This is a genomic window from Roseateles sp. P5_D6, assembly GCF_054049415.1.
The window spans coordinates 1-227,300 of record NZ_JBFUMK010000001.1 but is presented as its reverse complement, the minus strand read 5'-3'; the positions used below and the strand labels follow the sequence as shown (position 1 = coordinate 227,300).

Annotated in this window: 191 protein-coding genes and 6 tRNA genes (1 of these 197 running past the window's edge); 85 read left to right on the top strand and 112 right to left on the bottom strand. The window is 67.0% G+C overall.

From position 1 onward, the window contains the following. From ACXJKM_RS00985 to ACXJKM_RS00975, 3 genes are all read right to left on the bottom strand, one after another. Positions 1-285, bottom strand: the start of a protein-coding gene (locus tag ACXJKM_RS00985; protein ID WP_457349675.1) for a pseudouridine synthase. 1,686 nt of this gene lie to the left of the window's left edge; 285 of the gene's 1,971 nt are visible here — the first part of the coding sequence; the start codon lies at positions 283-285; its stop codon lies beyond the left edge, outside the window. Beyond that, positions 282-1,034: an SMC-Scp complex subunit ScpB gene (scpB, locus tag ACXJKM_RS00980; RefSeq protein WP_457349673.1), complete on the bottom strand. Its 753-nt coding sequence runs from the start codon at positions 1,032-1,034 to the stop codon at positions 282-284. Before scpB ends, ACXJKM_RS00985 begins: the two co-directional genes overlap by 4 nt. A gap of 240 nt (positions 1,035-1,274) precedes the next feature. Further along, positions 1,275-2,273, bottom strand: coding sequence for an RluA family pseudouridine synthase (locus tag ACXJKM_RS00975; protein ID WP_457349926.1), 999 nt, complete (start codon positions 2,271-2,273; stop codon positions 1,275-1,277). Between the two features lie 43 nt (positions 2,274-2,316). On the opposite strand from ACXJKM_RS00975, the gene ACXJKM_RS00970 reads away from it, so the two are divergent. Then, positions 2,317-3,132: an outer membrane protein assembly factor BamD gene (locus ACXJKM_RS00970; RefSeq protein WP_457349671.1), complete on the top strand. Its 816-nt coding sequence runs from the start codon at positions 2,317-2,319 to the stop codon at positions 3,130-3,132. Between the two features lie 38 nt (positions 3,133-3,170). On the opposite strand, the gene ACXJKM_RS00965 is transcribed toward ACXJKM_RS00970, so the two are convergent. After that, the gene (locus ACXJKM_RS00965; RefSeq protein ID WP_457349669.1) at positions 3,171-5,222 is read right to left on the bottom strand and encodes an ATP-dependent DNA helicase; all 2,052 of its coding nucleotides are present in this window, start codon (positions 5,220-5,222) and stop codon (positions 3,171-3,173) included. Then, positions 5,209-5,412 carry a YdcH family protein gene (locus ACXJKM_RS00960; protein ID WP_056198185.1) on the bottom strand — a complete coding sequence of 68 codons (204 nt, stop codon included), beginning with the start codon at positions 5,410-5,412 and terminating at the stop codon, positions 5,209-5,211. Before ACXJKM_RS00960 ends, ACXJKM_RS00965 begins: the two co-directional genes overlap by 14 nt. A 62-nt stretch (positions 5,413-5,474) precedes the next feature. Here ACXJKM_RS00960 and ACXJKM_RS00955 point away from each other — a divergent pair, with 62 nt between their 5' ends. Continuing rightward, on the top strand, positions 5,475-6,245 hold the full coding sequence (locus ACXJKM_RS00955) for a PP2C family protein-serine/threonine phosphatase (protein WP_457349667.1): 771 nt from the start codon (positions 5,475-5,477) through the stop codon (positions 6,243-6,245). A gap of 6 nt (positions 6,246-6,251) precedes the next feature. Here the strand turns inward: ACXJKM_RS00955 and ACXJKM_RS00950 are convergent, their stop codons facing one another. From ACXJKM_RS00950 to ACXJKM_RS00930, 5 genes are all read right to left on the bottom strand, one after another. Next, positions 6,252-6,860 carry a hypothetical protein gene (locus tag ACXJKM_RS00950; RefSeq protein ID WP_457349665.1) on the bottom strand — a complete coding sequence of 203 codons (609 nt, stop codon included), beginning with the start codon at positions 6,858-6,860 and terminating at the stop codon, positions 6,252-6,254. A 164-nt stretch (positions 6,861-7,024) separates the two neighbouring features. Beyond that, complete coding sequence (zapE, locus tag ACXJKM_RS00945) at positions 7,025-8,125, bottom strand: cell division protein ZapE (RefSeq protein WP_457349663.1); 1,101 nt, start codon at positions 8,123-8,125, stop codon at positions 7,025-7,027. A gap of 52 nt (positions 8,126-8,177) precedes the next feature. Beyond that, a complete protein-coding gene (gene lpdA, locus ACXJKM_RS00940; RefSeq protein ID WP_457349661.1) occupies positions 8,178-9,599 on the bottom strand; it encodes a dihydrolipoyl dehydrogenase in 1,422 nt (473 codons plus the stop codon). Between the two features lie 21 nt (positions 9,600-9,620). Next, positions 9,621-10,868 (bottom strand): 2-oxoglutarate dehydrogenase complex dihydrolipoyllysine-residue succinyltransferase, encoded by a 1,248-nt coding sequence (odhB, locus tag ACXJKM_RS00935; RefSeq protein WP_056198198.1) that lies wholly within the window; start codon positions 10,866-10,868, stop codon positions 9,621-9,623. Positions 10,869-10,958: 90 nt separating this feature from the next. Further along, entirely contained in the window at positions 10,959-13,814 is a 2,856-nt protein-coding gene (locus ACXJKM_RS00930) for a 2-oxoglutarate dehydrogenase E1 component (RefSeq protein WP_056198200.1), read from the bottom strand. A gap of 307 nt (positions 13,815-14,121) precedes the next feature. Between ACXJKM_RS00930 and ACXJKM_RS00925 the strand changes: the two genes are divergently transcribed. Further along, positions 14,122-14,964: an isopenicillin N synthase family dioxygenase gene (locus ACXJKM_RS00925; RefSeq protein WP_056198202.1), complete on the top strand. Its 843-nt coding sequence runs from the start codon at positions 14,122-14,124 to the stop codon at positions 14,962-14,964. 45 nt (positions 14,965-15,009) lie between these two features. Here ACXJKM_RS00925 and ACXJKM_RS00920 read toward each other — a convergent pair whose 3' ends face one another. Genes ACXJKM_RS00920 through ACXJKM_RS00910 form a run of 3 tightly spaced genes read right to left on the bottom strand, consistent with a single transcriptional unit; the run spans position 15,010 to position 17,080 of the window. After that, entirely contained in the window at positions 15,010-15,822 is an 813-nt protein-coding gene (locus tag ACXJKM_RS00920) for a substrate-binding periplasmic protein (RefSeq protein ID WP_056198204.1), read from the bottom strand. Between the two features lie 51 nt (positions 15,823-15,873). Next, positions 15,874-16,488 (bottom strand): 3'-5' exonuclease, encoded by a 615-nt coding sequence (locus ACXJKM_RS00915; protein ID WP_162247798.1) that lies wholly within the window; start codon positions 16,486-16,488, stop codon positions 15,874-15,876. A gap of 4 nt (positions 16,489-16,492) precedes the next feature. Beyond that, on the bottom strand, positions 16,493-17,080 hold the full coding sequence (locus tag ACXJKM_RS00910; protein WP_457349658.1) for a DUF1579 domain-containing protein: 588 nt from the start codon (positions 17,078-17,080) through the stop codon (positions 16,493-16,495). A 48-nt stretch (positions 17,081-17,128) separates the two neighbouring features. Here ACXJKM_RS00910 and ACXJKM_RS00905 point away from each other — a divergent pair, with 48 nt between their 5' ends. Further along, positions 17,129-17,551 (top strand): winged helix-turn-helix transcriptional regulator, encoded by a 423-nt coding sequence (locus ACXJKM_RS00905; protein WP_457349656.1) that lies wholly within the window; start codon positions 17,129-17,131, stop codon positions 17,549-17,551. 7 nt (positions 17,552-17,558) lie between these two features. Here the strand turns inward: ACXJKM_RS00905 and ACXJKM_RS00900 are convergent, their stop codons facing one another. Both ACXJKM_RS00900 and ACXJKM_RS00895 read right to left on the bottom strand, forming a co-directional pair. Next, complete coding sequence (locus ACXJKM_RS00900) at positions 17,559-18,200, bottom strand: dihydrofolate reductase family protein (protein WP_056198212.1); 642 nt, start codon at positions 18,198-18,200, stop codon at positions 17,559-17,561. Between the two features lie 74 nt (positions 18,201-18,274). After that, complete coding sequence (locus ACXJKM_RS00895) at positions 18,275-19,318, bottom strand: hypothetical protein (protein ID WP_457349654.1); 1,044 nt, start codon at positions 19,316-19,318, stop codon at positions 18,275-18,277. A gap of 65 nt (positions 19,319-19,383) precedes the next feature. On the opposite strand from ACXJKM_RS00895, the gene pdxR reads away from it, so the two are divergent. From pdxR to ACXJKM_RS00860, 7 genes are all read left to right on the top strand, one after another. Continuing rightward, complete coding sequence (gene pdxR / locus ACXJKM_RS00890) at positions 19,384-20,832, top strand: MocR-like pyridoxine biosynthesis transcription factor PdxR (RefSeq protein WP_457349652.1); 1,449 nt, start codon at positions 19,384-19,386, stop codon at positions 20,830-20,832. Then, entirely contained in the window at positions 20,829-21,143 is a 315-nt protein-coding gene (locus tag ACXJKM_RS00885; protein ID WP_056198218.1) for a hypothetical protein, read from the top strand. The genes pdxR and ACXJKM_RS00885 overlap by 4 nt, the downstream gene beginning before the upstream one ends. Positions 21,144-21,211: 68 nt before the next feature. Continuing rightward, on the top strand, positions 21,212-22,780 hold the full coding sequence (locus ACXJKM_RS00880) for an ABC transporter substrate-binding protein (protein WP_457349650.1): 1,569 nt from the start codon (positions 21,212-21,214) through the stop codon (positions 22,778-22,780). Beyond that, on the top strand, positions 22,777-24,351 hold the full coding sequence (locus ACXJKM_RS00875; RefSeq protein ID WP_457349648.1) for an ABC transporter substrate-binding protein: 1,575 nt from the start codon (positions 22,777-22,779) through the stop codon (positions 24,349-24,351). Before ACXJKM_RS00880 ends, ACXJKM_RS00875 begins: the two co-directional genes overlap by 4 nt. 5 nt (positions 24,352-24,356) lie before the next feature. After that, a complete protein-coding gene (locus ACXJKM_RS00870) occupies positions 24,357-25,922 on the top strand; it encodes an ABC transporter substrate-binding protein (RefSeq protein ID WP_457349646.1) in 1,566 nt (521 codons plus the stop codon). A 48-nt stretch (positions 25,923-25,970) separates the two neighbouring features. After that, positions 25,971-26,726: a trimeric intracellular cation channel family protein gene (locus ACXJKM_RS00865; protein WP_457349644.1), complete on the top strand. Its 756-nt coding sequence runs from the start codon at positions 25,971-25,973 to the stop codon at positions 26,724-26,726. A 64-nt stretch (positions 26,727-26,790) separates the two neighbouring features. Next, positions 26,791-27,114: a hypothetical protein gene (locus ACXJKM_RS00860; RefSeq protein ID WP_457349642.1), complete on the top strand. Its 324-nt coding sequence runs from the start codon at positions 26,791-26,793 to the stop codon at positions 27,112-27,114. Between the two features lie 107 nt (positions 27,115-27,221). Here the strand turns inward: ACXJKM_RS00860 and ACXJKM_RS00855 are convergent, their stop codons facing one another. The 6 genes from ACXJKM_RS00855 to ACXJKM_RS00830 all read right to left on the bottom strand — a co-directional run bounded on the left by ACXJKM_RS00855 (position 27,222) and on the right by ACXJKM_RS00830 (position 34,509). After that, positions 27,222-28,991: a beta-1,3-glucanase family protein gene (locus ACXJKM_RS00855; RefSeq protein ID WP_457349640.1), complete on the bottom strand. Its 1,770-nt coding sequence runs from the start codon at positions 28,989-28,991 to the stop codon at positions 27,222-27,224. 350 nt (positions 28,992-29,341) lie between these two features. After that, entirely contained in the window at positions 29,342-29,854 is a 513-nt protein-coding gene (locus tag ACXJKM_RS00850; protein WP_457349638.1) for a hypothetical protein, read from the bottom strand. Positions 29,855-29,991: 137 nt separating this feature from the next. Continuing rightward, on the bottom strand, positions 29,992-30,945 hold the full coding sequence (locus tag ACXJKM_RS00845) for an NAD(P)H-dependent flavin oxidoreductase (RefSeq protein ID WP_457349636.1): 954 nt from the start codon (positions 30,943-30,945) through the stop codon (positions 29,992-29,994). Positions 30,946-30,956: 11 nt separating this feature from the next. After that, a complete protein-coding gene (locus ACXJKM_RS00840) occupies positions 30,957-32,744 on the bottom strand; it encodes an acyl-CoA dehydrogenase (RefSeq protein WP_457349634.1) in 1,788 nt (595 codons plus the stop codon). Between the two features lie 77 nt (positions 32,745-32,821). Then, complete coding sequence (locus ACXJKM_RS00835) at positions 32,822-33,754, bottom strand: electron transfer flavoprotein subunit alpha/FixB family protein (RefSeq protein WP_457349632.1); 933 nt, start codon at positions 33,752-33,754, stop codon at positions 32,822-32,824. Further along, the gene (locus ACXJKM_RS00830) at positions 33,754-34,509 is read right to left on the bottom strand and encodes an electron transfer flavoprotein subunit beta/FixA family protein (protein ID WP_056198235.1); all 756 of its coding nucleotides are present in this window, start codon (positions 34,507-34,509) and stop codon (positions 33,754-33,756) included. The genes ACXJKM_RS00835 and ACXJKM_RS00830 overlap by 1 nt, the downstream gene beginning before the upstream one ends. Positions 34,510-34,681: 172 nt before the next feature. On the opposite strand from ACXJKM_RS00830, the gene murI reads away from it, so the two are divergent. Continuing rightward, the gene (murI, locus tag ACXJKM_RS00825) at positions 34,682-35,512 is read left to right on the top strand and encodes a glutamate racemase (RefSeq protein WP_457349630.1); all 831 of its coding nucleotides are present in this window, start codon (positions 34,682-34,684) and stop codon (positions 35,510-35,512) included. Positions 35,513-35,521: 9 nt separating this feature from the next. Here the strand turns inward: murI and ACXJKM_RS00820 are convergent. From ACXJKM_RS00820 to ACXJKM_RS00765, 12 genes are all read right to left on the bottom strand, one after another. Further along, a tRNA-Leu gene (locus ACXJKM_RS00820) sits at positions 35,522-35,610 on the bottom strand. Between the two features lie 67 nt (positions 35,611-35,677). After that, a tRNA-Gly gene (locus tag ACXJKM_RS00815) sits at positions 35,678-35,753 on the bottom strand. Between the two features lie 46 nt (positions 35,754-35,799). Further along, positions 35,800-35,875 (bottom strand) — tRNA-Gly (locus ACXJKM_RS00810). A gap of 12 nt (positions 35,876-35,887) precedes the next feature. Further along, positions 35,888-35,961, bottom strand: a tRNA-Cys gene (locus tag ACXJKM_RS00805). A gap of 77 nt (positions 35,962-36,038) precedes the next feature. Then, positions 36,039-36,114: transfer RNA gene (locus tag ACXJKM_RS00800), tRNA-Gly, on the bottom strand. A gap of 101 nt (positions 36,115-36,215) precedes the next feature. Continuing rightward, on the bottom strand, positions 36,216-38,630 hold the full coding sequence (gene lon, locus ACXJKM_RS00795; protein ID WP_056198238.1) for an endopeptidase La: 2,415 nt from the start codon (positions 38,628-38,630) through the stop codon (positions 36,216-36,218). Positions 38,631-38,700: 70 nt separating this feature from the next. Further along, positions 38,701-39,969, bottom strand: a complete 1,269-nt coding sequence (gene clpX / locus ACXJKM_RS00790) for an ATP-dependent Clp protease ATP-binding subunit ClpX (RefSeq protein ID WP_056198240.1) — start codon at positions 39,967-39,969, stop codon at positions 38,701-38,703. Positions 39,970-40,102: 133 nt separating this feature from the next. Then, complete coding sequence (gene clpP, locus ACXJKM_RS00785) at positions 40,103-40,711, bottom strand: ATP-dependent Clp endopeptidase proteolytic subunit ClpP (protein WP_056198242.1); 609 nt, start codon at positions 40,709-40,711, stop codon at positions 40,103-40,105. Positions 40,712-40,822: 111 nt separating this feature from the next. Further along, the gene (gene tig / locus ACXJKM_RS00780) at positions 40,823-42,136 is read right to left on the bottom strand and encodes a trigger factor (RefSeq protein WP_056198245.1); all 1,314 of its coding nucleotides are present in this window, start codon (positions 42,134-42,136) and stop codon (positions 40,823-40,825) included. A gap of 29 nt (positions 42,137-42,165) precedes the next feature. Further along, positions 42,166-42,252 (bottom strand) — tRNA-Leu (locus tag ACXJKM_RS00775). Positions 42,253-42,393: 141 nt separating this feature from the next. Then, the gene (locus ACXJKM_RS00770; RefSeq protein WP_056198250.1) at positions 42,394-45,573 is read right to left on the bottom strand and encodes an efflux RND transporter permease subunit; all 3,180 of its coding nucleotides are present in this window, start codon (positions 45,571-45,573) and stop codon (positions 42,394-42,396) included. 12 nt (positions 45,574-45,585) lie between these two features. Then, complete coding sequence (locus ACXJKM_RS00765) at positions 45,586-46,716, bottom strand: efflux RND transporter periplasmic adaptor subunit (protein WP_056198252.1); 1,131 nt, start codon at positions 46,714-46,716, stop codon at positions 45,586-45,588. Positions 46,717-46,848: 132 nt separating this feature from the next. On the opposite strand from ACXJKM_RS00765, the gene hpnC reads away from it, so the two are divergent. Genes hpnC through hpnE form a run of 3 tightly spaced genes read left to right on the top strand, consistent with a single transcriptional unit; the run spans position 46,849 to position 49,807 of the window. After that, on the top strand, positions 46,849-47,676 hold the full coding sequence (gene hpnC / locus ACXJKM_RS00760; protein ID WP_457349627.1) for a squalene synthase HpnC: 828 nt from the start codon (positions 46,849-46,851) through the stop codon (positions 47,674-47,676). Next, a complete protein-coding gene (hpnD, locus tag ACXJKM_RS00755; protein ID WP_457349625.1) occupies positions 47,673-48,521 on the top strand; it encodes a presqualene diphosphate synthase HpnD in 849 nt (282 codons plus the stop codon). Before hpnC ends, hpnD begins: the two co-directional genes overlap by 4 nt. Then, positions 48,518-49,807 carry a hydroxysqualene dehydroxylase HpnE gene (hpnE, locus tag ACXJKM_RS00750; protein WP_457349623.1) on the top strand — a complete coding sequence of 430 codons (1,290 nt, stop codon included), beginning with the start codon at positions 48,518-48,520 and terminating at the stop codon, positions 49,805-49,807. The genes hpnD and hpnE overlap by 4 nt, the downstream gene beginning before the upstream one ends. Here the strand turns inward: hpnE and ACXJKM_RS00745 are convergent. Next, complete coding sequence (locus tag ACXJKM_RS00745; protein WP_457349621.1) at positions 49,735-50,838, bottom strand: TIGR03790 family protein; 1,104 nt, start codon at positions 50,836-50,838, stop codon at positions 49,735-49,737. The two genes, hpnE and ACXJKM_RS00745, sit on opposite strands and share 73 nt — an antisense overlap. 64 nt (positions 50,839-50,902) lie before the next feature. Between ACXJKM_RS00745 and ACXJKM_RS00740 the strand changes: the two genes are divergently transcribed. Beyond that, complete coding sequence (locus tag ACXJKM_RS00740; protein ID WP_056198258.1) at positions 50,903-51,673, top strand: IclR family transcriptional regulator; 771 nt, start codon at positions 50,903-50,905, stop codon at positions 51,671-51,673. 53 nt (positions 51,674-51,726) lie between these two features. Here the strand turns inward: ACXJKM_RS00740 and pbpG are convergent, their stop codons facing one another. The 5 genes from pbpG to pssA form a co-directional block, all read right to left on the bottom strand. Beyond that, positions 51,727-52,722 carry a D-alanyl-D-alanine endopeptidase gene (pbpG, locus tag ACXJKM_RS00735; protein ID WP_457349619.1) on the bottom strand — a complete coding sequence of 332 codons (996 nt, stop codon included), beginning with the start codon at positions 52,720-52,722 and terminating at the stop codon, positions 51,727-51,729. 438 nt (positions 52,723-53,160) lie between these two features. Next, complete coding sequence (locus ACXJKM_RS00730; RefSeq protein ID WP_200955291.1) at positions 53,161-53,727, bottom strand: PEP-CTERM sorting domain-containing protein; 567 nt, start codon at positions 53,725-53,727, stop codon at positions 53,161-53,163. 163 nt (positions 53,728-53,890) lie between these two features. Next, the gene (locus tag ACXJKM_RS00725; protein ID WP_056198264.1) at positions 53,891-55,432 is read right to left on the bottom strand and encodes a 2-isopropylmalate synthase; all 1,542 of its coding nucleotides are present in this window, start codon (positions 55,430-55,432) and stop codon (positions 53,891-53,893) included. Beyond that, the gene (leuA, locus tag ACXJKM_RS00720; protein ID WP_056198265.1) at positions 55,429-57,117 is read right to left on the bottom strand and encodes a 2-isopropylmalate synthase; all 1,689 of its coding nucleotides are present in this window, start codon (positions 57,115-57,117) and stop codon (positions 55,429-55,431) included. Before leuA ends, ACXJKM_RS00725 begins: the two co-directional genes overlap by 4 nt. Positions 57,118-57,315: 198 nt before the next feature. Then, positions 57,316-58,140: a CDP-diacylglycerol--serine O-phosphatidyltransferase gene (pssA, locus tag ACXJKM_RS00715; protein WP_056198267.1), complete on the bottom strand. Its 825-nt coding sequence runs from the start codon at positions 58,138-58,140 to the stop codon at positions 57,316-57,318. 83 nt (positions 58,141-58,223) lie between these two features. Between pssA and ACXJKM_RS00710 the strand changes: the two genes are divergently transcribed. Both ACXJKM_RS00710 and ACXJKM_RS00705 read left to right on the top strand, forming a co-directional pair. After that, complete coding sequence (locus ACXJKM_RS00710) at positions 58,224-58,562, top strand: NIPSNAP family protein (protein ID WP_457349616.1); 339 nt, start codon at positions 58,224-58,226, stop codon at positions 58,560-58,562. Beyond that, the gene (locus ACXJKM_RS00705; RefSeq protein ID WP_457349614.1) at positions 58,559-58,990 is read left to right on the top strand and encodes a DUF1810 domain-containing protein; all 432 of its coding nucleotides are present in this window, start codon (positions 58,559-58,561) and stop codon (positions 58,988-58,990) included. The genes ACXJKM_RS00710 and ACXJKM_RS00705 overlap by 4 nt, the downstream gene beginning before the upstream one ends. A gap of 17 nt (positions 58,991-59,007) precedes the next feature. On the opposite strand, the gene ACXJKM_RS00700 is transcribed toward ACXJKM_RS00705, so the two are convergent. From ACXJKM_RS00700 to ACXJKM_RS00685, 4 genes are all read right to left on the bottom strand, one after another. Then, a complete protein-coding gene (locus tag ACXJKM_RS00700) occupies positions 59,008-60,399 on the bottom strand; it encodes a hypothetical protein (protein WP_457349612.1) in 1,392 nt (463 codons plus the stop codon). 147 nt (positions 60,400-60,546) lie between these two features. Then, a complete protein-coding gene (ilvC, locus tag ACXJKM_RS00695) occupies positions 60,547-61,563 on the bottom strand; it encodes a ketol-acid reductoisomerase (protein WP_056198273.1) in 1,017 nt (338 codons plus the stop codon). Between the two features lie 48 nt (positions 61,564-61,611). After that, on the bottom strand, positions 61,612-62,103 hold the full coding sequence (gene ilvN, locus ACXJKM_RS00690) for an acetolactate synthase small subunit (protein ID WP_056198275.1): 492 nt from the start codon (positions 62,101-62,103) through the stop codon (positions 61,612-61,614). A gap of 165 nt (positions 62,104-62,268) precedes the next feature. Next, a complete protein-coding gene (locus ACXJKM_RS00685; protein WP_457349610.1) occupies positions 62,269-64,053 on the bottom strand; it encodes an acetolactate synthase 3 catalytic subunit in 1,785 nt (594 codons plus the stop codon). Positions 64,054-64,284: 231 nt separating this feature from the next. On the opposite strand from ACXJKM_RS00685, the gene ACXJKM_RS00680 reads away from it, so the two are divergent. The 7 genes from ACXJKM_RS00680 to ACXJKM_RS00650 all read left to right on the top strand — a co-directional run bounded on the left by ACXJKM_RS00680 (position 64,285) and on the right by ACXJKM_RS00650 (position 68,673). Next, positions 64,285-64,854: an RNA polymerase sigma factor gene (locus ACXJKM_RS00680; protein WP_056198279.1), complete on the top strand. Its 570-nt coding sequence runs from the start codon at positions 64,285-64,287 to the stop codon at positions 64,852-64,854. Beyond that, positions 64,851-65,324, top strand: coding sequence for a DUF3619 family protein (locus ACXJKM_RS00675; protein WP_082532708.1), 474 nt, complete (start codon positions 64,851-64,853; stop codon positions 65,322-65,324). Before ACXJKM_RS00680 ends, ACXJKM_RS00675 begins: the two co-directional genes overlap by 4 nt. 184 nt (positions 65,325-65,508) lie before the next feature. After that, positions 65,509-66,153 carry a DUF3106 domain-containing protein gene (locus tag ACXJKM_RS00670; RefSeq protein WP_056198281.1) on the top strand — a complete coding sequence of 215 codons (645 nt, stop codon included), beginning with the start codon at positions 65,509-65,511 and terminating at the stop codon, positions 66,151-66,153. After that, positions 66,150-66,662: an RDD family protein gene (locus ACXJKM_RS00665; RefSeq protein ID WP_457349608.1), complete on the top strand. Its 513-nt coding sequence runs from the start codon at positions 66,150-66,152 to the stop codon at positions 66,660-66,662. The genes ACXJKM_RS00670 and ACXJKM_RS00665 overlap by 4 nt, the downstream gene beginning before the upstream one ends. A gap of 73 nt (positions 66,663-66,735) precedes the next feature. Then, the gene (locus ACXJKM_RS00660) at positions 66,736-67,113 is read left to right on the top strand and encodes a diacylglycerol kinase (protein ID WP_056198286.1); all 378 of its coding nucleotides are present in this window, start codon (positions 66,736-66,738) and stop codon (positions 67,111-67,113) included. A 98-nt stretch (positions 67,114-67,211) separates the two neighbouring features. Beyond that, positions 67,212-67,997: an AraC family ligand binding domain-containing protein gene (locus tag ACXJKM_RS00655; protein ID WP_457349606.1), complete on the top strand. Its 786-nt coding sequence runs from the start codon at positions 67,212-67,214 to the stop codon at positions 67,995-67,997. 64 nt (positions 67,998-68,061) lie between these two features. After that, the gene (locus ACXJKM_RS00650; protein ID WP_056198289.1) at positions 68,062-68,673 is read left to right on the top strand and encodes a LysE family translocator; all 612 of its coding nucleotides are present in this window, start codon (positions 68,062-68,064) and stop codon (positions 68,671-68,673) included. On the opposite strand, the gene ACXJKM_RS00645 is transcribed toward ACXJKM_RS00650, so the two are convergent. Next, positions 68,670-69,008, bottom strand: a complete 339-nt coding sequence (locus ACXJKM_RS00645) for a P-II family nitrogen regulator (protein ID WP_056198291.1) — start codon at positions 69,006-69,008, stop codon at positions 68,670-68,672. The genes ACXJKM_RS00650 and ACXJKM_RS00645 overlap by 4 nt on opposite strands. A 34-nt stretch (positions 69,009-69,042) precedes the next feature. Next, complete coding sequence (locus ACXJKM_RS00640) at positions 69,043-70,707, bottom strand: NAD+ synthase (protein ID WP_457349603.1); 1,665 nt, start codon at positions 70,705-70,707, stop codon at positions 69,043-69,045. Here ACXJKM_RS00640 and ACXJKM_RS00635 point away from each other — a divergent pair. Continuing rightward, positions 70,706-71,878, top strand: coding sequence for a GNAT family N-acetyltransferase (locus tag ACXJKM_RS00635; RefSeq protein ID WP_056198294.1), 1,173 nt, complete (start codon positions 70,706-70,708; stop codon positions 71,876-71,878). The two genes, ACXJKM_RS00640 and ACXJKM_RS00635, sit on opposite strands and share 2 nt — an antisense overlap. 18 nt (positions 71,879-71,896) lie before the next feature. Here the strand turns inward: ACXJKM_RS00635 and ACXJKM_RS00630 are convergent, their stop codons facing one another. Further along, positions 71,897-76,243, bottom strand: a complete 4,347-nt coding sequence (locus tag ACXJKM_RS00630; RefSeq protein WP_457349601.1) for an autotransporter-associated beta strand repeat-containing protein — start codon at positions 76,241-76,243, stop codon at positions 71,897-71,899. 194 nt (positions 76,244-76,437) lie between these two features. On the opposite strand from ACXJKM_RS00630, the gene ACXJKM_RS00625 reads away from it, so the two are divergent. Further along, positions 76,438-77,220 carry a helix-turn-helix domain-containing protein gene (locus ACXJKM_RS00625; RefSeq protein WP_457349599.1) on the top strand — a complete coding sequence of 261 codons (783 nt, stop codon included), beginning with the start codon at positions 76,438-76,440 and terminating at the stop codon, positions 77,218-77,220. Continuing rightward, entirely contained in the window at positions 77,217-79,574 is a 2,358-nt protein-coding gene (locus ACXJKM_RS00620; RefSeq protein ID WP_457349597.1) for an ATP-binding protein, read from the top strand. Before ACXJKM_RS00625 ends, ACXJKM_RS00620 begins: the two co-directional genes overlap by 4 nt. Positions 79,575-79,628: 54 nt before the next feature. Here the strand turns inward: ACXJKM_RS00620 and ppa are convergent, their stop codons facing one another. Beyond that, entirely contained in the window at positions 79,629-80,168 is a 540-nt protein-coding gene (gene ppa / locus ACXJKM_RS00615; RefSeq protein ID WP_057296199.1) for an inorganic diphosphatase, read from the bottom strand. 161 nt (positions 80,169-80,329) lie between these two features. Between ppa and ACXJKM_RS00610 the strand changes: the two genes are divergently transcribed. Together ACXJKM_RS00610 and ACXJKM_RS00605 are read left to right on the top strand one after the other, a co-directional pair. Continuing rightward, complete coding sequence (locus ACXJKM_RS00610; RefSeq protein WP_056198303.1) at positions 80,330-82,495, top strand: sodium-translocating pyrophosphatase; 2,166 nt, start codon at positions 80,330-80,332, stop codon at positions 82,493-82,495. Positions 82,496-82,581: 86 nt separating this feature from the next. Then, the gene (locus ACXJKM_RS00605) at positions 82,582-83,433 is read left to right on the top strand and encodes a J domain-containing protein (protein ID WP_457349594.1); all 852 of its coding nucleotides are present in this window, start codon (positions 82,582-82,584) and stop codon (positions 83,431-83,433) included. Between the two features lie 18 nt (positions 83,434-83,451). Here ACXJKM_RS00605 and ACXJKM_RS00600 read toward each other — a convergent pair whose 3' ends face one another. The 3 genes from ACXJKM_RS00600 to ACXJKM_RS00590 are packed head-to-tail and all read right to left on the bottom strand — an operon-like array spanning position 83,452 to position 87,191. Further along, positions 83,452-83,898, bottom strand: coding sequence for a hypothetical protein (locus ACXJKM_RS00600; RefSeq protein WP_457349592.1), 447 nt, complete (start codon positions 83,896-83,898; stop codon positions 83,452-83,454). A 38-nt stretch (positions 83,899-83,936) separates the two neighbouring features. Beyond that, positions 83,937-86,633 carry a protein kinase domain-containing protein gene (locus ACXJKM_RS00595; protein ID WP_457349590.1) on the bottom strand — a complete coding sequence of 899 codons (2,697 nt, stop codon included), beginning with the start codon at positions 86,631-86,633 and terminating at the stop codon, positions 83,937-83,939. A gap of 3 nt (positions 86,634-86,636) precedes the next feature. Continuing rightward, entirely contained in the window at positions 86,637-87,191 is a 555-nt protein-coding gene (locus ACXJKM_RS00590; protein ID WP_457349588.1) for an ECF-type sigma factor, read from the bottom strand. A 247-nt stretch (positions 87,192-87,438) separates the two neighbouring features. On the opposite strand from ACXJKM_RS00590, the gene ACXJKM_RS00585 reads away from it, so the two are divergent. Further along, the gene (locus tag ACXJKM_RS00585; RefSeq protein WP_457349586.1) at positions 87,439-87,948 is read left to right on the top strand and encodes a diguanylate cyclase domain-containing protein; all 510 of its coding nucleotides are present in this window, start codon (positions 87,439-87,441) and stop codon (positions 87,946-87,948) included. A 10-nt stretch (positions 87,949-87,958) separates the two neighbouring features. Here ACXJKM_RS00585 and ACXJKM_RS00580 read toward each other — a convergent pair whose 3' ends face one another. From ACXJKM_RS00580 to ACXJKM_RS00555, 6 genes are all read right to left on the bottom strand, one after another. Continuing rightward, entirely contained in the window at positions 87,959-88,669 is a 711-nt protein-coding gene (locus ACXJKM_RS00580; RefSeq protein ID WP_457349584.1) for an ABC transporter ATP-binding protein, read from the bottom strand. After that, positions 88,666-89,442, bottom strand: a complete 777-nt coding sequence (locus tag ACXJKM_RS00575) for an ABC transporter ATP-binding protein (protein ID WP_457323285.1) — start codon at positions 89,440-89,442, stop codon at positions 88,666-88,668. Before ACXJKM_RS00575 ends, ACXJKM_RS00580 begins: the two co-directional genes overlap by 4 nt. Next, the gene (locus ACXJKM_RS00570; RefSeq protein ID WP_457349582.1) at positions 89,439-90,737 is read right to left on the bottom strand and encodes a branched-chain amino acid ABC transporter permease; all 1,299 of its coding nucleotides are present in this window, start codon (positions 90,735-90,737) and stop codon (positions 89,439-89,441) included. Before ACXJKM_RS00570 ends, ACXJKM_RS00575 begins: the two co-directional genes overlap by 4 nt. A gap of 4 nt (positions 90,738-90,741) precedes the next feature. Further along, positions 90,742-91,701 carry a branched-chain amino acid ABC transporter permease gene (locus ACXJKM_RS00565; RefSeq protein WP_235532019.1) on the bottom strand — a complete coding sequence of 320 codons (960 nt, stop codon included), beginning with the start codon at positions 91,699-91,701 and terminating at the stop codon, positions 90,742-90,744. A gap of 133 nt (positions 91,702-91,834) precedes the next feature. Then, the gene (locus ACXJKM_RS00560; RefSeq protein ID WP_056198327.1) at positions 91,835-93,091 is read right to left on the bottom strand and encodes a branched-chain amino acid ABC transporter substrate-binding protein; all 1,257 of its coding nucleotides are present in this window, start codon (positions 93,089-93,091) and stop codon (positions 91,835-91,837) included. A 93-nt stretch (positions 93,092-93,184) separates the two neighbouring features. Beyond that, the gene (locus ACXJKM_RS00555; RefSeq protein WP_457349580.1) at positions 93,185-94,831 is read right to left on the bottom strand and encodes a 3-(methylthio)propionyl-CoA ligase; all 1,647 of its coding nucleotides are present in this window, start codon (positions 94,829-94,831) and stop codon (positions 93,185-93,187) included. Between the two features lie 500 nt (positions 94,832-95,331). Here ACXJKM_RS00555 and msrB point away from each other — a divergent pair, with 500 nt between their 5' ends. The 5 genes from msrB to ACXJKM_RS00530 all read left to right on the top strand — a co-directional run bounded on the left by msrB (position 95,332) and on the right by ACXJKM_RS00530 (position 98,824). Next, a complete protein-coding gene (gene msrB, locus ACXJKM_RS00550) occupies positions 95,332-95,757 on the top strand; it encodes a peptide-methionine (R)-S-oxide reductase MsrB (protein WP_056198333.1) in 426 nt (141 codons plus the stop codon). Continuing rightward, the gene (locus ACXJKM_RS00545) at positions 95,754-96,386 is read left to right on the top strand and encodes a septation protein A (protein ID WP_457349578.1); all 633 of its coding nucleotides are present in this window, start codon (positions 95,754-95,756) and stop codon (positions 96,384-96,386) included. The genes msrB and ACXJKM_RS00545 overlap by 4 nt, the downstream gene beginning before the upstream one ends. Further along, a complete protein-coding gene (locus ACXJKM_RS00540) occupies positions 96,383-96,643 on the top strand; it encodes a BolA family protein (protein WP_056198339.1) in 261 nt (86 codons plus the stop codon). Before ACXJKM_RS00545 ends, ACXJKM_RS00540 begins: the two co-directional genes overlap by 4 nt. Positions 96,644-96,721: 78 nt before the next feature. After that, positions 96,722-97,525 (top strand): peptidylprolyl isomerase, encoded by an 804-nt coding sequence (locus tag ACXJKM_RS00535; protein WP_457349576.1) that lies wholly within the window; start codon positions 96,722-96,724, stop codon positions 97,523-97,525. 69 nt (positions 97,526-97,594) lie between these two features. Then, the gene (locus ACXJKM_RS00530) at positions 97,595-98,824 is read left to right on the top strand and encodes a cystathionine gamma-synthase family protein (protein WP_457349574.1); all 1,230 of its coding nucleotides are present in this window, start codon (positions 97,595-97,597) and stop codon (positions 98,822-98,824) included. Here the strand turns inward: ACXJKM_RS00530 and ACXJKM_RS00525 are convergent. Continuing rightward, positions 98,821-99,492 carry an ABC transporter ATP-binding protein gene (locus ACXJKM_RS00525; protein WP_457349572.1) on the bottom strand — a complete coding sequence of 224 codons (672 nt, stop codon included), beginning with the start codon at positions 99,490-99,492 and terminating at the stop codon, positions 98,821-98,823. The genes ACXJKM_RS00530 and ACXJKM_RS00525 overlap by 4 nt on opposite strands. On the opposite strand from ACXJKM_RS00525, the gene ACXJKM_RS00520 reads away from it, so the two are divergent. Then, the gene (locus ACXJKM_RS00520; protein WP_457349570.1) at positions 99,491-100,144 is read left to right on the top strand and encodes an arylesterase; all 654 of its coding nucleotides are present in this window, start codon (positions 99,491-99,493) and stop codon (positions 100,142-100,144) included. The two genes, ACXJKM_RS00525 and ACXJKM_RS00520, sit on opposite strands and share 2 nt — an antisense overlap. Before the next feature lie 9 nt (positions 100,145-100,153). On the opposite strand, the gene ACXJKM_RS00515 is transcribed toward ACXJKM_RS00520, so the two are convergent. Further along, the gene (locus ACXJKM_RS00515; RefSeq protein ID WP_457349568.1) at positions 100,154-102,157 is read right to left on the bottom strand and encodes a DUF6600 domain-containing protein; all 2,004 of its coding nucleotides are present in this window, start codon (positions 102,155-102,157) and stop codon (positions 100,154-100,156) included. A gap of 77 nt (positions 102,158-102,234) precedes the next feature. After that, a complete protein-coding gene (gene def, locus ACXJKM_RS00510; RefSeq protein WP_457349566.1) occupies positions 102,235-102,774 on the bottom strand; it encodes a peptide deformylase in 540 nt (179 codons plus the stop codon). Between the two features lie 49 nt (positions 102,775-102,823). Here def and ACXJKM_RS00505 point away from each other — a divergent pair, with 49 nt between their 5' ends. The 6 genes from ACXJKM_RS00505 (at position 102,824) to ACXJKM_RS00480 (ending at position 110,884) form a co-directional block, all read left to right on the top strand. Beyond that, positions 102,824-103,780 (top strand): MBL fold metallo-hydrolase, encoded by a 957-nt coding sequence (locus ACXJKM_RS00505; RefSeq protein WP_457349564.1) that lies wholly within the window; start codon positions 102,824-102,826, stop codon positions 103,778-103,780. 297 nt (positions 103,781-104,077) lie between these two features. Next, entirely contained in the window at positions 104,078-106,606 is a 2,529-nt protein-coding gene (nirB, locus tag ACXJKM_RS00500; RefSeq protein ID WP_457349562.1) for a nitrite reductase large subunit NirB, read from the top strand. A gap of 13 nt (positions 106,607-106,619) precedes the next feature. Then, positions 106,620-106,943 (top strand): nitrite reductase small subunit NirD, encoded by a 324-nt coding sequence (nirD, locus tag ACXJKM_RS00495; protein ID WP_457349560.1) that lies wholly within the window; start codon positions 106,620-106,622, stop codon positions 106,941-106,943. 30 nt (positions 106,944-106,973) lie between these two features. Further along, positions 106,974-107,786: a formate/nitrite transporter family protein gene (locus ACXJKM_RS00490; protein WP_056198371.1), complete on the top strand. Its 813-nt coding sequence runs from the start codon at positions 106,974-106,976 to the stop codon at positions 107,784-107,786. 139 nt (positions 107,787-107,925) lie between these two features. Next, on the top strand, positions 107,926-109,647 hold the full coding sequence (locus tag ACXJKM_RS00485) for a protein kinase domain-containing protein (protein WP_457349557.1): 1,722 nt from the start codon (positions 107,926-107,928) through the stop codon (positions 109,645-109,647). A gap of 124 nt (positions 109,648-109,771) precedes the next feature. Continuing rightward, entirely contained in the window at positions 109,772-110,884 is a 1,113-nt protein-coding gene (locus tag ACXJKM_RS00480) for an EAL domain-containing protein (RefSeq protein WP_056198377.1), read from the top strand. A gap of 32 nt (positions 110,885-110,916) precedes the next feature. Here ACXJKM_RS00480 and ntrC read toward each other — a convergent pair whose 3' ends face one another. From ntrC to ACXJKM_RS00430, 10 genes are all read right to left on the bottom strand, one after another. Continuing rightward, positions 110,917-112,389, bottom strand: coding sequence for a nitrogen regulation protein NR(I) (gene ntrC, locus ACXJKM_RS00475; RefSeq protein ID WP_056198380.1), 1,473 nt, complete (start codon positions 112,387-112,389; stop codon positions 110,917-110,919). Between the two features lie 34 nt (positions 112,390-112,423). Beyond that, positions 112,424-113,521, bottom strand: coding sequence for a nitrogen regulation protein NR(II) (gene glnL / locus ACXJKM_RS00470; protein ID WP_056198384.1), 1,098 nt, complete (start codon positions 113,519-113,521; stop codon positions 112,424-112,426). 24 nt (positions 113,522-113,545) lie between these two features. Then, complete coding sequence (locus tag ACXJKM_RS00465; RefSeq protein ID WP_056199659.1) at positions 113,546-114,037, bottom strand: hypothetical protein; 492 nt, start codon at positions 114,035-114,037, stop codon at positions 113,546-113,548. A gap of 99 nt (positions 114,038-114,136) precedes the next feature. Continuing rightward, on the bottom strand, positions 114,137-115,552 hold the full coding sequence (glnA, locus tag ACXJKM_RS00460; RefSeq protein ID WP_056198387.1) for a type I glutamate--ammonia ligase: 1,416 nt from the start codon (positions 115,550-115,552) through the stop codon (positions 114,137-114,139). 166 nt (positions 115,553-115,718) lie between these two features. Then, positions 115,719-116,510 (bottom strand): competence/damage-inducible protein A, encoded by a 792-nt coding sequence (locus ACXJKM_RS00455; protein WP_457349555.1) that lies wholly within the window; start codon positions 116,508-116,510, stop codon positions 115,719-115,721. A gap of 4 nt (positions 116,511-116,514) precedes the next feature. Continuing rightward, entirely contained in the window at positions 116,515-117,348 is an 834-nt protein-coding gene (locus tag ACXJKM_RS00450) for an EI24 domain-containing protein (protein WP_056198393.1), read from the bottom strand. After that, positions 117,348-118,325 (bottom strand): sterol desaturase family protein, encoded by a 978-nt coding sequence (locus tag ACXJKM_RS00445; protein ID WP_056198396.1) that lies wholly within the window; start codon positions 118,323-118,325, stop codon positions 117,348-117,350. Before ACXJKM_RS00445 ends, ACXJKM_RS00450 begins: the two co-directional genes overlap by 1 nt. Beyond that, a complete protein-coding gene (locus ACXJKM_RS00440; RefSeq protein ID WP_457349553.1) occupies positions 118,322-119,149 on the bottom strand; it encodes a polysaccharide deacetylase family protein in 828 nt (275 codons plus the stop codon). The genes ACXJKM_RS00445 and ACXJKM_RS00440 overlap by 4 nt, the downstream gene beginning before the upstream one ends. Then, on the bottom strand, positions 119,146-120,144 hold the full coding sequence (locus ACXJKM_RS00435) for a YncE family protein (RefSeq protein ID WP_082532716.1): 999 nt from the start codon (positions 120,142-120,144) through the stop codon (positions 119,146-119,148). The genes ACXJKM_RS00440 and ACXJKM_RS00435 overlap by 4 nt, the downstream gene beginning before the upstream one ends. Before the next feature lie 70 nt (positions 120,145-120,214). Beyond that, the gene (locus ACXJKM_RS00430) at positions 120,215-121,027 is read right to left on the bottom strand and encodes a TIGR00266 family protein (protein WP_056198399.1); all 813 of its coding nucleotides are present in this window, start codon (positions 121,025-121,027) and stop codon (positions 120,215-120,217) included. A 220-nt stretch (positions 121,028-121,247) separates the two neighbouring features. Here ACXJKM_RS00430 and ACXJKM_RS00425 point away from each other — a divergent pair, with 220 nt between their 5' ends. Next, the gene (locus ACXJKM_RS00425; RefSeq protein ID WP_457349551.1) at positions 121,248-121,637 is read left to right on the top strand and encodes a hypothetical protein; all 390 of its coding nucleotides are present in this window, start codon (positions 121,248-121,250) and stop codon (positions 121,635-121,637) included. Here ACXJKM_RS00425 and ACXJKM_RS00420 read toward each other — a convergent pair. From ACXJKM_RS00420 to phaC, 4 genes are all read right to left on the bottom strand, one after another. Further along, positions 121,618-123,558, bottom strand: coding sequence for a methyl-accepting chemotaxis protein (locus ACXJKM_RS00420; RefSeq protein WP_457349549.1), 1,941 nt, complete (start codon positions 123,556-123,558; stop codon positions 121,618-121,620). The genes ACXJKM_RS00425 and ACXJKM_RS00420 overlap by 20 nt on opposite strands. A gap of 203 nt (positions 123,559-123,761) precedes the next feature. After that, complete coding sequence (gene phbB / locus ACXJKM_RS00415) at positions 123,762-124,499, bottom strand: acetoacetyl-CoA reductase (RefSeq protein WP_056198408.1); 738 nt, start codon at positions 124,497-124,499, stop codon at positions 123,762-123,764. Positions 124,500-124,530: 31 nt separating this feature from the next. Continuing rightward, positions 124,531-125,715, bottom strand: a complete 1,185-nt coding sequence (locus tag ACXJKM_RS00410) for an acetyl-CoA C-acetyltransferase (RefSeq protein WP_056198411.1) — start codon at positions 125,713-125,715, stop codon at positions 124,531-124,533. A gap of 201 nt (positions 125,716-125,916) precedes the next feature. Then, positions 125,917-127,527 carry a class I poly(R)-hydroxyalkanoic acid synthase gene (phaC, locus tag ACXJKM_RS00405; RefSeq protein ID WP_457349924.1) on the bottom strand — a complete coding sequence of 537 codons (1,611 nt, stop codon included), beginning with the start codon at positions 127,525-127,527 and terminating at the stop codon, positions 125,917-125,919. Between the two features lie 183 nt (positions 127,528-127,710). On the opposite strand from phaC, the gene ACXJKM_RS00400 reads away from it, so the two are divergent. Continuing rightward, complete coding sequence (locus tag ACXJKM_RS00400) at positions 127,711-127,977, top strand: hypothetical protein (protein WP_082532718.1); 267 nt, start codon at positions 127,711-127,713, stop codon at positions 127,975-127,977. Here ACXJKM_RS00400 and ACXJKM_RS00395 read toward each other — a convergent pair. Next, complete coding sequence (locus ACXJKM_RS00395) at positions 127,897-128,571, bottom strand: polyphenol oxidase family protein (protein ID WP_457349547.1); 675 nt, start codon at positions 128,569-128,571, stop codon at positions 127,897-127,899. The genes ACXJKM_RS00400 and ACXJKM_RS00395 overlap by 81 nt on opposite strands. Positions 128,572-128,614: 43 nt before the next feature. Next, positions 128,615-129,250 (bottom strand): maleylacetoacetate isomerase, encoded by a 636-nt coding sequence (gene maiA, locus ACXJKM_RS00390; protein ID WP_056198415.1) that lies wholly within the window; start codon positions 129,248-129,250, stop codon positions 128,615-128,617. A gap of 33 nt (positions 129,251-129,283) precedes the next feature. On the opposite strand from maiA, the gene ACXJKM_RS00385 reads away from it, so the two are divergent. The 6 genes from ACXJKM_RS00385 (at position 129,284) to ACXJKM_RS00360 (ending at position 136,845) form a co-directional block, all read left to right on the top strand. After that, a complete protein-coding gene (locus tag ACXJKM_RS00385) occupies positions 129,284-129,835 on the top strand; it encodes an NUDIX hydrolase (RefSeq protein ID WP_056198418.1) in 552 nt (183 codons plus the stop codon). Positions 129,836-129,889: 54 nt separating this feature from the next. Continuing rightward, complete coding sequence (locus ACXJKM_RS00380) at positions 129,890-130,660, top strand: substrate-binding periplasmic protein (RefSeq protein WP_457322749.1); 771 nt, start codon at positions 129,890-129,892, stop codon at positions 130,658-130,660. Between the two features lie 176 nt (positions 130,661-130,836). After that, positions 130,837-132,225, top strand: a complete 1,389-nt coding sequence (locus ACXJKM_RS00375; RefSeq protein WP_457349545.1) for an MBL fold metallo-hydrolase RNA specificity domain-containing protein — start codon at positions 130,837-130,839, stop codon at positions 132,223-132,225. Further along, positions 132,225-133,238, top strand: coding sequence for an alcohol dehydrogenase AdhP (adhP, locus tag ACXJKM_RS00370; RefSeq protein ID WP_457349922.1), 1,014 nt, complete (start codon positions 132,225-132,227; stop codon positions 133,236-133,238). The genes ACXJKM_RS00375 and adhP overlap by 1 nt, the downstream gene beginning before the upstream one ends. A 28-nt stretch (positions 133,239-133,266) precedes the next feature. After that, entirely contained in the window at positions 133,267-134,100 is an 834-nt protein-coding gene (locus ACXJKM_RS00365) for a universal stress protein (protein WP_457349543.1), read from the top strand. 72 nt (positions 134,101-134,172) lie between these two features. Beyond that, the gene (locus tag ACXJKM_RS00360) at positions 134,173-136,845 is read left to right on the top strand and encodes a bifunctional acetate--CoA ligase family protein/GNAT family N-acetyltransferase (protein WP_457349541.1); all 2,673 of its coding nucleotides are present in this window, start codon (positions 134,173-134,175) and stop codon (positions 136,843-136,845) included. Positions 136,846-136,866: 21 nt separating this feature from the next. Here the strand turns inward: ACXJKM_RS00360 and ACXJKM_RS00355 are convergent, their stop codons facing one another. Beyond that, positions 136,867-137,448 carry an ornithine carbamoyltransferase gene (locus ACXJKM_RS00355; protein WP_457349539.1) on the bottom strand — a complete coding sequence of 194 codons (582 nt, stop codon included), beginning with the start codon at positions 137,446-137,448 and terminating at the stop codon, positions 136,867-136,869. 140 nt (positions 137,449-137,588) lie between these two features. Here ACXJKM_RS00355 and ACXJKM_RS00350 point away from each other — a divergent pair, with 140 nt between their 5' ends. After that, positions 137,589-138,341: a Crp/Fnr family transcriptional regulator gene (locus ACXJKM_RS00350; protein WP_457322746.1), complete on the top strand. Its 753-nt coding sequence runs from the start codon at positions 137,589-137,591 to the stop codon at positions 138,339-138,341. Positions 138,342-138,388: 47 nt separating this feature from the next. Then, the gene (locus tag ACXJKM_RS00345; RefSeq protein ID WP_457349537.1) at positions 138,389-141,754 is read left to right on the top strand and encodes a putative bifunctional diguanylate cyclase/phosphodiesterase; all 3,366 of its coding nucleotides are present in this window, start codon (positions 138,389-138,391) and stop codon (positions 141,752-141,754) included. 142 nt (positions 141,755-141,896) lie between these two features. Here the strand turns inward: ACXJKM_RS00345 and ACXJKM_RS00340 are convergent, their stop codons facing one another. The 5 genes from ACXJKM_RS00340 to guaD all read right to left on the bottom strand — a co-directional run bounded on the left by ACXJKM_RS00340 (position 141,897) and on the right by guaD (position 148,461). Beyond that, complete coding sequence (locus ACXJKM_RS00340; RefSeq protein WP_457349535.1) at positions 141,897-143,960, bottom strand: PAS domain S-box protein; 2,064 nt, start codon at positions 143,958-143,960, stop codon at positions 141,897-141,899. Continuing rightward, positions 143,960-144,727: a winged helix-turn-helix domain-containing protein gene (locus ACXJKM_RS00335; RefSeq protein ID WP_457322422.1), complete on the bottom strand. Its 768-nt coding sequence runs from the start codon at positions 144,725-144,727 to the stop codon at positions 143,960-143,962. Before ACXJKM_RS00335 ends, ACXJKM_RS00340 begins: the two co-directional genes overlap by 1 nt. Before the next feature lie 107 nt (positions 144,728-144,834). Next, the gene (locus ACXJKM_RS00330; protein WP_056198443.1) at positions 144,835-145,026 is read right to left on the bottom strand and encodes a hypothetical protein; all 192 of its coding nucleotides are present in this window, start codon (positions 145,024-145,026) and stop codon (positions 144,835-144,837) included. Positions 145,027-145,039: 13 nt separating this feature from the next. Beyond that, complete coding sequence (locus ACXJKM_RS00325) at positions 145,040-146,974, bottom strand: S9 family peptidase (RefSeq protein WP_457349533.1); 1,935 nt, start codon at positions 146,972-146,974, stop codon at positions 145,040-145,042. 179 nt (positions 146,975-147,153) lie between these two features. Beyond that, entirely contained in the window at positions 147,154-148,461 is a 1,308-nt protein-coding gene (gene guaD, locus ACXJKM_RS00320; protein WP_457349531.1) for a guanine deaminase, read from the bottom strand. Positions 148,462-148,500: 39 nt separating this feature from the next. Here guaD and xdhA point away from each other — a divergent pair, with 39 nt between their 5' ends. From xdhA to ACXJKM_RS00300, 4 genes are all read left to right on the top strand, one after another. After that, positions 148,501-149,970, top strand: a complete 1,470-nt coding sequence (gene xdhA / locus ACXJKM_RS00315; RefSeq protein WP_457349529.1) for a xanthine dehydrogenase small subunit — start codon at positions 148,501-148,503, stop codon at positions 149,968-149,970. Beyond that, complete coding sequence (gene xdhB / locus ACXJKM_RS00310; RefSeq protein WP_457349527.1) at positions 149,967-152,285, top strand: xanthine dehydrogenase molybdopterin binding subunit; 2,319 nt, start codon at positions 149,967-149,969, stop codon at positions 152,283-152,285. Before xdhA ends, xdhB begins: the two co-directional genes overlap by 4 nt. Further along, the gene (locus tag ACXJKM_RS00305) at positions 152,282-152,854 is read left to right on the top strand and encodes a peptidoglycan recognition protein family protein (protein WP_457349525.1); all 573 of its coding nucleotides are present in this window, start codon (positions 152,282-152,284) and stop codon (positions 152,852-152,854) included. Before xdhB ends, ACXJKM_RS00305 begins: the two co-directional genes overlap by 4 nt. 160 nt (positions 152,855-153,014) lie before the next feature. Next, a complete protein-coding gene (locus tag ACXJKM_RS00300; protein ID WP_457349523.1) occupies positions 153,015-153,590 on the top strand; it encodes a hypothetical protein in 576 nt (191 codons plus the stop codon). Positions 153,591-153,605: 15 nt separating this feature from the next. Here the strand turns inward: ACXJKM_RS00300 and ACXJKM_RS00295 are convergent, their stop codons facing one another. The 4 genes from ACXJKM_RS00295 to polA all read right to left on the bottom strand — a co-directional run bounded on the left by ACXJKM_RS00295 (position 153,606) and on the right by polA (position 158,276). After that, the gene (locus ACXJKM_RS00295; protein ID WP_056198459.1) at positions 153,606-154,238 is read right to left on the bottom strand and encodes a LuxR C-terminal-related transcriptional regulator; all 633 of its coding nucleotides are present in this window, start codon (positions 154,236-154,238) and stop codon (positions 153,606-153,608) included. Positions 154,239-154,272: 34 nt separating this feature from the next. Beyond that, positions 154,273-154,893, bottom strand: a complete 621-nt coding sequence (locus ACXJKM_RS00290) for an AAA family ATPase (RefSeq protein WP_457349521.1) — start codon at positions 154,891-154,893, stop codon at positions 154,273-154,275. Between the two features lie 172 nt (positions 154,894-155,065). Beyond that, positions 155,066-155,419, bottom strand: a complete 354-nt coding sequence (locus ACXJKM_RS00285; RefSeq protein ID WP_457349519.1) for a type II toxin-antitoxin system prevent-host-death family antitoxin — start codon at positions 155,417-155,419, stop codon at positions 155,066-155,068. An 82-nt stretch (positions 155,420-155,501) separates the two neighbouring features. Next, on the bottom strand, positions 155,502-158,276 hold the full coding sequence (polA, locus tag ACXJKM_RS00280; protein ID WP_457349517.1) for a DNA polymerase I: 2,775 nt from the start codon (positions 158,274-158,276) through the stop codon (positions 155,502-155,504). A gap of 42 nt (positions 158,277-158,318) precedes the next feature. On the opposite strand from polA, the gene ACXJKM_RS00275 reads away from it, so the two are divergent. The 4 genes from ACXJKM_RS00275 (at position 158,319) to ACXJKM_RS00260 (ending at position 162,561) form a co-directional block, all read left to right on the top strand. Then, positions 158,319-158,612, top strand: a complete 294-nt coding sequence (locus tag ACXJKM_RS00275; protein WP_056198468.1) for a hypothetical protein — start codon at positions 158,319-158,321, stop codon at positions 158,610-158,612. Between the two features lie 34 nt (positions 158,613-158,646). Next, positions 158,647-159,648 carry a homoserine kinase gene (locus ACXJKM_RS00270; RefSeq protein ID WP_457349515.1) on the top strand — a complete coding sequence of 334 codons (1,002 nt, stop codon included), beginning with the start codon at positions 158,647-158,649 and terminating at the stop codon, positions 159,646-159,648. Between the two features lie 2 nt (positions 159,649-159,650). Then, positions 159,651-160,469, top strand: a complete 819-nt coding sequence (locus ACXJKM_RS00265; RefSeq protein ID WP_457349513.1) for a BPSS1780 family membrane protein — start codon at positions 159,651-159,653, stop codon at positions 160,467-160,469. Between the two features lie 127 nt (positions 160,470-160,596). Beyond that, the gene (locus ACXJKM_RS00260) at positions 160,597-162,561 is read left to right on the top strand and encodes a PhoX family protein (RefSeq protein ID WP_457349511.1); all 1,965 of its coding nucleotides are present in this window, start codon (positions 160,597-160,599) and stop codon (positions 162,559-162,561) included. A 72-nt stretch (positions 162,562-162,633) separates the two neighbouring features. Here the strand turns inward: ACXJKM_RS00260 and ACXJKM_RS00255 are convergent, their stop codons facing one another. From ACXJKM_RS00255 to ACXJKM_RS00245, 3 genes are all read right to left on the bottom strand, one after another. Then, positions 162,634-163,038, bottom strand: coding sequence for an HPF/RaiA family ribosome-associated protein (locus ACXJKM_RS00255; protein WP_056198479.1), 405 nt, complete (start codon positions 163,036-163,038; stop codon positions 162,634-162,636). Between the two features lie 235 nt (positions 163,039-163,273). Then, positions 163,274-163,828, bottom strand: a complete 555-nt coding sequence (locus tag ACXJKM_RS00250) for a hypothetical protein (protein WP_457349509.1) — start codon at positions 163,826-163,828, stop codon at positions 163,274-163,276. A 171-nt stretch (positions 163,829-163,999) separates the two neighbouring features. Beyond that, positions 164,000-164,422 carry a PaaI family thioesterase gene (locus ACXJKM_RS00245; RefSeq protein WP_457349507.1) on the bottom strand — a complete coding sequence of 141 codons (423 nt, stop codon included), beginning with the start codon at positions 164,420-164,422 and terminating at the stop codon, positions 164,000-164,002. A gap of 65 nt (positions 164,423-164,487) precedes the next feature. On the opposite strand from ACXJKM_RS00245, the gene ACXJKM_RS00240 reads away from it, so the two are divergent. After that, positions 164,488-165,300, top strand: a complete 813-nt coding sequence (locus ACXJKM_RS00240; protein ID WP_056198489.1) for a class I SAM-dependent methyltransferase — start codon at positions 164,488-164,490, stop codon at positions 165,298-165,300. A 144-nt stretch (positions 165,301-165,444) separates the two neighbouring features. Here the strand turns inward: ACXJKM_RS00240 and ACXJKM_RS00235 are convergent, their stop codons facing one another. Then, positions 165,445-167,832 carry a UvrD-helicase domain-containing protein gene (locus ACXJKM_RS00235; RefSeq protein ID WP_457349505.1) on the bottom strand — a complete coding sequence of 796 codons (2,388 nt, stop codon included), beginning with the start codon at positions 167,830-167,832 and terminating at the stop codon, positions 165,445-165,447. A gap of 105 nt (positions 167,833-167,937) precedes the next feature. Between ACXJKM_RS00235 and ACXJKM_RS00230 the strand changes: the two genes are divergently transcribed. Beyond that, complete coding sequence (locus tag ACXJKM_RS00230) at positions 167,938-168,675, top strand: DUF481 domain-containing protein (RefSeq protein WP_457349504.1); 738 nt, start codon at positions 167,938-167,940, stop codon at positions 168,673-168,675. Positions 168,676-168,677: 2 nt separating this feature from the next. Here the strand turns inward: ACXJKM_RS00230 and ACXJKM_RS00225 are convergent, their stop codons facing one another. Next, a complete protein-coding gene (locus ACXJKM_RS00225; RefSeq protein ID WP_394326334.1) occupies positions 168,678-168,938 on the bottom strand; it encodes a hypothetical protein in 261 nt (86 codons plus the stop codon). A 93-nt stretch (positions 168,939-169,031) separates the two neighbouring features. Here ACXJKM_RS00225 and ACXJKM_RS00220 point away from each other — a divergent pair, with 93 nt between their 5' ends. From ACXJKM_RS00220 to ACXJKM_RS00200, 5 genes are all read left to right on the top strand, one after another. After that, a complete protein-coding gene (locus tag ACXJKM_RS00220; RefSeq protein ID WP_457349502.1) occupies positions 169,032-169,976 on the top strand; it encodes a bifunctional helix-turn-helix transcriptional regulator/GNAT family N-acetyltransferase in 945 nt (314 codons plus the stop codon). Between the two features lie 156 nt (positions 169,977-170,132). After that, positions 170,133-172,502, top strand: coding sequence for a putative bifunctional diguanylate cyclase/phosphodiesterase (locus tag ACXJKM_RS00215; RefSeq protein ID WP_457349500.1), 2,370 nt, complete (start codon positions 170,133-170,135; stop codon positions 172,500-172,502). Next, complete coding sequence (locus tag ACXJKM_RS00210) at positions 172,406-172,807, top strand: YchJ family protein (protein WP_457349498.1); 402 nt, start codon at positions 172,406-172,408, stop codon at positions 172,805-172,807. Before ACXJKM_RS00215 ends, ACXJKM_RS00210 begins: the two co-directional genes overlap by 97 nt. Next, complete coding sequence (locus tag ACXJKM_RS00205; RefSeq protein ID WP_056198508.1) at positions 172,804-173,508, top strand: pseudouridine synthase; 705 nt, start codon at positions 172,804-172,806, stop codon at positions 173,506-173,508. Before ACXJKM_RS00210 ends, ACXJKM_RS00205 begins: the two co-directional genes overlap by 4 nt. Positions 173,509-173,588: 80 nt before the next feature. Then, complete coding sequence (locus ACXJKM_RS00200; RefSeq protein ID WP_457349496.1) at positions 173,589-174,587, top strand: zinc-dependent alcohol dehydrogenase family protein; 999 nt, start codon at positions 173,589-173,591, stop codon at positions 174,585-174,587. Positions 174,588-174,618: 31 nt separating this feature from the next. On the opposite strand, the gene ACXJKM_RS00195 is transcribed toward ACXJKM_RS00200, so the two are convergent. Further along, a complete protein-coding gene (locus tag ACXJKM_RS00195; RefSeq protein WP_457349494.1) occupies positions 174,619-175,365 on the bottom strand; it encodes a substrate-binding periplasmic protein in 747 nt (248 codons plus the stop codon). 53 nt (positions 175,366-175,418) lie between these two features. Then, positions 175,419-177,350 carry a CocE/NonD family hydrolase gene (locus ACXJKM_RS00190; RefSeq protein ID WP_457349492.1) on the bottom strand — a complete coding sequence of 644 codons (1,932 nt, stop codon included), beginning with the start codon at positions 177,348-177,350 and terminating at the stop codon, positions 175,419-175,421. Between the two features lie 98 nt (positions 177,351-177,448). Here ACXJKM_RS00190 and ACXJKM_RS00185 point away from each other — a divergent pair, with 98 nt between their 5' ends. Then, on the top strand, positions 177,449-178,315 hold the full coding sequence (locus ACXJKM_RS00185; protein ID WP_457326030.1) for an ADP-polyphosphate phosphotransferase: 867 nt from the start codon (positions 177,449-177,451) through the stop codon (positions 178,313-178,315). On the opposite strand, the gene ACXJKM_RS00180 is transcribed toward ACXJKM_RS00185, so the two are convergent. After that, positions 178,316-179,386, bottom strand: a complete 1,071-nt coding sequence (locus ACXJKM_RS00180) for a WD40/YVTN/BNR-like repeat-containing protein (protein WP_457349490.1) — start codon at positions 179,384-179,386, stop codon at positions 178,316-178,318. A gap of 3 nt (positions 179,387-179,389) precedes the next feature. After that, the gene (locus ACXJKM_RS00175; RefSeq protein ID WP_056198526.1) at positions 179,390-179,659 is read right to left on the bottom strand and encodes a MoaD/ThiS family protein; all 270 of its coding nucleotides are present in this window, start codon (positions 179,657-179,659) and stop codon (positions 179,390-179,392) included. 89 nt (positions 179,660-179,748) lie between these two features. On the opposite strand from ACXJKM_RS00175, the gene rarD reads away from it, so the two are divergent. Then, positions 179,749-180,615 carry an EamA family transporter RarD gene (gene rarD, locus ACXJKM_RS00170; RefSeq protein ID WP_457325236.1) on the top strand — a complete coding sequence of 289 codons (867 nt, stop codon included), beginning with the start codon at positions 179,749-179,751 and terminating at the stop codon, positions 180,613-180,615. On the opposite strand, the gene ACXJKM_RS00165 is transcribed toward rarD, so the two are convergent. The 5 genes from ACXJKM_RS00165 to lysA all read right to left on the bottom strand — a co-directional run bounded on the left by ACXJKM_RS00165 (position 180,545) and on the right by lysA (position 186,713). Further along, positions 180,545-181,708: a hypothetical protein gene (locus ACXJKM_RS00165; RefSeq protein ID WP_457349488.1), complete on the bottom strand. Its 1,164-nt coding sequence runs from the start codon at positions 181,706-181,708 to the stop codon at positions 180,545-180,547. The genes rarD and ACXJKM_RS00165 overlap by 71 nt on opposite strands. 57 nt (positions 181,709-181,765) lie before the next feature. Continuing rightward, a complete protein-coding gene (gene ahpF / locus ACXJKM_RS00160; RefSeq protein WP_457349486.1) occupies positions 181,766-183,322 on the bottom strand; it encodes an alkyl hydroperoxide reductase subunit F in 1,557 nt (518 codons plus the stop codon). 140 nt (positions 183,323-183,462) lie between these two features. Further along, on the bottom strand, positions 183,463-184,026 hold the full coding sequence (gene ahpC / locus ACXJKM_RS00155) for an alkyl hydroperoxide reductase subunit C (RefSeq protein ID WP_056198538.1): 564 nt from the start codon (positions 184,024-184,026) through the stop codon (positions 183,463-183,465). Between the two features lie 272 nt (positions 184,027-184,298). Beyond that, positions 184,299-185,429 carry an HD domain-containing phosphohydrolase gene (locus ACXJKM_RS00150; RefSeq protein ID WP_056198541.1) on the bottom strand — a complete coding sequence of 377 codons (1,131 nt, stop codon included), beginning with the start codon at positions 185,427-185,429 and terminating at the stop codon, positions 184,299-184,301. Positions 185,430-185,477: 48 nt separating this feature from the next. Next, the gene (gene lysA, locus ACXJKM_RS00145; RefSeq protein ID WP_457349484.1) at positions 185,478-186,713 is read right to left on the bottom strand and encodes a diaminopimelate decarboxylase; all 1,236 of its coding nucleotides are present in this window, start codon (positions 186,711-186,713) and stop codon (positions 185,478-185,480) included. A 70-nt stretch (positions 186,714-186,783) separates the two neighbouring features. On the opposite strand from lysA, the gene ACXJKM_RS00140 reads away from it, so the two are divergent. Further along, the gene (locus ACXJKM_RS00140; protein ID WP_457349482.1) at positions 186,784-187,689 is read left to right on the top strand and encodes a LysR family transcriptional regulator; all 906 of its coding nucleotides are present in this window, start codon (positions 186,784-186,786) and stop codon (positions 187,687-187,689) included. Here the strand turns inward: ACXJKM_RS00140 and dxs are convergent. From dxs to xseB, 3 genes are read right to left on the bottom strand one after another with little or no spacing between them, the layout of a single operon-like run. After that, positions 187,640-189,532 (bottom strand): 1-deoxy-D-xylulose-5-phosphate synthase, encoded by a 1,893-nt coding sequence (gene dxs, locus ACXJKM_RS00135; protein WP_457349480.1) that lies wholly within the window; start codon positions 189,530-189,532, stop codon positions 187,640-187,642. The genes ACXJKM_RS00140 and dxs overlap by 50 nt on opposite strands. Positions 189,533-189,543: 11 nt before the next feature. Continuing rightward, positions 189,544-190,431 (bottom strand): polyprenyl synthetase family protein, encoded by an 888-nt coding sequence (locus tag ACXJKM_RS00130; protein WP_056198553.1) that lies wholly within the window; start codon positions 190,429-190,431, stop codon positions 189,544-189,546. Beyond that, positions 190,428-190,688: an exodeoxyribonuclease VII small subunit gene (gene xseB / locus ACXJKM_RS00125; RefSeq protein WP_056198557.1), complete on the bottom strand. Its 261-nt coding sequence runs from the start codon at positions 190,686-190,688 to the stop codon at positions 190,428-190,430. Before xseB ends, ACXJKM_RS00130 begins: the two co-directional genes overlap by 4 nt. Before the next feature lie 234 nt (positions 190,689-190,922). On the opposite strand from xseB, the gene ACXJKM_RS00120 reads away from it, so the two are divergent. From ACXJKM_RS00120 to trxC, 5 genes are all read left to right on the top strand, one after another. Further along, a complete protein-coding gene (locus tag ACXJKM_RS00120; protein WP_457349478.1) occupies positions 190,923-192,035 on the top strand; it encodes an aromatic ring-hydroxylating oxygenase subunit alpha in 1,113 nt (370 codons plus the stop codon). Next, positions 192,035-192,937 carry a DMT family transporter gene (locus ACXJKM_RS00115; protein ID WP_457349476.1) on the top strand — a complete coding sequence of 301 codons (903 nt, stop codon included), beginning with the start codon at positions 192,035-192,037 and terminating at the stop codon, positions 192,935-192,937. Before ACXJKM_RS00120 ends, ACXJKM_RS00115 begins: the two co-directional genes overlap by 1 nt. 118 nt (positions 192,938-193,055) lie before the next feature. Beyond that, on the top strand, positions 193,056-193,880 hold the full coding sequence (locus ACXJKM_RS00110; protein WP_457349474.1) for a sulfurtransferase: 825 nt from the start codon (positions 193,056-193,058) through the stop codon (positions 193,878-193,880). A gap of 90 nt (positions 193,881-193,970) precedes the next feature. Further along, a complete protein-coding gene (locus tag ACXJKM_RS00105; RefSeq protein ID WP_056198567.1) occupies positions 193,971-194,405 on the top strand; it encodes a universal stress protein in 435 nt (144 codons plus the stop codon). Positions 194,406-194,540: 135 nt separating this feature from the next. After that, positions 194,541-194,963 (top strand): thioredoxin TrxC, encoded by a 423-nt coding sequence (trxC, locus tag ACXJKM_RS00100; RefSeq protein ID WP_457349472.1) that lies wholly within the window; start codon positions 194,541-194,543, stop codon positions 194,961-194,963. A gap of 83 nt (positions 194,964-195,046) precedes the next feature. Here the strand turns inward: trxC and ACXJKM_RS00095 are convergent, their stop codons facing one another. From ACXJKM_RS00095 to ACXJKM_RS00060, 8 genes are all read right to left on the bottom strand, one after another. Then, the gene (locus ACXJKM_RS00095; RefSeq protein WP_457349470.1) at positions 195,047-195,565 is read right to left on the bottom strand and encodes a hypothetical protein; all 519 of its coding nucleotides are present in this window, start codon (positions 195,563-195,565) and stop codon (positions 195,047-195,049) included. 77 nt (positions 195,566-195,642) lie between these two features. Then, the gene (locus tag ACXJKM_RS00090) at positions 195,643-196,521 is read right to left on the bottom strand and encodes an REP-associated tyrosine transposase (RefSeq protein ID WP_457349468.1); all 879 of its coding nucleotides are present in this window, start codon (positions 196,519-196,521) and stop codon (positions 195,643-195,645) included. A gap of 257 nt (positions 196,522-196,778) precedes the next feature. Further along, positions 196,779-197,273 (bottom strand): hypothetical protein, encoded by a 495-nt coding sequence (locus ACXJKM_RS00085; protein WP_457349466.1) that lies wholly within the window; start codon positions 197,271-197,273, stop codon positions 196,779-196,781. After that, positions 197,270-211,567 carry a hypothetical protein gene (locus tag ACXJKM_RS00080; RefSeq protein ID WP_457349464.1) on the bottom strand — a complete coding sequence of 4,766 codons (14,298 nt, stop codon included), beginning with the start codon at positions 211,565-211,567 and terminating at the stop codon, positions 197,270-197,272. Before ACXJKM_RS00080 ends, ACXJKM_RS00085 begins: the two co-directional genes overlap by 4 nt. A gap of 75 nt (positions 211,568-211,642) precedes the next feature. Continuing rightward, a complete protein-coding gene (locus ACXJKM_RS00075; RefSeq protein ID WP_457349462.1) occupies positions 211,643-212,677 on the bottom strand; it encodes an alpha/beta hydrolase family protein in 1,035 nt (344 codons plus the stop codon). Between the two features lie 96 nt (positions 212,678-212,773). Next, a complete protein-coding gene (locus ACXJKM_RS00070) occupies positions 212,774-213,820 on the bottom strand; it encodes a helix-turn-helix domain-containing protein (protein WP_457349460.1) in 1,047 nt (348 codons plus the stop codon). Next, complete coding sequence (locus ACXJKM_RS00065) at positions 213,807-214,589, bottom strand: ZIP family metal transporter (protein WP_056198584.1); 783 nt, start codon at positions 214,587-214,589, stop codon at positions 213,807-213,809. The genes ACXJKM_RS00070 and ACXJKM_RS00065 overlap by 14 nt, the downstream gene beginning before the upstream one ends. Positions 214,590-214,658: 69 nt before the next feature. Further along, positions 214,659-215,519 carry a dienelactone hydrolase family protein gene (locus ACXJKM_RS00060; RefSeq protein WP_457349458.1) on the bottom strand — a complete coding sequence of 287 codons (861 nt, stop codon included), beginning with the start codon at positions 215,517-215,519 and terminating at the stop codon, positions 214,659-214,661. Between the two features lie 62 nt (positions 215,520-215,581). Between ACXJKM_RS00060 and ACXJKM_RS00055 the strand changes: the two genes are divergently transcribed. From ACXJKM_RS00055 to ACXJKM_RS00045, 3 genes are read left to right on the top strand one after another with little or no spacing between them, the layout of a single operon-like run. Then, on the top strand, positions 215,582-217,072 hold the full coding sequence (locus tag ACXJKM_RS00055) for a Ppx/GppA phosphatase family protein (protein WP_056198589.1): 1,491 nt from the start codon (positions 215,582-215,584) through the stop codon (positions 217,070-217,072). Beyond that, positions 217,069-217,593: a hypothetical protein gene (locus tag ACXJKM_RS00050; protein ID WP_457349456.1), complete on the top strand. Its 525-nt coding sequence runs from the start codon at positions 217,069-217,071 to the stop codon at positions 217,591-217,593. Before ACXJKM_RS00055 ends, ACXJKM_RS00050 begins: the two co-directional genes overlap by 4 nt. A 45-nt stretch (positions 217,594-217,638) precedes the next feature. Continuing rightward, the gene (locus ACXJKM_RS00045) at positions 217,639-218,043 is read left to right on the top strand and encodes a GFA family protein (RefSeq protein WP_056198595.1); all 405 of its coding nucleotides are present in this window, start codon (positions 217,639-217,641) and stop codon (positions 218,041-218,043) included. On the opposite strand, the gene sixA is transcribed toward ACXJKM_RS00045, so the two are convergent. Both sixA and ppk1 read right to left on the bottom strand, forming a co-directional pair. Next, the gene (gene sixA, locus ACXJKM_RS00040; RefSeq protein ID WP_457349454.1) at positions 218,040-218,501 is read right to left on the bottom strand and encodes a phosphohistidine phosphatase SixA; all 462 of its coding nucleotides are present in this window, start codon (positions 218,499-218,501) and stop codon (positions 218,040-218,042) included. The two genes, ACXJKM_RS00045 and sixA, sit on opposite strands and share 4 nt — an antisense overlap. Positions 218,502-218,508: 7 nt before the next feature. Beyond that, positions 218,509-220,569: a polyphosphate kinase 1 gene (gene ppk1, locus ACXJKM_RS00035; RefSeq protein WP_457349452.1), complete on the bottom strand. Its 2,061-nt coding sequence runs from the start codon at positions 220,567-220,569 to the stop codon at positions 218,509-218,511. A 63-nt stretch (positions 220,570-220,632) separates the two neighbouring features. Here ppk1 and ACXJKM_RS00030 point away from each other — a divergent pair, with 63 nt between their 5' ends. From ACXJKM_RS00030 to ACXJKM_RS00005, 6 genes are all read left to right on the top strand, one after another. Then, a complete protein-coding gene (locus ACXJKM_RS00030) occupies positions 220,633-221,508 on the top strand; it encodes a hypothetical protein (RefSeq protein ID WP_457349450.1) in 876 nt (291 codons plus the stop codon). Beyond that, the gene (recJ, locus tag ACXJKM_RS00025; RefSeq protein WP_457349448.1) at positions 221,505-223,232 is read left to right on the top strand and encodes a single-stranded-DNA-specific exonuclease RecJ; all 1,728 of its coding nucleotides are present in this window, start codon (positions 221,505-221,507) and stop codon (positions 223,230-223,232) included. Before ACXJKM_RS00030 ends, recJ begins: the two co-directional genes overlap by 4 nt. A gap of 104 nt (positions 223,233-223,336) precedes the next feature. Further along, a complete protein-coding gene (locus ACXJKM_RS00020; RefSeq protein ID WP_457349446.1) occupies positions 223,337-225,151 on the top strand; it encodes a bifunctional diguanylate cyclase/phosphodiesterase in 1,815 nt (604 codons plus the stop codon). A 105-nt stretch (positions 225,152-225,256) separates the two neighbouring features. Next, positions 225,257-226,120, top strand: a complete 864-nt coding sequence (locus tag ACXJKM_RS00015; protein WP_457349444.1) for a 3',5'-nucleoside bisphosphate phosphatase — start codon at positions 225,257-225,259, stop codon at positions 226,118-226,120. Next, a complete protein-coding gene (locus tag ACXJKM_RS00010) occupies positions 226,120-226,755 on the top strand; it encodes an L-threonylcarbamoyladenylate synthase (RefSeq protein ID WP_056198614.1) in 636 nt (211 codons plus the stop codon). Before ACXJKM_RS00015 ends, ACXJKM_RS00010 begins: the two co-directional genes overlap by 1 nt. 165 nt (positions 226,756-226,920) lie before the next feature. Next, a complete protein-coding gene (locus ACXJKM_RS00005; protein ID WP_457349442.1) occupies positions 226,921-227,202 on the top strand; it encodes a hypothetical protein in 282 nt (93 codons plus the stop codon). Positions 227,203-227,300: the final 98 nt, after the last annotated feature.

Genomic DNA, 227,300 nt, shown 5'->3' with positions numbered 1-227,300 from the left:
AACGGCCGGCGCCGCCTCCTCAGCGGCGGCGGCCTTGCGCGGCGCGCGCTTGCGGGCCGGTGCCGGCGCCTCCTGCGCAGGCGCTGCCTCGGGCGCAGCCGCTCCCTCCTCCACCACCGCCTCAGCGGCCTTGCGGCGGGTGCGCTTCACCGCCACGGGCGCGTCGGCCTCGGGGGCGGTCTCGGCGGGTGCCTTGGCCGTCGTGCGGCGCCGCTTGGGCGCGGCAGGCGCTTCGGCGTCGGCGTCGGGAGGCAGGGACTTGTCTTGGTCGGCAGCGTCGTTCATGCGGATTCGGGCTGAGGTTGCGGGGGCGGGTCGGTGGGGTCGGGATTGGGAAGTGCGGGCGTGCCGTCGTCGCCAAACAGGCTCAGACTCGGGACGATCTCTTCGGCAGGCGGCTCTGCGGGGATTTCGGCAGGGATTTCGGCGGGCGTTTCAGCGGAAGCCTCGGCCGGCAACTCAGCGTCTTCTGAGTTGTCCAGCAACTGGCCCTGCAGCGCCTCGAAGGCTGGCGGGGCTTCGCCGCCAATGTCCAGGGCGGGCAACTGTTCCAGGCTGGCCAGGCCCAGGTCGTCCAGGAAGGACTTGGTCGTCGCGTACAACGCCGGGCGGCCCGGGGTCTCGCGGTGGCCGATGGCCTCGATCCAGCCGCGGTCCTCAAGCTGCTTGACGATCTGGCTGGCGACGACGACGCCACGGATGTCCTCGATGTCGCCGCGCGTGACAGGCTGGCGGTAGGCAATGATGGCCAGCGTCTCGAGCACGGCACGCGAATAGCGCGGCGGCTTCTCGGGATGCAGCCGGTCGAGGTACTCGCGCAGCTCGGGGCGGCTCTGGAAGCGCCAGCCCGAGGCCAGCGCCACCAGCTCGACGCCCTTGCCTTCCCAATCGCGGCTCAGCTCGTCAAGCAGGCTGCGCACGGTATCGGCGCCGAGTTCGTCGGCGAACAGGCTGCGCAGCTCGCGCAGCGTCAGCGGCTGCGAAGCACAGATCAGTGCGGTCTCGAGGACGCGCTTGGCATCCTGGGTGTTCATGAACGCAATCGCGCCCTCAATCAAGCCTGGCTTGGCAATCCGTCCGGGCCTGGGCGCTCACAGCGTTCGGCAGGCAATGCGGACGGGGTCTGTCCGGGCGTCACGGTGGGGCTCAACAGCCTTCCAGCGAGACGCGATCGGGGTGGTTGACCGGGCGGGCGGATGAACTGCTAACCGCACGGGTCGCGCACATTTGGCGCGCTGGCTGCCACGACAACCGAGGTGCATTGTATAGCCCTGTCAGCCGGGCAGGTCGGCGGCACCGATCTGGGCCCAGGCGGAGGCCAGGTCGGCGGGCAGCGGCGCGGTCAGCACCAGAGGTTCGCCGGTGGTCGGGTGGGTGAGGGACAGCCGTGCCGCATGCAGGGCCTGGCGGGTCAGGCCGAGGGCCGGCGCGCCGCCATAGAGCACGTCCGCCAGCATGGGGTGGCCGCTGTGCGTCAGGTGGACGCGGATCTGGTGGGTACGGCCCGTGTGCAGCACGCAGTGCACCGCGCTGATGGCCCGGCCATTCACTTCGCCGACACCCAACGGAAAGAAATCGGTGCGCGCCGGCTTGCCGAGGTTGGCGGGGGCAATGGCCATCTTGACGCGCGACACCGGGTCGCGGCGCATGGCCTGGTCGACGACGAAAGGCTCCTCGACACGCCCCCAGGCCAGAGCCAGGTATTCGCGGTGCACCTCGCGCGCTGAAATCTGGCGCATCAGCGCCGTGACGGCCGCCAGCGTCTTGCCAACGACCATGACGCCGCTGGTGTCCTTGTCCAGCCGGTGCACGATGCCGCCGCGCGGCAGCGTCGCTGCGGCGGCGTGATGGGCCAGCAGGCCGTTCATCAGCGTGCCCGACCAGTTGCCCGCGGCCGGGTGCACGACCAGACCGGCAGGCTTGTTGACCACCGCCATGTGCTCGTCCTCATAGACGAAGTCCAGCGCCATGGCCTCGGCACGGAAGGCACGGCTCTCGTCGGTCGGCAGCAATTCGATCTCGACGCGCTGGCCGGCGCGCAGCTTGTGGGCGGCCTTCTCCAGCACCTTGCCGTCCACCGTCACGCAGCCGCGCTCGATCAGGGATTGCAGATGGTTGCGCGAGAACTCCGGCGCCCGTGTCGTCAGCCAGCGGTCCAGGCGCTCGCCATGGCCGGCGGCATCGACATCTGCCGTGCGCCGTTCAGCGTCGCCGGCTTCTTCGACCCCCGGCTCGAATTCGTCCTGACCCCCCACCCTATACTCCGCGTCCATTGTTCCCTGTGACCAGCCGGCAGCATCGCCGTCGACTTCAGACATGTTTGTTGAGAAATTCAAGACCGCCCGCGTCGTCGCTGGCACTGTCCTGATGGCGTTCGCGCTGGGCTTGAGCGGTTGCGGCTCCACGGCCAAGGAGGATCCAAACTCCCAGGCGGCGCTGGACAAATTGTATGCAGACGCCAAGGACGACCTGAACGCCGGCAGTTACGACCGCGCCATCAAGGCGCTCGAAAAGATCGAAGGTCGCGCCGCCGGCACGACGATGGGCCAGCAGGCGACGCTGGATGTGGCCTGGGCGTACTACCGCACGGGCGAGCGCGCCCAGGCGATTGCCACGCTGGACCGCTTCATCAAGCTCAACCCGTCCAGCCCGGCGATGGACTACGCCCTGTACATGAAGGGCATCGTCAACTTCAACGAGGACTTGGGACTGTTCGGCCGCCTAGCCAACCAGGACGTGTCCGAGCGCGACCAGCAGGCCTCGCGAGAAGCCCTGCTGGCCTTCCGCCAGCTCGTCGAGCAATTCCCCGAGTCCAAGTACGCGGCCGAGGCGACGACGCGCATCAACTTCATCACCAACACGCTGGCGGCCTACGAGATCCACGTGGCGCGCTACTACTTCAACCGCAAGGCCTACGTCGCCGCGGCGAACCGCGCCCAGTCGGCCGTGGCCGAGTTCCAGTACGCGCCCGGCATCGAGGAAGGCCTCTTCATCATGGGCGAGAGCTATGACAAGCTCGGCCTGACCCAGCTGCGTGACGACGCCCGCCGCGTGCTCGACAAGAACTTCCCCGACAGCCAGTACGCCAGCAACGGCGCCAACCGCAAGAAGCCCTGGTGGCAACTCTGGTGATCTGACGCTTCGGCGTCGGCCACTGATGATCGGCGCCTTCAGCGCCGGCTGGCGCTGAGTTCCTCTAGCCAAGCCAGGGCCTCGGCTTCGTTGGCCACCGCCGTCATCGGCGGCAGCGCCGCGCGCAGGCGGCGTCCATAGTTCATGCCCGCCATGCGCGGGTCACACACCACCAGCAGGCCACGATCGGTCTCGGTTCGGATCAGCCGCCCCGCACCCTGCTTGAGCGCAATCGCCGCCTCGGCGACGAAATATTCCGAGAAGGCATTGCGCCCCTGCGCCTCCAGGCGCTGCACACGCGCCTCCACGAGCGGGTCGTTGGGCGGCGGGAAGGGCAATTTGTCGATGATCACGCATTGCAGTGCGTCGCCGGGCACATCGATGCCTTCCCAGAAGCTGGCCGAGCCGACCAGGACCGACGCCGGGTTGTCGATGAAGCGCTGCAGCAGCACACGCTTGGGCGCCGCGCCCTGCTGCAGCACGGCGATCGCGTCGCCAGCTTCCTCGAAGCGCTCGCGCAGCGCGTCAGCCACAGTCTGCAGATTGCGCAGCGTCGTGGTCAGCACGAAAGTGCGCCCCCCCAGCGCCCGCGCCAGGCGTGACGCCAGCAGGGCAACGCTGGGCGGATGACTGGGCTCGCTGGGCTTTGGGAAACCGCGCGGCACGTAAAGGCGCGCATGAGTCGGATAGTCGAAGGGGCTGCCCACACGCAGCACCTCGGCCTCGGTCAGGCCGGCGGGCTCGGTGAACCACGTCAATCCGTCGTCGTCGCCCAGTGTGGCCGAGGTGAATACCCAGGCCTTGGGTGGCCCCTCCAGCTGCTGCTGCATCGCGTCGCGGATGTCCAGGGGCGACTCGACCAGGCGGGCCGCATGCGGGCTGATGTCGATCCAGCGCACGTCTCCCGGATCAGGGTCGGTGGCGAACTGTTTGGCCAACTCGCGCAACTCTTGGGCCCGCTCACACAGGCGCGCGAAATCGGGCGCGGCCTCGCGCACGGCGGTCAGCGCCTCCAAGGCCTTGGCCGTCGCCACTTCGACGCCAGCCAGCGCCGTGGCGAAACCGGGCTGGTTCGCCCTCTCCTTCCAGCCCAGCTTGAGCGTGCCGCGCAACTCGCGGCCGGCAGTGGCCAGCGGGCCGGCCGCGGCCAGGCGCAGCTCCCGCGCCGCCTTCTCGACACCCGCATGCAAGCCCTGCCAGTCGTGCACGCCGCGTGCATGGGCCAGGCCCTGGGCCAGCACATCACGCGCGAAATCGATCAGCGAGGCCGTACCCAGCAGCGTGCCGAGGAACTGCACGCCGGCCTCGGCGAGCTGGTGGGCCTCGTCGAAGATGGCGATCTCGACGCTGGGCAGCAGCTCGGCCACGCCGGTATCGCGCAGCGTCATGTCGGCGAAGAAGAGGTGGTGGTTGACGACGACGACATCGGCCTCCATCGCCTCGCGTCGCGCCTTGACGACGTAGCAGCTCTTCCAGTCCGGGCACTCCTGGCCAAGGCAGTTCTCGCGGCTGGAGCTGACGATGGGGATGATGGGCGAGCGCTCGTCCAAGCCGTCGATCTCGGCGAAGTCGCCCGTTGTCGTGCCCAGGGCCCAGCGCTCGATGCGGGCCAGCGACAGCGCCGTACGCCGGTCCGGGAACTCGCCGGACACGCGCGCCTCCTTCATCCGATGCAGGCAGAGATAGCTGCTGCGGCCCTTCAGCAAGGCCAGGCGCACCGGGGTGTTCAGCGCCTTGGTCAGCCGGGGCAGATCGCGCAGGAAAAGCTGGTCCTGCAGGCTCTTGGTGGCGGTACTGATCAGCGCCCGGCTGCCGGCCAGCAAAGCGGGCACAAGGTAAGCAAAGGTCTTGCCGACGCCCGTGCCAGCCTCGACAACCAGGGCCTGGCGGCGGCTGAGCGCCCGGGCGACGGCACGGGTCATCTCCAACTGGGGCGCGCGGGGCCTGTAGCCCCGGTCCAGGCGCGCCAAGGGGCCGTCCAGGTCGAAAGCGGCCAAAACGGCCTGTTCGAGTTCGTCAGCAGCGGGCGGGGCGGGAGGGGTGGCCTGATCGAGGGCGTCGAGCCAGTCGTCGAGATCAGGCGGGTTCATCGGGTTCTGTGGCGGCCTCCAACCGGGCAATCATGTCGCGCAGAACCAGGCGGCGCTTCTTCAGCCGCTGCAGTGCCAACTCGTCCACCGGCGACTGTTCGACCAGTCGGTCGATCATCGCGTCGAGGTCGCCATGCTCCATGCGCAGCTCGATGAGCCGCCGGGGCAACGAGTGAAGTTGTTCATCCATCCAAGGGTTTACGAAGGCGGTTCGATGCGGGCACAAGCTCACCGACCAGTATAGTTTTCGGCATGCCCTCCCCCACCGCCGTCGGTTTCCGACTCAACGCCGCCACCGGCACCCATCGCGGGGACCGGGCCTATCAGCAGGATCAGGTGGCCGTCATCGCCCACCCGCGCATAGCGGGCTGCATGATGGGCATCGTGGCAGACGGCATGGGCGGCAAGAGCGGCGGGCGCAAGGCGGCCGACCAGGTCATCCTGACGGCGCACCAGCTGTTCGAGCGCTATTCGCCCGAGGATGAGCTGCCTGCCGAGCTGCTGAGCCAGATCACGGCGGAGGCGCACCTGATGATCAAGCTGACGGCCATCTCCGCCGAGGAGGAACCGCACAGCACGATCGCCGGCTTCGTCATCACCAGCGACCGCTGCGTGCACTGGATCCATTCCGGCGACTCGCGCATCTACTGGTTCCGCGGCGCGCGCCTGGTCAAGCGCTCCATGGACCACTCCTATGTGCAGCGCCTCGTCGACGAGGGCCAGCTCACCGAGGTCGAGGCCAGCTCGCATCCGCAGAGCAATCTGCTGACGGCCTGCCTGGGAACGGTGCAGGACCCGACGTCGACATCGGAGCGCTTCGAGAACCTCGAAGTGGGCGACACGCTGATGTGCTGCAGCGACGGGCTCTGGCACTACTTCACCGCCCAGGAGCTGGGCAGCGTGCTCTACAGCCTGCCGCCGCGCGAAGCGGCCGAGTTGCTGGTGAGCAAGGCGCGCCAGCGCGCCCGGGGCGGCGGCGACAACCTGTCCGTCGCCATCGTCAAGCTCGAGAACCTCGATTAGCGGCCGCTACCGCGACGCGGCTGATGCGCCCGGCAAAGGCAGGGGCGCAGCCAGCGGCTTGGCCCTGGCCTTCTGTCTGGCCTCGTGCTCGGCAATGCGCTGCTGTTGACGCTTCTCGCGCACCTCAGCCTGCTCGCGGCGCTTGGCCGCCTCGCCCTGCGCCTTGTTCTCTGCCTGCTGGCGCTGGCGTGCGGCATCTTCCGGGCTCCGCGCGCGGGGCGTGCGGGAGGCGGCCACCGCAGGTGGAGCCGGCGGCGGCGCCGTGAGGATGCGCTCGCGCTTCTGGCCCTCGTCCTGAGACGCGGCGAGCTCGCGTTCGCGCACGCGCTGGGTCTGGGCTGCCGCGCGGGCACGACGCTCCTCGGCCGCGAGTTCATTTTCCCGTCGCACCAGGGGTGCCAACGCCTCGTGGCGGCGCCGACGCAGCTCATCCAGGCAGGCAGCGACGGAAAAGCGCTGCTCGCAGTCCAGCTTTTCCTGCGCGAAGCGCTGCTCGATGGCGGCGCGCTGGACAGCGACCTCGGCACGCGTGGCCGGCTGAGGTGTTTCCGCACAAGCCACCACGGTCGCGAGCCAGAGCCCCACCAGCAGGCCGCCGCGACAGCCGGCGGCCACATCAAGCGGCCGCCGTGGAACCGGCCTTGCCGGGCCACTGGCGGCGCCCCCTCGAAGGGGGCTGAGGCCGGACACAAACGGCACGCCGTTTGCGCCTGCCGAAGGGTCGGCCCCTCCGGGGTCGGCGCGGCCTGCAAGGTGCGCGAAGCGAGTAGGGGATGGCCTCATGTGAGCGAAGTATCAACCTCGCGACGGGCCAAGGCGAGGTATTCGGCCGAGCGCATTTCCTGCAAGCGCGACACCGTGCGCGGGAATTCGTGAGCCAGCGGCCCTTCGGTGTAAAGCTGCTCCGCTGGCACCGCGGCCGAAATGATGAGTTTGACGCGGCGGTCGTAGAGCACGTCCACCAGCCAGGTGAAGCGGCGCGCCTCGCTGGCCAGGCGCACCGGCATCTCGGGCACGTCGGACAGGATGACGGTATGGAACTGACTGGCCAGCTCGAGGTAGTCGTTCTGCGAGCGTGGACCACCACAAAGCGTTGCGAAATCGAACCAGACGACACCGCCGGCACGCCGACGCGCGTAGAGGGCGCGGTGCTCGATCATCAGCTTGCGGTCTTCGTCCTGCGCTTCTGCGAGGGACTCGAAGGCCTGGGTAAGCGCCGCTTCCGTCGACTCGTTCAGCGGCGTCAGGTAGAGATTCATGTCCTCCAGCGTGCGGCGCCGGTAGTCGGTGCCGGCATCGACATTGATGACCTCGAGGTTGGCCTTCAGCAGCTCGATGGCTGGCAGGATGCGGTCGCGGTGCAAGCCGTTGGGATAGAGGCCGTCCGGGTGGAAGTTGGACGTCGTGATGATGGACACGCGGTTGCGGAACAGCGCGTCCAGCAGGCGGTGCAGGATCATCGCGTCGGTCACGTCGGCGACGTGGAACTCGTCGAAGCAGATCAGGCGGAAACGCCGCGCGATGCGCTTGCCGAGTTCGTCCAGCGGGTCGGCAATGCCCTTGAGCTCCTGCAGCTCGCGGTGCACCTCGCGCATGAACTCGTGAAAGTGCAGCCGCGTCTTGCGCTGCAGTGGCACGGCCTGGAAGAAGCAGTCCATCAGGAAGCTCTTGCCCCGCCCCACGCCGCCGTACATGTAGACGCCGCGCGGGATCGGCGGCCGCACCAGCAGCTTGGTGACCGCATTGGCGCGGCGAGCCTTGTAGCTGGCCCATTCGTCCTGGCAGCGCTGCAGGGCCTCGATGGCACGCAGCTGCGCAGCGTCGGCCGTGAAGCCGCGCTCGGTGAGGGTCTGCTGGTAAAGCTCAGTGACTGAGGTCATCGCAAAAAAAGGGGCGACTGTCTGGCCGCCCCTTTCGATTCGCTACGTGCGATCAGAAGTTCAGCGTGCGCTTGTCGACGGCCAGGGCCGCTTCCTTCGTCGCTTCGCTCAAGGACGGATGCGCGTGGCAGATGCGTGCGATGTCCTCGGCCGAGGCCTTGAACTCCATCGCCACCACCGCCTCGGAGATCAGCTCCGACGCGAACGGGCCAATGATGTGCACGCCCAGGATCTCGTCGGTCTTGGCGTCGGCCAGGAACTTGACGAAGCCGGTCGTGTCACCCAGCGCACGGGCGCGGCCGTTGGCCAGGAAGGGGAACTGGCCGGCCTTGTAGGCGACGCCTTCGGCCTTGAGCTGCTGCTCGGTCTTGCCGACCCAGGCGATCTCGGGGCTGGTGTAGATGACCCAGGGCACGGTGTTGAAGTTCACGTGCCCATGCTGGCCAGCCATGCGTTCGGCCACGGCAACGCCCTCTTCCTCGGCCTTGTGCGCGAGCATCGGGCCGCGCACGACGTCGCCGATGGCCCAGACGCCCGGCAGGCTGGTCTTGCAGTCGTCATCCACGACGATGGCGCCGCGCTCGTCCAGCTTGAGGCCGACCACATCAGCACCCAAGCCGATGGTGTTGGGCACACGTCCGATGGAGACGATGAGCTTGTCGACCTCCAGCGTCTTGGCTTCGCCCTTGGCGTCGGTGTAGGCGACGCTGACGCCCTTCTTGCCCGACTTGACCTCGCCGACCTTGACGCCGAGCTGGATGTCCAGGCCCTGCTTCTTGAAGACCTTGGCGGCCTCCTTGGCGACGCTCTCATCCACCGCCCCCAGGAAGGCCGGCAGGCCTTCCAGTACGGTCACTTCAGCGCCCAGGCGGCGCCAGACCGAACCCATCTCCAGGCCGATGACGCCGGCGCCGATCAGGCCCAGCTTCTTGGGCGTGGAGCCGACGCGCAGGGCACCGTCGTTGGACAGGATGTTCTCTTCGTCGAACGGCACGCCGGGCAGCGCGCGGGCGTTGGAACCCGTGGCGACGATGACCTGCTTGGCCGCGATGGTTTCCTCACCAGCCTTGAGTTCATAACCGCCATCCTTGGCGGCAACGAAGGAGCCACGACCGTGGAAGAACGTGACCTTGTTCTTCTTGAACAGGTAGACGATGCCGTCGTTGTTCTGCTTCACGACCTGGTCCTTGCGGGCCAGCATCTTGGCGACGTCCATCTTGACGTTGTCCGCCGTGATGCCGTGGTCGGCAAAGTGGTGGTTCAGCTGCTCGTAGTGCTCGCTGGACTGCAGCAGCGCCTTGGACGGGATGCAGCCGACGTTGGTGCAGGTGCCGCCGAGGGCGGGGCCGCCCTTGTCGTTCTTCCACTCGTCGATGCAGGCCACGTTCATGCCCAGCTGGGCCGCGCGGATGGCCGCGATGTAACCGCCGGGGCCGCCGCCGATGACGACGACGTCGAATTGCTTGGTGCTCATGCTGATCGTTCCTTGGCTTTCTTAGATGTCGAACAGCAAGCGGGCGGGGTCTTCCAGCGCTTCTTTCATCGTCACCAGGCCCAGCACGGCCTCGCGGCCGTCGATGATGCGGTGGTCATAGGACATGGCGAGGTAGTTGATCGGCCGCACCACGACCTGGCCGTTCTCGACGACAGCACGGTCCTTGGTGGCGTGCACGCCCAGGATGGCCGACTGCGGCGGGTTGATGATGGGCGTGGACAGCATGGAGCCGAAGGTGCCGCCGTTCGAGATGGAGAAGGTGCCGCCGGTCAGGTCGTCGATGGACAGCTTGCCGTCCTTGGCCTTCTGGCCAAACTCGGCGATCTTCTTCTCGATGTCGGCGAAGCTCATCTGGTCGACATTGCGCAGCACCGGCACGACGAGGCCGCGCGGCGAGCCCACCGCAATGCCGATGTCGAAGTAGCCGTGGTAGACGATGTCGTTGCCATCGACCGAGGCATTGATGATCGGGTACTTCTTCAGCGCCGCGACGGCTGCCTTGACGAAGAAGCTCATGAAGCCGAGCTTGACGCCATGTTCCTTCTCGAACTTCTCCTGGAACTTCTTGCGCATCTCCATGACCGGGGCCATGTTGACTTCGTTGAAGGTGGTCAGGATGGCGTTGGTCGACTGCGACTGCACCAGGCGCTCGGCGATGCGGGCGCGCAGGCGGGTCATGGGCACGCGCTGCTCGGGGCGGTCGCCCAGGTTCTGCTGGGCCGGCGCGGCCACGGCGGGCAGCGGCTTGGCGACCGCGGGCGACGCAGGCACGACCAGCGGCGCGGCGACGGCAGCAGGCTTGGGCTGGGCGCCAAGGGCGTCGCCCTTGGTCACGCGGCCGTCCTTGCCGGAGCCGGCCACGTCGGTGGCAGCCAGGCCCTTCTCGGCCAGGATCTTGGCGGCGGCGGGCATGGCCACATCGCCCTTGTTGGCGGCAGCAGGTGCAGCGGCGGCCACAGGTGCGGCAGCAGCAGCGGCAGGTGCGGCTGCAGCAGCGCCGGCCTTGCCTTCGGTGTCGATCTTGGCGAGCAGTTGCTGGCTGACGACGGTGCTGCCGTCAGCCACCAGGACTTCGGCCAGCACGCCGGAGGCAGGTGCGGGCACTTCGAGCACGACCTTGTCGGTCTCGATCTCGACGAGGGTTTCGTCGATGGTGACGGCTTCGCCGGGCTTCTTCTTCCAGGTCAGCAGCGTGCCCTCGGAAACGGATTCGGAAAACTGGGGAACTTGGACGTCAACGATGGCCATGGTGGGAGGCTCCGTGTTCTTTATTCGGTGTGATGCGGTACAGGCGCAAGTGAGCGCAGCGCCTGACAAGTGGCGCTGCGCGGTGCGGTCTTATTTGGTGAGGATGAAGCCCTTGAGCTTGGCAAACGCCTGATCCAGCAGCGCCTTCTGCTGCTCCTGGTGCAGGTGGGCATAGCCGCAGGCCGGGCTGGCGCTGGCCGGGCGGCCGGCGTAGCCGAGCTTCTGGCCTTCGCTCATGTTCTCGTGCACATAGTGCTGCACGAAGAACCAGGCGCCTTGGTTCTGCGGCTCGTCCTGGCACCAGACGATGTCGGTGGCGTTCGGGTACTTCTTCAACTCGGCCGCGAAGGCCTTGTGCGGGAAGGGGTAGAGCTGCTCGACGCGCACGATGGCCACGTCCGCAGACTTCTTCTCGGCCCGCGCCTTGACCAGGTCGTAATAGACCTTGCCCGAGCAGACGATGACACGCTTGACCTTCTCGGCATTCAGCGCGGCGTCCTGTTCACCGATGATGGTCTTGAAATCGCCCTTGGTGAAATCGGCCAGCGGCGAGGTGGCATCCTTCGCGCGCAGCAGGCTCTTGGGCGTCATGATGACCAGGGGCTTGCGGAACATGCGCAGCATCTGGCGGCGCAGCACGTGGAAGATCTGCGCGGCGTTGGTGGGCTGCACGACCTGCATGTTGTTGTCCGCGGCCAGCTGCATGAAGCGCTCCAGGCGCGCCGAGCTGTGCTCCGGGCCCTGGCCTTCGTAGCCGTGCGGCAGCATCATCGTCAGGCCGTTGGAGCGGCCCCACTTCACTTCGCCGGAGGCGATGAACTGGTCGATGACGACCTGGGCGCCGTTGACGAAGTCGCCGAACTGCGCCTCCCAGATCGTCAGCGTGTTGGGCTCGGCCGCGGCATAGCCGTACTCGAAGCCCAGCACCGCTTCTTCAGACAGGATGGAGTCGATGACGGTGAACGGTGCCTGGCCTTCGGCCACGTTCTGCAGCGGGATGTAGGTGCCGGCGTCCCAGTTGGCGCGGTTCTGGTCGTGCAGCACGGCGTGGCGGTGCGTGAACGTGCCGCGGCCGCTGTCCTCGCCGGACAGGCGCACTGGGTAGCCCGAAGCCACCAGCGACGCGAAAGCCATGGACTCGCCCATGCCCCAGTCGATGTTGACTTCGCCGCGGCCCATCGTGGCGCGGTCGGCGTAGAGCTTGGCAACGAGGTTGTGGGCCGCGAAGTCCTTGGGCAGCGTCGTCAGCTTCTCGGCCAGGCGCTTCCACTCGGCCACCGGAATGGCGGTGTCACAGCTGTCGGTCCACTTCTTGCCCAGGAAGGGCGACCAGTCGGTGGCGAACTTGCTCTTGAAATTGGTCAGCACCGGGTCGACGGTGTGGCGGCCTTCGTCCATGGCGGCGCGGTAGGCCTTGACCATGTCGTCCGGGCCTTCGGCCGGCAGCACGTTCTGCGCCACCAGCTTGTCGCCATAGACCTTGCGCGTACCGGGGTGGGCGGCGATTTTCTTGTACATCAGCGGCTGGGTCAGCGCCGGCGTGTCCTGCTCGTTGTGGCCCAGCTTGCGGAAGCAGACGATGTCCAGGACGACGTCCTTCTTGAACTCGGCGCGGTAGTCCATGCACAGCTGCGTGGCCCAGACGACGGCCTCGGGGTCGTCGCCGTTCACGTGCAGCACCGGCGCTTCGATCATCTTGACGACGTCGGAGCAGTACCAGGTGGAGCGCAGGTCGCGCGGGTCGCTGGTGGTGAAGCCGATCTGGTTGTTGATGATGATGTGGACCGTGCCGCCGGTGCGGTAGCCGCGCGTCTGCGCCATCGCCAGCGTTTCCTGCACGACGCCCTGGCCACCGAAGGCCGCGTCACCGTGCACCAGCACCGGCAGCACCTGGGCGCCTTCGCTGTCGCCGCGGCGGTCCTGGCGGGCGCGCACGCTGCCTTCAACGACCGGGTTGACGATTTCCAGGTGGGACGGATTGAAGGCCAGGCTCAGGTGCACCGGGCCGCCAGGCGTGGACACGTCGGAGCTGAAGCCCTGGTGGTACTTCACGTCGCCGGCCGGCAGGTCTTCGGCAGCCTTGTGCTCGAACTCGGCGAACAGGTCGGCAGGCATCTTGCCCAGCGTGTTGACCAGCACGTTCAGGCGGCCGCGGTGGGCCATGCCGATGACGATTTCCTGCACGCCGCGCTCGCCGCCACGCTGGATCACTTCGTCCATCGCCGCGATGAAGCTCTCGCCGCCTTCCAGCGAGAAACGCTTCTGGCCGACGTACTTGGTGTGGAGATAGCGCTCCAGGCCTTCGGCCGCGGTCAGGCGGTCGAGGATGTGCTTCTTCTCTTCGGCCGAGAAGGTCGGCTTGCCGCGCGCCTTCTCCAGGCGCTCCTGCCACCAGCGCTTCTCGCCGGGGTCGGAGCCGTGCATGAATTCGGAGCCGATCGAGCCGCAATAGGTCTCGCGCAGGGCCTGCACGATCTGGCGCAGCGTCATCGTCTCGCCGCCGAAATAGCTGTTCACGGCGCTGAACGAGATGTCCATGTCGGACTCGGTCAGGTCGTAGAACGCCGGGTCCAGCTCGGGAATCTTGGGGCGCTCGGCGCGCTTGAGGGGGTCCAGCTCGGCCCAGCGGTTGCCGAGGAAACGGTAGGCCGCGATCAGCGACTGCACGTGCACCTGCTTGCGGGCGACGGCCAGATCGGCGCTGGAAGCCTTGTTGGCGAAGGCGTTGGCCTTGGCGCGCTGGGCGAATGATTCGACGACCGGCGCATGGGCCACGTCGCGCGCCTCGCTGCCATCCACCGCGGGGACATGCTGCAACGCGTCGAAATAGGCGCGCCAGTTGTCCGGGACGGAACCCGGGTTGTCGAGGTAGGCCTCGTACATCTCCTCCACATACGGCGCGTTTCCGCCGAACAGGTAGGAGTTGGACCTGTATTGCTGCATCATCTTTCGCTCACCTCATGCCCCGGTTTCCAGGGAGTTGGCTGGTTGAAGAACCTTCCGCGACACGGCTCGACCGGTTGGCGGATTGCGACCCACCTCTGCTGTTGCCAGGGGCAACTGCAAAAGGGACGGGAAGGAATAAAAGTATCAGGGGCGGACTCTAGCACTCCGGGTTTGCCCGACAAGGTGGACGGGGTGCGACAAAGTTCACGCACCGGGATGCAGCAAAGTTGACTGGCCCGTAAACTTGGTGGTCGCGCCAGCCCCGAGATTGAATGGTTGAACGCGAGGGACATTCAGGAGATCCCAGATGCAAGTCCAGGTCGTTGACTACCGCGCGCCCGACGCCGCGGAGAAGTTCACCCGCTCCCTGCACGAGACCGGTTTCGGCGTGCTGACCAACCACCCGATCCGCCAAACCCTGGTCGAGAAGATCTATGCCGACTGGCTGGCCTTCTTCAACAGCGAGGCCAAGCATGGCTACGCGTTTTCCAAGGAAACCCAGGATGGGTATTTCTCGACCGCCATCTCGGAAACCGCGAAGGGTTCCAAGCAGAAGGACATCAAGGAGTATTTCCACGTCTACCCCTGGGGCCGCATCCCCGAGCAGTTGAAGGAAGACGCCCTCACCTACTACCGCGAAGCCAATGCGCTGGCGGAGGAACTGCTGGGCTGGGTGGAGCGTTACACGCCGCCAGAGATCGCGGCCAAGTACCGCGAGCCGCTGTCGAACATGATCCAGGGCAGCAGCAAGACCCTGCTGCGCGTGCTGCGCTACCCGCCGTTGACGGGCGAAGAGCCGGTGGGCTCCATCCGCGCCGCAGCGCATGGCGACATCAATCTGCTGACCATCCTGCCCGCCGCCAACGAGCCGGGCCTGCAGGTACTGGGCACCGACGGCGCCTGGCACGACGTGCCCTGCGATTTCGGCACGTTGACCATCAACATCGGCGACATGCTGCAGGAGGCCTCCGAGGGCTATTACCCATCGACCCAGCACCGCGTGGTGAACCCGACCGGCGAAGGCGCGAAGAAGAGCCGCGTGTCGCTGCCGTTGTTCCTGCATCCGCGCGACAACGTCGTGCTGAGCGATCGCTATACGGCCGACAGCTATCTGAACGAGCGGCTGCGCGAGTTGGGCGTGAAGACCTGAAGGCCTGCCTTCAGTGCAAAGGGCGCCACGGGCGCTTGCCCGCCGCTACTTTCCGCTGGGTCGCGCTGCAAGCGCTCGGGCTGTCGGCCGGTCAACATAGCGCGCAAAGATCGTCTCAAGCGTGCCGTCGGTGCGCATCAGCTCGATCGCGTTGCGCATCTTGTCGACGTCGACGGCCGCAACCCGCTGGCGCGACAGCACGAGCCCCAGGACTGCGTTGTCCTGCGGCGCGAAGTCGAGGATTTGGACCTTTCCGTCCAGCTGGTTGCGCGTGAGTAGTGGGGCCCAGACCACCGGTTGGCTGAGGAAGGCATCGACGCGCCCGACAGCAAAGACTCTGGCGAGAACTTCCAGATCTGCCACTTCATCGATGCGGCCTTCGCGACGGAGCGCTTCGATCCAGGGGTCCAGCGTTGCGCCATGGACAAAACCCTTGACTACACCCAGGCGCAGAAACTTTCGCGCCCGGAACTCGTCCATGGTCTTCGTCGTGGCAGCCAGTTCGTTGCGCACGATCAGGTAGTTGCGATTGTTCAGGACATAAGGAACGAAGTGCGCAAACCTCTGCCGCTCAGGCGTTTCTATGCCCGAGACCGTCATGTCAAGCGTACCCCCGGCCAGCGCCGTCCAGGTTCGCACGCGGGACTCCATGACTCGCACCAAGGAGCAGCCCGTGCGCCTGCTGACTTCCTCGACGACGTCGCGGTCGATGCCGACGTAGTCGCCTGCGGCATTCTTGAAATACAGCAAGCCCGTTTCGTAAAAGGCCACTTGATACGGCCCGCAGGGAGTCTCATGGGCCTGCAGTCCAGCACTGGCGAACAGGGTCGCCACCAGACAAGTCAGGACCGGCTTCATCTCTTGAGTTTAGAACTCGGACGGCTGGAGGGTGGCCGTTGGCAGGGCCACTCATGGAGATGAAGCTCTCGCAAGCTCCATTGGCATCGCCTGGAGCGCCTGATACACCAGCAGCGACGCATGCGCGTCGTTGGCCGCGTATTGCAGCTGCTGGGGGCTGAGCTTGCGGGTGGCCCAGTTGGAGGTGGTGACTTTCTTGGACTTGGGCATGCGCTGGCCCAGCACGATGGCGACGGCGGCCCTGAGGCCGACGGCCTGCTGGAAACCCAGTCGCCGCACCATGTGCGAAACATCGACCCCACCGCTGAGCTGCACGCCCAGCTTCCTGTGCAAGGGCACGCGGTCGGACACGATGCCGAACCCCACCTTGACGATGACCTCAGACTCAAGGATGGCGCGCAGGAAGCCTGCAGTCTCCGGCGCTTCCGTATGTACGATGAAGGCATGCCCCGCAGTCGCGAACTGCACGATGTGCGGTCCTGTCTGCTCACCGCCAGCGACAAACATGGGCTTGCTCTCGGTGTCGAAGCCGACCTGGCCGGCCAAGCGCAGTTCTGCTTCAGCGAAGTCGCATTGGTCCGCGTCGCGAAGCACGTGGATCCGGTCGAGCGGCAACGCGGGGTAAGGCGGCAACGCTGCTATCTGTTCGCTCGTGGGTCTCTCCATCGCTTCAGTATGACCTCCTCGTATCCACCGCAATCCAATTGATCTCCCACGTGACGCCGCCATCAGCCGAAAACGCCTGCTCGAAGCGGCAGCGGTCGACGCTCAGGGACTCGATGATGAAGCGCACCAGGATAGGCCGGCCATTGAAGCCCTCGGCGCTGTAGAACAGGCCACGCGGGCTGCCGCCGAAGCCGCCCACCATCGGCACGGCGAGCGTGCCCGATGCTGCGTTGGAGAAGTTGAGCGTCCACCGCTGCCTCTGCTGCTCGAAGAGCCGCAGCGACAGACCCTGGATGCGACCCTCGGGGCCCGAGACATCCAGCTCGACGAGATTCGCGCGGCCGCTCAGCAACGGGTGCACGAGGGTGGTGCCGACGTACTCCGCCCACACGTCCGAGCCGCTCAGTGGCCGCAGCCGGCGGCGCAGCGACGTGTCCCAGTTGCCGTGCTCGAATTCGAAGTCCTGCGGCGCGCCCACCGGCGTTGGAGGCAACAGGGGCGCGGAGGCGGCGGAAGCGGGCGCGGCGATGGCGCTGACACCGGTGGCCATGAGCGCGGCGGCGGCGGTGCGGCGAGTGTGTTGGGAAGGCATGGGCTCGGATGGGTGACTAGACTGACCCGGTTCACTCTATGCAGCACCATGTCCACTGCCAAGAAGGCACCTGCAGGTAACCGTCCTCGCCCGGCGCGTGGCAACGCCATCCCCGGCTGCGCGCTGACGGCGGCGCTGGCGGCCATCGGTGGGCGCTGGAAGTTGTTTGTCGTGTATCGGTTGGCCGATGGCCCGCTGCACTTCGCCGCGCTGCGGCGCAGCCTGCCAGACGTGTCGGCCAAGGTGCTGGCCGAGCAGCTGCGCGAGCTGCAGGCCGACGGGCTGGTGAGCCGCGAGCGCACGGGGCCTGTGCCGGCTGTCGTGCAATACGGGCTCACGCCGCACGGGCTGTCGGTGCTGCCGGTGGCCGAAGAGATCCGTCGCTGGGGCGCGGCGCATCAAGCCGCTTGCGCAACCACGCCACTCGACGTCGACGCTCGCTCGACCTGCGACGTCGCCGCCGCGCCTTGAAGGCACGTCACCTCGCCATCACCACATGCATCGCCTGCCCCGAGCTTTCGTGCTCGGTGACGCGCCAGCCAATGGCCGGCATGTCCAGGCCACCCAGCAGCGACTCGCCGCTGCCCAGCAGCACCGGCGAGATGGCCAGGTGCATCTCGTCGATCAGACCAGCCTGCAGGTACTGGCGGATCGTCTGAGCACCGCCGCCGATGCGCACGTCCTTGCCCGCGGCGGCGTGCTTCGCCTGCCGCAGCGCGGCTTCGATCCCGTCCGTCACGAAGTGGAAGGTCGTGCCGCCTTCCATCTGCAGTGGCGGCCGGGCGTGGTGGGTCAGCACGAACACGGGCACGTGATAGGGCGGATTGGCACCCCACCAGCCCTTCCAGGTCTCGTCGGGCCAGGGGCCGCGCACGGGGCCGAACATGTTGCGGCCCAGGATCCAGGCGCCGACACCCTCGAAGCTGCGCACCGCGAAGCGGTCGTCGACGCCGGTGCTGCCGCCTTCGCTGCCGACCATCTGCTTGAAGGTGCGGGTCGGGAACATCCACTCGTGCAGTTGCTCACCGCCTGCGCCCAGCGGCGCCTCCAGGCTCTGGCACGGCCCTGCCGCGAAACCGTCGATGGAAATGCTGAATGCCGCGACTCTGACCTTGGACATCTTGAACTCTCTTGTCGTGCGGTGTGGTGGGAGGGACGGTGCCTGCGTGGAGCCTAGCGTCTCGCAGCGTGGACTCAAGCGCCGGGCAACCGCAGGCCGCACAAGCCGGCCACGATGAGTGTCGATACCGCGACCGCGGCGATCAAACCCGCCAGCCAGCCGCGGTTGACGCTCGCCGCCCGCCAGCCATGCGCCAGCAGCACGCTGCGCAGGCCGCAGCACAGGTGGGCGAGCACGCAGAACACGCCCAGCGCATAGTGCGGCAGCAGGCGGATATTCCAGGCGTCCAGCAGCAAGCCTTGCGGCGCGCCCGAGGCCCAGGCCCAGTCGGTCTCGATGCCTCGCAAGGTGCGCGCCGACACCAGGGCCGAGTTCATGTGCGTGAGCAGGAAGAAGCCGAGATAGACACCTGTCATCACTTGCACGGCGCGGTAGACATCCATGCGCAACCGGCTCCAGCGCCAGGCCAGCCACGCGCCAAGGCAGAGCTGCAGCAACAGCAGCGCCACCTGCATGGCTTCGACCGCGGGCATGCGGTAGACGCCGCGCCCAGCCTTCATGACGGCCGCATGCGCCTGCGGGCCCAGCAGCCCGAACAGGTGGTTGACGAGGTGAAAGCCGATGAAGGCCAGCACCATCGCCGCCACCACGCCATGGGCAGCGCGCGCGGTCATGTCCGCCGGCGGGGCGGCCACGGGCTCGGCCCTGCGGGGGGCCGCCCACGCCCACAGGCCAGCGGCCAACCATGCGGCCACCCAAGCCAGCGGCTCGGAGATCGGGCGGCCCAGCACGCCCAACAGGAAGGCGCAGAACACGAACAGCGGCGGCGCCGCGACGCCCAGCAGGGCCAGTCGGCGCGCCCGGAGTTCGAAGACCGAGCGGGGCGCCGCGCGGGCCGCGCGCAGCCACAGCAGCGCGGCGACCAGTGGCATCGCGAAGGCGGCCAGCAGCGGCAGCGCCGCGAGAGGCCATTGCGGGCCGACGGCATGGAAGGCCCGCAGCCAGAACGGGTAGCTCATCGCCGCAAGGGCCGGCGCGAGTGCGAGGGCCTGCCGGGCCGCGGAGAGCGGTGCCCTGGCGCTGATGTCGGCGGCGGAGGATCGAAGCTGCGTGTCCATGGCCCAGACTCTCCCGGAGAATGGCCCGATCCAACAGAGCCAAATCCACGCGAATTGACTGGGCCATGAGCGCACCGCCATCACTCTCCCCGCTGGATGCGCTATGCCTGGAAACCGCGTCGGCCCAACCGTTGCAGGACCAGGTCTACCAGCGCATCCGTGAGGCCATCGCCGACGGGCGGCTGGCGCCGGGCGAGCGCCTGCCGTCCACGCGCAGCCTGGCCGCCCAGTTGAATGTGGCCCGCGGCACCGTTGACGCAGCCTATGGGCGGCTGGCCGGCGAGGGTTGCATCCTTGGGCGCGGTGCTGCCGGCACCGTGGTGGCGCCTGACCTGAAGCCGGGCAGCCTGGTGGCGGGCGCGACGCCCGCGATCGCGCAGGTAGCGGCCTTCATGCTGCCCGACGACTACCTCTGGCCCTTTCGCGGCGGCCTGCCGGCGCTGGACCTGTTCCCACGTACGCTCTGGGCCAGCCTGACAGCCGGTGCGGCACGGCGTCTGGACGCACAGCGCTTCTGCTACCCCGACCCGCGCGGCCTACCGGAGCTGCGCGCCGCCATCGCGGCCTACCTGCTGGTGTCGCGCGGCATCGCCTGCGACCCCGCCCAGGTCTTCGTCACGGCCGGCTACCAGGCCGCGCAGCAACTGGTCGTCGGCCTGGTGGCGCCGCCTGGCGCGGAAGTCTGGTTCGAAGATCCCGGCTACCGCTTCGCCCGGCGCGCGCTGGAAGCGGCGCAGCTGCGGCTGGCCTTCATCCCGGTCGATGCGGCCGGCCTGGACGTGGCCTATGCGCGGCAACATCACCCGGCCGCCCGGCTCGCCGTCGTCACGCCTGGCCACCAGAGCCCGCTGGGCGTGGCGCTGTCACTCCAACGCCGCCAGGCGCTGCTCGACTGGGCCCAGGCCGCCGACGCCTGGGTGCTGGAAGATGACTACGACAGCGAATTCCACTACGTCGGCCGCAAACCGGCAGCACTGAAAAGCGTCGACCGGCGCGACCGTGTGTTCTATGCCGGCAGCTTCAGCAAGACGCTGTTCCCCGGGCTGAGGTTGGGCTATCTCGTCGCACCCGCTGCCTGGGTCGAGGCCACGACCGCTGCCTGCGAACTGTCCCACCGCGGCCATGCCCAGCAGGAACAGGCCGCCCTGGCCGCCTTCATGGCCGGTGGCCACTACGCCCGGCACCTGCGCCGCATGCGGCTTCGCTATGCCGAACGCAGCGTGGCGCTGACCCGCGCTCTCCAAGCTGAGTTCGGCAACGGCATCGAGCTGGCGGCTCCCGAGGGCGGCCTCACGCTGCTGGCCCGCTTCCCCGGACACGAGCCGGACACCGGCCTGGTCCTGCGCGCCCGCGCTCAGGGCCTGGCGCCGTCCGCGCTGTCTGCCCATGCCGTCCAGCACGAAGCCGGCCAGGGCCTGTTGATCGGCTTCACCAATGTCAGGACCGAACAGGCGAGCGAGGTGGCAAGCCGATTGCGGCAGGCGCTGCGGTCCGGGCCATCTTCTGGCCCATGATTCAACCCATGGGCCAGACACGGATCATCCAAATCCACCCCGACGCGCCGCCCAAGCCCGCGTTCGGCCAGGCTTGCAACGGCTGCGGCGTCTGCTGCCTGGCCGAGCCCTGCCCGCTCGGCGTCGTGCTGAGCCGGCGCCTCAAAGGTGCATGCGTCGCACTGCGCTGGGACGGCGCACGCTATGTGTGCGGCGCACTAGCGGCGCAACCGAGCGGCTTCATCGGGAAGTTGGGCGGCTGGCTGGTGAAGCGCTGGATCGCCGCGGGTGCCGGTTGCGATTGCTCACTAGAACCCGAGGGAAAACCGTAGCCGGCACCCCCGGGGTCGCGGCTAGTATTTTTGGCTTCTGCCGTCCTGCCATTCTCAAGGAAAGCCGCATGAAATCTCTGCTCCGACTCCTGCCCCTGCTGGCCGCACTGACGCTGGGAGTGGCCACTGCCGCCCCACTGCGCTGGGCCGCACAAAACGACATCCTGACGCTGGACCCGCACTCGCAGGACCACAACACCTCCAACGCCATCGGCACGCACATCTACGAGGGGCTGACGCGGTTGGGCAAGGAGTACCGCCCCGAGCCGTCGCTGGCGACCAAGTGGACCTACCTCTCCCAGACCCAGGTGCGCTTCGACCTGCGCAAGGGCGTCAAGTTCCATGACGGCTCGCCCTTCACGGCCGACGACGTCGTCTTCAGCTTCGGCCGCATCACCCAGCCCCAGGGCACCAAGCAGACCTATGTCTCGGGCATCAAGGAGGTCAAGAAGATCGACGACCACACCGTCGACTTCATCCTCGAGGCGCCGACGCCGATGCTGCTGCAGAACATCATCAGCTTCCCCATCATGAGCAAGGTCTGGTCGACCAAGAACAACACGACCAACACGCAGGACTACAAGGCCAAGGAAGAGAACTTCGCGAGCCGCAATGCCAATGGCACCGGGCCCTACAAGCTGGTGAGCTGGCAGCCCGACCAGGCCGTCAAGATGGTGGCCAACAAGGACTGGTGGGACAAGAACCCGGGCAATGTCACCGAGCTGAGCTATCTGCCGATCAAGTCTCCGCCGACGCGCGTGGCGGCCCTGCTGTCGGGCGACGTCGACATCGTCACCGACCTGCCGCCGCAGGACTTCTTCAAGCTGAAGGAAGAAGGCAAGGTCAGGCTGCTGGAAGGCTCGGAGATCCGCACCGTCTTCTTTGTCATGGATGAGGGCAGCGAGGAGTTGCGCGAGTCCAATGTGAAGGGCAAGAACCCCTTCAAGGACAGAAAAGTGCGCGAGGCCATGAACCTGGCCCTGGACCGCGAGGCCATCAAGCGCAGCATCATGCGTGGCCTGTCGGTGCCGGCAGCGCTGATGATCGCGCCGGGCGTGAATGGTTACGACGCGGCCCTGGACACACCGCTGAAGCCCGACCTCGACAAGGCCCGCAAGCTGCTCGCCGAGGCCGGCTACCCGCAGGGCTTCGAGGTGCCGCTGCACTGCCCCAACAACCGCTACGTCAATGACGAGCAGGTCTGCCAGGCGGCGGTGTCGATGTGGGCCAAGATCGGCGTCAAGGTGCGCCTCATCGCCCAGCCCTTCTCCACCCACAGCCAGACCTTCCAGCGCGGCGAGTCGCCGTTCTACATGCTGGGCTGGGGCGTCTCCACGTATGACGCCCTCTACGGCATGCAGGCCTGGGGCCACACGCGCACCAACGGCGCGGACGGCAACTTCAACTTCGGCAAGGTCAGCGACGCGACGCTCGACGGCCTGATCCAGAAGATCAAGTTCGAGCCCGACGTGCCCAAGCGCAACGCCCTCATCAAGGAAGCCCTGCTGCGCATCCGCGACGAATACCTCTTCGTGCCCATCCACCACCAGATCCGGCCCTGGGCGATGAAGCCGAGCGTCGAGACCATCCACCGCTCGAACGACTATTTCGAGGCTCGCTACACCACCATCAAGTGAGGGCGCGACATGGCGTTCTCACGGCCCTGGCCTGCGGGCTGTTTGCCGCCCTGCCCGCCAGCGCGGCCCCGCTGCGCTGGGCCGCGCAGAACGACATCCTGACGCTGGATCCGCATTCGCAGAACCACACCACCTCGCTGACCATTGCCGCCCAGGTCTACGAGGGCCTGACGCGGCGGGGCGAGAACTACCAGCCCGAGCCCGCGCTGGCGACGCGCTGGAGCTATGTGTCGCCCACCCAGGTGCGCTTCGAGCTGCGCCGCGGCGTGAAGTTCCACGATGGCAGCCCCTTCACAGCGGATGACGTCGTCTTCAGCTTCGCCCGCATCCGCGAGCCGCAGGGCGCGATGCAGGCCTATGTGTCGGGCATCCGCGAGATCCGCAAGCTGGGCGACTACACGGTCGACCTGATGCTGGAGGCACCGGCACCGCTGCTGCTGCAGAACCTCGTCAACTTCGCCATCCTGAGCCGCGCCTGGGCGGTGCGCAACCACGCCAGTCATGTCGAGGACTTCAAGGCCAAGGAGGAGAACTACGCCTCGCGCAACGCCAACGGCACCGGCCCCTACCGACTCGTCAGCTGGCAGCCCGACCAGGCCGTGCAGATGGTCATCAACAAGGACTGGTGGGACAGCAACAAGGGCAACATCACCGAACTGACCTATCTGCCGATCAAGTCGGCGCCCACGCGCGTGGCGGCACTGCTGTCGGGCGATGTCGACCTCGTCACCGACGTGCCGCCGCAGGACTACCAGCGGCTCAAGACAGACAAGCGCCTCAAGCTGATGGAGGGCGCCGAGGTGCGCACCGTCTTCTTCGCCATGGACCAAAGCAGCGAGGAACTGCGCGATTCCAGCGTCAAGGGCCGCAACCCCTTCAAGGACAAGCGCGTGCGCGAGGCGCTGAACCTTGCTCTGGACCGCGAGGCCATCAAGCGCAGCATCATGCGCGGCCTGTCGGTGCCCGCAGCGCTGATGGTGCCGCCTGGCGTCACCGGCTACGACGCAGCGCTGGATACGCCGCTGAAGCTCGACGCCGACAAGGCCCGCAAGCTGCTGGCCGAGGCTGGCTACCCGCAGGGTTTCGAGTTGCCGCTGCGCTGCCCCAACAACCGCTACGTCAACGACGAGCAGATCTGCCAGGCCGCGGTGGCGATGTGGGCTCGCATCGGCGTGCGGGTGCGGCTCAACGCCCAGCCGATGAGCCTGCACATCCAGGCGCTGGAACGCTATGAGTCGCCGTTCTACCTGATCGGCATTTCCATGCCGACCTACGACGCCCATCAGGGCCTGCAGGCCTGGGGCCACAGCCGCGATGCGCGCGGCAACGGCGGCCAGAACTTCAACCACCTCGCCGACGCGGCACTGGACACGCTCGTCGAGCGCATCCAGTTCGAGCCCGACGCGAGCGCCCGCAACGCGCTGATCCGCGAGGCCTTGCTGCGTGTGCGCGACGAGTTCCTCTTCATTCCGGTGCATCATCAGATCCGGCCCTGGGCCATGAAACCCGGCGTCCAGACCCTGCACCGCTCGAATGACACCTTCGAGGCCCGCTTCACCACCCTTCCATGAAGCTCATGAAAATCTCCACCCTTTGGGCCGCCGCCTGGCTGGCCACCGCGCTGACCGCCACGGCCGACCCACTGCGCTGGGCGGCCCAGAACGACATCCAGACGCTGGATCCGCATTCGCAGAACCACTCGGCCACGTCCACCATCACCGGCTACGCCTATGAAGGCCTGACCCGCTACACGGAGAAGTTCGACGTCGAGCCGGCACTGGCCGCCAAGTGGACCTTTGTGACGCCCACGCAGGTGCGCTTCGACCTGCGCCGCGGCGTCAAGTTCCATGACGGCACGCCCTTCACGGCGGATGATGTCGTCTTCAGCCTGCAGCGCATCAAGCACCCGGCCAGCAACATGATCATCTATGCCTCCGGCATCAAGGAGGTGAAGAAGATCGACGACCACACGGTGGACTTCGTGCTCGAAGGCCCCAACCCCGTGCTGACGCGCAACCTGACCTATGTGCGCATCGTCAGCAAGGCCTGGGCGACCAAGAACCGCTCCGAGAACCCGCAGGACTTCAAGGCCAAGGAGGACACCTATGCGTCCCGCAACGCGATGGGCACGGGGCCGTTCAAGATCACGGCCTGGCAGCCGGACCAGCGCATCAGCATGGTGGCCAACAAGGACTGGTGGGACAAGCCCAAGGGCAATATCTCAGAGCTGACCTATCTGCCCATCAAGTCCGACGCAACCCGCGTGGCCGCCCTGCTGTCTGGCGACCTCGATCTGCTGACCGACCTGCCACCCCAGGACGTCGCCAAGCTCAAGGCCGACCCGCGGCTCAAGGTCATCGACGGGCCCGAGAACCGCACCATCTTCTTCGCGCTGGACCTGGGCAGCGAAGAGATCAAGGGCAGCAACGTGAAGGGCAAGAACCCCTTCAAGGACAAGCGCGTGCGCGAGGCGATGTCACTGGCCATCGACCGCGAGGCCATCAAGCGCAGCCTGATGCGCGGCCTGTCGGTGCCGGCGGCCATCATGGTGGCGCCCGTCGCCTACGGCCACTCGGCCGAGCTGGACACGGTGCAAAAGCCCGACGTGGCGCGCGCCAAGCAGTTGATGACGGAGGCCGGCTACCCGGACGGCTTCGAGGTGCCGCTTGCCTGCCCCAACGACCGCTACGTCAATGACGAGGAGATCTGCCAGGCGGTGGTGTCGATGTGGACGCGCATCGGCGTGAAGGCCAAGCTGTCGACGCAGCCGATGACCCAGCATTCGGCCGCCATGCAACGCTACGAGTTGCCGCTGTACATGTACGGCTGGGGCGTGACGACGTTCGATGCGCAGTACACGCTGCAGGACATCGTCCACACCAAGACCGGCGGCGCCGACGGCAAGGGCAATTTCTCCAAGGTCAGTGACGCCAAGATCGACGCACTGGTGCAGCAGATGAAGGTCGAGACCGACGTGCCCAAGCGCCTGGCGCTGATGCAAGAAGCCTTGAAGCGCACGCGCGACGAGTTCCTCTTCATCCCCATCCACCACCAGGTGCGCCCCTGGGCCATGAAGGCCGGTCTGACCATCCCGCACTCGGCCAACGATGCCCCGCAAGCCAAATGGGCCACAGTGAAGTGAAGCCCCTCGTCCAAGGAATACCTTGGCCGGTCCCCCGAGGGGACGGCGATGCTTGCCGGTTCGACCGGCAAGCACATCGCCTGGGCGGGCCGGCTAGGGAGCGGCCCGGCGCTCGGCCCGCAAGCAACCCCGGTGGAAGATGACGCTGGGGTGATCAAGCCGCCCATCATCAACTTCTCGACGATCCAGTCCGTCGTCGAGATCACGGCCACCCTGGCCTTCGCGTTGTCCGGCCTGCTGGCCGGCGCGCGCAAGCATCTCGACGTCGTTGGCCTGTGCATCGTCGCAGGCCTGTCGGCCTTTGGCGGCGGCACGCTGCGCGATGTGCTGCTGGACCGCCGGCCCTTCTTCTGGGTCGAGCATGCGGACTGGCTGTGGGCGCTGATGGCACTGTCCTTCGCCGCCATGCTCTTCCTGCGCCGGCGCCACCTGGCGCTGACGGAGAAGGCCATCCAGTGGCCCGATGCACTGGGGCTGGGCCTGTTCACGGCCAACGGCGCCTTGATCGCGCTGGACATGGGCCAGCCGCCCATCGTCGCGGTGCTGATGGGCGTCATCACGGCCACCTTTGGCGGCGTGCTGCGCGATATCGTCTGCAACGAGATCCCCGCCGCCTTCCACGACCACCGGCCCTATGCGCTGTGCAGCTTCGTCGGCGGCTGGGTGCTCGTCGCGGCCGTGCGGCTGGACGCGCCGCAGTGGGCCGTCATCAGCGCAGCGGCCGCGACAGCGGTGCTGCTGCGCGGCCTGGCCCTGTGGACGGGCTGGACGCTGCCGGCCTGGCGCATCAACGCGAAGCGCTGATAACGACGAGCACTTCACGATGAATGCGCACGCCCTTCAACTCGAAGCCTGCCCTCGCTGCAACTTGGCCACTCGCGTCAGTCACAAACTCTTGCTGATCAACCCAGCCGACGACCACCCCCACGCGTCGCCATCGATCTGGCGGCACGGTTGCGCCTGCGAGGGCTTTTCCGTCGACGACCTGAAGCCCGAATTTGCCCACCAGGGGCCCTTCATCCAAGGCATGTATTGCGAGACCTGTTCGGTCGGCTACGTTCCCGAGTTCATGGCCAAGCCGGCACCGCCCATGTACAAGGCGGATCCTGAAGGCTGGCGGCGCGTCTTCCCGGACGGTACGCTGGGTCCACTGCTGAATCGCATCGCCGACGACCCTGAGTCGCAGCGCTGATGCTTGCGACTTGAAGCCGCTGCTCCAGCTCCCCAATGCAAGGCGGACACCCTGCGCAGTTGCGCGAGGCGTCCGCCGGATCGGGCTTGAAGCCCGACTCGACCGGTTTACCAGCCGATCGTGTACGTCACCGTCGTCGGCGCCGTCGTGTGCAACGACGGGCTGAAGTCGCCCACGTCGTCATACGCAAAGCCGTAGGCCTTCTTGTTGATGCTGTGGTCATGCCAGAACTTGGCGTACCAGTTGCCCAGCTGGCCGGCCGGGTAGTGCGCGGTCTGCACATACCAGTTGGCCGGCTGCTCCATCACGTGGCGGTTCAGCGCAGCGCAGATCTGGGCCTGGATCTGCAGCTGCGTCCCCGTGTTGGTCGGGTTGCCGCTCGCGTCCGCCAGCAGGCCGGCGCCCAGCAGCACCATGGCCGTGTCGGGCTTGCCGTTGATGTAGAAGGTGCCCGCCGGAGAGCCACCGGTGAAGGTGAAGCGGTCACCGCTGACACGGCCGCGGAAGGTGCCCAGGTTCTGCAGCGTGAAGACCAGGTCTTCGTTGCGGTAGCGGGCCCAGACGGCGTCGATATAGGGCTGCAGATAGTTGGCGTTGGCCTGGCCGGGTTTGAAGGTGCCGTGGGCCGGGGCCATGATGCGGTAGGGCGAGTACGGCGCCTGCGCCAGGGGCTTGAACTGCGCCGGCACTTCGGCGATGAACTTGCTGAAGAGCTGGTCACGCGTTTCGGCCAAGGCCTCGCCCACGGTCTGGTCGTAGCCACCCAGGCCCTGGACGCGCAGCTTCAGCGGGAAGCCGAAGTGATCGACACGCGTCGTGTTGATGAAGATGCCCTGATCCGGCTGGCCCAGCGGGATGATGGCCATCTCGCCGAAATCGAAGTAGACGTCGATGTTGGGGTCGGTGGGGTTCTCGATGTTGGCGCCGGCATAGCCGATGTTGCCATTGCCGTCGACGACGACCTTGATGTACATCGGCGAGCCCACCGACATCAGGATGCGGGCCGAGTTCAGCGCCGGGATGGTGATGGAGCGGGTGTTGCTGAGCTTGTGGAAGTAGTTGGTGTAGGTCACGCCGCCCTTGGTCAGCGCGCCGTTGTCGGCGGTGGACATGGGGATGAAGTTTCCCGCGGCGTCCACGCGCACGAACTTGCCGGTGGCCCAGTCCTTGCCAATGATGGCCCAGTAGACCTGGTCATCGGGCCAGCGGCCGCCGGTCTGGTTGACGATGTTGAAGGTCGTGCGGCCGTTCCAGGCACCCGTGTTGGTGCTGGTACCGACGCGGTAGGACGAGGTCAGGTCGTTGAAGCCGCGGTTGACGAGATTGGGCTCGTTGGCCGTCAGCACCAACGAAGCGCCGCCGTAGCTGATGTCGTTGAACAGCGTGGCCTGGTAGCCGGCCTGCACCTTGACGGACGACACGCGGTCGTTCCAGGCGGCGCCGATCCAGCTCGAATCCGCGCTCGCGCAGAAGCTGTCGCCGGTGTAGTTGATGTCGGCGTAGAAGCAGACCGGCCCGCTCGCCACCGGGGGCGTGCCGACGGTGTAGCTGAACTTGGGCGTGTCGTAGGCCGGCGTGCCGTTGTTGTAGGTGAACCAGTAGCCGATCACGTTGCCGGTGGCGACGGTGACCTTCTGCTCATGGCGGCCATTGGCGGCCGTCATGCGGATGTTCTGCTGCGGGCCGTTGTTGACCGTGTAGTGGGCGTCGACCCAGGTGGTCGACACATTGGATTTGAACCAGATCGTGGCCGTGGTGCCGCTGACTTCGACACCCTGTGTGTAGTCCTGGGCCAGGGCCGAGGTGGTGCCGAGCAGGCCAAGGCCCAGCAACCAGCAAACGCCGAGCAGGCGCAAGCAACGCAAAACAAGATTCACCTTTGTCTCCTTGCCCGCTCGTCGTGGGGATCGGCGGGTCGTTCGGGGTCCCAACGCTGGGAGGGGCGGCATGGCCCTTCCCTGGCCGGTGTCTCGACTGCGAAGACCTACTGCGCGCCCCGGCATGCAGCCGCTCCCGGAGTCAGGTCGCTATTCAAAAGCGCATTGAAAGCGCTTTCAAATTTGCGTCGCATCCTCCTGGGAGAGGCGAGAAAGCGGTTTCATGGAAAACCCGTGCGAGACGTTTTCATGAGTCGCCCGCTTCAGGGACAGGAAACCCACCAAAGGAAACGGCCGCCCGAGGGCGGCCGTCGCATCAGGTGGCAGACCACGTGGTCAGTGGGACTCGCTCATTCCTTGATCGCTGACAGCACCTGCGCCAGCGCCTGTTTCGCCACGGATTCGCACAGGCTGTTCATGCCCTGGAAGGCATTGGCCGAATAGTCGCTGGCGACGTATTCCTTGCCGCGAAAGCTCAGCCTGGTGGCCAGCTTGTCCTTGCCCGCAAAGATGCCCAGCATGACGCGTGCAGCCGGGGGGCGCTGGCGGTATTCCTTGATGACGACCTCGGCACTCTCGACGGGAGCGACGCTGTACCCCTTGGACGTCGCTTGCGCTTCGTAGGTCTGCTCGATCAGCGGGCCGACCTTGGGGTTCTGCTCGCAGTCGCCGCAGTCCCAACGCACGGCCAAGCGGGGCAGCACCTTGGCGTCACTCGCCGAAGCGGGCCTTGCCGCTGGCTCGGCCGCAGCCGCCACCGGGGCCTCCGTAGGCTGGGGCGGCTGGGCCTCCTGGGCGGTGGCCTGGAGGCTGAGCAGGAGGGTGGCGCTGTAGACGAGGATGGCGCTGGGCTTCAAGGGCATCTGCAGATCGATGAAAACGGTTGGGGGCCGCGATGGTAGCGACGAACCTCTGCGCCTGGGCCTAGGGTTGGTGGGCTCCATCCCACCAAGAAGAACGGCCGCCCACAGGCGGCCGTCGTGGCAAACCAGGCGCCGCGTCAGTTCAGCGTCAGGCGCGCCCGCGCTGCCGCGTACTCGCGCTTGAGCCGCGCCACCAGCTCCGCAGCCGGCAGCACCTCGCGCACCGCGCCGATGCCCTGGCCGCTGCCCCAGATTTCCTTCCAGGCCTTGGCCGCGCTGCCGCCGAAGTTCATGGCGCTCGGGTCGCTCTCGGGCAGCTTGTCCGGATCCATGCCGGCAGCAATGATGGAGCCGCGCAGGTAGTTGCCATGCACGCCGGTGAAGAGATTGCTGTAGACGATGTCGTCGCTGTTGCTGGCCACGATCATCTGTTTGTAGGCGTCGGTCGCGCGGGCCTCGTCGGTGGCGATGAAGGCCGAGCCGATATAGGCCAGGTCGGCGCCCATGGCCTGGGCGGCCAGGATGGCGTCGCCGGTGGCCATCGAGCCCGACAGCGCCAGCGGGCCGTCGAACCATTCGCGGATCTCGTGGATCAGCGCAAACGGGCTCTTCACGCCAGCATGGCCACCCGCCCCCGCCGCCACCGCGATAAGGCCGTCGGCGCCCTTCTCGATGGCCTTCCTGGCGAACTTGTTGTTGATGATGTCGTGCAGCACGATGCCGCCCCAGGCATGCACGGCGTTGTTCACGTCTTCACGAGCACCCAGGCTCGTGATGATGATGGGCACCTTGTACTTGGCGCAGACCTGCATGTCGTGCTCCAGGCGCTCATTGCTCTTGTGCACGATCTGGTTGATGGCAAACGGCGCGGCTGGCTGGTCCGGATTGGTGCGGTTGTAGGCCGCCAGCGTCTCGGTGATCTCGGCCAGCCACTCGTCGAGCAACTCGGCCGGCCGCGCGTTGAGCGCCGGCATGGAGCCGACGATGCCGGCCTTGCACTGCTCGATGACGAGTTTGGGGTTGCTGATGATGAACAGCGGCGAGCCGATGGCGGGCAGCGGCAGGTTCTTCAGGATGGGAGGCAGGGCCAAGTTGGACTCCGTCAGAAAGCTTCGAGGCTGAGTTCCGTCACGCTGTCGGCGCCATCAATGATGGCGGCACGCAGTGAGCTGGTACGCGGCAGGATGTGTTCGGCATAGAAGCGCGCGGTCACGATCTTGGCGGCCATGAATTCCTTGTCAGTCGCCAAGGCGTCTTCCGCCACCATCAAAGCGCGGGCCAGTTGCCAGCCAGCGACGAGGTTGCCCGCCAGCATCAGATAGGGCACCGAGCCGGCATAGGCCGCATTCGGATTGCTCTTGGCCGAGCCGGCGATGAAGTCGACCACGGCGAGGAAATCCTCACGCGAGGCGCGCAGGGCCTTCAGCACAGCGCGAGCGGCGACGCTGTCGCGCTTGGCCAGTTCGCCTTCCGTCACTTCAATCTGGCCGGCCACGGCGCGGGCCAGTTGGCCACCATCGCGCGCCGTCTTGCGGCCCACGAGGTCATTGGCCTGGATGGCCGTCGTGCCTTCGTAGATGGTCAGGATCTTGGCGTCGCGGTAGTACTGCGCCGCACCGGTCTCTTCGATGAAGCCCATGCCGCCATGCACCTGCACGCCCAGCGAAGTGACCTCCAGGCTCATCTCGGTGCTGTAGCCCTTCACCAGCGGCACCATGAAGTCGTAGAAGGCCTGGTTCTGCTTGCAGGCCTCCGGGTCGGGATGGTGATGGGCCGCATCGAAGGCCGCTGCGGCCGTGCTCGCCATCGCGCGGCAGCCCTCGGTCAGCGCGCGCATCGTCATCAGCATGCGGCGCACGTCGGGGTGGTGAATGATGGCAGCGCTGCCAGCCACCGAACCGTCCACCGGGCGCGACTGCACGCGGTCCTTCGCATAGCCCACGGCCTTCTGATACGCGCGGTCGGCGATCGCAATGCCCTGCAGGCCCACGCCGTAACGGGCCGCGTTCATCATGATGAACATGTACTCCAGGCCGCGGTTCTCCTGGCCGATCAGCGTGCCCACGGCGCCGCCGTGATCGCCGAACTGCAGCACCGCCGTCGGGCTGGCCTTGATGCCCATCTTGTGCTCGATGGACACGCAGTGCGCATCGTTGCGGGCGCCCAGCGCGCCGTCGGCATTGACGAGGAACTTCGGCACGAGGAACAGGCTGATGCCCTTCACGCCCTCGGGCGCGCCGACGACGCGGGCCAGCACGAGGTGGACGATGTTCTCGGCCATGTCGTGCTCACCGTAGGTGATGAAGATCTTGGTGCCGAAGATCTTGTAGGTGCCATCGCCCACTGGCTCGGCGCGCGTGCGCACCAGCGCCAGGTCGGAGCCCGCCTGCGGCTCGGTCAGGTTCATCGTGCCGGTCCACGAGCCGTCCAGCAGCTTGGGGATGTAGACGGCGCGCTGCTCGTCGCTGCCCGCGGTCAGCAGCGCCTCGACGGCGCCATCGGTCAGCAGCGGGCACAGCGCAAAGCTCATGTTGGCCGACTGCAGCATCTCGTTGCAGGCCGCCGCAATCGTCTTGGGTGCGCCCTGGCCGCCGAATTCGGTCGGATGGACCAAACCCTGCCAGCCGCCCTCCGCGTAGGCACGGAAGGCCTGCTTGAAGCCGGGTGTCGTCGTGACCACGCCGTCCTTCCAGCTCGACGGGTTCTTGTCACCCTCGAAGTTCAGCGGCGCGATGACGTCCTGCGTCAGCTTGGCGCATTCCTCCAGCACGGCGGCGGCCGTGTCCAGGCCGAAGTCCTCAAAGGCAGGGACTTGTTTCGTTAGGGTCTCCAGACCGGCGAGGTGCTGGATGTTGAAGAGCATGTCCTTGATGGGGGCGCGGTAACTCATTGGTTACTCCTGAAAGAGGCAAAAAGGGCGCCGCGACAGACGAAGTCGGGGCGCCCGGAGTGCGGTGGCGCGTGGATTTACAGCGCGGCGACGAGTTCCGGCACGGCCGTGAACAGGTCAGCTTCCAGGCCGTAGTCGGCCACCGAGAAGATCGGTGCTTCCGGGTCCTTGTTGATCGCGACGATGACCTTGGAGTCCTTCATGCCGGCCAGATGCTGGATGGCGCCCGAGATGCCGCAAGCCACGTAGAGCTGGGGGGCGACGATCTTTCCGGTCTGGCCCACCTGCCAGTCGTTGGGCGCGTAGCCCGCGTCAACGGCGGCGCGCGAAGCGCCGAGGGCCGCGCCGAGCTTGTCAGCCAGCGGGGTCAGCACTTCCATGAACTTGTCGTTCGAGCCCAGCGCGCGGCCACCTGACACGATGATCTTGGCGGCGGTCAGCTCGGGGCGGTCGCTCTTGGTCACCTCACGGCCGACAAAGCTGCTCTTGCCGCTGTCGGCGGCGGCGGCCACGGTTTCGACGGCAGCCGAACCACCGGATGCAGCGGCCGGGTCGAAGCCCGTCGTGCGAACGGTCAGCACCTTGGTCGCATCGCTGCTCTGCACGGTGGCGATGGCGTTACCGGCGTAGATCGGGCGCTCGAAGGTGTCGGCACTGATGACCTTGGTCACGTCGCTCAGCTGAGCCACGTCCAGCAGCGCGGCAACGCGGGGTGCGACGTTCTTGCCCGCAGCGGTGGCGGGGAACAGCAGGTGGCTGTAGCCAGACGCCAGCGCGATGACTTGCGCGGCGACGTTCTCGGCCAGGCCTTCGGACAGCGCGGCCGAGTCGGCGTGCAGCACCTTGGTGACGCCGGCGATCTGGGCGGCAGCGGCGGCGGCGGCGGCGGCGTTGTGGCCGGCCACCAGCACATGCACTTCGCCGCCCGTGGCAGCGGCAGCAGTGACGGTGTTCAGCGTGGCGCCCTTGATGTGGGCGTTGTCGTGTTCGGCAATAACCAGGGCAGTCATCAGATCACCTTCGCTTCGTTCTTCAGTTTGTTCACCAGGGCAGCCACGTCAGCCACCTTCACGCCAGCGCCACGCTTTGGCGGCTCGCTGACCTTGAGCGTCTTGATGCGCGGCGTCACGTCCACACCCAGGTCGGCCGGCTTGACGATGTCAAGCTGCTTCTTCTTGGCCTTCATGATGTTGGGCAGCGTCACGTAACGCGGCTCGTTCAGGCGCAGGTCGGTCGTGATGACGGCCGGCAGGGTCAGTGATACGGTCTCGAGGCCGCCGTCGACTTCGCGCGTGACGGAGACCTTGTCGCCCGCCACCTCCACCTTGGACGCGAAAGTGCCTTGCGGCATGCCGGTCAGCGCGGCCAGCATCTGGCCGGTCTGGTTGCAATCATCATCGATGGCCTGCTTGCCCAGGATGACCAGGCTCGGGCCCTCCTTGTCGACCAGCGCCTTCAGCAGCTTGGCGACGGCCAGCGGCTGCAGTTCGAGGTCGGCGGGCACTTCCACCAGGATGGCGCGGTCGGCGCCGATGGCCATGGCCGTGCGCAGCGTCTCCTGGCACTGCGTGACGCCGCAGGACACGGCGATCACCTCGGTGATGACGCCCTTCTCCTTCAGGCGCACGGCCTCTTCGACGGCGATCTCGTCGAAGGGATTCATCGACATCTTCACATTGGCAATGTCGACGCCCGTGCCGTCGCTCTTGACGCGCACCTTGACGTTGTAGTCGACGACGCGTTTGACAGGAACCAAGACCTTCATCGAAAACTCCAGCTCGAATTGACGTAAACGTTAACCAGATTCTACGGGCGCTCTTCGGGAGAGCTGCGCTTAAAAAAGCACGATCGTTCGATTCTAGCCAGACGCCGGACAGCGCTGGGGGAACTCTTTTTGGGGAGGCCTCTCGAATCGCGAAGCTAGACTGCTCGCGCCCATGCAGATCGATCCCTCCCCGAGCCGAGAAATCGGCATCTTCGACTCCGGTGTCGGCGGCTTCACGGTGCTGCGCGAACTGCGCACGCTGCTGCCCACCGCGCGCCTGCGCTACCTGGCCGACACCGCCTACGCGCCCTATGGCGGGCGTAGCGCCGAAGACATCCGCGCGCGCAGCATCGCAATCACGGAGCACCTGATCGAGCGAGGCGCCGAGATGATCGTCGTGGCCTGCAACACCGCCACAGCGCACGCCATCGAGGCCTTGCGGGCGCGCTGGCCCGCTCTGCCCTTTGTCGGCACCGAGCCTGGCATCAAGCCAGCCGTCGCGGCGACGCGCAATGGCCGAATCGGCCTGCTTGCCACGCCAGCCACGGCAGCCAGCGCACGGTTGCGCGCGCTGATCGAGCGCCACGCTGGCGACCGCGAAGTGGTCGTGCAAGGCTGTGCCGGTGTCGTGGACCGGATTGAAGCCGGCGACCTCGACAGCGCCGAACTGCGCGCACTCGTGGCACGCTATTGCGAGCCGCTGCGTGCTGCCAGCGTCGACACGGCCTTGCTGGGTTGCACCCACTACCCGCTGATCGAGCCGCTGTGGCAGGCGGCCCTGGGTCCGAACGTCGAACTGCTGCGGATCGAGACCGCCGTCGCGCGCCGCACAGCAGCGCTGTGGGCACCCATGCCGGCGGATCAACCCGCACTGGACATCGAGACCAGCGGCGACCCGATCGCCTTGGGCAGTTGGATCGAGCGCGTGCTGGGCTGGCGCGGATTGAGCATCCGGGCGTGGCAGCCCGAAAACAGAAACGGCCAGCAGGCGCTGACCGTTTAGGAGAAAGGTTGGTGCGCGGGACGGGACTTGAACCCGTACGTCCCTTTCGAGACGGCGGATTTTAAGTCCGCTGCGTTTACCGATTTCGCCACCCGCGCGGCGAGCGGATTATCCAGGCCGCAGAAAAGAAAACGGGAGATCCGACTGATCGAATCTCCCGTGAATTGGAGCGGGTAACGAGGCTCGAACTCGTGACCTCAACCTTGGCAAGGTTGCGCTCTACCAACTGAGCTACACCCGCGCATTTCATTCAGCCTTGCAGCTGAACATCGGTGCGACCGATTTTTTGGAGCGGGTAACGAGGCTCGAACTCGTGACCTCAACCTTGGCAAGGTTGCGCTCTACCAACTGAGCTACACCCGCATGGTGCTTTTTTGGAGGCGCGATCCGGAGTCGAACCGGACTAACCGGATTTGCAATCCGGGGCATAACCGCTTTGCTATCGCGCCGCCGTAAACCCAAGCCAGAGTCGTTTGGTGCGACCCTGACGGAAAAGGGAAGCCTGGGCTTCCCTTTCGGAAAATCTTGGAGCGGGATAAGAGGCTCGAACTCTCGACCTATACCTTGGCAAGGTATCGCTCTACCAACTGAGCTAATCCCGCTTTGTTTCCTTCATTTCTCTAGTCAGTCAGCTATGCAGCTGCCTATCTAGCGAAGCTGGCATTGTAATCCAATTTTTGGTCGGATGACAAGCCAGTCGCACTCAGTGCGGCACCACCGTGCTCTTGGCCGCGGCCTCTTCCGGCTTGGCGGCCGCAACGGCCACCTCTTCGTCGGGCAACGGCGTTGGCATGGCTTCCAGGGCGACTTCGAGTACGCGTTCGATCCATCGGACCGGCACGATCTCGAGCTGGTTCTTCACGTTTTCGGGGATGTCCTGCAGGTCCTTGACGTTGTCTTCCGGAATCATCACGGTCTTGATACCACCACGGTGAGCGGCGAGCAGCTTTTCTTTCAGGCCACCGATGGCGGTGACTTCGCCGCGCAATGTGATTTCGCCAGTCATCGCGACATCGGCACGCACCGGGATGCCGGTCAGTGCAGACACGAAGGCAGTGGTCATCGCGGCACCCGCGCTCGGGCCGTCCTTGGGCGTTGCGCCGTCGGGCACGTGGACGTGCACGTCGCGCTTCTCGAAGACCTCGTCCTTGATGCCCAGGCGACGGGCGCGCGAACGCACCACCGTGCGAGCAGCCTCGACGGACTCCTTCATCACGTCACCCAGCGAACCGGTGCGGATGATGTTGCCCTTGCCGGGCATCGCGGTGGCTTCGATGGTCAGCAGATCGCCGCCCACTTCGGTCCACGCGAGACCGACCACCTGGCCGACCTGGTTCTTCTTCTCGGCACGACCGAAGTCGTACTTGCGCACACCGAGGAAGTCGTTGAGGTTGTCCTCGGTGACGGTGACCTTGCCTTCGTAGGTCTTGAGCTGGATGCCCTTGACCACCTTGCGGCAGATCTTGGACATCTCGCGTTCAAGCGAACGCACACCGGCTTCACGCGTGTAGTAGCGGATGATCCCGCGCACGGCGGACTCGGTGACATCCAGCTCCTCGTCCAGCACGCCGTTGTTCTTGCGTTGCTTGGGCAGCAGGTAGGTCTGCGCGATGTTGACCTTCTCGTCCTCGGTGTAACCCGACAGGCGGATGACTTCCATGCGGTCCAGCAGGGCCGGCGGGATGTTCATCGAGTTGGACGTGGCCACGAACATCACATCCGACAGGTCGAAATCGACCTCGATGTAGTGGTCGCCGAAGGTGTGGTTCTGCTCCGGGTCCAGGACTTCCAGCAGCGCCGAGGACGGATCGCCGCGGAAGTCCATGCCCAGCTTGTCGATCTCGTCGAGCAGGAACAGCGGATTGCGCGTGCCAACCTTGGTCAGCGACTGCAGCACCTTGCCCGGCATGGAGCCGATGTAGGTGCGACGGTGGCCGCGGATCTCGGCTTCATCGCGCACGCCGCCCAGCGCCATGCGGATGAACTTGCGGCCGGTGGCGCGTGCCACGCTCTGGCCGAGCGAGGTCTTGCCGACGCCCGGAGGGCCGACCAGGCACAAGATGGGCGCCTTGACCTTCTCGACGCGCTGCTGCACCGCGAGATATTCAAGGATGCGGTCCTTGACCTTCTCGAGGCCGTAGTGGTCTTCGTTGAGCACGTCCTCGGCGTTCTTGAGGTCGTGCTTGATCTTGGTCTTCTTGCTCCAGGGCAGGTTGACCAGCGTGTCGATGTAGTTGCGCACCACCGTCGCTTCGGCGGACATGGGCGACATCAGCTTGAGCTTCTTCAGCTCGGCGTCGGCCTTCTTGCGCGCTTCCTTGGGCATGCGGGCCGCGAGGATCTTCTTCTCGAGCTCCTCCATGTCGGCGCCTTCTTCGCCGTCGCCGAGCTCCTTCTGGATGGCCTTGACCTGCTCGTTCAGGTAGTACTCGCGCTGGCTCTTCTCCATCTGGCGCTTGACGCGGCCGCGGATGCGCTTTTCGACCTGCAGGATGTCGACCTCGTGCTCGAGCAGGTCGAGCAGCTTTTCCAGGCGCTTGGCCACTTCGGCCAGGTCCAGCACGGCCTGTTTGGCGTCGAGCTTGAGCGGCAGGTGGGCGGCGATGGTGTCGGCCAGACGACCCGGATCATCGATGCCGCCGATGGACGTGAGGATCTCGGGCGGGATCTTCTTGTTGAGCTTGACGTACTGGTCGAACTGCTGAGTGACGGCGCGGCGCAGGGCCTCGACTTCAGGCGCATGCTCGGTCTCGGGCGGAATGGGCGTGACTTCAGCAACGAAGTGCTCACCCGGCTCGGTGATGGACAGGGTCGTAGCGCGCTGCAGGCCTTCGACCAGCACCTTCACGGTGCCATCGGGCAGCTTGAGCATCTGCAGGATGCTGGAGACGCAGCCGACCTCGAACATGTCTTCGGGCTTGGGCTCGTCCTTGCCGGCGGCCTTCTGGGCCACGAGCATGATCTGGCGGCCCGCTTCCATCGCGGCTTCCAGCGCCTTGATGGACTTGGGCCGGCCCACGAACAGCGGGATGACCATGTGCGGGAAGACGACGACATCGCGCAGCGGCAGCAGCGGCAGCGTGATGGGGTCGGCGGGGAGGATGGGATGTCCGGACATGAAGACCTCTCTTTCTCAGGTCGATGTGCGGCCTGAGGGGGCGATTGCAAGTTGAGGGCTTAGTAGGGGCTCAGGCGCTGGCCTTTTGCTCGCGGTAGACCAGCAAGGGACGTGCCGACGTGTCCTCGATGTTGTGCTCGTCGAGCACAACCTTTTCGACGCCATCGAGCGCGGGCAGGTCAAACATGGTGTCGATCAGCGACTGCTCCATGATGGAACGCAGGCCGCGGGCGCCGGTCTTGCGCGCAAGGGCCTTGCGAGCAATGGCAACAAGCGCCGGCTTGCGGATTTCGAGTTCGACACCGTCCATCTGGAACAGCTGCTGGTATTGCTTGAGCAGCGCGTTCTTGGGCTCGGTCAGGATCTGCACCAGGGCGTCTTCGGTCAGCTCGCCAAGTGTGGCGACCACGGGTAGGCGGCCGACCAGTTCGGGGATGAGGCCGAACTTGATGATGTCCTCGGGCTCGCACTCGCGGAACACCTCAGAAACACGGCGTTCGCTCTTGCTCTTCACCGTCGCGCCGAAGCCGATGCCGGACTTCTCGCTGCGGTTCTGGATGACCTTCTCCAGGCCGTCGAAAGCACCGCCGCAGATGAACAGGATGTTGGTCGTGTCGATCTGCAGGAAGTCCTGGTTCGGGTGCTTGCGGCCACCTTGCGGCGGCACAGAAGCCATCGTGCCTTCGACGAGCTTGAGCAGCGCCTGCTGCACGCCTTCGCCGGAGACGTCCCGCGTGATGGAAGGGTTATCGGCCTTGCGCGAGATCTTGTCGATCTCGTCGATGTAGACGATGCCGCGCTGCGCCCGCTCGACGTCGTAATTGCAGTTCTGCAACAGCTTCTGGATGATGTTCTCGACGTCCTCGCCGACGTAACCGGCCTCGGTCAGCGTCGTCGCATCGGCGATCACGAAGGGCACGTTCAGGAGGCGCGCCAACGTCTGCGCCAACAGCGTCTTGCCGGAGCCCGTGGGGCCGATCAGCAGGATGTTGCTCTTGGACAGCTCGACCGAATCCTTGGTCGACGCCATGTGGCGCAGGCGCTTGTAATGGTTGTAGACGGCCACAGCGAGGGTGCGCTTGGCGACGTCCTGGCCGATGACGTACTGGTCGAGGCTGGACTTGATCTCGCTCGGCACGGGCAGGTCGGACTTGCCAGCACGGGCAGCGGGGGCCGGCGCCGGGATCTCGTCACGGACGATGTCGTTGCACAGCTCGATGCATTCGTCGCAGATGAAGACCGACGGACCGGCGATCAGCTTCTTGACTTCATGCTGGCTCTTGCCACAGAACGAGCAGTACAAAACTTTTTCGCTGGAGGTGCCTTTTTTGTCGGCCATGGGTCTGCTCGGGGATGCCAGTGGACAGGCGGGTGCCTGAAATGATGATAGTCCAAACGATCTCGGGGCCCTCGTAGGGATAAGGGCCCCGATTTCACCGCGAATCCGGGGGCCAGTTACGGCCCCTCACAACTCAGGGCCGGTGTTCCAGCACCTGGTCGATCAGGCCGTAGTTCTGAGCCTCGGCAGCGGACATGAAATAGTCGCGCTCGGTGTCCGACTGGATTTTCTCCAGGGTCTGGCCGGTGCGCTCGGCCAGGATGCGATTCAAGGTGTCGCGAGTCTTCAAGATTTCACGCGCATGGATTTCAATATCCGTAGCCTGGCCCTGAGCGCCGCCCAGCGGCTGGTGAATCATCACTTTGGCATTGGGCAGGGAGAAGCGCTTGCCCTTGGCGCCGGCCGCAAGCAGGAAGGCGCCCATGCTGGCCGCCATGCCCATGCACAGCGTCGACACCTCCGGCTTGATGAAGTTCATCGTGTCGTAGATGGACATGCCGGCCGACACGCTACCGCCCGGGCTGTTGATGTAGAGCGAGATCTCCTTGTCGGGGTTTTCGCTTTCCAGGAACAGCAATTGGGCCACGACGATGTTGGCGACCGCGTCGTTGACGGGCCCTACCAGGAAGACGATGCGCTCGCGCAGCAGGCGCGAGTAGATGTCGTAGGCGCGCTCGCCGCGACCCGACGTTTCGATGACCATGGGCACGAGGCCCAGATTGCTGGTTTCGAGAGCGCTCATTCAGATCCTTGAAAACTAAACCGGTAACAGCCGTTATGGGGGCAGATTATGGCGATGCAAGTAAAAAGGCGCCGGCCTTGCGGCACGGCGCCTTCGTGAGGCCAGGACTCTTCAGTTGCCGGTGGCCATCAGCTCGTCAAAAGGCAGAGCCTTGTCGGTCACCTTGGCGGTGGAAAGGACGAAGTCGGTGACATTGTTCTCGACGACGACGGCCTCGACCTCGGCCATGCGCTCGCGGTCGCCCAGGTACCAGCGCATGACTTCGGCGGGCTTCTCGTAGCTTTGCGACAGCTCTTCGATGTGGGCTTGCAGTTGGGCAGGCTTGGCATGCAGGTTGTTGGCGCGCACCAACTCGGAAACCACCAGGCCCAGGCGCACGCGGCGCTCGGCCTGCGGCTTGAAGATGTCGGTGGGGATCTCGGCCTTGTCGGCATCCTTGACGCCGCGCTTCTTCAGGTCTTCACGGGCCTGCTCGACCATGCGCGCCGCTTCGCCCTGCACCAGGGCATTCGGCACTTCCAGCTCGGAGGCCGCGACCAAGGCGTCCATGACGGCACCCTTGTTGCGCGCCAGCACGCGGAACTTCACTTCGCGCTCGAGGTTCTTCTTGATGTCGGCACGCAGGCCTTCAACCGTCGCGTCCTTGATGCCCAGGGACTTGGCGAATGCCTCGTTCACTTCAGGCAGGTGCTGGGCTTCGATCTTCTTGACCGTGACGAGGAAGTCAGCTTCCTTGCCCGCCACGTCCTTGCCGTGATAGTCCTCGGGGAACTGCAGCGGGAAGGTCTTGCTCTCGCCCGACTTCATGCCGCGCACGGCGGCGTCGAACTGCTCCAGCATCTGGCCTTCGCCGATCAGGAACTGAAAACCCTCGGCCTTGCCGCCGGCGAAGGGCTCGCCGTCGATCTTGCCTTCGAAGTCGATAGTGACGCGGTCCCCAACCTGGGCCACGTCGGCCGCCGGGCGCTGGGCGAAGCTGCGGCGCTGCTTGCGCAGGATCTCGATGGTCTTGTCGATGGCTTCATCGGTCACGTCGCTGGTGACGCGTTCGACTTCCGCAGCCGCCAGATCACCGATCTTGACTTCAGGGTAGATCTCGAAGGTCGCGTCAAAGGCCATCTGGCCTTCAGGCGCTTCGTTCTTCTGCTCGATGCGCGGCGCGCCAGCGACGCGCAGCTGGGCCTCGTTGGCGGCGTTGTTGAAGGCGGCACCGAGCTTGTCGTTGACGACTTCGTACTGCACCGAGTAGCCATAGCGCTGGGCGACGACGTTCATCGGCACCTTGCCGGGACGGAAGCCGTCGGCCTTGACGGTGCGGGCCAGCTTTTTCAGGCGGGCTTCGACTTCGCTGTTGATCTCAGCGGCCGCGACGTGCAAGGTGATGCGACGTTCCAGCTTTTCCAGGGTTTCGACGGTGACGGCCATGATGGACTCGGGAGAACGGTTGTTGACAGTGGTGCGCGGGGCCGGACTCGAACCGGCACGCCCGTGAAGGCGTCAGGACCTAAACCTGGTGCGTCTACCAATTTCGCCACCCGCGCAACGGGTTGGTTCTGATTGGGTTGCTCAAGAGCAACCCCGTAGGCGATTCGGCAAACCGGCAATTGTAGCGATCCTGCGTGGCTTGCCCGCCGCCCCGGTCCACGGGGCGGCAAAACCCTGACGAAAAGGCTTGCGCCTCGTCAGGCCTGGCCAGGAATTTCGCTGTCAACGAAGCGGCTGTGCAGCCGGCTGTGCTCCTCAGGGCGCATGACGCGAAAGACCACGGAATACATCGCCGGCAGCGCGAGCAGTGTCAACGCAGTTGCGACGATGAGCCCGCCCATGATGGCCACGGCCATCGGCCCCCAGAAGACGCTGCGCGACAACGGAATCATGGCCAGCACCGCCGCGGCGGCCGTCAGCACGATAGGACGGAAACGCCGCACAGCCGACTCCACGACGGCCGACCAATCCGGCACACCTCGGGCACGGTCCTGCTCGATCTGGTCGATGAGGATCACGGAATTTCTGATGATCATCCCGAACAGTGCGATCACGCCCAGCAAGGCGACAAAGCCAAACGGTCGGTTCAGCACCAACAGCGCGAACGCAACGCCGGCGATACCGAAGAAGCCCGTCAGGAATGCCAGTGCCGCGCGGACGAAGCTGTGCAGCTGGAGCATCAGCAGCGTCAGCATGATGAAGAGCGCGATCGGCACGCCCGCGCCGATTGAGCCTGTGCCCTTGCTGCTTTCCTCCACGGCACCCGCGATCTGGATGCCGTAGCCGACCGGCATCTTCTTCTGCAGTTCGTCGAGCTGGGGCCAGACCTCCTTGGTCACCGTTGCGCCCTGCAGGCCCTCGGCGACGTCGCCCTGCACCGTGACGGCGTAGAGACGGCCCTCGCGCCACATGACGCCAGGCTCCCAGTCGAACTCGACCTTGGCGATCTGCGTCAGCGGAATGGAGCGGCCGGTGCTGGTCGGCACATAGGCGTTGGCGATGTCGGTGATGACGGCGCGCTCGTCCAGCGGTTGGCGCAGCACGATGTCGACCAGCTTGTCCGCTTCACGGTACTGGCCGATGACGCTGCCCGACAGCAGGGTGCGCGCCGACTGCGCCAGGCTCTGGCTCGTGACGCCCAGCGCCCTCGCTTTGTCCTGGTCGACCTTGAGGCGCAGCATCTTGACGTTTTCGTTCCAGTTGTCATTGACGCCGCGCATATTGGGGCTGGTGCGCAGGATGTCCTTGGCCTTGTCGGCCCAGTCGCGCACGATCTTGGGGTCGGCACCGGTGACGCGGAACTGCACCGGGTAGGGCACCGGCGGGCCATTGGGCAGCAGCTTGACGCGGCCGCGCGCCTCCGGGAACTCCTCGGCCAGCACGGCCGGCAGGCGCTTGCGCAACTCCTCGCGGGCCGTCAGGTCCTTGGGCAGCAATATGGACTGCGTGACGTTGGCCTGCGGGAAGATCTGGTCCAGCGGCAGGTAGAAACGCGGCACACCGGAGCCGATCCAGCTCGTCACGCTGGCGATGCCCGGCTCCTTGAGCATGCGCGCCTCGAAGCGCTTCGCGAGAAGCTCCGTCTCCTGGATGGTCGAACCCTCGGGCAGCCAGAGGTCGACGAGCACCTCGGGGCGGCTCGAATCGGGGAAGAACTGCTGCTGCACCTTGCCCATGCCGAAGATCCCGAGCGCGAACACGAGCAGCGTGATGGCGATGGTCTTCCAGCGGTTCTCCACGCACCAGCGCACCACACCGCGGAAGCGGTTGTAGAAGGGCGTGTCGAAGAGCTCGTGCACTTCGCCGTCCGCCGCCGGCTTGCTCTTCAGCAGCAAGGCGCCGAGATAGGGCACGAAATAGACCGAGACGACCCAGGAGATGATCAGCGACGCGGCCGTCACCGCAAAGATCGCGAAGGTGTATTCACCCACCGTCGACTTGGCCAAACCGATGGGCAGGAAGCCCACCGCCGTGATCAGCGTGCCGGTCAGCATGGGCATGGCCGTCACGTCGTAGGCGAAAGTGGCGGCGTGCATCTTGTCGTAGCCCTCTTCGAGCTTGCGCACCATCATCTCGACGGCAATGATGGCGTCGTCCACCAGCAGCCCTAACGCGATGATCAGCGACCCGAGCGAGATCTTGTGCAGGCCGACACCCCAATAGAACATCGTCGTGAAGGTGATGGCCAGCACCAGCGGGATGGTGATGCCGACGACAAGGCCGGGCCAGATGTCGATGCGCAGCGGCTTGGTGTGCAGGCCCAGCGAGATGAAGCTGACCGCCAGCACGATGACGACAGCCTCGATGAGCACATGCACGAACTCGCCCACCGAGGTCGTGACGGCCTTGGGCTGGTCCTGCACCTGCTCGAGCTGGATGCCGGCCGGCAGTTCGCGCTCGATGCCCTTGAGCGCGATGTTCAGCGCCTTGCCCATCGCGATGATGTCGCCTCCCTTGGCCATGGACACGCCCAGGGCCAACACTTCCTTGCCCTGGTGGCGCACCTTGGTGGCTGGCGGGTCGACGTACTCGCGCTTGATGGTGGCGATGTCGCCCAGGCGCATCTGGCTGGCCACGCCCGTCTGCGGGTTGATGGCACGGATGGGCACCTCGGCCAGGGCCTGGGCCGTCGTGAACTGACCCTGCACCCGCACCTGGAAGTTGGCGCTGCCGGCGTTCAGCACCCCTGCACCCTCGACGGCGTTCTGCGTGCCGATCTGGTTGATGACCTGGCTGAAATCCAGGCCCAGCTGGGCCAGGCGCTTTTGCGAAATCTCGATGAAGACCTTCTCGGGCTGCACGCCAAAGATCTCGACTTTGGCCACGTCCTTGACCTGCAGCAGGGCCTGGCGCACGCGGTCGGCGTGCTCACGCAGCTCCTCGCGGCTGAAGCCGTCGGCCGACAGCGCATAGATGGAGCCGTAAACGTCGCCGAACTCGTCATTGAACACGGGGCCCAACACACCCGCGGGCAGCGAGCTGCGCATGTCGCCGATCTTCTTGCGCGTCTGGTACCAGAGGTCGGCGACTTCCTTGGGCGGCGTGTTGTCCTTGACCTGGAAGACCGTCAGCGACTCGCCGGGCTTGGTGTACGAGCGGATCTTGTCCGCGTGGTTCACCTCCTGCAGCGTCTTCTCGATCTTGTCGGTGACCTGGTCGGCCATCTGCTGGGCCGTGGCGCCCGGCCAGAAGGCCTGGATGACCATGGCGCGGAAGGTGAACGGCGGGTCCTCGTCCTGGCCTAGCTGGAAATAGGCCACGAAGCCCATCAGCATCAGCACCACCATCAAGTAGCGCGTCAGGGCCGGATGCTCCAGCGCCCAGCGCGAGACATTGAAGCCGCCGACGCGGAGTTCCTTGGTGATCGGGGAATTCATGTGCGCCCCGGCTCAGCGTGAGGCCGCAGGGGCTGCCGGCGCATTCACGGTGCGCGGCGGCACATAGCGCTTGACCTTCTGGCCCGGGTTCAGCACATGCACACCCGCGACGACGACCTCCTGGCCAGCCGTCAACCCGCCGGCGATGACAACATCGTTGCCTTCGGCGCCCCCGATCTGCACCGCCACCGGTTTGACCGTCATCGACGCGCCATCCAGCACCCACACCGAGCTTTTGCCGCTTTGCTGCAGCACGGCCGCGAGGGGCAGCTTGATGACGCCGGCCATCTGCGGCAGCTCCAGCACGACGGTGGCGGACTGGCCCAGCCTGACGTCCAGCTTGCCGGCGTCGGCCTTGATGAGGAAGGTGCGCGTGACCGGATCGGCCGCGGCAGACACCTCGCGCAGCGTCAGCGGGTAGGTCTTGTCGGCGCCCCAGAGGCGTACCTTCAGCGCACCGGCCACACCGGCGGCGGCTTTCACGCGGGCGACCTGATCCTCGGGCACTGAAAAGACGAGGTCACGCGGGCCATCCAGCGCCACGCTCACGACCGGCGTGCCGGCCGCAAGCACCTGGCCGGGCTCGGCGTTGACGCCGGTCACGACGCCGGCGCCATCGGCCGTCAGCTGGGCGTAGCCGGACTGGTTGCCCTGCACATCGGACTGCGCCTTGGCCTGCTCCAGCTGCGCCTGCGCCGCCTTGAAAGCCGAATCGCGTCGCTCCAGTTCGGCCGCGCTGATGAAGCCCTGGCGCTGCAGGTCGACGAAGCGCTTGTAGTCCGCGCCGGCCTGGTCGCGGTTGGTGCGCGCGGCCATGACGGCAGCACTCGCGGCAGCCTCAGCCAGCCTGAGGTCCTGGGCGTCGATGCGGGCCAGCACCTGGCCCGGCTTGACCGTGTCGCCCAGATTCACCGCCCGGCTCAGCAGCTTGCCGCTGACACGGAAAGACAGGCGTGATTCGACTCGCGCCTTCACCTCGGCCGCATACTCATGACTGGCACTGGCCGCGCCCGCGCTGACGAGTTGTGTACGCACCGCGCGTTCCGGCTCGGGAGCGGCGGGCTGCTTGCCACAACCTGACAACAGTGCAAAAAGCAGCGCTGCCGACAGCAGGGGCGGAGCGAGACGCAGAAGATGGGGCATGCAGACCTCGGCAGATGGAACGGCCGGCCTAAAATTTAATGACCGGCGGGTCAGTAATGTATTCAGACCCTGTGACAACTGTCAAACCTCGTTGACATATCCGGGCTTTGCAAGCGGAACTTGAGAAAAAGCTTGAGCAGCGTCGACCACTACGAGAACTTTCCTGTTGCCTCCGTGCTGTGCCCGCCCGCGCTGCGGCCGGCAGTCGTCGCGATCTATCACTTTGCACGCACGGCGGACGATCTGGCCGACGAGGGCGACGCTTCCACGGCTGAGCGCGCTCAGGCGTTGCGCGACTATCGGGCCGACCTGGACGCCGTGGTGGCCGGCCAGGCACCGTCGTCGCGCTGGCCCCACGTCTACGCACCGCTGGCGCGAGAAATGCACCGGCTGCAGCCGCCCCTGCTGCATGACCTACTCGACGCCTTCGAGCAGGACCTGACACCGCCGCGTTACGCCGACCGCGAGCAGTTGCTCGACTACTGCCGCCGCTCAGCCAACCCGGTGGGGCGGCTGCTGCTGGGCCTGTATGGCGTGAACAACGCCGTGTCGCTGCGCCGCTCTGACGCGATCTGTTCCGCCCTGCAATTGATCAACTTCTGGCAGGACTTCAGTCGTGATGGACCCAATGGCCGGCTCTATGTGCCGCAGGCCGACCTCAGCCGCCATGGCATCAGCGCCGAGGATGTGCTCGCCTGCCGTGACAGCCCTGCCGCTCGCGCCTTGATCGCCGACCTCTGCGCCTGGGCCCGCGCGCTGATGCTCGAGGGTGCACCGCTGGCCCTTGCGCTGCCCGGCCGCGCGGGCTGGGAACTGCGCCTGGTCGTCCAGGGCGGCCTGCGCATCCTCGACAAGATTGAGGCGCGTCATCACGACAGCCTCGTGCACCGCGCTGCCCTGGGGGTTCTGGACTTGCCGCGGCTGCTGTGGCGCGCCCTGACAATGCGGGCCGCACCATGAGCCCCGAACAATACGTCCAAGAGAAAGCCGCCGCGAGCGGCTCGAGCTTCTATTACGCCTTCCTGTTCCTGCCGCCACCGCGGCGGGCGGCGATCACGGCCTTCTATGCGTTCTGCCGCGAGGTGGACGATGTCGTCGATGAGACGCAGGACGCCGGTGTCGCGGCGACCAAGCTGGCCTGGTGGCGCAAGGAGGTGGCCAGCGCCTTTGCCGGGCAGCCCAGCCACCCGGTCATGAAGGCGCTGATGCCGCACACGGCCAGCCATGACATCCGGTTGGAGCATCTCAACGCCGTCATCGAAGGCTGCGAAATGGACCTGCAGCAAACGCGCTATCTCGACTTTCCGGGACTGCAGCGCTACTGCCATCTGGTGGCCGGCGTCGTCGGCGAAGTCGCCAGCGGCATCTTCGGCCGGACGCAGCCGCAGACCGTCGACTACGCCCACAAGCTGGGCCTGGCGATGCAGCTGACCAACATCATCCGCGACGTCGGCGACGATGCCCGGCGCGGCCGCATCTACCTGCCGGTGAACGAGCTGCAGCAGTTCGGCGTCAAGGCCAGCGAGATCCTGCTGCGCAGCAAGCCCTGGGGCTATTCGGACCGCTTCACGGCGCTGATGAAGTTCCAAGCCGAGCGCGCCCATCAGCTCTACGACGAGGCGCTGGCGCTGCTGCCCGAGGTCGACCGGGCCGCGCAGAAGCCTGGGCTGATGATGGCCAACATCTACCGTGCCCTGCTCGTGGAGATCGAGCGAGAGAACTTCCAGGTGCTGCACCAGCGCATCGCGCTGACGCCGCTGCGCAAGCTCTGGATTGCGATGAAAACGAATTGGCGCGGGCGGTGAGCCACGTCGCCATCGTCGGTGGCGGCTGGGCCGGCATTGCGGCGGCTGTGGCGCTGGCCGATGCCGGCCACGACATCACCGTCTTCGAGATGGCGCCGCAGCTCGGCGGCCGCGCGCGCAGCGTGGCGGGCGAGCCACCGTACGACAACGGCCAGCACATCCTTATCGGCGCCTACCGCGACAGCCTGGCGCTGATGCGCCGCCTGGGCATCGACCCGAACGCCGTGCTGAAGCGCCTGCCGCTGGCCCTGCCTTACCCGGGCGAGCCTGGCCTGCAACTGCCGCCGGGCCCGCCACTGATCGCCTTCGCGCGCGGCGTGCTGGCGCAGCATGGCTGGCCGCTGTCGGCGCGGCTGGGCCTGCTCACCGCGGCGGGCGGCTGGCTGGCGCGAGGCTTCCGTTGCGATACGCGACTGAGCGTCGCCGAGCTGTGCGCCCGCCTCCCGGCCGCAGTCAAACGCGATCTCATCGAGCCGCTGTGCGTGGCCGCGCTGAACACGCCGGCGCCCCAGGCCAGCGCCCAGGTCTTCTTGCGTGTGCTGAAGGACGCCCTCTTCAGTGGCGCCGGCAGTGCGGACTTGCTCCTGCCACGGCGACCGTTGTCCGAACTGCTTGCCGGGCCGGCGACGGCTTGGCTGGGCGAGCGGCTGCGTCTGGCCTCACGGGTGCAGAAGATCGAGCCCTGCTGGCGTGTCGATGGCGAAGCCTTCGACGGAGTCGTGCTGGCCTGCACCAGCGTCGAGGCAGCTCGGCTGACCGCTGACATCGCACCCGCCTGGTCGGCGACTGCTGGCGCACTGGGCTTTGAGCCCATCATCACCGTCTACCTGAGCAGCCCCGGCAGCGCCCTGCCGGCACCCATGCTGGCGCTGCGTGAGGGGCCAGACGCGCCAGCCCAGTTTGTCTTCGACCATGGCGCCCTTGGCGGCGCGCCCGGGCGCTTTGCCTTTGTCGTCAGCGGCGCTGCAGCCTGGGTTGAACGAGGTGGCTGCGCAGAGGCCGTGCTCGCGCAGGCGCAGCGGGAATTGAGCTGGGCCACGCCACCCGTCATCGACAAGGTGCTGACAGAGAAGCGGGCGACCTTTGCCTGCACGCCAGGTCTGGTGCGCGCATCGGCCCGCATCGCACCGGGCTTGTGGGCCGCCGGCGACTACATCGCCGGCCCCTACCCCGCCACGCTCGAAGGCGCCGTGCGCGCAGGCCTGGCGGCCGCTCAGGGCGCCGGCGCGGAGGCTGGAATGGCGGCGAAAGGCGCCGCCAGCGGCTCGCCGACAAACACGCCCTGAGCCGTCCACGCCACGCTGTGCCAATAGGCTTCCAGCGCGCTCACCCCTTGGGCATAGGCCTGGATCAGCATCTGCGGGTGCGGGAACTTCTGCAGATGGTTGCAGGGCTCGCTGACCGTGCCGTAGCTGGCCGTCGCGCCGGCGTCGATCCAGTCGAGGATGTTCATTTGCCCCTCATCAGCCGGCGGTTTGTCGAGCAGGCCGCCCGCAGACGTCAGATGGTCGGCCAGTGCGCCCGGCAGCCATTCCCCGCCCAGTGGCTTGGGCACGCGGATCAGGCCCGTTTCATAGACCAGGATGCGGCGCATCGCTGGCAAGGCATCGCTCTTCACACGAGCCACCTCAAGGCCGGCCACACCAGGCACGGCACCGGCCGGCGGAAACAGGCGCTCACGCACATTTCGCGCCGCATCCGGTGTCGCCGCGAGATAGGCCATGGCCGACTCCGGCGCGCCGCCGGCCAATATGTGGTCCGCCGCGATGCCGCGCTCGATCATGGCCATGGCCGCCGGCACTGAGCGGGCCGCCAGCTGCATCGTCGGCCGCACGCCGATGACCAGCCACGGCTTGGCGCCGAAGTAACCCGTATAGGGGCTGATGCGCGTGGCGGCGCAGGACTGAGCGCAGACATTGGGCTGCAACCCGACGCCAAGAGCGCTTGTCAGTGAATTGCAGTCCACGGCATAGGGCTGCACCCAGGCCAGGGCCAGGCCGTTGACATGCTCGGGCATCTGGCTGCGGATGGCCTGGTCGAGCGCCGTGAACTCCTCGCGCGTCAGGCTGTTGCGCAGCGGCAGTTGCACCCGCAGGATCTGCTCGGCCGGGATGCCGCGGCGCCTGGCGTAGTACTCACCCACGGTGACGGAATAGGGGTCGGCCGTGTTGATGACGAGGCCCAACTCATTGGCCGTGATGCGGCCGTACAACCGCGGCGCGCGGGCCCAACGTGACTCGCCAGGGGCCGGCGCAGCAGAAGCCGGCTCCGCGGCCTGGGCTGCGCCCATGCTGGCTATCGCCAGGGCAAGGCCCACTTGCCACCTCCTGAAGCCCGCTTTCGCCATACAAAACACTGGCAATCTCCCCCACAATGAAGCCATGAAATCCAAAGAGGCCCAGCAGACCCCGGCGATCCAGGTGCTGGAGCGCATGTTCTCTCTGCTGGACGTGCTGGCGAGCCACCAGGACCCGGTGTCGCTGAAGGCCTTGTCCGAGGCTACCGGGCTGCACCCCTCCACGGCGCACCGGATTCTCAATGACCTGACCCTCGGTCGATACGTGGATCGCCCCGAAGCCGGTAGTTATCGACTCGGCATGCGCATGCTGGAAATGGGCAACCTCGTGAAGGCGCGGCTGGATGTGCGCGACGCCGCCCTGCCGGCCATGCGCGAGCTGCACAAGTTCACCCACCAGCCGGTCAACCTGTCGGTGCGCCAGGGCGACGAGATTGTCTACATCGAACGCACCTACTCCGAACGCTCGGGCATGCAGGTCGTGCGCGCCGTGGGCGGCCGCGCGCCCTTGCACCTCACCTCAGTGGGCAAGCTCTTCTTGGCCAGCGACGACAGCCCGCGCGTGCGCGCCTACGCAACGCGCACCGGCCTGTCGGGTCACACGCGCAACAGCTTGACCGACATCAGCTCACTCGAGCGCGAGCTGGCCATGGTGCGCCAGCGCGGTATTGCCCGCGACGATGAGGAACTGGAGCTGGGCGTGCGGTGCATGGCGGCCGGCATCTATGACGACCAAGCCAAGCTGGTGGCCGGCTTGTCGATCTCAGCACCGGCCGACCGGCTGGAGGAGAGTTGGGTCGTCCGGCTGAAGGAAACGGCCTCTCAGATCTCGTCGGCGCTGGGCCACCGCGTCTGAAGCCAAAGCAAAACACGGCGCCGAGGCGCCGTGTTTTCATTGGATTCAACCGCTCAGAGCTTGGCAGAGGCGGTCGCCGTCTCGCCCTGGCTGGCCAGCCACTTGCGCATGCGCTCGGCATCGGCGATCCGCGACGCCTTGCCGCTGGAATCCAGGAACACCATGATCAGCTTGCGGCCGGCCATGCTGGCCTGCATGACCAGGCATTTGCCGGCCTCGTTGATGAAACCGGTCTTCTGCAGGCCGATGTCCCACAGCGGGTTGGACAGCAGGCCGTTGGTGCTGTGGAACTGCACCAGGCGCTTGCCCAGGGCCACGCGCGCTTCGCGGGAGGTGGACAGGTCGCGCAGCAGCGGCACTTGGCTGGTCACATTGACGAGCTTGGCCAGGTCAGCGGCGCTGCTCTGGTTGCGGCTCGACAGGCCGGTGGGCTCGACATAGTGGGTGTCGGCCATGCCCAGGCTCTCGGCCTTGGCGTTCATCGCGGCGACGAAGGCGTCCAGGCCACCGGGGTAGTTGCGGCCCAGCGCATGGGCGGCGCGGTTCTCGCTGGCCATCAGGGCCAGGTGCAGCATGTCGCCGCGCGTCAGCGTCGTGCCGACGGCCAGGCGGGAGCGGGTGAACTTCTCGGTGTCGATGTCGTCATCGGTGACCGAAATCTTCTCGTCCAGCGACAGCCCGGCCTCGACCACCACCAACGCCGTCATCAGCTTGGTGATGGAGGCGATGGGCAGCACGGCCTGGGGATTCTTGGAGAACAGCACCTCGTTGGTGTCCTGGTCCAGCACATAGGCCACGCTGGACTTCAGGGCCAGCGGGTCATCCACCTGGTGCAGGCCGGCAACCTGCCCGAAGGTGGGCACAGCCGAGATAACGGGCGCGACCGCCCTGCGCAGCACGACCGAGCGCACCTTGCGCGTGGGCACGGCGGCGGTTTTGACGGGAGTGCGGATGGCCCTGGATTGGGTCGTGTCGGCGGCTGCCGTGGCGGCGCCAGGCAGCGCGGCCAGGAAGGTGAGGCTCAGGAAAGCGGCGGCAAATGTCTTCAACGGAGGTCCCCAACGCAGGCGGCAGTGTACGTGACGCCAAAAGTACCGACAAGATAAGAACTTAAGTGAAATACCTCAAGTGAACTCTTGTCCCGTATTGACGGGCCGTCACCTCAGGGCTTGCCACCGGCTCTTTCGCTTCGCAACGGGCTCCAAACGCATGCAAGTAGGCCTTGGCTGACAGCGTCTGGGAATCGGGTCGGCCCCGAATACCAAGGATTGCCGCTCAGTCGATCGACCCGCTCGTTGCCTGCGAGTGCCTCTGGGCGTCATTCTCGGGCGGTAGGCTGCCTTTTGAAGCAGGAGCAGCGGCTGCTTTGCGCGCCAAATTCCACGGGGACATGGAAACGGTTGCAACCGCCGTGACAGGGATCACGGCGGTTACAGCAGCAATGGGGGTGCGGGATGTTGGCGCGGCGTGGCGCCATCCTTAGCCGATCAGGAAGCGCGGCGGCGCGCGACGCCGAGACCCGCGATTGCCAAGCCAACAAGGGCCAGCGAGCCCGGTTCAGGCACGGTGTTCGGGGTGAACACGGCAAAGGCCCAATTGTTCTCGGTGCGGTTGGCCGTCTTCGAGTCCACGAACGACCCAAAACGCTGCCAGGTGGCGCCGGTGCCATCCTGATAGCCCGTCTGCGTTGCCTGGTATTGGCCAATATTGCCTTGGAACTGGTCAGCGAACGCCACCCAAAGAACCCCGCAGCAGCTCGACGGGTCGCCGATGACGACGGTGGGAGGCGCTCCCAGAACCGCCAGAAGGGCGTCCGCCGCCTCATTCGCAGCCGCCTCGTCGCCGAGGAAGGTCGGGGCGTCAGAGGCAAAGACCGTGTTGTAGGGCCCGAAGACAAAGGAAACGTCATAGGTCAGGCCATCGACCTCCAGGTCCTGGATGCCGACTGCAACGCCGCCCGAATAGCTGATCGTGGGCGCTGCACCAGCCAAACTACCAGCCAAGATACCGACGGAGAGGGTGAAGGCTTTCAGAAGGCGGGCGATCGACGACATGGGTACTCCAGGGTTTCGGATGCGGACGCCGACGTCACGCAATTTCCGGACCATCCACAAGATTGATGGAAAAACTCAGAGCGATCAACGGTTTAGCAAAGGACGCTGCCAATGCCGCGCTGCGACTGTCAAAAAACTCGACGCTTCTGGGCGCGACGGCGGGCTAGCCTTGGGCTGCCACGCGCTCGGCCTTGCTCTGCAGCTTGTTCAGTGCGCTCAAGTAGGCCTTGGCCGACGCCACGATGATGTCGGGGTCGGCGCCGACCCCGTTCACCACCCGACCGGCATGCTGCAGCCGCACCGTCACCTCACCCTGTGACTCCGTGCTGCCACCCGTGATCGCGTTGACGGAATACAGCAGCATCTCTGCCCCCGACTGCACGACCGACTCGATGGCGCGCAGCGTCGCGTCGACCGGACCGTTGCCGTCGCTTTCCGCGCGATGCTCCTGGAGCCCCACGGCGAAGACGATGGCTGCGTGCGGGCGCTCCCCGGTCTCGCTGCGTTGGGCGAGCGACAGCAGGCGGTAGTGCTCGGCGTCGTTGATGACCGACTCGTCCATCACGAGGGCAACGATGTCCTCATCGAAGATCTCGTTCTTGCGGTCGGCCAGATCCTTGAAACGCTGGAAGGCCGCATTGACCTCGGCTTCACTCTCCAACTGGATGCCAAGCTCCTGCAGCCGCGCCTTGAAGGCATTGCGGCCAGACAGCTTGCCCAGCACGATCTTGTTGGCCGCCCAGCCCACATCCTCGGCGCGCATGATTTCATAGGTGTCGCGCGCCTTCAGCACGCCGTCCTGGTGGATGCCTGAGGCGTGCGCGAAGGCGTTGGCGCCGACGACGGCCTTGTTGGGCTGCACGACGAAGCCGGTCGTCTGCGATACCAGCCTGGAGGCCGGCACGATCTGCGACGTGTCGAGGCCGACATCCAGGCCGAAATAGTCGCGCCGCGTCTTGACGGCCATGACGACCTCTTCGAGCGAACAGTTGCCGGCGCGCTCGCCCAGGCCGTTGATGGTGCATTCCACCTGGCGAGCGCCGCCAATCTTCACGCCGGCCAGGGAATTGGCGACCGCCATGCCCAGGTCGTTGTGGCAGTGCACGCTCCAGATGGCCTGGTCGGAGTTGGGCACCTTCTCGCGCAGGCGGCGCAGAAAGTCGCCATACAGCTCGGGAATGGCATAGCCCACCGTGTCGGGGATGTTGATGGTGCCGGCGCCTTCCTTGATGACGGCCTCGCAGACTCGGGCGAGAAAGTCGATGTCGGAGCGGTAGCCGTCCTCGGGCGAGAACTCGATGTCGCCGCACAGGTTGCGCGCGAAGCGCACCGCCAGCATGGCCTGCTCCAGCACCTGCTCGCGGGTCATGCGCAGCTTCTTCTCCATGTGGAGTTCGCTGGTGGCGATGAAGGTGTGGATGCGAGCCCGGTGAGCAGGTGCCAGCGCTTCGGCCGCTCGTGAGATGTCACGGTCGTTGGCGCGGGCCAGTGAACAGACCGTGCTGTCCTTGACCGCCGCGGCAATGGCCTTGACCGCCTCGAAGTCACCATTGCTCGATGCCGCGAAACCGGCCTCGATGATGTCGACCTTCATGCGCTCCAGTTGGCGGGCGATGCGCAGCTTCTCCTCGCGCGTCATGGACGCGCCGGGCGATTGCTCACCATCGCGCAGCGTGGTGTCGAAGATGATCAGTTTGTCGGTCATCGCACGTTTTCCTCTCGAATCTGGGGCACGGCCACCGGTGCGCGAGACAGGCCGGACAGGATGGCCTGCATGGACGCACGCACGATGCTGCCATCAATGCCGACGCCATGGCGAGTCACGTCGCCCACGCGAAGCTCCAGATAGGCCACCGCGCGCGCATCGGCGCCGCTGCCGATCGAATGCTCGTGGTAGTCCAGCACACGCACCTCTTGGCCCAGGCGTGTCGACAGCGCGTTGACGAAGGCATCGATGGGACCGTTGCCCTCTCCCTGCACATGGCCCATCCAGCCACCCAACACGATTTCGGCCGACAGGCGCATCGCGCCGCCCGCTACTTCGGTCATCTGCGGCTGCACGACGGCCGCGCCAGCGTCACCGATGCCGTACTCGCGTTCAAAGATGGCATAGATGTCTGCGGCCGTCAGTTCCTTGCCGGCGTCGTCCATGACGCGTTGTACGACCTGGCTGAACTCGATCTGCAGGCGCCGCGGCAGCTCCAGGCCGTATTCCGCTTCCAGCAGATAGGCGATGCCGCCCTTGCCTGACTGGCTGTTCACGCGGATGACGGCGTCATAGCTGCGGCCCAGGTCCTTGGGGTCGACGGGGAGATAGGGCATGTCCCAAATCTCCCCCTCCCGGCGGGCTGCGAAGGCTTTCTTGATGGCGTCCTGGTGGGAGCCCGAGAAGGAGGTGTAGACGAGGTCGCCCACGTAAGGGTGGCGCGGATGCACAGGGATCTGCGTGCAATGCTCGACGCAGCGGCGTACCTCGTCGATGTCGGAGAAATCGAGCTGCGGGTCCACGCCCTGGGTGTAAAGGTTGAGCGCGATGTTGACGAGGTCGACGTTGCCGGTGCGCTCGCCGTTGCCGAACAGGCAGCCCTCGACGCGGTCAGCGCCCGCCATCAGCGCGAACTCACCAGCCGCCGTGCCGGTACCGCGGTCGTTGTGCGGGTGCACGGACAGCACGATGGATTCGCGGCGCGCCAGGTTGCGGTGCATCCACTCGATCATGTCCGCGAAGATATTGGGCGTGCTGTGCTCGACGGTGGACGGCAGGTTGATGATGCACTTGCGCTCGGGCGTCGGCTGCCAGACCGCCGTCACCGCATCGACGACACGCTTGCTGAAGGCCAGCTCGGTGCCAGAAAACATTTCGGGCGAATACTCGAAGCGCCAGTCCACGCCTGGCCGTGCGGCGGCCAGCTCCTTGATCTGGCGGGCGTGCGAGGCCGCGAGCTCGACGATGCCGTCCTCGTCCGTGCCGAGCACGACACGGCGCATGATGGGTGCGACCGCGTTGTAGACGTGGACGATGACGCGCCTTACGCCATCCAGCGACTCAAAAGTGCGCTCGATCAGGTGGGCACGCGCCTGCGTCAGCACCTGGATGGTCACGTCGTCGGGGATGTGTCCGCCGTCGATGAGCAGGCGGATGAAGTCGAACTCGGTCTGCGACGCCGACGGGAAGCCGACCTCGATCTCCTTGAAGCCGATCTTCACGAGCTGCTGGAACATGCGCAGCTTGCGGGCAATGTCCATCGGCTCGATCAGCGCCTGGTTGCCGTCACGCAGGTCGGTGCTCAGCCAGATCGGCGCGCGGGTCAGCACGGCATCGGGCCAGCGGCGGTCCGGCAATGCGATCGGGGCGAAGGAGCGGTACTTTTGCTGCGGTTGCTTCAACATGGGTGTTCCATCCGAGGGTGGGTGGCGCAACCAGCAGCCTTTGAAAACACGAACGGCCCGCTGCGGTTGCATACGGGCCGTTGGGGTCAGGTGTGAGCGTACGTGCGCGACTGACTAGCGAACCCGTGGTTCCTCTAGGGCTAGTAGCAGGCTAATTCGCGTGGCGCGGCTCATGGGTCGGGAATCTAGCATGAATGGCTATTGATGCAAGCCACGTTCATCCGGCTCGTCGGTGCTGGTGGAGATGACGCTGACGGGCTTGCCCTTGGACTTGCGCCAGCCATAGATGACATACCCCGACAGGCCATAGACGCAGAAGACACCGAAGAGAACGCGCGATGGATCGAGTGCGGCAAGGCCGATGCCAAGCATGATCACAACCAACACGATGAAGGGCACGCTGCGCCGCCGGTCGAAGACTTTGAAGCTGTAGAACGGAGCGTTCGTCACCATCGAAAGCCCGGCGAACAAGGTGATGCCGTAAGCCACCCAGGCGACCCAACCCCCGGGCTGGACACCGGTGTACTCCTTCCGATCCACGACGGCCCAGATCAGGCCCATCACGATCGCCGCTGCCGCGGGGCTTGGCAGCCCCTGGAAATAGCGCTTGTCCACCACGCCGATGTTGACGTTGAAGCGTGCCAGCCGCAGTGCAGCGCCGGCGATATAGACGAAGGCCGGAATCCAGCCCGGCTTGCCCATGTCCTTGAGCGCCCACATGTAGACGATCAACGCCGGCGCGGCACCGAAGGCCACCATGTCGGACAGGCTGTCCATCTGCTCGCCGAAGGCTGACTGGGTATTGGTCATGCGTGCGACGCGGCCATCAAGACTATCGAGGATGGCAGCGGCAAAGATGGCAACACAGGCCACCTCGAAGCGGCCGTTCATGGCCATGACGATGGCATAGAAGGCGCTGAACAGCGCGCCCAGCGTGATCGCGTTGGGCAGAGCGTAGATGCCTTTGCGGCGGGGGCGGACGGCGAGGCTGGGCTCGTCGTCCTCGGTGGGCTCGGGAATCATGGGCGGCAGGATAGCTCAGGGGGCCCTGCTTCGGCATTCGCGAAGGCCTAGCATGCAGTGCGCATCCACTCCAACTCATGACCATGAAACTGATCGAGGTCCGCACCTACAAGCTCAACCCCGGCTGCGCCGAGCGCTTCGTCCCTGCGGTACAGGCTGCGCTGCCGCTGGTGCGAGCCAGCGGCATGGACGTCGTGGCCTTTGGGCGCTCGGACCATGAGCACGAGAGCTTCTTCCTGATCCGCGCGTTCGACAGCCGGGAACAACTGGTTGCGCAGCAGGATGCCTTTTATGGCTCGGCTGCCTGGCGAGAGGGGCCGCGTGCGGCACTGGTGGACTGCCTGGACGACTATCTGAACACGCTGCTTTGGCTGCCCGATGAAGCCGTCGAGGCGCTGCGAGCCCACAACGGCATGCCATGAGCACACTCGACCGCTTCGTTCAGGCTCAGCAGGGGCGGTACGAGCAGGCGCTGGCCGAGCTCAAGGCCGGCCGCAAGACCGGTCACTGGATCTGGTTCGTGCTGCCGCAGTTGCGCGGGCTGGGGCGCAGCGCCATGGCGCATGAATACGGCATCGCAGGCCGCGCGGAAGCCGAGGCCTATCTCGCCCATCCGGTGCTGGGCGCGCGGCTGCGTGATTGTGTGCAAGCCATGCAGGCTCACGAGGGCAAGTCGGCCGAGCGCATCCTGGGCGACCTGGACGCGATGAAGTTCAAGTCCTGCCTGACCTTGTTCGAGTCGGTGGCAGGCGAGCCGGACCACCTGTTTGGACGGACGCTGGAGAAGCTCTACAACGGGGAGCGGGATGGGGCGACGTTGAGACTGCTGGCCGGCGGCACGCGGATGTGATTCACGAGCCGTGATCCTCACATCGTGAGCTGCGGCCAGTCCCTGTTGCCGGCCCAGGCCTGGCTGGCGTCGAACGACTCCGGGCAGATGGCAAGGAAATAGCCCTGCGTGAAAACGCCTGACTGCTCCTGAGCGACCGGATGGTGCGGCACGTCGTCACCCGTGTAGCCCGTCGGTCCGCTGGCTGAGGCCTTGATGCCGACCGGTGGTTTGGACTTTTGGTAGTCCTCCATCACCACCTTTCCATTGTATTTTTCCGCGAACAGCCAGTGATGCATCGACCCATAGACGAACACCTGGAACTGGGTGCCGTCGGGATACTTGCCCATCTGCGCCTGCATCTCGCCATCCAGCGCATAGGTCTTGCTCTTCAACGGGTCGGTGTCAGCCACCCCGTCCTGGACGACCTTGTAGCGGATGCCATCGGTGCCAGCCTCCGCGTTGCGGCGCCTGGCCTCAGAAACCATCAGACCGCGCGTACCGCGCAGTTGCGCGTCCCCCGAGACGTCCTCGCCCGGCACCTCGTCCGAGGCCTTGGTCATGAAGTTCTTCAGGCTCTCCAGCCGCCACCAGATCTTTTCGTCCTGCATGGTCCCGTAATCGGCGATCAACGTTTCAAGTCGCCGCTGCACTTCGGCGTCCACAAGCTCCTTGTCCTGGGTCTTCCACGATTCATCCAGCCCCGCCCGGATGTCGGGGCCGAGCTTGTCGCGGATCATTGCGTGCACCAGCGCCGTCGTCGTCTGCCCCGTGATCGCACCCATCGTGCAGCACAGGCAGTTCGTTCCCGCATCGCCAGACCGCCCTGCCCCGAGTTCGTCCTCTGCCTTTTTCGAGTTGGGGCCAGCCGAATTCAGGCCAGCGATCGGCCGCTTGGCGCGCAGCATGGCCAGCGCCTCGGACCCCGGGTTGCGCGGCGGCTCAAGCAGCACGGCGCGCGCCTTCCTGGTCTTGCCCTGAATCTCGTTTCTGTTCGCCACCAAAGGCCCGCGGCCTGTGAAGGGCACCAGCGCGGGCAGCACGACAAACCGGGCAGTGACAGCCATCAGGTCGCCACTTCGAGCGGTGAGCGTGACGCCCTGGGCCGCCTCGGTGAACTGCACCTGCGCATCGGCGACGCCGCGAGCAAAGGCACTGGCCGGCAGCGTCACGTCGCCGGACAGCTTGCCGTCAGAGGACAGGACGACATCGGTGGCGACCGCGTCCATCGGCCCGCTTGCTCCCATCACCGTGACCGTGAGCCGCAGTGGCACGTTGGCTTCCGCGGCCACGACCCGGCCGCCACCACGTGCCTCGATCTTCAAGGACACGGCACCGGGCGCAACTATTTCATCGACGACGACCTCGGTGCTCTTGATCGACTCCAGCACCTCGCGCACAGCGGTCGTTTCAGGGAGCGACTTGTCCAAGATCAGGCACCTCCACAGTTGAACGTCGGCGCAGGCGCGCCTGCCATCACCAGCCTTCGTGACGGAAAGCAGCGGATCGGTTCCCCAACAAAAAAGGCCGGCGCCCCTCGGCACCGGCCTTTCAATCTGTAGCGAGCGGGCTGGCGATCAGTTCTTCGCCTTGTCCACCAGCTTGTTGGCCTTGATCCAGGGCATCATTTCGCGCAGCTTCTCACCGACCTGCTCGATGGGGTGCTCGGCCGTCAGGCGGCGGCGGCTGATCAGCGTCGGAGCGCCGGCCTTGTTCTCGAGGATGAAGCTCTTGGCGTATTCGCCCGTCTGGATGTCCTTCAGGCACTGGCGCATCGCGTTCTTGGTGTCTTCGGTGACGACGCGCGGGCCGGTCACGTACTCACCGTACTCGGCGTTGTTCGAGATCGAGTAGTTCATGTTGGCGATGCCGCCTTCGTAGATCAGGTCCACGATGAGCTTGAGCTCGTGCAGGCATTCGAAGTAGGCCATCTCGGGGGCGTAGCCGGCTTCCGTCAGCGTCTCGAAGCCCGCCTTGATCAGTTCCACGGCGCCGCCGCACAGCACGGCCTGCTCGCCGAAGAGGTCGGTCTCGGTCTCTTCGCGGAAACTGGTCTGGATGATGCCGGCCTTGCCGCCACCGTTGGCTGCGGCATAGCTCAGGGCCAGGTCACGGGCCTTGCCGGTCTTGTCCTGGTAGATGGCGATCAGGTGAGGCACGCCGCCACCCTGGCGATACGTGTTGCGCACCGTATGGCCGGGGGCCTTGGGAGCGACCATCCAGACATCCAGGTCAGCGCGCGGCTGCACCTGGCCGTAGTGGACGTTGAAGCCGTGTGCGAAGGCCAGCGACGCGCCCTGCTTGATGTTGGGCTCGACCTCGTTCTTGTAGACGTCGGCGATCTGCTCGTCGGGCAGCAGGATCATGACCACGTCGGCCGATTTCACGGCGTCGGCGATCTCGGCGACCTTGAGGCCCGCGCCTTCGGCCTTGGACCAGGACGCGCCGCTGCGGCGCAGCGCGACGGTGACCTTGCAGCCGCTGTCGTTCAGGTTCTGCGCGTGGGCATGGCCTTGTGAGCCGTAGCCGATGATGGTGACGTTCTTGCCCTTGATGAGGCTGAGATCGGCGTCCTTGTCGTAGTAGACGTTCATGATGGGTCGCTCCAGGAAAAAACTGTGGTGTGTTGGGGTGAAGGCGGATCAGACGCGCAGGATGCGCTCGCCGCGGCCGATGCCGCTGGCGCCGGTGCGTACGGTTTCGAGGATGGACGCACGGTCGATCGCATCGATGAAGGCGTCGAGCTTGCCGGCGTCGCCGGTCAGCTCGATCGTGTAGGTCTTCTCGGTCACGTCGATGACGCGGCCACGGAAGATGTCGGCGGTGCGCTTGATTTCCTCGCGCTCCTTGCCGACGGCGCGCACCTTGATGAGCATCAGCTCACGCTCGGTGTAGTTGCCCTCGGTCAGGTCGACCACCTTGACGACCTCGATGAGGCGGTTCAGGTGCTTGGTGATCTGCTCGATGACCTCGTCGCTGCCCGTCGTCACGATGGTCATGCGCGAGAGGGACGGGTCTTCCGTCGGCGCGACGGTCAGGCTCTCGATGTTGTAGCCGCGGGCCGAGAACAGGCCGACGACGCGCGACAGCGCACCCGGCTCGTTCTCGATGAGCAAAGCAATGATGTGTTTCATGGGTTCTTCGTCCTTCGCGCTCTTCAGTGCCGCTGGCGGTAACCAGCGGACCTTGGCTGCGGGTTCGAGTGGAGTGGATCGCTGCGGGTGTCGGACTGCTTGCGCTTTTCAGCGGCAACCCCGACTGGCGCGGTAACGCCAGCCAGAGCTGCCGATTTCAGGCGCTCACAGGTCTTCCGATCCCAGCAGCATCTCGGAAATGCCCTTGCCCGCCTTGACCATGGGCCAGACGTTCTCGGTCGGATCGGTGCGGATGTCCAGGAAGACGGTACGGTCGGTCAGGCGCATCGCTTCCTTCAGCGCGGGCTCGACGTCGCTGGGCTTCTCGACCAGGATGCCGACGTGGCCATAGGCCTCGGCCAGCTTCACGAAGTCGGGCAGCGCGTCCATGTAGCTGTGCGAGTAGCGGCCGCCGTAGTCCAGCTGCTGCCACTGGCGCACCATGCCCAGGTAGCGGTTGTTCAGCGAGACGATCTTGACCGGCGTCTTGTACTGGAAGCAGGTCGACAGCTCCTGGATGCACATCTGGATGCTGCCTTCGCCGGTGATGCAGAACACATCCGACTCCGGCTTGGCCAGCTTGATGCCCATCGCATAGGGCAGGCCCACGCCCATGGTGCCCAGGCCGCCGGAGTTGATCCAGCGGCGCGGCTGGTCGAACTTGTAGTACTGCGCGGCCCACATCTGGTGCTGGCCGACGTCGCTGGTGATGTAGGTGTCGCGGTCGCGGGTCAGCTTCCACAGCGTGTCGACGACCATCTGCGGCTTGATGACCTCGTCCGAGCCCTTGTAGACCAGGCAGTCACGGCCGCGCCATTCATTGATCTGATTCCACCATGCGTTGACGGCGTCCGCATCCGGCTTGGCCTGCGCTTCCTTCAGCTGGGCGATCAGCTCCTGCAGCACGTCCTTCACGTCGCCGACAATGGGAATGTCGACGCGCACGCGCTTGGAGATTGACGAGGGGTCGATGTCCACGTGGATGATCTTGCGCTCGACCGAACCGAAGTGCTTGGGGTTGCCGATGACGCGGTCATCGAAGCGCGCGCCCACGGCCAGCAGCACGTCGCAGTGCTGCATGGTCATGTTGGCCTCGTACGTGCCGTGCATGCCCAGCATGCCCAGGAAGCGCGGGTCGGTGCCGGGCATGGCACCCAGGCCCATCAGCGTGTTCGTGCAGGGGAAGCCCAGCATGTCGACCAGCTGGCGCAGCTCCGCCGTGGCTTCACCTAGGATGACGCCGCCGCCCGTGTAGATGTAAGGGCGCTTGGCCTGCAGCAGCAGTTGGACCGCCTTGCGGATCTGGCCGCTATGGCCCTTCTTGACCGGGTTGTAGGAGCGCATTTCGATGCGGTCCGGATAGCTGAACGTCGTCTTCGCGAGCGACACGTCCTTCGGAATGTCCACGACGACCGGGCCGGGGCGGCCGGTACGGGCGATGTGGAAGGCCTTCTTCAGCGTCAGCGCCAGGTCGCGCACGTCCTTCACCAGGAAGTTGTGCTTGACGATGGGGCGCGTGATGCCGACCGTGTCGCACTCCTGAAAGGCATCCAGGCCGATCGCGGGCGTTGGCACTTGACCCGTGATGATGACCATCGGGATCGAGTCCATGTAGGCCGTCGCGATGCCGGTCACGGCATTCGTGACTCCTGGGCCCGAGGTGACCAGCGCCACACCGACTTCGCCGGTCGCCCGGGCAAAGCCGTCGGCGGCGTGTACGGCCGCCTGCTCGTGGCGCACCAGCACGTGCTGGATGCTTTCCTGCTTGTAGAGGGCGTCGTAGATGTAGAGCACCGCGCCGCCGGGGTAACCCCAGAGATGGCGCACCCCTTCGGCCTGCAGGCAGCGAACGAGGATCTCGGAGCCATTGAGCTCCGCGGTGGAATTGGGGGATTGGGAATTCGGCTGCGCCAGGGCGGCGCGCTTGATATCCGCGGCAGACATGTCCATTTTTAGAACCTTTGTGAATTTCTCTAACGAAAAACCATTGGTGTCCCTCTTCTCGCCCTCGTGAAGCGGATTTGGAACCTGCGCGATCAACAGATGGAGCCCCAGTCGGGCGGCCACTGAGAGACCATTGACTCTTTGTGCGAAGCAACATTATGCCGAGCAAAATCGTGTGAGCCTTCGTATCAGACGAATGCCATAATCCGAGCTGCCGCCCGGACCTGCCTCCCCGCCTTGGCCACCGACAAAGAACTCAACGATTTCCTGCGTACCGTCGACCGCCGCGCCTTCAAGCGCACGGCCTACGTGGTTCGAGACGACGATGCCGCCCTGGACATCGTCCAGGACGCCATGATCAAGCTGGCCGAGAACTATTTCGACCGCCCCGCGGCCGAGTTGCCGCTGCTGTTCCAGCGCATCCTGTCGAACGCGACGATGGACTACTTCCGTCGCCAGAAGACGCGCCGGGCCGTCATGACAAATATGTCGGAGTTCGAGGGCGGCGGCGATGGCGACGGTGATTTCGACCTGCTGGAGATCCTTGAAACCCAGGAAGGCGCCATGGGCGCCTTGAGCGCCGCGGATGAGGTCAGCCGGGCGCAGATCTTGCAGCGCATCGAGACGGAAGTCGAACAGCTGCCGACGCGTCAACGCGAAGCCTTCCTGCTGCGTTACTGGGAGGAACTGGATGTTGCAGAGACCGCGTCTGTGATGGGTTGCTCGGAAGGCAGTGTCAAAACTCACTGTTCCCGCGCCGTCCATTCGCTGGCGAAGTCGCTCAAGGCCAAGGGGATCACGCTATGAAGTCGCCGTCGAAATTTTCCACCTTCCCTGCCGACCTGGATGCTCGCGTCACGCGTTTTGGCCTGCGTGTCGCTGCTGGCCTGACCGAGCGCAACGCCACACTGCCGCATGACGTGTCCGAACGTCTGCGCTTCGCACGTGAGCAAGCCTTGGCCCGCGCCGCCCAGGCCCGCGCTGCGCGCACCTCGGTAAGCACGGCCAGCCCTGGGGTGGTGCAGATGGGTTCGACGCTGGCCCTGAGCGGCGGCCCGCGCGGTGCCGGCGGCAACAACGGCCTATGGTCCAAGCTTGCGTCCGCCCTCCCGCTGCTGGCGCTGCTGGCCGGGCTGCTGTTGATGCAACAAGGCCAGATCCATGAACAGATCGTCGCCGCCGCTGAGGTGGACACGGCGCTGCTCAGCGACAACCTGCCGCCCTCCGCCTTCAGCGATCCGGGCTTCGCCGAATTCCTGAGAGACGGTCAAGAATGACCGGATGCCCATGAGCCGAGCCGCGCGGAGGCCTCCCGCCCCTCTCCGCCCGTTGATTGCCCTGCTGCTCACCGCAGCGGGGTTTTCTGCTTTTGCGCAGACACAAGACGCGGCTTCGGCGCCAGATGCCATTGCAGCAAGCGCGGCCATCTCCCCTCCCGCAGTTCGACCGGCAGCACCTGTCATGTCGCCGGTCTCCGCGCTGGCCGCCGCACCGACCTGGCAGGCACTGACGCCAGCGCAGCGCGACCTCCTCGCACCGCTGGCGAAGGACTGGGACAAGCTCGGCCCCAACCAGCGCAGCAAGTGGCTGAATGCGACGCCGCGTCTGGCCGTGCTGCCGCCTGCCGAACTCAACCGCCTGCATGAACGCATGCGTGACTGGGCCAATCTGACGCCGGGCGAGCGAGTCGATGCCCGCATCGGCTTCCAGGTGGCCAAACAGGTGGATTCCGAGCAGCGTCAGGCCAAGTGGGAGGCCTACCAGGCGCTGCCCCAGGAAAAACGCCAGGAGCTTGCCGACAAGGCCGTTGCGCGCCGTCAGGCCCAGACCAAGGCCGCCAGCCCGGTGGCCAAGCCGCTGACTGCGGTGCCCAAGTCCAATATCGTGCCCGCGGCGCCCAAGCTCGTCACGCCGACACCCGTGACAGGCAGTCTCATCCAGGCCAAGCCGGGTGCTACGACGGTCCTGATCACGCGCGGCCTCGTCCTGCCGGCCCACCACGCAGCGGGTGAGACCAAGGTGGTGGCCGATCCGGCCCTGGTGGACCCCAAGACGCTGCTGCCAAAATCGCTGAAGGCGCCACCCGCGTCCGTACCGCGCACATGACGGCGTTGGTCGACACGAACGCCGCGCCTGCGGGCCTGGCGAGACGTTTCGCGGCCTTTCTCTACGAAGGCGTACTGCTGTTCGGCGTGGTCTTCTTCGCCGGCTTCCTCTACTCGGTGCTGACGCGCCAGCAGCATGCGCTGGAGGGTCGCACGGGCATGGCGGTGAGCCTTTTCATCGTGCTGGGCCTGTACTTCGTCGGCTTCTGGACGCGCACGGGTCAGACGCTGGCGATGAAGACCTGGCATCTGCGCGTCACCGACGCCGCCGGCCGGCCGCTGCGCTGGGGCCGTGCGTTGCTGCGCTACTGCTTGAGCTGGCTGTGGTTCCTGCCGGCGCTGATCAGCGTCTGGGCGCTGGGCCTGCACGGCGGCGGCGCCATCATCGGCAGCCTGCTGGCCGGCATCGCCGGCTACCTGCTGATTGCACGCCTGCACCCGCAGCGACAATTCCTGCACGACGCCCTCTGCGGTTCGCGCGTCATCACCCAACTTCCCGTGCGCTCATGAGCGCAGCGCCGGGCCGTCCCAAGCAAACTCGCTCCCGCCTGGCGGGACAAGGCCGCAGGCCTAAGGGTGCCCCATGACCAACCCGCACAAGGGCCGGACCGGCCTGGACCGCATCATCCACGCCGCCGGCTATTCCTGGGCCGGTCTCAAGGCCGCCTACACCGGCGAGAGCGCCTTCCGCCAGGAAACCTGGCTCTGCATCATTGCCGCGCCGCTGGCGTTCTGGTTGGCCAACACCTGGGAGCAAGCGGCGCTGCTGCTGGGCTCGCTGCTGCTGCTGCTCATCGTCGAGTTGCTGAACTCCGCCATTGAAGCGGTTGTTGACCGTGTGTCCTTCGAGCGGCATGAGCTGTCCAAGCGCGCCAAGGACATTGCCAGCGCCGCCGTGCTGATGGCGCTGGTGCTTGCTGGCGGCATCTGGGCCGCCGCCGTCTGGCAGCACCTGCGCTGAGGCAACGCAGCCCCCACGCGCATTTCATGAGCTGCCCCCGAGGGGGCGCGTCAGCGCCTTCGGACGGCCGGGCGGCACTGACATGCCACAGTCGGGCCATGCAGGCCCGCGGTTTCAAGCTGATCCCCAGCCACGTCGACGGCGTCGAGGTGGTCGTGGCCGACTCGGCACTGGCCTTCGGCCGCCACACCCATGACGAGTTCGGCATTGGCCTCATCGAGCGAGGCGCGCAGAAATCGGCCAGCGGGTGCGGTGTCGTCGAGGCTGGTGCGGGCGACCTGATCACGGTCAACCCCGGCGAGGTGCACGACGGCACGCCCTTTGATGCGAGCGGGCGGTGCTGGCGCATGCTCTATGTCGATCCGGCCCGGCTGCTGGATGCGGCAGCGGACATCGCGCCAGGTTCATCGTTTGAGTTCAAGGCGCCCGTCATTCGTGATGCCCTCATGACGGCACGCTTTCGCGCCCTGTTCGACGCGGTCACCACGGACGACGCGTTGCACTCCGACGCCGAACTGCTGACGCTGACCGCGCGGCTTCTCAAGCCCTCTTCGGTAGAGCGCCCCGCCGTGAGTGCCGGTGTCACCGCCGCGCGCGAGCGCATTGACGACGATCCCGCTGCCGTACTGACGCTATCAGGCTTGGCCACCGACGCGGCGATGAGCCGCTACCAGTTCCTGCGCGCGTTCACACGGCTGACCGGCCTGCCACCTCACGCCTATCTGCTGCAACGCCGCGTGCAGCGTGCCCGCCGGTTGGTGCGTGAGGGCCTGTCGCTGGCAGAGGCCGCCGCGGCCAGCGGATTCGCGGACCAGAGCCACATGACACGCTGCTTTGTGCGCAACTTCGGTCTGACGCCTGGGATGCTGGCGCGCAGCCGCTGAAATTTCGTTCAAGACCCACTGGCCGCATCCGCCGCAGCATGGCGCCTCCATCAAGGAGTGCCCCATGAACCTCGAATTCCTGACCGTGTCCCTGCTCGTTGTCGCCTCACCGGGCACGGGTGCGGCCGTCACCATCGCCACCGGCCTATCGCGCGGCGCGCGCATGGCCGTCATCGCGGCTTTCGGCTGCACGCTCGGCGTCGTGCCCCACATGCTGGCGGCCATCACGGGCCTGGCGGCGCTGTTGCATGCAAGCAGCCTGGCCTTCGAGGCCGTCAAGTTCGCCGGCGTGGCCTATCTGCTCTACATCGCCTGGATGACCTGGCGCGAACAGGGGGTGCTGAAGGTCGAAGCCGATGGCACCACTCGATCCGATGGGGAGGTCATTCGCCACGCTGTGCTCGTGAACCTGCTCAATCCCAAGCTGTCCATGTTCTTCCTGGCCTTCCTGCCGCAATTCATCGCCAAGGACGAAGCAGCGCCGACGCTGGCGATGTTGCAGCTCTCGGCCCTCTTCATGGCCATGACCTTCGGGGTGTTCGCCCTTTACGGCGCGTTCGCCGCACGCATGCGCGAGCATGTGCTCGGCAGCGAGACCGCGATGGCCTGGCTGCGCCGCAGCTTTGCAGCGACCTTCGTCGCCCTGGGCGCGAAGCTCGCGCTGACGCAGCGTTAGACGGCGGCTTCGTCCGTCTCGCCGGTACGGATGCGCACCACTTGCTCGACCGGCAGCACGAAGATCTTGCCGTCGCCGATCTTGCCGGTCTTGGCGGCCTTCAGGATGGCGTCGATGCAGCGGTCGACCTCGTCGTCCTTCACGACGACCTCGACCTTGACCTTGGGCAGGAAGTCGACGACGTATTCAGCGCCGCGATAGAGCTCGGTGTGCCCCTTCTGGCGGCCAAAACCCTTGACTTCGGTGACCGTCAGGCCCGACGCGCCTACTTCGGCCAGCGCCTCGCGCACTTCGTCGAGCTTGAAGGGTTTGATGATGGCGGTGATTTGCTTCATTGCGAGCGCTCCAGTTTGCGAGGTTCACCCAAGTTTACGCACGGAACCTGGAGGTGATGGGATATCTCCAGTCGCGACCAAAGCCGCGGTGGGTGATGCGGATGCCCACTGGCGCCTGGCGGCGCTTGTACTCGTTGATCTTGATCAACCGGGTGACGCGCTCGACGTCCTCCGGCTTGAAACCGGCGGCAACAATTTCGGCGATCGACTGATCCTGCTCCATGTAGCGGGCCAGGATGGCGTCCAGCACCGCGTAGGGCGGCAGGCTGTCCTCATCCTTCTGGTCGGGGCGCAGCTCGGCCGAGGGCGGACGGGTGATGATGCGGTCGGGGATGATCTCGGCGCCTTGCGCATTGCGCCAGCGGGCGAGGCGGAACACCAGGGTCTTGGCCACGTCCTTGATGACGGCAAAGCCGCCCGCCATGTCGCCATAGAGCGTGCAGTAGCCGGTGGCCATCTCGCTCTTGTTGCCGGTCGTCAGCACGATGCTGCCGAACTTGTTGGACAGCGCCATCAGCAGCGTGCCGCGGATGCGGGCCTGGATGTTCTCCTCGGTGGCATCCAGCGGCAGGCCCTTGAACTCCTCGGCCAGCGTGGTGTTGAAGGCATCGAACATCGGCACGATGGACTTCTCGTCGTAGCGCACCCCCAGGCGCTCGGCCATGTCGCGAGCGTCGATCCAGGAGATGTCGGCCGTGTAGGGCGAAGGCATCATCACGGTGCGCACCTTGTCGGCACCCAACGCATCCACAGCGATGGCCAGCACCAGGGCCGAGTCAATGCCCCCCGACAAGCCGATCAGCGCGCCCGGGAAGCCGTTCTTGCCGAGGTAGTCGCGCACGCCGGTCACCAGGGCCTGCCAGACCTGTGCCTCGTACTCGGGCAAAGGGGTGATGCCGCCCTTCAGCCGACCGGCGTCCAACTCCAGCATGGTCAGCGCCTCCTCGAACATCGGCGCGCGCATGGCCAGTTCGCCGTCGGCCTGCACGGCAAAGGACGCGCCGTCGAAGACCATCTCGTCCTGCCCGCCCACCAGGTGGGCGTAGAGCAGCGGCAGGCCCACGGCGCGGGCGCGCTCGGCCATGTGGGCCTCGCGCTCCTCGACCTTGCCGATGTGGAAGGGCGAGGCATTGATGACGCAGAGCAGCTCCGCACCTGCGGCCTTGGCGGCCGCGGCGGGTTCCTCGAACCAGGCGTCCTCGCATATCAGTAGGCCCACACGGTGGCCTCTGACGTCGACAACCACGGCACCGAGCCCTGCATCCCTGCCGGAGTAGAAATAGCGCCGCTCGTCGAAGACCTGGTAGTTGGGCAGCTCGCGCTTGGCATAGCTGGCGACGACCTGGCCGCCCGCGAGCACCGAGGCGACGTTCAGGCAGGGTGGCAGCGACCAGCTGCGCTCCCGCACCGCCCCTCCCTCGCGCTCGCGCGGGTGTCCAACCACGACATGTAGCCCTTCGCAGCCCGCCAGCTCAGCCGCGATGCGCTGCAACTGCTCGTCGCAGGCCTCAAGAAAGGCCGGGCGCAGCAGCAGGTCCTCGGGCGGATAGCCGCACAGCGCCAACTCGGGCGTGACGAGCAGATCAACCCCAGCCGTGTGCGCCGCGCGCGCTTGGGCAATGATGCGGTCCGCGTTGCCCACCAGATCGCCGACGACGACATTGATCTGGGCCAGGGCAATCTTCAAGGGCGAGGGCATGGGCGACAGCGATTCAGAACACGAGAGCAGCATTGTCATTCGGGTCGACGCTTCACCCGACGCCTTGCCGCAAGACCATTGGGACGCCCTGCTTTCTGCCCAGGCGCGGCCCACGCCCTTCATGCGCCTGGCCTATCTGCGCGCCCTGCATGCCAGCGGCAGCGCCGGGGCCGGCACGGGCTGGCAGCCGCAGTTCGTTTCGCTGTGGCGGGGCGAGGAGCTGCTGGCGGCCTGCCCGGCCTATCTGAAGACCCACAGCTATGGCGAATACGTCTTCGACTGGGCCTGGGCCGACGCCTACCAGCGCCATGGGCTGAGCTACTACCCCAAGCTGCTGGTGGCCGTGCCCTTCACGCCCGTGCCGGGCAGCCGGCTCTTGGCCGTGGACGATGAAGCACGGGCACTGCTGGCGCAGGCGCTGCGGGCCCTGGCCAGGGAGACTGAGGCGTCGTCCCTGCACGTGCTGTTCGGCGATGAGGCTGACCAGGCGGCGCTTTCAGCAGCCGGCTGCATGGCAAGGGCTGGCGTGCAGTTCCATTGGACGGCCGAGGGCGACGCCGACTTCACGGCCTTTCTCTCGCGCCTGCAGCGCGACAAGCGCAAGAAGATCCAGCAGGAGCAGCGCCGCGTGCGCGAAGCGGGTGTCCTGTTCGAGGCAAACGCCGGCAACGCTATCAGCGTCGAGGACTGGGACTTCTTCTACCGCTGCTACCAGCAGACCTACCGCGAACACCACAGCACGCCCTATCTGAGCCGCGACTTCTTCGCCCGCATGGCCAGCGACATGCCCGAGCATTGGCTGATGTTCACGGCGCTGCGGGCGGGCGAGCGCGTCGCCACCTCGCTGATCGCGCTGGACCCCGAACGCCGCGCCGCCTTCGGCCGTTACTGGGGCGCCGTCGAGCACATCCCCAACCTGCATTTCGACGCCTGCTATTACCAGCCGCTGGCCTGGTGCATAGACAACGGCTACCAGCGCTTCGAGGGCGGTGCCCAGGGCGAGCACAAGATGGCGCGCGGCCTGATGCCGACGCCGACCGCGTCCAGCCACTGGCTGGCCCACCCCTCCTTTGCCGATGCCGTCAATGACTTCCTGGCACGCGAGGGCGAAGCGATGGCGGGCTATATCGACGAGCTGGGCGAGCACCAACCGTTCAAGTCAGTGCCTTGAACCCGGCCATGGCCGATCTCAGGGTCGAGCCACTCCGCCCAGCCGACGCCTGGCCACCCGCCCCACCACCAGCAGGCCCGCCAGCAACATCGCGTAGCTCTCGGGCTCGGGCACGGCGGCGGTGAAGTTCAGGTTCAGCGCATTGCCGGTGGCCGCCACCGACCAGTGGCCGCCCATCAGCGAATTGGCGAAACCGCTGCCGTCGATGCTGAACTCTTTGGCCGAGAAGCCCAGGATGCCGCCGCTCGCGTAGGCCAGGGTGTAGCTGTGATTGTGCTGGGCGTCGAAACCGGCCAGCAGCCCCGCGCCGCCGTTCGCCAGCAGCGACTTCAACGTGACGGTGAACGGGTTGGCCGCGCTGGCGTCCAGGCTCAGCGTGCCGCCGACGCTCAGCAGGTCGTACCCCAGCCCGGCGGCGGCGCTGGCATTGGCGATCTCCCACAGATAGCTGGCGCCCTCGGCAAACGTCGCGTTGCCCGCCACGCTCAACTGGCCCGGCGAGTTGCCGGGCGCGAGCTTGCCGGCCAGCACCAGGCTGCCCAGTGCACCGCTGCCGCCCAGCGAGGCGCCCGCGTCGACGCTGAAGGCGCTGCTCAGCGACGAGCCGTTGAGCGTCAGTTCGCCAGCCTGCACCCGGGTCGTGCCGGTGTAGGTGTTGATGCCACTGAGCACCTGGGTGCCCGTGCCCTCCTTGACGAAGTTGCCGGTGGATTCGCTGTTCGCCAGCACGCCGGAAAAGTGGCCCGACCCATTGCCCACGCCAAAGGTGAAGGCGGAGTAGCCGGAGCCGCCATAGCCGGACTTGATGCGGCCGGCGCCGCTGAGCGCATCGACGCGCACGTTGGCCTCGTCGCCGTCGAAGACGGCACCGGCGGCCACGTTCAGCCCGCTCTTGTTGAGGGTCCAGTCCTCGTTGGCGTAGGAGCCGCCGACCAAGGTGCCGCCCTGCACGTCGATCAGCCCGCCCTGTTCCATCGCGAAGCGGGCCCGGGTCTGCGCCCAGCGAGCCGTGCCGGCGCCGCTCTTGCGCAGCACGCCGGCGCCGACGAACTGCACGTCCACCGCGCCGTTGCGGGAGCCCTGGTCCACCTGCAGATCCAGCACCGCGCCGCGGCTGATGCTGTAGCCGCTGGTGCGCAGCGCGCCCTCCTGCACCAGCCGGCCGGCCTCCACGCTGGTGGGGCCGGTGTAGCTGTGGTCGCCGATCAGGCGCAGCGTGCCCGCGCCCTGCTTGTAGAGGCTGCCGCTGCCGGCGATCACGCCCTCGTACAGCGTGTCATCGCTGCGCGCAAACACCAGGGCCGCGTTGTTGACGATGCTGCGGGTGGCCAGCGAGCCCTGCGTGCCACCATCGCCCACGCGCACGGTGCCGGCTTCGATGCTGAGGACGCCGGTGAAGCTGTTGGCGCCGGTGAGGGTCTGAGTGCCGCTGCCGACCTTGGTGAAGTTGCCGATGCGCTCGCCAGAGGTGTTGGTGCTGGTGTTGGCCAGCACCCCGGCAAAGCTGCCCGAGCGATCCGCCACGCCGAACACGAAGCTGCTGTAGCCGGCGCCCGGATAGCCCGATTCAATGCGCCCCTCGCCGCTCAGCGCGCCGACACGCACATTGGCCTCCACCCCGTAGAAGGCCCCGCCCTTGCCGACGCGCAGATCGGCCTGGTTGTCGACCCAGGATTCGTTGCCGAAGGAGCCCCCCACCAGCGAGCCCTCCACGACATCGATCAGGCCGCCGGCGCCCATGGCAAAGGTGGCAGCGCTGCGGCTCCAGACGATGTGGCCCAGGCCGATCTTGCGCAGCACACCAGTGCCGATGAAACGGGTGTCACGCTCGAAGTCACGCGGCGGGTCGTATTTGCCGGTCACCAAGAACTCGAGCGCACCGCTGCCGCCGATATTGAACTCGCCGGACTGGGTGGTGGAGTACACCTGCAGCCTGCCGCCGCTGATCTCGGTGGCGCCGGTGTAGAGCTGTGGCTCGCTCATAGCCAGGACGCCGGGGCCCATAAAGTGCACGCTGCCTTCGCCGCTGAGGGTGGCGTTGTATCCATTGGCGCCGCCGAGATTGAAGACGACCATGCCGCCCTTGGCCACCGTGGCGGCACCGTTGAGCCAGCCCCAGCTGCCGTCGGGGTTGCCCATGAAGTCGAAGACGTCGCCGCCGCGGCCGACCTGCAGCGTGCCGGCGATGTTCAGCGAGCCCCCCGTCCTCAGAGCCATCTCGCCGCCGAGAACCTGCGTGTAGCCGGCGGCAATGGAGAGTGGGCCAGACACCTCGACCTTGCCGGATAGCAGGTTGAAGCTGCCAGCGTTGGGGCTGCCCAGCACCAGGCCGCCCATCAGAGACAGCGTGCCGCGGTTGTTGATGCTGCCGCCGGCGGAGTCCATGGCAATGCTGGTGGTGTTGCCGCGCGTGTCGGGCATCAGCATCAGGCTGCCGTTGTTGTCGATCACGCCATGGTTGCTGAGCTTGCCGGAAATAATCAGCAGGCCGAAGTTGCTGATCAAGCTGTCGGGATGCGCCTGACTGCGCGGCTCGTTGACGCTGTAGCTGCAGGTCGCCTTGGTGGTGCCCAAATCGAAATCGCCGTGCTTATCGTCACAGCCCACCTGCACCGCCTTCTGCTCCTTGTGGTTCAGCTGATCCCAGATGTAGGTATCGCGCTTGCCCACCCTTTCGGTCCAGTGCTCGACAAAGGCCTTTTCGTTGTACAGCGTGCCATCGTTGCCCACCTGCAGCACGCCACCCGATGCGATCTCGATCTGGGCGCCGTGGGTGTTGTCGATGCGGCCGCCGCCCGCCACCGTGAGGCTGGCGCCCGCGACCAGCAGCGCGCGTGCGTAGTCGCCGTTGTCCATGCGGCTGCCGCTGCCGCTGATGTCAGTGCTGCTGCCAGACGCAAAAGTGGTCAGCACGCCGCGCCCGCGATTCTTCAGCACCGCGCCGGCGTGGTAGTTGGTCTGGCCGCCGGCCGAGAACTGGTCGATGGGGCCAGAGCCGCCCTGCAGCACGGTGGTGGTGCGCACGCCATTGATCTGGGTCGAGCCTGAGTACACGTCCAGCTTGGCCAGGCTGGCATTGCTCTCGGTCTGGTAGAGGCAGGACTCGGTCCCGCCCAGGCTGAAGCCCGGCACGCTGATTTCGACGCCGCAGACAAAGCTGTTGCGCAGGCTCAGGTTCAGGTCGGCGCTCACCGAGGTCTTGACGCTTGCGTCGCCCAGGTAATAATTGCGCCCCGTCAGCTTGCCGACATCGCCGTCAAACCGCAGCTTGATGTCGCTGCCCAGTGCAAAGCTGACCATGCCGTCGAAATGGTTGATAAAGGACTCGCTGCCGTTGGCGTTGGTGAGGATTTCCTGCACCGGCTTGTCGAACACCAGCTTGGTGAACACCGACACCGTGGGAGCGAAGTCGAAGGCCATGTCGACCGCGGGGCCGGCATTGACGCTCAGGAAGTCGGTCTTCACGGTGACGCCGTTCTTCGACGCCTGGTAGTGCAGCGGGTTTTCGGCGCCGTAAAAGGGCGGCAGCATGCTGACCAGCTCCCAGCCGCCGCGCAGCACGTCGTTGGCGCAATGCAGGCCACCGCCGCCGACGCCCGAGCAATCGCTGTTCTTGACGGTGTCGATCAGCACGGTGCCGGCGCCGATCGAGGTCTCCTTGCCGAGGATAGGCGTCGGCACCGGCACGCCGAACATCGTGAGCATGGATTTCGCGCCGCTGTCGTAGCTGAGCAGCGGGAACTTGCCGGGGTTCAGCCCGAAATCGAAGCTGGCGCCGGTGCAGGCGATCACGCAACCCAGCACCGAGATCCTGGCGTTGAAATCGAACGTACCGGATATCGAGGCCTGCACGCTGGGCAAATAGGGCGTCAGCTTGGCGGCGGCGCCGAGGGTGTCGCGCGCGCTGACGGTGAAGATCTGCTTGCTGATCAAGCTGTTGGTGTCGGGCAGCGTCAGCAAAGGCGTGAAGCTCTGGCTGAAATCCAGCGAACCGCCGCGCGCGCTGGACGAGACCTCCAACCCGATTCGCCCGGAGCTGCTCATACTGGCCTCGGCGCCGTAGTCGCCGAACCAGTTGCGGCTGATGCCGCCGATCTTGAACATTTCCGTTGGGTCGGCACCAGCGTAGCTACCCCATGCGGTTTGCATCAGATTGGTCGCGATCGCCGTGCCCCCGGCCGAGCCCCACAGGTTCACGCCCGTGGCGCTGAAGCTGACCGAGTCGGTGTAGCTGGCACCCTGGGCTGCCATGCCCGGTGCCAACCCCATCGCGACCAGCAGGCTGAGCCGCGACAGCGCCGGCATCACGCGGATAGGGTGCTGTTGGCGGGCAGGCTTGGTCTTGCCGGACTGACGTGTCTTCATGGTGGCTCTCCCCAAAGGTGATGCTGGCCGCCAGCGATCCCGCTGCGCAGCGCTCGTCTCCCCGAGCAGACGTGACTTTCTCCGCACTTCGGTCGCCGCACCTTTGCCAAACCGCAGCGAACCTGTGCTGGTTCGTCGCCTGGCGAAAATAACCAGATGTAAACAGTCTGCAAAGACAGTTGACAATCGCCGCAATGAGTGCGCCCTTCACCATGCAGGAAGACGCAACCCCGCCCGGGGCGGCCCGCCTGCTGTTGATCGACGATGCGCCCGAGCAGTTGCGCCAGCTCAACGATCTGCTGGCCCGCCACTACCGGCTGCTCCATGCCGCCGACGGGCTCAGCGGCTTTCACCGCGCCCAGGCGCAGCGGCCCGACCTGATCCTCCTGGACCTGCTGATGCCTGGCATGGACGGCCACGCCGTGTGCCGGCTACTGAAGGCCGATGCGGCCACCTGTGAGATCCCGGTGATCTTTCTCTCTGCCCAGGCGAGCGCGCAGCAACGGCTGGACGGCTTGCGCCTGGGGGCGGTGGACTACATCGCCAAGCCCTTTCTGGCCGACGAGGTGCTGGCGCGGGTCTACGTCCATCTGCCGCGCGCCAAGACCGCGCCGGGGCGCTGCGATGGCGCACACGACCCCGAACTGGCCTTCGTCAACGCAGCTACCCAGCTCATTGGCGAGCAGTTGGAGGACCTGCCCTCGGTGGGCGACCTGGCCGAGCGCCTGGGCTTGAGCGAGCGACGCCTGTCCACGCTGTTTCGCAGGCACCTCGGCCTGACGGTGTCGGGTTTCATCAGCGAGGAGCGCATCCGCGTCGGCTGCCACCTGCTGGCCGCCACGCCCATGAGCGTGCAGGACATTGCCTTCGACGTGGGTTTCACCACGGCGTCCAACTTCTCCACCGCCTTCCGCGAGCGACTGGGGCTGACGCCGCAGGCTTGGCGCCAGCTGCAGCGCGACGGCGGCGCCTCTTGATCCGGCGCTGGCTGTACCGATTCTTCTGTATCGCGCTGAGCCTGGCGGCCTGGGCGCCGCTGCACGCGCAGCCCGCACCTCAGCCGGCCTGGCAGCTGCTTGAAGACCCTGGTGGCACCCTGACGCTGGACGACGTACAGGCGCGAGCCGGCGAGTTCAAGCCCCACCAACCGACCGGCCATCTGCGCACCCCCGGCTACACGCGCACCGCGCTGTGGGCCCGGCTGGAGCTGCCCGCCAACGCCCAGCCGGAGACGCTCTGGCTGGTGATGACGCTGACGCGCATCGAGCACGCGCAGCTGTGGGTCCAGGCGCCCGACGGGCAATGGCGCTACACGCAAGCTGGCCTGCGGGTGCCTCACGAGCAATGGCCGCTGGACACCAGCGACGTGAGCTTCGAGCTGCGCCCGGAGCCCGGCCGGCCGCTGCGCCTGATGCTGCGCGAGTCGGGCCGCACCTACGCCTCCTTCGACGCGCTGCTGTGCCGGCCGCGCGACTGCTTCACTGAGAACCGCGACACCACCCTGGCCATCGCCGTGCTGGCCGGCAACCAGATGCTGGCCGCCGCCGGCTATCTGCTGCTGTTCTTCTTCTGGCGCCGGGCGGCATTCGCGCTGATGGCGGGCTCGGTGGCGGCCTACGGCCTTTACGAGCTGAGCCTGCACGGCCTGAGCTTTCAGTACCTCTGGCCCAACGCCACCGGCTGGGCGCCGCGCAGCTTGGTGGTGCTGATGGGCACGGCACAGCTGCTGAACTCGCTGGCCGTGGCAGCCATCCTGCCACTGCGCCGCGCCGCGGCGGCGCTGCGCTGGGCGCTGGCTGCCGCCTGGCTCGCCATCGGCGCCGCCCTGTTGACCGCGCTGTGGGGCGACTACCGGGCCGTGGCGCCGCTCGTCAACGCGCTGACGGGGCTGTGCGGCCTGCTGACCCTGGTGCTGGCCGGCTGGGCCTGGTGGCGTCGCCTGCCGTTGGCCGGCTGGGCCGCGCTGGTGATGGCGTCTGCGGTGGTGGGCGCGCTGCCGCGTTACGCCTATGTGCTGGGCTGGCTGGAGCTGGGGCCGGTGATGTGGCTGACCACGCCCGTCGTGCTGCTGCTGTCGCACCTGATCCTGCTGATGGCCCTGGTGCAGCAGGTGGTGCAGCAGCGCCGCACCGAGCTGGCCGCGCAGGCGCAGCTGCTGCAGGAGCGGGCCGCGCGCAGCCAGGAGCTGGAGCGGCAGGTGGCGCAGCGCACCGGCGAATTGCGCGATGCGCTGCAGGAGGCCCGCAGCCAGCACCAGCAGCGCAGCCGCCTGCTGGCCTTCATTGGCCACGACCTGCGCGCACCGCTGGCCGCGACGGTGAGCTATCTGCGCCTGCTCGGCGGCGGCGGCCGGCGCGACCAGCAACTGCGCGCCAGCGTGGAGCACAGCGTGGGCTACCAGTTGGCGCTGATCGATGAGCTCGTCGAGTTCTCGCGCGGCGAGCTGCATGAGCTGGACCTGGTGCCCGCTCCGCTCTACATCCACGGCCTGCTGCACGAGCTGGCAAAGCAAGGCGAGCTGCTGGCGCGCCAGCACCGCAACGCCTTTCGGGCAGGCATAGACCCGGAATTGCCGGCCGTGGTGCTGGCCGACGCCAAGCGCCTGCGCCAGGTGCTGCTCAACCTCTTGTCCAACGCCGCCAAGTTCACTACCGGCGGTCAGATCGAACTGAGCGTCATGCCAAGCAGTACGGCGCCGGGCGTCTGGTGCTTCGAAGTGGCTGACACCGGCAGCGGCATTGCGCCCGCGGACCAGGCCCGGCTGTTCGAACCCTTCTGGCAAGCTCCGCCGCAAGAGAATCAGCGCGCCGAGGCTGGCTCGGGCCTGGGCCTGGCGGTGGCCAAACACATCGTCGAGGCCATGGGCAGCCAGATCGAACTGCACAGCGCCGTGGGCCAGGGCAGCCGCTTCTCGTTCTTGCTGCCGCTGAGCGCAGGTCGCGCCGAGGAGGTCCTGATGCCCGCCGACGGCGTCACACCTGTCGAGACCGCCGAGACCGACCTGCTTGCGCTGCTGATCGACGCGCCGCAGGGCCATGCCGACCGCGTCGCCGAACTGCTATTCGCCGCCAACGTCGAGGTGCTGCGGCCCGCGCCCGGCGCGCTGCTTGCGCCGGCGGATCTGCTGCTGTGCGACCCCTGCCTGCTGGATGCAGACGGCCTTGCACAGGTGCAGCACTGGCGTGCCAGCGGTGCGTCACGCCGGTGCATCGCCCTCGTCGATCGCCCGCTCGCATCCGAACTGGCGGGCCTGTTCGACGCCACGCTCTACAAGCCGGTCAACGCCGCCGCCTTGCTGGCCGAGCACTTCAGCCCCGCGGCGACGCCATGAAAAAGAGCGCCTCAGACCCGCTCAGGCGCTCTTCAACGGCCGGACGGCCCGCTCTTACTTCGGCAGGTCTTTGGCGTAATTCGCCAGGCCTTCAGTAATCTCGGACTTGGCCTTCTCCGGGCCTTCCCAGCCCTTGACCTTGACCCACTTGCCCTTCTCCAGGTCCTTGTAGTGCTCGAAGAAGTGCTGGATCGCGGACAGGCGGGCCGGGTTCACGTCTTCGATCTTCTGCCAGTGGTCGTACATGGGCAGGATCTTGCTGGTGGGCACGGCCAGCAGCTTGGCGTCGCCACCGGCCTCGTCGTCCATCATCAGCACGCCCAGGGGGCGGCAGGTCACGACGACGCCGGGCGTCAGCGCGAAGGGAGTGATGACGAGCACGTCGACCGGGTCACCGTCGTCCGCCAGCGTCCTGGGGATGTACCCGTAGTTGCACGGGTAGTACATAGGCGTCGTCAGGAAGCGGTCGACGAACAGCGCACCGCTCTCCTTGTCCACCTCGTACTTGATCGGGTCGGCATTCATCGGGATTTCGATGATGACGTTGAACTCGTCAGGCACCTTGGCGCCGGGGGTCACGTTGTGCAGGCTCATGGTCGTCTTTTAGGGCTAAGGAAAACCCGCATTCTAGGTTTCCCCAACATCGCTGGTAAACGTGCAACCCGGCCGTCAAACCCGGCCCTTAAGCTCGGCCGCCGAGCCCCGGCATACCCTGCCGCGGGCCACAGATGACACGCTAAACAGGAGACTCATACATGTCGACAGAAGTGGCGCTGTATTTCGCGCTGGCTTGCGGCCTCGCGGCCGTTCTTTATGGCTTCATCCAACGAAGCTGGATCCTGAGTCAGGATGCGGGCAATGCCCGCATGCAGGAGATCGCCGCGGCGATCCAGCAAGGTGCCGCCGCCTACCTCGGCCGGCAGTACCGCACCATCGGCATCGTCGGCGTCGTGCTGGCCATCGCCATCGCGGTGTCGGGCCTGGGAACGACGACGGCCATCGGCTTCGTCATCGGCGCGGTGCTGTCGGGCATCTGCGGCTTCATCGGCATGAACATCTCGGTGCGCGCCAATGTGCGCACCGCGCAGGCCGCCTCCAAGGGCATTGGCCCGGCGCTGGATGTCGCCTTCAAGGGCGGCGCCATCACCGGCATGCTGGTGGTGGGCCTGGGCCTGCTGGGCGTGGGCGGCTTCTACATGGCCATCGGCGGCGGGCATGACAGCACGGCCCTCAAGCCCATGCTGGGCCTGGCCTTCGGCTCCTCGCTGATTTCCATCTTCGCGCGCCTGGGCGGCGGCATCTTCACCAAGGGCGCGGACGTCGGTGCCGACCTGGTGGGCAAGGTCGAAGCCGGCATCCCCGAGGACGACCCGCGCAACCCGGCAGTCATTGCCGACAACGTCGGTGACAACGTCGGCGACTGCGCCGGCATGGCGGCCGACCTGTTCGAGACCTACGCGGTCACGCTGATCGCCGCGATGGCGCTCAGCGCGTTGATGATCACCGGCAGCAGCGCGCTGGCCGGCGTCGTCTACCCGCTGGCACTCGGCGGCGTGTCCATCATCGCCTCCATCATCGGCTGCTACTTCGTCAAGGCCAGTCCCGGCATGAAGAACGTGATGCCGGCGCTGTACAAGGGCCTGATCGTGGCCGGCGTGCTGAGCCTGATCGCCTTCTTCTTCGTCACCAAGGCGATGTTCCCCGGCCCCATAGAGCTGAGCACGGGTGGCACGACGAGCGCGATGGCCCTGTTCGGCGCCTGCGCGGTCGGCCTCGCGCTGACGGCGGCCATGGTCTGGGTGACGGAGTACTACACCGGCACCCAGTACCACCCGGTGCAGCACGTGGCGCAGGCCTCCACCACCGGGCACGGCACCAACGTCATCGCCGGCCTGGGTGTGTCGATGAAGTCCACGGCCTGGCCGGTGCTCTTCGTCTGCGCGGCCATCTACGCGGCCTTTGCCTTGGCGGGCCTGTACGGCATCGCCGTCGCGGCCACCTCCATGCTCAGCATGGCCGGCATCATCGTCGCGCTGGACGCCTACGGCCCCATCACCGACAACGCCGGCGGCATTGCCGAGATGGCCGAGCTGCCGGCTTCCGTGCGTGACGTCACCGACCCGCTGGACGCCGTGGGCAACACGACCAAGGCCGTCACCAAGGGCTATGCCATCGGCTCCGCCGGCCTGGCTGCGCTGGTGCTGTTTGCCGACTACACGCACGCGCTGGAAGCGCGTGGCATGCACGAGGTGTTCTCGCTGTCCGACCACAAGGTGATCCTGGGCCTCTTCCTCGGCGGCCTGATCCCCTTCCTGTTCGCCGCGATGGCGATGGAAGCCGTCGGCCGGGCCGCCGGTGCCGTTGTCGTCGAGGTGCGCAAGCAGTTCGCCGATGGCGCCATCATGGCCGGCCAGCGCAAGCCCGACTACAGCGCCGCGGTCGACATGCTGACCACTGCCGCCATCAAGGAAATGATCGTTCCTTCACTGCTGCCCGTGGTGGCACCCATCCTGGTTGGGCTGATCCTCGGCCCGGCGGCACTGGGTGGCCTGCTGATGGGCACCATCGTGACCGGCCTCTTCGTCGGCATCTCGATGTGCACCGGCGGCGGCGCCTGGGACAACGCCAAGAAGCTGATCGAGGAAGGCTTCACCGACGACAAGGGCGTGCTGCACAAGAAGGGCTCGGAAGCGCACAAGGCCGCTGTCACCGGCGACACCGTGGGCGACCCCTACAAGGACACCGCCGGCCCGGCCGTGAACCCACTGATCAAGATCATCAACATCGTGGCCCTGTTGATCGTGCCGCTGTTGCCGCTGCCTGCGGGCAGCAAGGCCCCCGAGCCCGTCGCAGCCCCGGCTGTCGTGGCGGCACCGGCGGCCAGCACCGCGGAGATGCCCGCGTCGGCCGCATCTCAGTAACACCCAGGTAAATCCCTGGCATAACGGCCCGAGAAATCAGACTTCTCGGGCCGTTTCTCCGTCTGGCCCAGGCAAAATCGCGGCTCATGGCGAGCATGGCAATCACGAGGCACGAGCTGTCGCGGCGACGCGAACAACTGCAGGATCTGCAGCGCTACCTCGCCGTGCTGGAAGCCGACCATGATGGCTCTCGCGCCAAGCTGCTCGGCTTTCGCCAGCGCTATCTCGAGGCCCTGGGCCCGCTGATGCGCGAGCTCGACGAGATCGACGCCCAGCTGCACCAGGCCACGGCCCTGCTGTCCGAGGCCTTGAAGCGCCAGGGTGTCGACGCCCCGGTGTCGGCATCCCAGCGCGCCAAGATCTGGCCCGATGTTCCCGCCCTGCCCGACGCGACGCCGCTGCCGCCCGAACCCACGGGCCCCATGACCGACCTGCCGCCGCCCAGCCTGAAAACGCTGTACCGGCGCGCGGCGATGCGTTTTCACCCCGACCTGGCGCCCTCCGGCCCGGAGCGCGAGGTCTGCGAGCAGCGCATGATGATCGTCAACGAGGCTTACGCGAACAGCGACCGCCACCGGCTGGAAACGCTGCTGCTCGCTGCGGGCGAACTGCCCGAGAAGGTCATCGGCGGCCCGGCCGACGCGGTACGCGCCTGGCTCGGCCTGTGCGAGCACCTCGTGCAGGGCCGCATCCGCGTCGTGCAGGCGCAGACCGCCTTGCTGCACAACCTGCAGATGCACCAACTGCGCATCGCCATCGAACGTGCCGAGGGCGGCGGCATGCGGCCGCTGGACATCATGGCCGCGCGGCTGCGCACCCAGATCGCCGAGCGCCGCCAGGAGCTCTACATCGGCGAGCGTGTCGGCAGCGACGCCCGCATGGCGGCGGATTTCCTGCGCAAGCGCTACCAGCGGCTGACGGGGCTGGGCCTGGGCTGAGCCCGTCGTCCTGCGGGCTCAGTCGCAGCCTTGCGACTGGTCGTTCTGCGTCTGCGGGTCCGAGCTGGGAAAGAAGTTCACCATGTCACCCGTAGCGCTGATCTGAGCGAACAGCAACACAACGCCACGCCGGGTGTAGGTATCGGCAGACCAAGGAACGATGACGCCGTCCCACCAGGCGCCGTCCGACTCGGTTCTGCTGGCTGGCAGGTAGTTGTAGGGGTTCATGGTGGGGTCGTTGCCAACCGTCTTCACCGCGGCACCCACCAGGCGCAGGCTCGTGCCGCCGACCGTCGTTTCAACGAAGGAGAACGGCAGTTCACCATCCTGCCCCGCGGGGGTCGTCGTGGTGAGCACTGTGCCCGACGGCACGGGCTGGCCATTGCCATCGACATAAGCGCATTGCGCCAATCCACCGGCGGTACCGGTGACGGTGACGGTGTAGGGAGGAACGAAGGTCGACATAGGGACTTCTCTGGTTGTGGTGGGGAAAGAGGTGGCAGCTACATCTCACGCTGCCGATGCAGCCAGGCACGGCCTGCTTGCCAGTCAGGCTGGTCGACGACTCGCGGATCCAGGCATTTCTGTACTTCGAGCCAACGTTGAGTCAACTCGGCATGCGCCTGCAGCCATCCCGCGCGAAGCTGCAGCAGTTGCTGCGCCTGGCCGCAAGCCGCCTGCCTGGCGGACGCGTCAGTAGCATTCAGGTTCGCCTTGAACAATTGCAGTCGCACCGCTGCGTTCAAGGCTTCCAGGGATACGGGGCGCTTGGCCATCACGGCGGACAAGCGTTGTTCGACTCGCACCAGGGCCTGGTCGCGCGCCTCGCACGCCGGGCTTGCACAAGCAGGACTGGCCGCCAGTTCCAACAGCCGGACCGAACGAGGCAGCCAGCTGTCCAGGGGCGGCTTGCCCGGTCGCAGACCCTCCAGCTTCTGCAGCAGGGCCAAGGCCTGTACGGCGCGCGCGTCTGGCGGCAAGTCGGCCCGTTGCGCCAGCAGGTTGGCGTCAATCTCCAGGGCCAGGAAAGCCCAGCTCACATTGGCGGGGTCACCTCGCCGCAATTGATCCGCGGCTGACTTGGCTTGGCTCAGCACCGTCAAAGTGCTCAGGCCGGCCGCCATCTGGGTGTCGCTCAGATTCAGCAGCAGCCCGGTCTCGCGCTTCAACCATTCGAGGTCCGCAGGGTGCCGCTGGCGCAGCGACTGCACAGGCGGCAGCGCGCGGTTGAACGCCTGGGCAGCACCCGCATACCGCCCCGTCAACTGCAGCAGCCCGCCCAGCCAACTGACGGTATCTCCCCAATCACTCTGCAAGGCGGCGTCGTCGGGGCGTTTGGCGAGCAAGCTCTCCTTGAGCACCAGGGAATGCCTGAAAGCTTCTTCCGCCTGAGCGAATTGCCCCTGCCTCAACCACAGGCTGCCCAAGCTGTTCTCGGCATAGGACAGCTCCAGCTGCGCATCCGCGTCCTTTGCATCGGCCTGCAGCCATTTCGCGCTGACGTCGCGATAGCGGGCCCAGTGCTTCTCGGCGGGTTCGAGCTGGCGCTGGCGGAAGAACACCTCGCCTTGCCAGAATGCCGCGGCGCCCTGAGCCTTGCGCCAGGCCGCCGTCATGTCGGCCGCGGGAGGATCGCCTTGCAGCAGCTCGGTGGCCGTCTCCAGCGGCTCCTGCGCGCTCTCCAGGTCCCGCTTCGACACCCTGACCTCGCCGATCACGGTCAAGGCCTTGGCCCGTTGCAGCCGATCAGACGCACTGAGCGGCCCCGAGCTGTCCAGCACCTTCAATGCCTTGCCGCCCACGCTGTCCAGCAACTCCAGGCGGCCGATGGGGCGCAGCTTGTCGGCAAATTCACCCAGCATGAAGCTGAGCACGTCCTCTGCCTGCTGGCGCCGTGCCTGGGCCTGCTGCTCTGCCTGTTCCGCCCGGTGGGCCTGCAACAGGCTGGTGGTCGTCAGGGCCAGCAGGGCCCCCACGGCCACACCGCCAGCCGCCACGGGCACGCGGTGGCGGCGCACGAACCGACCCAGCACATAGAGCCGGCTGTCCGGGCGCGCACGGATGGGTTCATGGTCCAGCCAGCGCTGCAAGTCCTCGGACAACGCCTGCGCGTTCGCGTAGCGCTGGGCTGGCGCCTTCTTCAGCGCCTTGGCGACGATGGTGTCGAGATCGCCGCGCAGATGCCGCGCCTGCCCGGCGATGACGGTGTCGTCCTGGCTGGCCGCCACGTCCGACAACCGCCGCGGCACATGCTCGACGACGGCTTTGAGCCGGTCCAGCTGCGTCTGCGTGTCGTCGGCGGTCGGGTGATGGCCGCCCAGCAGCAGATAGAGCAGCACCCCCAAGGCGTAGACATCGGTGGCCGTCGTCACGTCTGACTGCTGCACCTGCTCGGGCGCGGCGAACTGCGGTGTGAAGGCGCTGCCGGCGCGCTGCGTCAGCTCGGTGGCGGCGGCCCCCTGCTCCGCCTGGGTCGCATCGGCCAGCAGCTTGGCGATGCCAAAGTCCAGCAGCTTCACGTCGCCCTCGCGCGTCACGAGGATGTTGCTGGGCTTGAGGTCACGGTGCAGGATCAGCCGCGCATGGGCATGTGCCACGGCGCCCAGCACGTCGAGGAACAGGCGCACCCGGCCCTCGACATCGAGCTGCTGCTGGCGGCAGTAGAGGTCGATGGGCTGGCCATCGACGTACTCCAGCACCAGATAGGGCTGCTGGCTCTGGTGCAGGCCGGCGTCCAGCAGGCGGGCGATGTGAGGGTGGGACAGGCGGGCCAGGATCTCGCCTTCGCGCGCGAAGCGACCCGCGTCACCACGCCCGAACAGGCCGGCCATCAGGAACTTGACCGCGACCTGGCCCTCGAAACGACCGTCGGCGCGCCGCGCCAGCCAGACTGTGCCCATGCCGCCCTGCCCCAGCTGGCGCTCCAGCAGATAGGGGCCGATGGCCTGGCCGGCCAGGTCGGGCGGCGGTGTGTCGTCGGGCACCGAGGCCAACGCCTCCTGCCATTGCGCCACGACGGGCTCGCTCAGGAAGCCCTGCTGCTGCAACTCCTCGGCGCGCGCCAGCATGCGCCGCAGTTGCTCGGCTGCGTCGGCGTCCTCTGTCTGCAGCCGCTCCAGGCGATGCTCGCGGGCAGCCGGGGGCAGGTCCAGCAGCTCATCCAGCAAAGGGCTCAGGGCGAGCCAGCGTTGCCTGTCCATGGACTAGCCCGCCAGGCTCATGGACAGGAACAGGCGGGCCTTCTGCCAGTCGCGCTGCACGGTGCGTTCGGTCACGCCCAGAGCCGCGGCGATCTCTGGTTCCTTCAGGCCAGCGAAATAGCGCATCTCGACGACCTGGGCCAGGCGGGGCTCCACCTGGGCCAGCTCGTCCAGGGCCTCGTGCACTCGCAGCACGTCGGCGTCGCCATGGGGCAACTGGTCGGCGACGGCGGTGTCCAGCGTCAGATGCAACTCGCCACCGCCACGGCGCTCGGCCCGCCGGGCGCGCACCAGGTCGACAACAACCGAACGCATGGCCTGGGCGGCATAGGCCAGGAAGTGGCGCCGGTCCGGGAAATCAGCCCCTTGGGCGCCGGCCACACGCATCCAGGCCTCGTGCACCAGGGCCGTCGTGTCGAGCAACGTCAGATGACCCGCGTCGCGCACATGCCGGCGCGCCAGGCGCTGCAGGTCGACGTAGAGCTGGGCCACCACCTGGTCGGCGGCGGCGCGGTCGCCTTGGCCGGCGGCCTGCAGCAATTGGGTGATGGCTTGCACCGGCCGCACTCTAACGGCTGGTAACGCCGGCGCAGGGGTTGGTTACGAGCCTGCTGCCGGCAAGCGGCAACTTTTTTGCATCCCGATGTCGGGTTTGGCGGATATCCCCCGTTTAAGAGGATGAGGAGCGATGTCCAAGCCAAGCCAGGGAGCCGGCAAAAGCCGCGGGCCGCCCATTCATTGCTCCTCACCCCGCTGTGAATCGGCCAGGTGGCCGCCAGCGCCGTCCAATCCAACGCGTGATGCCATGCTCCAATCCCAGCTCGCCGACGACCCTCCCCCGCCCGATCGCGCCGGCACGTTCACGCAGGTGCCCAAGGTGGACTCGCTCGGCGCATTCGGCCTGCGCGTGTCGCGCCAGTTCGCGCAGTGCCGCCGCAAGGGAGAGCAGCTCGCCTTGTTGTGGCTGCAGGTCGAGTTGCTGGCACGGCCTGACGACACCCTGAGCCCTGCCGAGCGCGACAACCTGATCCAGACCGTGAGCCTGCGCCTGCGCAACCGTGTACGCAGCGCGGACGAGGTCGTGCACATGGGAGAGCACTGCTTTGCCGTGCTGCTGGTAGCGGCCGGCGCGCCCGAGGCTGAGCTCGTCGAGGAGCGGCTGCGGCAGGCGCTCAGAGGCGCCTATGGCGTCGACGGCCGGCTGATGCAGGTGGGTGTGCGCCTGGGCACCGCCGTGTTCCCGCAGGCCGGGCGCAACGGCGCCGAGCTGGCGGAAGCGGCGCGGGCGAACCTGCCGGCGGCTGGGGGCGACTGAGCAGCGCTCCTCACACTTCCAGCCACTCCTTGCGGATGTAGGCATTGGCGCGCAGATCCGCCGGCGAGCCCTCGAAGACGATGCGGCCGTGGCCCATCACGTAGCAGCGCTCGGAGATCTCCATCGCGATGGCCAGCTTCTGCTCGACCAGCAGCACCGCGATGCCGCGGTTCTTCAGCTCCTTGAGGTACTCGGCCACCAGCTCGACGATCTTGGGTGCCAGGCCTTCGGTGGGCTCGTCGATCATGATGAGGTCGGGGTCACCCATCAGCGTGCGGCAGAGTGTGAGCATCTGCTGCTCGCCGCCCGAGAGCACGCCGGCCTCGGTATGCTGGCGCTCGCGCAGCCGCGGGAACATTTTGTACATGTCCTCGAAGCCCCAGCGCGGGTTCTTGGCTTTGGACTTCTGCCCCAGCATCAGGTTCTGGTGCACGGTCAGCTTGGGGAAGATGTCGCGGTTCTCGGGCACGTAACCCAGGCCCATATGAGCGATCTCGTAGGCCTTGCGACCCACCAGCTCCACGTCGCCCCAGCACACCGAGCCCTTGGCATCGACCTGGCCCATGATGGTCTTGACCGTCGTGGAGCGCCCAGCGCCGTTGCGGCCCAGCAGGCTGACGATCTCGCCCGGCTTGACCTCCATGCTGACGCCATGCAGCACATGGCTCTTGCCGTAGAAGGCGTGGACGTTGTCCAGCTTGAGGATGCGCTGCTGGGTCATGCCGCCGCCGCCTGAGTTTCTGCAAGCACCGAGCCCAGATAGGCCTCCTGCACGCGTGCATTCGCGCGCACGGCCTCGGGTGTGTCGAAGGCAATGACCTCGCCATAGACCAGCACAGCGATCTTGTCCGCGAGGCCGAAGACGACGCCCATGTCGTGCTCCACGGTCAGCAGGGTCTTGCCCACGGTGACGTCGCGGATCAGCTGGATGAAGCGCTTGGTCTCGCTCTTGCTCATGCCGGCCGTGGGTTCGTCCAGCAGGATGACGCTGGAGCCGCCGGCGATGGTGATGCCGATCTCCAGCGCCCGCGCCTCGGCATAGGTCAGGTTCATGGCCAGCACGTCGCGCTTGCGGTCGAGCTTGATCATCTCGAGGATCTGCTCGGTGCGGTCGTTGGCATCCTCGAGGTCGGCGAGGAACTTCCAGAAGGCGTAGCGGTGGCCCAGGCTCCACAGCACCGCGCAGCGGATGTTCTCGAACACCGAGAGTCGCGTGAACAGGTTGGAGACCTGGAAGCTGCGCGACAGGCCCAGGCGGTTGATCTCGTAAGGCTTCTTGCCGTCGATGCGCTGGCCATGCAGATGGATCTCGCCCGAGGTCGGCGCGAAGCGGCCGCTGATCAGGTTGAACAGCGTGCTCTTGCCGGCGCCGTTGGGGCCGATGATGGCCACGCGCTCGCCGGCCTGCACGGCCAGGTTGGCGCCGCGGATGATCTCGCTCTTGCCGAAGCTCTTGCGCAGGTCGCGCAGTTCGAGGGCGTAGGCCGTGCTCACAGGGCTTCCCTCCGCTTGATTTCTTTTTCGATGTCTTCCTGGATCTCACCCCACTCGTGCACATAGTGGCGGCGCACCAGCTCGAAAAGACCCGCACCGACGACGATGAGGAAGCCGGCGCCGAACCACGCGTCCAGCCCGCCGCTGTTCAGCGTCGCGCCCATGAAGCGCAGCTCGGGGCCCAGCGCCTCGTTGAGCTGGCGGTGATAGAGCATCTCGATCATGGTCGCCGCGCCGACCAGGGCCGCGAGCGCCGTGCCGGCCAGCGCGAGATAGGACGTCCAGAGCTTCTTCAGCTTGCCGAAGGCCGCCACGCGCAGGTTCATCAGGATGAGGCTGGCAAAGCCGCCGGGGGCGTACATGACCATGAACAGGAAGATCAGGCCCAGGTAGAGCAGCCAGGCCTTGGTCAGCTCCGACAGCAGCACGCCGCAGATGACCATCAGCACGGCGCCGATGATGGGACCGAAGAAGAAGGTCGCGCCGCCCAGGAAGGTGAACAGCAGATAGGCCCCCGAGCGCGCCGCGTGCAGCACGTCGCTGCCGTTGACGATCTCGGCGTTGATCGCCCCCAGGCCGCCCGCGACGCCAGCAAAGAAGCCCGAGATGGCGAAGGCCATGAAGCGCACCCAGTGCGTGTCGTAGCCGACGAACTCGACACGCTCGGGGTTGTCACGCACGGCGTTCAGCATGCGGCCCAGCGGCGTGCGCGTCAGCGCGAACATGGCCGCCGTGCAGATGAAGCAGTAGACGGCGACGAGGTAGTAAACCTGGATCTGCGGGCCGAAGCTGATGCCCATGAAGGGCTTGCCGATGACGCGGTTGCTGGACACGCCGCCCTCGCCGCCCGAGAACTCGGGCAGCATCAGCGTCAGCGCGAACACCAGCTCGCCGATGCCGAGCGTGATCATCGCGAACGGCGTGCCGGCCTTCTTCGTCGACACATAGCCCAGCAGCGCCGCGCACACCAGGCCCGCCAAGCCGCCCACCAGCGGGATCAGGCTGACGGGAATGCCCAGTGTGCCGGCACCGGCCATGTTCAGCGCATGGATGGCGAGGAAGGCGCCCATGCCGCTGTAGACAGCGTGGCCGAAGCTCAGCATGCCGCCTTGGCCCAGCAGGATGTTGTAGGCCAGGCAGGCGATGACGCCGATGCCCATCTGCGTCAGCATGGTCTGCGCCAGGCCGGTCGTCCAGATGCGCGGGGCGACGAAGAGGATCAGGGCGAAGACACCCCAGACGAACCAGCGCCCGACGTTATGGGGCTTGAAATGGAAATCCTTGCGCTTGCTCATCGGATCAGTCTTCCCGCGTGCCCAGCAGGCCCTTGGGCCGGAAGATCAGGATCAGCACCATCAGCAGATAGGGCAGGATGGGCGCGACCTCGGCCATCGTCAGGCGCAGCAGCGGGTAGCCCGGCGTGGCCTGGGTGACGGTGAAGCCGAGGCTGCCGAGCAGCGTGGCGAGGGAGCCGTTGATGGTCAGGGGCAGCGTCTGCAGCAGGCCCACGACGATGGAACCGACGAAGGCGCCCGCCAGCGAGCCAATGCCGCCGACGACCACGACGACGAAGATGATGGCGCCGATGAAGGCGGCCATGTTGGGCTCGGTCACGAAGGTGATGCCGCCGATGACGCCGGCCAGGCCTGCCAGCGCGCAACCGCTGCCAAACACCAGCATCAGCACGCGCGGCACGTTGTGGCCGAGCGCCTCGACCATCTCAGGGTGCGTCAGTGAGGCCTGGATGATCAGGCCCACGCGGGTGCGCGTCAGCAGCAGCCACAGCGCGAGCAGCATCAGCAGGGCCACCAGCATCATGAAGGCCTTGGTCGCCGGGAAGGTCGAGCAGTTGGCCACCGCGCAAACCTCGGGCGAGGCCTTGCCCAGGACCAGCGACATGCCCTCCTGGGCGCGCGAAACGATGGTCAGCGCCGAGCCCTCCAGCAGCGCCGGTGGCGTGAAGGTCACGGCGGTGCGGCCCCAGATCAGCTGCACCAGTTCCAGCACCACATAGGACAGGCCGAAGGTGATCAGCAGCTCCGGCACATGGCCGAACTTGTGCACGCGCCGCAGGGCCAGCCTCTCGAAGCCCGCGCCCAGCACGCCAACGGCCAGCGGCGCGAACAGCAGCGCCGGCCAGAAGCCCATGATGCCCACCAGCGAATAGGCGATGTAGGCGCCCACCATGTAGAAGCTGGCGTGGGCGAAGTTCAGCACGCCCATCATGCTGAAGATCAGCGTCAGGCCCGAGCTCAGCATGAAGAGCAGCAGGCCGGACGACAGGCCGTTCAGCAGATTGATGAAGACTTGATCCAAGGCGGTGGCCGGCAAAGTCAGGAGGATCGCGCCACCGCTCGCGAGCGGGGCGCGGTCGAGTCAGGCACCCAGGGGCTCAGGGCCTCTTCATTTGGCAGGACGTCGGCGTCGACGACACGTAGCTGTCGTACATCTTCACCGGCGCCAGCGTCATGCCGGTCTTCTCGGGGCTGTAGGGGTACTTGGCGTCGGCCTTCTGCCAGACCGAGATGAACAGCGGCTGCTGCAGCTGGTGGTCGGTCTTGCGCATCGTCACTTCACCATTGAAGCTCTTGACTGTCAGACCTTCCATCGCCGCGGCCACCTTGACCGGGTCGGTCGACTTGGCGTTGGCCATGGCCTGGCTCAGCAGCGAGTAGATGTGCTGCACGCTGAGCGTGTACATGTCGTCGTTGAACTTCTTGTTGTATTCCTCGGCGTCCTTCTGCGCCTGCCCGCCCAGGTTGTAATGGCTGTAGGCCACCTGGAACACGCGGCCCGCGCCGCCGGTGCCCAGTGCCGTCGGCGTGCCGGTCACACCGGTGTAGTAGGTGAAGAACTTGCCGTTGTAGCCGGCCTCGTTGGCGGCCTTGACGAGCAGGGCCAGGTCCGAGCCCCAGTTGCCGGTGATGACGGTGTCGGCACCGCTGGCCTTGATCTTGGCGACATAGGGGGCGAAATCGCGCACCTGGGCCAGCGGGTGCAGGTCTTCGCCGACGATCTGCACGTCGGGGCGCTTGCGGGCCAACATCTCCTTGGCGTATTTGGCGACCTGGTGGCCGTGGGCGTAGTTCTGGTTCAGCAGGAAGACCTTCTTGACGTCGGCCTGGTCCTTCATGAACGTCGTCAGCGCCTCCATCTTCATCGACGTGTCGGCGTCGAAGCGGAAGTGCCAGTAGCTGCACTTGCTGTTGGTCAGGTCGGGGTCCACCGCCGAGTAGTTCAGGTAGAGGATTTCCTTGCCCGGGTTGCGCTCGTTGTGCTTGCTGACGGCGTCGCTCAGGGCCAGCGCCACGCTGGAGCCATTGCCCTGCATGATGTAGCGGATGCCCTGGTCGGCCGCGGCCTTCAGCAGGTTCAGCGATTCGGCGGGGCTCAACTTGTTGTCGAAGGTGACGATCTCGAACTTCACGCCGGCGGGGTTGCTCTTGTTGGTCTTCTCGCCGAGGAACTGGAAGGTCTTGACCTGGTTCTGGCCCACCGGGCCCATCAGCCCGGACAACGCGTCGATATAGGCCAGCTTGACTGTCTCGCCCTTCTGCGCCTGGGCGGCCCCGGCCGCCAAGGCCAGCACGGCGACTGCCGTGAATGCGCGCGTTAGGCGTGGGACATGGGCCGAAGTGATGTCGAACATGCTTGTCTCCTGTTGTGGGTCTGAATGTGAACGGAAGTTAATCCAGCGCGGCCACGCCGCAGTCCCGGGCTTACCCCTGACCGGTCATCGCGCTCATGCCGTCGGGAGCTTGTGGCTCAGGAACTGGTCGCGCAGCTTGAGCTTCTGCACCTTGCCAGTGGCCGTATGCGGAATTTCGGAAACGAAGACAACGTCGTCCGGGATCTGCCACTTGGCGATGCGGCCCTCGTAAAAGGCCAACAACTCTTCGCGCGTCAATGTCGCGTCGGGCTTCTTCACGACGACCAGCAGCGGTCTCTCGTCCCATTTGGGGTGCCTGGCAGCGATAACGGCGGCCTCGTGCACGGCCGGGTGGGCCATCGCGATGTTCTCGAGATCGATGGAGCTGATCCATTCGCCGCCGGACTTGATGACGTCCTTGCTGCGGTCGGTGATCTGCATGAAGCCGTCGGCGTCGATGGTGGCCACGTCACCGGTCGGAAACCAGCCTGGCTCGCCATCCACACTCACCAGGGGCGACTCGTCGTGGTTGTAGTACTGGGCGATGACCCAGTGACCACGCACGACCAGATTGCCCGAGCTCTGGCCGTCCCAGGGCAGGGAGCGGCCTTCGTCGTCGATGACGGCCATGTCCACGCCGTAGATGACGCGGCCCTGCTTCTCCAGCAGGCGCTGCTGCTGTTCGGGTGGCAGGTCGAGCTGGCGTGTCGTCAACTTGGACAACGTGCCCAGCGGCGACATCTCGGTCATGCCCCAGGCATGGATGACCTCGACGCCGTAGTCCTGCTGCAACGACTTCATCATCGCCGGCGGGCAGGCCGAGCCACCGATGACGGTGCGCTTGAAGGTCGAGAACTTCAGGTTGTTGGCCTTGACGTAGTTCAGCAGGCCCAGCCAGACGGTGGGCACGCCGGCGCTGAAAGACACCTTCTCGCCCTCGAACAGCTCATACAGGCTCTTGCCGTCCAGATGCGGGCCGGGCAGCACGAACTTGCAGCCGACGATGGCCGCGCTGTACGGCAGGCCCCAAGCGTTGACATGGAACATCGGCACGACGGGCAGGATGACGTCGCGGCTGGAGCAGTCCATCGCGTCCGGCAGCGCCGCGGCGTAGGCATGCAGCACCGTCGAGCGGTGGCTGTAGATGGCGCCCTTGGGGTTGCCGGTGGTGCCGGACGTGTAACAGATGCTGGAGGCGGTGTTCTCGTCAAACTGCGGCCAGGCGTAGTCGCCGGTCTCGGCGGCCAGCAGGTCGTCAAAGCACAGTAGATTCGGGATCGTTGACGCCGCCGGCATGTGGGCACGCGAGGTCATCAGCACGAAGTGCTGAACGCTCTTCAGCAGCGGCGCAATCTTCTCGACCAGCGGCAGGAAGGTGGCGTCAAAACAGAGGATGCGGTCCTGCGCGTCGTTGGCAATCCAGACGATCTGCTCGGGGAAGAGGCGCGGGTTGATCGTGTGGCAGACCAGCGCGGAGCCCGAACTGCCGTAGTAGATCTCCATGTGGCGGTGGCCATTCCAGGCCAGCGTCGCAACGCGGTCGCCGGGCTCGCAACCCAGGCGTGCAAAAGCCTGCGCGGCCTGGCGCGAACGCCGCGCCAGCTCGCGCCAATTGCTGCGGTGCAGGTCGCCCTCGACCCGCTTGCTGACGATCTCGGTCTCGCCCGAATGCCGCTCGGCGTGCTTCAGCAGCGACGAGATCAGCAGCGGATCCGACATCATCCGGCCCATCAATGCCATGGTTGTCTCCTGGCGGTCTTGTAGAACCTGTTTGCAGTCTCCCCATGGCGCCCGCAAGGCAGCACAGGGTCGCAATCAAGGCGCGCGCCGCCGGTCGGGCTCTTGCCCGACCCAGGTGCGCAACGCCGAGTGCGGCCCTGTGCTGCCTTGCCCTCCGGGTTGCCCCGCAAAGGCAGCGTCTGCGGCGTTGCAAATCCTCGCCGGGCAACCAGCCCGACTGCGGTTTGCGTCTTGCAGCCACTGCCTTTGCGGGGCAACGGGCGCCATGGGGAGACTGCGAACAGGTTCCGGCCAGTCTAGCCCCCGGGTCCAACACCTGAACGTCACAACCGCGACCCTCGCACCCCGGGGAAACACCCGGGTGAGCGAGGCCTTCGGCCCTCTCACTAAACTGGCCGGCTGATGAAAGTTCTGAGTCGCCCGTTCGACGAACCCGCTCTTCCCGGCGACGCGGCCCTGCCGCCTGACCGGGCCCCAAGCCCCGAAGTGTCCTTTTCATCATGAGCCACGATTCCAGCAAGACCTACCCCGTCCAGAAGACCGACGCCGAATGGCGCGAGCAACTCGACGCCACGCAGTACCAGGTCGCCCGCCATGCGGGGACGGAGCGCGCCTTCAGCGGCAAGTACTGGGACCACTTCAAGGACGGCCACTACAACTGCATCGGCTGCGGCACGCCGCTGTTCGAGTCCGACACCAAGTTCGACGCCGGCTGCGGCTGGCCGAGCTACTGGGCCCCGGTCAACAGCGAAGTCATCGAACGCATCGTCGACAGCAGCCACGGCATGGTGCGGGTCGAGGTCCGCTGCAACAAATGTGGCTCGCATCTGGGACACGTCTTCCCGGACGGTCCCGAGCCGACGGGTGAGCGTTACTGCATCAACTCCGCCTCCATCGATTTCGTGAAAGACAATCCCGGCGCATGAAACTGCTGCTCGACTTTCTTCCGCTGATCCTTTTCTTCATCGTCTTCAAAGGCGCTGAAGGGCACGCCGATGCAGCGGCAGCGTTCTCGACCGAACATTTCGGCTTCCTGGTCTCCGGCGGCGTTGTCGGCGCCCAGGAAGCGCCGGTTCTGCTGGCCACGCTGGTGGTCATGATCGCCACGCTGGCGCAGGCGGCCATCCTGAAGCTGCGCGGCAAGAAGATCGATCTGATGCTGTGGATCAGCCTCGTGCTGGTCGTGACTCTGGGCGGTGCCACGATCTGGTTCCACAACGAGACCTTCATCAAGTGGAAGCCCACCGGCCTGTACTGGGCCATGGCGCTGACGCTGTGGATCTCGCAGGCAGCGTTCGGCAAGAACCTGATCCAGTCCATGCTCGGCAGCGAACTCGCCCTGCCCGACCTGATCTGGCTCAAGCTGAACCGCGCCTGGGTGCTGTTCTTCGCCGCGATGGGCGTGCTCAACCTCTATGTGGCTTACCACTTCTCGACGTCGGCCTGGGCCAACTTCAAGGTCTTTGGCGTGACGGGCCTCATCGTGCTGTTCACACTCGCCCAAGGCCTGTATCTCAGCAAGCACCTGCCGCCGGAAGAGGACAGCAAGCCATGATCAGCGCAGAGATAGAGGCCCGCCTGCGCGCGGAGCTGGCGCCACTGGAACTCAGCATCCGCGACGACAGCGCCCAGCACGCCGGCCACGCCGGTGCCCGCGAGGGCGGCCACTTTCACGTGGCTGTCGTGTCGGATCGCTTTACCGGACTGCAAAGATTGGCCCGGCACCGCCTCGTTTATCATTGTTTGTCCGACCTGATGCAGCGCGGCATCCACGCGCTGGCGATCGACGCCCGGGCCCCGGGTGAACACTGATCAGATCGTGCGTGATTGAAGAACCGCGCGCCCGGCACCGGGCGCGATTTTTTTAGCCTGAATCAAATTCCCCCACCCATGAAGAAGTTTGCGCTCGCCGCCGTCGTCGCGGCCACCATTTCGGCCCTGCTGCCGGCTGCTGCAGTCGCGCAGAACGTCGCCACCGTCAACGGCAAGCCCGTGCCCAAGGCGCGCGTCGAGACGCTGATCCAGCAAGTCACCAAGAGCGGCCAGCAGCAGCGTTCGCCCGAGCTGGAAGCCCAGGTCAAGGACGAGGTCGTGCGCCGCGAGATCTTCATGCAGGAAGCCGAGAAGCGCGGCGTTCCGCAGACCGCCGACTACAAGGCCCAGATGGACCTGGCCCGCCAGATGCTGCTGATCCGCGGCCTGATGGATGACTTCAAGACCAAGAACCCCGTCACCGATGCCGAAGCCCAGGGCGAGTACGACAAGTTCAAGGCCGCCAACACCGGCAACGAATACCGCGCCCGCCACATCCTGGTCGAGAAGGAAGAGGACGCCAAGGCCCTGATCGCCCAGATCAAGGGCGGCGCCAATTTCGAGGAACTGGCCAAGAAGAACTCCAAGGACACCGGCTCTGCGGAAAAGGGCGGCGACCTGGACTTCGCCAATCCGAACAACTTCGTGCCCGAATTCAGCAAGGCCATGACGGCGCTGCAAAAGGGCGAGATGACGCAGGAACCGGTCAAGAGCCAGTTCGGCTATCACATCATCAAGCTCGAAGACACGCGCCCCGCGACCTTCCCGGCCTTCGACGACGTCAAGGCCCAGATCAAACAGCGCATCGAGCAGCAGAAGATGGCCGAGTTCCAGGACAGCCTGATCAAGAAGGCCAAGACCGACTACACCTTCAGCAAGTAAGCCGGCCCGCCGATCGCTTGTTGCAAGACCCGCTACGGCGGGTCTTCTGCCATCTGGACCCTATAAACCATGTCCGACGCCCTCAGCACCCGTCTCGTCCACGCCAGCGGCCCCGACCGCCAGTTCGGTGGCGTCCATACGCCCATCCATCCTTCCGTGCAGTACGCCTACGAGAAGGTGGAGGACCTGATCGCCGTCTTCCAGGGCAAGAGCAAAGGCAGCTTCAACTACGCCCGCCAGGGCACACCGACAACGGCCGCGCTCGAAGCGGTTGTCACGGAGATGGAAGGCGGCATCGGCACCGTCAGCTTCGCCACCGGCATGGCGGCCCTGAGCGCCCTCTTCCTGACGCTGCTGAAGGCGGGCGACCACCTCGTCACCAGCAACCGCGTCTTCGGCAACACCAACAGCCTCTTCCAGACGCTGGAGGGTCTGGGCATCGCGGTCAGCCGCGTCGATGCCGGCGAGGCCGCTGCGGTGCAGGCTGCGCTGCGGCCCGAGACTCGGCTGGTCTTCGTCGAGACCATCGCCAACCCCAGCACCCGCATTCCCGACCTCGAAGGCATTGGCACGCTGTGCCGTGAGCGCGGCCTGCTCTACGTCGTCGACAACACCGTCACCTCGCCGGCCCTGTGCCAGCCGCGCCGCTTCGGTGCCGGCCTGGTGATGAACTCCCTGACCAAGACGCTGGCCGGCCATGGCGAGGCTCTGGGCGGTGCGGTGACCGACACCGGCTGCTTCGACTGGTCGACCTACCCGAACATCTTCCCGGCCTACCGCCAGGGCGACGCGCGCGGCTGGGGCCTGCAGCAGATCCGCAAGAAGGGCTTGCGCGACATGGGCGGCACGCTGTCCAGCGAGGCCGCCCACCGCATCCTCGTCGGCACCGAGACGTTGACGCTGCGCCTGCACCGCAGCAGCGACACGGCCCTCGCGCTGGCCCGTCACCTGGCCGCCCACCCGGCCATAGCCCAGGTGCACTACCCCATGCTCGAGACCCATCCCGAGCACGACCGCGCGCGCGACTGGTTCGGCAGCGGTTCGTGGATGCTGAGCTTCGAGCTGCGCGACCCCGAGCGCATGGTCGAGGTGCTGAACCGGCTGCGCCTGCCGCTCAAGGCCACCGGCCTGGCCGACACGCGCACGCTGATCATCCCGGTGGCGCCGACCATCTTCTGGGAGATGGGCCAGGCGGCGCGAGCCGCCATGGGCATCGCAGAAGGTCTGGTTCGGCTGTCGGTGGGCTTGGAAGCGGCCGAAGACTTGATCGCCGATTTCGACCAGGCGCTGGCAGCCTAAGCAGCCAGTCGGCCGGCCTCGATCTTCAGCTGGCGCTCGCAGCGCGCAGCGATTTCGCGGTCATGGGTGACGAGCACCAGCGTCGTGCCGGCCTCGCGGTTGAGTTCGAACATCAGCTCCATCACCGAGGCGCCGGTCGCGAAGTCCAGGCTGCCGGTGGGCTCATCGGCCAGCAGCAGCGCCGGGCGCAACACGAAGGCACGAGCCAACGCCACGCGCTGCTGCTCGCCGCCCGACAGCACGCGCGGGTAGTGACCCAGGCGCTCGCCCAGGCCCACGCGCGTGAGCATGGCGGCGGCCTGCTCGCGCGCGTCGCGGTCGCCGCGCAGCTCCAGCGGCAGCATGACGTTCTCCAGCGCCGTCAGGTTGGGCAGCAGCTGAAAGCTCTGGAAGACAAAGCCCAGCTCGCGGGCGCGCACGGCGGCGCGCTGGTCCTCGTCCAGCGTGAAGAGATCCTGGCCGCGCAGCGTGACAGAGCCATCGCTGGGCGTGTCCAGGCCGGCGAGGATGGCCAGCAGCGTGCTCTTGCCGGAGCCGGAAGCGCCGACGATGGCCACCGATTCCCTTGCAGTCAGCTCGAAGCTGATGTCATGCAGAATCGTCAGCTCGCCGGTCGCGTCACGCACGCGCTTGGTGATCTGGTCAACTTGAACAAGGGCTTCGGGCATGTCGGGACTGCGGCGGCGATGGGTGTTGGCGCACTTTAGCCTGGGGGTGATCGCCGGCTCTTCTTCAGGGATCTCAGGTGCGGCCGCGGCCGCCGAGGCACCGGTCATCCTGGTCGTCGGCGACAGCCTGTCCGCCGAATACGGCCTCAAGGCCGGCGACGGCTGGGTGGCCCTGCTGCAAAAGCGCCTGGCCGAACAGAAGAAGCCCTACCGCGTCGTCAACGCCAGCATCAGCGGCGACACCACGGCAGGTGGCCGCAGCCGGCTGCCAGCCGCACTGCGCACGCACAAGCCGGCCATCGTCATCCTCGAGCTGGGCGGCAACGACGCGCTGCGCGGCCTGCCGCTGGGGAGCACGCGCGACAACCTGCTGGCCATGGCGCGCGCCGCCCAGGAGAGCGGCGCCAAGGTGCTGATTGCCGGCATGCAGGTGCCGCCCAACTACGGCACGGCCTATGGCAAGGAGTTTGCCGACCTGTTCGAGCAGGTCGCCAGGCAGGCCCGCGCGGCCTTCGTGCCCTTCCTGCTCAAGGGCGTGGCGGACCGGGCAGACGCGATGGATTGGTTCCAGGGCGACCGCATCCACCCGCTGGCCAAGGCGCATCCGCTGATGCTGGACAACGTCTGGCCAGCGTTGAAACCGCTGCTTTAGGCCGCGGCTTCAGCGCTCCTGCTGCTGGGGGTCCCGCGGCTGCTTGTCGCCGCGCGTCGGCACGCCGTCCTGGCGGCCGCGCTTCGGGCCTTCTTCGCGCGGCTGTGCGCGGGGTTGCGCCTGCGGTTGCGGCTGAGGCTGCGGGCGTGGCACCTCGATCTGGCGCTGCGGCTCGGGCTGGGAGATGCGGCGTTGCTGCTCTTCGCGACGCTGCTGCATCTCGCGTTGCTGCGTCTCACGCTGTTGGGCTTCGCGATGCTGCGTATCGCGCTGCTGCGCCTCGCGCTGCTGGATCTCCTCGCGACGCTGCTGAACCTCACGTTGCTGGGCTTCGCGATGCTGCGTATCGCGCTGCTGCGCTTCCCGTTGCAGCTGTTGCTGTTGCTGTTGCTGTTGCTGTTGCTGTTGCTGTTGCTGTTGCTGCGCGCGCCAAGGCATGTTGTCGCCACTGCGCTGCGGCTGCTCGACGCCGGGGCGCTGCTGCTGGGGAACCTGAGGCTGCGCGGCGATGGCCGGAACGGCCGGCTGTGCCACCGCAGGCACAGGCACCTGCGGCTGCACGTCAGGACCGCGTTGATCGCGGCGCTGGGGCCGCTGGTTGCCCTCGCTGCGCCAGCCCATATTGGCCTCCGGCGCGCGGGGATTACGGCGCGGGAGTTCGGTCTCCGGCGGCCGGGTGGGTGCCGCCGGCAGCACAGCAGCCAGGTCCCCACGGCCCGGCGCTGTCGGCAGCGGGCGGTTCCAGCCCGGCTCGGGGCGACGGTCGGGGCCGCGCACCGGCAGCGGCTGGATGGCCGCGCCGGGGGCGGGCAAGGTGCTGACGGCCGCCGGTGCATCGCGGTATCGGTGCGGGCGCCGCACGGTGACGGGGTCGCGCACGTCGCGCGGATCGTTGACGCGGTTCACATAGCGCGGGCTGTGGTGGTAGGCCGGCACATAGACCTCACGCGGTGCCAGCGGGTACCAGCCAAAGCGTGGCGGCGGCGGGCGGCTGCCCACGCTGATGCCGATGCTGACGGAGCCACTGCCGACCCAGCCCACCAGGGCCGGTGCATAGACCGGGCGGTGCACATAGGCGCCCGGCGTCCAGCACCAGCGCCCGCCCCAGCTGACCCAGCGGCCATAGTGGAAGGGCGCGAAGCCCCAGGGCGCGTCGTCCACCCAGGTCCAGCCCCAATGACGCGACCAGGTCCAACGGCCATAGCGGTAGGGCGCCCAGTCCGCGACGGCAACGGTCGTCGGAATCCAGACCGTGCCGTACTCGGGCGCCGTCTCCCAGCGGCCATAACGGTCCAGGTCCTCGGCGCCGGTCATCTCGGGTGACACGTAGCGCGCGACGGGGCGGTCACCTTCCTCGCGGCTTTCGGCCAGCACCCAGTCGCCAAAGCCGTCGCTGAACAGCGGGCTGCGCTCGGCGCGGGGACCGTCGGGCCACCAGAATTCGGCCTGCTCGCCGGTGCCCAGCGTCACGGGCGAGGCGGTGCGAGCCCATTCAAATCGCAGGCGCCCCTGCCAGACATAGGCCTTGCTGCCGCGGTCGAGTTGCTCCACGCGGTAGAGGCCCTCGCGCTCGGGCTGCGCCGTACCCTCACGGGTGCGCAGCCGGGTTTCGGCGGCGTTCTCGGAGTTGCGCAGGCGCACGGCAACGTCGCCGCGGTCGATCTGCAGCAGTGTCTGGCCCTCATCGAGCTGGCTCAGCTCCAGGTCGCTGCGTTCGTCAACCCAGATTGACGTCGAGCCGGAACGCAGGCTGATGCGGGCGCGGTCGTCGGTGCGCACGCGATCGCCCTCGCCGACGGTCTGGTTGCGCAACAGCCGCGTCCATTCGCGGGTGTCGTGGTCGAACAGCCAGGCATCGCCGACAACGTCGACGACTCGGGCCGCGCGGGTCGGAGGATCACGGTCGGCGTCCTGTGCCTTGACGGCAGGCGCGATCGCAATGAACAGCGCCAGAGCCAGCATGCGCCAGCTGTTGCGCTTCAGGACAAGCTTGGATTCGATGGACGTGGTCATGAGCCAATGCTCCTTTGCGCCTGCGCAACGCACAAGCTCCGGGTGCGGTGCACCGCACTTACAAGTGTTTCCATCTCTCAGTCGTCGTCGGACGCGGGGTCGAGCTCCGGGAAGAGCACGGACGTGAAGCCGAAGCGAGTGAAGTCCTTGATCCGCATCGGGTAGAGGATGCCGTCCAGATGGTCGCACTCATGCTGCACGACGCGGGCATGGAAACCCTCGGCGATGCGGTCGATCACCGCACCATCGGCATCGAAGCCGGTGTAGCGGATGCGTTCATCGCGCTCGACGACGCCGCGCAGCCCTGGCACCGACAGGCAGCCTTCCCAACCCTCGGTGCGGCCGCCGTCCAGCACTTCGATCTTCGGATTGATCAATACGGTGGGCGGCACCGGCGGCGCATCCGGGTAGCGCACATTCTTCGTGTAGCCAAAGATGACCAGGCGCAGGTCCACGCCGATCTGCGGCGCCGCCAGACCCGCGCCATTGGCGGCGGCCATGGTTTCGAACATGTCGGCGATCAGCGCTTTCAGCTCCGGCGTGCCGAAGGCGGTGACCGGTTGGGCCACGCGCAGCAAGCGCGGGTCGCCCATCTTCAAAATCTCGTGCACCGCCACTGCGGCCTCCTTGGGCTATCGTGATCGGTGATTCTAGGAAGCCCCGTTCATGCTTGACTTCATCGAAGACCTCGGCCACGGCATCTACGCCATCGACACCGGCTTCCAGCGCCCGCGCTTCGATGCCGCCTATCTGATGGTCGAGGACGGCCGCGCCGCCTTCATCGATACCGGCACCAACCATGCCGTGCCGCGCCTGCTGGCGGCATTGAACGCGCTGGGGCTGTCACCGGAGGCAGTGGACTGGGTGATCCCGACCCACGTGCACCTGGACCATGCCGGCGGCGTCGGCCTGCTGATGGAAGCCCTGCCCCAGGCCCGCGCCTTGGTGCACCCGCGTGGCCTGCGCCACATGGTGGACCCCAAGGCGCTATGGCTGGGAGCGCTCGCCGTCTACGGCGAGGCCGAGATGCAGCGCAGCTACGGCAGGCTCGTGCCCGTGCCGGCTGAACGGGCCGAGGCCAGCCATGACGAGCAGGTCATCCACCTCGCCGGCCGGCCGCTGCGCCTCATCGACAGCCCCGGCCACGCCAGGCATCACCACGCGATCTGGGACGAGAGGAGCCGCAGCTGGTTCACGGGCGACACCTTCGGCCTGTCCTACCGCGCCTTCGACGTCGACGGCCGCGCCTGGATCCTGCCGACCAGCACGCCGGTGCAGTTCGAGCCCGAAGCGCTCAAGTCCACCGTCGCGCGGCTGCTGGCGGCCGAGCCGCTTGCGATGCAGGTCACCCACTACGGCCGCATCGGCGGCTCGGTGGACGACGTGCGTCGCCTGGCCGCATTGATGCTGGAGCAGGTGGACGAGATGGTGGCGCTGGCCGAGTCCCTCCGCGCGGCACCGGGCCGTCACGAGCGGCTCAAGGCCGGCCTGCTGGATGGCTACCTCGCACGCCTGCGCAGCCACGGCCACCCGGCTGACGCCGAGGCCGCCGACTGGCTGGGCCTGGACGCCGAGTTGAACGCGCAAGGCCTCGAGGTGATGCTGGACCGCCCGGCCCGCTGACGGGGCGATGCGCCCCGCCGCGGTGCGTCGCCTCGCACCGCCCCTGTGCCACCCCTGCGTGGTGCATGCCGGCTCATGGGCGATGCCCGTTTCTGGCGCAGGCATGGTCCTTGCGACGTAGGAGATGAGGTGCTGCGCTGACGCGGCCCTCTGCTTCCGCAGAAGCATCGCCAAAGGCGGCGAACCTCATCTTCCGGCCCCGACCGAGCAGACCGCTGCTCTCGGGGCCTTCTTACTGGTGGCTCCGATCTGGCCTTTCCAAGCCCGTCGGCGCAGCCTGCTTCGCCCTGAACACACATGCAGCACATCGTCCTCATCGGCCACGGAATGGTGGGCCAGAAATTTCTCGAATCCCTCGCAGAGGGGCCCGCTGCCGCCGACGTGCAGGTGACGGTGCTGTGCGAGGAGCCGCGCCCGGCCTATGACCGCGTGCACCTGTCCGAATTCTTTTCGGGCAAATCGGCCGAGGACCTGTCCCTGGTGCCCGAGGGCTTCTTCGAGAACCACCCCGGCTTCAAGCTGCGCCTGGCCGCCAAGGCCGTGGCCATCGAGCGCCGCGACCACACCATCACGCTGGCCGACGGCGAAGTCGTCCACTACGACAAGCTGGTGCTGGCCACGGGCTCCTACCCCTTCGTGCCGTCAGTGCCCGGCCGTGATCGGCCGCATTGCCACGTCTACCGCACCATCGAAGACCTGGAAGGCATGAAAGCCAGCGGCGCGGTCTCCAAGACCGGCGTCGTCATCGGCGGCGGCCTGCTGGGCCTGGAATGCGCCAAGGCACTGCGCGACATGGGCCTGGAGACGCACGTCGTCGAGTTCGCACCGCGCCTGATGGCCGTGCAGATCGACGAAGGTGGCGGCCGCGTGCTGCGCAAGAAGATCGAAGACCTCGGCGTGCAGGTCCACACCGGCCGCAACACCCTGGAGATCACCGACGGCGCGATGGCCCGCCACCGCATGGTGTTCGCCGACGGCACCTGGCTGGAGACCGACATGATCGTGTTCTCCGCCGGCATCCGCCCGCGTGACGAACTGCCCCGCCAGTGCGTGCTGGCCATCGGCCCGCGCGGCGGCGTCGTCATCGACGACCACTGCCGCACCAGCGACCGCAATGTCTACGCCGTCGGCGAGGTCGCGGCCTGGAACGAGCAGACCTACGGCCTGGTCGCCCCTGGCTATGAGATGGCCCGTGTGGCAGCCCGCCATATCGCCGGCGATGCCGAGGCGGCCTTCCCCGGCGCCGACCTGTCCACCAAGCTCAAGCTGATGGGCGTGGACGTGGCCAGCATCGGCGACGCTCATGGCAAGACGCCGAACTGCCGCAGCTACCAATATGTGGACGAGCGCAAGCAGGTCTACAAGAAGATCGTCGTCAGCGAGGACGGCCAGTTCCTGCTGGGTGCCGTACTGGTGGGCGATGCCGCCGAGTACGGCACGCTGCAGCAGATGGCGCTGAATGGCATCAAACTGCCGGCCGACCCCGAGTTCCTGATCCTGCCCAGCAGCGACGGCAAGGCCAAGGTCGGCATCGGCCCGGACGCCCTGCCCGACAGCGCCCAGCTGTGCTCGTGCAACAACGTCAGCAAGGGCCAGATCTGCTCGGCCGTCGGCGACGGTGCGACCACCATCGGCGCACTCAAGGCCTGCACCAAGGCCGGCGCGACTTGCGGCGGCTGCGTGCCGCTCGTTACCCAGGTGATGAAGTTCGAGATGGCCAAGCGCGGCATGGCCGTGAACAACCACATCTGCGAGCACTTCCCGCATTCGCGCCAGGAGCTCTACCACCTCATCCGCGTGGGCGGCATCAAGACCTTCAGCGACCTGATGGCCAAGCACGGCAAGGGCCTGGGCTGCGACATCTGCAAGCCCGCGGCAGCCAGCATCTTCGCGTCGTGCTGGAACGAGTTCGTGCTGGAGCCCAAGCTGGCCGCGCTGCAGGACAGCAACGACTACTACCTCGGCAACATCCAGAAGGACGGCAGCTACTCCGTCGTGCCGCGCATGCCGGGCGGCGAGGTCACGCCCGATGGCCTGATCGCCGTCGGCCAGGTGGCCAAGAAGTACGGCCTGTACACCAAGATCACCGGCGGCGCGCGCGTCGACATGTTCGGCGCCCGCGTCGAGCAGCTGCCCTTCATCTGGGAAGAGCTGATCGCCGCCGGCTTCGAGAGCGGCCATGCCTACGGCAAGTCGCTGCGCACGGTGAAGAGCTGCGTGGGCAGCACCTGGTGCCGCTATGGCGTCGACGACTCGGTCGGCCTGGCCGTCGAGATCGAGAACCGCTACAAGGGCCTGCGCGCGCCGCACAAGATCAAGTTCGGCGTCTCCGGCTGCACGCGGGAATGCGCCGAGGCCCAGGGCAAGGACGTCGGCATCATCGCGACGGAAAAGGGCTGGAACCTCTACGTCTGCGGCAACGGCGGCATGAAGCCGCGCCACGCCGAGCTGATCGCCAGCGACCTGAGCAAGGCCGACCTGCTTAAGTACATCGACCGCTTCCTGATGTTCTATGTGCGCACGGCCGACCGCCTGCAGCGCACCAGCACCTGGCGCGACAACCTCGAAGGTGGCCTGGACTACCTGAAGGACGTCGTCATCAATGACAGCCTGGGCCTCGCCGCCGAGCTGGAGGCGCAGATGCAGGCCGTGGTGGACACCTACCAGTGCGAATGGAAGACGGCCGTCACGACGCCCGAGGTGCGCCAGCGCTTCCGCTCCTTCGTCAACAGCGACAAGCCGGACGAGCGAATCATCTTCGTGGAAGAGCGCGGCCAGATCCGCCCGGCGCGTGCCGAAGAGCGCGAAGAAGAAGCCACGGCCTGATCAAGGAATCGACATGAACTACACCCCCATCTGCAGCGTCGACGACATCCTGCCCAACACCGGCGTGGCCGCTCGCGTTGGTGACCACCACGTGGCCGTGTTCCGCGTCGGCCAGGAGAACTTCCACGCCATCGACAACATCGACCCGCGCTCCGGCGCCAGCGTGCTGGCCCGCGGCCTGGTGGGCAACCTGGGCGAGCGCATCGTCGTCGCGTCGCCGCTCTACAAGAACCATTTCGACCTGAACACCGGCGAGTGCCTGGAAGCGCCCGAGCAGTCGGTGCGCGCCCATGCCGTGCAGGTGCAGGACGGCCGCGTGCTCGTCGCGCTGCGTTGACTATTTGATTGGCGAAAGAGGAGACAAACCATGGCCTACGTCGTACCCACCGAGTTCGTGACCAAGATGGTCGATGCCGGCGAATCCAAGCTTCTGATGTCCACCCGCGACACGCTGATCCGCTCCTACATGGCGGGCGCCATCCTGGCGCTGGCTGCGGCCTTCGCCGTGACGGTCAGCGTCAACACCGGCAACCCGCTGGTTGGCGCGCTGCTGTTCCCGGTCGGCTTCATCCTGCTCTACCTGATGGGCTTCGACCTGCTGACCGGCGTGTTCACGCTGGTGCCGCTGGCCGTGCTGGACAAGCGGCCCGGCGCGACCTGGGGCGGTGTCATGCGCAACTGGACGCTGGTCTTCTTCGGCAACTTCGCTGGGGCGCTGACGGTGGCCGTCTTCATGGCCATCATCTTCACCTTCGGCTTCAGCGAGGCGCCCAACGCGGTCGGACAGAAGATCGGCACCATCGGCGAAGGCCGCACGGTGGGCTACGCAGCCCATGGTGCTGCCGGCATGCTGACCCTCTTCATCCGTGGCGTGCTGTGCAACTGGATGGTGTCCACCGGCGTGGTCGCGGCGATGATGTCGACCTCGGTTTCAGGCAAGGCCATCGGCATGTGGATGCCCATCATGGTCTTCTTCTACATGGGCTTCGAGCACAGCATCGTCAACATGTTCCTGTTCCCGTCGGGCCTGATGCTGGGCGGCAAGTTCACGATCATGGATTACCTGATCTGGAACGAAATTCCCACCGTGGTCGGCAACCTGGTCGGCGGCCTGACCTTCGTCGGCTTGTCGCTGTACTCGACGCATTACAAGACAGCTCCCAAACGCGTGATCGTGTGAGCCCCTCGTCCAAGGAGTACCTTGGCCGGTCCCCCGAGGGGACGGCGATGCTTGCGGCATCGAGCCGCAAGCACATCGCCAAAGCGGGCCGGCTTGGGAGCGGCCCGGCGCTCGGCCCGAAACGCTCCGGTGTCATTGCATGACTCTACGGGTCGCAGTCGGCCAGCACTCCGAGGCCGGCGTCAAGCCGCTGAACCAGGACTTCCACGGCGCAGCCCTGCCGACCGACGCGCAGCGCCGCTCGCGCGGCATTGCGCTGGCGATTGCCGACGGCATCAGCAGCAGCCCCGTCAGCCAGATCGCCAGCGCGGCGGCGGTGCGCGGCTTCCTGGAGGACTACTACGGCACCTCCGAGGCCTGGACAGTGCGCCGCGCCGCCCAATGCGTGCTGGCCGCCACCAACGGCTGGCTGCACGCCCAGACGCAGCTCGGCGAAGGCCGCTTCGACAAGGACCGCGGCCACGTCTGCACCTTCAGCGCTCTGGTCTTCAAGGGCCGCGAGGTGCATCTGCTGCATGTGGGCGACACGCGCGCCTACCGCATCCATCCCACCGCGCTGGAGCAGCTGAGCCACGACCACCGCGTGCGCCTGGACGGCGGCCAGACCTATCTGGGCCGGGCACTGGGCATCAGCCCGCATCTCGAGATCGACCACGCCTGCTGGCCCACCGAGGTCGGCGAGACCTATCTGCTGGCCACCGACGGCGCCTACGAGCACCTGGACCCGGCGCTCGTCGTCAGCACCGTCAGCCGCCACGGCGCCGACCTGCAGGCCGCCGCCCAGGCCCTCGTGGCCGCGGCGCTGGCGCGGGGCAGCCAGGACAACGCCACCGTCATGCTGGCGCGCGTTGAATCCCTGCCCGATCAGCTCGCGCCGCCCGTGCAGCGGGAGCGCCTGCGCCTGCCGCCACGGTTGGCCCCGCGCATGGAGTTCGAGGGCTACCGCGTCATTCGCGAGCTCTATGCGAGCGCAAGGAGCCAGGTCGTGCTGGCCGTCGATGCCCAGGAGCGCGAATGGGCGCTCAAGCTGCCCTCCGCCGAGATGGGCACCGACAGCCGGGCCCTGGACCGCTTCGCGATCGAGGAGTGGGTGGCGCGGCGCGTCGACAGCCCGCACGTCATCAAGGCCGCGCCGGCCGAGAAGCGGCGTGAGCACCTCTTCACCGCGATGGAGTTCATCACCGGCCAGACCCTGGCCCAGTGGATGACCGATCACCCGAAGCCTGGGCTCGACGAGGTGCGCCAGCTCGTCGACCAGATCGCCCGTGGCCTGCAGGCCCTGCATCGCAAGGAAATGCTGCACCAGGACCTGCGGCCCGAGAACCTGATGATCGACCGCCAGGGCACTGTCATCCTCATCGACCTCGCCTCGGCCCATGTGGCGGGCCTGAACGAGGGCCTGGGCGATGCGCGCGCCACCGACATCGCCGGCAGCCTGCAGTACACCGCGCCGGAATACTTCACCGGCGACGGCGGCACGCAGGTGTCCGAGCTGTTCTCGCTGGCCGTGCTGGCCTACCAGATGCTGACCGGCGCCCTGCCCTACGGCCTGCAGGTGCCCCAGGTGCGTGGCCCCCGTGACCTGCACAAGCTGCAATACGTGCCGCTGCGCACCCGGCGCCCCGACCTGCCCGACTGGCTGGACCGCGTGCTGCGCAAGGCCTTGCATCCCCAACCCTCACGGCGTCAGCAGGCACTGTCAGAGCTGGCGCATGACCTTTATGCGCCCGGCCCCGAATTCATGAGCCGGGACCGCACGCCGCTGCAGCAGCGCCATCCGCTGCTGTTCTGGCGCGTGCTGACGCTGGTTTTCGGCCTGGCGACGCTGGTGTTGCTGGGATTAAGGTTGAGCGGCAGCTGACCCCCAACCGAGGGAAGGACCGGTGCTCCTGCCCAGTGAATGTGTTTCAGAATGTGCTCATTCCGCAGCACGCGCCGAAAGTGTGTACGCCGCAGGTTGGCGGTAGGAGCGTGGAGGGGCTTGAATGGGCAGTACGCCGTGGTTTCTGGAGAGCGTGGCCGCCGATGGATCGCGCGTCACGCATCGCATCGACCGGTTGCCGTTCAGCGTGGGTCGCGATGCCGGCAATGACCTGACCATCGAGGCGCAGGGGCTGTCTCGACGGCATGCCGAACTGCAGGCCGACGAGGCGGGCGGCCTGCTGGTGGTCGACCTGGGCAGCACCAACGGCACTTTCGTGAACCACGAGCGCCTGGTGGGCCCGCGGCAGCTGGCACCGAACGACATCATCCATTTCTGCACCGCCGAGTTCCGCCTGACCCACGACGAGACGCTTGCTGCGGCCACCGTGGCGGGCCCGCTGCCCATGCGCACGATGGTGGTCTCACCGGGCATGAACCCCCTCAGCCAGAACTTCGTGCGCCTGGAGGCGCAGTTCCTGGAGTTCCTGGCCGGCCGAGGCCTGACGGCAGCGGCGCAACCCATCGTCGACGCGCGCACGGGCGGGCTGTTCGCCTACGAGCTACTGGGCCGCTGCACGCACCCTGAGCTGCCCGGCTCGCCGATGCACCTGTTCCGGATGGCCGCCACGCTGCGGCGCGAGGCCGAGTTGAGCGAAGCGTTCCGCTCCCATGGCGTAGCGGCGCTGGCACCCAAGGCGCAGGGGATGCGCGTCTTCGTCAACGCCCATCCGAGCGAGACCTTCTCGGAAGAGTTCTTCCAGGCCCTGCAGGGGCTGCTGGCCCTGCCCACGCGGCCACAGCTGGTGGTGGAGGTGCACGAAAGCGCTGTGGTCGAAGTCGACCGCATGCGCGAGCTGGCCGAGCGCCTGAACGGCATCGGCGTGGAATTCGCCTACGACGACTTCGGCGCCGGCCAGGCAAGGCTGAACGAGCTGGCCGAGGTGCCGGCGCACTTCGTCAAGTTCGACATGGGCATCGTGCGCAACCTGCATGAGGCCAGCGAGCGCAAGCAACGCATGGTGCGCGACCTGGTGCGCATGGTGCTGGAGCTGGGCTCGGTGCCCTTGGCCGAAGGCGTCGAACAGGAGGCCGAGGCCCAGGTCTGCCGTGAGATGGGCTTCCGCCTGATCCAGGGCTATCTGACCGGCAGGCCGATCATGGTGGACACGCTGTAGCGGCTCCCCGGCAGACCGGGGAGCGGCGTTTCTCAAACGTCCAGGCCCAGCTCCTGGATCTTGCGTGTGATGGTATTGCGGCCGATGCCGAGCTTCTGGGCGGCCTCGATGCGGCGGCCGCGCGTGATGTCCAGCGCCGTCAGGATGAGCTGTGCCTCGAACTTCTTCGTCAGCGCATCCCACACGTCAGGTTCACCCGCCAGCAGCCTTGCACGCGCATCGGCAGCCATGTCGGCCAGCCAACCTTCGCCGCTGCTGGTGCTGGCCGGCGCGGCGGCCGGCAGGGGCGCAGCGGCACTGGACTGCGCAGCCGGCACGCTTGTCATGGCCGTCGTGGAAGGCGCCGGGACATAGCCGGGCTGCACCTCGTCCGGCAGGTCCTTGGGCTCGACGGTCTGGCTGGGCGCCATGACGCTGAGCCAGTGACAGATGTTCTCCAGCTGGCGCACATTGCCGGGGAAGTCGAAATTGGTCAGCACGACGAGGGCGGCGTCAGACAGGCGCTTGGCCTCGACACCCAGCTCGGTCGCACTGCGCTGCAGGAAATGACGGGCCAGCGAGGGCACGTCCTCGCGGCGCTCGCGCAGCGGCGGCAGGCGCAGGCGGATGACGTTGAGGCGGTGGAACAGGTCCTCGCGGAACACGCCCTGGCGCACACGGTCTTCCAGGTTCTGGTGTGTGGCGGCGATGACGCGCACATTGCTGCGCATCGGGCTATGCCCACCGACGCGGTAGAACTGGCCATCAGACAGCACACGCAACAGGCGCGTCTGCAGCTCGAAGGGCATGTCGCCGATTTCGTCGAGGAAGAGCGTGCCGCCGTCGGCCTGCTCGAAGCGGCCGCGCCGCGAGGCCTGGGCACCGGTGAAGGCGCCGCGCTCGTGGCCGAAGAGCTCGCTTTCCAGCAGGTCCTTCGGGATGGCCGCGGTGTTGATGGCAACGAAGGGGCCTTCGCCGCGCGGGCTGTGCTTGTGCAGGGCGCGCGCCACCAGTTCCTTGCCCGAGCCGCTCTCGCCCGTGATCATCACGGTGACGTTGCTCTGCGACAGGCGGCCGATGGCGCGGAAGACGTCCTGCATGGCCGGCGCCTGGCCCAGCATCTCGGGCACCTGCGCGGCGGCCTCCTGCTCGCCGGCCTCGCGCTGGCTCTCTTCCTGGGCGCGGCGGATCAGCTCGACGGCACGCGGCAGGTCGAAAGGCTTGGGCAGGTACTCGAAAGCGCCACCCTGGAAGGCCGACACAGCGCTATCGAGGTCGGAGTAGGCCGTCATGATGATGACGGGCAGCGCCGGCAGTCGCGCCTTGACCTTGGCCAGCAGTTCCAGGCCCGAGCCGCCGGGCATGCGGATGTCAGACACCAGCACTTGCGGACTGTCGTCGTCGAGCGCGGCGAGCATGTCGCGCGCATTGCTGAAGCTGCGCACCGGCAGCCCCTCGCGGGCCAGGGCCTTCTCGAGCACGAAGCGGATCGAGTGGTCGTCGTCAACAACCCAGATGGATTTCATGCGGTTCCTCAGCCCATCCTGTCGGCTTGTGGCGTCAAGGCAAGGGCAGCGTGATTCGGAAATTCGTCAGGCCCGGCTCGCTTTCGCAATCGATCATGCCCTGATGTTGCTGGGCGATCGTCTGCGCAAGCGTGAGTCCGAGTCCCGAGCCGCCCTCCCGCCCTGAGACCAGGGGAAAGAAGATGCGATCCCGGATCTCGGCGGGGACGCCGGGACCGTTGTCCTCAATATGCAATTCCAATGCCAAGCGCCAGCGCTGCTTGCCGATGGTCACCTGCCGGGCCACCCGCGTGCGCAAAACGATCTGGGCGTCGCCGGCCGCGATGCGCGAACCCAGCACCTGCGCGGCGTTCTGCACGATGTTCAACACCATCTGGATCAACTGCTCGCGATCGCCGCGGAAGTCAGGCAGCGAGGTGTCGTAGTCGCGGTGAATGACCAGGCCCTTGGGATGCTCGATGAGCACCAGCGCGCGCACCCGCTCGCAGATCTCGTGGATGTTGGCATCACCGACGACCTGGGCGCGGCGATGCGGGGCCAGCAGGCGGTCGACCAGGCTTTGCAGGCGGTCCACCTCATGCACGATGACCTGGGTGTATTCAGTCAGCTCGGGATTGCCGTCTTGCAGCTCCAGCGCCAGCAGTTGCGCTGCACCGCGGATGCCCCCCAGCGGGTTCTTGATCTCGTGGGCGAGGTTGCGGGTCAGCTCCTTGGTGGCCTGGACCTGGTCGAGGCTGCGCTCGTCACGGTCCTGGCGCGCCTGCTGGGCAATCTCGATGAGCTCCACCAGCACGCGCGGCACGTCGTCGTCGCCCGCATCCATCTGCGACACGATGACATGCACGGGCAGCCCATCCTCGTGGGCCCAGGAGCCGCGGCGCAGCAAGGCGTCGAAGCGGCTGCTGGAGTAGTGGTTGGCAGCAACGCCGGCCAAGGTCTCGGTGAGGCGCTGGGCGTCATCGAACCAGTCGGGCAACTGGGCCTTCTGCACGCTGCGGCGCGACAGCCGCATGACGTTCTCGAAGGCGGCATTGGCGAACAGGCATTCGCCCTCCGCGCTGGTGACAACGACCATGGTCGCCAGCAAGTCCAGGCCGGCAAATTCGGCCGGCAGCAAAAAGGTATCGGTCATGGAGCGCCGGAGGCGCTCTGCGCCTCAGGGAAGTTTGGCGATTTCGCGCTTGAGCGCCTGGATGTCGGACTCGTGGCGGGCGATGCTGTCCTTGAGCTCGGCCATGCGGTCGAGGTACTTCTGGTAGTTGCGCTCGTCGCCGCGGCGCTCACCCTGGCCGTTGTTGAACTCGCGCTGCGCGGCCGCGAGGCGTTCTTCCGCCTGGCGCAGCTCGGTCTGCAGCACGCGGCGGCGCTCGTCGTCGCGCACGCGCTGCTGGCCGGCGTCGATGCGGCTTTCAGCACCGCGCGGCCCCTCGGCCACCGGTGCCGCCGAAGCGCTGGCGCGCGGCCTGGGTGCCTGCAAGACGGTGATCGGCGTGCCTTCGATCGTGCGGCAGCCCTTCTCGTTGGCTTCCTTCGCGCTCAAGGCATCGGTGTAGAGCACCGGCGGCCCGGGGCAGCGATAGACCGTGCCCTGGGCTTGCGCGCCCAGGCTGGCCAGGACGAACAACGGAGCCAGCAATCGATTCAGCATGGCGGGATTGTGGCTCAGCGTCGGCAACAAAAAAGGGGCCGCACCAGCGGCCCCCTTCCACGGGGATGACACAGGCAGCGCGTGTGCTGCCCATGGCCATCACAGCGCGTAGTACATGTCGAACTCGACCGGGTGCGTGGCCATGCGGAAGCGCGTCACTTCCTGCATCTTCAGCTCGATGTAGGCATCGATGTAGCTGTCGGTGAACACGCCACCCTTGGTCAGGAAGGAGCGGCCCTTGTCCAGGTAGTCCAGCGCCTGGTCGAGGCTGTGGCAGACGGTCGGGATCTTCGCGTCTTCCTCGGGCGGCAGGTGGTACAGGTCCTTGGTGGCGGCTTCGCCCGGATGGATCTTGTTCTCCACGCCGTCCAGGCCGGCCATCAGCAGCGCGCTGAAGGCCAGGTAGGGGTTGGCGGAAGGATCCGGGAAGCGCGCTTCGATGCGGCGGCCCTTGGGGTTGGCGACGTAGGGAATGCGGATCGAGGCCGAGCGGTTCTTGGCCGAGTAGGCCAGCTTCACCGGGGCTTCGAAGCCGGGCACCAGACGCTTGTACGAGTTCGTACCGGGGTTGGTGATGGCGTTCAGCGCGCGGGCGTGCTTGATGATGCCGCCGATGTAGTACAGCGCGAATTCGCTCAGGCCGGCGTAACCGTCACCGGCGAACAGGTTCTTGCCGTCCTTCCAGACGGACTGGTGAACGTGCATGCCGCTGCCGTTGTCGCCCACCAGGGGCTTGGGCATGAAGGTCGCGGTCTTGCCATAGGCATGGGCGACGTTCTGGATGATGTACTTCTGCAGCTGCAGCCAGTCGGCGCGCTGCACCAGCGAGCTGAACTTGGTGCCGATTTCCATCTGGCCCGCGTTCGCCACTTCGTGGTGATGCACCTCGACCGGAATGCCCATCTGCTCGAGGATCAGGCACATCTCCGAGCGCATGTCCTGGCCGCTGTCGACCGGGGGCACGGGGAAGTAGCCGCCCTTGACGGTGGGACGGTAGCCGGAGTTGCCGTGCTCGTATTCCTTGGAGGAGTTCCAGGCGCCTTCCTCGGACTCGATCTTGAAGAACGAGCCGGACATTTCATTGCCCCAGCGCACGCTGTCGAAGATGAAGAACTCGGGTTCCGGGCCGAAATAAGCCGTGTCGCCCAGGCCGGAGGCCTTGAGATAAGCCTCGGCGCGCTTGGCCAGCGAACGCGGGTCGCGCTCATAGGCCTTGCCGTCGGCCGGGTCGACGACGTCGCAGGACAGGATCAGCGTCGGCTCTTCGAAGAAGGGGTCGATGTTGGCAGTGTTCGGATCGGGCATGAGCAGCATGTCCGAGGCTTCGATGCCCTTCCAGCCGGCGATCGAGGAGCCGTCGAAGGCGTGGCCCGAAATGAACTTGTCTTCGTCGAAATGGGAGACCGGCACGGAGACGTGCTGCTCCTTGCCACGGGTATCGGTGAAGCGGAAGTCAACGAACTTGACTTCGTTTTCCTTGACGATGTTCATCACATCGGCGACGGTCTTGGCCATCAATAGCTCCTAGCGGGATCTGGACAGGGGTGGAATGCCGCCACCGACGCACACGCGCCAGCGGCCACGGGGGGATTTAAAGCAGGTTGCATGCCAGATGCACCGACATGGGTTGCTGCCCGGCATCGCCGGGGATTATGTGGCGGGGCCCGTGACAGCGCGAGAACTATCGCACCAGCTCGGTGCTGATGGTTGCACCAAACTGGATCACGCCCCGCTTCAGGGCGTCATAGGCGACGTCGAGGCTTTGCGCCTCCCCCTTCACTCCCAACTCGATACAGCGTCCCCATTGCGGATGGTCGACGCTCGGCAGGCTGAAGACCTTGATGCCGGCGAACTCGGCCTCGATGGCCTCCATCAGCGGCGTCAGGCTGGCCTCCATCGCGCCCTGCACGATCAGCGAGCGCTCGATGACGCCGGCCTGGCGATGCAATTGCGGGAAGCGGTCCAGCACCCAGGCCATCATCGGATGCGCCATGACCGGAAAACCCGGCACGAAGTGGACGTTGCCCACGAAGAAGCCGGGGATCTTGTTGAAGGGGTTGGGCACGATGCCGGCGCCTTCCGGGAAGACGCCCATCTCCAACCGGCGCAGAGTGTCGGGCTCGTCGGCCGTCACCGTCTTGCCCTGTTCGGCCGCCATCTGCTGGATGCGCTGCCAGATCAGCTCGCGCGCCTCGGGGTGCAGGGCCAGCGGCCGGCCTAGCGCCGCTGCGGCGGACTGGCGGGTGTGATCGTCGGGCGTCGCGCCAATGCCGCCACAGCTGACGATGAGATCACCGCTCGCAAAAGCCTCGCGCAGCTTGCCGACAAGCTGCTCACGGTCATCGCCCAGGTATTGCGCCCAGGCGAGCTGCATGCCGCGCTGCCCCAGCAACTCGATGAACTTGGCCAGGTGCGAGTCCTGGCGTTTGCCCGAGAGGATCTCGTCGCCAATGATGATGAGACCCACTTGCATAGCTTCAGCTTTCGATGAGGACGGCAGATTCAGCCACCGGCTCCGCCGCCCGCCGCGCCTGCAGGGCGCCCAGCGCGTAATGGGTGAACCAGGCGGTCGAGAAGGCGAAGACCAAGGTGTACAGCCAGATCGCCAGCAGCACGACGAAGGGCGCAAAGATGACGGCGGCCACACCGGAAACGGCCCAGATCAGTGACGGCACTGCGCCGAGATAACCGCAGACCACGCCCATGGCCAGCATCGGGATGCGGTGCTCCTTCAGCAATGCGCGGCGCTCCTCGGCGGAGGCATGGTCCGCCAGCACGTCGAAGCCGAAGACACGGTAGGTCAGCCAGCCCCAGATCAACGGCGGCAGCACCATGACGAGGGGCGGGATCAGCCACAGCGGCATGGACAGCAGGATGAGCACCAGCGCGATGACGGTGGCGCCCAGCGAGGCCGCGACGCTCTGCATCAGCGTGCCGCCGCGCTTCTTCTCCAGCAGCGGGAAGCGGCGCTGGGCGACGAGGCGGACGATGGCCGGCGTCATCAGCAGCGCGACCAGCAGCAGGCTCATCAGAATGACGACCGGCAGCACGCCAGCCAGCACGACGATGGCCGCCAACGCGCTGCGGAAGGCCTGCAGACCCCAGCTGTCCAGCCACTGCAGCAGGCTCTCGATGAGGCGCCAGCTCTCCAGCGTCGCGCGCACTGCGGCAATGGCGCCCTCCCAGAAGAAGAACATGAAGCCGAACACCAACACGCCACAGATGAGCAGCGGCAGCAACGACAGCCCGATAACGCGCGGATGCAGGCAGTAGGCGGCGGCGCGCCAGAAGGAGTCGACGAGGCTTTGCATCAAGCGGCTTTCCTGAACGAGCGGAACAGGCGGGTCAGCCCCAGCCATTGCTGGTGCCAGAAGCCGCCGCCGTAGTCGCGGCCACCTTCCTCGGGCAACTGGTCGCGCACACCGGTGGCGTCGAAGCGATTCTCGAAGTTGGCGGTGCGGAACAGCAGGTCCCATAGCGGCAGCAGGACGCCGAAGTTGTGGCCGCCCAGCGTGCCGCGGCCACCGGATTCGTGGCCGATGCCGATGCTATGGTGCAGGCGGTGGAAGCGTGGGCTGATCAAGAGGCGCTCGCCGATGCGCCCAAAGCTGATGCGCGCGTTCGCATGCTGCAGGCTCTCGTGCAGCTGGGTGATGACGGTGATGGCGACGAACTGCCCCGGCTCCACACCGATGAGGCGGGCCAGCAGGGCCAGCGCCGTGCCGAGCAGCACGTCGTCCAGCAGGTGATTGCGGTTGTCGCTCCACATCGTCATCTGGCGTTGGCTGTGGTGCAGGCTGTGCAGGGCCCACCACCAGTTGAACTGGTGCTGGGCGCGGTGCAGCCAGTAGCCGACGAAGTCGAAGACGGCGAGGTAGAGCAGCAGGCTGACCCAGGCGACATCGGTAACGCCGGGCCAGATGCCGTCGAGCTGCCAGGTCGGCAGGCCCGCCATGCGCAGCTCGCCAGCGATGCCGTCCCACAGCGGCTCGATGCTGAAGAAGATCAACAGGCGAACGAGGCCGAGGCGGTGGATCAGCGTGTAGATGACGTCGGTGCGCACGGCCGCGTGGTCAGTCACCGGCTCGACCGGCCAGCGCCGCTCCAGGATGCCGATGCCCAAAACGATGACGACGATCTGGATCAGCCCCAGTAGCAGCCAGCCGGTCGCATCGAAGGCGTCCTCCAGCAGGTTGCCAAAGCCCAGTCCGAACACGACCGGCTGCACGACGGACTCGTAGAGCCACAGCTGCAGGCTGTCGAAGGCGTTGGCGATCCAGTCGATCACGGCTTGCGGGCGTAGGTTTTGGGTTCGATCTTCAGGGCGACCTTGGTGTCGGCGGCCTTGAACAGTGGGGCGTAGCGGGGATGCTCGCGCAGCAGTGCAAAGCATAGGCCCCGCTGCTCCAATCCCGTCATCAGCGGCTCCAGCACGGCCGGCGCCCAGGGGTCCTGGCGTTCCCAGATGCCAAGGTGGGCGAGCAGGATGTCACCGGGCTTGATGTCGCGCAGCGCCTTGTCCAGCAGCTGCGCGTTGGGGTGGCTCTGGCTGGGCAGTTCATCGCCCAGGAAGCCCGCGCTGCTCCAGCCCACATGGGTGAAGCCGCAGGCCTTGGCGGTATTCAGCAGGGCCTTGGACGAGCGTCCCGCCGGCGCGCGGAAGATGGGGCCCAGCGACTTGCCCGTCATGGCCGTGAAGCGCTCGCCGACCTTCTTCAGGCTCTCGCAATACTGCTCGGGCGTGACCTCGTGAACGACAGGCGGGTTGACGCCGGCCTGCGTCTTCACCTTGAAGCGCACCACCTTGCCGTCGGCATCCAGCACGTCTTCCATGAAGATGTCGTGGTCCCAGGTGTGGGCGCCGAAGTCATGGCCCTCGGCTGCACGCTCGCGCCACCAGGGCGCCCAGGTGTCGTCCAGCGTCGTGCCGCCGGTCAGCGTCGGTTCGCTGGCGAGGAAGAAGGTCGCTTTCGCGTTGTGCTTCTTCAGCGTCTCGGCGATCAGCGGCGCAACACCCATGTGGCCGGTGTCGAAGGTGAGGTAGACCGGCTTGTCGCAAGACGGTTGCGCGGTGGCCGCAGTGACCACCAGCGCCAGGGCCCAGGCTTTCATAGACGAGGTTGGTGATCCAGCGTCCAGATGCCGTGCGGCGACTTGCCCACCTTGACCTGCCTGACGACCTTGCGCGTGGCGGTGTCGATCTGCGTGAGCTTGCCGGCCCAGCGCGAGGTGACGAGCAGCGTCTTGCCATCGGTCAGCAGCTCCATGTCGTCGGGCCCTGCCGGCGCCGGATATTGGTCGACGACGGTCAGCGTCGTCAGGTCGATCTTGCTGATGGTGTTGGCGGCGCGGTTGCTGACCAGCACATGGCGCTTGTCGCCCCATGCACGGAAGGAATGGGCACCGGCGCCTGTCAGGATGCGTTTGGCAAGCTTGGGTGCGCCTCCGCCGCTGACGTCCCAGACCTCGACGAACTTGTCGCCGGTCAGGCCGACGAGGATGAAGCGGTCATCCGGCGTCAGGTAGATGTCGGCCGGCATCTTGCCGACGGCCTGCTTCCACTTGATGGTCTGCGTCGCCAGGTCGATGGCCAGTAGCTCGTCGCTGTCCTGCAGACTGGCGTAGAGCGTCGTGCTCTTGGTGTCGATGTTGAGGTGACTCGGCGTCTTCGGCGCCGGGATGCGCTTGACCAATTGCAGCGGCTCGGCCGCAACGCTGCCCTGCCAACGGTAGAGGTCGACGCGGTCCAGTCGATTGGACGCCGTGACGAGCCACTTCATGTCCGGCGAAAAGCGCAGGTGATAGGGGTCGGGAATGCCACGCACCACACGCTGGACCTCGGCCGTGCGCGGATCGATGAAGGTCAGCGAATCGGCCAGCGCATTGGCGACGATGAGGGACTTCTCGTCGGGCGACAGGTAGAGGTGGTGGGGCTCCTTGCCGGTCGGGATGCGCTTGATGACAGTGAAGCTGGCCGGGTCGACGACGGAGATGTCGGCGTCCAGCGAGTTCAGCACGAAGACAGGGGGGCGGCCATTGCCCTGGGCATTGGCCTGGGCCAGGCCGGCCAGGACCATCAGGAGCGCGAACGCGCTGCGACGAAACATTCCAGGAGTCCTTAAAAGCAAAAAGGGCGGCAGCCGCCGCCCTCCACAACGCGCCAGTTTACCGGGGCGCTTACTCGTCGTCGCCGCCGAGGATGCTTCCCAGCAGCCCACCGCCGGCAAAACCACCGAGAACCGAGCCCTCTTCCTTGTGGCCGCCCATCTGCGGCGCCGCCGCAAAGATGCGCGAAGCCAGGCGCGAGAAAGGCAGGCTCTGCAGCCAGACCTCGCCCGGGCCGGTCAGCTTGGCCAGGAACAGGCCCTCACCGCCGAACAGCGCCGTCTTGATCTTGCCGACGTACTGGATCTCGAAATTGACGTTGGGCGTGTAGGCGACGACGCAGCCCGTGTCCACCAGCAGGGTCTGGCCCGGCTGCAGGCTGCGCCGGACGATGGTGCCGCCGGCGTGCACGAAGGCCAGGCCGTCGCCCTCCAGGCGCTCCATGATGAAGCCCTCGCCGCCGAAGAAGCCGGCGGACAGCTTCTGCTGGAAGGCGATGCCCAGGGACACGCCACGCGCCGCGCACAGGAAGGCGTCCTTCTGGCAAATCAGCGTGCCGCCCAGCGCCGACAGATCCATGGGGATGATCTTGCCCGGATAGGGCGCCGCGAAAGCCACGCGCTGCTTGCCGGCGCCGTTGTTGGTGTAAATGGTCGTGAACAGCGACTCGCCCGTCAGCAGCCTTTTTCCCGCGCCCAGCAGCTTGCCGAGGAAGCCGCCCTGGTTGGCCGAGCCGTCGCCGAAGACGGCGTCCATGCCAATGGCGGAGTCCATGAAGAACATCGAGCCCGCCTCGCCGATGGCCGCCTCGCCGGGATCGAGCTCGATCTCGACGAACTGCATCTCGGCACCCTTGATCTCATAGTCGACAACATCCATGGCCATGTGGCTCTCCCGGCGATAAAAAAACGGCCTGGATGATAGGGCGACATGCGGGTGTCGGTGCCGTGCGGCGGCGTCAGTGATTTCGGGCCCGGCAAGCCGTTGCCGTGGCGCCGGATGACGGGCCGCCAATTTGTGTCCCTGTGCATCGGCCAGCGCCGCAAGGAAGCATCGAGATACATGAACGCCTTGCGCGCCCGCCCGATGCCCCAGACTGCGGCCGATGACACTACAGATCGATGACCTCCAGCCCGAGTTGACGGCGGAGCAGGCCTTGACCGGCTGGCGCAGGGAGTTCTGCGTCGAATTGCGGGGCGAAGGCCAGGCGCGAATCTTCCTGAGGGTGCTCGAGTCACCTTCGTTGAAGGCCACCGAGTTGCGCCGCGCGGTGCTGTTTCACAGGGTCGGCGCGGGATTCGCCGATCTGGCGGGCTGCGTCGCGGCGGCGCGTGAGCCGCTGGAGCGGCTCGCCCTCACCGCAGTCCGCCAGCAACCCAGCGCGGACAACCTCTTCGCCGCGGTCACCTACGACCGCCGCGCCTGGGAAGCGGTCGTGGATACCGTGGACCACTGGCAGCGACGCCGGATCCCGGTCAAGCCATCGCTGTCCTGAACCTCGCCGCCGCCTCGCGCAGCTGACCGGCACGGTCTTCCAGCATCGACGCCGAAGCCGCCGTCTCCTCGACGAGGGCTGCATTCTGCTGCGTCGTCGAATCCACCTCGCGAATGGCAGCCGCGAGCTGGCGGACCTGATCGGCCTGGGAGGAAGACTGGCTGCTGATGTCACCCACGATGGTGGCCACGCGGTGGATGGCCTGCACGATCTCTCCCATGGAGCCGCCGGCCTGGGCCACATAGGCCTCGCCCTGGTGGACGGTCTCGATGGAGGAGTTGATCAGCGCCTTGATCTCGCGCGCGGCTTCGGCCGAGCGCTGGGCCAGCGAGCGCACCTCGCTCGCCACAACCGCGAAGCCGCGGCCCTGCTCGCCCGCGCGGGCGGCCTCGACGGCGGCGTTCAGCGCCAGGATGTTGGTCTGGAACGCGATGGAGTCGATGACCTGGATGATGTCGCCGATCTTGCGCGAGCTCGCGGTGATCTCCTCCATGGAGTTCACGGCGCGCTGCACGATGGCGCCGCCGCGTCCGGCCAGCTCGGCCGCGCCTTGCACCAGGTCATGGGCCTCGCGGGCACTGTTCATGTTGTGGTCGACGGTCTGTTCCAGCACGCCGGTGCTGGCGCTGGTCTGCTCGACGACCGAAGCCATCGCATTGCCGCGCGCCGAGAGGTCCTGGTTGGCACCCGAGATCTGCGTGGCCGACGTGGAGATGTGCTCGGCGCCGGCGCGCACCTCGTGCACCAGGCCACTCAGGCGCAGCGTGGCCTCGCGCAAGGCATTCGTCGCCAGCACGACCTCGTCGCGGCCGGCCAGGGCGGGTGCCTCGCTGAGGTCGCCGGCGCCCAGGGCCTCGATGCGGCGGCCCAGCACGGCGCAGCTGCTGCGCGACGCCAGGTAATAGCTCACCAGCGCATAGGCGGCAATGGTGACAAAGCTGATGGCCAGGATCATGGCCGTCCACAGGTCGCGCGTCAGGCGCTGGACCCGCGCGGTGACGAGTTCGGCCAGCTTCGCCTCCGCGGTGCGCTCCAATTTGTCGCACGCGGCAATCTGCGCCGTGCCCAGCGCGAACCACTCGGCCGCATCGACCTTGGGCGGCTCGCCCAGCACAAAGCCCTGAGCGAACTTCTCGCGAAAGTCCTTGCGGATCCGGTCCACGAGCTGCACGTCCAGGCCTTTCACGGCCTCTGGATTGGCCGCCGCAACCCGGTTCAGTGCGGCGGTCAGGCGCGTCAGGTATTCCTCCGTCAGCGTATCGGCCTGGTACAGGCGCTGCAGCACGCCAGCGGGTGGCGAACCCATTTGAGCAGCGGCGGCGCCGAGGCCGCGCATGCGGCCGACGGCGTCCCGCAGCCGTGGCAAGGCATCGGTGACGCTCAGCATCAGGTAGTAGGTATCCGCGTCAGGGTCCAGGGCCAGGTTGGACTCGGACGAGGCCTGCTCGACGAGGGACTGCACCGCGTCGGTCAGCGCAAAGCTGGCCACGACGACCGGCTCGGGCTCGGCCGCACCGAGAGCGACCAGGGCCTTGGCCTTGGCGCGCGCAGCGGCCAGGCCTGAAGCGAGCTTGAGTGGGTCCTGGTCGGTTGCGATCTCGCGTTCCAGCGCCTGGGCCTGGGTCTCGAACTTGCCCAGGGCCTCTTCGCGCCTGGCCTCGGCGCCGGGCATCTTGGCGCTCACGCCGATGGAGGCCCCGCGCAGCACCATGGCCGCGTTCAGCAGCCCACTGACCTGGCGCACCTGGGCAACACCGACCAGTTCCTTGGCCGAGAAGTCACGGGCGTCCGAGCGATCGCCCGCCAGCGCCACCAGCAGGTAGACCAGCGGAATCGCAAAGCACAGGCAGACGATGAAGAACTTGTGCGCCATCGGCAGGCGGCGCATCAGGCTCACGGCGGGCAGAAAGACAAGGTTCATCCGGCTCTTCCCATTGCTAATGCGCCAGTTGCTTGGCACAGATGCCGGAATGTAGTCAGGCCGCCTTCCCGATTCAGGGGATAAGTTCACAACCGCAGGTCGTTGCGCGGGCAAGCGTGGAATTGTTGCCGTGTCGCCCCAATGCGGTGCAAGCAACAAAAAGCCGGCTGGCGCCGGCTTTGCAGATGGGAGCCGCCCGGCTCTCACCCCATGTGCATGCCGCCGTTGCAGGAGAAGTCAGCGCCGGTCGAGAAGCCCGAATCCCCGCTGGCCAGCCAGGCGACGATGGAACCGATCTCCTCGGGCGTACCCAGGCGCTTGACGGGAATCGTCGCCACGATCTTCTCCAGCACCTCGGGCTTGATCGCGCGGACCATGTCGGTGCCGATATAGCCAGGGCTGACGGTGTTGACCGTCACGCCCTTGGACGCCAGCTCCTGCGCCAGCGCCATCGTGAAGCCGTGCATGCCGGCCTTGGCGGCCGAGTAGTTGGTCTGGCCGGCCTGGCCCTTTTCGCCGTTGACCGAGCTGATCTGGATGATGCGGCCCCAGCCCTTTTCCACCATGCCCGGCACGACCTGCTTGGTCACGTTGAACATGCTGTTCAGGTTGGTGTCGATGACGGCATGCCAGTCGTCCGGCGTCATCTTCAGGAACATGCGGTCCTTGGTGATGCCGGCGTTGTTGACCAGCACGTCGATGGCGCCATGCTCACCGATGGCCTTGGAGAAAGCCTCAACGGTGGAGTCCCAGTCGGCCACGTTGCCGACGGAGGCGTAGAAGTCGTAGTCGAGCGCCTTCTGTTCATCGAGCCATTTCTTGAAGTCGCGGCTCGGACCGCAGCCGGCGATGACCTTGAAGCCTTCCTTGTGCAGGCGCTGGCAGATGGCGGTACCGATGCCGCCCATACCGCCCGTGACGTAGGCAACTTTCTTGCTCATGGATGTCTCCTGTTGTGATTGGGTGAGGGTATCAACGTTCGACGGTGAGTGCGACACCCATGCCGCCGCCGATGCACAGCGAGGCGATGCCCTTCCTGGCATCGCGCTTGACCATCTCGTGCAGCAGCGTGACGAGCACGCGGCAGCCGCTGGCGCCGATGGGGTGGCCCAGCGCAATGGCGCCGCCGTTGACGTTGACCTTGCTCATGTCCCAGCCCATCTCGTTGTGCACGGCACAGGCCTGGGCGGCGAAGGCTTCGTTGATTTCCAGCAGGTCGAGGTCGGCGGGCTTCCAGCCGGCGCGCTCCAGCGCCTTGCGGGCCGCGGGCACCGGGCCCATGCCCATCAGCGCAGGGTCCAGGCCGGCCGAGGCGTAGGAAGCAATGCGCGCCAGTGGCGTCAGGCCCAGGGCCGCGGCCTTGGCGGCCGTCATGACGACGACGCCGGCGGCGCCATCGTTCAGGCCCGAGGCATTGCCTGCGGTCACGCTGCCGGCTTTATCGAAGGCGGGGCGCAGGCCAGCCAGGGCTTCGGCGTTGCTCTTGCGGTTGATGAACTCGTCGGCAGCAAAAACGATCGGATCGCCCTTCTTCTGCGCGATGCTGAACGGCACGATTTCGTCCTTGAAGCGGCCCGCGTCCTGGGCCGCGGCGGCCTTCTGCTGGCTTCCCAACGCGAGCGCATCCTGCTGCTCGCGCGTGATGCCGTACTTCTTGGCCACGTTCTCGGCCGTGATGCCCATGTGGTACTGGTTGTACACGTCCCACAGGCCGTCGACGATCATGGTGTCGACCATCTTCCAGTCGCCCATGCGCTGGCCATCGCGCGAGCCGTTGAGCACGTGGGGGCTCATGCTCATGCTCTCCTGGCCGCCGGCGATGATGATGTCGCTGTCGCCATCGCGGATGGCCTGAGCCGCCAGCATCACGGCCTTGAGGCCCGAGCCGCAGACCTTGTTGATCGTCATGGCTGGCACCACGTTGGGCAGGCCGGACTTGATGACGGACTGGCGCGCCGGGTTCTGGCCGACGCCAGCGGTCAGCACCTGGCCGAGGATGACCTCGTTGATCTGGTCGCCGGCCAGGCCGGTGCGACGCAGCAGGTCCTGGATGACGGCAGCGCCCAGCTCGGTGGCGGGCGTCTTGGCGAGCGTGCCGCCGAACTTGCCGATGGCCGTGCGTGCGGCGGCGACGATGACGATGTCTTCTTTGCTCATGGCTTGTCTTCCTTTAGTGATCAATAACACCGCGGACAAAACGCGGACGAGGATTTCTTCGGGCCGTGCGCCGGGCCGCTCCCAAGCCGGCCCGTCGGGCGATGTGCTTGCCGGTCAATCCGGCAAGCATCGCCGTCCCCGCTGGGGACCGATTGGGCGTGCCCGCGTTCAGCGAGGCAGGACCGGACGAGGGGCTTCATTTCAGGCCTTGACCTTCACATAGCGACCGGGCGCGGGCTCGATCGCCTTGAACTTGCGGTTGCCCGGCTCTTTGGGCGCGGGCTTTTTGGCGCCGGCATGCAAGGCCAGCCAGGCGGACCAGTCCGGCCACCAGCTGCCGGGGTGTTCGGTGGCACTGGCCAACCAGGCCTCGGGATCGGCCGGCAGGGCTGCTCCCTTGGCAATCCAGTGGCTGCGCTTGCCCTTGGCGGGCGGGTTGATGACGCCGGCGATATGACCCGACGCACCCAGCACGAAGCGCTTCTTGCCCTTGAGGATCTGGGTGCTGCGGTAGGCGCTGGTCCAAGGCACGATATGGTCCTCGCGCGAGCCGTAGATGTAGACCGGGGCCTCGATGGCGCCGATGTCCAGCTTCTCGCCGCAGACCGTCAGCTTGCCCGGCTGCTTCAACTCGTTTTGCAAGTAGGTGTGGCGCAGATACCAGCAGTACATCGGCCCGGGCAGATTGGTCGAGTCGCCGTTCCAGTACAGCAGGTCGAAGGGCGGCGGCTGCTCGCCCTTCAGGTAGTTGCCGACGACGTAGTTCCAGACCAGGTCGTTGGGGCGCAGGAAGCTGAAGGTCGTGGCCAGCTCCTGGCCGTGCAGCAGTTGCGGGCCCTTGGGCGACTCGGGGCCCAGCGTCGCCTCGCGCAGCCTCACCATGGCTTCGTCGACAAAGATGTCGAGGATGCCGTTGTCGGCAAAGTCCAGCAGTGTGGTCAGCAGCGTCACGCTGGCGGCCGGCTGTTCGCCGCGCGCGGCCAGTACGCCCAGGGCCGTAGCGAGGATGGTGCCGCCGACGCAGAAGCCCAAGGTGTTGATCTTGTCCTGGCCCGAGATCTCCTGCGCGACGCGGATGGCTTCGATGGCGCCGGTCTCGATGTAGTCGTCCCAGCCCAGCTGCTTGATGGATTCATCCGGGTTGCGCCAACTGACGACGAAGACGCGATGGCCTTCGGAGACGGCGTAGCGGATCAGCGAGTTGTCCGGCTGCAGGTCCAGGATGTAGAACTTGTTGATGCAGGGCGGCACCAGCAGGAAGGGTCGCGTGTGCACTTCCTTCGTCAGCGGCGCGTATTCGATGAGCTGGAACAGCTCGTTCTCGAAAACGATGCTGCCGGCCGTGGTGGCCACGTTCTTGCCGACCTCGAAGGCGCTCTCGTCCGTCTGCGACACATGGCCGCGCTGCACGTCGCCCCACAGTTGCTGCAGGCCACGGGTCAGCGTCTCGCCCTGGCTGTCCAGCGCCAGCTTCTGCGCCTCGGGGTTCAACGCCAGGTAATTGCTGGGCGACACGGCATCGACGAACTGCTGCACGGCAAAACGGATGCGCGCCTTGGTCTTGTCGTCCGCCTCGATGGCCGAGGCCATCCGGCCCAGCGTCTGGCTGTTGAGCAGGTAGAGCTGGGTCATGAAGCTGGCGGCCGGGTTGCTCCGCCATTCGGGCGCGGCGAAGCGGCGGTCGCCGATGGCCGGAGCCTCGCCCTGCCCCAGCGACGTGTTCCACAACGCCGTGGCCTGCTTCAGATAGTCGGCCTGCAATTCGGCCAGTGCGGTGGGTGAGATCTGCGGCAGATGCGCCATCTGCTGCATCAGGTCCGCGAATACAGCCGGCCCCTCCATGGCGGGCGGGGCGTCGTTCTTCTTGCGTGTGGCCATGTCTTCCTCGGAGCTCCCGCGTCAGCGGTGTTGTCTCGATCCGTTGCAATAAGCTTGCCACATCTCGCAGACCCTGTTTGTACTCTTGCGCACTGACGCGCCAATGACACCCCCATCATGTACCTCGTTGCCATCGCGTGGGCCTACGTCGCGCTGATGATGGCGGCAGCAGAAGCGATCAGCCCTCAGGGCTCGCTGTTCGGTGCCTTCGTCACGCTGATGCTCTACGGCGTCCTTCCACTGGGCCTGCTGCTCTACATCCTCGGCACGCCCGGCCGCAAGCGTCGGCGGCGTGCTGCCGAGCTAGCCGCGCAAGGAGATGCAGGCGGCCATCCGGCCGCGGGGCCGGCCGACGGCCTCGCCCCGGAACGAGAAGAAAAGTGAATCATCGGTCAGGGTGCACCAGGTGCCGCCGCTGATTTGGGTGATATTGACCGAGATCAATCTTTCGCGAGCCAACAGGGGCAGATCAGCGCGCCAGCGAGGCTCGGGGTTGGGCCGGTAGACGAAGCCGGGCTGGTCGCACTCGATGGGCTCACGCCCAAAGGCGGCGACGACCTCTGGGCCCACCTCGAAGGCCGCGGGGCCGATGCAGGCGCCCAGCCAGGCTTTCACTTCATGCGGCTCGCAGTTCGCGGCGTCGCAAAGCTCGGCCACCGTGTTCTCCAGCACGCCAGCCGCCAGGCCGCGCCAGCCCGCGTGCGCGCCGGCCACACCGCCCGGCGCCGAGAACAGCACCGGCAGGCAGTCGGCGACCAGGATGGCCACGGCCAGCTCGGGGTCGGTCGACACGGCCGCATCGGCCTTGGGCGCGTTGTCATCGTGCCAGCCGGCACGCAGGCGCACGACATCGGCGCCATGGACCTGATCGAGAAAGACCGGCCGCGCGCCGAGCACCTCGGCGAGTCCGATGCGGTTGGCCTTGGCCAGTTCGGGGTCGCCCGCCTTGCGTCCGAAGTTGGGACCGCGAGTGGTCATGAAGGCCGTCACGCCCGGCCAATCCGGGCGCAGCCAGTTCGGATCAGGCTGCATCGGGACAGACGCTGGGATGCGTATTGGCAAAGGCCGGCAGGGCCAGGCAGGCGGCGTTCACGCGCATGACGGTCGGGAAGTCGTCCAGCGGGCATTCGAAGCGCTGGGCGTTGTAGACCTGGGGCACGAGCATGCAATCAGCAAGGCCCGGCGTGTCGCCAAAGCAGTATTCCCCCGCCGTGGCCGCCAGGCGCTGCTCGACGATGCTCAGGCCCGTCGCCACCCAATGGCGGTACCAGCGGTCGACGATCGCCTGCTCCTGACCGAGGTCGTTCTTCAAGTAGCGCAGCACGCGCAGGTTGTTGATCGGGTGGATGTCGCAACCGATGTCCTGGGCCAGCGCCCTCACCTGGGCCCGCGCGACGGCACCCTTGGGCAGCAAGGGCGGCTCGGGATGGGTCTCTTCCAGATACTCCAGGATGGCCATGGACTGGCTCAACCAGGGGCCGTCGTCCAGCACCAGCGCCGGCACCAGGTGGGAGACCTGCTGCTCAGCGAAGCTGCCAGCGAACTGCTCGTTCTTTGCGAGGTGGATGGCCGCGTAGTCGTAGTCCAGGCCCTTGATCGCCAGGCCGATGCGCACGCGCCACGAGGCGGAAGAGCGGAAGTAGTTGTAGAGCTTCATGGCTGTCATTCTGCTCGCCATAAACTGGGCCGCATGCCCTTTCCCAGCCCGCTCAGACACTGCCCGAACTGCGGCACCGCCGTGGAATACCGCATCCCCGACGACGACAACCGCGAACGCGCGGTCTGCCCGGGCTGTGGCGCCATCCACTACCAGAACCCGCTGAACGTGGTTGGCACGCTGCCGGTCTGGGAGGACGGCCGCGTGTTGCTGTGCCGGCGCGCCATCGAGCCGCGGCATGGCTTGTGGACGCTGCCGGCCGGCTTCATGGAGCTGAACGAGACCACCACCGAGGGCGCCCTGCGCGAGACCCAGGAGGAAGCCGGCGCCGACATCGAGATGGGGCCGCTGTACACGGTGCTCAACGTCGTGCGGGTGGGCCAGGTCCACCTTTTCTACCGCGCCCGGCTGCTTTCGCCCGAGTTCAACCCGGGGCCGGAGTCGCTGGAGGCCAGGCTCTTCAGCGAAGAAGAGATCCCCTGGGGCGAGATCGCCTTCAAGACGACACGCGAGACGCTGCGTTGCTTTTTCGAAGACCGCCGCCAGGGTGGCGGCTTTGCGCTGCACGACATCGACATTCCTTGATCTCACCCTCCGTGGCGCGCATCATCGACGACGTCTCCAACGGAGGGATGAGCCATGACGACACGGCGCGTGTGGTGCAAGGCGGGGTTGGGCTGGATGGCGGGGCTGGGGCTGGCGCGGCCGGCCCACGCGACACCGCTGCGCGCGGTGGGCTCGCAGTTCGCGCGCATCTTCGAGGGCGCCGAGGGCCAGGCGCCCAAGGGCCTGGCGGTGGACCTGCTGGGCATGCTGTTTGGCGAGAACGTACGCTGCGAATGGCTGCCCTGGCCGCGCGCGCAGCTGATGCTGGAGCAGGGTGAGGCGGACATCCTCATCGGCCCCTACCGCACGCCGGAACGCGAGGCCCGCATGCTGTTCAGCGTGCGCTCCTTCTACTCGGACGCCATGGTCTGGTACGCCCGCCGCGGCGAGGAGGCGCGCTGGACGGGTGAGTTCGGCGAGCTGGCCCAGGCCCCCGTGGCCGCTGTGCGCGGCTGGGCCTACGGCAGCCGCTTCGAGCGCATGAAGACGGGCATGAACCAGTTGACCTGGGTGCAGAGCGTCGACGCCGGGTTGCAGATGCTGATGAAGCGGCGCATCGAGCTGTTCGCGGCGAACGACCGCAACTGCCAGCCAGTGCTGCAACGCCTGAGCCTGGCTGACGCCGTCGCGCGCTGCTCGCCACCGCTGGACGTGCTGCACGGGCACATGGCCTTTGCACGCAGCGCCGGCGGTGAGGCCCTGTCGCAACGCTACGACCAGGCCTTCGAACAGTGGTTGCGCACCGGCTCGGCCATCGAGCTGTACCGGCGCTGGGGCGTCGAGCGCCCGTCCACGCCCAGCTAGGGCCGTTCACGCGCGGCTTGATCCAGCGCAAGGCCACCGGCAGTGCGCCGGCCTACGCTGGACCTGACTTCAACAGGTCAGGAGGCCCCCATGGTCATCAATGTCGGATCGGTGGAACCCGCACTCCGCCTGCTTGTGGGCCACGGCCCGGTGTACCGGCTGCCGGGATACCGGCCATGAGCACGGACGAGCTTCGACTGCGCTTCTTCGGCGCAACAGGCACCGTGACCGGTTCCCGCTACCTCGTCGAATTCGCCGGCCGGCGATTGCTCGTCGACTGCGGGCTGTTCCAGGGCCTGAAGCAGTTGCGCCTGCGCAATTGGGCCCCCTTCCCGGTGCCGGCGGCGTCCATCGATGCCGTGGTGATGACGCATGCCCATATCGATCACAGCGGCTTCCTGCCCCGCCTGGTGGCGGAGGGCTTTCGCGGCTCCATCCACGCGACGCCTGGCACCAGCGACCTGCTGTCAGTGCTGTTGCCGGATTCGGGCCGGCTGCAGGAGGAGGACGCCCGCTACGCCAACCGGCACGGCTTCAGCAAGCATTCACCGGCGCTGCCGCTGTACACCGAGGCCCAGGCCCTGCACAGCCTCAAGCAGGTACGCCGGCACGCTTTCGGCCAAGTCTTCGAACCCGTCCCCGGCCTGACGGCAACGTTCAGCCATGCCGGCCACATCATTGGCGCCGCCAGCGTCCACCTCGCAACGGCTTCCAGCTCGATCACCTTCTCGGGCGACCTCGGCCGCAGTGACGACACCGTCATGCTGCCGCCAGCCGCGGCGCCCGCGGCCGATATCGTTGTCATCGAGTCCACCTACGGCGATCGGCGGCACTCTCAAACGCCCAGCGCAGACCAGCTCTGCGACGTCATCTCGCGCACCGCCGCCCGCGGCGGCACGACGCTGATCCCGGCCTTCGCCGTCGGCCGGGCCCAGGCCATCCTGCACACCTTGCTGCGCCTGAAAGCCGCCGGGCGCATCGCCGACCTGCCCATCTACCTCAACAGCCCCATGGCCACGCAGGTCACGCGCCTGGTGCAGGTCCATGCTGATGAACACAGGCTGACCGAGCCTGAGCGCCGCGACCTCGTCGACAAGGTGCGCTACGTCCGCACGGAGGAGGAATCTCGTGCGCTGAACCGTCCCACCTATCCGAGCGTCATCGTCGCCGCGAGCGGCATGGCCACCGGCGGCCGCGTGCTGCACCACCTGGAAGCACTGGCGCCCGACCCCAGGAACAGCATCGTCTTCGTCGGCCATCAGGCCGCCGGCACGCGCGGCGCCACCTTGCTGGCCGGCGCCGACCGCATCCGCATGCACGGCCAGTGGGTGCCCGTGCGCGCCGAGGTGGCCGCCATCGACGGCATGTCCTCGCACGCCGACCAACCCCAGTTGCTGGCCTGGCTGCAAACGCTGCCGCACCCGCCCAGCCACGTCTACGTGACCCACGGCGAGCCTCAGGCCGCCGACGCGCTGCGCCAGGCCATCGAGGAAGGTCTGGGCTGGCCGGCCTCGGTGCCCGAATACCTCGACGCCGTCCCGTCCAAGGAGTTGCCATGCCCATGATGAAAGCCGCCGTCGTCCGCGCCTACCGCGAGCCCCTCAGCCTGGAAGAGGTGGCCGTTCCCGAAGTCCCCGCCGGGCAGGTCCTCGTGAAGGTGGCCGCCTGCGGCGTCTGCCATACCGACCTGCATGCCGCCGACGGCGACTGGCCGATCAAACCGCCGCTGCCCTTCATTCCGGGCCACGAGGGCGTCGGCCATGTCGCCGCCGTCGGCGCGGGTGTGCGCGGCATCCGCGAAGGCGATCGCGTGGGCGTGCCCTGGCTGCACACTGCCTGCGGGCATTGCGAGCATTGCCTGACGGGGTGGGAGACGCTGTGCGATCACCAGCAGATGACTGGCTACACGGTCAACGGCAGCTTCGCCGAATACGTGCTGGCCGATCCGGCCTATGTGGGCCATCTGCCCGACGGCCTGTCCTTCGAATCCCTCGCGCCCATCCTGTGCGCCGGCGTGACGGTCTACAAGGGCCTGAAAGTACTGGACGCCCGGCCGGGGCAATGGGTGGCCGTCGTCGGCATCGGCGGTCTCGGGCACCTGGCCGTCCAGTACGCACGCGCGATGGGCTTTCACGTCGCAGCCGTGGACATCGATTCGGCCAAGCTGCAACTGGCCCAGCGGCTGGGCGCCGAGCTGTGCATCAACGCCGCCGATGAAGACCCGGCCGCCGCACTGCAGCGCGAACTGGGCGGTGTGCACGGCGCCCTCGTGACCGCCGTCTCGCGCCAGTCCTTCAGCCAGGCGCTGGGCATGCTGCGCAAGCGCGGCACCATGTCCATGGTCGGCCTGCCGCCCGGCGACTTCGCGCTGCCCATCTTCGACGTCGTTCTCAATGCCAAGACCGTGCGCGGCTCCATCGTCGGCACGCGCCAGGACCTGAACGAAGCATTGCAGTTCGCCGCGGAGGGCCTCGTGCACGCCAGCACCACCACGCACCGGCTGGACGATATCAACCGCATCTTCGACGACCTGCGCACGGGGCGCATCGATGGCCGGGCCGTGCTGAGCTTTGCCTGACTTTTGCCTTCCCAAGGAGACGAATCCCATGAGCTATCGCAGCCTGCTGGTTGCCCTGGACGCGACCCCGGCCAACCCGACGCGCGTCAGCATTGCCATCGCGCTGGCCAAAGAGTTCGAAGCCCACCTGATCGGCCTGGCGCCCAGCGCCACGGTCGAGCTGCAGGCGCTGCAGGCTGCCGCCGCGATGGACGACTACGTCAGTGGCGCCTGCGCGACCCTGCTCGCACAGGCCCAGGCTCTCGCGCAAAACTTCCACCAACGCTGCGGCGCTGCCGGGCTGCCCTCATTCGAGGCGCTCGCCGACCAGACGCCCGCGGCGCAATCGCTGGCACGGCATTCGCAATGCACGGACCTGCTCATCATGAGCCAACCCGACCCGTCGCTGCCCGACCATCGCCAGCACGCGGCCGCGCTGGAACAGGTGCTGCTGCGCTGCGTGCGTCCGGTCCTGATGATCCCCTACACGCATCGCGAACCCCTGCGCACGCGTCGCGTGCTGCTGGCCTGGGACGGCAGCCGCGAGTCGGTGCGGGCGATGACGGACGCGCTGCCGCTGCTGCGCCGCGCCGACAACGTCTGGCTGATGCACTGGCGCCGAGACGCCGAAGGTGAAGCCCCGGCCGAGCGCCTCGCCTGCCAGCGCCAATGGCTGGCGCTGCAGGGCGTCGATGCCATCGTGCGCGAGGAGGTGACGGCACTGCCCATCGGCGACGCTCTGCTGAATGCGGCATCCGACACCGGGGCGGACCTGATCGTCATGGGTGCCTATGGCCACGCCCGCTGGGCGGAGCGGCTGTTCGGGGGTGTCTCCCGCAGGCTGCTGGCATCGATGACCGTGCCGGTGCTGATGTCGCATTGATCCCCCGCAGCATCCCGCGCTGGCTTGATCCAGCGCAAGGGCCGGGCTGCGGGCGGTGGCGAGGATGCGCTCATGACCCAGCGCCATCTCGATCGCCTGCTCACGCCCGACTCGGTGGCCGTCTTCGGCGCCTCCGACAAGCCCGGCCGCGTCGGCACCACCGTCTGGCGCAACCTGCTGAGCGGCGGCTTCAAGGGCCCGATGGCGGCCGTGAACCCGCGGCTGGACAGGCTGGACGGCCAGCCCTGCTTTGCCGGCGTCGCCGAGCTGCCGTTCACGCCGGACCTGGCCGTGCTGTGCACGCCACCGGACACCATCGCGCCGCTGGTTGGACAGCTGGGTGAGCGCGGCACGCGGGCCGCCATCGTTGTGACGGCGGGCCTCACACCAGCGCAGAAGCAGGCGGCGCTGGACGCCGCCCGGCCGCACACGCTGCGCCTGCTGGGGCCCAACTGCATCGGCCTGCTGAGCCCGCACCTCGGGCTGAATGCCAGCTTCACCCAGGCGAAAGCGCTGCCCGGCGAGCTGGCGCTGGTGTCCCAGTCGGGCGCATTGCTGACGGCCCTGCTGGATTGGGCCAACGCCGAGCGCATCGGCTTCTCGCACCTCGTCTCGCTGGGCGAGCACGCCGACGTCGACTTCGCCGACCTGCTGGACCATCTGGCCACGGACCGGCATACGCGCGCCATCCTGCTCTACATCGAATCCATCACATCGCCACGCAAGTTCATGTCGGCAGCGCGTGCCGCGGCCCGCATCAAGCCCGTCATCGTCGTCAAGGCCGGCCGCGCGCCGGCCGGCATGAAGGCCGCCGCCTCGCACACGGGCGCACTGGCAGGCGAGGACATCGTCTTCGACGCCGCCATCCGCCGCGCCGGCATGCTGCGCGTGGACACGCTGAAGGAGCTCTTCATCGCCGCGCAGACGCTCGCGCGCTTCCGAGACAACCACAGCCGCGAGCTGATGGTCATGACCAATGGCGGCGGCGCGGGCGTGATGGTGGCCGACGCCGCCGCGCCGCTGGGCGTGACGCTGGCGCGCCCGGGCGAGGCGCTGATGAAGCGGCTCAACGCCGTGCTGCCGGCCAACTGGTCGCACGGCAACCCGATCGACATCATTGGCGACGCGCCCGCGCAGCGCTACGTGGACACGCTCAAGGCCCTGTTCGACGCCCCCGAGGCGGGCGCGGTGCTGTTCGTGCACGCACCGACGGCCATCGTCTCCAGTGAAGCCATCGCCCGGGCATGCGCCCCACTGATCGCCGAGCACCGGGGCCGTGTGCTGAGCTGCTGGCTGGGCGGTGACACGGTGGCGCCGGCGCGCAGCGCTTTCGAAGAGGCCGGCATCGCGGGCTACGAGACGCCCGAGGAGGCCGTGCGCGCGTTCTCGCTGATGCAGACCTACCGGCGCAACCAGACGGCACTACGCCAGACGCCAAGCGCCGGCGCGAACGGCAAGCCGGACCTGGCACGGGCGCGCGCCATCATCGACGCCGCGCTGGGCGCTGGCCGTGAATGGCTGGACGAGATCGATGCCAAGGCACTGCTGGCTGCCTATGGCATCGCGGTCGTGCCGACGTTGCGCACCGAAGCCTCGCCACAGGCCGCCGCCGAGGCCGCCAGGCGCATCGACGGGCCGGTGGTGCTGAAGGTGGTGTCCCCGGCCATCCTGCACAAGTCGGACGCCGGTGGCGTGCGCCTGGACCTGCGCGGCGAAGCCGCCGTGCGCCTGGCCGCACAGGAGATGCTCGATCATTTGCAAACCACGCGTCCGGAAGCCCACATCGAGGGATTCAGCGTGCAGGCCATGGTGCAACGGCCCCGCGCCCAGGAGCTCATCGTCGGCGCGCACGTGGATCAGATCTTCGGCCCGGTGCTGCTGTTCGGCCAGGGCGGCATCGCGGTGGAAGTGCTGGGCGACCGCGCCGTGGCGCTGCCGCCGTTGAACCGCGCGCTGGCACGCGAGCTGATCGACCGCACCCGGGTGGCCCGGCTGCTGGCCGGCTATCGCGGGCGGCCGCCGGCCCACATCGACGCCTTGTGCGACGCGCTGACCGCCGTCGGGCAGATGCTGGCCGATCTGCCCGAAATGGCCGAGCTGGACATCAACCCGCTGCTGGCCGACGAGCACGGCGTGCTCGCGCTGGATGCCCGCGTGCGCCTGTCGGCGTCCGCACCCTCCGGCATGGCGCGCTTCGCCGTGCGCCCCTACCCGGCAGAGCTGGTGCGAACTCTGCACTGCCAAGGCAGCACGCTGCTGATGCGACCGATCCGGCCCGAGGACGAGGCCTTGCATCGCGAGTTCCTGCAGGCCTGCAGCCCGGAAGACCTGCGCATGCGCTTCTTCCAGGCGCCGCACGCGCTGACGCATGACGACCTCGCCCGGATGACGCAGATCGACTACGAGCGCGAGATGGCGCTCGTCATCGTCGATGAGCAGGCCGCTGGCGGCCCCCGCACGCTCGGCGTGGCCCGTCTCGTGCGCGATCCCGACAACGTCGAGGCGGAGTTCGGCTTGCTCGTGCGCAGCGACCTGCAGCGCCGGGGCCTCGGCCGCCTGCTGATGCAGGCCCTGCTCGACTACGCCGCCTCGCGCGGCACGCAGCGCGTCATCGGCCATGTGCTGCGCGAGAACCGGGCGATGCTGAACCTGCTCAAACGCATGGGTTTTGACGTCAGGCCGGGCGGTGCCCAGCCGTCGGAGGTCGTCCTCGTCAGCCGAGCCCCGGGCTGCAACGGCTCATGACGCCGGGCCAAGCGCAGCTCCTCAAGCCAGGCTGACAACCAGCACCGCCTGCAGGATCCTGCGCCGCTTGACGGCCCACGCGACATCGCCCTCCAGTGCCTGTGCGAGCACGGCCGTGGGATGGCCGGCGGTCGCCAGCCCGGCGAACACAGGAATGTCGGCGCTGCGGGCCAGGCGCCCTGTCAGGGCGGCGGGCAGGTGCTGACATTCAACCGCATCGTAGAGACGGCTCAGCATGCGTGCCGTTGCATCGACCCGCCATGGGCTGCTGTGCTCGTCGAGCCCGGGCTGGACAAAGGACACATGGGCACCGAGCGACGTCGCCGCCTGCGCGAATTCGCTCCCCTCGTCGTCCGCCGGGTGCGGCGACATCAACGCCAGCCGCCTGCCCGTCAACGGCTTCATCTCCGAGGCCTGCAGCCTCAAGAGCACCCTCGCCTGCCGCAGCACGGCAGCGGCATCGACGGGGTAGGACGAAGTGGCGCCAGCGGCACCTTGGCGAGCCTCGGAACACATGAGTGGCAGCGTATCGACGCCGAATGCGCGGCCATTGACCAAGGTCAAGCCGGCGGAGTCCGACTCGGTGTTGAGCGGCTCCGTCACCGACGGTTCACGCAGTGTTACGCAGCGCTACCTAACGATTTGGCCTGTTGACACTTCATTGCCCGGGCCTGCCTAGCATCGATTTTTTCGATGCCACCCCAAGGGAGACCACCATGCACGCCAGTGCCCCGCATACCCCGATGACTACCGCACGCTGCAGCACCACCTTCGCCGCCAGCGGCGCGATCAACACCAACGTCGCACCGTCCAAGGGTCAGCGCATCGCTGACGAGCTGAAGCTGCTGGAGGCCGTGCTGGCGCCCAGGCGCCGCATCGTCCATGCCGGCGATGTGCTGTACCGGCCGGGCGAGCGGTTCGAGCAGCTGCACGTGCTGAACTCCGGCTGCTTCAAGCTGATCAGCCCGTCGGCCGAGGGCCACGAGCAGGTCGTCGGGCTGAAGTTCCGCGGCGACTGGCTCGGCTTCAGCGCCATCGCCAAGGGCAGCTACGCCTGCGAAGCCATTGCGATGGACACCGCCGAGGTCTGGACGCTGCGCTACGACGCACTGCTGAAGGCCTGCGCCGACCATCCCCGCCTGATGGCCACCGTGCACGAGGCCATGAGCGACGAAATCATGCGCGAACGCGAGGCGCTGACGGCCCTGTGCGCGCTGCCGGCCGCCGCGCGCGTGGTGACCTTTCTGCACAACTGGGCCGATTCCCTGGCCGCGCGTGGCCTCAGGACCGACCAGATCAGCCTGCGCCTGACGCGCGCCGAGATCGGCAACTACCTCGGCCTGACGCTGGAGACCGTCAGCCGCGTGCTGTCCAGGCTCGCGCGAGCGCGGCTCATCGCCTTTCACGAGAAGAGCCGGCGCGACATCTGCATTCCCGACTTCCCCGCCCTGGCCGCCTTCATCGGTGGGCAGGCCGCTCCTGCCGGTCTGCACTAGGCGGCGCGTCGGCCTCGGCGGCCGCGCATCGATCCAGGGAGAAAAAAATGAATTCACCGCATCAGGACGCCGTCGCACCACCTCTTCGCTTCGCCAGCGGGGGCTTCGGCCGGCACTTCGACCTCTGGTGGCGCCGGCTGGCGCCGACCGCTCCGCTGACCATGGCCGCGGCTTACGCGGCCTTTGGCCTTGCCTGGATCCTGCTGTCTGACGGACTGCTGGAAAAGCTGGCACCCGATATCGCCACGCTGTCCGCCGTTGGCCAGGGCAAGGGCATCGCCTTCGTGCTGGCGACCAGCGCGCTGATCTATGTGATCACCCCAAGCCGGCAAGCCCAGGGCGAGGCGACCGGACCGACGCGCCAGGGCGGACCGGTCAGCGTGCTCTGGGTGTTCGCCCTGCTGTCAGCCGCCATCGTGCTGGCAAGCCTGCTGGGCTATGCCAGATCGACTCACATGTCGCATGAACAGCAGGTTGCGCAGTTGCGCCGCGAAGCCGAGCTGAAAGCCGAGATCGTCCAGGGCTGGATCGAGCGGCGCACGGAGGACGCACGCCGGCTTGCCACCGACCCCCAGTTGCGCACCAGCCTGCTGCGCTGGCGCCGCAGCCCCGATGAGGCATTGGCGGCAGAGATGAGGAAGGAACTGCTGTTGCTGCTGACTTCCACGCACTACGCCGACGCATTGCTGTTCGACGAACACGCCCGGCTGCTGCTGGCGCCGGACGGCGCCCCGCGGCATGTCGATGCGGCCATGTCGCATGGCGTGCGTTCGGCCCTGCAAGGCGGGCGGGTGTCTGGCGGCGACTTCCGGGCCGAGGTGGGCGACCCCGCCAGCCTGCAGTTCGACCTCTTCGTGCCACTGCCCAGCGCGGACGGCCGGCCCGGGACCGTCTTGCTGCTGCGCACAGCGCCGCGCCTCACGCTGCTGCCGCAGCTGACGCCGGGCTCCGCCAGTGACGCTCCCGAGACGCTGTTCTTCCGCCCCGCCGCACGGGATCTGCTGGCCTTGCGCATCGACGGCTCCGACACCCCGTTCGTCCCTCCGCGCAGCTCCTCCCGCGCGGCGCTGACCGCCTTGTCCGGCGATCCGTCGCTGGCCGGTTCGCTCATGGACGGCCTGGATCGCGGCGAAGTTGCCCAGGCCGCGGTGGCGGCCCGGATTCGCAACTCCGGCTGGTATGTCGCCATCCAGGCGCCGCGCGATGCGCTGCTGGGCGGCAGCATCGCCGATGCGACGACGCTGGCTCTGGTGAACCTGCTGGCCGTGCTGGCCGCGGGCGCCTTCACCTGCGCTGCGCTGAAGCGGCGCGAACTGCTTGCAGCCGCACGCATGGCGGTGGCGAGCCAGGACGAGGAGCGGGCCTGGAAGATCGCCGAGGCGATCGCCAACTGTTCGACCGACGTCATCTTCGCCAAGGATCTCGAGGGCCGCTACCTGTTCGTGAACCGCGCGCTGTGCCGGGCGCTGGGGCGCAGCTCGGAGCAACTGATCGGCTTCGATTCCACGGGCCTGTTCCCAGCCGAGCAGGTGCGCCAGCTGCTCAAAGACGACGCGGCAGCACTGCGGGCCGACAAGCCAGTCTGCGTCCAGACGTGCCTGACGATGCCGGACGGCGACCGCATCTACGCCTGCACCAAGGGCAAGCTGATCGATGACGAAGGCCGCACGCTGGGCATCTACAGCGTCTCCAGCGACATCACCGAGCGCCACGACATGCAGCAGCGCATGCGCCAGTGGGCCACGGTCTTCGAGGACGTCCGCGACGGCGTCATCATCACCGACTCACGGGGCCGCATCCAATCGATCAACCACTCGTTCACGACCATCACCGGCTACAACGCGCAAGAGGCCATCGGCGCCAGCCTCAAGCTGCTGAAGTCCGGCCGGCACGACGCGGAGTTCTATCAGCGGATGTGGGCCGCGCTCGATGCCAGCGGGCACTGGCAGGGCGAGATCTGGAACCGCCGCAAGGGCGGCGAGGTCTATCCGGAATGGCTGACCATCAGCGCGGTGCGCGACGACAACGCGACAGTCACGCACTACGTCGGCGTGTTCACCGACATCAGTCGCCTCAAGCACAGCGAGGCCCAGACCGACTGGCTGGTCCACAACGACCCGCTGACACGCCTGCCCAACCGCGTTCAACTGCAGAGGCGGCTCGAAGACGCGCTGGCCCGCTCACATCGGCGCGAGAGCCGCGCGGCGCTGCTGGTCATCGATCTCGATGGCTTCAAGACGGTCAACGACGGCCTGGGGCACCCGGCCGGCGACGAATTGCTGGTCTGTGTGGCCGCGCGCCTGCAGGCGCGCCTGCGCCATGAAGACTTCCTGGGCCGGCTCGGCGGCGATGAGTTCCTGGTCATCCTCGAAGCCAACATGGACAGCACCAGCGTTGCCGTGCTCGCGCGCGGCCTGCTGGCGACCATCGCCGCGCCGATGGCGCTGTCGTGTGGGCAGGATGCCTACCTGACGGCCAGCATCGGCATCAGCATGTTCCCCGACGAAGGCAACCCCACCGCGGTCGAGTTGCTGCGTGACGCGGATGCGGCGATGAATCGCGCCAAGGAATTGGGCCGCAACCAGTTCTGCTTCTATACGGATGACATGAATGCCGAGGCTCGGACCAAGCTGGACCTGGAAGCCGCACTGAGCCGCGCCATCGAACGCGATGAGCTGCTGCTGCACTACCAGCCCAAGGTGGCTGCCAGCAGCGGCGAGGTCGTCGGCGCCGAGGCCCTGTTGCGCTGGCAGCGCAGCGGCATCGGACTGGTACCACCGAGCCAGTTCATCCCGGTGGCCGAGCAGAGCAGCCTGATCCTGGCCATTGGCGCCTGGGTCATCGACGCAGCATGCCGCCAGATCCACGCCTGGATGGATGCCGGCCAGCCCGTGGTGCGCATAGCGGTCAACGTCGCTGCGCGGCAGTTCGCCGCAGGTGACCTGGACCAGGTGGTGGCCCGCGCGCTGCAGCGCCACCACGTCGACGCGCAGTGGCTGGAGATCGAGATCAACGAGGGCATGCTGATCACCGAGCCTGGCGCTGCGATCGGCATGCTCAAGCGGATCAAGGCCCTCGGGGTCAAGCTGTCGCTGGACGACTTTGGCACCGGCTACTCCAGCCTGGCTTACCTGCAGCAGTTCCCGATCGACTCGCTGAAGATCGACCAATCTTTCACGCGCCGCATCGGCGAGCAACCCGACGGCGCGGCCCTGGTCGATGCCGTGATTGCACTGGCCCACCGGCTGCATCTGCGCGTGGTGGCCGAAGGCGTCGAAACCGCACAGCAATGCGACTACCTGTGCCAGCGCGGCTGCGACGAGATGCAGGGTTATCACTTCGGCCGCCCGGCACCGGCCGAATCGCTCCAGCACCTGTTGGCCGCCGGCGCAATCGCGGTGAGCGTGCCTTGAAACACCACACCTCTTCGTGCCCCTGGCGCCCGCCTGTACCTCTACCCAGACAGCCGCAGCTGGCGGCCGGCGGAGCGGGGGCCGCTGCGCCGGGTCAGCCCGACGCCGTCGGCCTGCGGCGCGCCGCTCGGCTGCGCGCGACCTAGGCCGACAGCACGCGGGCCATCGCCTGCGCCAGCTGGCCGCGGCTGTAGGGCTTGGGCAGCAGTTCCCAGTCCGCCGGGGACTCGCGGTCGGCATCCAGCAGTTCGGCAGAGAAGCCCGACATCAACAGGATGGCCAGCTGCGGCAGCCGCTGCTGGGCGATGCGGGCGAGCTCGGTGCCGCGCATGCCGGCGCCCAATGCAATGTCGGTGAGCAGCAGGTCGAAATCGGCTTCAGGCGTCAGCAGTTGCAGCGCCTGCTCGGCACTGGAACAGACGCTGAACACGCAACCCAGGCTGTCCAGGAAGTGCTGCGCCACGGCGCGCACCTCGGCGTCGTCTTCGACCACCAGCACTTTCAGCCCCGCGGGCACCGTGTGCCCGACGTGGTCGCCGTCCTGGGCCCCCGTCTGGGCATCGTGCGGCACCGGCAGATACAGGCTGATCGTCGTGCCAAGGCCGGCCGTGCTGTCCAGCGCGACGGCGCCCTGTGACTGCTTGACGAAGCCATAGACGGCACTCAGCCCCAGGCCCGTGCCGCGGCCGGCCTGTTTGGTCGTGAAGAAGGGCTCGAAGGCACGCTCCTTGACAGCCTCAGGCATGCCTGTGCCGGTGTCGGTGACGGCGATGCGGACGAACCGGCCTTCGCCGAGCTCGTCCTGCAGGCCCGTCGGCAGCATGCCCGCGGCCGCCGCGGAAAAACGCAGATCGCCGCCGTCGAGCATCGCGTCGCGCGCATTGATCGCGATGTTGAGCAGGGCAGCTTCCAACTGGCCCGCGTCGGCCAGCGCCAGGGGGCAGTCCGGCGCGACATCGACGCTGATGCGGATGCGCTGGTCCAATGTGCGGCGCAGCATGTCCGACAGCGGGTGCAGCAGGCCATGCACGTCGACCGCGCTGGGCTGCAGCACCTGGCGGCGCGAGAAGGCCAGCAGCTTGCCGGTCAGCTCCGCGCCGCGCTTGGATGCGCGCATCGCGGCGCTCACCAGTTGCAGGGCGCCACCGTCCTGCGCCAGTGCCGGCAGCTCCTCCAGCACCTGCAGATTGCCTTGGATGACGGTCAGCAGGTTGTTGAAGTCGTGGGCAATGCCGCCCGTCAGCTGGCCAACACTTTCGAGGCGCTGGGCATGGCTCAGCGCCTCCTCGGTCTGCGCCCGCTGCAGGCAGGTGACCAGCAGATTGGCCAGTGACTCAAGGAAGCGCTGTTCATCGTCGCCGAACCGCTTCGACTGGCGGGAACGAACCTTCAAGGCGCCAATGACGCGGCCGCGGTCCAGCAGCGGCACCGCCAATGCGCTGACCAACCCTGCCGCGAGATAGTCGGGGGGCACCGCATAGCGTTGTTCTGCGCGGAAATCCTCGATCACGACCGATTGCCCCTGGCTCAGCACGACGCCCAGCGGCGTGTCGCCGCGATTGGGCACGATGCAACCCAGTGACTCGCCGGCGATCAGGCCCACGCCCCCGGCGACGCGCAGTTCAAGCCGGTTGCTTTCCAGCAGGAACACCAGCGCCATCTCGACTTCCAGCGCCTCGGCGGCGATGGCCGGTACCTGCTGCAACAGCTGCTGCGGATCGCGTGCGTCGACGGCCAGGCGGCCCAGCTGCGCCAGATGCTCGCTGTAGCGCGCCCGCTGCAACGCCTGTTTGACGCGCGGATAGCCGCCGATGCCGCGGATCGCGGCAACCACGAAGGGCAGGCCGTGGTCTTGCAAAGGGCTCAGCGCGATTTCCACCATCACCTCGCTGCCGTCGCGCCGCCGGGCTACCAGCTCCATCTGCGTGCCCATCGGCCGAGCGCGCGGCGCGTGACCGTAGGCCTGCCGGTATGACGCGTGGCGAGGGCGAATGCTGTCGGGCACCAGTTCGTCCACGCTCGTGCCGACGAGCTCCTCCATCGAGTACCCCAGCAGCGCCGCCGCCGCGGGGTTGGCTCGGGCGATCAGGCCTGCGGCGTCCACCAGCAGCAGGGCGTCCGGATAGGCGGAAAACAGCGAGCGGTAGACGGTCAGGTCATCGACGGGCTGCGGCGTCGGCTGGTTGGCGGGAGGCGTTCCAACCATCAGGTTTTCGCCCGTGCGGAGCCGATGGGCGGAACGAAGATGTAGCCGGCGCCGCGGACCGACTTGATGATCTGTGGATTCTCCGCATCGACTTCCAGCTTCTTGCGCAGGCGTCCGATCTGCACGTCGATCGTGCGGTCAAAGGGCGCAGCTTCGCGACCCCGCGTCTGTTCAAGCAGAAAGTCGCGGGACAGCACGCGACCCGCATGCTGGGCCAGGGCCGCGAGGAGGGAGAACTCGCCGCTGGTGAGCCGCACCTCTGCGCCGTTCGGATCGTCAAGGCGCCGGGCGCCCAGGTCGAGCTGCCAGCCGAGAAATGTCAGGTGCTCGCCACCCGAGGCACTGGCCGCCTGCCGGGGCGCCTGCCCGCTGGCCGGCTGGCCGGAGGCCAACGGGTGCGGCTCCATGCGCCGCAACACGGCCTTGATGCGCGCGACCAGCTCGCGCAGGTCGAAAGGCTTGGTGACGTAGTCATCGGCGCCGACTTCCAGGCCCACGACCTTGTCGACCGAGTCCCCGCGGCCGGTGATGATGACCAGGCCGCAGCGCCAGTGCTCGCGCAGCTGCCGTGCGATGGCGAAGCCGTCCTCTCCGGGCAGGCCCAGATCCAGCAGGACCAGCTCGGGCGGATCGCTGGCCATCAGCTCCATCAGCGCACGGCCCGAATGCAATTGCGTCGTGCGAAAGCCGTGCCCAGGCAGATAGCGGCCGAGCAGCTCGGTGATCGCTGTTTCGTCATCGACAACGGCAATATGCTGAAGCGTCACAGCGTCGGCGCACCTGAAGCGTTATGGGGATGGCAAGGATTCTGGCACCGATCGGTGCCACGAAATCATTGTGCAAGGCCGCTGGCGCCCCGCGACCCCTCGCCCGGCTAGCGCCCGCTCAGCACGCGCGCAGGCAGCATGACGATGGCACGCAGCAGCCCGAAGGCGCCGTCGACGGCGATGCCCAGCAACCTGAAGGGCAGCGTGATCAGCCAGACCAGCGGCCACAGCAGCAGCGCCAGGATGGCCAGCGGCCAGCAGATCACGAACAGGATGCACCAGAGCAGGAAGCTGAACATCGCGGACTCCTTCTTACTTGACCGGCTGACTGATGCCGGGCTTCAGGTATTTATCCAAGAACTCGACCATGCGGCGGTTGGCCTCCAGCGTGTTCTTCTTCTTGGAGAAGCCGTGGCCCTCGTCGTCGAACACGAGATAGTCCACCGGCACATTGTTCTTCTTGACCGCCGCGACGATGTCGTCGCTCTCGGGCTTGATGACGCGCGGGTCGTTGGCGCCCTGGATGACCATCAGCGGCTTCTTGATCTCGCTGGCATGGAAGAGCGGTGACGTGGCCATCAGGCGCTCACGGTCCTTCACCGGGTCGCCCACCTCCTGATAGAGCGCCAGGCGGAAGCTCTCCCAATAGGGCGGAATGCTTTCCAGCGTGCGGATCCAGTTGGCGACGCCGAAGATGTCGATGCCGACCTTGAAGGCCTCGGGGCGGAAGGCCATGGCCGACAGCACCATATAGCCGCCATAGCTGCCGCCGACGATGCCGATGCGCTCGGGGTCGATGACGCCGGTGCCGGCCAGGAAGGTCTTGGCCTCGATGCAGTCCCACAGCGGCTCGCGGCCATGCTTGCCGTCGTCAGCCGTGAAGAAGCTCTTGCCATAGCCCGAGCTGCCGCGGTTGTTGATGCCCAGCACGGCATAGCCGTTGTTGACAAAGTACTGCATCAGCGCCGAGTAGCCGCGCTTGGTCTGGCCGCCGGGGCCGCCATGCACCCAGACGATGGCCGGCACCTTGTGGGTTGGCGAGGCTTCCTTGGGCAGCATGTAGACCGACGGGACGACCATGCCGTCGAAGCTCTTGAAGCGGGCGATGGAGGCGTCCACCAGCTCGGCCGGGTCGATGTCCTTGGACAGGCTCTGCGTCAGCTGCTTCGGCGCGGCGTTGGAGCCGACCTCGGCGACGAACAGGTTGTTGGGCGAGCGGTCGCCGTTCACGTAGAAGGCCATGCGCTTGCCGCTGCGGGAGAAGGTCACGCCGCGCACGTCGCCGCCGGGTAGCTGGGGCAGCGCCATCGGCTTTCCGTCGCGGTACAGGCGCAGCGCGATGCTGGCGTCGGCATTGATGCCGGTGATGCGGTAGCGGCCGTCCTTGGAGAAGGCCGTGTAGTCCACGTCCCAATCGGCCTTCTCGATCTCGCGGGTCGCGCCGCTGGCCAGGTCGTAGCCGATGACGCGGGTGAACTCGCCGCCGTCGTTGCTGGTCATCAGCAGCTCGCGGCTGTCGGGCGTGAAGTCCTGCGGCGTGTAGTTGGCCACGCCCTGGTGCTTGGTGATGTGCTTGACCTCGCCACTCTTCAGGTCGACCAGGTGCACGTCGGAGTCGGCCGTCGTGTTGATCTTGCCCACCGCCAGCCAGCGGCCGTCGCGGCTGATGTCGCTCAACTCCCAGCCGGCCTCGTTCTTGAAGACCAGCGTGCGGGCGTAGGTCTTGGCATCAAAACGGTAGAGGTCGAAGAAGCGCGGATCGCGCTCGTTGGTCGTCACGTAGAAGGCCGTGTCGTCGCCGCTCCAGCCGGCGAACGAAGCCTTGAGCTTGTCGCCCGGCGTCAGGTCCTTCTCGCTGCCGTCGAGCTCACGCACATAGAGATGGTTGAGCTCGTTGCCGGCCTGGTCGCGGGTGTAGAGGAAGCGGTCATCGCCCGGGAAGAAGCCCACGGCGTAGTGGCTGTCGGTCTTGGAGTTCGTCAGCTGGACCGGCTTGCCGCCGCCCACCGGCATCGCATAGACGTTGAAGATGCCCGTCTCGTTGCTGTGGAAGAGGATGCGGCTCTCGTCGGCCGAGAAGCTGGCACCACCGATGTTCACGGTGGCCATGAACTGCTCGATGGTGTAGCGCTTGGCGGGCTTGGGCGCCTTGGCGACAGCGGCCGGCTTGTCGGCGGCAACAGCGGCCTGGGACGCGCCAGCCAGCAAGGCCAGGGAAGCGACGAGGGTCAGCAGGGGTCGGCTCATGGAGTCTCCGTTGAAATGAGTGGGCAGACTCTAGCCAGCCGCCCCGCCGTCCCCCATCAGGGTTGTGACGAAGCGGCGGAATCGGGGGACAGGCGGTTCAAGGCGACGCTGGGCCGTTCCCGAGTCGCCTTGACCCCCTCGGGGGGCGGGCGGGCTTCAGGCCAGCCCTGGGGGCACCATCAAATGCGTTGATGGCCCGCGACATAGCAGGCCTCGAGGTTGCGCTCGTCGGCCAGCGTCATCCACGCAAAGACACGCTCGTGCAGCTCGCGCGCCACCGCGTCGCGCGCCTCGGCGACCGGGCCTTGCGCCCAGTCCCACACGCAGATGTCGGCCGTCTGCCCCACCGACAGGCCGCCGATCTCGCCACCCAGCTGCAGCGCCTCGGCCGCGCCCCGCGTGGCGGCATGCAGGGCCATCCATGCGGTCATGCGCTCGCCGCGCAGGGCTTGCACCTTGTAGGCATCGAGCATGTTGCGTGGCAGGCTGAGCGTCGTACCACCACCGACGTCAGAAGCCAGGCTGATGTTGAAGGCCGCACCCGGCCAGTCGAACAGGCCGCTGCCCAGGAACAGATTGCTCGACGGGCAATGCGCCACCTGGGCGCCACGGTCAGCGATGACGACGCGGTCGTGCGGGTCCAGATAAATGCCATGGGCCAGCACCGAGCGCTCGTGCACGAGGCCGACGCGCTCATACACATCCAGGTAGCTGCGCGCATCCGGGAACAGCTCCGCCACCCAGGCGACCTCGGCGCGGTTCTCGGCGACGTGGGTCTGCATATAGAGGCTGGCATCGGCGCGGCACAGCGCGCCGGCCATCGCCAGCTGCTCGGGCGTGCTGGTCGGCGCAAAGCGCACCGTCACTGCGTACGCCAAACGGTCGCGGCCATGGAAGCGGGCGATGAGGTCGACGCAATCCTTCTCGGCCTGAACGACGTCGTCCCGCAGCCCGTCCGGCGCATGGCGGTCCATCAACACCTTGCCGGTGATGAGGCGCATGCCGCGTGCCGCGGCGCTGTCGAACAGGGCCTCGGCCGATACCTTGTGCACGGTCGGGAAGACGACGGCCGAGGTCGTGCCGCTGGCCAGCAGCGCGTCCAGGAAGACCTCGGCCCCTGCGCGGCTGCGCGCCGGGTCGGCAAAGGTGCATTCGCTGGGGAAGGTGTAGCGCTTGAGCCAGTCCAGCAGCTCGGTGCCGTAGGAGCCGATGACCTCCAGCTGCGGGCAGTGGACGTGGGTGTCGATGAACCCCGGCAGCACCAGCTTTCCGGCATGGTCCTTGCGCGCCCAACCGGCATCCGGCTCGGCAGCCTGCCTCCCGACGATGCGGCCGTCCTCGATCAGCAGCCAGTGGTCGCGGTCAAAGCGCACCGCCGGTGGCTCGGTGTCGCCCCAGCGTGGTGCGGCCGTGAAATCCAGCAGATCGCCCCGCAGGGCCCATCGGCGTGGACTGTCGACGAATTTTTCCTGGTTAGTAAAACTCATATGGCAATTCTGAGGCAACGCTCGACAATCGAGGCCAGCATGAATACCCGACCCATCCGTTTTTTCCACCGCGGCGAGGTCGTCGAGGTCCAGAACCTGCCTCCGACGACCACCGTGCTGCAATACCTGCGCGAGCATGCCGGCTGTACCGGCACCAAGGAAGGCTGTGCCGAGGGCGACTGCGGCGCCTGCACCGTCATCCAGGGCGAGCTGGGTGCCGACGGCCAGCTGGAACTGCGCAACGTCAACGCCTGCACCCAGTTCCTGCCGACGCTCGACGGCCGCGCGCTGCTGACGGTGGAAGACCTGGGCGGCCCGCAGCGGCTCAACCCCGCCCAGCAGGCCATGGTGGACTGCCATGGCTCCCAGTGCGGCTTCTGCACCCCCGGCTTCGTCATGAGCCTGACGGCTTGTTATGAAACCCACCAAGCCGCCGGCACCAAGCCCACCCGCCAGCAACTGGCCGATGCGCTGGCCGGCAACCTCTGCCGCTGCACGGGCTACCGGCCCATCCTGGATGCCGGCGAACAGATGTTCGACGCGCCCGCCCGCTGCCTGGACCGTGCGCCCATCGCTGAGGCTCTGCAGACCCTGGCCGCCGACGAGCCGCTGGACTATGGCCACGCCGGCGCCCGCTTCCATGCACCGCAAAGCATCCACGACCTGGCCCTGCTGCGCGAGACCTATCCGCAGGCGACGCTGCTGGCCGGGTCGACCGACGTGGGCCTGTGGGTGAACAAGCAGTTCCGCGACCTGGGGGACGTCATCTACACCGGCCGTGTCGCGGCGCTGCGCGAGATCCGCAACGACGGTACCGGCCTGTGGATCGGTGCCGCCGCTTCGCTGGAAGACAGCTGGGCCGCGCTGACCACCGCCGTGCCCCGCCTGCGCGAGCTGTGGCTGCGCTTCGCGTCGCCGCCGGTGCGCCATGCCGGCACGCTGGGCGGCAACATCGCCAATGGCTCGCCCATCGGCGACGGTGCGCCGGCCCTGATCGCCCTGGGCGCCGACATCATCCTGCGCCGCGGCTCGCAGCAGCGCCGCCTCAAACTGCAGGACTTCTATCTCGACTACATGAAGAAGGACCTGCAGCCCGGCGAATTCGTCGAGGCACTGCATGTCCCCCTGCCCTCGCCCGACTGGCGCTTCAGCGCGCACAAGATCGCCAAGCGCCATGACAGCGACATCTCGGCCGTCTGCGCCGTGCTGGCGATCAGGCTGGATGCCGGCGCCGTGCAGGAGGCGCGCTTCGCGTTCGGTGGCATGGCCGCCATCGTCAAGCGCGCCGCCGCGGCGGAAGCCGCCGTCGTCGGCCAGCCCTGGAGCGAAGCCACTGCCAAGGCTGCAGCCGCCGCGCTGCCGCAGGACTTCAAGCCCATGACCGACATGCGCGCCAGCGCTGACTACCGGCTCAAGGTGGCGCAGAACCTTTTCATCAAGCTGTGGCTGGAAACCGTCGGCGCTGTGCCTGTCGGCGTCTGGCCGTCCATGCAAGAGGTGCTGGCATGAACAAGCCCGAAACCCTGTACCTCGCACAGCCCGTCGTCGGCAAGTCGCTGCCGCACGAGTCGGCGCATCTGCACGTCAGCGGCGCCGCGCCCTACATCGACGACCTGCCCGAGCCCGCCGGCACGCTGCACGCGGCGCTGGGCCTGTCGCCGATCGCGCACGGCAAGCTGCTGAGCGTCGACCTGGAGCGCGTCCGGCAGATGCCCGGCGTCGTCGCCGTGCTCAGCGCAGCCGATATTGCCGGTGAGAACAACTGCGGGCCGCTGCTGCATGACGACCCCATCCTGGCGGCGGACGAGCTGCGCTATGTGGGCCAGCCGGTGTTCGCCGTCATCGCGACCCACCGCGAACTGGCGCGCCGCGCGGCGGGGCTGGCCAGACAGGTCATCCAGGCCGAGCCGCTGCCGCCGCTGCTGACGGCACTGCAAGCGCATGCCGCCGGCCAGTACGTGCTGGCGCCTGCGCACCTGACGCGCGGCGAGCCGGCCGAACAGCTCGCCAGCGCACCGCACCGGCTGCAGGGAAGCTGGAGCCTGGGCGGCCAGGAGCAGTTCTATCTGGAGGGCCAGATCAGCCTGGCCGTGCCGCAGGAGGGCGGCGACGCCTTGCTCGTGCACTGCTCGACCCAACACCCGAGCGAGATGCAGCAGCTCGTGGCGCATTGCCTGGGCTGGCATGCGCATCGTGTCGTCGTGCAATGCCGGCGCATGGGTGGCGGCTTTGGCGGCAAGGAGAGCCAATCCGCTCTCTTCGCCTGCGTCGCGTCCATCGCTGCGCTGAAGCTGAAGAAACCCGTGAAGCTCCGCGTGGACCGCGACGACGATTTCCTCGTCACGGGACGCCGTCATGGCTTCGACTACCGATGGGATGTCGGCTTCGACGCTGACGGCCGCATCCTTGCCGTCGACATCGACCTGATCGCCAACGCCGGGCACAGCGCCGACCTTTCCGCCCCCGTGATGGCCCGCGCGCTCTGCCATTTCGACAACGCCTATTGGCTGCCGCATGTTGCGATGCATGGCTACTGCGCCAAGACCAACACGCAGAGCAACACGGCCTTCCGCGGCTTTGGCGGACCGCAGGGTGCCATTGCCATCGAGATGATCCTGGACGGTGTCGCCCGCCAGCTCGGATTGGACCCGGCCGAGGTGCGCCAGCGCAACTTCTACACCGCCGGCCAGGACATGACGCCGTACGGCCAGCGGGTCGAGGAACTGCACGCCCAACCGCTGACGGCGCAGTTGCTTGCCAGCAGCCGCTACGCCGAACGCCGCGCCGAGATCGCCGCCTTCAACGCGGCCAGCACGGTGCTGAAAAAGGGGCTGGCCTTCACGCCGGTCAAGTTCGGCATCTCTTTCAACGTGGCCCACCTGAACCAGGCCGGCGCACTGGTGCATGTCTACACCGACGGCTCGGTGCTGGTGAACCACGGCGGCACGGAAATGGGCCAGGGCCTGAACACCAAGGTGGCCCAGGTCGTCGCGCATGAGTTGGGCCTGCCGTTGGCCAGCGTGCGCTGCTCGGCCACCGACACGAGCAAGGTCGCCAACACCTCCGCCACGGCCGCATCCACCGGCAGCGACCTGAACGGCAAGGCCGCGCAGGATGCCGCGCGCAAGATCAAGGGGCGGCTGGCCGCCTTCGCCGCCGAGCGCTTTGGCTGCGCCGCCGAGCTGGTCGCCTTTGATGGCGGCCAGGTCAGCGGCGGTGGCCAAAGCCTGCCCTTTGGCGAACTCGTCGCCGCGGCCTACCTGAAGCGCGTGCAGCTGTGGAGCGACGGCTTCTACGCCACGCCCGGCCTGCACTGGGACCGCAGCAAGCTGCAGGGCCACCCTTTCTATTACTACGCCTGGGGCGGCGCCGTCTGTGAGGCGCTGGTGGACACACTGACCGGCGAAAGCCGCATCACGCACGCCGACATCCTGCACGACGTCGGTACCAGCCTGAACCCGGCCATCGACATCGGCCAGATCGAGGGCGGCTTCATCCAGGGCATGGGCTGGCTGACGACGGAAGAACTCGTCTGGCACCCCACGACGGGTTTGCTGACCACGCACGCGCCCAGCACCTACAAGATCCCGACCGCCAACGATTGCCCGCCGGAACTGCGTGTGGAGCTGTTCGGCGTGGCCAATGCCAGCGAAACCATCCACCGCAGCAAGGCCGTCGGCGAGCCGCCGCTGCTGCTGGGTTTTGCGGCCCTGCTGGCCATCAAGGACGCCTGCGCCGCCTGCGGCCCGGAGAATTGCGATCCGCCGCTGCGCGCGCCGGCCACGGCCGAGGCGGTGCTCAACGCGATCGACGCCGTCCGTTGAAGCTCGTCGCCGCCCTCACCGTCCTGCTGGCGCTCGGCAGTTGCGCCACTGCACCGCCGGCGCCCGACATCGTCAGCGTCGACAGCTGGGGCGGCAGTGCAGCCACATCCACGGCAGCGCCGCAGCAGATCACGCGCATCACGATCCACCACCAGGGCGAGATCTGGAAGGACGGCGCCGACGTCGAGGCCTACTTGCGCCGGCTGCAGCAGTGGTCGCGCCTGACCAAGCGCTGGGCGGACATTCCCTATCACTACGTCATCGCACCCAACGGCCGCATCTACGCGGCGCGGCCGCTGGCCCAGGCCGGCGACACCAACACCGAATACGACCCGCGCGGCCACGCCCTCGTCATGCTGGTGGGCAACTTCGAGGAGCAGCAGCCCACGCCGGCCCAGCTCAACGCCGCCGTCGAGCTGACCGCGTGGCTGGCGCGCCAGCATCATCTCGGCCTGGACGCCATCGCCAGCCACAAGGACTACAGCCGGCAGACCGTCTGCCCGGGCAAGAATCTGTATGCCTACCTGGAATCCGGCTGGTTCAAGGCCGAGGTGGGCAAGCGCCTCTGATCAGCGGGTTTTCTGCGTGGCCGCCACGACGGCTGAGTGCGCGAGCTGACGTCGCGTGCCGTCAGCAGGTGCAGCACATGCGACGTGCGCTGACGGGGCGGCGCCGCTGGGGCGTGCTTCAATCGGTGCACAAAATGCCGAAACGGGAGAGGACGACGTCATGAAACCATTGCTTTTGACCGCTGCACTGCTGGCGGCAGGCTGCAGCACCGCGTCGCCCCTGCGTCAATCGCAAGAAAGTTTCAACGCGGCTTACGGCGTGGTCGCAGGCAACGCCGACACCATCGTCATTTCCAGTTCGCCGCCGTATGTGCAGGTCACGGTGGTGGACAAACGGACGTCGGAGGTTCACACGCGCTGCATCAACGCCTACTCTCTTCTCGGCGCCTTGGGACTTGAGCACAGCCTGCCGGTCGGCTCACACGCGGAAACGCTAAGGCTCGCACTGACCAACAAAGAGCGGCGTTTCGAATTCACCAAGCCGGAGGCCCTGGCCAACCTGGTCATCAGCTACGCCGACGCCGACCTTGAAGTGATGCGGCAACGATTGGCGCCCTACAGCGACGCTGAACTTGCAACAGGATTCGGCGGCTGGGGAACGCTTCAGAGCTTGCTCGACGGCTCGCCTGCAGACCGCCCCCGGGCCTATCGCGACGCTGCGGCCTGTGTCCTGATCGACCGGGGTTTCTCGCCACGAATCGCTGATCGGACCGGAGCGCTGGTGATATACCGCTGACCGCGGCGTCCATCGTCAACGCGCGCGTTGCGTCGCGACCACCACCGCCTGGGTGCGCGAGTTCACGCCCAGCGCCCTCAGCACCGCGGCCACATGGTCCTTCACGGTGTCCACGCTGACACCCAGCTCGCGGGCGATCAGCTTGTTGGACAGGCCTTGCGTGAGCAGATGCAGCACATGCTTCTGGCGCGGCGTCAGCGGCAGCTCCGCCCAGTCGCCTGGCGCGGGGCCAGCCGAGGCCGGTGTGGCTGCAACGGGTTCAGCCGCACGCTTGAGCGGCGGCACATAGGTGCCACCGGCCAGCACCAGGTGCAGTGCCTGGACCAAGGTATTCAGGTCGCTGCGCTCGGGCACATAGCCCATGGCGCCGGCACCCAGAGCCTGCAGGGCCTCCTCGGTGTCGTCGCTGCCGGAGATGACGACGACCGGCAGCAGCAGGTGCTCGCCGTGGATCTGCTGCAGCAGCTCGAAGCCACCATCGATGCGCAGGTCCAGCAGCACGAGCCGGGGGATGGCCTGGCCCAGCGCGTCGCGCGCGGCGGCAACAGTGTCCACGCCCTGCACCTGCGCCCCGGCGAAATGCTGCTCGATCAGGCCGGTGAGCGCGGCGCGCACCATCGGAAAAGCATCGACCAGCAAAACCTTCATCACCCCTCCTCGTTGAACCGCGGCGGCATGATATTCAACGCAGGGCCGCGGCGAGCAGGGGTTTGGCCCAGGCGGGCACGCTGCGCAGCGGTGCATGGGCAACGACCCGGCCCAACTGCATCTGCAACAGCAGCACGGGCTGGGGCCGGCGGCCGGCGCGCGGGTCGGCCTCGAAGCTGTTGTCATAAAGGCGCAGGCTGGCCAGGTGAGGCATCAGCTTGACGAGATTGCCGCGGCTGGCGTCAAAGCGCTCGCGCACCTTGGCCTCGGGAATGTCGTGCCCACCCGCGGCCACGCGTGCCTGGATGCGGCGCAGGTGCAGTTCAGGCGTGGCAAGGCCGGCGTACCAGACATGCACCTGGGCACCACCCCGTGCGCCGTCCAGCAGCAACTGGGTCATGCTGGTGCCGCCCAGCGTCGTCTCGAAGGCATAGGTCAGGCTTTCGGCCAGCGCCTTCTCCACACCGTGGCGGCCCAACGTCCACGCCAGGCCGTTGGCCTGCTCTGCAGAAAGATTGGGCTGCTGCTCACGCAAGCGCGCGGCGGCGATGTCGGGATTGAAGAACTCGGCCCCGCTGGCCTGGATGGCCGCGCCGCCGAGGGAACTCTTGCCAGCGCCATTGACGCCAGCGAGCACGTAGAGGCGTGCCGGCAATTCAGCAGTCCGTTCCGGACACAGGCACCGGGCCGAGCGCCGGGCCGCTCCCAAGCCGGCCCGTCAGGCGATGTGCTTGCCGGTCAATCCGGCAAGCATCGCCGTCCCCGCGGGGGACCGACCAGGTTGGCCCGCGTCCCGCGAGGCCAAACTGGGCGAGGGGCCGTCTCATTCAGGCGGCCTTGCGAACGGGTTTGCGCGGCTTGGCGGCCTTCGCGGCCACGGCGCCGATGGCCTCGGGCGTCATCGCGAAGGCATCGGCCAGCGCTTCGCCCTGGTCCTGCATGCGCGCCAGCATCGCGTCGAACTCGCCGCCTAATGCACCCAGATCGGGCTCGGCGGCACGCTGCATTTCGCGGTAGCGCTCGACCGACATCAGCACGAAGGCGGGCTGGTCATGCTTGGTGATCAGCACCGCGCCATGGGCCGCGACCGTGCGGCCGACTTTCTGGATACCCGCCACGAGCTGGGTGGCCGACACGCTGGGCAGCTGGTCGGCCAGGGCTTGTTCGAGGACTGCAGACATGATGAGGCTCCCGACTGGCATGGCCGCATTTTGCCTATTTTGGGAAAAATAGGAAATTTAGGGGATTGCGGGAGGCCGAAAATCAGTGCGCTTCTTCCCAGTTCGCGCCAACACCCACCTCGGCCAGCAGCGGCACCTTGAACTCGGCCACACCGGCCATCAGGCGCGGCACCTCGGTGCGCATCCAGTCCAGTTCGACCTCGGGCACCTCGAAAACCAGTTCGTCGTGCACCTGCATGATGATCCTGGACTGCTTGCCGGCACTGTCCAGTTCCGCCTGCACGGCCAGCATGGCCAGCTTGATCAGGTCGGCCGCCGTGCCCTGCATGGGCGCGTTGATGGCCTGGCGCTCGGCACCGGCGCGGCGCGGGCCATTGCCGCCGCGGATCTCGGGCAGGTAGATGCGCCGGCCGAACAGCGTCGACACATAGCCGAGTTCGGCTGCGCTCGCCTTGGTCTCGTCCATGTACTTCTTGACGCCGGCAAAGCGGGTGAAATAGCGCTCGATGTAGTCCTTGGCCGCTTTCTGCTCGATGCCCAGCGCCGAGGCCAGGCCGAAGGCGCCCATGCCGTAGATGAGACCGAAGTTGATGGTCTTGGCATAGCGACGCTGCTCGCTGGAGACCTCGCCCAGCGCGACGCCGAACACCTCGCTGGCCGTCGCCTTGTGCACGTCCTGCCCTTCCTGGAAGGCGCGCAGCAGCCCCGGGTCCTCGCTGATGTGGGCCATGATGCGCAACTCGATCTGGGAATAGTCGGCGCTGACGATGCGGAAGCCCTCGGGCGCGACGAAGGCCTCGCGCACTCGCCGGCCTTCCGCCGTACGGATGGGAATGTTCTGCAGATTGGGCTCGTTGCTGGACAGCCGCCCGGTCACGGCCACGGCCTGGGCGTAGTTGGTGTGCACGCGGCCGGTGTGGGCGTTGATCTGCAGCGGCAGCTTGTCGGTGTAGGTGCTCTTGAGCTTGGACAGGCCGCGGTATTCGAGGATCTTGGCCGGCAGCGGAAAGTCGGCGGCGAGTTCGGTCAATACCTCTTCGTCGGTGGATGGCGCGCCGGTGGCGGTCTTCTTCACGACCGGCAGGCCCAGCTTGGTGAACAGGATGTCGCCGATCTGCTTCGGTGAGCCGATGTTGAAGGGCTGGCCGGCGATCTCGTAGCACTGCTGCTCCAGCAGCACCAGGCGTTGGCCGATCTCATGGCTTTGCAGCTTCAGCCGTTCTGAATCGATCAGCACGCCGTTGCGCTCCACCCGCGCGAGCAGGTCGGCCGTGGGCATCTCGATGTCGCGGTAGATGTGCGTCATGCCAGCGTCGGCCTCGATCTGCGGCCACAGCACGCTGTGCAGGTGCAGGCACATCTCGGAGTCTTCACCTGAGTAGGTCGTGGCCTTGGCCACGTCGACCTGCGCGAACGGGATCTGGTGCGCGCCCTTGCCGCACAGGTCCTCGTAGCTCAGGCCCTTGCGGCCCAGGTGGCGCTCGGCGAGCGCTTCCAGGTTGTGGGTCTTGTGAGCTTCCAGCACATAGCTCTGCAGCAGCGTGTCGTGCTGCACGCCCGCAAGCGCGATGCCATGGTTGAGCAACACATGGCGGTCGTACTTCAAGTTCTGGCCGATCTTCTTGGCCGACGCATCCTCCAGCCAGGGCTTGAGCCGCGCCAGCACGGCGTCCAGCGGCAGCTGCTCGGGCGCGTCCGGGCCGCTGTGGGCCAGCGGGATGTAGGCCGCCTCGCCGGGCTTGTCGGCGAAGGAGATGCCGACGATGCGCGCGGCCATCGGGTCCAGCGAGTCGGTTTCGGTGTCCAGCGCGCACAGCGGCGCGGCGTGCAGGCGGATGAGCCAGGCTTCCAGCTGCTCGAAACTCAGGATGGTTTCGTACTGGCGGGCCATATCGCCAGTGGTGGCGGCCGCGCTGGCGGGCGGTTCCGGCTCGTCGAACAGGCCCGGGTTGGCCACCGGCGTCGCCTTGGGCTTGGCCACCACCGCGGTGCCGGTCAGTTCCTCCAGCCAGGCCTTGAAGCCGTTGCGCACGTAGAACTCCCCCAAACGCGCCTTGTCCGGCTCGCGGAAAGCCAGCTCCTCCAGCTTGGGCCAGCCCGGCACATGCTCGGCGAGCTCGCAATCCAGCTTCACGGTGACCAGCTTGCGACCCATGGGCAGCCAGTCCAGCGCGGCGCGCAGGTTCTCGCCGGCCTTGCCCTTGACCGTGGGCGCAGCGGCGATGACGCCGTCCAGCGAGCCGTATTCGGACACCCACTTCGCCGCGGTCTTGGGGCCGACGCCGGTCACGCCAGGCACGTTGTCCACGGTGTCGCCCATCAGCGTCAGGTAGTCGATGATGCGATTGGGCGGCACGCCGAACTTCTCCAGCACGCCGGCCTCGTCCAGTCTCTCGTTGCTCATCGTGTTGATGAGCTCGACGTCGGCGTTGACCAGCTGGGCCAGGTCCTTGTCGCCGGTCGACACGATGACGCGATGGCCCTCCTGGGCCGCAATGCAGCACAGCGTGCCGATGACGTCGTCGGCCTCCACGTTCGGCACCGTCAGCGTGGGCCAGCCCAGCAGCTTGACGACCTCGTGGATGGGCTCGATCTGCGCGCGCAGCTCAGGCGGCATGGGCGAGCGTTGGGCCTTGTATTCGGGATACCAGTCGTCGCGGAAGGTCTTGCCCGGCGCATCGAACACGCAGACGGCGTGGGCCGCGCCGATGTCGCTCTGCAGTTTTTTCAGCATGGCCACCATGCCACGCACCGCCCCGGTGGGCTGGCCCTCGGGGCCGCGCAGGTCGGGCATGGCATGGAAGGCGCGATACAGATAGCTGGAGCCGTCGACCAGCAGCAGGATGGGTTTACTCATGGCGACGGATTGTCCGGCAGCCCGCCACCTAGAATCGGCAGCATGTTGCGCCTTGCCGTACCCCTGCTGCTCGCTGCCCTGTGTGGCGGCGCCCTCGCTGACCCGCCGCCAGAACCCAAGGTCGAGCGCACCGTGGCCGAGGACGACCAGGTCCGCATCGAGGAGCTGAAGGTGCGCGGCGAGGCCAAGAAGGTCACGGTCAAGAACAAGCTGACCAAGGCCCCGGACTACGAAATCGTCGTCAACGACGCCGGCCGCGAATCGGCCGGCGGCACGGGCACGGGCATGCCCAAGAGCGGCTCGGGCGCGCGGGTCTGGCGAGTTCTCAAATTCTGATCGCAAGCGGCCCTCGGGGTCGCTTTCTGGACCCATGGCCGTTTTCACCGAAGTCAGCCCGGCGCAGGCGCAAGCCCTGCTAGACCATCTCGCCCTCGGGCAACTCAGCTCGCTGCGCGGCATCGGCGCGGGCATCGAGAACACGAACTACTTCGTCGATTGCCAGGATGCCAATCAAAGTGGCCACTATGTCCTGACGCTGTTCGAGCGCCTGACGGCCGAGCAACTGCCCTTCTACCTGCGCCTGATGCAGCACCTGGCCCAGCGCGGCGTGCCGGTCCCTGAACCGCACGCGGACGCCGCCGGCGAGATCCTCTTCGAGGTGGCGGGCAAGCCCGCGGCCATCGTCGACCGTCTGCATGGCGGCCACCAACTGGCGCCTGACGCCTTCCACTGCAGCCAGGTGGGTGCCACGCTGGCACGCATGCACCTGGCGGCCCAGGATTTCCCGCTGCACCAGCCCAATCTGCGCGGCCTGGCCTGGTGGCGCGAGGTGGTGCCGCAGCTCCTGCCCTTTCTGAGCGGCCCTGAAGCCGAGCTGCTGCAAAGCGAGCTGGCCTACCAGGAACAGCTCGCCGCGTCGCAGGACTACGCCCAGCTCGCGCGCGGCCCCATCCACGCCGACCTGTTCCGCGACAACGTCATGTTCGAGCCCGGCGAAGGCCCTGGCCGCGAGCGCCTGACGGGCTTCTTCGACTTCTACTTCGCCGGCGTCGACACCTGGCTGTTCGACCTCGCCGTCTGCCTGAACGACTGGTGCATCGACCTGACCGACGGCCGCCTCATCGAGGAGCGCGCCGCCGTGTTCGTCGCCGCCTACGAGAGCGAGCGGCCGTTGTCCGGTGCCGAGCATCGCTTGCTGCCGGCCCTGCTGCGCGCGGCGGCACTGCGCTTTTGGGTGTCACGCCTCTTTGACCTGCACTTGCCGCGTGAGGCCTCGCTGCTCAAGGCCCACGACCCACGCCACTTCGAGCGCGTGCTGCGCGAGCGCATCGCCAAGCCCTGGCACGCACTGCACGGCGGGGTCGGCGAATGACGATGCAACTGCACTTGCAGCAGGTGCCGGCCGGCAACGGGCGGCTCTGGATACGCCATGGTTTCAAGATCTTCAGGCGCCAGCCACTGGCCTTCTCGGGCCTGCTCGGCCTGGCGCTGCTGGTTTCCATGCTGCTGAGCGCGCTGCCCTTCGTCGGCCCCATGCTGGGCCTGATGGCCATTCCGGTCTGTTCGCTGGGCTTCATGCTGGCCACGCACCTGGCGCTGCAGCGCAAGATGCCCCATGTGGACGTCTTCATCGCCCCCTTCCGGCTGACGCCTGAACGGCGCCGCCACCAGTTCGTGCTGTGCGCGGGCTTTGCGCTGGTCATGCTGCTGATCCTGCTGCTGGCCGACCAGATCGACGGCGAGGTCACCCACGAGCTGATGGAGTTGATGAAGCGCGACGCGAACGCCGACGCGATCGCCGCCATCGCGGCCGACCCGCGGCTGATCTGGGGCTTCATGGTCCGCGCGGTCGGCATGACCGCACTGTCGATCCCCTACTGGCATGCACCGGCCCTGGTGCATTGGGGTGGGCAGAGCGCCGCCCAGTCGCTGTTCTCCAGCACGCTGGCGCTGTGGCGCAACAAGGGCGCTTTCGCGCTGAACGCCCTGCTGTGGGCGGCGCTGATGTTTGCCTGCAGCGGCGTCATCAGCGTGGTCTTCGGCCTGTTCGGCCTGCTGCAGTTCGCGCCGGTGGCCTCGGTGGCCTGCTTCCTGGTGCTGGCGGCGGTGTTCTACGCCTCGCTGTACTTCAGCTTTGTCGACTGCTTCATGTTCGGCGCGCCGCCGAACCTGCTCGACGACTCGAAGGGCTGACCCCTCGCTGGGCCGGCCGCGTTTTCACGCGGCCGACATGCAAGCTCCCTACATTGCGCGGCTCGTGCCAGGCCGGCGCACGGCGTGTGCGGGCCTGGCTGTGCAGTCCCTGAACAGCAGCCGCCAAATGTCCCAGACCCTGAATCGTCGCCACGCCCTGAAGTACATGGGCGTCCCCCTGATGCTCCCCCTCGGTGGAACCGCTGTCGCCGGCCTGTTGACCGGCTGCGGCGGTGGCAGCGATGACAACAACACGCCCGCTCCCAGCTTCGCGTCCGCCAGCTTCGTCGCGATGGCCGCCCCCAGCCTCGCCACCCCGGCCGACATGGCCAAGACCCTCGTCAACTCGACGCTGATGGTCAAGTTCAGCGACGACAGCACTCAGGGCTTCTCGCTGTCGTATGCCCCCTTCTTCACGACGGGCGACCTCGTCCCTGACGGCAAGGGCGGCACCCTGCTGGCCGGCGGCTATGTCGACTTCGCCGGCAAGCCCATCATCGACACGACGGTGGCCGACAAGAACCGCCAGTTCTTCAGCGATTCGCCCGACGGCACGTCGCTGCTCAAGCTCGACAACGCCAGCGTTGCCGGCATCAAGGGCAACGCCGTGTTTGCCGTCGTGCAGTTCGAATACACGACCTGGGCGCAGGACGGCAAGACCGACATGTACGGCAAGCTGCCCTCGCCCATCGCCGTGCTGACGCTGGACCAGGACCCGGCCACAGGCAAGCTGTCGCTTGTGAAGTACCACAACGTGGACACCGCACCGGCCATGGGCCTGTGGATCACCTGCGGCGCCAGCCTGTCGCCCTGGGGCACTCATCTGTCCAGCGAGGAGTACGAGCCCGACGCCTTCACCATCGCCAGCAACGCGCAGTTCAAGGCCTACAGCAAGAACCTGTTCGGCAGCGAGACCCAGGCCAACCCCTACCACTACGGCCACCTGCCGGAGGTCACCGTCAACCCCGACGGCAGCGGCACCATCAAGAAGCACTACTGCCTGGGCCGCATCTCGCATGAGCTGATCCAGGTCATGCCCGACAACCGCACCGCCATCATGGGCGACGACGCGACCAATGGCGGCTTCTTCATGTTCGTGGCCGACAAGGAGAAGGACCTCTCCGCCGGCTCGCTGTTTGTGGCCAAGTTCGGCGCCGGCTTCTCGCTGGACACGGCCGCCGCCGGCGCGCCCATCAGCTGGATCAAGCTCGGCTCGGCCACCAGCGCCGAGATCAAGGCCTTGGCCGACACGCTCAAGGCCACCGACATCATGGACGTGGCCACCACCGACCCGCTGGACGCCAGCTTCACCAAGATCTGGCTCGGCGGCAAGGTGCAGTGGGTGCGCGTGAAGGCCGGCATGGACAAGGCCGCCGCCTTCCTTGAAACCCACCGCTACGCCGCGCTCAAGGGCGGCTCGATGGCTTTCACCAAGATGGAAGGCACCACCGTCAACGCCAAGGACAAGGTCGCCTACTCGGCGCTGCAGAACATGCAGAGCTCCATGGTGCGCGGCAACGCCGCCTGGAACGAGGCCGCCAACATCACCATCGACAAGGCGCTGAACGCCGGTGGCGTGCTGGCCCACACGCTGAGCACGGGCCAGAAGGACACGGCAGGCGGTGCCATCACCAGCGACTGGGTGCCGTCACTGACCAAGGCCCTGCTCATCGGCGAAGACCTCGCCACGGCGGATGCGCTGGGCAACCTTGCCAACCCCGACAAGATCGGCGCGCCGGACAACCTGAAGTTCTCGGAGAAGCTGCGCACCCTCTTCATCGGCGAGGACAGCAGCTACCACGTCAACAACTTCGTCTGGGCCTACAACGTCGACACCAAGACGCTGACCCGCCTCGTGTCAATGCCTTCGGGCGCCGAAGCGACCGGCCTGGGCGTGGTGGACGACCTCAACGGCTGGACCTACATCACCAGCAACTTCCAGCACCCCGGCGACTGGGGCGTGCCGCTGCATAACGTCGTCAAGGCCACGCTGGACCCGCTGGTGCGCGCCAACTACAAGGATCGCTTCGGTGCCCAGGTGGGCTATCTGACCGGAGCGGCCACGAGCGTCAAACTGGCCAAGATCGGCTGATTGCCGGCGTGTGACCGAAGGGCTGCGTGAGCAGCCCTTTCTCGTGGGTCATTTCGCCCGGCGCCTATCGCATCACCATGGCTCGGCCGCAGGCTGCACGCCCTCGCCGAACTCGCGGGCCACGTCGGCACTCAGCTCACCGGTGCCCGCATGGCGCCGCTGGCGGTCCTGCTGCTTGCCCAGCGCCGATTCGAGGGCCCTCGTCAACTTGTCGGCCGCGCCCTCGATGGCCTGGTGCATGCTTTCGGCCTGGTGCTTGACCGCGATGTTTTTCAGCCCCACCACGCGCGCCTCCAGCAGGCAACGCATGTCGTCGGGGCCCGATTTCTCACCGCTGTTCATGTCGCCCAGATGTGCCTCCACATGCGTCACCTGGCCCTTGTAGTGGTCGACCGCGCCGCGGATCACGCCCTCGACATGCTCGATCAGCTTCTCACGGCCCTCTACGTGGTTGTCGGTCTCGATTTGCACCTGCATTGCATTCCTTTCGGCGTACGGAAGTCGCGCGCTTGAAAGAAAAGGGGCAAGCGGCGTGCCGTGGAGCGCTTCAGCGCGGCTTCCGTGGTCGCTGAAGGTGGTGGGCGGCAGTTGCTGGCCAGAAGCGGGTATGCCCCAGGGCGACAACGCCGGTCAACTCCAGCAAGCGGGCGCCGAACGTTGAAGCTGAGCCGCGAGCGGCGGCTTGCCGACGTGAGTCGGGTTGAGCGATTGGTTATGGCGCATCCTTGGCTCGCTCGGCAAGGCGACCCGCGCTCTGCGCCAATCTCTCCCGGTTTGCCAAGTAGCTTGTCGGAGACTTGCCGACGGTGACAAGCGTGGCAGCTTGGTCAACCGAGACTTCAGCCAATGGGACGCCAACAATGCTTGGGGACGCTCGCTCGAATCCGCGCTGGTCGTTGCCCATGTAGGAGAGCGACAGGAACAGGGTCGTGCGTTGAGCCTCTGACAGGTGAACCTCGGAGAGCAACCACCACAGCACGTTGGTCGCGTGCCAGCCAATCTTGTTCTCGCTGGCAGATGCCGCATCTAGTTCGAGAAGGAGTTGCTTGGCAACGTGCCCAGCAAGGCGATCCTCATAGCTGACATGGAGCACTCTTCGCAACGTCTCGGGCGGCGTTTTCTCTGAACTGCTGGCCCGTGCAATGAGCTTGTCAATGTCTGGGCGATAGGGCTGAAACACAAACAGATCGTATGAAGCCAGCGCCAACAGCGGTACCCCAACAAGCGCTGCCAAGGCGTAAAGGATGCGCTGGTGGAGACGGATCATGGGTTCAATGCGCCATAACGCGTTCTTGAGAGACCGCCCGCGCCGCTTAGACAGGCAAGCTGCGCCACAACACAACCTTTGTCGGTCGCTGCAAGTGCTTGGTCCATCGGAAATCTTCTCGAAAAGTTGACGCGCGAAACGGTCATTGCATTTCCAACAAAAACGGCGCTCTCAACGCTCCCGCGGGATAGCGTAGGTGCCCGTCGCATGAGCCACCGGCTCGTCCTCGCCCTCCGAGAAGATCCACACCTCGCCCACCGCGAGCGTCTTGCCCAGCTTCATCAGCCGGCAGCGCGCCACCACCCGCCGGTCGGCGCGCGGCTTGCGCAGGAAGTTGATGGACAGGTTGGTCGTCACCGCCAACGGCACGATGCCGATGCGCGCCAGGATGCCCAGATACAGGGCCACGTCGGCCAAGGTCATCATGACCGGGCCCGACACCGTGTTGCCGGGGCGCAGCTCGCGCTCGCCCACTGGGTGGGCGACGACGACGCTGCCGTCCTCGTCCACCTCCTCCAGCGTGCAGCGGTTCTGCGGGAACTCGGCCTTCAGAAAGGCCACCAGCTCCGCATGTGAGGGGCGGTGTTCAGACATGGCGTTTTGCAAGCAATTGCGAGGGAAGCGGCCGCCAGCCTAGCACCGCGTCCAGAATGACCCGCATGAACCTCGCCGACCGGGGCTTCACTGGCTCCATCCCCCAACTCCATGAGCACTATCTGGTGCCCATGCTCTTCGATCCCTATGCCGAGGACCTGGCCGCGCGGGCAGCTGCGTTGCGCCCGGGGCGGTTGCTGGAGATCTCTGCAGGCACCGGCGTGCTGACGCGCCATCTCGTCGGCGAGCTGCCCGACAACGTCGACATTGTGGCCAGCGAACTCAACGCCACCATGCTGGACATGGCTGCCACCCGTGGCACAGACAGGCCCGTCGAGTGGCGGTTGGCCGATGCAGCGCAGTTGCCCTTTGCCGACGAGAGCTTCGACCTCGTCGCCTGCCAGTTCGGCGTCAGCCTCTTCGCCGACCGGCCGCGCGCCTTTGCCGAGATCCGCCGCGTGCTCAGGGCCGACGGCGTGTTCCTCTTCAACGTCTGGGATCACCTCGACAGCAACGAGCTGGCCGAGACGATCACGCAGGCCCTGGCCCAGGCCTTCCCGGACGACCCGCCGCGCTTCCTCGCGCGCGCGCCACACGGCTGCCACGACATCCACGCGCTGCGCCAGGAGCTCAGCGACGCTGGCTTCGAGCACGAGGCGGACTTCGTCACGCTGCCGCTGCGCGCCTGCGCGGAGTCACCTTCCCAGCCCGCCCTGGGCTTCTGCCAGGGCACGCCGTTGCGCGCCGAGATCGAGAAGCGCGCGCCGGGCCGCCTGCCCGAGATGACGGCCCTCGCGGCCCGCGCCATCGCCGACCGCTTCGGCGTCGGCGCCATCGACTCGCGCATGCAGGCCCACGTGGTCATCGTGGGGCATTGAACACTTTCGGGCCGAGCGCCGGGCCGCTCCCAAGCCGGCCCGCACTGGCGATGTGGTCGCGGCTCGATGCCGCGAGCATCGCCGCCCCCTCGGGGGGCCGGTCAGCCGCACCCGCGTTCAGCGGGGTGCGGCTGGACGAGGGGCCTACTCAATCGGGGTGAGCTTCGCAACTGAAAGAGCCAGCCACTTCGTGCCGTGCCGGCCGAAGTTCACCTGCGCCCGTGCATCCGTGCCCGAGCCTTCAAGCGTCAGCAGCACGCCTTCGCCGAACTTGTTGTGGAAGACGCCCTTGCCCACGCGCAAGCCGCCGTGCTCCTCGGACACCTTCTGCTTCATGCTGGCCGGCACCGGCGGCTCCGCCCAGGCGGCCCTTTCTCCACGATTGGGCACATTGCCCGCACCCACCATGCCCTTGAGCCCCGAGCCCCGCTGCCAGGCCTGCTGGTATTCGCGCGCAAAGCCCGAGCCGAAGCCCTGGTTGCGCGGCGTCAGCCACTTCAGCGCTTCCTCGGGCAACTCGTCGAAGAATCGGCTCTTGATGTGATAACGCGTCTGTCCGTGCAGCATGCGGGTCTGGCAGAAACTCAGTGACAGCTTCTTGCGCGCCCGCGTGATGGCCACGTACATGAGGCGGCGCTCTTCCTCCAACCCGTCATGGTCGGACATCGAGTTCTCGTGCGGGAACAGCCCTTCTTCCAGGCCCGTGATGAAGACGGCGTCGAACTCCAGGCCCTTGGCCGAGTGCACCGTCATCAGCTGCACCGCGTCCTGGCCGGCCTGGGCCTGGTTGTCACCGGCCTCCAGTGAGGCATGGGTCAGAAAGGCGACCAGCGGCGACATGATCTCGCCGGTCTCGGCATCGGGTACCGCGCCTGGCGTGCCCGTGGATTGCACGCTTGGGGCCACTTCGTCCACCGGCAGGCCGACGGCGTTCTTGCCGAAGCCCTCCTGCATGACGAAGGCCTCGGCGGCGTTGATCAGTTCGTCCAGGTTCTCCAGCCGCTCGGCGCCGTCCTTGTCGGTGCGGTAGAAGTCCAGCAGGCCCGAGGTCTCCAGCACCTGCTCGATGATCTCGCGCAGCGTCATGCCTTGCGTCAGGTTGCGCGTCGAGTCGATCAGGTTGGTGAAGGCGACCAGATTGGCGCCGCCCTTGCCGGTGATGGCGCCCACGCTCTGGTAGAGGCTGCGGCCGCTGGCCTTGGCGGCGTCCTGCAGGTTCTCCAGCGTCTTGGCGCCGATGCCGCGGGTCGGGAAGTTCACGACGCGCAGGAAGCTCGTGTCGTCGCTCGGGTTCTCCAGCAGGCGCAGATAGGCCAGCGCATGCTTGACCTCGGCGCGCTCGAAGAAGCGCAGGCCGCCATAGACGCGATACGGGATGCCCGAGTTGAACAACGCCGACTCGATGACCCGCGACTGCGCATTGCTGCGGTAGAGGATGGCAATCTCCTGCCGGTCCATGCCGCCGCGGTGCAGGCTCTGGATCTCCTCGATGACCCACTGCGCCTCGGCGAAGTCGCTCGGCGACTCCTGCACGCGAATCGGGTCGCCCAGGCCGGCGTCGGTGCGCAGCGTCTTGCCCAGGCGCTGGCTGTTGCGGCTGATCAGCTCGTTGGCGGCGTCCAGGATGTGGCCGAAGCTGCGGTAGTTCTGCTCCAGCTTGATGACTCGTCTGACGCGGTACTCGCGTTCGAAATCGGCCATGTTGCCGACGCGGGCACCGCGAAAGGCATAGATGCTCTGGTCGTCGTCGCCCACCGCCAGGATGCTCTGGCCGTTGTCCAAGCCCGGCGGCGCGAACATCTTCAGCCAGGCGTACTGCAGCTTGTTGGTGTCCTGGAACTCGTCGACCAGGATGTGGCGAAAGCGGTGCTGATAGTGCTCGCGCACCGAGGCGTTGTCGCGCAGCAGTTCATAGCTGCGCAGCATCAGCTCGGCGAAGTCAACCACGCCCTCGCGCTGGCACTGGTCCTCGTAGTTGGCGTAGATCTCGACGAGGGTCTTGGTCTGCTCGTCACGCTGCTCCACGTCGCCGGGGCGCTGGGCGTCTTCCTTGCGGCCGGCAATGAACCAGCCGACCTGCTTGGGCACAAAGCGCTCCTCGTCGAGCTTCATCGCCTTGATGACACGCTTGACGGCCGAGGTCGTGTCGCTGGCGTCCAGGATCTGGAAGGCCTGGGGCAGATTGGCCAGCTTCCAGTGCGCACGCAGGAAGCGGTTGCACAGGCCGTGGAAGGTGCCTATCCACATGCCGCGCACATTGAAGGGCAGCATGGTCGAGAGACGCGTCAGCATCTCCTTGGCGGCCTTGTTCGTGAACGTCACGGCCATGATGCCGCCCGGGCTGACCTGGCCGGTCTGCAGCAGCCAGGCGATGCGGGTCGTCAGCACACGGGTCTTGCCCGAGCCGGCACCGGCCAGGATCAGCGCGGGTTCCGGCGCCGCGGTCACTGCGGCGAGTTGTTCGGGGTTGAGGTTGCGCAGCAGGGGGCTGGAAGCAGCGTCGACCACAGCGTCGACAGGGGAAGAAGTCATCCCGGCATTCTAGGGAAGCCCCTCGTTACAGCCTGGCCGGCGCCCGCCGCTGACCGTGCGGGGTCGTTGGGGATACTTCTGGTTTTCCCCTAAAGCACTTTCGGAATGCCACGTCTCACTCTCGCCCTCGGCACCATCGCCCTCACCCTCGCCTCGCAGGCCACGCTGGCCCAAGACACGCCCGACGGCAAATGGCACGGCGGGCTCAGCGTCTCCGGCGCAATGGCCAGCGGCAACAGCAGCAGCCGCACATTGGCTGCCAATGCGGATGCCAGCGTCGCGACGGCCGAAGACAAGCTCAGCCTCTACGGCATCGCCAACTACGGCCGCAACAAGAACGCGGGCGTCGACACCACCACCGCCGACCTGTTGCGCCTGGGCGGCCGCTACGACTTCAACCTCGGCCCGCAGTGGTTCTCCTTTGGCGGCGCGGAAGGCGAAACCAACAAGGCCGGCGGCGTGCGCGACCGCTACAGCCTCAACGGCGGCGCGGGCTACCACCTGGTGAAGGACGATGCCAACAGCTGGGACGTCTTCAGCGGTCTCGGCTACACCGCCACCCGCCTGACGGACGGCAGCGAGGCCAATGGCGCGCAAGTGCTGTTCGGCGAAGAGTCCAGCCACAAGATCAGCGAGACGACGACGCTGAAGCAGCGCCTCGTCTACTACCCCGGCGGCGGCGACCTCGGCAACCGCGCCACCTTCGACGCCGGGCTGGCCACGCAGATCATCGCCGGCTGGACGCTCAACGCCGGCCTGTCCAGCCGCTACACCGGCCACGTGCCCGCGGGCACCAAGAAGACGGACAACCTGCTGACCGTGGGCTTCGGCTACAAGTTTTGACCTCAACGGCCTTTGCGCACCTTGCCGGCCCGCCCGGCCTTGGACCATTCATAGGTCTCGCCGTCCGGCGTTCGCCCGCCTTCGACCGCGGCCACGCCCGGCCGGCCCACGCTTTCATCCAGCTCGGTTGAGATGCTGACGTGGCGATGCCCTGCCCTGCGCCGGTCCTCGGCCCAGGCCAGGGCCTGGGTCAGCTCCTTGCTGCTGAAGAACTGGCAGACCGGGGTCGCCTCTTCGCCCTCACCTTCCAGCCAATACACCACGATGCCCAAGCGCGTCTCCGTCTGCGTTGAAGGCCGCAGCGTAGCGGCTCGGCAATTGATTGCCAAAAGCAAGTATTTTGAAGATGATGGCCCATGACCGCCGATCAAGCCCTGGACGTCCGCGCCTTCAATCGCTTCTATACGCGCCGTATCGGCGTGCTGGCGCCGAAGCTGGACAGCGACTTCACGCTGCCGGAGGCCCGGCTGATGTGGGAACTGGCGCATCACGCGCCGATCAGCGCCTCGGCGCTCAGCAAGAGCCTGCAGCTGGACGCTGGCTATATGAGCCGGCTGCTGCGCGGATTGAAGAACCGCGGCCTGCTGGCCAGCCAGGCCCATCCCAGCGACGGCCGCCAGACGCTGCTCAAGCTCAGCCCCGCCGGCAAGCGCGCCTTCGTGCCGCTGGACCGCGAGGGCACGGCCAAGGCCCAGGCCATGCTCGCGCCGTTGTCCGCAACACAACGCCACGCGCTGCTGGGCTCGATGTCGCGCATCCAGGCCGTGCTGGAGCCCGATGCCACGGCAGCCGTTGAGCTGCGCTCCCCCCAGCCTGGCGACCTGGGCTGGATCGTCGAGCGGCATGGCGCTTTCTACGCCGCCGAGTACGGCCTGGACGTGCGCTTCGAGGCATTGGTGGCGCGCATCTGCGCCGACTTCGTCGACCGCTTCCGGCCCCAACGCGAGGCCTGCTGGATCGCCGCGCGCGGCACCGAGCGCCTGGGCTGCGTGATGCTCGTGCAGGCACGCGATGAATCTCAAGATGGGGCCATCGGCAAGCCGCGCCCCGGCGTCGCCAAGCTGCGCCTGCTGTTGCTGGAGCCCCATGCGCGGGGCCTCGGCCTGGGCAAGCGCCTGGTTCGCCAGTGCAGCGACTTCGCCCGCGCCGCCGGCTACAAGCGCATCGAGCTGTGGACGCAGAGCGCATTGACCGCCGCCCGCGCCATCTACGCGGCCGAGGGCTACCGGCTGGCGCACAGCGAGCCCTTGAACAGCTTTGGCCAGGACGTCATCAGCGAGAGCTGGGAGCTGACCCTCTAGCGCCTCGCACCAGCCCTGTGCGGGCCGTTGCACACTTGCGGGGCTCCCGACAGCGGCCTCCGCCGCCGCTGTGCGGTTCTGCGCATTCCGGACCGGTCCCGTGCTGGCATGCGATTTGCGCTGTGACCGCCCATGACAAGCAATCGGGAAGTCAGCATGCCGGCCGCATCCACGCAGTTCGGGCCGCCGCGACAACTTCCCGCACCCGTTGCCGCCTGCCCTCAGCACCTGGAACAGGCCGCCGGCTTCGGCCAATGGTGGTACGACCCGCAGACCGGCATCACCCATCTGTCACCCACGGCGGCCGAATACCTGGAAATGCCGACCCGCTCGGCCAGCGGCCTGGGCGTCTGCCTGGGCCATGTCGTCGAGGACGATCTGCCGGAATTGATCCGGCTCTGGACCGGCGCCCAGCCCCAGCTCCCACTGGACATCCGCGTCATCGGCCTGGCCCGCGGCCTGCGCTGGCTGCGCGTGACGCCACTGCCCCCCGACCCGGCGCGGCCGCGCTGGCGCCACGGCCTGCTGCAGGACGTGACCGCCCTCACCCACGCGGCCGTGCGCGAGCGCCTGGGCTATGCGTTGACCGAATACCTGATCGGCACCCACACGCTGGAGGATGCGATCAGCAACGTCATCCAGCTGATCTGCCGCAACCTCGGCTGGGAGTGGGGCGCCTACTGGAACATGGAGGACGGCGGCGGCCGCCTGCATTGCCGGCACTTCTGGCACCAACCCGACGCCCGGCTCGAACAATTCAGCGCGGTGAGCTCGACACTGAAGATGGCGCCCGGCGAGGGCCTGGTCGGCCGTGTCTGGGCCACGGGCAGCGCCGAGTGGGTGGAGGACATGAGCACCGACCCGCGCTTCCTGCGCCGTGGCAGCGCGCAGATGTGCGGGCTGTGGTCGGGCTATGTGTTCCCGGTCACCTATGTGTCGGACAACGGCGAACGCCACCGCCCCGGCGTGCTGGAGTTCTACAGCAGCCTGGCCCGCCAGCCCGAGGCCCAGCTGCCCAAGGTCTCGGCCACCATCGGCGCGCTGATCGCCCAGACCGCCCAACGCCTGGAGACCGAGGCCGTCATCCACCGCCTGGCCCAGATCGACGAGATGACCGAGCTGGACAACCGCGCCCACTTCTACGCCCAGCTGAACCGCCATTGCGCGTTGAGCCACCGCAAGGGCCGGCGCTTCGCGCTGATGTTCATCGACCTCGACCGTTTCAAGCCCATCAACGACGCCTTCGGGCACGAGGCCGGCAATGCGGTGCTGCAGGCATTTGCGCAGCGGCTGCGCGAGCTGGCGCCGCCGCCGGCCCGCGTCGGCCGCCTGGGCGGCGACGAGTTTGCGGTGCTGGTGCCTGACAGCGGCGACGAGCAGGCGCTGGCGGCCCTGGCCGATGCCGTGCTTGCCGCCGCCAGCCGCCCCATCAGCTACGAGGGTGTGGCGCTGACCGTGTCGGCCAGCATTGGCGTCAGCCGCTTTCCCGAGAACGGCCAGACCGGCCCCGAGCTGCTGCGCAGCGCCGACGCGGCCATGTACCGCGTCAAGCAGAACGGCCGCAACGGCAGCAATGTCTTCTCGACCAGCAGCCCCGACACCCTGGCCCAGCAGCGCGCCAAGCTGGCCCAGCGCCTGTCCATCGAGACCGAACTGCACGAGGCGCTCCAGGCCGGGCAGCTGCGCCTGGTCTACCAGCCCATCGTCGACATCGCCACGGGCGCCCTGCATGGCGCGGAGGCGCTGATCCGCTGGCACAAGCCCGATGGCACGACGGTGCCGCCGGACGTGTTCATTCCGATCGCCGAGCAGAGCGACCTTATCGTCGACATCGGCCGCTGGGTGCTGGGCCAGGCCCTGCGCGACCTGGCCTCTCTCAAGGGCAGCGCACTGCAGAAGCTCAAGGTCCACGTCAACATGGCGGCGTCCGAGTTCACGAGCAGCGCCCTGCCCGAGATGCTCGGCGCCATGTCGACCGGGCTCGAAGTGCCGGCCTCGCAGGTGGTGCTGGAGCTCACCGAGGGCATGCTGATGCGCCAGCCCGAGCAGGTCAGGCGCGTCATGCACCAGCTGCGCGAGATCGGCTTCGAGATCTCGCTGGACGACTTCGGCATGGGCCATTCGTCGCTGGCCATGTTGAAAAGCCTGCCCATCAGCTCGCTGAAGATCGACCGCAGCTTCGTGCGCGACCTGGCCACGGGCGAGCGTGACCGCGCCATTGCCCAGACCATCGTCGACCTCGGCCGGCACCTGCAGCTTGAGGTCATTGCCGAGGGCATCGAGAACGCAGACCAGCTCGAAGTGCTGGGCCAATGCGGCTGCGCCTTTGGCCAGGGCTATCTGCTCGGCCGGCCCCTGCCTTTGCCAAGGCTCATCGAGTCTTTTCCCGACGGCCGCTCGGCCGCTGATGCCCCCGCTAGAGTGCCGGCATGGAAACCTCCATGCCCTGCCCCTGCGGTCGCCGTGCCGCCTATGCCGACTGCTGCGGCGCCCTGCACGAGGCCTTTGCGGCTGGCCAGGGCCTGACCGCAGCCACGCCCGAGGCGCTGATGCGCTCGCGCTACTCGGCCTTCGTGCTGGACCTGCGCGACTATCTGCTGGCGAGCTGGCATGCAAGCACGCGCCCTGCCGAGTTGGAGGCGCCCGAGCCGGGGCTGAAATGGCTGGGCCTGGACGTGAAGCGTGCCGCGATGCAGGACGCCGACCACGGCAGCGTCGAGTTCGTCGCACGCAGCAAGCTCGGAGGCCGGGCGCATCGGCTGCATGAAGTCAGCCGCTTCGTGCGCGAGAACGGCGAGTGGTTCTACGTCGATGGCGACTTGAAAAATTGACTCTGACCCTGCTTTATCAGGACGAGCACCTGGTCGCCATCGACAAGCCGGCCGGCCTGCTGGTGCACCGCACCCAGCTCGCGGCCCACGAGGATGAGGCCGCGCTGCAGCTGCTGCGCGACCAGCTCGGCCGCACCGTCTGGCCCGTGCATCGCCTGGACCGCGGCACCTCGGGCGTGCTGCTGTTTGCGCTGTCAACAGAGGTTGCTTCGCTGCTCGGCGCGATGTTCGAGCAGGGGCTGATGCAAAAGAGCTACCTCGCGCTTGCACGTGGCTGGCCGCAGGAAGACGCCGGCCTCATCGACCATCCGCTGGCGCGCGACCCTGAGCAGCCGTCGGCGGGGCAGACGATGCTGGCGGCGCAGACCCGCTGGCGCGTGCTGGAGCGCATCGAGTGGGCACTGGCCACCGACCCGCGCTTCCCCACCACCCGCGTCGCCCTGCTCGAAGCCGAACCGTTGCAAGGCCGCCGCCATCAGATCCGCCGCCATCTGAAGCACATCGCCCATCCCATCCTCGGCGATGCGACGCATGGCAAGGGGCCGCTCAATCGAGCTGTCGCAGCATTCCTGGGCACACAGCGGCTGTGGCTGCATGCGCGCGAGCTGACTCTGGTTCACCCGGTCACTGGATCGCCTCTGCAACTGCTGGCACAGCCGGGCGCCACCTGGCCCGGTATTGACAGGGACTGGACAGGTTGAAGCCCCTGTCGCGTCGGCGATGCCACGACGCCCCGGGCGGGCTCAGAATCGACCGTTCCATCCAATAGCAGGAGACCGGCATGACGATCCAGGGCATCAAGGCGCAATACGAACAACGCGGGCCGGTGCCGCAGGACGTCATCGGGGCCTTACCCTTCGAGCCGCCCGCGCCCGGCGCGGGCCAGGCTCTGGTTGCCGTGCTGGCCGCACCCATCAACCCGTCGGACGTGCTGATGCTGACCGGCGGCTACGGCATCCTGCCGCCGCTGCCGGCTGTGGGCGGCAGCGAGGGCGTGGGCCGCGTCGTGGCCGTCGGCGAGGGTGTGACTCATCTGACTGCAGGCCAGACGGTTCTGCTGCCCGCCGGCAGCGGCACCTGGGCCAGCCATCTCGTCACCGACGCCAAGCGCCTGGTGCCCCTGCCCGCTGGCGCCGATGCGCAGCAGTTGTCCATGCTGACCGTCAACCCGGCCACGGCCTCGCTGATGCTGTCGGAGTTCGTCACGCTGCAGCCCGGCGACTGGGTCATCCAGAACGTCGCCAACTCGGGCGTGGGCGGCTATCTCACACAGCTCGCCAAGCTGCGCGGGCTGCGCACCGTCAATATCGTGCGGCGCGAGGGCGCGGCAGCGGTCGTGAAGGCGGACGGCGGCGATGTGGTGCTGGTGGATGGCGACGACCTGGCCAAGCGCGTCAAGGAGGCCGTGTCGGGCGCGCCTATCCGCCTGGGCATCGACGCCGTCGGCGGCAAGGCGACCAACCGGCTGGCGAGTTGCGTCGCCGAGGGCGGCACCGTCGTCAATTACGGGCTGATGAGCGGCGAGCCTTGCGTGGTGTCGCCGCAGTCCTTCGTCTTCAACGACCTGACGCTGCGGGGCTTCTGGCTGGCCAAGTGGTTCCGTGTTGCGTCACGCGAGGCGCAGATGGCGCTTTATGGCGAGCTGACCAAGCTGATCGCCACCGGCCAGCTGAAGGCGCGCATCCACGCGACCTATCCCGTCGAGCAAATCAAGGAGGCGATTGCCGCGGCCGCAACCGGCGAGCGCGACGGCAAGATCCTTGTCGTGCCCAGGCATTGAGTTCCCACTGAGCCGCGGCGGACACCGTCCTCTAGCGCCTGGGCACCGAGCCCAGCCAGCGCGCGCGGATGCGCTGCAGCTCACCACGCGACTCCAGGCGTTGGATGGCCTGGTTGAAGGCGCGCAGATCGGCCTCGGTCAGCGACCTGCGGCTGAGCTTGTAGGTGACGGGGTCGCGCAGCAGGTGGATGGGCAGCTCGATGAGAGGCACGTCGGCGGCACGCGCGGCAAAGGCGATGGCGACGCTGTCACCGAGCAGCACGTCGCCGCGGCCGATCTGCATCAGCTGCACGCCCTTGGCGTACTCCTCGAACCAGGTCAGCAGGCCATGGGCCTTGAAGTCGTTGATGATGGGCACCAGGGCCGGCCCGCGGTGGGTGACGAGGCGCAGGTTGGCGCGCAGCAGTTCATCCAGCGAATGCACGTCCATGCGGGCCTCGTCGGCACGCATGAACACGCCCAGCACCTCGTCGCGATAGGGCCGCGTGTACCAGGCGGCGTCAGAGCGCGGCGTCGCAGCGATCAGCACATCGAGTTGGCCGGCGAGCAGCATGGGCAGGCGGCGGTTGCGCGGCACTTCGCGCACATAGCTGACACGGCAGCCGGCCTCCTTGGCCACGGCGGCCAGCAACTCGGTCTCCAGGCCGGTGTGATGGCCGTCGGCCATGAAGGAATAGGGCCGCCAGTCCTCAAAGGGCACGCGCAACGGCCGCGTGCAGGCCGCCTGGGCCAGCAGCGGCGTGAACAGCATCAGCGCAAGCAGCAGTCGTCGGAACATCTCGGCCCTGGTCCTTGGCGGCTATCGACCGAGGATAGTCCCGCACGGTGGCATCAACGCGGCTCCAGCACCCTGACGTCCAGCCCCGAGGCCTGGCCGCGCCAGCGGTAGAGCTTCTGCGTCGCGGCCTGGAAGTCCTCGGGCTTCGCGCTGCGGATGGGCACGAAGGTCTGCGGGTTGCGGTCGATGAGCGGGAACCAGCTGCTCTGAACCTGCACCATGATGCGGTGGCCGCGGCGAAAGCTGTGGTTGATGTCCTGCAGGCCGACGCGCAGCTCTTCGACGCGGCCCGGCACCATGGCCTCGGGCGCCTCGAAGCTGTTGCGAAAGCGCCCGCGCAACGGGTCGCCGCGCACCAGCTGCTGGTAGCCACCGAGCGGTGCCTCGGGCGGTTCGACGTCCTCGGTGCGCGGCTTGCGCTTCTTCGCGGCCTCCTCCTCCAGTTCGGCGGGGTAGACGTCGATGAGCTTGACGACCCAGTCGGCGTCGCTGCCCGTCGTCGAGGCGAACAGGCGCGCGACGATGGGGCCGACGATGGTGATGTCCTCCTCCAGCACGTCGCTGCGGAAGGTCAGCACGTCCGGCCGGGTGGCCGCAAAGCGCTGGTCGCTGACCATGTATTCCTGCGGCACGCCCAAGCTCGCATAGCCGATGTAGGGCACGGGCTTGTTGGGGTCACTGACCCAGGCATCGAAAGCGGGCTCGGTCGCGTCGGGCGGCGCAAAGCTGAGCTTGCCGCCGGGTGCGAAGTAGAGGGTGCGGGCCTGCGCTTGCCTGGGCGGCCAGGCGTCGTAGCGGCGCCAGACGTTGGTGCCGGTCTCGAAGACGGTGGCCTTCGCAATGGGTGCCTTGGGGGCGACCTCTCGCAGATGCTGCTCGAAGAAGGGCAGCAGCACCTCCTTCTGGAACTGCTCGGCGGTGGGCTGCTGGAACTGCACGCGGCCCAGCTGCCGCCCCGGCGCGCCGACCCAGCCGCCATGCACCCAGGGGCCCATGACGAGGCGGTTGTCGGTGGCGGGGCTTTGCCCGGCGATCGCGCGGAAGGTGGCCAGCGGGCCGGCCAGGTCCTCGGCGTCGAACCAGCCGCCCACCGTCAACACGGCGGCGCGGATGTTCTTCAGATGCGGCGTGATGGCGCGGGACTTCCAGAACTCGTCGTAGCGGTCATGCTCGATCTGCACGTCGAAGTAGGGGTTGGGGCCGCCATCCTTGGCCAGCCGCTGCGCCAGCGCGTCGAGGTTGCCGTGCTGCAGGTAGAACTCGTAGCCGTCCAGCGTGCCCCAGTCGAACTGCGGCCATTGCTTGGGCGGCGGCACCGGTGCCTGCTGCGGCTTGAAGCCGGTGTAGAAGCCGAAGTTGGCCGCCAGCATGAAGGCCCCACCGTGATAGCTGTCGTCGCCCTTGAAGAGGTCGGCAATGGGCGCCTGCGGCGACGCGGCCTTGATGGCCGGATGCGAGTCGATGATGGAGGCCGAGGTGTAGAAGCCCGGGTAGGACACGCCCCAGAGGCCGACGCGGCCGTTGTTGCCGGAAATGCGGTCCAGCAGCCACTGCACGCTGTCGTGGGTGTCAGAGCTTTCATCGACGTCAGCCACGCTCTTCTTGACGGGCTTGTGCGGCGTCATCTCGATGAACTCGCCTTCCGACATGTTGCGGCCGCGCACGTCCTGGCAGACAAAGATGTAGCCGGCCTTCAGGAACTCCTCGTTCGGCGCGAGGCCCTTGATGCCATCGCGGTCCACGCCGTAGGGCCCGCAGCCATAAGGCGTGCGCACCATCAGGAAGGGGTAGCGCCGGCTCTGGTCCTTGGGCACATAGACGGCGGTGAAGAGCTTCCTGCCGTCGCGCACCGGCACGCGGTACTCGTACTTGGTGTAGTGCTCGCGCGGCTCGTAGGCCGGCGGCTTGTTCTCCTCGTCGGCGGCTTGGACCGCCAGGCCGGTCAGGCCCAGCAGCAACAGGAAGGAGGCGCGCAACAGCAGCATCGTCGGCAACGGCGGGTTGAAGGAGGGGCGAAGTCTGACACCGACCGGATGGACGGCGGCGTTAGGCTGGCGGATCGCCAGCTGCGGGAGGCTCCGCCATGAAGATTGACACGAACACCTACCGGGTCGCGTCGGGCCAGAAGGTCAAGCTCAAGCACTGGGCCACGGCCGTCGACCCGCTGTACAGCGACAAGGGCGACTACGAACAGCGGCTGGGCGCCCAGGTCGAGCGGCTCAGCGAGTTGCAGAACCTGCTGTATGCGCACAACCGCTACTCGCTGCTGCTGGTCTTCCAGGCCATGGACGCGGCGGGCAAGGACGGCGTCATCAAGCATGTGATGTCGGGCGTGAACCCGCAGGGCTGCCAGGTGTTCAGCTTCAAGCATCCCAGCGCCCAGGAGCTGGATCACGACTTCCTGTGGCGCACCACGCAGTGCCTGCCCGAGCGCGGGCGCATCGGCATCTTCAACCGCTCCTACTACGAGGAGGTGTTGATCGTGCGCGTGCACCCGGAGATCCTGAAGGCCCAGTCCCTGCCCAAGGAGACGACGCGTGCGCCGGCGATCTGGTCGGATCGTTATGCCTCCATCAACAACCTGGAGCAGCACCTGCACCGCAACGGCACGCGGGTGCTGAAGTTCTTCCTGCACCTGTCCAAGGAGGAACAGCGCCAGCGCTTCCTGGCGCGGCTGGAAGACCCAGCCAAGAACTGGAAGTTCACCGCCGACGACATGGCCGAGCGCGAGCTCTGGCCCAAATACATGCAGGCCTACGGCGAAGCGTTGGGCGCGACCAGCAGCGAAGAGGCGCCCTGGCATGTCGTGCCGGCGGACGACAAGCGCAACGCACGCCTGATCGTGTCCCAGGTCATTGTCGACACGCTCACGGCGCTGAAGATGAGCTACCCCGAGCCCACCCTCGACGCCGTCGAGCTGGCGGCGATCCGCAAGCGGCTGAAGGCGTGATCAGCCGAACTTGACGGCGTAGACGGGCGGCAGGTGGGCCGACACGGCCTGCCAGCTGTCGCCCGCGTCGCCGCTCGCCCACAGGCCGCCGGTCGTCGAGCCCATCATCAACTGCTCACCCGCGTCGTCCACCGCCAGGCCGTGGCGGTAGATCAGGTCGTAGCAATGCTGCTGCGGCAGGCCGGCACGCAACACGTCAAAGCTCTTGCCGCCGTCGCGGGTGCGGGTCACGCACAAAGCTCCATCCACCGGGATGCGGCGTTCGTCCTTGACCGCGGGCACGAACCAGGCCGTCTGCGAGTCGGCCGGATGCGCGGCGACGGCAAACCCAAAGCTCGACGGCTGGGCCTGCAGCTCTTCCCAGGTCGCGCCGTTGTCGCTGCTGCGGAAGATGCCGCAGTGGTGCTGGCACCAGAGCACATCGGGCTCGGCACGGCAGCGGGTGATCAGGTGCGGGTCCTGCGAGTTCTCGTCGCCGGCCAGTTCGGGCGGCATGAAGTCGGCCCGCATACCCTTGGCGCGCAAGCCCCAGCTGCTGCCGCCATCGGTGGTGCGCCAGGCGCCGCCGCAGGACACGCCCACCAGCAGCTCGTCGGCGTTCGATGGATGCGGGCAGATCGAGTGCAAGGCCGGCGCCGGGTTGCCGCCGCCCATCCACTGCAGGCGGCGCGGGTCCATCCACAAAGCTTCGCTGAGCTGCCAGCTCTCGCCGCGGTCGCGGCTGACGAACAGCCCGCCGGGAATGCTGCCGCACCAGATCACGTCGCCCGAGCGTTCCAGCGAGAACACCTGTTCCAGCTTCCAGGCCGGCCCTTCGGCGCCCTCGGGCTGCGCCGGGAAGCTCGGCGCCGACACCTCGTGCCATGTCTTGCCGGCGTCGTCGCTCGCCTGCAGCTTGGCGCCGAAGTGGCCCAGGTTGAGCCCTGCCAGCATGAAGCCCGAGGCGTCGGGCGGCAGCAGCATGGTGACCGGGTCGGCCACGAAGCTGAGGTTCTCGATATGCCAGGTGCTGCCACGGCGGCGCAGCTCGAAAAGGCCTTTGCGGGTCGCGGCCCAGGCGCGGTCAGTCATGGTTCAACCTCCAGAGAGTGCTTGCAGGACATGGATGCGACTGTCCGACCGCAGCGGGTCGCTCAGGCCGCGCAGGTCGCGCGCCCGTTTGCCGTCGATGAAGACGACCACGTTGACGCGCAGATGGCCCTGCTCGTCGAGGATGTAGCCCCGCAGCCGCGGCTGCTCGGCAAAGGCGGCATGCAGGGCTTCGCCCAGCGTGGACGCCTCGCATTGGCAGGAAGGCGCGTCCACGAAGCGGCGCAGTTGGGGGGTGAATTCGACAAGGGCCATGGATGCACGACGAACGACGGCCATCGAATTCGACGACCTCGTATCCCTCAAATATCCCCGGGCTTACCCGCACGGACAGAATGCGGCCGATGAATTCCGGTGTCCTCTTCGCCCTCGGCGCCTATCTGAGCTGGGGGTTGTTCCCGCTCTACTTCCGCCAGATCGCTTCCATCCCCGCGCTGCAGATCGTGGCCCACCGCACGTTGTGGTCGCTGGCCTTCGTGGCCGTCGTGCTGCTGGTGACGCGCAATCTGTCCTGGCTGAAGGACGTCAGCGCGGCGACCTGGCGGCGCTTTGCACTGTCGGCCACGCTGATCGCCATCAACTGGCTGACCTATGTCTGGGCCGTCGGCCATGGCCATGTCATCGACGCCAGCCTGGGCTACTTCATCAACCCGCTGGTCAACGTCGCGCTGGGCTTTGCGGTGCTGCACGAACGGCCGCGGCCCATCCAGTGGCTGGCCGTGGGGTTGGCGGCCTTTGGCGTGCTGTGGCTGACGGTGGCCGGCGGCAAGCTGCCCTGGGTGGCTCTGGTGCTGGCGGTGAGCTTTGGTCTCTATGGCCTGATGCGCAAGACGGCAAAGCTGGGTGCCATCGAAGGCCTGACGCTGGAGACCCTCATCCTCGCGCCGCTGGCCGCGGGTGGGCTGATCTGGTGGTCACAGGACGGCAGCATGGCTGGCCAGACGGCCGTGGACTGGGCCTGGCTGATCGGCACCGGCCCGGTCACGGCCGGCAGCCTGTTGCTGTTCGCGGCCGGCGCACGGCGCCTCCCGCTGGCGACGCTGGGCGTTGTTCAGTACGTGTCGCCGTCGCTGCAGTTCCTGCTGGGGGTGTTCCTGTTCCACGAGCCCATGGACGCGAGCCGCCTCATCGCCTTCGGCTTCATCTGGGCGGCGTTGGCTCTGTACTCGCTGGATGGCTTGCGGCTGGCGTGGCGTCCGCGCGCGGTTTGACGAGCTGCTCGTTTCCCGGCGCGATGGGTGCCGAGGCAGCCGGCTTTGCCGAAGCCTTGGCCCCATTGGCATAGAAGTCACGCGTCTTCTCGTTCAGGGGACCGCGGTCGAGCTGCCACAGGCCCAGCGGGCCATGAACCAGCATGAACGAGTGCTCGGAGCCTCGCTCGAACTGAGCCCAATATTCCTTCAGCTCCGGAAATTGCAGCGCTGGCAAGCCTGGCTGCACGGGCTGCAGCGATGTGGCGCCCACCAGCCGATAGGCCGCGGACTGGGCGGCGGGAGCCAGCGTCTGGTCCAGGCGCTTGGCGAAGGGAACCGCGGCAATCGCCATGGCAATGATCATCAGGAACGTCACCCCTGCCGACTCGGCCATCGGTACATGATGTCGACGCAGGACGGGAAACAGAGGCAACGCCAACAGAACGCCTATCAGCGGCAGGACCGCCAGGTCGCCAAACAGCGGTACGACGGCAAACGGCGTTTCGGACAGCAGTTCATGGTCATTGGCCATGGCGTCGACACCGGCGAATATCAACAACGCCAGCAGCACGCCGGTGGCGATCGCCGAGGCCCGGTTCTTGTCGAGCGCGAAGCCTCCCATCGCTAACGGCGGCAAAGGCTTGCCGGGCAGCAGGGCCCGGAACAGGTCGGCCGTGCCGTCGCGCGAGGCATGGGCATTCATGCCCACGTCGGCGGCCACCATCAGCTCGTCACCGCGGCCCTTCAAACGGAGCCAGTGGACAGGGTTACTCAGGGCGTTGCCGCCGGCCCACTCGATCTGCAGCGCTGCCTTGGACATGAGCCGATCTAGCCGCTCGCCATCCCAAAGATGGGCAACGACGCGCACGGCATCACCCGTATCCAGCAACAGGCCGGAGCCCTCGAAGGGCAACCATTTCAGCCGCCGGGCGAAGGCCTCGGGCCGCGACACCTGAATGCGGAACCAGCGACATCCCTCTCCAGGCGCCAGTTCGTCCAGCAGGACGTCCTGCCTCTGCTTGCCGAGGCGCACTCTGTGCACCAACCAGCCAAGCCAAGCCACCAGCCCCAGCTGCAACGCCAGGGGTAACCAGAACGCCCATCCCTTCATGTGACCTCCCTTGCGCCGCTTGCCGGGCGCTGGGAGGGAAGTCTAGGTGGGCCAGCGTTAGCTGCGCATCAGGAAGTCAAAGGCCCCCAGCGCCGCCTTCGCACCATCGCCGGCGGCGATGATGATCTGCTTGAAGGGCACGGTCGTCACATCACCGGCGGCGAACACGCCGGGCAGCGAGGTGGCGCCCTTGGCGTCCACGATGATCTCGCCATGCTTGCTGAGCTCCAGCGTGCCGCGCAGCCACTCGGTGTTGGGCACCAGGCCGATCTGCACGAAGCAGCCTTCCACTTCGACACGCTTGCTTTCGCCGCTGATGCGGTCGGTGTAGTTCAGGCCGTCGAGCTTGCCGTTGCTGCCACCCGTGAATTCCGTCGTCTGCGCGTTCACGATGATGGTCACGTTGGGCAGGCTCTGCAGCTTCTTGACCAGCACCGCATCGGCACGCAGTTCGGCGCCGAACTCGACGAGCGTCACATGCTTGACGATGCCAGCCAGATCGATGGCCGCCTCGACTCCCGAGTTGCCGCCGCCAATGACGGCGACCGGCTTGCCCTTGAACAGCGGGCCGTCGCAGTGCGGGCAGTAGGCCACGCCCTTGTTCTTGTACTCGGCTTCGCCGGGCACGCCGACGTTGCGCCAGCGCGCGCCGGTGGACAGGATGACGGTCTTGCCCTTGAGCTTGGCGCCGTTGGCCAGTTCCACTTCGACGTAGCCACCCGGCTGCGCGGCCGGCGTCAGCTTCTCGGCGCGCTGCAGGTTGTGGATGTCGACCTGGTAGTCCTTGACGTGGCCTTCCAGCGCGGCGGCGAACTTGGGGCCGTCGGTCACGGAGACGGAGATGTAGTTCTCGATGCCCAGCGTGTCGTTGACCTGGCCGCCGAAGCGCTCGGCGGCGACGCCGGTGCGGATGCCCTTGCGCGCTGCGTACACGGCCGCTGCAGCGCCTGCCGGGCCGCCGCCAATGATGAGCATGTCGTAGGGCTCCTCGGCATCCAGCTTCTTCGCGTCGCGCACGGCGGCACCGGTGTCGAGCTTGGCGACGATCTCCTCAAGCGACATGCGGCCCGAGGCAAAAGGCTGGCCGTTCAGCCACACGGCCGGCACGGCCATGATGTCGCGCGCCTCGACCTCGCTCTGGAACAGGCCACCGTCGATGACGGTGGTGCGGATGCGCGGGTTGACGATGGCCATCAGCGACAGCGCCTGCACGACGTCCGGGCAGTTGTGGCAGGTCAGGCTCATGTAGATCTCGAAGTCGAGATCCAGGTCCAGCGCCTTGACGGCGTCGATCTGCGCCTGCTCGACCTTCGGGGGATGACCGCCGGTCCAGAGCAGCGCGAGCACCAACGACGTGAACTCATGGCCCAGCGGGATGGCGGCAAAGCGCAGCGATTGCTCTGTGCCGGTGCGGCGCAGCAGGAATGACGGCGTGCGGGTGTCGACACCGTCGGTACGCAGCGTGATCTTGTCGTGCATGCCGGCGATCTCTTCGAGCAGCTCGCGCATCTCGTCGCTGGACTTGGAGTTGTCCAGCGAAGCAATGATCTCGAAGGGGACCTTGACGTGGTCCAGGTAGCCCTGGAGCTGGGTCTTGAGTGCGGCGTCCAACATGGTGGTGTCCTTTCAGTGAGGCGTGGCGGGGCGGGCCACTGCTGAAAGGGTCCCCGATGCCGGAGGCCCTTTCAGCAGAACCTGTCTGGTTCTGCAGAAGGCAGGAACCCTCCCGGGTTCCTGACGAACAGCATGGCTGTTTAGATCTTGCCGACGAGATCCAGGCTCGGGGCGATCGTGGCAGCGCCTTCCTTCCACTTGGCCGGGCAGACCTGGCCGGGGTGGGCGGCGGTGTACTGGGCAGCCTTCAGCTTGCGCAGCGTTTCCGACACGTCACGGGCGATCTCGTTGGAGTGGATCTCGGCGGTCTTGATGACGCCGTCCGGGTTGATGACGAAGGTGCCGCGCAGTGCCAGGCCTTCTTCGGGGATGTGCACGCCGAAGGCATTGGTCAGCGTGTGGGTCGGGTCGCCCACCAGCGGGAACTTGGCCTTGCCGACGGCCGGCGAGGTCTCGTGCCACACCTTGTGCGAGAAGTGGGTGTCGGTCGTGACGATGTAGACCTCGGCGCCCATCTTCTGGAACTCGGCGTAGCTGTCGGCCGCGTCTTCGACTTCGGTCGGGCAGTTGAACGTGAAAGCGGCCGGCATGAAGATCAGCACGGACCACTTGCCCTTCAGGGTTTCGTCGCTAACGGTGATGAACTTGCCGTTGTGGAAGGCTTCGGTCTTGAAAGGCTGGACTTGGGTGTTGATCAGGGACATTCGAAAGCTCCGTAGGGCGCTGGTTGATGGGATAGGTAGAACTATATCGAAGATGAGTTTTCAGTAGAAAACATTTATCAAATCGGCGCTATTGAGTCAGGCTATTGATCACCGCCCCACCCGGCCTGGCGGGCCGAGCGCCGGGCCGCTCCCAAGCCGGCCCGGTCCGGCGATGTGCTTGGCGGCCAACCCGCCAAGCATCGCCGTCCCCTCGGGGGACCGACCAGACCAGCCCGCGTCCAGCCGGACTGGTCTGGACGAGGGGCAGCGTTTCAGGCTTCGTAGCGGCGGTCGTAGAGCTGGTGCGGGCTGAGCTTCACGCGCAGCACCTGCGCGGCCACCAGACCCGTGATCGCATGCTCGGCCACCGCCGTGTCACGCCTGACGGGAGAGCCTAAGGCATCCCCATGACGATTCATAACGGCGCTGACGATGGGAGTGTTGCCTGATGTACCGCGGCGCACCGCCACCGCGATCTCGCCGCTGGCGAGCTTGACCAGGGTGCCGGGCGGGAACATGCCGACCTCCTTGACCAGCAGCGCTGCAAAGGGATGGCCATTGCTGCCGGTGTAGAGCGACTTGGCCGCCTGCGGTGCCGGCATGCCTGCGCGGCCGCCGCGGCTGGCAAGCTTGGCCAGGAAGATGTCGACGAGGCGCAGCAGCTGGGCCGCCTCGTCGGGCTCGGCCAAGCCTTGCGGATAGCCACCGCCGCCCGGCTGCTCATGGTGCTGGGCCACCGCAGCCAGCCATTGCGCATCGTCCAGGCCGGCGTTGCGCAGCCAGGCCACGGCTTCGTCAGGATGGCGGTCGATGGCCGCGCGCTGGGGTGGCAGCAGCTTGCCGCCGCGCGAGGCCAGGCGCCCCTGCAGGTCGATGATGGAGAGATTCATCGTCAGCGCGGCGCCAACGAGGCTCTTCTGGCGCTCCGGCGTCCATGAGAGGCGGCGCGCCAGCAGCGCGGCGACAGCGGCCGTGTGCAGCAAATGGGCCAGGCCGTAGACCTCGTGGCGGCTGTGGTCGTGCTGGATGACGACGAAGAGCAGTTGGTCAGGGAAACGCTCGGTCCAGGCGATCAGCTGGCCGGCGCATTCCTTGACACGCGGCAGGAAGAGGGTTTCCTGCGGCGTGCGCAGCAGTACGGACAACCGCGTCTGCATCGCCTCCCAGCGGCCGAAGAAGTCCTCGCTGCCCGCACCGCCATCGCTGCTACGCGCCGAGGCGTCGCGCACTTCCTCCATGTCGACGAACACGCCGCGGTTCAGCAGCGCCTCGCGCATCTGCTCGTTGGGCACCGGCTGGCCCTTGGCCAGCAGCAGCTTGCCCTCGGCATCACGCACCCCGAAAGGCAGGGGCGCCCCGGCCTTGATGTGACCGGCAACCTGCTGGATGGGGACGAGTTTCATGGCCGGATGATCTCCGGACTTGCACGCGCCGCCGCAGCGGAGAAACGCTCAGGTTTCCAGCGCCAGCAGCTCCTCGACAGTCTGGCGACGGCGGATCAGGCGGTTGCTGTCGCCGTCGACCAGCACCTCGGCTGCCAGCGGCCGACTGTTGTAGTTGCTGGACATGGAGGCGCCATAGGCACCCGCGTCGTGGATGACGAGCAGGTCACCGACGACGGCGAGAGGCAGGTCGCGCGTCAGCACCTCGCCGCCGGGGCCTTGCGTGAACACATCGCCGGACTCGCACAGCGGGCCGGCCACGACTGTGGGCTGCTCGGGGCCGCTGGCGCCGAGCAGGCTCATGGCATGGAAGGCGCCGTACATGGCCGGGCGCATCAGCTCGTTGAAGCCCGCGTCGACAAGGACGAAGCGGTTGGCGCCCGAGTTCTTGACTGCCCTCACCTCGGCCAGAAGCACGGCGCTTTCGGCGACGAGGTAGCGGCCAGGCTCGATCTCCAGCTTCAGCGCGTGACCCACCAGCGCCTCGGCCTCGCGGCGTGCGGCGTCCCACAGGCCGAAGTAGTGAGCCACGTCGATGCGCGCATCGCCATCGCGGTAGGGAATCGACAGGCCACCGCCGGCCGAGATCGCGTGCAGGTCATGCCCGGCCGCGACCGTTTCGCGCACCAGGCCGACCATGGCCTGGCCGACCTGGGCCAGATGCTCGTAGTCCACGCCCGAACCAATGTGCATGTGCAGGCCGACCAGCTTGAGCCCATGGCGGCGGATGGCCGCCAGCGCGGCGCCCAGATCGGCATGCCAGATGCCGTGCTTGCTGTGCTCGCCGCCGGTGTTGGTCTTGTGGCTGTGGCCATGGCCGAAGCCCGGGTTGATGCGCAGCCAGACAGCATGGCCGGGCGAAGCGGCGCCGAGCTGATCGAGCATGTCGATGGAGCCGGCGTTCACAGGGATGCGGTGCTCGACAACCGTTGCCAGCGTGGCGTGGTCCAACAGGTCGGCGGTGAAGACGATCTCGTCACCACCAGCTTCGTAGCCTGCCGCCAGCGCGCGCAGGATCTCGCCGCGCGACACCGAGTCGACCTTGACGCCAGCCTCGCGCAGCAGCTTCAGGACGTGGATGTTGGAGCAGGCCTTCTGCGCAAAGCGCACGACGTCGAAGCGCTTCAGCGACGCAGCGCGCTCGCGGATGGTGGCGGCGTCATAGACCCACAGCGGCGTGCCGTGCTCGGCGGCGAGAGCTTGCAGGCGGGCGGGGTTCAGGGCGGCAGGCAGGGGCTTTGTCATGGATCAAAGCATGCCCGTCGGCGTCTATTCAATCAAATTGAAATTTGTGCAGCGACAATTCAATCCTGATATGGACATCCAGCACCGCCACATCGAAGTCTTCCGCGCTGTCATGACGGCGGGCAGCGTCACCGGCGCCGCGGCGCTGCTGCACACCTCGCAACCGACGCTGAGTCGCGATCTCGCCCGACTGGAGCAGTTGCTGGGCTACGCCCTTTTCGAGCGCGAGCGCGGCCGGCTCAAGGCGACGGCACGGGCGCGCGCCTTGTTCGACGAGGTGGAACGCAGCTTCCAGGGCCTGGCGCGCGTCATCGAGCGGGCCGAGGCGCTGGGGCGCTCGGAGGATGCGGAATTGAGTCTGCTGAGTCTTCCAGCGCTGAGCCACGCGCTGCTGCCGGCCGCGCTCCAGCAACTGCTCGCTGCCAACCCGTCGGCACGCGTGTCCATCACACCAGCCGAGCCACCGCTGCTGGACGCCTGGATCAGCGAGCAGCGCTTTGACCTTGGTCTGGCCGAGCAGGCAACACCCCTGCCCGGCGTGCGTGTCGAGCCGGTGCTGGAGGCAGACGAAGTGGCCGTGCTGCCGGCCGACCACGCACTAGCGTCGCGCAAGCGGCTGGCGCTGAAGGATTTCGAGGGCCAGAACTTCATCAGCCTCGCCGAGGACGATCCCTACCGGCGCGAGATCGATGCGCGCTTCGACGCGGCAGGCATCCAGCGCCGGCTGCGCGTGCAGACGCACAGCGCAGTGGCTGTCTGCGAGCTGGTCCGCTCGGGGCTGGGTACCGCTATCGTCAATCCGCTGACTGCGGCGGCCTGCGCCGGCTTAGGCTTGGTCGTGCGACCGCTGGCGGTGTCGATTCCCTACCGGGTCAGCGCATTGATCCCATTGCACCGACCCGCGCAGCCGCTGGTCGATGCCCTGCTCAGCGCGCTGCGCTGCGCACCACCGTCGGCTTCGTCCCGAAGCGCTTGACGATGCTGGCCTCGATGCCGGCAGCGTCCAGGCCACACAGGCTCATCAGCTTGGCCGGATCGCCGTGCTCGACGAACTCGTCGGGCAGGCCGAGCTGCAGCACCGGCACGCCGAGGCCGGCGGCGTTCAACGCCTCGACGACGGCGCTTCCGGCGCCGCCCATGATGCAGCCATCCTCGACGGTGACGATGACGTCATGCGTGCGCGCCAGTTCGGCAACGAGCTCAGCATCCAGCGGCTTGACGAAGCGCATATTGGCGACCGTCGCGTCCAGGCGCTCGGCCACTTCCAACGCGGGATAGAGCAGCGTGCCAAAGGCCAGGATCGCGATGCGCTGGCCCTGCCGACGCACTTCACCCTTGCCCCAGGCCTGGGCCGTCATGGCTTTGACAGGCACGACGCCAACGCCCGCGCCGCGCGGGTAGCGCACCGTCACCGGCCCGTTGTGCATGAAGCCGGTGTACAGCGCCTGGCGGCATTCGTCCTCGTCGGCCGGCGTCAGCACGGCCATGTTCGGGATGCAGCGCGTGTAGGCGATGTCGTAGTTGCCGGCATGCGTGGCGCCGTCAGCGCCCACCAGGCCGGCGCGGTCCAGCGCGAACAGCACGGGCAGGTTCTGGATGGCGACGTCATGGATCAGCTGGTCATAGGCGCGCTGCAGGAAGGTCGAATAGATCGCGACGACGGGCTTGATGCCCTCGCAGGCCAGGCCCGCGGCGAAGGTGACCGAGTGCTGCTCGGCAATGCCGACGTCGTGATAGCGCTGCGGGAAGCGCTTGTGGAACTCGACCATGCCCGAGCCCTCGCGCATCGCGGGCGTGATGGCCACCAGACGCGGGTCGGCTTCGGCCATGTCGCACAGCCAGTCGCCAAAGACCTGCGTGAAGGTCGTCTTGGGCGGCGTGGCCGGTTTGACGAAGCCCACCGCCGGGTCGAACTTGCCGGAGGCCGCGTGGTACTTGACCGGGTCGTTCTCGGCCAGCTTGTAGCCTGCACCCTTCTTGGTGACGATGTGCAGGAACTGCGGGCCCTTCTTCTCGCGCAGGTTCTCGAGTGTCGGGATCAGCGAGTCCAGGTCGTGTCCGTCGATGGGGCCGACATAGTTGAAGCCGAACTCCTCGAAGATGGTGCCCGGCACGACCATGCCCTTGGTGTGCTCCTCGAACTTGCGCGCGAACTCGTAGAGCGGCGTGTTCTTCAACACGCTCTTGGCGCTTTCGCGGGCGGCGGCGTAGAAGCTGCCGCTCATCAGGCGCGCGAGGTATTTGTTCAGCGCACCGACCGGCGGGCTGATGGACATGTCGTTGTCGTTCAGGATGACGAGCAGGTCGCCCATCAGGCCGCCATGGGCCACGCCGGCGTTGTTCAGCGCCTCGAAGGCCATGCCCGCCGTCATCGAGCCGTCGCCGATGATGGCCACGGCGCGGCGGTCTTCGCCCCTGAGCTTGAAGGCCATGGCCATGCCGTGGGCCGCGGAGATGCTGGTCGACGAATGGCCGGTGCCAAAGGTGTCGTACTCGCTCTCGTCACGGCGCGGGAAGCCGCTGATGCCACCGATCTGGCGCAGGCCCGGCATGCGGTCACGCCGGCCGGTCAGCACCTTGTGCGGATAGGTCTGATGGCCCACGTCCCACACCAGCCGGTCGTCCGGCGTGTTGAACACGTAATGCAGGGCCACGGTCAGCTCGACCGTGCCAAGGTTGGAGCCGAGGTGGCCGCCAGTCTTGGAGACGCTCTCCAGCACGAAGGCGCGCACCTCGTCGGCCAGCTTGCGCAGTTCGGTGCGCGGCAGGCGGCGCAGGTCGGCCGGGCTGTCGATGCCTTTGAGCAGCGTGTATTCCATGGCGGTCCTCTTTAGTTGTCCCGCTCTACAACGGAGTCGGCCAGCAGGCTGAGGTGGCTCACATCGGCCAGGCCGCTGGCGGCCAGGGCCGCCTTAGCCTCGGCGCGCAGCGCTTGAGCCAGCGCGCGCGCGGCATTCAGGCCCAGCACGCTGACATAGGTCGGCTTGTTGGCGTCCTGGTCCTTGCCGGCGGTCTTGCCCAGCACCTCGGAATCCTGGGTCACGTCGAGGATGTCGTCGACAACCTGGAAGGCCAGGCCGAGCGCCGCGCCGTAGTCGGACAGCGACTGGGTCGCCTGCGTCGACACCGACCCGCAGGCCGCGCCCATCAGAACGCTGGCCTGCAGCAGCACACCAGTCTTGCGGCGGTGCATGTCGCGTAGCGTGGTTTCGTCCAGTCGCTTGCCAATGCTGGCCAGGTCGATGGCCTGGCCGCCGGCCATGCCGTCGTGGCCGGCCGAGCGGGCCAGCAGCGAGCACAACCGCGCCTGCAGGGCGGGAGCAATGCCCGTGTCCGGCGTCAGCACCTCGAAGGCGAGGGCCTGCATCGCGTCGCCCGCCAGCATGGCCTGGGCTTCGCCGAAGGCGACGTGCGTCGTCGGCTTGCCGCGGCGCATGACGTCGTTGTCCATGCAGGGCATGTCGTCATGCACCAGCGAATAGGCGTGGATGAGCTCGACCGAGCAGGCTGCGCGCATGGCCGCAAAGCTGTCGCCGCCCACGGCCGCGCAGCTCGCCAGCACCAACAGCGGGCGCAGGCGCTTGCCACCGCCCAGCACCGCATAGCGCATCGCCTCGCCAAGGCCAGCCGGTGCGGCGGCGGGCACGAGATCATCCAGCGCCGCTTCGAAGGCGTTCAAAGACGCCTGCACCCAGCGGTCAAAGTCCTGTGCATTCAAGATTCGGGGCCCTCCCAGGCCTTCAGTTCGGCGCCGTCCAGCAGCTTGACCTGCTGTTCCACCGCCTGCAGCCGCCCGCGGCACAGAGCCAGCAACTCGGCGCCCCGCTTGTAGCTGTGCAGAAGTTGGTCCAGCGGCAGCTGTTGCCCCTCCATGGCCGCCACCATGCGCTCCAGCTCGTCGAGCGCCTGCTCGTAGCTGAGGTCGGCATCGCCGTCGCTCGAGGCGGCCTTGGTGCGGGGAGAGGACTTGGTCATTTCAAAACGCGAAACAGCAATTGTAGTCAGCGGGCTTCCTCAGCTTGGTGCCTGCGGACGTAACCGTCGGACGGAGGACGCGGGCATGCGTAGAATCCCGAACCTCTCGCTCGAGCGCGCACGCGCGCGGCCTCGAGCCCCCTTTCCACACCTAGCAACCTGGCCGACTCGGCAGCCCCGAGATGCGCCGGAGGGACGCAGCACCTCTACCCGCCTGAAAGACCCGCCTGGATCATGTCCGACCTGAGTCTTCCCGTCTCGGCGCTCACACGCAGCCAGACCCAGCTCCCGGTGAGCGCCTATTTCGACCCCGATCTGTTCCAGCGCGAGCAGGCCAGCATCTTCCAGCGAGGGCCCCGCTACGTCGGCCATGCACTGGCCGTCCCCGAAATCGGTGACCACTACGCCCTGCCGCAAGAGGGCGAAGGCCGGGCCTTGGTGCGCTCAAGCCAGGGGATCGAGCTGATCTCCAACGTCTGCCGCCACCGCCAGGCGCTGATGCTCAAGGGTCGCGGCAACACCCAGGCCAACATCGTCTGCCCGCTGCACCGCTGGACATATTCACATCAGGGCGAATTGATCGGTGCGCCCCACTTTGCCGAAGACCCCTGCCTGAACCTGAACCGGTACAAGCTGCGGGAATGGAACGGCCTGCTGTTCGAGGACAACGGCCATGATGTGGCCGCCGAGCTCAGCCAATTGGGCCCGCGCGCGCAGCTGGACTTCACCGGCTATGTGCTCGACAAGGTCCAGGTCCACGAGTGCAACTACAACTGGAAGACCTTCATCGAGGTCTACCTTGAGGACTACCACGTCGGCCCCTTCCACCCGGGCCTGGGCGGCTTCGTCAGCTGCGACGACCTGGCCTGGGAGTTCGGCAAGCATCACTCGGTGCAGACCGTCGGCGTGCACAAGGACCTGGAGCGCCCCGGCTCGCCCGTGTACCAGCGCTGGCACGACCAACTGCTGAAGTTCCGCGAGGGCCGCCCGCCCGAGGCCGGCGCGATCTGGCTGACCTACTACCCGCACATCATGGTGGAGTGGTACCCGCATGTGCTGGTCGTGTCGACGCTGCACCCGGTGTCGCCGCAGAAGACCGTCAACCTCGTCGAGTTCTACTACCCCGAGGAGATCGCCGCTTTCGAGCGCGATTTCGTCGAGGCCCACCAGGCCGCCTACATGGAAACCTGCGTGGAGGACGACGAGATTGCCGAGCGCATGGATGCCGGCCGCAAGGCGCTGATGATGCGCGGCGACAACGAGACCGGCCCCTATCAAAGCCCGATGGAAGACGGCATGCAGCACTTCCATGAATGGTTCCGGAACGAGATCGGCGCGCCTCTCTGATGCCCGCCTCGGTGCTCATGGTCGCGGCGACGCTGCTGTTCGCCACCATGGGCGTCTGCGTCAAGCTGGCCAGCGAGTTCTATGCGGCCAGCGAGATCGTCATGTACCGCGGCCTGGTCGGCTCCGTGATGATGGCCCTGCTGTCGCACCGCCAGGGCATCAGCCTCAAGACCCGCCTGCCCGGCATGCATCTGTGGCGCAGCATCTCCGGCGTCACCTCGCTGTGCCTGTGGTTCTACGCCATCAGCCACCTGCCGCTGGCCACGGCCATGACGCTGAACTACATGTCCTCGGTCTGGATGGCCCTCTTCCTGCTCGGCGGCGCCGTGCTGATGGGCGCCCAGCGGCTGGACTGGCGGCTCATGGCCTCGGTGCTGCTGGGCTTCGTCGGCGTCGCGCTGATCCTGCGCCCAACGCTGGACCAGCAGCAGCTCTGGTACGGCCTGGCCGGCCTGCTGTCGGGCATGATCGCCGCGATGGCCTATCTCCAGGTCACGGCCCTGGGCCGCGTCGGCGAGCCCGAGTTGCGCATCGTCTTCTACTTCTCGGTCGGCGGCTGCGTGGCTGGCGCCGTCATCACGGCCGTCACCCAGGGCGGCCTGCAGAGCCACACGCTGTGGGGTGCGTTTCTGCTCCTCGCCGTCGGCGTGCTGGCCACCACCGCCCAGGTGTGCCTGACGCGCGCCTACTCCATCGGCCGCCCGTTGGTGAACGCCTGCCTGCAATACCTGGGCATCGTCTTCTCCTTCATCTACGGCATGCTGCTGTTCAAGGACCCGCTGACCTGGCACGCCACCTTCGGCATGCTGCTCATCATCGGCGCCGGCCTTGCGGCGACGCTGCTGCGCTCCAAGGTCGCCCCGCCGCCAAAAGACAGCCAGTTCAACCCCGCTGAGTCATGAAGGGACTGGCCCACCCCCTACGCGCTTCGCGCGCCCCCTCAAGGGGGCACTGCCAGCGGCCCAGCAAAGCCGGTTCCGCGGCAGTCACTGGGTAAGTCACCACACTGGAAGCTTCGACATGTCGTTCACGACCTTGATTTCCACCACCGAACTCCGCGCGCTCTCGAACCCGCTGATCCTCGAAGGCAGCTTCGACCTCACCGACACCGACGCCGGCGAGCGCGCCTACGCGGCCGGCCACATCCCCGGCGCCTTCTACCTGCACCTGGACCGCGACCTCTGCGGCGACAAGACCGGCCCCGATGGGTCTTTCCGCGGCCGCCACCCGCTGCCAGAGCGCGAGGATTTCGCCGCGTTGATGCGCCGCCTGGGCCTGAGCGCCGGCCGCCAGGTTGTCGCCTATGACCGCCAGGGCGGCCCCTACGCCGCCCACATCTGGTGGATGCTGCGCTGGCTGGGCCACGCCGAGGTGGCCGTGCTGGACGGCGCCTGGGACGGCGAAATGACGGCGGATGTCCCAACTGCCACGCCGACCGACTGGCAACCCGGCCAGCCGCTGGTCGGCCAGATCGACGCCGCCACCCTGCTCAAGAAGCTCGGCAACGTCCGCCTCATCGACGCCCGCGCCGCCGAGCGCTTCCGTGGCGAGGTCGAGCCGCTGGACAAGGCCGCCGGCCACATTCCCGGCGCCAGTAACCGCTTCTTCAAGGACAACCTCGGCGCCGACGGCCGCTTCAAGCCTGCGGCCCAACTGCGTGCCGAGTTCCAGCCTTTGCTGGCACCGCACAGTGCCGGCGCGGTGGTCCAGCAATGCGGCTCCGGTGTCACCGCCTGTCACAACCTGTTGGCCATGGCCCACGCCGGCCTGGGCGACAGCCTGCTTTACCCCGGCTCCTGGAGCGAATGGTCGTCAGACCCGGCCCGCCCTATCGCCAAAGGTTAGGCCAGGGGATGAGCAAAGCGTTGATCTCCGACAAGCATTCCGGCGCCTGATCGGCCACACTGTGGTTCTTCGCAACGACTGGAGGACCGAATGTTCAAGCGCATCCTCGTCCCCACTGACGGCTCCGACATCACCGCCCACGCGGTGGACACCGCCATCCAGCTCGCCAAGATTCACGGCGCCCAGCTGTTGACGCTCAGCGTCATGGAGCCCTTCCCGTACAGCGCCGTCTCCGAGATCCAGCCCGTGCCACCGCAGGAGTTCATCGACGCCCAACTGCGCGTCGCCACCCAGCGCGTCGAGGCCGTCAGCGCGGCCGCAGCGGCACAGGGCCTGTCCTGCCGCGGGCACACCACCGAAGCCCTGCACGCCTGGGAAGCCATCGTCGACCATGCCAAGGCCGAGAACGTGGACCTCATCGTCATGGCCTCGCACGGCCGCAAGGGCTTCGCGGCCCTGCTGCTGGGTAGCGAGGCACAGAAGGTGCTGTCGCATATCGAAACGCCGGTGCTGATCGTCAAATGAGCGGCAACTGCCCTTGAGGCGGCGTTGAGCCGGGCCTGACGCAGGCCATCGAGGCGCCGCTGTCAGGCGAGGCCTACGCGGGCATGCGGCGGCGCGCACGCCGCCGCAGCGCGACCCTTGGACTAAATTCACCCCATGCTGCTCGTCTGCCCCCAATGCGGCACCCGCAACCGCGTGCCCGACGAACGCCTTGCCGACGACCCCACCTGTGGGCGCTGCGGCGGCCCGGTCGCGCCGCGCAAGCCGGTAGCCCTGGGCGATGCCGACCTGGCCCCCTACCTTCAGGGCACCGAGGCTCCGGTGCTGGTGGACTTCTGGGCCGCTTGGTGCGGGCCCTGCCGTTCGTACGCGCCGCATTTCGAACAACTCGCCGCCAATCGGCCGGACATCCGCTTCGTCAAGGTGGACAGCGACGCGGCCCAACGCACCAGCGGCAGCCTGCAGATCCGCAGCATTCCGACGACCGTGCTGTTCGTTGGCGGCCGTGAGGTTGGGCGGCAGAGCGGTGCGATGACGGCTGCTCAGCTCGGTACCTGGGTAGACGGCGCGCTGCGCTGACGTCACAGCGCTTGGCTGATCCCTGGGTTGTGCGGATTTTTCTCTGTTGCCTTGGTACGGGTGGCGGGTTGCAGGCCAATGACTCAAGGTTGGTTCGGCGCCGACACAATTTCCTTGCGGAGCGCAGCTACGGCTGGTTCAGCTGCTCTTGAAGAGTTCGCCGCTACATAGGCGTTAATGGCCGAGGCAAGATATTTTAGGAATACCTTGCGGCTCATGAAACATTCCGGGTAACGAAGTTGGTATGCCTCTTCATCCACACTTGCCTTAAAGCGTGCGCCTGGTGGCCAGCCGGGATACGCTGACTCGTTGCTTTCATCAGCAATATCCCGCCGTTCTAGCATCCAACCCGGCTCACCCTCGATGCCACCAAATTGGCTACCGTCAATGACAACTTCGACCAACTCGTGCAACCGCCCGTCCAATAGCACGACATTCAATGCGAACTTAACCGCCGCATCTTCGTCTTGATGCGGCGCGAAGGCACCAAAAGCCGCTTTAAGATAATCCATATTTAACTTACCTAATGGGATGAACGTTGCCGATAAATGGATTTCCGGACTTATCAACGTTAATGTATACACGGAAGTTGACACCACCATGAGTTAGGTCCGAAATCGGGGTCACGAAATCGGGGTCAGGTCTTAACTTTTAACTGCCTCTCGGTCCGAAATCGGGGTCAGGTCTTAACTTTTAACTGCCTCTCCGCCCTGGCGATCAATTGACTTACCCGAGCCACGCTGACACCCAGTTCCGCCGCCAGGGCGGTCATGGACAGGCCGCTTTCTGCATGGGCGCGGCGCAGGGCTTCTTCGCGGCTGGCGCATTGCTTCAGCCATTGCTCCAGGGTCCGCGGCGTGTGGCGCTGCGGTTTGGGGACTTCGGGGCTGCGTCGCGCGCTCGGCGCAGCAGCATCCAACATGCGCTGCACGAATTCGTCGTCGCCAAGGTAGATCTGCCGGTTCAACCCCTCGTCCCAGAGCGGCACGCCTTGCCCCGCGATCACCAATTCCGCGTAAAGGCGCTGCGCTCGCTTGACGTCGGCCGGCGATGCAGGATCTTGGCCCAGCAGATAGCCGTGCAGGCCCGGGGTGTCCAGCCACGCGGAGCTGGCGGCTTGGCCCACATGCGCGCGGTAGCTGGACCAGGGCCAATCAGCCGGCCCGGCCACCATGCCGGCACGCACCGGGTTCAACTCCACGTAGCGGCACACCTCCAGCAGATAGGCCTCCCGGTCCACCAGGATCGCCTTGAAGCGGCCTTGGAACAGGTGCCCCACCTTGCCATGCCGGCGGTTGAACGCCTGGGAGTACACGCCATTGATGTGCCGCATCAACAACGACAAATTGGCCGCTTGGGTGTGCACCACGAAGTGATAGTGGTTGCTCATCAGGCAATACGACAGCAACTGGGCGTCAAAGCGCCCCAGGCCCTGCGCCACCACGGCCATCAGGCGAGCGCGGTCGGTGTCGTCGGCAAAGATGTCTTCCCGCCGATCCCCTCGCGCCGTGACGTGATACAGCGCGCCGGGGAACTCGATGCGCAGCGGGCGGGACATGCACGGACTCTATGTCAGAAAAGGCAAGAGGGGTTAAAAGTTAAGACCTGACCCCGAACCACCGAACCTCTGACCCCGAACCTCTCCGAACCTCTCGAACCTCTCGTGTTTGCCACTTGACGGGGGCGGCTAGCGGGTGATCCCGAACCCTCGAACCCTCGCGCGAACCGACGAACCTTGTGCTCCGAATCCTCGCGAACCCTCGTGTTCTCTGGAGGAGTGAATCGCCGCCGCAGGCGGACAGCACCCTCAAACCCTTATTCATTTTTGACAATCTGCGCTGGCAACTCACCAGTCCACGCTGGAATCATCGCCAAACCGGCAGGATTTTCGACTTCGACTAGGCCGTACTTGTGAATAACGGCATTGACGTCTGCCAATCGCTTCGGCGACATGATTGCATAGTTACTTAAAGCCGCTCGCACCTCATAACGGATTTTCATTTCCGAATATATTGCCCACACCCCGTCCGATGGTGCGATAACCGCATCCAACTCGACGACGATGACATCCTTGCCACTGCCATCCTTTTCGCGATACCAAATCCATCCTGGATCACCTCCGCCTGGCGCTCCGTTGGGATATGGCGGGAAGATAGCGCGAAGAAAATGCCCCAAGTCGTTATGAGTGCCCAAAGCATAGCCAAGGGCGTACATGAGCGGCGCATCGGGGTCATCTTGGGTACAGCGCGGCTTTGACACACAGGAATAACCGGCCAAGCCATATTGTGCGCTGCCAAGTTTCGCCATCATGATTGACCTCCTTGAACCCGATGTGGATATGCAGTCGGAACATACGGGTTGCTTGCCTTGCCCCAACCATTTCCAATTTCTGTCTTAAAGTTCCCCACCGGAACCTCCCACTTGATGCCCCCTGCCTCGATAAGGTACGTGTTGCTGTTTGGCACTGTTGGCGGAACGCCTTGTGAGTAGAGGTATGCGGCCCTTTGCCCAGCATCGTTCGCCAATGCCGACATGTGCGCATCCGAATGCACGAGCGGGTCGTAAACAGTCTTCGTAAGCGTGTTATTGCTGCCAGGCATCGAATATTGGTACTGTCGAATTCCGATTGCCAATTCATCAACCTGGGAGACGGCGCCGCCGCCATCTCGCATTGCTTGCAGAAAGTTAACTTCGTTGTGCCCCCCACTGATCCCCCTTGGGATGCCCGCCTTGTTATTCTGGATCGTGGCAATTACCAAATGCGGGCCGAGATCTCCCCCGTCCAGCGGCCGAACAGGAGTCAGCCCAAGGAAGTTGGCCTCCGGCTCGAATAAGACTGACGACGATTCACCACTCACGGACCTAGTAACAAACGTCGGGAAGTTGGCCGCCTCCGTGAAGCTCAACGCTTTCCAAGCCCGCATGGTCAATGAGTACGCTCCCGTGGCCAGCGACGGCAATGCCGCCCCGAACGAGGCCATGTCCATGACGTCATAGGCATTCACGTTACCGCTGGAGGAGTACTGCCATGCCGCCATGCCGCCGCCGAACGTTGCTGCGCCGGCAAAACCCAAACCTGTGAAGAGCAGAGGCACCGTGACAGGCGCCGCGACCAGCAAGGGTACCAATCGGTCAACGCCCTCAGGAGTGCCCTGCCGGAACGACATCTCCACGCCAGCAGCGTTCGCGCCGTACATGCTCCAGTTGGCACCACCACCAAAGGGCTCGGGATTGGTGAACGGGCGCGGCAAGCTTGAATACGTCGTGAACTGCCCAGAGACGCGGCCGGCCTCTCGGCTCGCGGCCGCATAGCCGTCAGCCATGCTGTTGTAGGTCTTGGCGATGGCACTACTGCCAGCGTTGCTGGCGTGGCCGCGAAGCTGCCTGCTGTAGTCCAGATACCGCCCGGCCAGGGCAAGTCCTTCCTCGCGACCGCTGATTCCCCCGATTTCGGCTGCCGTCTCCGAGGTAAGGCTGGTTGAAGCGCCTGCACGCGAGCCAGTCACAACCGCGCGGGGCAGCCGAACAAGGCGGTCTTCTGGCCGGAAGCCAGGAACCTCACCAATTTCCAGGAGCGGTCGCTCGTTGGGTTCAGGCAGAGGCGCGCGCGCCTCGAAGTCCATAGACGGCAAGTTCGCAGCAGGCGCCGGATACCGCGCCAGCAAGCGCTGAGTTTCTGTGTCGTCCGTGCCCCAGCGGCTGTAGTTATCGCCGCTTGCCAGACTGCTACCGATTGCAATGCCAAATGCTCCTTGTGCGACGGCGCCCCACCCCAGCGCTTCGACGCTGAGACTTCCCACGCTCACACCACCCAATCCGGCCAACTGCTGCCCCGGCGGTGCCAGGAAGCTGTAGCTGCTCTTCAACACTTCAGTCGCTGGCGAAGTGAAGCGAGCTGGATCCGAGGCTCGCTCGGCTTCGTTGAGCAAGCTGCGGTTCCTCGCCGCGCGAGCATTTTCAGCCGCCGTTTTTGCTGCATCCAGGCGAGCGTCGATTCCCTTCATCGCATAGAAGAAGTTCAAGTTGGACGAAGCCGTTGACGCCGCCTGCTCGGTCATCTGCATGAGCCAGTTGCTGGTAGCTATGTTGTTCATCGCGATGCCGATGGAGCGCTGGATCGCCTGTCTCAAGCTCTCGAACCCCGCCATATTGGCCTCGGACCAGTTCGGGTCCACCGCGCCGATGGCTTCGCCGGCGCTGTAGGGCCGCCAGGTCTGGCTGTTGTTGTGGATGTTGGTGACCTTGTTGGGAATCACCAGCACTCGGCCCATTTGTTGCGCGCCGTCGCCCAGCAGGCCGTTGGCCTCGGCGATGAGGTACCAGAGGCTGGAATCACCCCACAGCGACTGCGCGATGGTGCGCAGCGTCTCGCCATCCTGGCGCACGGTGTAGCTGCCGGCGGCGCTGCCGGGGTAGCTGTCGTTGATGGGCTCGTAGTTCTGGTCGAAGTCGGCGCTGGTGACGGGGCTGGGGCGCTTGTAGCGCTCGCGGCGCTGGTCGGCGGTTTCGGGGATGCCCTTGCGGTGCAGTTGCTCGGCGTAGCTCACGCGCAGCTTGTCTTCGGGCGTGTTGCCCACATCGCCGATGCGGCGGCCATCGGCGTAGTAGAAGTAGTGCGCCATCGAGCCGCTGGTGCGCTGCAGCACCTGGCCGTTGGCGTTGGTGCGGTAGCTCTGGGTCTGGCCGGTGCCGGCGTCGGTGTTGCTCTTGAGGTGGCCGTTGACGTCGTACTTGAGGGTGCTGGCCGTGTTTTGGTTGGCCGTGTACTTTGTGATGATGGACTGCTTGGTGTCGTCCCAGTAGTCGTACTTGTAGGTGGTGGTGGTCGCAAAGGCATTGGCGCCGGTGGCCGCAGGCTGCTGGAAGACGCTGGCCAGCGCCCCGGAGCCCGTTTGGCTGGTCGCGCTGTCGGTCTTGTCCTTGTAGTAGCTGTAGGTGACGGTGTAGTTCTTGCTCGTGTCGCTGAGGTTGCGGATGTCGCCCACGAAGCTCTGGGTGAGCAGCCGGTTGTCGTTGTCGTAGGTGCTTTGGGTGGACTGATGGTTGAAGAGGTCGGTGAGCAGCGTGGTGCGGCCCACGTCATCGACCTTGCGCGTAGCCACCAGGCCGTTGATGTACGCCGTAGTTTGCGCGGTGGTCAGCAGGTAGCCGTCCTGGCTGTAGGTGTAGGTTTCGCTGACGGTTTGGGCACCGGCGACGAGGTAGGGATCGTTATAGGTGGCCAAGCGGCGCTGGCTGACCTTGTCATAACCCAGCTGGGTGCCCTCGGTGCCGCGCTTGATGACGACGCCGGTGTCGGCCAGACCGGTGCCGCGCGTGGTGGTGGCCACCCCGGCGCTGGTCTCCAACCGGCCCTTGCTGACGACGAAGCGGTTGAGCTTGTCGTAGGCGTACCAGTAGTCCTGCGTGCCGCCGCCCAGTAGCCCGGCCAGGCCGTCCCAGTAGGTGGCGGTGATGCGCCGGCGGTTGCCGACGGCGTCGAACTCGTAGGCCACGTCGAAGAAGTTGGCGTCGCGCACCCGCGAGATGCGGTTGAGCTCGTCGTAGGTGATGGTGGCGTTCTGGTAGGCGGTCGTCTTGGTGCCGTTGACGAGGCTGAAGGTGCCCTCAGCCACGCGGTTGCCGGCGTTGTCGTAGGCGTATTCGCTGGTGATGCCTTGCGTGTTGTCGGTGAAGGAGCGGATGTAGCCGTTGGCGTAGTAGGTGTAGTCGACGCTCTGGCTGTTGCTCTGGCCCGTGTGCACGGTGCTGGTCTGCTTGATGAGCTGGGCGGCGCTGTTGAAGGTGTAGGTGAACTGCGCGCCGCTGAGGTCCTGGTGCCATGTGGTGTGGCCGAAGTAGTCGACCTTGTCGATGAGGCTGCGGCCGTCAGCCTGCAGCGTGGTGCGCACGTAGCCGCCGGTGGTGGTGGCTGCGCCGCCGGCGCCAGCCACGCTGGTGATGCCGCTGGCGCCGGCCTGGCGCAGCTCGTAGGTGTAGCCGGTGACAAAGCCGTTGCCGGAGACGGTCTGCACGACGCGCTGCAGGGCGTCGTAGTCGGTGCGGGTGGTGATGCTGAGCGCGTTGGTAGCGGTCAGGCGCTGGCCGAGTTCGTCGTAGGCGTAGCTGTCGCTGAGGTCGCGGCCGGTGGCGAGGGTGTCGCTGGTGGCGTTGGCCAGGCGTTGCACGCCCTTGCGGGTGACGGTGGTGAGCAGGCTGCGCTTGTCGAAGCTGCGTTCGGTGACGGCGCCCTCAGCGTCGGTGACCTTGCGGGCGTCACCGAAGATGTCGTACTGGCTCGTGCGGATGCCGCCACCAGTGGCGTTGTACGCGTCGGCGTTGCCGCCGGCGGCATCGAATTCGCTCACGACCCGGGCGTCGCCGCCGCGGCTGCCGGCCAGGTATTGCACGCGGCTCAAGTTGCCATTGGCATCCAGCATGGTGGTGTGCCGGCCCAGCAGGTCGTAGCCGAACCGGGTCTCGGGGCGGGCCCGGTAGCGATAGCCGTTTTCTGCGGTGACGAAGGTCTCGGGGTCGAGCTTGGCGATGAGCTGTCCCTGGGTGTTGTATTGCAGCGTGGTCTTGGCGCTGGCAAGTTGGTCGGCGGTCAGGGCGGTCAGCGCGGATTGGTTCTTGCTCTTGCGGTCGTCGTTGATGGCCGCAAGCATCCGCTCGGCCACGCGTTCGTCGCGCTCCTCCACCACGTCGCCGAAGGCGTTGAAGGATTGGAAGCGTTTGATGGTGACGCTGGGTTGGTTGGCGAGTACCGCAATTAGTTGTTGGATTCGGGTTCCACCAGACCCGTCAATGGCGATCTGGCCGTCTTGCAGCAGCTCCTCGTTGGTTTCATTCAGGTAGGTATAGCCCGCGCTTGTTTTTGGATACAGCCGATAGGCGTAAGTATTGCCAGGAGAAACCAGACCACGGCCATCTATGGAGAACCATGTATAGCCGTCCTGCCCGTTCTGGGGCGGCTGATATGTACCGGTAGCCACGCGCCATTGCCCGTTGATCCACAATTGCGCCTGGGGGATATTTCTGCCCTTGACATAAAACTCAAGCGGCATGGCATTAGGATCCGCGTAATTCGTTTCCTGCGATAAGGTGCCGTCAGCATAAAGGCGCAGGCGCAGGGTCCCTGCCGTGTAGGGCCATCTGAAGTATTCATACTTCAAGAAAAGCACGACGGATCCGCTAGCTGGCCTGTATGAAGAGAGGTCTACCGCAGCTGGACAATTCGGGCTGGTACCGAGCTGCAAACATGTATACCGACCAAGATCGGTGTAGCTGGAACCGTTAGTACTTAATGAGAATTGATAGTCCGCATCTTTTCCGAACCCAACCGGGTCCTGAAAATTGACGGCCACACGATTACGATCCGTGCCAGCGGGATATCCCCCCGTGGGAAGTGTGAGCGAATGAGAAACAATGGTTATGTTGCCTTGGTTGTCGACGCTAAATTGGCCGGCGCCCTGGCTTTTTACGCTGCACCCCACGCCATTTACTGTGGGCGCCCCTAGATTGAAAATAGATGTGCCTCTGGTATAAAAGAATGTATGAAGACCCGTGCCTTTGTATGACTCCAAGTTAATTGAAAACGCGCCGCCTTGACTTTTAGAGCTGCTCGCCAATGGTGCCCATGGGTTGGTTCCCGTGTAGAAGTCAAACCAATCTCCAGCATCCAGCTGGAAATTAATCCTCGGCGCTGATCCACTGATTGTCGTGAATGTTCCCAGCGGAATTACATTCCCCGCTTGCAGATTCGCCGGCTGCATGGGCTGCCATGCCGGAACCCAGGATTGGTCATACAGGCTGCTCATCGTCACCGCGCTCTTGAGCACATCGATCTGCGGATCGATGGTCTGGGTGATGAGGTTGCGGGAGTTGTAGACGCTGACACGCGAGTACAGCGGCAGGAAGGCGGTGTCGGCAGGGTTGCGCTTGCCGGATGTAGCCTGCTGCAGGGTGAGGCTGCGCAGGTCGATGGCCACGTCCAGCCCGGCCACCTTGTAGGTCGCATCGCCATTGCCGCGGATCTCGCGGGTCTGGTTGCCGTTGGCGTCATACACGTAGAACTTGATCGCCCCGTCGCCCGAATTCGTCTTCACGACCTTGCCCAGTGTGGAGTACTCGGCGAACTCCTCCCAGCCGTCGCCGATGCCCTTGGCGCTGAACTCGCCGAAGGCGTTGTAGCGGGTCTTGCGGGTCTCGGCCGCGGCGGTCTTGTCGCTCTCCCAGTGCTTCTCGACGACGATGCGCCCGGCCGCGTCGAACTCGTAGCTGGTGATGATGTCGCGCAGCTTGGGGGCGCTGGCGGTACTGTCCGAGCGGCGCACGTCCTTGTTCACCCGCCGGGCGAGGTTGCCGTTGGCGTCGTAGGCATAGGTCGTGATGGCGCCGGCGGCGTCCGTCATCTGCACGAGCAGGCCGTTGGCGTCGTAGCCGCTGAGCGTGATGCGGTCGTCCGTCTCGACGCTGGTGTCCCTGCCGCGCTGGATGCGGCGCTTGACCTGCCCCAGGCCGTCGTACTCGGTGTCGGTGGTGGGCCGAACGTCGGCGCCCTCGAAGTCCTTGTAGCCCGGCGCCTCGCGGTGCGTCTCGCGGTTCAGGCCGTCGTAGGTGATGTCGGTCTCGTCGGCCTTGTCGCTGGCCAGGGCACTGGCAGTGGCGAACTCGCGGATCTTCCTCACCGCGCCCAGGCCGTTGTACTGGTACTGCGTGACGGCGTCGCTCGTGGCGAGCGTGCGGTTGCCGCTGGGGTCCACGCTGTCGTCAGTCACATTCTTGATGCGTTTCTCTTTGACGCGGTCCAGTCGGTCCAGGCTGACCTCGGTGATGCGGTTTTGCTCACCCACAGGTACGTTCTGCCCGGCGATGACGGGGATGAGCTGCGCCGGGTCGTTGGTGGCGCCGGCGCTGGCCAGCTTGTCGGCCTGGCGGGCGTAGCCGCCCGGCAGCATCGCGGCGTAGCGGGTTTGTTTGGTGGCGACGTTGCCCGCGTGGCCGTATTCCCACGCGATGGCCGCGCCGCCGGCGTCGATGGACAGGGTCCGCCGGCCGTTGCCGTCGAAGTACTCGAAGCTGGAATTGCCGCGGCCATCCTTGCGCTCGGTGAGGTTGCCCACCGCGTCGTAGAAGAAGCTCTGCAGCACCGTGTTCTTCGGCGTCAGGCCGCTGATGACGAAGGCGGCCGTGCCGTCACCGCTGCTCCATGCGTAGAGGTTGTCCAGCGAGGTCTGCGTCTTGCGGTTGAGCGCGTCGTACAGGGTGCGCAGCGTGCGGTCGTTGGCGGTGTCGGCGGTGGCCGCGGGCGCGCTGCCCACCGGGTCGAGGGTCACGCCGTCGGCGATGCGCGTGGCATAGACGGTTTGCACGACCTGGTTGCCCGCGGCGTCGTAGCTGGCGCGCGAGGCGACGCGGTCGGCGCTGATCTCCAGCGTCCTTTGGTCGAGCGCGTCGTACCAGGCCACGGAGCGCCTGCCACCGCTGACGGTGAGGCCGTCGGCCTGGAGCTGGCCGTGGCTGACCTGCTCGATGAGGTTGCCGCGGGCGTCGTAGCGCATCGCGTCGGCCGGCGTGACGGTGCTGGTGCTGCCGTCGGCGGCGGTGGCCGTGTAGCTCATGCCGATGCGCCGGACCAGGCGGTCATTGGCGTCGTAGGCCATCTGCGTGGTGCGCTGTTCCGGCAGGCCCTTGGCTTCGATGCTGGTGATGCGGTTGCCGCGGCTGTCGTACTGGTATTCGTTGACGACGTTCTTGAGCGCGCCGGTGCCGTCCTTGGCCTGCACGGGCAGGGTTTCGGTGAGCAGGCGCCCGAGGCGGTCGTAGGTGTAGGTGACGGTGGCGCCGAGCTTGTTCTTGACGCTCAGGCGCTGGCCGTATGCGTCCAGCACATCGGTACCCTCGACGTAGTTCTCGGCGTCGGTCTCCTGGAGCAGGCGGCCGTTGCGGTCGTAGGTGCGGCTCGTGAGGGCGTCTGCCGTGGCGGCGGTGAGCACGTAGGCCCCATTGGCCTGCGCCGCGGTGGCCAGAACGACGGCTTGGCCGCCCGAGAGCGTGCCTTGCACTTTGGCGTCCACGCGCAGGCTGCTGGTGAGGTTGCCGAAGGCGTCGTAGCCATAGGCAGTGAGGTAGCGCTGTGCATCGACGGATTGCAGCAGGCGCCCGGTCTTGTCGTAGACCTGGTAGCGCTTGAAGCCGCGCGCATCGGTGATGACGCTGGCGCGGCCGAAGGCGTCGTAGTCCGTCGCGGTGACGCCGCCCAGCGCGTCGGTGACTGTCGTGACGCGGCCGGCAGCGTCGTAGCCGTAGTCGGTGGTGTAGAGCTTGCGCAGCGCGGTTTGCGCCGCGGCCTTGGCATCGGCGGCCAGGGTGGAGAGGTCAGCGGCGTAGCCCAGCCGCGCGCGCTCGGCCTGCTCCCAGGCGCCGGTGCCTTCGGCCAGCGCGACGCCGCGGGGGTCGATCTCGTGCCACAGGCGGCCCTGGGCGTCGTACTCGTAGCGCGTGGTGCTGGCCAGTGCCGTGCCGTCGGCGCGCGTGATCGAGATGCGTTGGCCGGCGCCGTTGTAGGCGTAGCGCGTCGTGCTGGCTTGCCCCCCCACGTTGCTGGCCAGGACCTCGCTCTCCAGCCGGCCGGCGGCGTCGTAGGTGAACTGGGTCTGCACGCCATTGCCGTCGGTCTCGAGACTCAGGCGTCCGGCGCGGTCGAGTTCACGGATGACGCTGGTCGCCGCACCCAGACCCGGAAGTGCTGCCGTCAACGTGTTCAGCGCGGGGGCAAAAGCAGCAGGCGTGTAGCTGCTGCTGCCACTCAGGCGGCTGGCATAGCGCAGTGCCGTCGTGCGGGCGTTGGCGTCGTCGTAGCGCGTCTCGGTGACATAGCCTTCCGCGTCAACCGCAAAGCGCTGGCGGCCCGCTGCGTCGTAGGCAAATTGAGTAACGCGGCCTTTGAGCGGCGGGATCTCCTCGACGTTGTCGACGTAGCTGATCGTTTGACCTGCTGGCAGGTCTGAGGCACGCAAGACGGCAAACTCAACCCGAACGGACTGCCAGTCCGTCGTCGGCTCGACAATCGTTGCCGCCAAGCCACTGGCGCGCGACGTGCCTTTTTCATAGACAAAGACGCGCGCGCCGGTGGCGGTTGACTCCATCTCGATGCTGTACGTCTTGCCCGGAACGTAGACCCCGATGTCCACCTCCACAAACGTTCCGGCGGGTAGCTGTCGGCACTGGGTATAGACGTGGCCGTTGTTCTTGAAAATCAGGGCCGCTCGGCTCATGCCGCCAGCCCCATCCTTGAGCATGATGTGCATCAACTGCTGGAGGTGAACCGGCTGATAGTCGAGTTTGAGTACTGACCCCACCGGCATCAGCTTTGGGCTGGTCATGAGAGCCCAGCCGCCGTCGGGCAGCGGCTCGCTGACCAGCTTGAGCCGCCCGGCTTCCCAGATGCCGACGGAACCCCCTAGCCCGTCCATGTCCCTGTTGAACTCGCGTTTGGTCGGCGAATAGATCGCCGCGAGGTCAGCCTCGCTTGGCACGGTGCCGACGCTCCAGGTCCAGGGCTGCTCGTGCTCCACGCTCGCCACGATCCGGCCTGCCGCGTCGTAGCGCCGCTCGCTCACGAAGCCTTCTGCATTGACGACGAACCGCTGATTGCCAACCTTGTCGTAGGCGTAGCGGATGACGTGATCCTTGGCATCGACCTTGACCAGCTTTCCATAGATCGCGGAGCCCGACATGCCCACACTGACCCCGGTGATGATCTGCTCGTACCGGCGTTCCGACACGACCCGATTGGCGCCGTCGTACTTGCGTTCCGTGACCTGCCCCAGGGCGTCGACGCTGTAGATCAAACGGCCATCGCCGTCGTAGGAATTGATGCTGAGCTGCTCGGCCGGGCCGGCGCTCAATATGTCCAGAGCAGTACGCAGTTCGTCGTAGGTCTTGCTGGCCCAGCCCGCCGCCAGCGTTGTGGCATAGGCCCGGATGGCCGTGACACGGCCTTCACCGTCGTAGTCATATCGCGTGGCGGCACCAAGGGCGTCGACGCCGTAGCGCAGGCGATCGGCGTTGTCGTAGCTGTAGCGGGCGGTGACGTTGTTCTGCGAGTCACGCTTCAACAGCAGACGCCCGGCCGCGTCGTACTCGTAGCTGGTCTTGAGTTTCAGCCCGTCGGGGTCGACGGTCTCTGACGTGCGTCGGCCCAGGATGTCGTATGCATAGGCCACCTTGCGGGCGGAGGTCGTGCCGGCTCCGTCGATGACGGTGAGCACTCGGCTCTGGGCGTCGTAGCTGTAGCTGGTCTTGAGCTTGAGCCCGCCGGTCACGTCGTCGACGATGACGTCGGCAAGTTCACCCCTGGCGTTGAAGACCTGCGTTGTGACGGTGCCGCGAGGGTCGGTGATCTTGAGCTTGCGCCCCTGGCCGTCGTACTCGTAGCGGGTCTGCAGGTTCAGCCCCACACCGTTGTTGACCAGCGGGTCCACCGTCTGTATCAGCACGCGGTTGGCGGCGTCGAAGCTGTAGCTCGTCGTGCTGGCGGCCCCGTCATTGATCGGGGCACCGCCGGCGTTGGCCTTCAGTCCCTGAACGACCTGGACGAGGTTGTCGTTGGCGTCGTAGCCGTTCTGCGTGACGTTGCCGAGCGCATCCGTCACGGTGAGCAGGTTGCCGTGGGCGTCGTAGGCGTAAGTGGTGGTCGCCCCGGCGCCGTCGGTGACTTTGTAGACCTGCCCGTGGCGGTTGTACTCGGTGACGGTTTGGATACCTGCCGCCGTCTTTACCGTCAGCTTGCGATTGACGGCGTCATGGGTGTAGGTGACGGTGCTGATGGTGCGATCAACACGGGTGACCGTTCGATCCAGCGCGTCGTACGTGGTCGATGTGGTGCCGGCCGGCCCGGCAATCGTGATCTTGCGGCCAGTGCCACCGTCGCGCAGATAGGTGTACTGAGTGATCCGGCTGAGTTCGTCGGTGGTGTTGTAGAGCCGACCGAGTGCGTCGAAGGTCGCGCCCGTGATCACGGCGCTTGCCAGCCCCGGGCCGCCGCGTTCGGTTCGAGTGGCGTTGCCGCGCCGGTCGTAGCCATAGTCCAGCGTGAGGCGGCGCGCGTTGGCGGTGCCCACAGGATCGATGTCGCGGATCTCTTTGCTGAGCTGGCCGAAGGCGTTGTAGCTGTAGTCGGCCTTGTTGCCCAGCGCATCAATGGCCTGCTGGATGAGGCCGCGCTGGTTGAAGGTCACCGCACTGCGGTTGTCCAGGCCGGCGTTGTTCAGCGCAGCAATCGCGCTTGACAGCGAGATGTCAGCTGCAGGCGCACGGCTCACAACCGCTGTGTCAACTTTGCCACCTACCAGACCGGTGGCGTCGGCCACCGAGAGTCGCTGGCTGTGCGTGACCGTGGCCTGCACTTCACTGAAGTTGCTGTAGATCGTCTCCGTGACCTCGCCACCCTTGATCGGGTCGCGCAGGATGGCGTAGACCTGACGGCCTTGCGCGTCGTAGTAGAAGAAGGTCTTGTTGCCGCGCGCATCGGTCACGCTGGTTCGGCGGCCTGCAGCGTCGTAGGTGAAAGTGGTGCTTGTGGCATCGCCTTCGATCTGCGTGCTCTGCACGCGGCCCCAGTCGTCGTAGCCGATGTTCTGCTTGCGATCCTCGCCCGAGCCCTTGGCCAGCGTGGTGGATTTGAGGCGCTGAAGGCTGTCGTAGTCGTAGAAGGTGACGGTGCCGTCCGCTGCCGTCTCCTGCTCCAGCAAACCCCGGTTGTTGTACGTCTTGCTGGTGGACAGGGGCAACTTGGGACTGCTCAACGAGGTCCGCAAGGCATCGGTGAGGTCGCCGGTCTTGAACAACTTCAAGCTTGCCGGGCTCCCGCTGATCACAGGCTTGATGGCCTGGGCGAGATAACTGATGCTTCCAGCGGGCCGGCCTGCGGTATCGAACTTGTACTCTGTGAGATAACCCTCGGCGTTGACTTGGGCGATTTGGCGGCCCGCTGTGTCATAGACCCACTGGGTGAACTCGTCGTCATTCAATGGCGCGAGGGCTTGCAAGTCGGCCAGCGAGGGGTTGGTGCGCTGTGCGTCGCTCAAAAGGGCTGAGCGACGCAGCTGCGAGAGCGTGTTGCCCGCCGCGTCGTACTTCCAGACGGTGAGGCCGCCGTCGCCGTCTACCCGCGCGGCAAGGCGCCCCGTGGCGTCGTACAGGTTGCGTGTCGTGCGGTCGCGCGCCGCGTCGGCAGTCGGCGTCGGCAGGGTAGGCACATTGGCTTGCGTGGTACCCGAGCTCGCAATCAGGCGTGCGGCGCTCACGGCAGCAGCACTCAAGACGGTGGCATAGCGGGTCTGGGCTGTCAGGGCCGAGGTGCCGTCGTACTTGTTCTCGGTCAGGTAGCCGTCGGCGTCCAGCGTGCCGGCCAGCCGGCCGGCGGCGTCGTAGTAGAAGGTCGTGACGCGGTCATTCGTTGCATCGACCGCGGGACGGACGTCTGCCACCGTCTTGGCGGTGGGTTGGCCCTGGGCGTCGCTCAAGCTGGCCCGCGTGGCTTCGCTCACCAGCGTGGCGTAGGCCACCGTCTGGATCAGCCGGCCCGCGCCGTCGTAGAGGTATTCGGTGAGCTGGCCGTTGGCGGCGATGTCGGCGCTCTTGCGACCGCTGACGTCGTACAGGGTGTGGCTGGAGACGCTGGTGGCGTCCTGCACGCGGCGCAGCTGACCCGCCGCGTCGTAGAAGTACTTGGTGGCGCCCAGCGCCGTCTGGCTGACAGCGCCGAGCACGTCGCTGGACACGAGGCGGCCCATCGTGTCGAAGATCTGCACCGTGGTCAGGCCGTTGTCCAGCTTGACGGAGGTCTTGCGATCCGAATCAGCGTACGTATAGAGCGTGATCGCGGCGTTCGCGTCCACGCTTTTGGTCACGCGGTTCAGCCCGTCGTACAGATAGGTGGTGCCGTTGCTGTTCGTGTCCTTGCTGGAGAGCAGTCGGCCGAAAGCGTCATAGCTGGTGAATGTCTTGATCGCCCCGCCCGGCGTGGCAACGCCGTTGGACAGGGCCATCGTCGTGTAGCGGCGCTGCTCCTTCACCTGGCCGCGCAGGTCGTAGTCGAACTCGACGATCTGGCGATCCAGGCTCTGCGCCTGGGGACCGTTCACCCAGCTCTCGAGCGAAGTGAAGCTGGGATTGGGGTCGCTGAAAACAGCAGCCGTGTACTGCACCTGGCGTGCGAGCAGCCCCCAGCCGTTGTAGACGTAGCGTGTCACTTCGCCCTGCGGGCCCAGCACATAGGCCAGGCGCCGCTTGGCGATTTGCGTCGTGTCGTAGATGTACTGGGTGGTGCGCGCACCGCTGGCCTTGAGCGGGCCGGCGACGCCGTCCGGGTCGGCAACGGTGTAGGTCGTCTCTGAGGCGAGCAGGCCCGTGCTGGTGTAGGTGCGCTCCAGCACGTTGCCCGCCGCATCGGTCCGGCGTGCCAGCTTGCCGGCGCCGGCGTACTCGTAGGTCGTGACTTCGCTCTTGGCGTTGGTGCTGGTCAGCACGTCGCCGTTGTCATAGGTGTAGCTTTGCTTGAAGCTTGCACCGCCGAGCAGTGCGCCGCTGATCTCTTCCAGCTGGCCGCTGTTGACGCCGCCGAGGTATTTGAGCGTGGTGACCTGGCCCAGGGCATCGGTCACCGTGGTGGTGCGGTTGGTGGTGTCGTAGACGAAGCCGGTCTTGCGGTTCTGATCGTCCGTGATGGACTTGACGCGGCTGTCGGGCCAGTAGTCGATGGTCTGTGTGTTGCCATCTTTTTGGGTGATGGTCTGCAGCCTGCCGTTGGCGTCGTAGCCGTAGCTGACGGTATAGGTGCTGCTGTCGGTGGTGTCTTCGGGCGTCAGGTCGGTGGTGACCAGGCTGAGCCGCCCACCGGTGTAGCCGTAGCTGGTGACGCTGCGCGTCTGTTGCGCGCCCTGCGCATCCTTGTAGCTGGTGGTGATCTTGGACAGCTGCGTGCCGGTGTAATTCAGCGTCACCACTTCGTCGGCCGTTGAGCTGCCAGCCTTGAAGGTGGACAGGCTGCTGATCAGGCCGCCGCCGTCGTAGTCAACCTTGACCAGGTTGCCTTGGGCGTCGCTGACCTGTGAGAGCCGGTAGATCTCCCCGTCGACATTGGCGTAGGTTTCTGCCGTGCCGGTATCGCCATCGGTCCAGGTCCAGACGCCGGCGCTGTAGCTCAGGCTGTCGAACTGGCCCGAGCCCTCGGCCGTGAGGTACTTGCCGGTGGCGGTGTCGAAGGAGTACGACGCCTCATGGCCGTCCGCATCGGTGCGCTTGATGCTGCTGCCGGTGGTGTTGACGGTGCCCACGCGCCCCGACACGCGCCGGTAGTAGCCGACGCGCCAGCCATCCCCGTTATCGCCGTCCCAGCCGCCCTGGCTGTTGTAGGTGCGAAGCAGATCGACGTCGGGGCCGACGCCCACCAGGTATTCGTCGCGGTCCTGGATGACGAGGTTGCCGTTGGCTGCATTGACGGTGATCTGTTCGCCGGCACGCCCCGTGGCGGCCTGTCCCATCCCGCCCGCCCCGCCCAACACGTCCTTGGACGTGTTGACCAAACCATTACCACTGCCGGTGACCACTGAAACCATGTCTCTCTCCCAAGGATCGGTACTACTTAGGTAATCCAGGGACGGGACGGGTTGTTTAGCTTCCGTTTCAAATTGTCACATCTCGGCGCCAAGCAAATGCCTGCGAAAGAAGCCCACCGTTCGCTCTACCCATAACGCCGTCGTCGTCGGCCGATCAAACCCCGGCGGGTCGCACAGCAGGTCGCATTCCAGGCGGCCAAGGTTGTCGGCCGGCGGCGGCGGTGCCAGCAATGCGCCATGGCCGGCGCCTTGCAGCGCAGCGATCAACTCGCAGCCCTGGCAGGCGGCCAGCAGCGGGTCGCTGTGAAAACGCGGCAGCAGCCAGCGGTCTCCATCGGCGGTGATCAGGCCCAGTGGCACGCGCGGCTTGGCGAGGGTCGCCAGATCGAAGTCGGCTGCCGCCGGCACGCCGGCCACGACGGCGGCGATGCGCGGGTCGTTGTGGACCTGCGGCGTCGCGTCACGGAACTTCCAGTCGAGCACGTGCCGGGCCACCCAGAGCTTGAGGCCATCCAGCGCACCGCCGGTCAGCCGCGTGGCCAGGCCGATGCAGCTGTAGAAGTCTTCCGCGAGGTCCTTCTCGCAATGGGCGCGAAAGCGCTCGGGCGACCAGGCGCCGCCGGCCAGGCTGAGCATGGTGTGGCCACCGGCCGACATGCCGAAGCCGCCGACGCGGTCCAGCTTCAGGCCGGCAAAGCGTGGGTCGGCGGCAACGCGGTCGATGGCATGGCTGATCTCGGCGGGGCGCTGTTTCCAGCTGTCGGGGCCGGGGCGGCCGGGGTCAGTCCAGTTGTCGCCGCGGTGCAGGGGCAGCACGACCGTGAAGCCGGCCTCGACGAGGGCCTTGGCCAGGGTGGTGTGCACCCACGGGCCGCCGCCCGAGCCGTGCGAGATGGCGATGAGGCGGCCATTGCCGGGGGCCGGTGGCGCGTCGGGTGCCAGCATCAGCTGCAGGTCGCCGCGCGTTTCAGGCCGGCCGGCGGCGGCGGTGGGATAGAACAGCGTGACGGCGCCGCCGTCATCGTCGGCGGGCAGAGTCAGTGTGCCGACGGTGGCGGCGTGCGCGGAGGCACTCAGCGCCAGGCTGGTGAGCAGGAAGCGGAAGAACATGGCTGGCTCCTCGGAAGTTGAGAAGCCCTCAGCCTCGGCCACCCTGCCCGCTATGTCTGGCCGAAACCCGCGCTTTGCAGGTTTCGGCGCTGCTTTTTAAGAATCGGCCAGCGCTTTCTGGCGGAATTCGGTGGGCGTCAGGCCGGTATCGGCCTTGAAGGCGCGGTTGAAGGGGCCGATGGAGCCGAAACCGACGTCCAGCGCAATGGTCAGCACCGGAAGGCCGCGCTCGGCCGGATCGGCCAGGCGGCGCTTGGCCTCAAGCAGGCGCAGGCCGTTGACGAAGGCATTGAAGTTGCGGTGGCCCAGGCCCTGGTTGATGACGCGGCGCAGCCGGTACTCCGGCGTGCCGAGCTGCTCGGCCAGGCTGGCCAGGCTCAAACCCTCCTGTGCGTAGCCGCGGCCCTCGCCCATCAGCATGGCCAGCGCGGCGGCTAACGCCCGGTCCTGCGGGTCCTCGGCCGGCAGCGCGGGAGGTGGCGGCGGCGCGACGTCTTCGTCCCACAGACCCGACACGCGCGGCCGCAACAGTTGCCAGGCGACGAGGCTGGTCAGCGTCAGCATCATGGCCACGTCGCCAAGCGCGGCGGCGCCGCTCAACGTGCCGTTCGGTGAGCCGATACGCAGGGCCACCATGACGACGGCGTAGCTTGCGCCGCCGCCGACGACGAGGCCGCGCAGGCGCCGGCGCTTTTCGACGAGGTCCGCCCGCCATGGCCCCACCACGGCGGCCAGGCCCAGTGCCGCGAAAGCGATGGGCAAGGCCCGCAACAGCACGAAGGCGGGCCACCAACCCCACCACAGGCAGATCGTCGCGCCGAACAGCGCGACGGCGGCCCACAGCACGCCATGCCAGGCGCGCAGGCGAAAGCCGTCCTCGAAAACGGCGCGCGCGAACAGCCAGAACAGCACGGCAGAGCCGAGCGAGATGCCGATGCCAGGCGCCTGGACGGCGCAGCGCAGCTCGTGCTCGACCCAGGGCGAGGCAGAAACCGCCTGCACGGCGGAGGACAGCGACAGCGCGATGCCCGTGCGCACGAGATCGGCGTGCCGTGCATGCCGCCAATGCGGCAGCAGCACCAGCACAACGAGGATCAGCACGGCAACCAGCGCGCCGCGCAACCCTGCGTCAATGAGTGCCATGCAGCAGTTGGGACACCGCGAAGGCCACGCCCAGGCCCACGCCCAGCCACGCGACCTGGGCAAAGGTCTCGCGCCAGGCCAGGCGCTGCTGCAGCTGGGGCAGCAGGTCGGCCACCGAGATGTAGATGAAGCTGCTGGACGCCAGCACCAGCAGATAGGGCAGCACACCCTCGAAGCCGCCGATCAGGAAGTAGCCCAGCACGCCGCCGACGACCGCCGCCATGCCCGAGATCGCGTTGAACAGCAGCGCCTTGCCGCGGCTGAAGCCGGCGTTGAGCAGCACGATGTAGTCGCCCACCTCCTGCGGGATCTCGTGGGCGACGATGGCCAGCGCCGTGGCGAAGCCCAGCCGCGTGTCGGCCAGGAAGGCGGCCGCGATGATGGCGCCGTCGCAGAAGTTGTGGATGCTGTCGCCCACCAGCACGGTCAGGCCGCCGCGGCCGGCCTGCTCGGCGTCGAAGTGGTGGTGGTGATGGTGGCCGTCGCCCTCGTGATGGTGGACGTGGCGGTAAAGCTCCACCTTCTCCAGCAGCCAGAAGAACAGCAGGCCGCCCAGCAGCACGGCGAACAGCACCTGCGGTTTGGCCGTGTGGCTCTCGAAGGCCTCGGGCAGCACGTTCAGCAGCGACGTGCCCAGCAGGATGCCGGCCGACAGGCTGACGAGGCTCTTGACGAGGCGGGTCAGCACGCCGACGGTCAGGCTCGCGGCAACGAGCACCGACAGCAGCCCGCCCGCGAAGGTGGCGAGCACGATGTAGAGAAGGGTCATGGAATCAGGCAAAAGCAACGGGCCACAGCCATGGACTGCGGCCCGAGGGCGGTCAGCGTAGCAGACGGGTCAAGCCACACCACATTTCTTGAACCAGGCCAATGCCCGCGCCCAGGCGTCGTCGGCCGCGACCTTGCGGTAGCTGGGGCGGTAGTCGGCATAGAAGCCGTGCGGCGTGTCGGGGTAGACGACGAACTCGCATTTCGTGTTGCCCGCCGCCTTGAGCGCGGCTTCGAGCTGGGTCAGCGTCTCGACCGGGATGCCGCCATCGGCCGCGCCGTACAGCGCCAGCACCGGCGCCTTGATGCTCGCGGCGCGCTCGACGACAGTCTTGTCGCCAGCGTTGTAGTTGCGTGCCACCGGGCCGTACCAGGCGGCTGCAGCCGTCAGCCTGGGGTTGTGGGCCGCATAGGACCAGGTCGTGCGCCCACCCCAGCAAAAGCCGGTGATGGCCAGCTTGGCGGGATCACCGCCGTTCGCCGCCGCCCAGGCGACCGTGGCGTCCAGGTCGCCGTTGACCTGGACGTCGGCCGCCTTGGCGACGACCTCGCTGACCAGCTTGGGAATGTCGGTGTAGGCGCCGGCATCGCCGTGGCGTGCGAACAGCTCGGGCGCGATGGCCAGGTAGCCCTGCTTGGCCAGCCGCCGGCAGACGTCCGCGATGTGCTCATGCACGCCGAAGATCTCGCAGGCCACCAGCACGACCGGCAGGTTCTTCCGGCCGACGGGCGCCGCCCGGTAGGCCGGCATCTGGAAGTCGCCCACGGGGATGCTGACCGGGCCCGCCTCCAGGCCCGCCGTGTCGGTGGAGATCGTCTGGGCCGTCACCGGCAGCACGGCGGCCGCGAAGCCGCTACCCACCGTCGTCTGCACAAAGCTGCGGCGGCTGAAGTCGCGGGACGGCGCGAGGCTGTCGATCTCGTCTTTCAAGGTGGGGGCTCCAGAGTGAGATACGAAGGGAGCGTCAAATTTTGCCCCGACAATCCGCCGCCATGACGACGCGCCCTGATCCAGCCGGCCGAATCTGGGCCTCCATCGACATCGGCTCCAACAGCTTCCGCCTGGAATTGGCCCGGTTGTCGGGCGAGCGCTACCAGCGCGTCAGCTACATCAAGGAGGCCGTGCGCCTGGGCGCCGGCCTGGACGCACAGGGCATGCTGACCGAAGAGGCCATGCAGCGCGGCCTGAATTGCCTGCAGGGCTTCGGCGAGCAGCTCGTCGGCATCGCGCCCGAACGCATCCGCGCCGTTGCGACGCAGACCCTGCGCGAGGCGCGCAACCGCAACGCCTTCCTGGCCCGCGCCCAGGCCGTGCTTGGCCATCCCATCGAGGTCATTGCCGGCCGCGAGGAAGCGCGGCTGATCTTTGCCGGCGTCGCCCGGCTGCAGCCCTCCGACAAGCCCCGCCTGGTCATCGACATCGGCGGCCGCTCCACCGAGATGATCCTGGGCCGCGGCCGCAAGCCGCTGCTGGCCGAGTCCTTCGGCGTTGGCAGCGTCGGGCTGTCGGTGCGCTTCTTCGCCGACGGCCGCTACACGGCCGAGGCCTTCCGCGCCGCCCAGGTGGCTGCCGGCGCCGAGCTGGAAGAAGCGCTGACGCTGTTCCGCCCCGAGCTCTGGCAGGAAGCCCTGGGTTCCTCGGGTACGGTTGGCGCGGTGTCGCAGATCCTGGCAGCCAGCGGCAAGACCGACGGCCGCATCACGCCGGACGCGCTGCGCTGGTGCATCGCCCAATGCCTGGCGGCCGGCTCGCAGGACAAGCTGCAACTGCCTGGGCTCAAGGACGACCGCCGTCCTGTCGTCGCCGGTGGCCTGTGCATCCTCTACACGCTGCTGAACCAGTTCGGCATCGAGGAGCTGCTGCCCACCAAGGGCGCGCTGCGCCAGGGCGTCATTTTCGATCTGGTAGAGCGCCTGCAGCCCAGCGGCGCGCGCGACCCGCGGGCGGACTCCGTCGCCGAGCTGCAGGAGCGCTTTGCCGTGGACATGGCGCAGGCCGAGCGTGTGGCCAGCCAGGCCGAGCTGTTCTACCACCAGCTCACGCTCAAGCCCGCGCCTGAGCTGCTGCGCGAGTTGAGCTGGGCCGCGGCCCTGCATGAAGTTGGCATGCTGGTCTCCCACCACGACCACCACCGCCACAGCGCCTATGTCATCGCCCATGTCGACGCGGCGGGCTTCTCAACCAACCAGTTGCAGCGGCTGGCGGGCCTGGCCCTGGGCCAGCGCGGTGGCCTGCGCAAGCTGGAAGCGCAGCTGAGCGATCCCAGCTTGCTGGACCAGCTCATTGCGCTGCGTCTGGCCGTCATCCTCTGCCATGCCCGCACGGAGGCACCAGGCAGCCCCGGACTGGCGCGCGACGGCAAGCGGCTCACGCTGCAACTGCCCAAGGGCGGGTCGGCCGGCCAAGCGCGCACGCGCTTCCTGCTGAAGGAAGAGGCCGAGACCTGGGCCCGCAGCGGGCTGCTCGAACTCGTCGTGGCGTGAGCTCGCGTCGCCGGCTGCTCGCCTGCCTCGCGGCGCTCTGCGTCGCGCTGCCCGCCTGGGGCGAAGACGCCGGCAAATCGACCGCGATCGAAATCGACTCGTCGGACGATCCCACCGAAAGCGTCGTCTGGCTGGCCTATGGCGTCGGTCTGGCCAACTGGGCCAGCCAGAGCGGTGCGCTGGCACAGGCACCGCTGGGCATCCTGGAACCCAGCTTCGAAGGTGAGATGACCGCGCGCCGGACGCTGCTCGTCATCTGGCGGGAGCTGCTGCAAAAGGCGCCCAAGTCCAACGCCTACATGGACACGCTGATGCGCATCGACGCTGCCGGCTATCTGCCGGAGTACGTCTGGACCGTGCACTGGCGCGGCAGCTGGAAACAGCCCCCGGCCAAGCTGCGCATCGCCGAGTTCTATGCCTGGCAGCGCCAGGAACTGATGGGCCATGTGCCGCGCACGGGCTCGCGCGTGCGCGTCGTCCTCACTCCGCCAGCGGCACCAGCCTCTGCTGCCAGCCGCTGACAGCACGACTGAGCGAACATGCCGGCTCCACACCCGGAGACCGCCATGCTCAAGACCTATACCGGCAGCTGCCATTGCAAGGCCGTGCGCTTCGAAGTCGACCTCGACCTCGCCGCCGGCACCGGCCGCTGCAACTGTTCGATCTGCTTCAAGACGCGCAACTGGAGCGCCAGCGTCAAGCCCGACGCCTTCCGGCTGCTGGCCGGCGAGGACGCGCAGAGCGACTACCAGTTCGGCTCGAACAGCGTGCACAACCTGTTCTGCAAGACCTGCGGCGTGCGCTCCTATGGTCACGGCTACATCGAACAGGTCGGCGGCGCCTTCGTGTCGGTCAAGGTGAATTGCCTCGATGATGTGCCGGCCGAGGAGCTGGTCGCGGCGCCGGTGCAGTACTACGACGGGCTGCACAACAACTGGTGGAACAAGCCCGAAGAGGTTCGACACCTCTAAAGCGCATCGGGCCCCTGGACGGCGTGCAGCGTCACCTCGGGTTCGCCGTCGCGCTGGCGCCAGCGCAGCCACCACACGGCGCCCTTCTTGACGGCCCATTCCTGGTCCACGCCGGCCAGCAAATGGGCAGCCAATAGGCCCAGCGTCGGCTGGTGGCCGCAGATCAGCACCGGCTCAACCGACTTGGGCCAGCGCGAGGCCTCGATGAGGGCCGAGATCGGCGCATCGGGCGCGATGGGCGGCAGGATGCGCACCTCGCGGCCCAGGGCCTCGGCCGTCTGCCGGCAGCGCAGTGCAGGGCTGACGAGCACGCGCGTCGTCGCGGCCAGGCGATGGTTGAGCCAGGCCGCCATGCGCCGGGCCTGGCGCTCGCCCTTGGGGGTCAGCGCGCGCTGCAGGTCATCCTGGCCAGGGGCGATGACTTCGGCTTCGGCGTGGCGCCACAGGATCAGGTCCATGGCGGGTCTACCCTTCTGAATAGCGCCGCATCAGGGCCTGCTGGGCGCTGACGCCGCTGTCGCTGATGCGCGCCGAGCGGCCATCCGGGCCGAGCTGCCAGGCGTCCATGGTGTCGTGCAGATAGGGCTGCAGCGCCTCGTCGACGATGCGCTGGCGCAGGCGCGCGTCCTGCACCGGCCAGGCCACCTCGATGCGGCGGAACATGTTGCGGCTCATCCAGTCGGCGCTGGACAGGAAGAGCGCCTCGCCAGGGTCAGCCTCGGTGCCCTCTGCCCAGCGGAAATACAGCACCCGCGTGTGCTCCAGGAAGCGCCCGACGACGGAGCGCACGACGATGTTGTCGCTGACGCCGGGCAGCCCCGGCGGCAGCATGCAGGCGCCGCGCACGATGAGGTCGACCTTGGCGCCGGCCTGGGCCGTGCGCAGCAGGCCGTGGATGAGCTCGGCATCGGTCAGCGCGTTGATCTTCACGACGACGCGCGCGCCCTTGTAGCCGGCCAGGGCCGCGGCCTCCACCTGGGCCAGCAGCTCCAGCATGCGGCTGTGCATGTTGAAGGGCGCCAGCAGCATGCGTCGCAGCGCCTTGAATTTGCCCAGGGACGCGAGCTGGCGAAACACCGAATCGGCATCGGCCGTCAGGTCGGCATCGGCCGTCAGCAGGCCGAGGTCGGTGTAAAGCCGCGCCGTCTTGGGGTTGTAGTTGCCGGTGGAGATGTGGCCGTAGCGGCGCAGCTTGCCGTTCTCGCGCCGCGTGATCAGCAGCAGCTTGGCGTGGGTCTTGTAGCCGACGATGCCGTAGACGACCTGGGCGCCGACGGCCTCCAGGCGCTCGGCCCAGTTGATGTTGGCTTCCTCGTCGAAGCGCGCCTTCAGCTCCACGACGGCCATGACCTCCTTGCCACGCCGCGCCGCCTCGATCAGCAGGTCCATCAGCTCCGACTTGGCGCCCGTGCGGTAGATGGTCTGCTTGATGGCCAGCACCTCGGGGTCGACCACCGCCTCGCGCAGCATCTGCACGACGGGGTCGAAGCTCTCAAAGGGATGGTGCAGCAGCACATCGCCCTTCTTGAGCTTCTCGAAGATGGACTTATGGCGCGGCAGCCGGCCGGTCGGCCAGGCCGGTTCAAAGGGCGTGAAGCGCAGCGGCGGCGCGTCGGTCTGGTCGATCAGCTCGTTCAGCCGCACCAGGTTGACGGGGCCGTTGACGCGGTAGAGCGCCGCATTCGGCAGGCCGAACTGCTCGAGCAGGAACTCCGACAGCTCGGCCGGGCAGGTGTTGACCACCTCCAGCCGCACCGCGCGGCCGAAATGGCGCGTCGTCAGCCCGGAGCGCAGCGCGTGGCGCAGATTGGCGATCTCCTCCTCATCCACTTCCAGGTCGGAGTCGCGTGTGACGCGGAACTGCGAGAAGGCCTCGACCTTGCGGCCGGGAAAGAGATCTTCCAGGTGGGCGCGGATGACGCTGGTCAGCAGCACGAAGGCCTGGCGGCCGTCGCTCAGGTTGGCCGGCAGCTTGATGACGCGCGGCAGCACACGCGGCACCTTGACGATGGCGATGCGGTTGTCGCGGCCGAAGGCGTCCTTGCCCGACAGCCTCATGATGAAGTGCAGCGACTTGTTGGCCACCTGCGGGAAGGGGTGGGCCGGGTCCAGCCCCACGGGCACCAGCAGCGGCCTGACCTCGCGCTCGAAATACTTGGCCACCCAGTGCCGCTGCGGCTCGTCGCGGTCGGCGTGGTTGAGCACGACGATGCGCCGCTTGCGCAGCAGCGGCGTGAGCTGCTCGTTGAAGATCAGGTATTGCTCGTCGATCAGCGTGTGCGCCGCGCGGCCGACGCGTTCGACGTCCTGGCTTGTCACGGTGCTGAGCGGATCGCGCACGGCCTCCAGCATGTCGGCGAAGCGCACCTCGAAGAACTCGTCGAGGTTGCTCGACACGATGCAGACATAGCGCAGCCGCTCCAGCAGCGGCACATCTTCACGCTGGGCCTGGGCAAGGACGCGACGATTGAATTCAAGAATGGCCTGCTCACGGTTGAGCAGCTTCAGCGGGGTCGGGTCGGTCATGAAGAAAAGTGTATGAAGCTTGTGTGACAACGGCTTGAAATGCCCCCGGGATAATCCAGGCCCATGCATCTGATGATCCCCCATGCCAGCGCGCTGGACGAAGCCGCGCGGCATGCCTTCGGCACCCTGCCCCTGCCCAACCTGGCTGCGCAGCTGAACCGGCTCACTCCGGCCGAGACCTGGGGGAGCGACGAGCTATCGCCGCAGCCGCCGCATCACATCGCGCTGGCAGCGCTGCGCCAGCAAGCCGAGCCAAGCGCCGCGGCCTGGGCCGTCGAGGCCGGGCCCGAACTGGCCTGGGCGCTGATGAGCCCCGTGCACCTGGCCGTCGGCAGCGATGGCGTCGATGTGCTGCCGCCGGCGGCGCTGCGACTCTCCGAATCCGACGCGGCGCGCTTCACGGCGCTGCTGCGCGAACTCTGGCCCGAGTCCGAAGGCTGGCAATGGCGGCTGCTGGACGCCACGCACTGGGCTATTGGCCACACCACAGCGCTGGATGACCTGCGCGCTGCCAGCATCGAGCGCGCCGGCGGCCGGCCCATCGAGCCCTGGCTGCCGCAAAGCCGCGTGCTGCGCCGCTGGCAGAACGAGGCCCAGATGCTGCTGCATGAGCACGCACTGAACCTCGAGCGGGAAGCACGCGGCGAGCATCCCGTCAACTCGGTCTGGATCGGCGACATTGGCCGCAGCAACGGCAAGGCCGCCGACGTGACGGTCGATGCCCGCCTGACCGAGCCGCTGCTCAACGGCGACCTCGCGGCCTGGGCCGAGGCCTGGCAGCGCCTGGACGCCGGGCCGCTGGCACAGCCCCTGACCAGCCTGACACTGTGCGGCGAACGATTCGCGCGTCGTTTCACGACCCGGCCGCTGTCCTTCATCGACAGGCTGAAGCGGCGCTGGCAGACGCCCGATGTGAGCGCCGTGTTGGAGGCGCTATGACTTCACCTCGTCTTGTCGAACGCGACGTGCCGCCGCGCACGGCCTGGGCGCTCGAGCAGGCCGGCGTCGCACCCCTGATGGCCCGCCTGCTCGCGGCCCGCGGCGTGCGCGAGGCGGGCGAGCTGGACGAGAGCCTGGCCCAGTTGCTGCCGCCCACCGACCTGAAAGGCCTGCTGGAGGCCGGCCGGCTGCTGGCCGACGCCATCCAGGGCGGCGAGCGCCTCGTCATCGTGGCCGACTACGACTGCGACGGCGCCACCGCCTGCGCCGTCATGCTGCGCGGCCTGCGCCTGCTCGGCGCGCAGCCCGAGCAGCTCGGCTATGTCGTGCCGGACCGCGCCGTGCACGGCTACGGGCTGACGCCCACCATCGTCGACCTGGCGATGGCGCAGCAGCCCTCCCTGCTCGTGACGGTGGACAACGGCATCGCCAGCCTCGCCGGCGTGGCGCACGCCCGCGCCCAGGGGCTGAAGGTGCTGGTCACCGACCATCACCTGCCAGCTCTGGTCGATGGCGTCGTCGTCGTCCCGGACGCCTCGGCAATCGTCAACCCCAACCAGCCGGGCTGCACCTTCGCGAGCAAGTCGCTGGCCGGCGTCGGTGTGGCCTTCTATGTGCTGATGGGCCTGCGCGCTGAACTCCGCTCCCGAGGCGCGTTCACGGAGGTGCCGCGCCTGGACGGCCTGCTCGACCTCGTGGCTCTTGGCACCGTCGCCGACGTCGTCAAGCTCGACGCCAACAACCGCCGCCTCGTCGCCCAAGGCCTCAAGCGCATGCGCGCCGGCCGCGCGCAGCCAGGCGTCATGGCGCTCTTCAGCGCGTCCAAGCGCGACGCCAGCAAAGCCCAGGGCTTCGACCTGGGCTTTGCGCTCGGGCCGCGCATCAACGCGGCCGGCCGCCTGGCCGACATGACGCTGGGCATCGAGACACTGACCACCGATGACCCCGAGCGGGCGCTGCAGCTCGCCACCCAGCTCGACGCCATCAACCGCGAGCGCCGCGAGATCGAGAGCGGCATGCGCGAGATGGCAGAGGCGCGGCTGGATGCCCTGGTCGAGGCGCTGCAAGGCGCCCTGCCCCCCGCGGTGGCGCTGTTCGATGCCGACTTCCACGAGGGTGTCGTCGGCATCGTCGCGTCGCGGATCAAGGACCGCGTGCACCGCCCCACCTTCGTCTTCGCGCGCGGCACCGACGGCAACCTCAAGGGGTCGGGCCGCTCCATCCCCGGCTTCCATCTGCGCGATGCGCTGGACCTCGTCAGCAAGCGTGAGCCCGAGTTGCTGTCCAAGTTCGGCGGCCATGCGATGGCGGCCGGCGCGACGCTGGCGGTCGACGACGTGAACCGCTTCGCGCTGGCCTTCGCGCGCGTGGCCGAGGAATGGCTCAACGAGCAGGACCTGACCCGCACGCTGCGCCATGACGGCTCGCTCGCGCCCGATGCCGCCACGGCCGAGACCGCACGCCTGCTGGACGCCCAGGTCTGGGGCCAGGGCTTCGAGGCGCCGGTGTTCTGTGATCGCTTCGAGCTGATCTCGCAGCGCCTCGTTGGCGAGAAGCATCTGAAGCTGCGCCTGCGCCGCGGCGGCCAGCTCATCGACGCCATCTGGTTCAACCACGTCGACATGCTGCCGGAGCGCGTCACGCTGGCCTACCGGCTGAGCCTGGACGAATGGCAGGGCCAGCAGCGCGTCCAGTACGTCGTCGAGGCGTGTGCTGACACCTGAGATGTGACGAAGTTGGCAGCGTCGCGCGCCCTGCCACCCCAAGTCACCGGATTGTCACGGGAGATTTCAAGAATCCGCGGCGCCAGCCAGCCCGGAGCCTTCCCATGCGCGCCACCGCGCCCGATCCCCTTGCCGATGCTCTGGATCGCCTGATCCAGCAGCGAAGTTTTGACATTCATTTCCAGCCTCTGGTCGCCATCGACCGCGCCGACATCTTTGGTTTCGAGGCGCTGACCCGCGCGCCTGCCGACGGCCCGCTGCATTCGCCCCTGGTGCTGTTCGAGGCCGCCGCCCGGCTGGGCCGCCTCGTCGAGCTGGAACACCTCATCGTGCGCCGCGCCATCCAGCGATTCAAGGCCCTGGGCCTGCCGGGCCAGCTCTTCCTGAACGTGACAGCCGACACCCTGCTCGGCGCCCGCGAGCATGCCGGCCTGCTGGCGCGGGAGCTGGCCGAGCTGGGCCTGCCGACCTCGCGCGTCGTCATCGAGCTGACCGAAACCCGCCCCATCGAGGACCTGGCCCAGCTCGACGACGCGCTGCAGGCGCTGCGCGACCTCGGATTTCGTGTGGCGCTGGATGACCTCGGCGAGGGCTTTGCCTCGCTGCGCCGCTGGATGGAGATGCGGCCGGACTTCGTCAAGATCGACCGCCACTTCATCGACGGCATCGCCCAGGAGCCGCTGAAGCAGCAGTTTGTGCGCTCCATCGTCGAGATGGCCGCCACCAGCGGCTGCGAAGTGGTCGCCGAGGGTCTGGAGCAGGAGCCCGACCTGGACGTGCTGCGCCGGTTGGGGCTGACCATCTGCCAGGGCTATCTGTTCGCTCGCCCAAGCGCGGCGCCGCGTGCATCCCTGAGCGCGCAGTGGAGCGGGCGCCTGGCCGCCGACGCCCAGCCGCGCCTGCTGCAGAACGACCTGGCCCTGCCACTGGGCCAAGGCGCCATCAGCAGCGCCGCGCAGCTGGCCCGCCGCAGCCTGACCGTCACGCCCGAGACCAACTGCCGCAGCGTCGTCGACCTCTTCCACCGCGACGAGCAACTGCTCGCCATCCCCGTGCTGGACGCCCAGCAGCGGCCGATTGGCGTGCTGCGCTCCCTGCATGTGCTCAAGCGCAGCACCGAGCGTTATTTCATGGACATCTTCGACAAGCGCAGCTGCGTCGAGCTGATGGACGCCAACCCGCTCGTGTTTGACGTCAGCACGCCGCTGCGCGCAATGAGCGACGCCATGGCCAACCTCGACGAGCGCTTGCTCGTCGACGGCTTCATCGTCACGCGCGACGGCTGCTACCTCGGCTCGGGCCGCAGCTCCGACCTGCTCAAAGCCGTGTCCGACCTGCAGGTGCATTCGGCGCGCTACGCCAACCCGCTGACGCTGCTGCCTGGCAATGTACCCATCGACAACCACCTGGACCGCCTCATCGAGGCGGCCGAGACTTTTGCCGCGGTGGTGTGGGACATCGACCACTTCAAGCCCTTCAACGACGTCTACGGCTACCGCATCGGCGACGACATCATCCGCCTGGCAGCCCGCGTGCTGACCCAGGCCGCCGACCCGCAATTGGACTTCGTCGGCCACATCGGCGGCGACGATTTCGTCATGGTGCTGGGCAGCACCGACTGGGAGGACAGGCTCACCCGCGTCTGCCAGGCCTTCGATGCCGGCGTGCGCAGCTTCTTCTCCGCCGAACACCTGACCGCTGGTGGCTACATCACGCTGAACCGGCAGAACCAGCCCAGCTTCCACCCGCTGCCCACCATCTCGGCCGGCGCGGTACTGCATCTGCCCGGCAGTTTCGACAGCGCCCACGCGCTGAGCGCCGCCCTGGCCGAACCCAAGCGCGTCGCCAAAGGGCGCGCCGGCGGCAGCCGCTTTTTTGTCGACCGCCGCACGCCGCAGCGCGCCCTGCTCGCGGCCTGAGCTTTTTCCGCCACCAGCAACTTGCGCTTGCGCTCACGTCAGGGTCAGGGCCACCGGAAGGCCGCTTGAGCAGGAGGGGTGAGAAGCGCTTCCTACAATGGCGTGGTGAACCTCGACCCCACCCTGAACGCCGACCTGCACTGCCATTCCGTGATTTCGGATGGCACGTTGACGCCCGAGGCCCTGGCCGAACGAGCCAAGGCGGGCGGCGTGGCGCTGTGGTCGCTGACCGACCATGACGAGATCGGCGGCCAGACCCGCGCCATCGCCGCGGCACGGGCGAACGGCCTGGCCTACCTGACCGGCACCGAGATCTCGGTCAGCTTCGCCGGCCGCGTCGTGCACATCGTCGGCCTGGGCTTCGACCATGAGGCGCCCGAGATCATCGAGGGGTTGCGCGCCACCCGCGGCGGCCGCGAACCGCGCGCCCGGGAAATGGCAGCCGGCCTGGCCGAGGTGGGCATCCACGGCGCCTTCGAGGGCGCGCTGAAGTACGTCGGCAACCCTGACCTGATCTCGCGCACCCATTTCGCGCGCTTCCTCGTCGAGGCCGGCCATTGCAGCGACATTCCCGAGGTCTTCCGCCGCTTCCTGACCGAGGGCAAGCCCGGTTTCGTGCCGCACAAGTGGGCGGCGCTGAAAGACGCAGTAGGCTGGATCACCCGCGCCGGCGGCGTCGCCGTCATCGCCCATCCGGGCCGCTATGGCTTCACGCCGACGGAAGAGTACGCATTGATCACCGAGTTCATGGCCCACGGCGGGCGCGGCATCGAGGTCGTGACCGGCAGCCACACACCGGCGGAGTTCGTTCAATACGCCGATACAGCCGTCGAGTTCGGCCTGCTGGCCTCCCGCGGCTCGGACTTTCACTGCCCCGAGGAAAGCCGCATCGACCTGGGCACGCTGCCACCGCTGCCGGCCAAGCTGACACCGGTGTGGGCTGAACTGGCTGGTCGGATTCATCACTGATGGCCCAGCTCTTCGAAGTCCACCCCGACAACCCCCAGCCGCGCTTCCTGCGCCAGTGCGCGCAGATGCTGCAGGCCGGCGGCATCGGTGCCGTGCCGACCGACTCCAGCTATGCCTTTGTCTGCCACCTCAACGACAAGGGTGCAGCCGAAGCCCTGCGCCGCGTGCGCGGCGTGGATGACAAGCACCACCTGACGCTGCTGTGCCGCGACCTGTCGGAGCTGGCCACCTACGCGATGGTGGACAACCGCCAGTACCGGCTCCTCAAGCTCGCCACGCCCGGCGCCTACACCTTCATCCTGCCGGCCACCAAGGAAGTGCCGCGCCGGCTCTCCCACCCGAGCCGGCGCACCATCGGCCTGCGGGTGCCAGAGCACAAGGTCCTCCAGGAGCTGCTGGCCCTGTTCGGCGAACCGCTGCTGTCGACGACGCTGATTCCGCCCGGCGAGACCGAGCCGATGAACGACGCCGCCGACGTCTGCGCCCGGCTGGACCGCCAGCTCCAGTTCGTGCTGGACGCCGGCGCCTGCCCGGCCCAGCCGACCACGGTGCTGGACCTGAGCCAGGGCGACGAGCCCGTGCTGGTGCGCCAGGGGCGCGGCGAGTTGGGCCGGCTGGGCCTGCAACTGGACTGATGCCGCTGCGCGGGATTTCCCCGCAGTTCATCCGCCGCGCCTGCATTTCATCCGGCGGCTCTCGCGCTTGATCGCAGCGGCCTGGAAGGGCGCGGGCTCATTGCCGAAACTGACTCCATCGAACAAGCAATCACGCGGTTCGAAACCCACCGAACGGAGTCCATCATGAGCCTGCAAACTGCCTTCACCGCCACTGTCCTTGCCTTCTCCGCCATTGCCGCCCAGGCCGCCCCGCAGCCCACCGTCAAGCTGGAACGCGTTGTCGTCACCGGCAAGGCCGTCCGCGCTGAAACTCAAGTGATCGCCCAGCTGCCGCGCGTCGTCGTGACCGGCCACGCCCAGCGTGAAGTGGCTCAACTGCCTCGCGTCGTGATCGTCGGCTACAGCGAAGCCACCCTGGCCCGCCAGACCCTGGCTGCCGCCAAGACCACCGCAAAGCGCGGCTGAGCCGGGCGCCGTCTGAACATGCGAATGACGTCCTGTCCCACCACCGTCGAGCCGAGTCGCCAGTACTGCTGAGCCAGTACTGCCGACTCGGCTCGGCC

What these genes read in the sequence shown, in the direction of transcription:
- scpB (WP_457349673.1), bottom strand. Translation starts at nt 1,034, where the DNA reads ATGAACACCCAGGATGCCAAGCGCGTCCTCGAGACCGCACTGATCTGT.
- ACXJKM_RS00975 (WP_457349926.1), bottom strand. Translation starts at nt 2,273, where the DNA reads ATGGACGCGGAGTATAGGGTGGGGGGTCAGGACGAATTCGAGCCGGGG.
- ACXJKM_RS00970 (WP_457349671.1), top strand. Translation starts at nt 2,317, where the DNA reads ATGTTTGTTGAGAAATTCAAGACCGCCCGCGTCGTCGCTGGCACTGTC.
- ACXJKM_RS00965 (WP_457349669.1), bottom strand. Translation starts at nt 5,222, where the DNA reads ATGAACCCGCCTGATCTCGACGACTGGCTCGACGCCCTCGATCAGGCC.
- ACXJKM_RS00960 (WP_056198185.1), bottom strand. Translation starts at nt 5,412, where the DNA reads ATGGATGAACAACTTCACTCGTTGCCCCGGCGGCTCATCGAGCTGCGC.
- ACXJKM_RS00955 (WP_457349667.1), top strand. Translation starts at nt 5,475, where the DNA reads ATGCCCTCCCCCACCGCCGTCGGTTTCCGACTCAACGCCGCCACCGGC.
- zapE (WP_457349663.1), bottom strand. Translation starts at nt 8,125, where the DNA reads ATGACCTCAGTCACTGAGCTTTACCAGCAGACCCTCACCGAGCGCGGC.
- lpdA (WP_457349661.1), bottom strand. Translation starts at nt 9,599, where the DNA reads ATGAGCACCAAGCAATTCGACGTCGTCGTCATCGGCGGCGGCCCCGGC.
- odhB (WP_056198198.1), bottom strand. Translation starts at nt 10,868, where the DNA reads ATGGCCATCGTTGACGTCCAAGTTCCCCAGTTTTCCGAATCCGTTTCC.
- ACXJKM_RS00930 (WP_056198200.1), bottom strand. Translation starts at nt 13,814, where the DNA reads ATGATGCAGCAATACAGGTCCAACTCCTACCTGTTCGGCGGAAACGCG.
- ACXJKM_RS00925 (WP_056198202.1), top strand. Translation starts at nt 14,122, where the DNA reads ATGCAAGTCCAGGTCGTTGACTACCGCGCGCCCGACGCCGCGGAGAAG.
- ACXJKM_RS00920 (WP_056198204.1), bottom strand. Translation starts at nt 15,822, where the DNA reads ATGAAGCCGGTCCTGACTTGTCTGGTGGCGACCCTGTTCGCCAGTGCT.
- ACXJKM_RS00915 (WP_162247798.1), bottom strand. Translation starts at nt 16,488, where the DNA reads ATGGAGAGACCCACGAGCGAACAGATAGCAGCGTTGCCGCCTTACCCC.
- ACXJKM_RS00910 (WP_457349658.1), bottom strand. Translation starts at nt 17,080, where the DNA reads ATGCCTTCCCAACACACTCGCCGCACCGCCGCCGCCGCGCTCATGGCC.
- ACXJKM_RS00905 (WP_457349656.1), top strand. Translation starts at nt 17,129, where the DNA reads ATGTCCACTGCCAAGAAGGCACCTGCAGGTAACCGTCCTCGCCCGGCG.
- ACXJKM_RS00900 (WP_056198212.1), bottom strand. Translation starts at nt 18,200, where the DNA reads ATGTCCAAGGTCAGAGTCGCGGCATTCAGCATTTCCATCGACGGTTTC.
- ACXJKM_RS00895 (WP_457349654.1), bottom strand. Translation starts at nt 19,318, where the DNA reads ATGGACACGCAGCTTCGATCCTCCGCCGCCGACATCAGCGCCAGGGCA.
- pdxR (WP_457349652.1), top strand. Translation starts at nt 19,384, where the DNA reads ATGAGCGCACCGCCATCACTCTCCCCGCTGGATGCGCTATGCCTGGAA.
- ACXJKM_RS00885 (WP_056198218.1), top strand. Translation starts at nt 20,829, where the DNA reads ATGATTCAACCCATGGGCCAGACACGGATCATCCAAATCCACCCCGAC.
- ACXJKM_RS00880 (WP_457349650.1), top strand. Translation starts at nt 21,212, where the DNA reads ATGAAATCTCTGCTCCGACTCCTGCCCCTGCTGGCCGCACTGACGCTG.
- ACXJKM_RS00870 (WP_457349646.1), top strand. Translation starts at nt 24,357, where the DNA reads ATGAAAATCTCCACCCTTTGGGCCGCCGCCTGGCTGGCCACCGCGCTG.
- ACXJKM_RS00865 (WP_457349644.1), top strand. Translation starts at nt 25,971, where the DNA reads ATGCTTGCCGGTTCGACCGGCAAGCACATCGCCTGGGCGGGCCGGCTA.
- ACXJKM_RS00850 (WP_457349638.1), bottom strand. Translation starts at nt 29,854, where the DNA reads ATGCCCTTGAAGCCCAGCGCCATCCTCGTCTACAGCGCCACCCTCCTG.
- ACXJKM_RS00840 (WP_457349634.1), bottom strand. Translation starts at nt 32,744, where the DNA reads ATGAGTTACCGCGCCCCCATCAAGGACATGCTCTTCAACATCCAGCAC.
- ACXJKM_RS00835 (WP_457349632.1), bottom strand. Translation starts at nt 33,754, where the DNA reads ATGACTGCCCTGGTTATTGCCGAACACGACAACGCCCACATCAAGGGC.
- ACXJKM_RS00830 (WP_056198235.1), bottom strand. Translation starts at nt 34,509, where the DNA reads ATGAAGGTCTTGGTTCCTGTCAAACGCGTCGTCGACTACAACGTCAAG.
- murI (WP_457349630.1), top strand. Translation starts at nt 34,682, where the DNA reads ATGCAGATCGATCCCTCCCCGAGCCGAGAAATCGGCATCTTCGACTCC.
- lon (WP_056198238.1), bottom strand. Translation starts at nt 38,630, where the DNA reads ATGTCCGGACATCCCATCCTCCCCGCCGACCCCATCACGCTGCCGCTG.
- clpX (WP_056198240.1), bottom strand. Translation starts at nt 39,969, where the DNA reads ATGGCCGACAAAAAAGGCACCTCCAGCGAAAAAGTTTTGTACTGCTCG.
- clpP (WP_056198242.1), bottom strand. Translation starts at nt 40,711, where the DNA reads ATGAGCGCTCTCGAAACCAGCAATCTGGGCCTCGTGCCCATGGTCATC.
- tig (WP_056198245.1), bottom strand. Translation starts at nt 42,136, where the DNA reads ATGGCCGTCACCGTCGAAACCCTGGAAAAGCTGGAACGTCGCATCACC.
- ACXJKM_RS00770 (WP_056198250.1), bottom strand. Translation starts at nt 45,573, where the DNA reads ATGAATTCCCCGATCACCAAGGAACTCCGCGTCGGCGGCTTCAATGTC.
- ACXJKM_RS00765 (WP_056198252.1), bottom strand. Translation starts at nt 46,716, where the DNA reads ATGCCCCATCTTCTGCGTCTCGCTCCGCCCCTGCTGTCGGCAGCGCTG.
- hpnD (WP_457349625.1), top strand. Translation starts at nt 47,673, where the DNA reads ATGAGCCCCGAACAATACGTCCAAGAGAAAGCCGCCGCGAGCGGCTCG.
- ACXJKM_RS00740 (WP_056198258.1), top strand. Translation starts at nt 50,903, where the DNA reads ATGAAATCCAAAGAGGCCCAGCAGACCCCGGCGATCCAGGTGCTGGAG.
- ACXJKM_RS00730 (WP_200955291.1), bottom strand. Translation starts at nt 53,727, where the DNA reads ATGTCGTCGATCGCCCGCCTTCTGAAAGCCTTCACCCTCTCCGTCGGT.
- ACXJKM_RS00725 (WP_056198264.1), bottom strand. Translation starts at nt 55,432, where the DNA reads ATGACCGACAAACTGATCATCTTCGACACCACGCTGCGCGATGGTGAG.
- leuA (WP_056198265.1), bottom strand. Translation starts at nt 57,117, where the DNA reads ATGTTGAAGCAACCGCAGCAAAAGTACCGCTCCTTCGCCCCGATCGCA.
- pssA (WP_056198267.1), bottom strand. Translation starts at nt 58,140, where the DNA reads ATGATTCCCGAGCCCACCGAGGACGACGAGCCCAGCCTCGCCGTCCGC.
- ACXJKM_RS00710 (WP_457349616.1), top strand. Translation starts at nt 58,224, where the DNA reads ATGAAACTGATCGAGGTCCGCACCTACAAGCTCAACCCCGGCTGCGCC.
- ACXJKM_RS00705 (WP_457349614.1), top strand. Translation starts at nt 58,559, where the DNA reads ATGAGCACACTCGACCGCTTCGTTCAGGCTCAGCAGGGGCGGTACGAG.
- ilvC (WP_056198273.1), bottom strand. Translation starts at nt 61,563, where the DNA reads ATGAACGTCTACTACGACAAGGACGCCGATCTCAGCCTCATCAAGGGC.
- ilvN (WP_056198275.1), bottom strand. Translation starts at nt 62,103, where the DNA reads ATGAAACACATCATTGCTTTGCTCATCGAGAACGAGCCGGGTGCGCTG.
- ACXJKM_RS00685 (WP_457349610.1), bottom strand. Translation starts at nt 64,053, where the DNA reads ATGGACATGTCTGCCGCGGATATCAAGCGCGCCGCCCTGGCGCAGCCG.
- ACXJKM_RS00675 (WP_082532708.1), top strand. Translation starts at nt 64,851, where the DNA reads ATGAAGTCGCCGTCGAAATTTTCCACCTTCCCTGCCGACCTGGATGCT.
- ACXJKM_RS00670 (WP_056198281.1), top strand. Translation starts at nt 65,509, where the DNA reads ATGTCGCCGGTCTCCGCGCTGGCCGCCGCACCGACCTGGCAGGCACTG.
- ACXJKM_RS00665 (WP_457349608.1), top strand. Translation starts at nt 66,150, where the DNA reads ATGACGGCGTTGGTCGACACGAACGCCGCGCCTGCGGGCCTGGCGAGA.
- ACXJKM_RS00660 (WP_056198286.1), top strand. Translation starts at nt 66,736, where the DNA reads ATGACCAACCCGCACAAGGGCCGGACCGGCCTGGACCGCATCATCCAC.
- ACXJKM_RS00655 (WP_457349606.1), top strand. Translation starts at nt 67,212, where the DNA reads ATGCAGGCCCGCGGTTTCAAGCTGATCCCCAGCCACGTCGACGGCGTC.
- ACXJKM_RS00650 (WP_056198289.1), top strand. Translation starts at nt 68,062, where the DNA reads ATGAACCTCGAATTCCTGACCGTGTCCCTGCTCGTTGTCGCCTCACCG.
- ACXJKM_RS00645 (WP_056198291.1), bottom strand. Translation starts at nt 69,008, where the DNA reads ATGAAGCAAATCACCGCCATCATCAAACCCTTCAAGCTCGACGAAGTG.
- ACXJKM_RS00635 (WP_056198294.1), top strand. Translation starts at nt 70,706, where the DNA reads ATGGGCGACAGCGATTCAGAACACGAGAGCAGCATTGTCATTCGGGTC.
- ACXJKM_RS00640 (WP_457349603.1), bottom strand. Translation starts at nt 70,707, where the DNA reads ATGCCCTCGCCCTTGAAGATTGCCCTGGCCCAGATCAATGTCGTCGTC.
- ACXJKM_RS00630 (WP_457349601.1), bottom strand. Translation starts at nt 76,243, where the DNA reads ATGAAGACACGTCAGTCCGGCAAGACCAAGCCTGCCCGCCAACAGCAC.
- ACXJKM_RS00625 (WP_457349599.1), top strand. Translation starts at nt 76,438, where the DNA reads ATGAGTGCGCCCTTCACCATGCAGGAAGACGCAACCCCGCCCGGGGCG.
- ppa (WP_057296199.1), bottom strand. Translation starts at nt 80,168, where the DNA reads ATGAGCCTGCACAACGTGACCCCCGGCGCCAAGGTGCCTGACGAGTTC.
- ACXJKM_RS00610 (WP_056198303.1), top strand. Translation starts at nt 80,330, where the DNA reads ATGTCGACAGAAGTGGCGCTGTATTTCGCGCTGGCTTGCGGCCTCGCG.
- ACXJKM_RS00605 (WP_457349594.1), top strand. Translation starts at nt 82,582, where the DNA reads ATGGCGAGCATGGCAATCACGAGGCACGAGCTGTCGCGGCGACGCGAA.
- ACXJKM_RS00600 (WP_457349592.1), bottom strand. Translation starts at nt 83,898, where the DNA reads ATGTCGACCTTCGTTCCTCCCTACACCGTCACCGTCACCGGTACCGCC.
- ACXJKM_RS00595 (WP_457349590.1), bottom strand. Translation starts at nt 86,633, where the DNA reads ATGGACAGGCAACGCTGGCTCGCCCTGAGCCCTTTGCTGGATGAGCTG.
- ACXJKM_RS00585 (WP_457349586.1), top strand. Translation starts at nt 87,439, where the DNA reads ATGCTCCAATCCCAGCTCGCCGACGACCCTCCCCCGCCCGATCGCGCC.
- ACXJKM_RS00580 (WP_457349584.1), bottom strand. Translation starts at nt 88,669, where the DNA reads ATGACCCAGCAGCGCATCCTCAAGCTGGACAACGTCCACGCCTTCTAC.
- ACXJKM_RS00570 (WP_457349582.1), bottom strand. Translation starts at nt 90,737, where the DNA reads ATGAGCAAGCGCAAGGATTTCCATTTCAAGCCCCATAACGTCGGGCGC.
- ACXJKM_RS00565 (WP_235532019.1), bottom strand. Translation starts at nt 91,701, where the DNA reads ATGCTGAGCTCGGGCCTGACGCTGATCTTCAGCATGATGGGCGTGCTG.
- ACXJKM_RS00560 (WP_056198327.1), bottom strand. Translation starts at nt 93,091, where the DNA reads ATGTTCGACATCACTTCGGCCCATGTCCCACGCCTAACGCGCGCATTC.
- ACXJKM_RS00555 (WP_457349580.1), bottom strand. Translation starts at nt 94,831, where the DNA reads ATGGCATTGATGGGCCGGATGATGTCGGATCCGCTGCTGATCTCGTCG.
- msrB (WP_056198333.1), top strand. Translation starts at nt 95,332, where the DNA reads ATGAGCCACGATTCCAGCAAGACCTACCCCGTCCAGAAGACCGACGCC.
- ACXJKM_RS00545 (WP_457349578.1), top strand. Translation starts at nt 95,754, where the DNA reads ATGAAACTGCTGCTCGACTTTCTTCCGCTGATCCTTTTCTTCATCGTC.
- ACXJKM_RS00540 (WP_056198339.1), top strand. Translation starts at nt 96,383, where the DNA reads ATGATCAGCGCAGAGATAGAGGCCCGCCTGCGCGCGGAGCTGGCGCCA.
- ACXJKM_RS00535 (WP_457349576.1), top strand. Translation starts at nt 96,722, where the DNA reads ATGAAGAAGTTTGCGCTCGCCGCCGTCGTCGCGGCCACCATTTCGGCC.
- ACXJKM_RS00530 (WP_457349574.1), top strand. Translation starts at nt 97,595, where the DNA reads ATGTCCGACGCCCTCAGCACCCGTCTCGTCCACGCCAGCGGCCCCGAC.
- ACXJKM_RS00520 (WP_457349570.1), top strand. Translation starts at nt 99,491, where the DNA reads ATGTCGGGACTGCGGCGGCGATGGGTGTTGGCGCACTTTAGCCTGGGG.
- ACXJKM_RS00525 (WP_457349572.1), bottom strand. Translation starts at nt 99,492, where the DNA reads ATGCCCGAAGCCCTTGTTCAAGTTGACCAGATCACCAAGCGCGTGCGT.
- ACXJKM_RS00515 (WP_457349568.1), bottom strand. Translation starts at nt 102,157, where the DNA reads ATGACCACGTCCATCGAATCCAAGCTTGTCCTGAAGCGCAACAGCTGG.
- ACXJKM_RS00505 (WP_457349564.1), top strand. Translation starts at nt 102,824, where the DNA reads ATGCTTGACTTCATCGAAGACCTCGGCCACGGCATCTACGCCATCGAC.
- nirB (WP_457349562.1), top strand. Translation starts at nt 104,078, where the DNA reads ATGCAGCACATCGTCCTCATCGGCCACGGAATGGTGGGCCAGAAATTT.
- nirD (WP_457349560.1), top strand. Translation starts at nt 106,620, where the DNA reads ATGAACTACACCCCCATCTGCAGCGTCGACGACATCCTGCCCAACACC.
- ACXJKM_RS00490 (WP_056198371.1), top strand. Translation starts at nt 106,974, where the DNA reads ATGGCCTACGTCGTACCCACCGAGTTCGTGACCAAGATGGTCGATGCC.
- ACXJKM_RS00485 (WP_457349557.1), top strand. Translation starts at nt 107,926, where the DNA reads ATGACTCTACGGGTCGCAGTCGGCCAGCACTCCGAGGCCGGCGTCAAG.
- ACXJKM_RS00480 (WP_056198377.1), top strand. Translation starts at nt 109,772, where the DNA reads ATGGGCAGTACGCCGTGGTTTCTGGAGAGCGTGGCCGCCGATGGATCG.
- ntrC (WP_056198380.1), bottom strand. Translation starts at nt 112,389, where the DNA reads ATGAAATCCATCTGGGTTGTTGACGACGACCACTCGATCCGCTTCGTG.
- glnL (WP_056198384.1), bottom strand. Translation starts at nt 113,521, where the DNA reads ATGACCGATACCTTTTTGCTGCCGGCCGAATTTGCCGGCCTGGACTTG.
- ACXJKM_RS00465 (WP_056199659.1), bottom strand. Translation starts at nt 114,037, where the DNA reads ATGCTGAATCGATTGCTGGCTCCGTTGTTCGTCCTGGCCAGCCTGGGC.
- glnA (WP_056198387.1), bottom strand. Translation starts at nt 115,552, where the DNA reads ATGGCCAAGACCGTCGCCGATGTGATGAACATCGTCAAGGAAAACGAA.
- ACXJKM_RS00455 (WP_457349555.1), bottom strand. Translation starts at nt 116,510, where the DNA reads ATGCAAGTGGGTCTCATCATCATTGGCGACGAGATCCTCTCGGGCAAA.
- ACXJKM_RS00450 (WP_056198393.1), bottom strand. Translation starts at nt 117,348, where the DNA reads ATGCAAAGCCTCGTCGACTCCTTCTGGCGCGCCGCCGCCTACTGCCTG.
- ACXJKM_RS00440 (WP_457349553.1), bottom strand. Translation starts at nt 119,149, where the DNA reads ATGAAAGCCTGGGCCCTGGCGCTGGTGGTCACTGCGGCCACCGCGCAA.
- ACXJKM_RS00435 (WP_082532716.1), bottom strand. Translation starts at nt 120,144, where the DNA reads ATGTTTCGTCGCAGCGCGTTCGCGCTCCTGATGGTCCTGGCCGGCCTG.
- ACXJKM_RS00430 (WP_056198399.1), bottom strand. Translation starts at nt 121,027, where the DNA reads ATGGCCATGGATGTTGTCGACTATGAGATCAAGGGTGCCGAGATGCAG.
- ACXJKM_RS00425 (WP_457349551.1), top strand. Translation starts at nt 121,248, where the DNA reads ATGACACTACAGATCGATGACCTCCAGCCCGAGTTGACGGCGGAGCAG.
- ACXJKM_RS00420 (WP_457349549.1), bottom strand. Translation starts at nt 123,558, where the DNA reads ATGAACCTTGTCTTTCTGCCCGCCGTGAGCCTGATGCGCCGCCTGCCG.
- phbB (WP_056198408.1), bottom strand. Translation starts at nt 124,499, where the DNA reads ATGAGCAAGAAAGTTGCCTACGTCACGGGCGGTATGGGCGGCATCGGT.
- ACXJKM_RS00410 (WP_056198411.1), bottom strand. Translation starts at nt 125,715, where the DNA reads ATGAGCAAAGAAGACATCGTCATCGTCGCCGCCGCACGCACGGCCATC.
- phaC (WP_457349924.1), bottom strand. Translation starts at nt 127,527, where the DNA reads ATGCAGCAGATGGCGCATCTGCCGCAGATCTCACCCACCGCACTGGCC.
- ACXJKM_RS00400 (WP_082532718.1), top strand. Translation starts at nt 127,711, where the DNA reads ATGTACCTCGTTGCCATCGCGTGGGCCTACGTCGCGCTGATGATGGCG.
- ACXJKM_RS00395 (WP_457349547.1), bottom strand. Translation starts at nt 128,571, where the DNA reads ATGACCACTCGCGGTCCCAACTTCGGACGCAAGGCGGGCGACCCCGAA.
- maiA (WP_056198415.1), bottom strand. Translation starts at nt 129,250, where the DNA reads ATGAAGCTCTACAACTACTTCCGCTCTTCCGCCTCGTGGCGCGTGCGC.
- ACXJKM_RS00385 (WP_056198418.1), top strand. Translation starts at nt 129,284, where the DNA reads ATGCCCTTTCCCAGCCCGCTCAGACACTGCCCGAACTGCGGCACCGCC.
- ACXJKM_RS00380 (WP_457322749.1), top strand. Translation starts at nt 129,890, where the DNA reads ATGACGACACGGCGCGTGTGGTGCAAGGCGGGGTTGGGCTGGATGGCG.
- ACXJKM_RS00375 (WP_457349545.1), top strand. Translation starts at nt 130,837, where the DNA reads ATGAGCACGGACGAGCTTCGACTGCGCTTCTTCGGCGCAACAGGCACC.
- adhP (WP_457349922.1), top strand. Translation starts at nt 132,225, where the DNA reads ATGAAAGCCGCCGTCGTCCGCGCCTACCGCGAGCCCCTCAGCCTGGAA.
- ACXJKM_RS00365 (WP_457349543.1), top strand. Translation starts at nt 133,267, where the DNA reads ATGAGCTATCGCAGCCTGCTGGTTGCCCTGGACGCGACCCCGGCCAAC.
- ACXJKM_RS00360 (WP_457349541.1), top strand. Translation starts at nt 134,173, where the DNA reads ATGACCCAGCGCCATCTCGATCGCCTGCTCACGCCCGACTCGGTGGCC.
- ACXJKM_RS00350 (WP_457322746.1), top strand. Translation starts at nt 137,589, where the DNA reads ATGACTACCGCACGCTGCAGCACCACCTTCGCCGCCAGCGGCGCGATC.
- ACXJKM_RS00345 (WP_457349537.1), top strand. Translation starts at nt 138,389, where the DNA reads ATGAATTCACCGCATCAGGACGCCGTCGCACCACCTCTTCGCTTCGCC.
- ACXJKM_RS00340 (WP_457349535.1), bottom strand. Translation starts at nt 143,960, where the DNA reads ATGGTTGGAACGCCTCCCGCCAACCAGCCGACGCCGCAGCCCGTCGAT.
- ACXJKM_RS00330 (WP_056198443.1), bottom strand. Translation starts at nt 145,026, where the DNA reads ATGTTCAGCTTCCTGCTCTGGTGCATCCTGTTCGTGATCTGCTGGCCG.
- ACXJKM_RS00325 (WP_457349533.1), bottom strand. Translation starts at nt 146,974, where the DNA reads ATGAGCCGACCCCTGCTGACCCTCGTCGCTTCCCTGGCCTTGCTGGCT.
- guaD (WP_457349531.1), bottom strand. Translation starts at nt 148,461, where the DNA reads ATGAGTTTTACTAACCAGGAAAAATTCGTCGACAGTCCACGCCGATGG.
- xdhA (WP_457349529.1), top strand. Translation starts at nt 148,501, where the DNA reads ATGAATACCCGACCCATCCGTTTTTTCCACCGCGGCGAGGTCGTCGAG.
- xdhB (WP_457349527.1), top strand. Translation starts at nt 149,967, where the DNA reads ATGAACAAGCCCGAAACCCTGTACCTCGCACAGCCCGTCGTCGGCAAG.
- ACXJKM_RS00300 (WP_457349523.1), top strand. Translation starts at nt 153,015, where the DNA reads ATGAAACCATTGCTTTTGACCGCTGCACTGCTGGCGGCAGGCTGCAGC.
- ACXJKM_RS00295 (WP_056198459.1), bottom strand. Translation starts at nt 154,238, where the DNA reads ATGAAGGTTTTGCTGGTCGATGCTTTTCCGATGGTGCGCGCCGCGCTC.
- ACXJKM_RS00285 (WP_457349519.1), bottom strand. Translation starts at nt 155,419, where the DNA reads ATGTCTGCAGTCCTCGAACAAGCCCTGGCCGACCAGCTGCCCAGCGTG.
- polA (WP_457349517.1), bottom strand. Translation starts at nt 158,276, where the DNA reads ATGAGTAAACCCATCCTGCTGCTGGTCGACGGCTCCAGCTATCTGTAT.
- ACXJKM_RS00275 (WP_056198468.1), top strand. Translation starts at nt 158,319, where the DNA reads ATGTTGCGCCTTGCCGTACCCCTGCTGCTCGCTGCCCTGTGTGGCGGC.
- ACXJKM_RS00270 (WP_457349515.1), top strand. Translation starts at nt 158,647, where the DNA reads ATGGCCGTTTTCACCGAAGTCAGCCCGGCGCAGGCGCAAGCCCTGCTA.
- ACXJKM_RS00265 (WP_457349513.1), top strand. Translation starts at nt 159,651, where the DNA reads ATGCAACTGCACTTGCAGCAGGTGCCGGCCGGCAACGGGCGGCTCTGG.
- ACXJKM_RS00260 (WP_457349511.1), top strand. Translation starts at nt 160,597, where the DNA reads ATGTCCCAGACCCTGAATCGTCGCCACGCCCTGAAGTACATGGGCGTC.
- ACXJKM_RS00255 (WP_056198479.1), bottom strand. Translation starts at nt 163,038, where the DNA reads ATGCAGGTGCAAATCGAGACCGACAACCACGTAGAGGGCCGTGAGAAG.
- ACXJKM_RS00250 (WP_457349509.1), bottom strand. Translation starts at nt 163,828, where the DNA reads ATGATCCGTCTCCACCAGCGCATCCTTTACGCCTTGGCAGCGCTTGTT.
- ACXJKM_RS00245 (WP_457349507.1), bottom strand. Translation starts at nt 164,422, where the DNA reads ATGTCTGAACACCGCCCCTCACATGCGGAGCTGGTGGCCTTTCTGAAG.
- ACXJKM_RS00240 (WP_056198489.1), top strand. Translation starts at nt 164,488, where the DNA reads ATGAACCTCGCCGACCGGGGCTTCACTGGCTCCATCCCCCAACTCCAT.
- ACXJKM_RS00235 (WP_457349505.1), bottom strand. Translation starts at nt 167,832, where the DNA reads ATGACTTCTTCCCCTGTCGACGCTGTGGTCGACGCTGCTTCCAGCCCC.
- ACXJKM_RS00230 (WP_457349504.1), top strand. Translation starts at nt 167,938, where the DNA reads ATGCCACGTCTCACTCTCGCCCTCGGCACCATCGCCCTCACCCTCGCC.
- ACXJKM_RS00220 (WP_457349502.1), top strand. Translation starts at nt 169,032, where the DNA reads ATGACCGCCGATCAAGCCCTGGACGTCCGCGCCTTCAATCGCTTCTAT.
- ACXJKM_RS00215 (WP_457349500.1), top strand. Translation starts at nt 170,133, where the DNA reads ATGCCGGCCGCATCCACGCAGTTCGGGCCGCCGCGACAACTTCCCGCA.
- ACXJKM_RS00210 (WP_457349498.1), top strand. Translation starts at nt 172,406, where the DNA reads ATGGAAACCTCCATGCCCTGCCCCTGCGGTCGCCGTGCCGCCTATGCC.
- ACXJKM_RS00200 (WP_457349496.1), top strand. Translation starts at nt 173,589, where the DNA reads ATGACGATCCAGGGCATCAAGGCGCAATACGAACAACGCGGGCCGGTG.
- ACXJKM_RS00195 (WP_457349494.1), bottom strand. Translation starts at nt 175,365, where the DNA reads ATGTTCCGACGACTGCTGCTTGCGCTGATGCTGTTCACGCCGCTGCTG.
- ACXJKM_RS00190 (WP_457349492.1), bottom strand. Translation starts at nt 177,350, where the DNA reads ATGCTGCTGTTGCGCGCCTCCTTCCTGTTGCTGCTGGGCCTGACCGGC.
- ACXJKM_RS00185 (WP_457326030.1), top strand. Translation starts at nt 177,449, where the DNA reads ATGAAGATTGACACGAACACCTACCGGGTCGCGTCGGGCCAGAAGGTC.
- ACXJKM_RS00180 (WP_457349490.1), bottom strand. Translation starts at nt 179,386, where the DNA reads ATGACTGACCGCGCCTGGGCCGCGACCCGCAAAGGCCTTTTCGAGCTG.
- ACXJKM_RS00175 (WP_056198526.1), bottom strand. Translation starts at nt 179,659, where the DNA reads ATGGCCCTTGTCGAATTCACCCCCCAACTGCGCCGCTTCGTGGACGCG.
- rarD (WP_457325236.1), top strand. Translation starts at nt 179,749, where the DNA reads ATGAATTCCGGTGTCCTCTTCGCCCTCGGCGCCTATCTGAGCTGGGGG.
- ACXJKM_RS00165 (WP_457349488.1), bottom strand. Translation starts at nt 181,708, where the DNA reads ATGAAGGGATGGGCGTTCTGGTTACCCCTGGCGTTGCAGCTGGGGCTG.
- ahpF (WP_457349486.1), bottom strand. Translation starts at nt 183,322, where the DNA reads ATGTTGGACGCCGCACTCAAGACCCAGCTCCAGGGCTACCTGGACCAC.
- ahpC (WP_056198538.1), bottom strand. Translation starts at nt 184,026, where the DNA reads ATGTCCCTGATCAACACCCAAGTCCAGCCTTTCAAGACCGAAGCCTTC.
- ACXJKM_RS00150 (WP_056198541.1), bottom strand. Translation starts at nt 185,429, where the DNA reads ATGAAACTCGTCCCCATCCAGCAGGTTGCCGGTCACATCAAGGCCGGG.
- lysA (WP_457349484.1), bottom strand. Translation starts at nt 186,713, where the DNA reads ATGACAAAGCCCCTGCCTGCCGCCCTGAACCCCGCCCGCCTGCAAGCT.
- ACXJKM_RS00140 (WP_457349482.1), top strand. Translation starts at nt 186,784, where the DNA reads ATGGACATCCAGCACCGCCACATCGAAGTCTTCCGCGCTGTCATGACG.
- dxs (WP_457349480.1), bottom strand. Translation starts at nt 189,532, where the DNA reads ATGGAATACACGCTGCTCAAAGGCATCGACAGCCCGGCCGACCTGCGC.
- xseB (WP_056198557.1), bottom strand. Translation starts at nt 190,688, where the DNA reads ATGACCAAGTCCTCTCCCCGCACCAAGGCCGCCTCGAGCGACGGCGAT.
- ACXJKM_RS00120 (WP_457349478.1), top strand. Translation starts at nt 190,923, where the DNA reads ATGTCCGACCTGAGTCTTCCCGTCTCGGCGCTCACACGCAGCCAGACC.
- ACXJKM_RS00115 (WP_457349476.1), top strand. Translation starts at nt 192,035, where the DNA reads ATGCCCGCCTCGGTGCTCATGGTCGCGGCGACGCTGCTGTTCGCCACC.
- ACXJKM_RS00110 (WP_457349474.1), top strand. Translation starts at nt 193,056, where the DNA reads ATGTCGTTCACGACCTTGATTTCCACCACCGAACTCCGCGCGCTCTCG.
- ACXJKM_RS00105 (WP_056198567.1), top strand. Translation starts at nt 193,971, where the DNA reads ATGTTCAAGCGCATCCTCGTCCCCACTGACGGCTCCGACATCACCGCC.
- trxC (WP_457349472.1), top strand. Translation starts at nt 194,541, where the DNA reads ATGCTGCTCGTCTGCCCCCAATGCGGCACCCGCAACCGCGTGCCCGAC.
- ACXJKM_RS00095 (WP_457349470.1), bottom strand. Translation starts at nt 195,565, where the DNA reads ATGGTGGTGTCAACTTCCGTGTATACATTAACGTTGATAAGTCCGGAA.
- ACXJKM_RS00090 (WP_457349468.1), bottom strand. Translation starts at nt 196,521, where the DNA reads ATGTCCCGCCCGCTGCGCATCGAGTTCCCCGGCGCGCTGTATCACGTC.
- ACXJKM_RS00085 (WP_457349466.1), bottom strand. Translation starts at nt 197,273, where the DNA reads ATGATGGCGAAACTTGGCAGCGCACAATATGGCTTGGCCGGTTATTCC.
- ACXJKM_RS00080 (WP_457349464.1), bottom strand. Translation starts at nt 211,567, where the DNA reads ATGGTTTCAGTGGTCACCGGCAGTGGTAATGGTTTGGTCAACACGTCC.
- ACXJKM_RS00075 (WP_457349462.1), bottom strand. Translation starts at nt 212,677, where the DNA reads ATGTTCTTCCGCTTCCTGCTCACCAGCCTGGCGCTGAGTGCCTCCGCG.
- ACXJKM_RS00070 (WP_457349460.1), bottom strand. Translation starts at nt 213,820, where the DNA reads ATGGCACTCATTGACGCAGGGTTGCGCGGCGCGCTGGTTGCCGTGCTG.
- ACXJKM_RS00065 (WP_056198584.1), bottom strand. Translation starts at nt 214,589, where the DNA reads ATGACCCTTCTCTACATCGTGCTCGCCACCTTCGCGGGCGGGCTGCTG.
- ACXJKM_RS00055 (WP_056198589.1), top strand. Translation starts at nt 215,582, where the DNA reads ATGACGACGCGCCCTGATCCAGCCGGCCGAATCTGGGCCTCCATCGAC.
- ACXJKM_RS00045 (WP_056198595.1), top strand. Translation starts at nt 217,639, where the DNA reads ATGCTCAAGACCTATACCGGCAGCTGCCATTGCAAGGCCGTGCGCTTC.
- sixA (WP_457349454.1), bottom strand. Translation starts at nt 218,501, where the DNA reads ATGGACCTGATCCTGTGGCGCCACGCCGAAGCCGAAGTCATCGCCCCT.
- ppk1 (WP_457349452.1), bottom strand. Translation starts at nt 220,569, where the DNA reads ATGACCGACCCGACCCCGCTGAAGCTGCTCAACCGTGAGCAGGCCATT.
- ACXJKM_RS00030 (WP_457349450.1), top strand. Translation starts at nt 220,633, where the DNA reads ATGCATCTGATGATCCCCCATGCCAGCGCGCTGGACGAAGCCGCGCGG.
- recJ (WP_457349448.1), top strand. Translation starts at nt 221,505, where the DNA reads ATGACTTCACCTCGTCTTGTCGAACGCGACGTGCCGCCGCGCACGGCC.
- ACXJKM_RS00020 (WP_457349446.1), top strand. Translation starts at nt 223,337, where the DNA reads ATGCGCGCCACCGCGCCCGATCCCCTTGCCGATGCTCTGGATCGCCTG.
- ACXJKM_RS00010 (WP_056198614.1), top strand. Translation starts at nt 226,120, where the DNA reads ATGGCCCAGCTCTTCGAAGTCCACCCCGACAACCCCCAGCCGCGCTTC.
- ACXJKM_RS00005 (WP_457349442.1), top strand. Translation starts at nt 226,921, where the DNA reads ATGAGCCTGCAAACTGCCTTCACCGCCACTGTCCTTGCCTTCTCCGCC.